Origin of the sequence: Pseudomonas sp. R38(2017) (assembly GCF_002112395.1) — a bacterium.
Taxonomy (GTDB): Bacteria; Pseudomonadota; Gammaproteobacteria; order Pseudomonadales; family Pseudomonadaceae; genus Aquipseudomonas.
On the sequence record NZ_NEHN01000009.1, the window covers coordinates 57,672 to 284,980 of the forward strand.

Here is a 227,309-nt window from a genome sequence, read left to right on the forward strand (position 1 = left end):
GGCAAGGTGTTGATGAACATGCCCAGCGCCTGCTCACCACCGTCGCCCGCCTCCATGCGCCCCAGCAACACGGTGCCGAACACCACCGAGGTGCGCCCGGACAATTGGCCCAACACCCGCGCCAGTGCCAGGTGCATCAGGCTCGCCACGCTCACGCCCAGTTGCCGTGCCTGCGTGCGCAGTCGCAGGTTCAATTCGTCGCTGAGCGTAAGCTGCGCGTCTTCGAAGTCCTGTCCACCGCCCTGAACATCCTGCAATCCCCAAGGCAATGTCGGCTCGTCGATATCGCCGAGCATCTCGCGGAAGAACGTTTCGTGGGCCTGCTCATCGAGCGCCATGCGCGCCCGCGCCAGGTGATTGCGAAACGGCACCGCAGGCGCGACGTGTTCGCTTTGCCCTTGCAGCCAGGCCTGGATTTCCCGGCGCACCACGTCCAGCGCGACGTGGTCGATGATCATGTGATGGAACAGCAGCAACGCAACGATCCGCCCCTGCGCCGGATCCCGTGCATAGACCAGGCGCAGCAGCGGCGCCTGTTGCAGATCGAGGCGCAGGTGGCGGGCGTCATAACGCGCCTGCAACTGACTGAACACGTCCGTGGACGTGTCGGCTTCCACCTCTTCGCAGACCAGCGGCGCCTGGCGCCAGACCACTTGCACCGGTTCGTCCAGGCGCTCCCAGACAAACGAGGTGCGCAGAATGTCGTGACGATCGATCACCCATTGCAAGGCCTGGGCAAACGCGTCGAGGCGCTCGTGACTGTCGAACGTGAACTGCGCCTGTTGCACATACAGATCGCCTTCGCCAGCCGCGAGGTGCAGATACAGCATGCCCTCCTGCAACGGCGCCAGCGGATAGATGTCCTGCACATTCGCCACGCCACCCGGCACGGTGGCGACGATGCGGTCGATGGCCGGTTGATCCAGTTGCACCAGCGGCAGCATGTCCGGGGTGATGCGCAGCGCCGGGCTCGACCAGTCGCCGCCGTGGCTCGCCACCAGTTCCAGCAACTGCGCCTTGTGTTTGGCGAGGCTGTCCCAAAGCGCGTCGTCCAGCGCCTCGTCGTCGCCCAGAATGACCAGGTCTTCATCGTCCTGTTGAAGGCGGATCGCATGGGTGGAAATAACAGCCATCAGCTCGCGAAATTGCATGGGGGTAACCTGCTGTAAATTCGGGAAAAAGGAGCGCGCAGCGGCGAATCCGTGCGGCCACGCGCAGCCCGGAAAAGCTAAAACATCGGAGCTTGGGTGTCTGACATGGGAAGCGGGGACAAGCCCCGTGACCGGCCAGTCATGGCGTCGATCCGCGGGAACCGCGAATCGACGCCGATGTCGGCTCAGAGCCGGCGTTTGCGGTTGAGCGTCGGTATGGTGGTTTGCGGTACTTCAACCTGTCTGGCCTGCGTCGAAGTCTGGGCCGCCAGCGCGGCCAGAGTCGGCTGGCTGAACAGCGTACGGGCATCGACGTGCAGCCCGGCCTGACGCATACGCGCCACCAGACTGACCGCCAGCAGCGAATGCCCGCCCAGTTCGAAGAAGTGATCGTTGCGCCCGACCTGCTCCAGTTGCAGTACCTCGGCCCAGATCTGCGCCAGCCTGATTTCGACTTCGCCCTCGGGCGCCTCGTAGCGGCGACTGAGCACCGCCTCCGCCCCCGGTGCCGGCAAGGCCTTGCGGTCGACCTTGTCGTTGGGGGTCAGGGGCAATGCATCGAGCTTCACATAAGCGCCCGGCGCCATGTACTCCGGCAAGCGCTCCAACACGTGGGCGCGCAAGCTTTCGATACGTGGCGCGTCGAAGCCTTCACGCACGGTGAAATACGCTACCAGGCGTTCGTCACGCACCAGCACCACGGCTTCACGCACGGCCGGATGCTCGATCAGCCGCGCTTCGATTTCCCCCGGCTCCAGACGCAGGCCGCGCAGCTTGACCTGGAAGTCGTTGCGCCCGAGGAATTCGAGGTTGCCGTCCGCCCGGTAGCGCACCAGATCGCCGGTGCGGTACAGGCGATCACCCGCCACGAACGGGCTGTCGATGAAGCGCTCGGCCTGCATCTGCGGCAGTCCCAGATAACCGCGCGCGACTCCGACCCCGCCGATGTGCAGGTGACCGCTGACCCCGAACGGCACCGGTTGGTCGTGGGCGTCCAGCACATAGAGCCGGGTGTTGCTCAACGCCTTGCCGATTGGCACCACGGCTTCCGGCACCGGTTGATCCGGCTCCAGCGTCCAGCCGGTACTGTCGACCGTGGTTTCGGTCGGGCCGTAAACGTTATGCAGACGCACCCATGGCAGGCGCTCGCGAACGCGCCGGGCCAGTGCGGCAGTCAGTTCACCGCCACCGTTGAGCACGTCGGTCAGGCTGGTGCACTGGCTGACATCGTCCTGCTCGATGAACTGTTGCAGCAGCGCCGGCACGAACTTGACCACGGTGATCTGCCGTTCGCGAATCACCTGGGTCACATAGGCCGAATCGCGGTTGCCGTCGGGACGCGCCAGCACCAGCCGCAGGCCGGAACACAGCGGCCAGAAGATCTCCCACACCGAACTGTCGAAGCTGAACGGAGCCTTCTGCAACAGCGCACCGTGCCCGGTCGGCGGGCTGATCTGCGAACCCCAGTGCACCATGTTGCAGGCGCTTCGATGCTCGATCATCACGCCCTTCGGCGTGCCGGTGGAACCGGAGGTGTAGATCATGTAGGCCAGGTTTGCAGCGCTCAAACCCGGAACTTGCAGATTGTCGGCGGAGGCGTGCTGCCAGGTGCAACGGTCGAAATCGATGACCGGCACACCCGGATCAGCCAGCAGATTGCGGGTGGCCTCGTGCACCAGCACCGCCACCGGCGCGCTGTCTTGCAACATGTAATGCAGGCGTTCCAGCGGATAGTCGGGATCCAGCGGCACATACGCGCCGCCCGCCTTGAGAATGCCGAGCAGGCCGATGATCAGATCCAGGCTGCGCTCGACGCAGATCGCCACCCGAGAGTCGGGCCGCACGCCTTGCTCGCTTAGGTGATGCGCCAAGCGGTTGGCCTGCTCATTCAACTGGCGATACGTCAGCTGTTGTTCACCAGCCTGCAAGGCGATGGCGTCGGGTCGGCGTTGCACCTGCTGCTCGAACAAGGTCTGCAGCGGCTGATCGATCGGGCAATCGACTTCGCTGGCGTTGAACTCGACCAGCAGTTGTTCAAGCTCCGCCGCCGGCAGGATCGGCAAGCGATTGAGCGGCTGTTGCGGCGTTTGCTCCAGGGCATCGACCAGTGCCTGCAACGCGGCTTGCACGTAGTCGCCGATGCGCCGGGCGCCGATGCTGATCAGGGTGCGCGTGGTGATCTGCAAGGCGCTGCCCAGGTCATCGACGCTCAAGGTCAGCGGGTAGTTGGTGCGTTCTTCGTTGTCCAGGGTCTGGATGCCTTGCCAGGCCGGATCCGCCGTCGATTCCTGCACCTCAAGGTCGGTGTGCCGATAGTTGAGCAACGCACTGAACAGCGGTGCCGGTGACGCGACGCCGCTGCAACGCTGGGCCAGCGCCAGTGACGCATGTTCGTGCCCGAGCAAGTCGGTCAGTCGGGCGTGGGTAAGCAACACGGCATCACGCGCGCCTCGGTCCATGTCCACCCGCAAAGGCAAGGTGTTGATGAACACCCCGAGCGCCCGGTCCGCGCCCTCCCCACCCTGCATGCGGCCCATGAATACGCTGCCGAACACCACATGTTCCTGCCCCGAGGTCGCTGCCAGCACCTGCGCCCAGGCCAGGTGAATCAGGCTGGCCACGCTGACGCCTGCCTGCCGTGCTTGCAGGCGCAAGCGGCGGTCAAGTTCAGGCGCAAGCGTTCGCACGGCTTCGTCGATGCCGCGACCGTCGCCCTGCACGTCCTGCAATCCGAACGGCAGGGTCGGCTCGTCGATGTCGGCAAGCATTTCGCGGAAAAACGCTTCATGTTCCTGCTCGCTGACACCGAGCCGGGTCTGGGCCACGTAATTGCGATACGACACCGCTGGCGGCAACGGCTCACTCTGCCCCAACAGGTTGGCGCGCATTTCATGGCGCAGGACTTCCAGGGCGATGTGATCCAGCGCCAGGTGATGGAACAACAGAATCGCCACGATCCGCCCATGGGCCGGATCGCGGGCATACATCAGCCGGATCAGCGGCGCCTGACTGACGTCGATGCGATAACGCCGGGCATCGAAGCGCTCGTGCAACTTCGCGAGGACATCGCCCTCGGCCGGATCAAGGATGACTTCCTGCACCGGCAATTCGGCCTTGCGCCAGACCACTTGCACCGGCGTGGTCAAACCTTCCCAGACCACCGCAGTGCGCAGGATGTCGTGCCGCGCCATGACCTGACGCAGCGCCGCCGCATAGGCCTCGATCCGCTCAACGCTGTCGAATGCCAGCTGCGATTGCAGCAGGTACGGGTCGCCCTGCGCGGCGGTGATGTGGTGATAGAGGATGCCTTCCTGCAACGGCGCCAGTGGATAAATGTCCTGCACGTTAGCCGCCCCGCCCGGCACCGTGGCGATGATACGGTCGAGGGTGATCTGATCCAGTTGCACCAACGGCAAAAGGTCCGGGGTGATCTGCGTGCAACCCGGCGGAATGCGATTGGCCGGCACTTCAACTTCGCGACCACTGCCCACCGACGCGGCGAGCGCCGCAAGCGTCGGCTGGCCGAACAGCACGCGCACGTCGCTGCTCATGCCGAGCTGGCGCATGCGCTCGATCAGGTTGACCGCCAGCAACGAGTGCCCGCCCAGTTCGAAGAAATGATCGTGACGCCCAACCTTTTCGACTTGCAGCACCTCAGCCCAGATCTGCGCCAGCAGGATTTCGACGTCACCTTGCGGGGCTTCGTATTCGCGGCGGATCAACGCCTCCGGCCCCGGCGCCGGCAACGCCTGGCGATCCAGTTTGCCGTTGGCGGTCAGGGGCAACGCCGTCAAGCGCACGTAAGCCGACGGCAGCATCGCGCTCGGCAGACGGGTTTGCAGATGGGCATGCAACTGCGTGATGTCCAGCGGTTGTTTTTCGGTGAACCAGGCCAGCAACTGCCCGTCACGCACCAGCACCACCGCGTCGCGCACCGATTCATGGCTGCTCAACGCCGCTTCGATTTCGCCGGGCTCGATGCGCACGCCACGGATTTTCACCTGATCGTCGTTGCGGCCCAGATACTCGATGCTGCCGTCCGGGCGCCAGCGTGCAAGGTCGCCGGTGCGGTACATCCGCGCGTTGGGCTGGCTGCTGAACGGATCGTCGAGAAAGCGCTCGGCGGTCAATTCCGGACGGTTGAAGTAACCCCGCGCCACCCCGGCACCACCGACGTAGAGCTCACCGCTCACGCCAATCGGCACCGGTCGCTGTCGGTCATCCAGCAGATAGGTCGTGGCATTGCTCACGGGTTTGCCGATGTGCAGCGCCCGGCCCGGTTCGATCCGCCCTGAGGTGGCAACCACGGTGGCCTCGGTCGGGCCGTAGTTGTTGATCACCTCGAACGTTTGCTCGCGATTGAACTGACGCAGGCGATCACCGCCAATCAGCAGGGTGCTCAGGGTCGGGTGTTCGAGGTGGCGGCTGAAGGCGTATTCGGCAATCGGGGTCGGCAGGAAACTCACGTCCAGCGGTTGCGCACGCCACCAGTCAAGCAGCGCGTCGATGTCTTCGCCGCCGTCGCGGGACGGCGCCAGGTGCAGGGTCGCGCCGGCACACAATGCCGGCCAGACTTCCCAGGCCATGGCGTCGAAACCGAAGCCGGCCAGGCTCGAGGTGTGGCGACCCGCGCCCAGGTCGAAAGCCGTGCAATGCCAGTCGACAAGATTCGACAGGGTCCGATGTTCGACCATCACGCCTTTGGGCTGGCCAGTGGAACCAGAGGTGTAGATGACGTAGGCCAGATGCGCGGTGGTCAGGCCCGCGACGTCGGGGTTGAGATCGTTGACCGGCCAGGTACGCGGATCGATGTCGATCACCGGCACATTCAGCACCGGCAGACGTTCGCGCAGATTGCTCTGGGTCAGGACCACGACCGGCGCGCTGTCGCTCAATAAATAGCTCAAACGCTCCGCAGGATGCGCCGGATCGACCGGCACGTAACCGGCGCCGGACTTGAGGATTGCCAACAACGCGACCAGCGTGTCCAGCCCTCGACGGGCGACCAGCGCCACGCGGTCGTCGGGTCGCACGCCGAGTCCGGTCAAGTGATGGGCCAGGGCGTTGGCCCTTCGGTTCAGCTCGGCATAGGTCAGCCGTTGTCCCTGGGATTGGGCTGCCACCGCATCCGGCCGCATCGCCGCTTGCGCTTCGATGCGCTGATGAATGGTCAGCCCGTCGGGGTAATCAGCGCGCGTGTCATTCCACTCTTGCAGCAACGTCGACTCGGCTGGCAGGTTCAGACTGAAATCGCCCACCGCCAGCGAGGTGTCTTCAAGCCCCTGCTCCAACACCCACAGCAATCGGCCGCACAGCGCCGCGATTTCATCCGCGTCAAAGTAGGCCTCGTTGTACACCATGTACAAACTGTCCTCTTCGTCGCCTCGGCTGCTCAACAGGTGCACGGACAGCGGCGTGCCCTCTTCGTGGTTGGACACTTTGACCACCCGCCCCCGCGCCTCTCCGTAGCGGTATTCATGGGCGTCCCGCTCATAGGAGACAGTCACTTCGAACAGCTGTGAACGATCCTCGCGCAGCAGACCCAGCGCGCGATTCATCTCACTCAGGGGAAAACGCTGATGGCGGAAATCCTGCTTCAGTTCATCGCGAACGGCCTTGACCAGCGCTCCGAACGCCAGCTCACGCCCGAACCCCATGCGCACGGCGCTGACCTGGGTAAACAGCCCGAGGGTCGACTTGAAACGTGCGCCGGATCGATTGAGCAACGGCAAGCCCACCACCCATTCATCGCGCTGGCCAATGCGGCTGAAATACACATGCATCGCCGCCAGCAGGAAGTGCAGCGCCGAAGCCCCGTACTCTGCGGCCACCTGCTTCATACGGTCGTGAAGGCGCGCCGGAAAGACCTGCGAAAAAATCCGCGTCGGAACCGTCGCACCAGCAAAACGCTCCTGATAGCGCGGCAACAGCAACGGTTCGGGAAGATGCCGGTATTTGTCCAGCCAGTACGCACGGTCACGCGCATAGCGGGCGGACTCGTAATACCGTGCGTCGTCATGAATGAAGTCGACATAGGACGGCGCCGAATCCGGCGGCCGTTGCCCGAGTGCCAGGGCGTTGTAAATTTCGTCGAGGGACTTGAGCATTTCGCCAAAGCCCCAGCCATCGACAATCAAGTGGTGAGCCTGAAGCGAAAACCAATGGCAGCGATCATCAAGACGGATCAGGCAGAAACGAAACAACGGCCCGCCGTCCAGCGTGAACGGCTGTTCGATGCGCTCCTGAGTCAACCGGCGCGCCGCAGCCTCGGGCTTGGGATGGGCACTGAAGTCATGGAACGGCATCGGCACCGGCATCGATGGCGCAAAACGCTGCAACGGCAGACCGTGCTCACCAGCGCCCAGCAGCAGGCTGGTGCGCAGGGCGTCATGCCGGGCCACGAGGCCTTCAAGGGACGCGTGCATCAACGCAGGATCAAGGACACCGGTCATCTCGACATAACCACCGATGTTGTACACCGGCGAATCCCCCTGACGCAGTTGATCGAGCCAGATGTCACGCTGGGCAGCGGTCAGCGGGAAGGCTTCGGAAATCGCGGACAGACCGTCCGCCGCATCGGCAGCAAATTGGTTCATAAGATCCGTCTCATGTGATTTTGGCGCGTATTCAAGCATCAGCCCCAAAACCCGCATGACACGTGAAACCCGGACAACTCCCCCTTCCTGGTGCTGCCCTGCGGGCTGACAGACCCCGACCAGCCGGCCATCCCTCCAAAAGTTCGGAAAGAAATGGCTGAAAATCCTGTAGGACAATCGCCATCCACCTGCGCTGACTACGACTCCGCAATCATCGGACTTGACGCTCTGAACCCCGATTTTCGGGGTTCTCACGAGACCGCACAGTCACGTCCTACATGGCTGTCACCCTAGGACTGACAGAAACGTGGCGCCATTAATCCGGAAATAGTGGCACTTTGTGTCCCCGTTTTCCCCTACAGACGTAGGACAAATGCATAGGCTTAAATCCCGCTCCAGATCGATTTCAAGGAGAAATGACTGGGTGGTGGCTTCACAGGTGCATGCACGGCAGATGATTCGGCAATGGCTTTAAATCAGGGATGACAAGGATATGAATCTGACCGGCAGTCTTCGCAACATGGAAAACCCGCACTTCTACTGGCAACTGGGCGAGTTGATCGCCAGTACGGGGAATGAACGATTCGCCTCCAACATGTTTCAGTTGGTCGACACCCTGGTGCCGGTCAACCGGGTCGATCTCAGCGAATGGACACTCGACGAGCGCGAGGCCAGCGTGGTCGAGATCAAGGCCTTGGGCAGCGCCGGTTTGCCGGATACTTTCCCGCCTCCGGACCCGCTGCAATGCCAGGACGATCATCCGCTGTTGCAGAAGATGATCGAGATGAATGACTCGCTGCTGATTCAACTCAAAGCCTCGCTGCAGCAACGACACCCGCACCAAAGCGTCCACCAGTGCAATCTGGTGTCACGCACCTCCAACCGCCGCTGTGTCATCTCGTTCTGTCGTCCTCACACGCACCGGGTGTTTTCCCTGCCGGAGCTGTCGTTTCTCAAAAGCCTGTCCGACACCCTGCTGCCGTTGATCGAGCGTCACGCGCAGATCCGTCGGCAAATCATCGCCCGGCAACCGCGCCCACTTCAGGCCGATCAGGAGCAGACACCGTTGCAACAGGTGTTCGACGAGCGCCTGGCACTGGGCGACATCACCCTGTCAGTGCGTGAGAAGGAAGTCTGCCTCGGCCTGCTGACCGGCGGCACCGTGCCGCAGATGGCTGAACGGTTGCGGGTCAAGAACAGCTCGATCGAGACCTACCTCAAACGCGCGGCCGCCAAGCTCGGGGTCAGTGGTCGTCATGGTCTGGCGAAATGGATGGCCGGGGCCTGATCCGGCGTTTTCTCATCACGGGCCTTCGCGCCCACTCCTATATGTGAACGAGGCTGTTTGATGTCCAGGTTGCCGATCTCCCTGCTGTCCATGGCGTTGCTGATGGGCGGTTGCTCGTTGATTCCAGATTACCAGCGCCCGGCGTCACCCAGCGCGGCGCAATATCCCAAAGGCCCCGCCTACCCTGCGCCAACCCAGACCACGACCGCTGTCGAGGACTGGCGCGGGCTGTTCAATGATCCGGCGTTGCAGCAGTTGATTGAAAGCGCACTGGTCAATAACCGTGACCTGCGCGTTGCGGCACTGAACGTCGAAGCATTCCAGGCGCAGTACCGCATTCAGCGCGCCGATCTGCTGCCGGCGGTTTCAGCCAATGCCAATGAGCTGCGCCAACGGGTGCCGGCCAGCGTGACCAAAACCAAAGCGGCGATCACCTCGACCTACTCGGCGAACCTCGGCATCAGCGCCTACGAACTGGATTTTTTCGGCAGGGTCCGCAGCCTCAGCGAACAGGCCTTGATGAGCTGGCTGGCCACCGAAGAAGCCCGGCGTAGCGCGCAATTGAGCCTGGTGGCCAACGTCGCCAATGCCTACCTGACCTGGCGCGCCGATCAGGAGTTGCTGGCCCTGGCCCAGGAAACCCTGGCTGCCGACGAGAAAAGCCTGCACCTGACCACCCGCAACCGCGAGGCCGGAAAATCTTCGGCGCTGGATCAGATCCAGGCGCAGACCAGTGTCGACAGCACCCGCGCCAGCCTCGCCCGCTATCAACGCCAGGTCGCTCAGGACCTTAACAGCCTGACCCTGCTGGTCGGGGCACCGGTTCCGGAAACGCTGCCGGCACGTCCACTGGCCAGTGATCTGGTGGCGCAAGTCCCGGCCGGATTGCCGTCGGATCTGCTGCAACGCCGGCCAGACATTCTTCAGGCCGAATACAAGCTTAAAGCGGCCAACGCCAATATCGGCGCAGCCCGGGCGGCGTTTTTCCCCAGTGTCAGCCTGACCGCCAACGCCGGCACTTCCAGTCGCGACCTGTCGGGTCTGTTCAAGGGTGGCTCCGGTGCCTGGACCTTCCAGCCGCAGATCAACCTGCCGATCTTCAACGCCGGCAGCCTGCGCGCCAGCCTCGATTACGCAAAGTTGCAGAAGGACATCACCGTCGCCGAATACGAAAAGACCATTCAGACCGCCTTCCAGGAAGTCTCCGACGGTCTCGCCGCGCGGGAGACCTATCAGCAACAGCTTCAGGCCCAGCGCGATCTGGTGCAGGCGACCCAGGACTATTACGACATGGCGCAGCACCGCTATCGGACCGGGGTCGATAGCAGCCTGACGTTCCTCGATGCACAGCGTTCGCTGTTCAGTTCGCAGCAAGGTCTGATCTCCGACCGGTTGGCGCAACTGGTGGCGCAAGTGAACCTGTACACCGCACTGGGCGGCAGCTGGAGCCCGGTCGAGCCGTCCTCCCAATAACCGCAGGTCATGTTTTCTTACACCTTTTGTCGCCAGATCTGACATCCGTCGGTGATCAAAAACCGACCTGCCGGTTCATTTTGGTATCATGCGCCGCTTTTACGGTTAACCCCCCGCCTGTCTTGCTGACCGGCGGGCTGCAAAGGGCGGTATTAGATGACGGCTTTGTTGACTCGCCGCAAGGTGCTTGCGGGAATGGGCGTGCTTGGTCTGGGCTTGCTCGCCGGCTGCGACACCCGCGGCCAACTGTCGTACAAGTACGGCAAGGATCTGAGTGACAAGATCCTCGGGCGCACCTTCAAGCTCAAGGACACCGAAGGCAACACCGTGACGCTGTCGAGCTTTCGCGGCCTGATGCCGATGATCTTCTTCGGTTTCACCCAGTGCCCGGCCGTCTGCCCGACGACACTGGCCCGCGCGGCAAAGATCAAGAAACTGATGGGCAAGGATGGCGACATCCTGCAAGTGGTGTTCATCACCCTCGACCCGGAACGCGACACGCCACAAATCCTCGACGCCTACGTCAAGACCTTCGACCCGAGCTTCGTCGCCCTGTACGGCACCCTTGAGGAAACCAAGGCGACCGCCAAGGAATTCGACGTCTTCTACGAAAAAGTCCCTGCCGGCGACACCTACACCCTGTCGCACACGTCCACCAGTTATGTCTACGACACCCGCGGCAACCTGCGCGTGGGTCTGTCCCAATCGCTTTCTGCACAAGAGTGTACGGAAGATTTGCAAACCGTCATGGAGGTCTGCTGATGAACCCTTTTCTGAACAACATCAAACGTGCCGCACTGGGCCTGTCCCTGCTGGGCCTGGCCTTCCAGGTTTCCGCGCAGACCAAGGTCGATGACGCCTGGGTCCGTGCAACCGTGCCAAGCCAGTCGGCCAGCGGCGCGTTCATGACCGTCACCGCCGACAGCGACAGCAAGCTGCTCAGCGTTGCATCGCCAGTGGCCAAGGACGTGCAGATCCACGAAATGACCATGAAGAACGACGTGATGAGCATGGGCCCGGTCAACGCGGTCGACCTGCCGGCCGGCAAGGCTGTGAAGCTCGATCCGAACGGCTACCACGTAATGCTGATGGGCCTGAAGGGGCAACTGAAGGAAGGCGACACCGTGCCGCTGACCCTGACCGTGGAAAACGCCAAGGGCGAGAAGCAAGCCATCGAAGTCCAGGCGCCGGTGCGCTCGCTGACCAACATGGAAGGCCACGATCACAGCAAGATGCATTGATCGCCGGCTGACGGCTTTACGGCTTCAAAAAACAAACGGGGCGGTAAGATCGACGATCATGCCGCCCCGTTTGCATCTGGATGTCAGACCAGTTTCAACTCGACTTCGATATTGTTGCGCGTGGCCTTGGAGTACGGGCACACCTGATGCGCCGCATCCACCAGTTGCTGCGCCGCGCCGCGTTCCATGCCCGGCAGGCTCACATTGAGCCGTGCCTGCAACAGATACCCTCCCGAGTTGGTGCCCAGGTCCACTTCGGCATCCACCGCCAGGTCCGCTGGCAGGCTGATTTTCTGCTGCCCCGCCACCGCTTTCATCGCGCCGATGAAGCATGCCGACCAGCCGGCAGCGAACAGTTGTTCCGGATTGGTCCCACCGCCGTTGGTGCCGGGGGACGACAACTTCACATCGAGAATCCCGTCAGAACTGCGCGACGCACCGTCACGTCCGCCGGTGGTGTGGGTCTTTGCGGTGTAGAGGACTTTTTCGATCTGGCTCATGACGATCTCCTGATAGACAACCTGTCTTCTCGGCGCCCCCTCTTTCAAGGTATGGATACGCCACCCGTTTCGCACAGCCTTGTCACTATAGACGGGGGTTTGCGGACTACAGGTGCAACGGATGTATGGCAGATGGCATCAGAATAGGTACCGATGATTCCGGTCGGGCTGTTCTGCTGGACGGTCGTGCGTGACATGCGCCGCCTCGATGAAATGTACCTGCGGATCCAGTTCGAAGCCTTGGGCTTTGCGTTCGCGGCCTCGGCTTTGTTGACGTTCACTTACGGTTTTCTGGAAACTGTCGGCGCCCCGCACATTCGGCCTGCGTATCGCCCGGCGTCGTTACCAATGAAAAACCGCCTGAAGGAACTGCGCGCCGAGCGCAAGTGGTCGCAGGTGGATCTGGCCGAACGCCTCAACGTTTCGCGCCAGACCATCAATGCGATCGAGAACGAACGCTATGACCCAAGCCTGCCCCTGGCCTTTCAGATTGCCCGAGCGTTCGAAATGCCGATTGAAAGCATTTTCGATGATGGACAAAGCGTCATGTGATCGAATTCAACGATGACGCGCCAACGCATCACGCACGTTCTCCCTGGATAGCTTTGAAGTATTGGTTTGAGAGTGATCTTGCGCTTGAGTGGAGGCTGGCGGCAGTGACTGTCCATTCAACAGCAGCTTCTTGCGCTTGACCACCTGCCGCCACTGGTAACCGAAATAACCCGCGGCCATGAAAAATCCCAGCGTTCCTGAAAACAAACCCACAAAAAACCACAGAAAAAAGGTGATCAGCAACGTCTTCCAGTTGAACACCGACAAGGACTTGCCGGCAGGCGTCTGTTTGTCTTCGATCGGTTCAGGTTCAACATTTGGCACTTGCTGAACGCCATCCAGATCAAAACGCAAGGCGACATCCATACCCGGCATTTGCACCTGGATCTGGTTGCCTTCCACAGACTGGACCCGAATCTCGCCATTGATGATCGAAGCCGAGCTGAAGCTGATGTGGGTTTCGCGGCGGATTTCACCGTTCACCAGCGTCACCACTGTGGGATTGTCACCATTGGCACTTTTACGCATGTCGACTCCTTGAGGGTTCACGCCGGACCACGTGAATAAAGCAGATCCCGAAGGCGCGAATGCTACTGAGTGGCCATCACCCTGTCCATAAAGAGTGGCCTTCATCATGGCGTTCGATGACCAGTGCTTAGCCGTTTCCACCAGACTTCATAGCGTCAGGTATCGCGTGTCAAAGGCGCAATAAACAGCCTGAAACAATTAATCCCCTGTTTCGCTGGGGCCGAAAACGGCCTTCCCTTCCGTTGATACGAACGCAGGTCAAGGCTTCAGGCAATTCGACCAGATCGTATACGCGTTCGCCTGCGGATCAGTCTCGTGTTTAAAAGGGCGATCAGACAGCCCACCCTTGGTATCATCGCGCACACTTTTATGACGGTTTGATGGCTGGAAGGTCTTTTTTGTGAGCGCTCTTTTTCAACGGCTTCGGCATCCCGACGCCCGTCTTCTCTCTTTGATTTTTCTGGTAATGATCGTGCCGGTGTGCCTGCGTGCGGCACTCGGCTGGTCGAGCCTGTTCGGTTATCTTTCGGACCTGGCCATCGGCAGCCTGCTGGTGGTCCTGCTACATCGCCGACCGTGGTGGCTAGGGCTACCAGTGCTGGTGTTCTGGGGTTTGCTGGCGGTGGCGACAGCAGAACTGGTCAGCGCGGTCGGGCGCCTGCCCAATCCCCAGGACCTGCATTACCTGATCGACCCGCAATTCGTCGAGAACTCCACCGGCGGCGGCTTCGCCCATCCAGGAGTGGCCGGTGCATTGCTGCTGGGCGTGTTGCTATGGCTGGCGACGCAGTGGGCAAACCGCGGAACACCTGCCCCGGCCCTGCCCCGCGCTGTGTGGTCGGGACCGGTGTTGCTGTTCGCCGCCCATTGGGGCGCACAGAATCTTTCGCCGAGCGACGCCGACCCATGGCGTCTGTACAACCTGCCGCATCAGTTGCTCGCCGCGCAGGTGGCCGACGCGCAGATGCAGGCCGAAGAATGGCTGGAGGGCGGTAGCGAAATACCTCCACCCTCGATGGCCGGGCTCACCGACCTCGACTTGAACGGCCACTCGTTACTGGCGGCAAAAGGTCAGGCGCGCAACGTGCTGATCGTTGCCGTAGAAGGCATTCCCGGCGCCTACATCCGCGCCAATCGCGAGGCCATCGGCAGCCATTATCAAGAAGACCTGATGCCCAAGCTCAGCCGCTGGGCCGAGCGCGGCATGAACACGCCGGACTACGTGCTGCACACGCACCAGACCATTCGCGGCCTGTACGCCATGCTCTGCGGCGATTACGACAAGTTGAACAACGGCACGCCCAAAGGCGTGGAAATGCTGACCCAGAATGAACGCAACCAGGCCTGCCTGCCGGCCCAACTGCGCCAGCACGGTTTCAGCACTCACTACCTGCAAGGCGCCGGTCTGCGCTTCATGGCCAAAGACAAGATCATGCCGCACATCGGCTTCGATGCGACCCATGGCCTCGAGTGGTTCAGCAACGCCAACTACCTGGAATTCCCGTGGGGCAAGGACGACAAGGCGTTCTTCGAAGGCGCATTGGGTTATGTCGGCCAACTGAAGAAACAGAAAAAGCCGTGGATGCTGACCCTGCTGACCGTCGGCACCCATCAGCCCTACTCCGCGCCGGAAGACTACCTGCAACGCTACGACACACCGAAACAGGCGGCCGTCGGCTATCTGGACGATGCTCTGGACGAGTTCCTCAGCGGCCTCGAACGTCAGGGCGTGCTGAAAGACACGCTGGTGGTGATCACCTCGGACGAATCCCATGGCATCGATGGCGTGCGACTGGCATCGTCCTGGGGGTTCAATCTGACCCTCGCACCGGAACAAGCCCAGTTGCCGCACCTGAACGCCGGGGTCTACGGGCATGTCGATCTGAGCGCGTCGATCCTCGATTACTTTGACCTGCCGGTGCCCGCCGCACTCAGCGGCCGCTCGCTGTTTCGCGACTACGACACCGGGCGCGAAATCATGTCCTTCACCAACGGCAAATTGCGCTACCACGACGGCCACGGCATCCTCACCGAATGCGACATGCCGCGACGCTGCCGCGCCTACGCCAGCGAAGGCTTCATCGCCGAAAGCGCGACGTTCAAGGGCAATGCCAGCGGCCAGAATGCGCGGCAGATTGCGGCCCGCGCCGATGCTCTGGACCTGTCGCTGCTGCGCACTCCGCTGAACCAGCGCTATCAGTTCGGCAGCGACAACATCATCCCGCTGCAAGCGCAGATCAAGGATGACTGGGCCGACAACCTGATCGGCGCGCAGTACCTGGAAATGCCCAAGGGCTCGCACACTCGCGTGCGCCTGACCGTGCGCTCGATGGACCCGCAGCAGGTGGCGTACATCCAGCTCAAGGCCAAGGAGTTCGAACAGGACGTGCAACTGGGCCTGCCGTCGGAAATGGTCGCCACGGCAGACCAGCCGCTGGAAATGGATTTCAGTTTCGACAACCCGCAACCGCGCAAGGCCTTCTCGTTCCATTTGCTGGGTTATGGGCTGGGGGCGGTGGAGGTCACGGATTTCAGCGTGATCACCGAGCTGCCAGGGCAACAGGATCTGCGGGAGGAACTCCCGGAAGACGAAACCGCTCAGTCGAGCTGATGTCGACGCCAGCGTCACGCGGTTCGCGGGACGCTGGCGCAGGGCTGATCAGAAGGTGGTGCGCAATCCCACCTGAATGCTTCGCCCTTCTGCCGGCGCAATGTCGCGCAGGATAGAGCTGGCGTAGCGCACGGTCTGGTTGGTCAGGTTCTCGGCATTGACGAAGGCCAGCCATTTGCTCTGGCCGACGTCGAAGTGATAACCCACATTCGCACCCAGCGTGGTGTAGCCATCGGTGCTGCTTTCATTGTCCGGCACCCGATGCTGCGAACTGGCGTGCTCCACATCGATCCGCGCCTGCCAGCGATCCAGCTCCCACAACAAACCGGTATTCAAGCGCAGCGGCGCGATGCGCGGCAGATCCTGGCCGTTGTCGAGGTTCTTGGCACGGGTGTAGTCGCCCGACAGTTCCAGCGCGAACTTGCCGTAGGCGCTCTCGCCGAGCTGCCAGCGATCCTGAGCTTCAATGCCGCTGAAGCGCGCACGAACACCGGAATAGGCGTATTCGGGAATGCCGGCGGCGTCTTCTTCACCTTCATCATTGAGCGTGCGACCAGTGCCGAGCAGGCCGATGTAATTGGAGAAGTGGCTGTAGAACACGCCGACGCTGCCCTTGTGCGTGCCATTGTCGAAACGCAATGCCAGATCGCTGGAGACGGCTTTCTCCTTCGACAGACCCGCATCCCCGACTTCGAAAGTGCCGGTCGCGACGTGCGCGCCGTTGGCGTACAACTCGTAGAACGTCGGCGCCCGCTCGGTGTAGCCCAGCGTGGCAGCAACCGACCATATCGGCGTCAGCGTATACACCGCTCCGGACGACAGACTGCCAGCGGTGAAACTGCTGGAGCGGTCGGCATTGGCGAAGCGCTCGTTGCCTTTGGCGTCCGGGTCGACCGTGGTGTGTTCCAGACGACCGCCGAGGGTGAACAGTAGGCGATCCGTGGCTTGCAGCTCTTCCAGAACGAACAATGCACCGGCGTTGGTATCGGTGTGCGGCACGAAGGCTTCTTCGCCCAGTGCCGAGAATTCATTACGACTGACCTGCGCGCCGATCACCCCGTTGAACGGCCCCAACGGCTGGTGCCGGGCTTCGACCCGCGCTTCGTAACCCTTGTTCTTGAACGTGGTGCCGACCTCGCCACCCTCGATTTCACGGTGCTGGTAATCGGTGTAGCCGGCGTCGAACTTGACCGAGCTGAACGGCCCTTCGAGGTTGCGTATTTCCGAGGCGAACGCGTAGTGCTCCTGCTGCATGCGAATCCGCACGTCGTCTTCGGCCGGTGAGCCGTAATTGGAGTCGTAGTTGCTGTAAGACAGCCCCGCGTAACCGTCATCCCAAGTGTAGGAACCGCCCACCGCGCCGCCGTCCTGACGACCGTCGCTGTTGGCCAGACGATGCTTGCTGGAATCGCCATCGTCCCCCGCCCGTTCGCGGCTGCTTTTGGCATAGCCGGGGATTTTCAGGTCATTGAACTCGCGGGCGCTGGCGTCCAGGTGAAGGGCGAACTGACCGTTGCCGGCCTCGAGTTTGCCCGCGCTGCTGCGGGTGGTGTCGGCGCCGCCATAGCGCAGCTCGCCGGCGCCGTGGATGCCGTCGATGGCTTCGGTCGGGATGCGGTTGTCGAAGGTGTTGACCACCCCGCCGATGGCGCTGCCGCCGTAGAGCAACGCGGCCGGGCCACGGACGATTTCGATGCGGTCAACGTTGATCGGGTCCAGCGGCACCGCGTGGTCGTAGGACAGCGACGAGGCGTCCAGCGCACCGACGCCGTTGCGCAGAATGCGGATGCGATCGCCGTCCTGTCCGCGAATGATCGGACGACTGGCACCCGGCCCGAAGTAGGAGGACGACACACCCGGCTGCTTGTTCAGGGTTTCGCCCAGGCTGCCCTTCTGCTGGAGCGTCAGGTCATCACCGCTCAACACCGTCGAGGGCGAAGCCAGGGTCTGGCTGCCCAGTGGGTTGGCAGTGATGACTTGGGGTTGCATCTCGAGGGGTTCGGCAGCGAACGCGGGGAATGCGATCAGCAGCGCAGAGGCCAGCAGGCTTGGCGGGAAGGAGGGAAAACGGGCAGACATTTCTAGTATTCCGTAAGGCAGAAAGGAAGGGATCGATGCCGCTGCCACACGGACATGTCAGTGACATCGATCAGATGAAATCATTTTTATGTTATACAATAACATTTCCAATGGCCATCACGATTCTTGCCCGATGTTTACAACAACCGCTCAAGGACGGGTCTTTCAGCACGCGGTATCGCCGCTTGCGCAAACACGTCCTGCGTTTCTTCCGAAAAATCCTGAACAGACAGCGGTAAAAGACTTTGCCTATCAGCCACCAATAGTCGGCCTATTAGCTGACCTGCCCAGTCGGGTCTAGCCTTACTAATCCGAAGTCGGCACGAGCCGGCCGCAGAAGACCTGATAAGGACCCGAACATGGCAAATGAATCGAAATGCCCGTTCAATCACGCCGCCGGCGGTGGCACGACGAACCGCGATTGGTGGCCGAATCAACTGAACCTGAAAATCCTGAGTCAGCACTCGCCCGCCTCCGATCCGCTGGGCAAGGACTTCGACTACGCCAAGGCTTTCAAAAGCCTGGACTTCCAGGCCCTGAAACGCGATCTGACGGCGTTGATGACCGACTCCCAGGACTGGTGGCCTGCGGACTTCGGCCACTACGGCCCGCTCTTCATCCGCATGGCCTGGCACAGCGCCGGCACCTATCGCACCGCTGACGGCCGTGGCGGCGCCGGCTCCGGCCAGCAACGCTTTGCCCCGCTCAACAGCTGGCCGGACAACGTCAGCCTCGACAAGGCCCGACGCCTGCTGTGGCCGATCAAACAGAAATATGGCCGCAATATTTCCTGGGCCGACCTGATCGTTCTCACCGGCAACGTCGCGCTGGAATCCATGGGCTTCAAGACCTTCGGTTTCTCCGGCGGACGGCCCGACGTGTGGGAACCGGACGAAGACGTCTACTGGGGCTCGGAAACCAAATGGCTGGGCGGTGACACCCGTTACGGCAAACACCCCGAAGCCATGCAGGAACCGGGCGACGGCACCCTGGTCGCCGAACCCGACGAGCACGGCCATGAACAGAGTCGCACCAACCAGGGCGAACGCAATCTGGAAAACCCGCTCGCCGCCGTGCAGATGGGTCTGATCTATGTGAACCCGGAAGGTCCCGAGGGCAATCCCGATCCGGTGGCCTCGGCCCGGGACATCCGTGAAACCTTCGGCCGCATGGCGATGAACGACGAAGAAACCGTCGCCCTGATCGCCGGCGGACACGCCTTCGGCAAAACCCACGGTGCCGGCCCGGCCGATAACGTCGGCCCGGAACCGGAAGCCGCCGGTCTCGAAGAACAGGGCCTGGGCTGGAAAAACAGCTTCGGCAGCGGCAAAGGTGCGGACACCATCACCAGCGGCCTGGAAGTGACCTGGACCACCACCCCAACCAAGTGGAGCAACAACTACCTGGAAAACCTGTTCGGTTTCGAGTGGGAACTGACCAAGAGCCCGGCCGGTGCCCATCAATGGAAACCGAAAAACGGCGCGGGGGCAGGCACGATTCCCCATGCTCACGACCCGAACAAACGCATTGACCCGACGATGCTCACCTCTGACCTGGCCCTGCGTTTCGACCCGGCCTACGAGAAGATCTCGCGGCGCTTCCTGGCCAATCCCGATCAACTGGCCGACGCCTTCGCCCGGGCCTGGTACAAACTGATCCACCGGGACATGGGCCCGCTGTCGCGCTATCTCGGCCCGGAAATGCCGCAGGAGGAACTGCTGTGGCAAGACCCGATTCCCGAGGCCAGCCATCCGCTGATCGACGAAAGCGATATCAGGGCGCTGAAAGGCAAAGTACTGGCGTCGGGGCTGTCCGTTTCGGAACTGGTCTCCACCGCCTGGGCCGCTGCCTCGACCTTCCGGGGCTCGGACAAACGTGGCGGCGCCAACGGCGGTCGCCTGCGTCTGGCACCACAACGTTTCTGGCAGGCCAACCAGCCGGAGCAACTGGACAAGGTGCTCAAAGCCCTCGAAAGCATTCAGAACGAGTTCAACGCCGGGGCTTCGGGCAAGAAAGTCTCGCTGGCGGATCTGATCGTGCTGGCCGGCAATGCCGGGGTCGAACAGGCGGCGAAAAACGCCGGCCATTCGGTCACCGTGCCCTTCTCGCCCGGCCGTACCGATGCGACTCAGGAGCAGACCGACGTCGAATCGTTCGGCTTTCTTGAACCGCACACCGACGGCTTCCGCAACTACGCCGCCAGCACCTACCGCGTGCCGGCCGAAGCCTTGCTGATCGACAAGGCGCAACTGCTGACGCTCTCGGCGCCGGAGTTGACCGTGCTGATTGGCGGCCTGCGGGTGCTGGACACCAACGTCGGTAAAACCAAACACGGGGTGTTCACCGACAAACCCGGTTCACTGACCAACGATTTCTTCCGCAACCTGCTGGACATGGGCGTGGAATGGAAGCCGACGTCCAAGGCGGCGGACGAGTTCGAAGGTCGCGACCGCAAGACCGGCAATGTGAAATGGACAGGCACGCGCGTCGATCTGGTGTTCGGTTCCAACGCGATACTGCGGGCGCTGGCCGAGGTGTATGCCAGTTCCGATGCGAAGGAGCAGTTCGTCAACGACTTCGTTGCTGCGTGGGCGAAGGTGATGGATCTGGATCGGTTTGATCTGCGCCAATAAGGGCTTTTCATCCATCCATAAAAAACGCCGCTCATTGAGCGGCGTTTTTTATTGCCCTGAAAAGACTTCAGGCAAGGCTTTTGCTGACTACCTCATACACATCGCTGGACAACTGCCCCGACGCCAGAATCCGCTCCAGCTCCGCTTTCATCAACGCCTGACGAGCGCTGTCGTATTTACGCCAGCGAGTCAGCGGCGCCAATTGGCGCGAAGCAATCTGCGGGTTGAAGCCGTTCAACTCGATCACCAGATCCGCAAGGAAGCGATAGCCCGAACCATCCGCCGCGTGGAAGTTGATCAGGTTCTGCCCGGCGAACGCACCGACCAGCGCACGCACCTTGTTCGGGTTCTTGAGGTTGAACGCCGGGTGCTGCATCAGCGCTTTGACCCGTGCCAGACCGCCCGGCAAGGTGCTGCCGGCCTGCACGCTGAACCACTGATCCATGACCAGCGGATTGTCCTTGAAGTGCTCGGCGAAACTGGCAAGCGCCTTGGCCTTTTCGTCTTCGAACGGCGAGTTGACCAGCACCGCCAGCGCGGTGAGGCGCTCGGTCATGTTGTCACAGGCGTCGAACTGTTCCAGCGTTGCCGCCAGCACTTCCGGCTTGCCGCTGAGCATCAGGTACGACAGCGCGATGTTCTGCAGCGCGCGACGGGCGAAATGCTCGGCTTCGGCCACGTACGGGGTCTTTTTAGACAGCTCGCGGTTGGCCTGATAACGCTGCCACAGTGCATCGAACAGGTTGTCCGCCAGTTGCTGGCGGGCAAATTCACGGGCGGTGTGGATTGCATCCACGTCGGCAACTTCGCTGATCTCGGTCAAGTAGGCTTCGCTCGGCAGCGAGAGCATTTCCGCGACCATCGCCTGATCCAGTGTCTGGTCAGCCAGCACGGTGCGCAGGGCCGAAATCAGTCGCGGGTCGAGCACCAGGCTTTCGCCCTTCTGCTGCTGGCCGATCAGTTCCTGCAACACCTGCACCGACAATTGCTGGCCTGCATCCCAGCGGTTGAAACCGTCAGTGTCGTGCTGCATCAGGAACATCAGCTGATCACGGTTGTACGGGAAGCTCAGTTTCACCGGTGCCGAGAAACCACGCAGCAAGGACGGCAGCGGTTGTTCGGCGATATCGACGAAGGTGAAGGTCTGTTTGGCTTCGGTCACCGAGATCACTCGGGTAGTGCCTTGCGCAGCGGCTTCGCCGGCCAGACGCAGGGCGATCTCGTTACCCTGGCTGTCGAGCAGGCCCAGCTCCACCGGGATCACGAACGGCAGTTTTTCAACCTTGTCCGGGGTTTCCGGGCAGCTCTGGCGGAAGGTCAGGCTGTAGGTTTTCGCGGCGGCATCGTAAGACTCGCTCACCGCCAGACGCGGTGTACCGGCCTGGCTGTACCAGCGTTTGAACTGGGTCAGGTCGACGCCGTTAGCATCTTCCATGGCCTTGATGAAGTCGTCGCAGGTCACGGCCTGGCCGTCGTGGCGTTCGAAGTACAGGTCGCTGCCCTTGCGGAAGCCTTCGGCGCCCAGCAGGGTGTGGATCATGCCGACAACTTCCGAACCCTTTTCGTACACGGTCAGGGTGTAGAAGTTGGAAATCTCGATGAAGCTGTCCGGGCGCACGGCATGGGCCATCGGGCCGGCATCTTCGGCGAACTGGTGGGTACGCAGGTACGCCACGTCCTGAATGCGCTTGACCGTGGCCGAGTTCATGTCGGAAGAGAAACCAGCGTCGCGGAACACCGTGAAGCCTTCCTTGAGCGACAACTGGAACCAGTCGCGGCAGGTCACGCGGTTGCCCGACCAGTTGTGGAAGTATTCGTGGGCGACGATCGCTTCAACGCGCTGGTGCGCGGCGTCGGTGGCGGTTTCGGCGCGGGCCAGCACGGCGCTGGAGTTGAAGATGTTTAGGCCCTTGTTCTCCATGGCGCCCATGTTGAAGTCGTTCACCGCGACGATCATGAAGATGTCCAGATCGTACTCGCGACCGTAGACCTCTTCATCCCAGCGCATGGACTTCTTCAGGCTGTTCATGGCGTGCTGGCACTTGTCGATGTTTTCCGGCTCGACGTAAATGCGCAGCGCCACGTTGCGTTCGGTCATGGTGGTGAAAGAGTCTTCAACGCACCACAAGTCACCGGCCACCAGTGCAAACAGGTAGGCCGGCTTCATGAACGGGTCTTCCCAGGTCGCCCAGTGCCGGCCGTCTTCGCCGGGGCCGCTGGCGATCGGGTTGCCGTTGGACAGCAGCACCGGATAGCTGTGCTGCTCGGCGACCACCGTGGTGGTGAACTTGCTCATCACGTCCGGGCGGTCGAGGTAATAGGTGATCTTGCGGAAGCCTTCGGCCTCGCACTGGGTGCAGAACATCGTGCCGGACTTGTACAGGCCCTCCAGCGCAGTGTTGGTTTCCGGGTGAATGCGGACGCTGGTGTCGACCGTGAAGGTTTCGCTCTTCGGCTGCAGGGTCAGGTGATTCTCGGTCAACTGGTAGTCGGCGGCGCTCAGTTCCTGGTCGGCCAGGGTCACCGAGAGCAATTCCAGCTGCTGGCCATCGAGCACCAGCGGCGGCAGGCCCGGGCCACGGGCCGGGTTACGGCGCATCACCAGTTGCGCGTGGACCAGACTGTGGTCCTCGAACAACTCGAAGGTCAGGTGTGTTTCATCGATCAGGTACTCGGGCGCCTGATAGTCCTTCAGGTAAATCATCTTCGGTTGTTCGGTGCGCATGCTGAAGTCCTTATTGATGCACGGCGAGCTGATAGGCCGTGTACTTGCGAATGTTGATCACGCCGGTGTCGAAGATCAGGTACTGGCCCTTGATCCCCAGCAGCGTGCCTTCGGCAATCGGGTTCTTGTCCAGGTTGAAGCTGACGATCTTGGCCGGGTACTGCTCGACCGGGTAACGGATTTCCAGCGGCTCGACGTCGGTGACTGGTTGAATCGCCTGCAGGCCGAAACGTTCCTGCAAGCCCTGCAAACCTTCGGCGCAACTGTCGAACAGCTGATCGCGCACCTGCGCCAGATCCACCGTCGCCGCATCGCCCTTGAGCAGCGCACGCCAGTTGGTCTTGTCCGCCACCTGACTGCGGAACAGGTCTTCGACGAAACCGGACTGCTGGCGAGTGGCAACGCGCATGATCGGCAGCGCCTGACTCGCGCCCTGATCGAGCCAGCGGGTCGGCAGTTGAGTCGCACGGGTAATGCCGACCTTGATCCCCGACGAATTGGCCAGGTAGACGACGTGGTCGGTCATGCAGAACTTCTCGCCCCACTCCGGTTCCCGGCAGGTACCGGCGTCGAAGTGGCAGCGCTCCGGGCTCATGATGCACACGTCGCACTGGGCCAGCCTGGTCATGCACGGGTAGCAGTAACCCTGACTGAAACTGGTCTTGGTCTTGCGCCCGCAATGGGTGCAGTGAATCGCCCCCAGGTATTCCAGACGCACCGTGGTGCCGATCAACGGGTTGACCGGCACCTCGACGTCATCCAGACGAAACGCGTATTGCACGTTCGGCCCGTCCAGGCGCGCCGACATTTTGCTGATTGCTCCGCGGCCAATCTCGATCAATGGATGGCGTCCGACTTGAACAGGATGTTCGGCACTTCGATCGACTTCGACGCACACTCCTGCGGGCCCATGTAACCGGTGCGCTCTTCTTCGGGCAGGTTCTGGATTTCCCAGGCGATCATCGCCTGAAGCGACAGCTCGCGCTGTTCGGCGGTAAGCTTGCCACCGTCGGACCATTTGCCGATCTCTACGGCCAGTTTCAGGCTCTGGTAGATATCCGGGGTGATGTTCTTGATCAGGTCGTTAAAAGAGGACATCAGGGTCTCCGTGCTCTTTATTCAAAAATTCAGGCGGCCAGTTTACGGCGGTTGTACAAACCGCCCAACAAACCGGTGAAGCATCCGATGAGTAACCCGCCGACGTGGGCGGCATTGGCGATCTGGCCGAAGCCGATCATCGAGATCAGCCCGGACATGCACACCAGCAACCACACCAGCATCATCACCAGCACGCCGCGCGGCAGACGATAAGCCGGGTTCGGCGCCAGCAACTGGAAGATCCAGCAGTGACCTAGCAACCCGTAAAGGACGCCGGACAGACCGCCGAACAGGCTCGGACCGCTCCAGGCAAACTGCGCGTAGTTGGACACCAGGCTGAACAGCAACGTCAGGCCGATCAGGTTGATGCTGCCCTGACGCGACTCGATACGCCGCCCCAGTTCCCAGTACCACATGCCGTTCATGGCCAGGTGCAGGATGCCGAAGTGAATCAGCATCGGCGTGAATAGTCGCCACCACTGCCCCGCCGCCAGGCTGTCGGCCAGCGAGGTGAAATGGATGTAGTCGCCGACCACGCGGAAATCGAGGAAAGTCAGCCAGCGCATGGTGTCGAGGTTGTCGCCCAGATACGTCAGGCCGCCCACCAGCAGGCTCAGCAACAGGATGAACCCGGTGGCCTTGGCATGTTTCAACTGCTCGGCGAAGCTCGGCCGCTTGAAGGTCGGCGCCACCGGAATATCCAGTTGCTGATCCGGATCACCCGCCGGGAAGCGCTCGTACAGTGAACGCACGTCTTCGCTGATTTCCGACGGTACCCACAGCACCTGCTCGCCCGATTCTTCGCTGACGCGGTGAGGCACTTGCATGCGTTGCAGCAGTTTGACGAAACCGCTCAGGTCGGCCGCCAATGGCAGACGCAATACTGCTACCGCGCTCATCGCAGCACCTCCGGCCGCTCGACGTCGACCCAGACAAATTTATGCGGATCCAGGCGGGTTTCCTGATCCAGACGATAAGCGACCAGTTTGCCGTAGAGCACGGCGCTGTAATCCAGGCACGCAAGGTTCGGTCGGATCGGCGCCGGTTTGCCGCTGCGCCAGTAGTGGCCGACGAACAGCAACGGCTCATCGACGCCGTAGCGCAGCAGGGAATTCTTTTCGCTGGAGGTCAGCGGCTTCTGCGCCACCGGCTCCGGCAAGGCGTCGGGCTGGAACACAATGTCGCCGTAAGTCTGCGGATCGTCCTCCCAGAACTTGGTGCGGAAGAACGAACGCACCAGACCGTCGCCGCTGGTCATGGTCAGGCCATCGGGCAGACGCATGTCGGTACCGCGCAACAGGCGATCGAATACCGTGCAGGCAAAGCTGCCCGGTACGGCGGAAGCCTGAAGGAAATGCTCATCGATACAGCCATCGGGGAACAACCCGCGTAACGGTTCGATCAGGCCGGCATCCCAGCAGGCATGCACGACCCGGAAGCGTCCGGCATCGACGAACAGCGGTAATTCATAGAACCAGTGCTGGAAGTCGTGCCAGTCGCCGGGATGGTCTTCGAACTGAGTTAGTGTTTCGTGCAGCAGACGGGCATGGCGCGGCGTGTGTTCACGCACGAACTGCTTGCCGCTGCCCGGAGGCGCCGGCGTGCTCCAGCCCAGCGCGTTGAACTCGTGGTTGCCCATGATGCACAGCGCCTGCCCGGCCTCGACCATGTCGTGGACGATGTGCAGCGCCTCGCGAATCCGCGGGCCACGGTCGATGATGTCACCGACGAACACCGCCATACGCGAGGGGTGCCGCCAGACGCCTGCCTGTTTGTGAAAGCCGAGCCGGTCGAGCAGGTGCTCAAGGGTCAGAGCGCAACCGTGCACGTCACCGATCAGGTCGTAACCACGCGCGGGATCGAGCATCACTCGCCTCCACCCCCCAAGCGGCTGCCCCAGCCGAGCTTGGTACGGCACACTTCGTAATAGTTGTGGTCGAGTGGATGGATCAGTCGCAGCTTCTGCGCTTTCTTGCTGACCGTGATGGTGTCGCCCGGCGCGCAGGTGAAGTGGTTCTGCCCGTCACAGGAAACTTGCGGGTAAATCTGCATATCTTTGGACACGACGATTTTCAGCTCACTGTTGCCATCGACCACAATCGGCCTGCTGGACAACATATGGGGATACATCGGCACGATCACAATGGCATCGAGCTTGGGATGCATGATCGGGCCACCGGCCGACAGCGCATACGCCGTGGAACCGGTCGGCGTGGCGACGATCAGGCCGTCGGCTTTCTGGCTGCAGACGAACTGCCCGTCGATGTACAGCTCGAATTCGATCATCCGCGTCGACTTGCCAGGGTGCAGCACCACGTCGTTCAACGCGTCGCCCTGGCCGATGGCTTCGCCGTGGCGGCGGACTTCGGCCTGCAGCAGGAAGCGGTTTTCCACCAGATAATGGCCGTCGAGCACCTTGGCGACTTCGACTTCCAGCTCATCGGGACGTATATCGGTCAGAAAGCCCAGGCTGCCACGGTTGATGCCCAGTACCGGAATATTGTGTTTGGCCAGCGCCCGGGCGGCGCCGAGCAGGCTGCCGTCACCGCCGACGACGATGACCATGTCGCACACTTCGCCGAGCATCTTGCGCGAGGAGGTTTGCAGGCCGTGGCCTGGCAGGACTTCGGCGATCGTGTCTTCGAGGATCACGTGCAGGTGACGATCGAGCAGAAACCGTTTCAGTCGGCGGACGGTATCCAGCACCTGGGAACTGCCCAGGCGACCGATGATGCCGATATTACGAAATTGCTCCATGGGACTCCTGCGAGGGGCTGCAACGGCGAAAACGACGATTATGGGCGAAAGCGCCGGATAGACAAAATCCTTTCAGCACCGAGGGTGCGACCGTGTTTGAGGCTATGCTCGCAAGATGATCCTATTTCCCGACTTGCTCCGATTGCCCCACCAATTACGTCACCCGGAGGTGCGCGATCTGGCGTGGGTGATCCTCGCCCCGCCGATGCTCGCCGCCACGCCGTGGCCGCAACGTCATCCGTTGGCGGGCAGCGACTGGGTGCGCGATCCCGAACGGCTGGTGCATTGGCTGCACGACCTCGACCGTGACAGCTACGGCCTGCTCCACTGGCTGTCCCAGGCCCGCACCCGGCGTCTGGGCCTGTATTACGAACGGCTCTGGCAGTTTGCCGTGGAGCATGCGCCGGGCATCGAACTGATCGCAGCCAACCTGCCGATCCGCCGTGAAGGCCACACCCTCGGCGAGCTCGACATGTTGCTGCGCGACCGCGACGGTGTGCATCACCTGGAGCTGGCAATCAAGCTCTACCTCGGCCCGCAGAACGGCGACGGCCGTGATCCGGCGCAGTGGCTCGGCCCCGGCTGCCATGATCGCCTGGACCGCAAACTGGCCCACCTGAGCGAACACCAGTTGCCGATTTCCGCGCGCCCGGAAAGCCGCGAGGCCCTGGCGGCGCTGGATGTCGGAACGTTCAGTGCGCAGTTGTGGCTGGGCGGTTATCTGCTGTATCCATGGCCCGGGCAATCCGAACCACCGAGCGGCGCCCACCCACAGCATTTGCGCGGTAGTTGGTTGCATCAAAAGGATTGGCCGGCGTTTGTCGCCCAGCGCCCGGCCGGACGCTGGCAACCCCTGCCCCGCCATGCGTGGCTGGCGCCAGCGCATTACCCGGCGGATCAGACCTGGAGTCACGAGCATTTACAGGCCTGGCTCGATGAACTTGAACCCCTGGCCCCGGCACAACTGATGGTGCGCCTGACCGAAAATGCCCGGGGTGACTGGGAAGAGGCCGAGCGGTTGTTTCTGGTTTCGGATCTGTGGCCGAACGTGCCCGGGCAGAGTTAGACGCTCAGTCGCACCGCCAGCGCGGCCAGGGTCACCAGCAACACCGGCACCGTCAGCACAATCCCGACCCTGAAGTAATAGCCCCAGCCGATCCGGATGTCCTTGCGTTCCAGCACATGCAGCCAGAGCAAGGTCGCCAGACTGCCGATCGGGGTGATCTTGGGCCCCAGGTCGCTGCCGATCACGTTGGCGTAGATCATCGCCTCCTTCACGACACCGGTCGCCTGGCTGGCATCGATCGACAGCAGCCCGATCAGCACTGTCGGCAGGTTGTTCATGATCGACGACAACAGCGCCGTCAGCACGCCGGTGCCCATGGCCGCTCCCCACACGCCATACCCGGCAAAAGCATCCAGCCAGCCGGCCAGATGATCCGTCAGCCCGGCATTGCGCAGTCCGTAGACCACCAGATACATGCCCAGAGAGAAAATCACGATCTGCCACGGTGCCTCTTTCATCACTTTGCGCGTAGAGATTTTGTGCCCACGGGCGGCGATGCCCAGCAACAACGCCGCGCAAACGGCCGAGATCGCACTGATCGGAATGCCCAGCGGCTCCAGGGCAAAACAGCCCACCAGCAGAATCAGCAACACTGCCCAACCGGCGTAGAACGTGGCCTTGTCGTGAATCGCCGTCTCCGGATGCTCAAGCTGTTCGGGGTCGTAGTCTTTCGGAATATCGCGCCGGAAGAACCACAGCAACACCGCCAACGTGGCGGCGACGCTGACAAAGTTCACCGGCACCATCACTGCCGCATAGCGGTTGAAACCGATGTGAAAGAAGTCGGCCGAGACGATGTTGACCAGATTCGACACCACCAGCGGCAGGCTCGCGGTGTCGGCGATGAACCCAGCGCCCATGACGAACGCCAGGGTCGCCGCCGGGGAAAAACGCAGCGCCAGCAGCATGGAGATCACGATGGGCGTGAGGATCAGCGCCGCGCCGTCATTGGCAAACAACGCCGACACCAGCGCACCGAGCAGCACCATGAAGGCAAACAGCTTGCGCCCGCTGCCCCGCCCCCACCGCGCCACGTGCAACGCAGCCCAGGCAAAGAAACCCGCCTCGTCGAGCAACAAGCTGATGATGATCAGCGCCACAAAAGTGCCGGTGGCGTTCCAGATGATCTGCCACACCAGCGGAATATCGCTCAGGTGCACCACGCCAAAAAGCAGCGCGACGATGGCGCCGAGCGTTGCACTCCAGCCGACCCCGAGGCCTTTGGGTTGCCAGATCACCAGAGTAATGGTCAGCAGGAAAATCAGTGACGCAGCGAGCATTCGCGACAGCCTTCAATAAAAGGGAAAGAATCAGACCACAAAAAAACCCGTGGGAGCCAGCTCCCACAGGTTCGTTATGTTGTCAGAAAAATCAGTGGATCACTTCTTATGCTGCGCTACCCACTCGCCATAGGCATTGATGAAGCTCTGCAGGAACGGTTTGACCGACTCGTTCAGCTTGCCCGACTCATCGAACGCCGTACCGGCGCCACCGAGGTAGGCTTCCGGCTGTTGCATGCACGGCACGTTGAGGAAAACGAAAGACTGGCGCAAATGCTGGTTGGCGCCAAAGCCACCGATGGCACCCGGCGAAACGCTGATCACTGCGCCCGGCTTGCCGCCCCAGACACTCTTGCCATATGGCCGCGAGCCGACGTCAATCGCGTTCTTCAACGGTGCCGGCACCGAACGGTTGTACTCCGGAGTAACAAACAGCACCGCGTCGGATGAGCCCACTTTTTGCCGAAAAGTGCTGTAGGCTGCCGGCGGTGAATCGCCGTCGATGTCTTCGTTATAGAGTGGCAGATCGCCAATTTCCACAATGTTCAGCTTGAGGTTGGCCGGTGCCAGTTCCGCCAGCGCCAGCGCGACTTTGCGATTGATCGAAGCTTTACGCAGGCTGCCGACCACTACCGCGACGTTATAGACATTGCTCATGGGAAGACTCTCGACTGTCCGTGGGAGGAGCCTGTAGTTATAGATGATCCGACGACGATTCCACCAGACGACGAGGGATATTTCCCGCGTCCGGATTATTTTTTTCCTGTAGGAAAACTTACCAAGCTCGATGACGGTCTACCAAGCCGCAAATCAAGCGTTTTATCTCCAGAGGTTCTAAGCAGATGGCAGCAGTACTCGTCGGTCAGTTCCATGCAAGAGATGCGGAAGGCCGCGTTTATTCCGTGCATGAGTTCCAGGAATCCAACCCGTCGGCAGACGGTTTCACCGGCATGGAGCCCGTTACAACCTACAAACTGGCGATTGGCGATCGCGTCAATAAAGTCGATGACAACGAGTTCCTGCTGGTTCAGTCGGGCATCACGTTGATTCGCGAACCCGAGCCGACTGTCGCTTCATAACCGATTGTTATGAGCAGAAGTCATCCGCGCCGAGTTGGGGTAGGATTCAGCCACTGCCCCCAACGGCCGGACATGGACTTCACGCATGCGTTTACGTCATATAGAGGTGATTCAGGCGCTTTTACAGACGGGTCACGTGGGCACCGCCGCCGAATGGCTGCAACTGCCGGCGGGCGATGTCGAAGAGCGACTGCGCGAAGCCGAGAGTCAGTTGGGGTTCATGCTGTTCGCCAGCGTGCGCGGGCGGCTTCAGGCCACGACTGAAGCCCGTGCGTTGCAAGTTGAAATCGCCCACATCTATGACGCGCTGGAACCGGTGCAACGACTGGCCAGCAGCCTCAAGCAATATCTCGCCCCACCCCTTCGAATCATCGGCACCCCGCCGCTGGCCCAGCAGCTGTTGCCGCAAAGCCTCGCCGCATTGCGCCGACGCTTGCCGGACGTGCCCTGCACGCTGCTCAGTGAACCCACCCGCCACATCGTTCGCAGTCTGTTGCTGCGCGAGAGCGATCTGGGTCTCAGCCTGCACGATCCCGAACATCCGGATATCCATTGCCAGCCGCTGGCCCAAGGCAAGCTGCAATTGCTTGCGCCCCACGGCTGGCTGCAACCGAAGCAAAAGTACATTTCACTGCAGGACCTGGCCGGACAGGCGATGGTCGGCCTCGAAGGCCAGGACCCGTTGAGCCCGGCGCTGGAGCACAAGCTTCAGGCCTTGCGCCCGGCGCCAAGCATCCAGACCCGGGTGCAGACCCACCAGATGATGCGCAGCATGGTCGAGGCCGGTGAAGGCCTGGCCATTGTCGACCCGTTCACCGCGCTGGGTGCCCGGACCAGTGGAATCGACACTTGCCCGCTGTCACCGGCGGTGCCAATCAGCCTCTATGCACTGACTTTCAAGCACACGCCGCCGACATCGGCAGTCCAGACATTGCTGGGTATCGTCACGGAACAAGCCGAGGCGATGCTGGCGAACTGACCAGGTTTTCCAGCGGATTATCGAATATTCGATACCAGAACAACGCCACTTCGGCGGTGTTCGGGTCGATCCCGCGATAACGCAAATGGTCGATACCACCGATCACATAGCCGCAACGCTCATACAGGCGACAGGCACCGAGGTTGTTGTTCTGGGTTTCAAGCATGATCCCTGGCAGTTTTTTCTTGCGGCTCCAGAACTGCGCCACGTCCAGCAATGCCTTGGCGGCACCATGTCGCCGGGCCGGCGCATGCACCGCCAGTTCATCGATATGAGCAAAACTGTTCCAGTTGGTGCTGATCACCAGATGCCCCACCGGCTGATCTTCCAGATACGCCATGAAAATCGCACTGTCGGCGGCATCGCGAAAACTGCTGAATTCCTCGGGATCGATGCCGTAGCACTTGCGGTACGGCACAATCGGCGTCACGCCCCACTGCGCGACGGGTTTGCCAATTTCGGCCGCACCATAGGCGGCGACCTCAAAACTGAAATCGCTGCCCCAGATATAGGCAGCAAAGCCGTCGTCGGCAACGCGCACCGACAGCCCTGGGTATTTTGGATTCATGACCGGTTGCATACTGGGAAACGCCCTCATTCCTTGACGCAATCGACGGTGTAGTACCGTCCATTGCCCTCATCTTCGTGTTGCAGTCCGTGCACATCGACCACGAAACCCGGAAAACTCGCATCGAACGTGCGGGCAAACTTCAGGTAATCGATGATCGACCGGGTGGATTCGGTAAAACGTTCACCGGGCATGATCAACGGAATCCCCGGTGGATACGGCACCAGCATCACCGCCGCGACACGGCCGTCCAGTTCATCGATCGGCACCGCCTCGACTTCGCCGCGCACCAGTTGATCGTAGGCATGGGCGGGTTTCATGGCGATTTCCGGCAGCACGGTGTACATGCGTTTGAGGTGTTTGGCGGTGGCGTTGCTGCGGTAACAGGCGTGAAGCTGATCGCACAGATCGCGCAGGCCCATGCCGCGATAGCGCGCCGGAGCTTCTTGGGCGACACATTTCAGACAGGTGTCGAGGCTGACATTGGCATCGTAGCTGCGCTTGAACTCCAGCAGTTCGGTCAACAGCGTGCTCCACTTGCCCTTGGTGATGCCCATCGAGAACAGCACCAGGAACGAATACAGCCCGGTTTTCTCCACCACCAGCCCGCGCTCCCAGAGAAAACGACTGACCACCGCCGCCGGAATGCCCTTGTCGCTCAGCGCGCCGCCAGCGGTCAGACCCGGCATCACCAGGGTGACCTTGATCGGATCGAGCAGCACGTAGTCGTCGCTGACCTCGCCGAAGCCGTGCCAGTCTGCCTCGGGCTTCAGCAGCCAGTCTTCAGTCTGCACCCGATCGATGCCCTCGACACCCGGCGGCTGCCAGATCGAGAACCACCAGTCATTGGCGTCGATGTGTTGTCGCAGATTGGCCAGCGCCCGACGAAAGCTCAGGGCTTCATCGAAGGTTTCCTGCAACAGCGAACGTCCGGCCGGGCCTTCCATCATGGCCGAGGCCACATCCAGCGAAGCGATGATGCTGTACTGCGGCGACGTCGAGATATGCATCATGAACGCTTCGTTGAACCGGTCGCGGTCCAGTTGCCGCGCGCCGCCGTCCTGCACATGAATCATCGAAGCCTGGCTGAACGCTGCCAGCAATTTGTGCGTGGAATGGGTAGTGAACACCAGCGGGCTGTCGTCACTGCGCGAGGTGGCCATGCCGTAGCGTCCAGCAAAAAATTCGTGGAACGCCGCGTAGGCATACCAGGCCTCGTCGAAATGCAGGACTTCGACGCTATTGCCCAGACTCTGCTTGATCAGTTCGGCGTTGTAACAGAGGCCGTCGTAGGTGGAGTTGGTGACTACGGCCAGTTTGACTTTCGGCTCCCGGCCCTTGGTCAGCGGGCTCGCATCGATCTTGGCCTGGATCGATTCGCGGCTGAATTCGCTCAGCGGAATCGGGCCGATGATTCCCAACTCGTTACGCTCCGGGCACAGGTACAGCGGAATCGCACCGGTCATGATGATCGCGTGCAACACCGACTTGTGGCAGTTGCGATCCACCAGCACCAGATCATCGCGCCCGACCATGGAATGCCAGACGATCTTGTTGGCGGTCGAGGTGCCATTGATCACGAAAAAGGTGTGATCGGCGCCGAAATTGCGCGCAGCCCTTGCTTCTGCCTCGGCCAACGGGCCGGTGTGATCGAGCAGCGAACCCAGCTCCGGCACCGACACCGACAAATCCGAACGCAGCGTGTTTTCCCCAAAGAACTGGTGAAACGCCTGTCCTACCGGGCTCTTGTGATACGCCACGCCACCGCCATGACCGGGGGTGTGCCAGGAATAGTTGGAATCGGCGGTGTGTTGCACCAAAGCCTTGAAGAACGGCGGCAGCAATCCATCCAGATACTTGCGCGCCGCCCGTGCAACCTGCCGGGCCAGAAACGGTACGGTGTCTTCGAACAGGTAAAGGATGCCACGCAACTGATTCAGTTCGGCCATGGCATCGGCCGGGGCGTTTTCCAGAGTGACCTGCTCACCCAGCGCGAAGATCGGCAGATCCGGCGCCCGCACCCGGGCCAGACCGATCAGTTCGGCCATGTTCTGCAACAAATGGGAATTGGTGCTCGCGTCTTCGGCGGCAATCAACATGCACGCCAGACCATGGTGGGTCGACGCCACCAACCGGCCCTCGGTGTAGTCCGTGGCCGAAACGATGCTGAAACCTTCCTGCTCAAGTTCACGGGCAATGCCGCGAATGCGTTCGCCGGCAACCGTGTCGGCCTTGATGTCGCGGTGGACGATCAACACCGGGAACTTCAGATCTTTGTACATGGTGCTCAGTGCCCTGAGGTGGCGGAGAGTGATCTGCCAATGTCCTCAGGGTAGAGGGTCGGAGCGGATGTGGCGAGGGTGGCCAGTTGTCAGTACTGCCAAAAACAAAGGATCGTCCGGACGTGGCCAGCTCCTTCGGACGATCCTTTTATCTTCAAGCCTGGGATTCGGCCTCCAGCAACTGAGTCCATAGCGCCGGAGCGCCAGCGGATTTGGCGATGATCTCCAGTCGTACCTGATGCTCGGCCAGCTCGGCTTCGGTGGCGCGAATGATCCGCCCCGGCTTGCGATCTGCCGGAAGACGACGGATTTCAGTGGCAGAGTTGTCCGCGCCCTCGCCCGTGCCGTTACCGTCGGAGGCATTGCCGGCCAGCGAGAGGCTGGTCTGGCCACCGGTCATGGTCAGGTAGACATCGGCGAGAATCTCCGAGTCGAGCAATGCGCCGTGCAGCTCACGGCCGGAGTTGTCGACGCCGTAGCGCTTGCACAAGGCATCAAGGCTGTTGCGCTGACCCGGGTGGCGTTCCCGGGCCATCATCAAGGTGTCGAGGATCGTGCAGTGCTGCGTGATGTCCGCGCGATCCTGCTGGCCCATCAGGGCGAATTCGTTGTTGATGAAGCCAACGTCGAACGCCGCGTTATGGATGATCAGTTGCGCGCCGTTGATGAACTCGAAGAACTCATCGGCCACTTCGGCGAAGCGCGGTTTGCCGACCAGGAATTCGTTGGTGATGCCGTGGACGCCGATCGCGCCTTCGTCACTTTCACGGTCCGGTTGCAGGTAGACGTGAAAGTGCCGCCCCGTCAGGCGCCGACCGATCAGCTCGACGCAACCGATTTCAATGATCCGGTGACCATCGGTCACCGGCATGCCGGTGGTTTCGGTATCGAGTACAACGGATCTGGTGGCCATCAGTGTTCAGCTCTCAACGGGTCAATCGTGCAAAAGCGGCGATGTTAACACGCTGGTGGCGCACGTCGCGCACCGCCGGGTGATCGGCGCTCATGCAGTTTTTAACAATCATTAGCAATGTTCATAAAGTCTGGGGCAAACCGGCTTGCTAGCGTGCGCGGCCTGTTTCTCACGGACTCGAACACTTCATGAAGATTGCACACATTTTATTGCTCGGCGGCTGCTTGCTGATGACTGAAGCGCACGCCACCAGTTTCGTCATCAGCACTGACATCACCCTGAGCCTGACGCTCAGCTCCAGTAAAGGCACCAGCGGGTCGTTCAAGGACGACAAGATCGTGCAGGCCGCCAAGGACGATGCGGCGGCCTTCGTTGCCAGCGACGGAGACATTCGTGGTGCCCAAATGGAAGCGGCATTCAAACGGATTCGCAGCCTGTTGCCAGAGCTGTCCGTCACCGATCAGCAATTGGCCACGGCCATTCTGATGCTCTGATCAGTCCTGCTTGTAACCGCGCACTTCATCCACACCACGGTTGGCCAACTGGTCGGCGCGTTCGTTGCCGTGATGGCCGATGTGGCCGCGGACCCATTTCCAGGTGACCTTGTGGCGATTGACCTGCTCGTCCAGCTCTTTCCATAGGTCGGCATTTTTTACTGGCTCTTTGGCAGCGGTTTTCCAGCCGCGTTTCTTCCAGTTGGCCATCCACTCGTTGATGCCTTTCATCACGTATTGCGAGTCGGTCACCAGCAGCACTTCGCAAGGACGCTTGAGGGCTTCCAGGCCGCGGATCGCGCCGAGCAGCTCCATACGGTTGTTGGTGGTGTTGGCCTCGCCGCCCCACAGTTCCTTTTCGACGCCCTTGCACACCAGCAAGGCGCCCCAGCCGCCCGGGCCGGGGTTGCCCTTGCAGGCGCCGTCAGTGAACAGTTCTACGCTATCGACGCTTTCGCTCATGCCAATCAATCCAGAAAAATGCGTGGCCTCGCCGATCACGGATCGACAACGGCCCGGGCCGGGACAGACCCGGCCACAATAAAAGAAGGTTTACGGTTCGATACGACGCCGATTGACCTTGGCCATTGGCAGCGGAATCAGCTTGCCCATCGGTTCGCGGCGCTCCTGGCGCACCGGGCGCAGGCCGACCACGATCTTGCGCGCGACCAACAGATAGAAGCCGCCGCCCGCCAGTTGCCAGTCACCGGCCTTGCGTTCCCAGCCGGCCAGACGGGCCTGCCACTTGGGTGACGCGAGCGGTGGACGATAGCACCCGAAGCGGCGTTTCTCCAGCGCGAAGCCCAGCAGGTTGAGCCAGTCGGCGACCCGCGACGGCGAGATGCAGCGCGCCTGATGCAAGGCGTCATGAGCGAACAAATGACGCAGACCCCAGGTGCTCCAGGGGTTGATGCCGACGATCAGCAGATGCCCGCCGGGGCGCACACTGCTGGCCGCTTCACGCAGCAGACCGTGGGGCGACAGGCAGAAATCCAGACCGTGCTGCAGCACCACCACGTCGGCGGCGTGCTCGCTCAACGGCCAGGCCTGCTCTTCGCAGACGATCTCGACGCCGGGCAATGGCGCACCGAGCCGCACGTTGCGCTGCACCTGCGGCGCCGACGGCGGTGTTTCGGCGGACGGCCCGTAATGCACCAGATAGCCGCCGAAGAACCGGCCGAGCTCGTCTTCGAGCATGCGCCGCTCTTCGTCCAGCAAAAATTGCCCGAGGGGACCGGACAGCCATTCACGGGCCGCCCCGATCAGGGCCAGCCAGTCAGGATCGGCCTGAGCGAACGCTTTATCGATCATTGCATTCTCCAACACGCCAGGAACCTCTAAGATGCGCCAATGTTACCCGCTTGGCGAATCCGAAGATGATACAGATCAGTGCCCTGCCCGCCTTCACCGACAACTACATCTGGTTGTTACAGGATCATGCCACCCAGCGTTGCGCCGTGGTCGATCCGGGAGATGCCGCCCCCGTGCAGGCGTGGCTCGCCGCGCATCCGGGCTGGGTGCTGGGCGATATTCTGATCACTCATCATCACCATGATCATGTCGGCGGTGTCGAGACGCTTAAAAAGGCTACGGGCGCGACTGTCTACGGTCCGGCCAGCGAAAGCATTCCGGGGCGGGACGTCGCGCTCAAGGACAACGACAAGGTTCGCGTGCTTGGCTGGGACTTCGATGTCTACGCCGTTCCCGGCCATACCCTGGGGCACATTGCCTATTATCACCACGGCCTGCTGTTCTGCGGCGACACTCTGTTCGCCGCCGGTTGCGGCCGGCTGTTCGAGGGCACACCGGAGCAGATGCACCACTCGCTCGGTCGTCTGGCGTCGCTGCCGGAAGACACGCTGGTCTACTGCACCCACGAATACACCCTGAGCAACCTGAAATTCGCCGCCGCCGTGGAACCGGGCAACCCGAACGTTGCCGCCCGTCTGGAAAAAGTCACCCAGCAACGGCAGAACGGGGTCATGACCCTGCCCTCGACCATCGCCCTGGAAAAGCTCACAAACCCGTTTTTGCGCACCGGTGAAATATTAGTTACACAAAAAGTGGACGAACGGAATGGCGCTCAAAACCGGGCGCCGAGTGAGGTTTTTGCGGCTCTGCGGGCTTGGAAAGATAAGTTCTAAGCCGTTCACCACTTGGTACAGAAACTCTGAATGGTTGACCGCAGGGGGCCCGCTTTCTAGAATCCCCCGACATTTTTGCCCGGAACTTACTTCCAGCCAATGTCGTCATCCATACGTAAGTCCGTCAATTCAGACGCATTGACCCGCCTGGCGCAAGCCATCGCGGTGGCTGTGTCCGCCACACTGGCGGGCTGTTCCAGCCATGCTCCGCAAACTGAAGCGACCCATACGCCGAACATTGCTGCGCGAGCCAAGCAGAAGCCCATCTGGTTGTCCGAGAAGCCCAGCCCGCAGGTGCCCCAGGACATCTGGGAACGCATGCGCGGTGGTTTCCAGCTCCAGGACGGCCTGGGCGTGAACCCGCGCATCGAGCAACAGCGCCTGTGGTTCGCCAGTAACCCTTCGTTTCTCGAGAACGCCGGCGAACGTGGCAGCCTCTACATTCATTACATCGTCGAGCGCCTCGAAGAACGCAACATGCCGCTGGAGCTGGCCCTGCTGCCAGTGATTGAAAGTGCCTACAACCCGATGGCCTATTCCCGGGCCGACGCCGTGGGTCTCTGGCAGTTCATCCCTTCCACCGGGCGTTACTACAACCTGCGTCAGACCCGTTTCTACGACGGCCGTCGCGACATCACCGCCTCGACCACGGCAGCGATGGACTACCTGACCCGTCTGCACGACATGTTCAACGGCGACTGGCTGCTGGCCCTTGCGGCCTACAACGCCGGCGAAGGCACGGTCAGCCGCGCCATCGAACGCAACGAAAAGCTCGGCCTGCCGACCGACTACTGGAACCTGCCGCTGCCAGCAGAAACCCAGGCGTATGTGCCGAAATTGCTGGCACTGTCGCAAGTGGTGCTGTCGCCGGAAGCCTACGGCGTCAACCTCAACCCGATCGCCAACGAACCGTATTTCCAGGTCGTCGAAATCAACCAGCGCATGGACCTGTCCAAAGTCGCAGCGGTAGCCAACATCGACGAAGACGAGCTGTTCCAGCTCAACCCTGCGTTCAAGCAGCGCACCACCATCGACGGCCCGCAGCACCTGCTGGTGCCGACCTCGAAAGCGCAGCTGCTGACCGCCAGCCTGCAGACCATGCGTCCTGAAGAACTGATCAGCCCTCGTTCGCTGAAACCGGTCTTCGAAGGCGCCGACCCGACCGAAGTCGCGAAGCTCAAGCGTGCCTATCGAGTCAAACGCGGTGACAACCTTGGCTCCATCGCCAAGGCCAACAAGGTCGACGTCAAGGACCTGCAACGCTGGAACAAGCTGACCGGCAAGAACCTCAAGGTCGGCCAGACCCTGGTCATGCAGGACACCACCAAGCGCACGCCGGCCCGCAATACCGGCGGCGGGCGCATCAACACGGTGCTGGCGGCCAACAGCAAGACCAGCAGCAAGACCGACAACCAGAAACAGACCCAATACAAGGTCAAGCAAGGCGACACGCTGTACGTAGTGGCCAAGCGTTTCAACGTCGAGATGCAACATCTCAAGCGCTGGAACCCGGGCGCCGGCAAGGCGCTCAAGCCTGGGCAAATGCTCACGGTTTACCAGCCGCACTGACAAAGAGCCCCTGAATTTCAGGGGCTTTTTTTTGCCTGTCATTTTTTGCTGTCGATGCCGGCGACTCCCGCAATTAACCGCGCATTAAGCCCTTGTCTTTTTCCTGTCCATACAAGCTGTTACTGTACGGCCCACAAAGCCCAAGCCGCCTGGATCGGATCTGACTTGAAGCGTCCCCTCCTCCTGCTCCTGATCAGCCTGGCCTTGAGCTCCCCTGCTAGCGCGACGATCACCGAAAGTCACGGTTATGCGCAGTTCGGCACGCTCAAGTACCCGGCCAGATTTACCCACTTCGACTGGGTCAACCCGCAAGCGCCCAAGGGCGGTACGTTGCGGGTGATGGCGTTTGGCACCTTCGATACGCTCAACCCGTACACCTTCAAGGGCACCAGCCCGGTTACCACCCCGAATTTCCTGCAATACGGCATCAATGAGCTGAACGAGCCGTTGATGATCGGCACCGGGCAGTACTCGCCGTCCGGCGATGAACCGGCCTCCAGTTATGGACTGATCGCTCAATCGGTGGAGTACAGCGAAGACCGCAGCTGGGTGGTGTTCAATCTGCGACCGGAAGCGCGTTTTCACGACGGCACACCGATCACCGCGTACGACGTGGCCTTCTCCTATCGCCTGTTGCTCAAGGAAGGTCATCCGCTGTATCGCACCGCCCTGCAGGAAGTGTTGCGGGTCGACATCCTCAACCCGCAACGCATCCGTTTCGTGATGAAACGTTCGGGCAATCCGCTGCTGATCCTGCGTCTGGGCGAATTGCCGGTGCTGCCCCAGCATTACTGGAAGGGTCGCGACTTCAAGGCCACCACGTTCGAACCGCCGCTGGGCAGCGGGCCGTACCGCATCACCTCGGTGACGCCGGGGCGGCAACTGGTGTTCGAGCGGGTCAAGGATTACTGGGGCAAGGACTTGCCGGTCAATCGCGGCAAGTACAACTTCGATCGCATGGAAGTCGAGTTCTACCGCGATAGCGACGTGGCCTTCGAAGCGTTCAAGGCCGGCGAGTTCGATATCTACATCGAGCATCAGGCGAAGAACTGGGCCAACGGCTACAACTTCCCGGCGATCCGTCGCGGCGACGTAATCAAGGCACAAATCCCGCACCAGATCCCGACCCAGAGCCAGGGTCTGTTCATGAACACCCGGCGAGCCACCTTCTCGGACGTCAAGACCCGCGAAGCCTTGGGCCTGATGTTCGACTTCGAGTGGACCAACCGCGCGCTGTTCAGCGACGCCTACAAACGCACCACCAGCTACTACCCCAACAGCGAATTCAGCGCCAGCGGTCTGCCGGTCGGTCATGAATGGCTGATGCTCAAACCGTACAAGGATCAACTGCCCGCCCGACTGTTCACCGAGCCGTTCACGCTGCCACAGACCGACGGGCGCGGCATCCCCCGGGAAACCATGCGCAAGGCCCTGGCGCTGCTGGCCGAGGCTGGCTGGAAGCTCAATGACCAGCGCTTGCAGAACGCTGCCGGCCAACCGCTGAGTTTTGAACTGCTGCTGGTCAATCCGAACCTTGAGCGGATCCTCCAGCCCTACATCGAGAACCTCAACAGCATCGGCATCGACGCGCAGCTGCGCACGGTGGACCGCGCCCAGTACAAACAGCGTCTGGATCAGTTCGATTTCGACATGATCCTCATGACCCTCAACCAGACCCTCAGCCCGGGATTGGAGCAGTGGCAGTACTTCCACTCCAGCCAGGTAGGGGTCAAGGGCAGCAAGAATTACGCGGGCATCGCCAACCCGGTGGTCGATCATCTGCTTGAGCAGTTGCTCGCCGCCCGCACCCGTGACGAGCAGGTTGCCGCCGGCAAGGCGCTGGACCGCGTGCTGCTCTGGCAGCACTACAGCATTCCCAACTGGTACCTCAATTACCACCGTCTGGCGTACCGCAACCGGTTCGCCTTCGTCAGCACGCCGCCCTACACCCTGGGCCTGAGCGCGTGGTGGCTGAAATCTTCGGAGAAAGGTCAATGAACGCCGTTCGCACCCTGCTCGTGCAGGCTTGCGGCCTGTTGTTCGCCGGGCTGGCCTGCGCCGCCCCGCAACACGCCGTGACGCTGTACAACGAGCCGCCGAAATACCCCGCCGACTTCAAGCACTTCGACTACGTGAACGCTGACGCGCCCAAAGGCGGGGTCTTCCGTCAGGCCGGTTTTGGTGGCTTCGACAGCCTCAACCCGTTCATCAGCAAAGGCGTGCCGGCGGACGATGTCGGGCAAATCTACGACACTCTGACCAAGCACAGCCTCGACGAGCCGTTCACCGAATACGGCCTGATCGCCAGCAAGATCGAAAAGGCCCCGGACAACAGCTGGGTGCGCTTCTACCTGCGCCCCGAAGCACGTTTCCATGACGGCCACCCGGTGCGCGCCGAAGACGTGGTGTTCAGCTTCGAGACTCTGACCAAGGAAGGCTCGCCGATGTTTCGCGGCTACTACAGCGACGTCGAAGAAGCCGTCGCCGAAAACCCGCTCACGGTGCTGTTCAAGTTCAAGCACAACAACAATCGCGAGCTGCCGCTGATCCTCGGACAGTTACCGGTACTGCCGAAACACTGGTGGGCCAGTCGCGATTTCAACAAGGGCAATCTGGAAATCCCGCTGGGCAGCGGCCCGTACAAGGTTGCCGAAGTGAAGGCCGGACGCTCGGTACGATACGAGCGGGTCAAGGATTATTGGGGCAAGGACCTGCCGGTCAATCGCGGCTTCTACAATTTCGACGTGATGACCACCGACTACTTCCGCGACAACACCGTCGCCCTGGAAGCGCTGAAGGCCGGGCAGTTCGACTACTGGCTGGAAATGACCGCGAAGAACTGGGCCAACGCCTACAACATTCCGGCCGTCACCGAAGGCCGACTGGTCAAGGAACTGATCCCCAACGGCAACCCGACCGGCATGCAGGGCTTCGTCTTCAACCTGCGCCGCCCGGTGTTTCAGGACGTTCGCGTGCGTCAGGCATTGGGTCTGCTGCTCGACTTCGAATGGACCAACAAGCAACTGTTCAACGGCGCCTACGTGCGCACCCGCAGCTACTTCGAGAACTCGGAAATGGCCGCCACCGGCCTGCCGGACGCCGATCAACTGGCGATCCTCGACCCGTTCCGCCGCCAGCTCCCGGCGCAGGTGTTCAGCGAAGCCTTCGAGAACCCGAAAACCGATGCCAGCGGCATGATTCGCCTGCAGCAACGCGAGGCTTATCAATTGCTGCAGGAGGCCGGCTGGAAGATCGTCGACGACAAAATGGTCGACACCACCGGCAAACCGGTGGTCATCGAGTTCCTGCTGGCCCAGACCGAATTCGAGCGGGTGCTGCTGCCGTTCAAGCGCAACCTCGCCGACCTGGGTATCGATCTGGTGATCCGCCGCGTCGACGTCTCGCAATATGTCAACCGTGTGCGCTCGCGGGACTTCGACATGATCGTCGGCAGCTTTCCGCAGTCCAACTCGCCCGGTAACGAGCAGCGCGAATTCTGGATGAGCGCCGCCGCTGACAAGCCAAGCAGCCGCAACTCGATGGGCCTGAAAGACCCGATCGTCGATCATCTGGTCGAAAGCCTGATCAACGCTGACTCGCGCAAAAGCCTGGTGGCCCACGCCCGGGCGCTGGACCGCGTGCTGCAATGGGGTTACTACGTGATCCCCAACTGGCACATCAAGAGCTGGCGCGTGGCGTACTGGAACCACATCGGCCATCCGAAAGTCTCCCCCAAGTACGACATCGGCATTAATACCTGGTGGGTCAAGCCCGACACGAAACCTGCGGTAGAAGTGCAAACCCAACTGCAAGCCGACCCTGTGGGCACGGAGTAATCAGATGCTGGCGTATATTTTTCGGCGACTGTTGCTGATCATCCCGACCCTGTTCGGCATTCTGCTGATCAATTTCGTGATCATCCAGGCCGCGCCCGGCGGTCCGGTGGAGCAGATGATCGCCAAGCTCGAAGGCTTCGAAGGCGCCACCAGCCGTATCGCTGGCGGCGGTGCCGAAGTGTCGGTGGCCGGTTCCGCCTATCGCGGCGCGCAAGGTCTGGACCCTGCGTTGATCAAGGAAATCGAGCACATGTACGGTTTCGACAAGTCGGCGCCGGAACGGCTGTGGATCATGGTCAAGAACTATGCCCGGCTGGATTTCGGCGACAGCTTCTTCCGCGACGCCAAGGTCATCGACCTGATCAAGGAGAAGATGCCGGTATCGATCTCGCTGGGGCTGTGGAGCACGCTGATCATGTACCTGGTGTCGATCCCGCTGGGGATCGCCAAGGCCACGCGGCACGGCAGCCATTTCGACGTCTGGACCAGTTCGGCGATCATCGTCGGTTATGCGATCCCGGCGTTCCTCTTTGCGATTCTGCTGATCGTGGTGTTTGCCGGCGGCAGTTATCTGGACTGGTTTCCCTTACGCGGCCTGACGTCGAACAACTTCGATGAACTGAGCCTGGGCGGCAAGATTCTCGATTACTTCTGGCACCTGGCGCTGCCGGTGACGGCACTGGTGATCGGCAACTTCGCGACCATGACTCTGCTGACCAAAAACAGCTTCCTCGACGAAATCAACAAACAGTACGTGGTTACCGCCAAGGCCAAAGGCCTGACCCGCAATCGCGTGCTCTACGGCCATGTGTTTCGCAACGCGATGCTGCTGGTGATCGCCGGGTTCCCGTCGGCGTTCATCGGCATCTTCTTCACCGGTTCCCTACTGGTGGAAGTGATCTTCTCCCTCGACGGCCTCGGTCTGATGAGTTTCGAAGCGGCGATCAACCGCGATTACCCGGTGGTGTTCGGCACACTGTTCATCTTCACCCTGCTGGGGCTGGTGGTGAAACTGATCGGCGACCTCACCTACACCTTGGTCGATCCGCGCATCGACTTTGCCAGCCGGGAGCATTGAGATGAACCTGTCCCCTCTCAACCGCCGGCGCTTCGAACTGTTCAAGGCCAACAAGCGTGGCTGGTGGTCGCTGTGGTTGTTTTTGATCCTGTTCGGCCTGAGCCTCGGCGCAGAACTGATCGCCAACGATAAGCCGCTGGTGGTGCACTACGACAACAACTGGTACTTCCCGGCGATCAAGCGTTACCCGGAAACCACCTTCGGCGGCGAATTCCCGCTGGAGGCCAACTACAAGAGCCCGTACATCCGCGAACTGCTCAAGGCCAAGGACGCGTGGGTGCTGTGGGCGCCGATTCCGTTCAGCTACCAGAGCATCAACTACGACCTGAAAGTCCCGGCCCCTGCTCCGCCGTCGGCGGACAACCTGCTGGGCACTGACGATCAGGGCCGCGATGTATTGGCACGGGTGATCTACGGCTTCCGTATCTCCGTGCTGTTCGCCCTGACGCTGACAGTGCTCAGCTCGATCATCGGTGTGATCGCCGGGGCCTTGCAGGGTTTCTACGGCGGCTGGGTCGATCTGGCCGGCCAGCGCTTCCTGGAGATCTGGTCGGGTTTGCCGGTGCTGTACCTGCTGATCATTCTCGCCAGTTTCGTCCAGCCGAATTTCTGGTGGCTGCTGGGAATCATGCTGCTGTTCTCGTGGATGAGCCTGGTGGACGTAGTGCGCGCCGAGTTCCTGCGCGGGCGCAACCTCGAATACGTGCGCGCGGCCCGGGCGCTAGGGATGCAGAACGGCGCGATCATGTTCCGCCACATCCTGCCCAACGCCATGGTCTCGACCATGACCTTCATGCCATTCATCCTGACCGGCGCCATCGGCACCCTCACCGCACTGGATTTCCTCGGCTTCGGTTTGCCGGCCGGCAGCCCGTCGCTGGGTGAGCTGGTGGCCCAGGGCAAATCCAACCTGCAGGCACCGTGGCTGGGCATGAGCGCGTTTGCGGTGCTGGCGCTGATGTTGAGTCTGCTGGTGTTTATCGGCGAGTCCGCTCGCGATGCCTTCGACCCGAGGAAGTGAAATGAATCAGGACAATCTGATCGAAATCCGCGACCTCGCCGTCGAATTCGGCACGGGCGATCGCGCACACCGGGTGGTCGAAGGCATCAGCTTCGACATCAAGCGTGGCGAAACCCTGGCCTTGGTCGGCGAGTCCGGCTCGGGCAAGTCGGTGACGGCGCACTCGATCCTGCGCCTGCTGCCCTACCCGCTGGCGCGGCATCCGGCCGGCAGCATCACCTATTCCGGGCAGAACCTGCTGAAACTGAGCGAAAAGACTATCCGCCACATCCGTGGCAACCGGATCGCGATGATCTTTCAGGAGCCGATGACCTCGCTCAATCCGCTGCACTCCATCGAAAAGCAGATCAACGAAGTGCTGGGCATCCACAAAGGCCTGACCGGCAAGGTTGCGACCAAACGCACCCTGGAACTGCTGGAGATGGTCGGCATCCCCGAGCCGCACAAGCGCCTCAAGGCCCTGCCCCACGAGTTGTCCGGCGGCCAGCGCCAGCGGGTGATGATCGCAATGGCCCTGGCCAACGAGCCGGAACTGCTGATCGCCGACGAACCGACCACTGCACTGGACGTGACCGTTCAGCTGAAAATCCTCGACCTGCTCAAGGAATTGCAGGCTCGATTGGGCATGGCGTTGCTACTGATCAGTCACGATTTGAACCTGGTGCGAAGAATTGCGCATCGTGTATGTGTCATGCAGCGCGGTTGCATCGTCGAACAGGCATCGTGCGCAGAGCTGTTCCGTTCTCCGCAGCATCCGTACACTCGGGAGCTGCTGGCGGCGGAGCCCAGCGGAGGCCCGGCAAGCAACAATATCGGGGCGCCGCTGCTTGAAGTCGAGGACTTGAAAGTCTGGTTTCCGATCAAGAAAGGCCTGCTCAAGCGCACGGTGGATCACGTCAAGGCAGTGGACGGCATCAATTTCAGCCTGCCTCAGGGTCAGACTCTGGGGATCGTGGGAGAAAGCGGTTCCGGCAAATCCACCCTGGGTCTGGCGATTTTGCGGCTCATCGGTAGCAAAGGTGCAATCCGTTTTGAAGGCAAGCAGCTAGACTGCCTGACGCAAAGCGAAGTCCGGCCGCTGCGTCGGGAGATGCAGGTGGTGTTTCAGGACCCGTTTGGCAGCCTGAGCCCGCGGATGTGTGTGAATGACATCGTTGGCGAAGGCTTGCGGATCCACAAGATGGGCACCGCCGCCGAGCAGGAAGCGGCGATTATTGCGGCATTGAAGGAGGTAGGTCTGGATCCGGAATCCCGGCACCGCTACCCCCACGAATTTTCCGGTGGGCAGCGGCAGCGTATCGCCATTGCCCGGGCCCTGGTGCTCAAGCCGGCGCTGATCCTGCTGGACGAGCCGACTTCGGCGCTCGACCGGACGGTGCAGCGGCAAGTGGTGGAGCTGTTGCGTTCACTGCAAGCCAAGTACAACCTGACGTATTTGTTCATCAGCCATGATCTGGCTGTTGTGAAAGCGCTGAGCCACCAGCTGATGGTGGTCAAGCATGGCCAAGTGGTCGAACAGGGAGACGCGCAAAGTATCTTTGCCGCCCCCCAACATCCGTATACACAGCAGTTGCTGGAAGCCGCTTTTCTGGCACCAGCCACTGCGCAATAACCTGAAAGAGGAGCAACACATGGGTTTTCTCGCCGGTAAGCGCGTACTGATCGTCGGTGTCGCCAGCAAGCTGTCCATCGCATCCGGCATCGCTGCCGCCATGCATCGCGAGGGCGCTGAGCTTGCCTTCACTTATCAGAACGACAAACTGAAAGGTCGTGTCGAAGAATTCGCACAAGGCTGGGGCTCGAGCCCTGAGCTGTGCTTCCCGTGCGACGTGGCCAGCGATGAAGAAATCGCCAAGGTCTTCGAAGAACTGAGCAAGAAGTGGGACGGCCTGGACTGCATCGTGCACTCCGTCGGCTTCGCACCGGGCGACCAATTGGACGGCGACTTCACCGAAGTCACCACCCGTGAAGGCTACCGTATCTCCCACGACATCAGTGCCTACAGCTTCGTCGCCCTGGCCAAGGCCGGTCGCGAAATGATGAAGGGCCGCAACGGCAGCCTGCTGACCCTGTCCTACCTGGGTGCCGAGCGCACCATGCCGAACTACAACGTGATGGGCATGGCCAAGGCTTCGCTGGAAGCCGGCGTGCGTTACCTGGCCGGCTCCCTGGGCCCGGAAGGCACTCGCGTCAACTGCGTATCGGCCGGCCCGATCCGCACCCTGGCCGCTTCCGGCATCAAGAGCTTCCGCAAGATGCTGGCCGCCAACGAAGCGCAAACCCCGCTGCGTCGCAACGTCACCATCGAAGAAGTCGGCAACGTCGGCGCGTTCCTGTGCTCGGACCTGGCGTCCGGCATCAGCGGTGAAATCACCTACGTGGACGGCGGCTTCAACACCACCGCCATGGGCAACATCGAAGAGTAATCTTCGCGCTGCCGATAAAAAGCCCGCCTATTGGCGGGCTTTTTCATGTCTGCAATTCCAGGCAACGGGCGAACAACTGCTGAATCGGCTGGCTGCGCTGGCTGTAGCGCTGCAACATTACCATCTCCCGATAAAACGTCAGATCACCCAACTCGATCACCCTCACATTCAACGGCTGCTCCAGCCACAATCCTGCTCTTGGCAGCAACGAAACCCCGAGCCCGCACTCGACCATCTTCACGATCGCTTCCAGCTCATCCAGCTCCAGCGCTACGTGGACGTCTATTCGCTGCTCACGCAGAAACCGCGTCACCAGCCGTCCGCCAAACGAATTGCGGTCATAGCGCACGTGAGGATGCTCGACCAGCAGTTTCAGCGGATCGTCTCCCTCGACGTCAGGCGGGACGATCAGCACAAACGGCTCGCGCCGGATCACCTGCGCCGAAAGCTCCTTGGGCAGTTCGAACGGTGGTTTGATCATGATCGCCAGATCGACCTCCCCGGCATCCACCTGGCTCAACAGGTTCAACGACACACCCGGCACCAGTTTTGGCTCCACGCCCGGAGCCTGCTGGCGCAAACGCAGCAGGGCCTGAGGCAACAGCCCGGTCTGTGCGGTGGCCACGGCGCCGATTCTCAGCTCGCCGCGAAATTCGCTGGCGTCTTCGCTGATTGCCATGCGACTGAAGGTGGCGAGCATTTCCTGCGCCATCGGCACCGCGCGCTGCCCTGCCGGATTGAGAATCGCCTGCCGCCCGGTGCGATCGAACAGTTTTACGCCCAAGGCCTGTTCCAGATTGCGGATCTGCGCGCTGACCGCCGATTGCGTCAGGCCGACATGCAGGCCCGCCGCGGCAAACGTGCCGTGCTGCGCCACCGCCAGAAAAGTTTTCAGTTCACGCAGCATGGATACCTCGATTGATCGAAATAATTTGAGCTCGGCGCAAAAACTATCGTCTTTCAATCGAAATGCACAGCGCTAGACTCAGCTCACCCCTTACCGTTGATTGAGACCGCGCCTATGTCACTCAGCCCTTTCCATCTGGCCATTCCGGTGTACGACCTCGCCGCCGCCCGGCATTTTTACCGTGACGTGTTCGGTCTCGAAGAGGGTCGCTCCAGCGATCACTGGGTCGACTTCAATTTCTTCGGCCATCAACTGGTGATTCACCTGGCGCCGAAAAATGCCTCGCAGGAAGCGGCTCACACCAACGCCGTGGACGGACACGACGTGCCGGTGCCGCACTTTGGCGTGGTGCTTGGGATGGAGGAATGGCACGCACTGGCCGAGCGCCTGAAATCGTTGGGTACGCGGTTTGTGATTGAGCCGGGGATTCGTTTTCAGGGTCAGGTGGGGGAACAGGCGACGATGTTTTTGTTCGACCCGTGCGGGAACGCCCTGGAGTTCAAGGCGTTCAAGGACATCGGGCAGTTGTTCGCCAAATAAGTGTCAGATTCGCTTCAGGGCCTGCTTGTGCGCATACATCGCCCCATCCGCATCCGCCAGCAGTTTATCCACGGTGTCATGCCGCCGTGGGTCGTACTCGATCTGCCCGACACTGAAGCGAATCGCATAACCCCGGTGCAACGTGGCATTGCGCTCCTCAAGGATTTCCGTGAGCCGCGCCATGATCGCCTTGGTTTCGATATGGCTGGAACCGGTCAGCAACGCCACGAACTCATCGCCTCCGAGGCGCCCCACCACGTCGCTCTCGCGAAAGGCAATGCGCAACACATCGGCGAAGGTTTTGAGCGCGCTGTCACCCTCGGCATGCCCATATAGGTCGTTGATCTGCTTGAAGTCGTTGAGGTCGAAAAACAGCAACGTCGCCGGTTTGTCCAATCGCGCGCAAGCGTCCAGAGCATGCTGGGCCAGCATCTTGAAACCCCGGCGATTGGACAGCAGCGTCAACTCGTCCATGCTCGCCATCTGCACAGCCATCAGTTCCTGCTCGGCCATACCGGCGAGATCGCGCAGCAAATCGCGCTCTTCGTCATCGAGTTCGCGGGGTTGGGTGTCGATCAGGCACAAGGTGCCCATCTTGTTGCCGTTGGGCACGGTCAGCGGATAACCGGCGTAGAAGCGGATATTCGGATTACCGGTCACCAACGGGTTGTCGTGAAAACGCTCATCCTCTCGGGCGTCAGGCACCAGCATGAGTTCATCCTTGAGAATCGCGTGGCCGCAGAATGAAACCGAGCGCGGCGTTTCGGTAGTGTCCAGCCCCACGCAGGACTTGAACCATTGCCGCTCCTTGTCTACCAGCGTAACCAACGCGATTGGCACATTGAACAAGCGCCTGGCCAAACGGGTCAGGCGGTCAAAGCGTTCTTCGGGAGCAGAATCGAGGAGGTTCAATCCATACAGCGCCTGAACCCGAGCCGCCTCATTGGCGGGTTTGCCTGGAACCAGCATCAGTACACTCCATAGCCATCAGTGGTCTTTAGCGTAGACCGATTCGGCGATGACTCAAATGCTCATCCGCCCGCCACCGGGCATGGCCCGCCAGCGTCCGCCCAGAGCTTGAACTGACTCACGAAGATGTCGTGGGGCACCGGCACCGGTTCCCGCCCTGCTCCGGGATTCCAGCCCCAGAGCACCAGTTTGTCCTCGCTGACGTGCTTGATCAGCGCGGCGAAGTCCCGGTCGCCGTTGCTGCTCCGGTCCTTGATCATCGCGCACAGGCGATCCGGCGGCAGGCCGATCCAGGCCATCTTGTGCGACGCCGGCGGCAGGCTCCAGTGAGGCGCACCGGGTGGCGCGTGGGGGCCGTAACTGGCCGGCGGATTGCTTTCAGCGTGACAGGTGGCGCAAGGCAAACCGGCGGCGCCCTTGCCATCCATGCCGCGCACCACGTTCATCGCATGGGGCGTGCCGGAGTCGAACTGCAACGGCGAATCGCCGGGGATGTGGCAGTTCTGGCAACGCGGGCTCTGGAACACTTTCTGTACCGTGCCAAAGGCCTTCAGGGCTTCCTGATCGTCAGCGAACAGATCCGATGCGTAACCGCCCAGACCGACCAGAATCACCGTGCCCAACAACAGATGTCGTTTCATCTCACACCCCCGACAGTTGCAGCGGCAGTTCCCGCAGGCGCTGCCCGGTCAGGGCGAACACCGCGTTGGCCACCGCCGGTGCCGTCGGCGGCACACCGGCCTCGCCGATGCCACCGGGCTTGTCCGTGCTCGGCACGATATGCACCTCGACCACCGGCATCTCGTTCAGCCGCAGCACTTGATAGTCGTGATAGTTGGACTGCACGACCTGACCGTCCTTGAGCGTCAGCTTGCTGTGCAGCGCCATGCCCAGGCCGAAAGTGATGCATGACTCCATTTGCGCCGCGATGCTCTGCGGGTTGACCGCAATCCCGCAATCCACCGCGCAGACCACGCGGTGCACGCGAATCTTCAGATTGTCCTGCGACACCTCGGCCACCTGCGCCACATAACTGCCGAATGACTCGTGCACCGCCACGCCCAGCGCATGGCCGTCCGGCAGCGGCGCTTTCCAGTTGGCCTTCTCCACCGCCAGATTCAACACGCCAAGGTGTCGGGCATGCTCCTTGAGCAGCGCTCGCCGGTACTCCACCGGGTCCTTGCCTGCTGCCGTGGCCATTTCATCGATCAGCGATTCCATGACAAACGCCGTGTGGCTGTGGCCCACCGAGCGCAGCCACAGCACGTTGATCCCGGTGGTCGGCGAATGCAGATCGACCTGATGATCTGCCAGGCCCTGAATGTATGGACTGTCCGCCACACCCTCGACCGAGGTCTGATCGACGCCGTTCTTGACCATGGTTTTCTCGAGCATGGTGCCGGCCATGATCGACTGCCCGACCAGCACATGCTGCCACGCCTGCGGCATGCCGTCGGGGCCGAGGCCGATCTTCGCCTGATGCAGGAACATCGAGCGGTAATAACCGCCGCGAATATCGTCCTCACGCGACCACACGGTTTTCACCGGCATCGCGGCAGCCTTGGCCACTTGCACCGCTTCGGCGACAAAGTCCGACGTCGGGTTGGCCCGGCGACCGAAACCGCCACCGAGAAATTCAGTGTGGATCTCGACCTGCTCCGGTTTAAGCCCGGTAATTTTGCCGGCGACCATCTGATCCAGCGTCTGGAACTGGGTGCCGGTCCAGATCTCGCATTTGTCGGCACTGATTTTCACCGTGCAGTTCAGCGGCTCCATCGGCGCATGAGCCAGATAAGGCACGCTGTACTCGACATCGATTTTCTTCGCTGCTTTGCCAAAGCCGCCCTTGGCATCGCCGGCATGACTGGCGGAAATGCCCGGTGTGGCCGCGAGTTTGCGAAAACTCTCCAGCAGTTTTTCGCTGCTGAGATCCGCGTGTGGCCCCAGATCCCAATCAACCTTCAGCGCATCACGTCCCAGTTTCGCCGCCCAGTAATGATCGGCAATCACCGCCACGCCGGTCGGCACCTGCACCACTTTATGCACGCCTGGAACAGCCAGTGCCTGCGCACCTTCGAAAGACTTCACCGTGGCGCCGAACACCGGCGCCCGCGCGACCATCGCCGTCATCAATCCCTCAAACTGCACGTCCATGCCGAACTTCGCGCGGCCAGTGATTTTCTCCGGGGTGTCGAGGCGTTTGGTGGGTTTGCCGATGACTTTCCAGTCCTTGGCTTCCTTGAAGGTGATCGACTTCGGATCCGGCACCGGCAGTTGCCCGGCGGCGTCCGCCAGTTCGCCGTAGGTGGCACGGTTGTCGCCGGCAATCACCACGCCGGATTCGGTGCGGATCGTCGACGGCGCCACGTTGAAACGCTTGGCCGCTGCCTCGATCAACATCTGCCGCGCCGTAGCGCCCGCGAGTCGGTAGCGGTCGAACTCCATCCAGGTCGAGGTCGACCCGCCGGTAATCTGCATCCCGCCAAACGCCGGCATGCCGTAATCGGCAGCCGAGGCCGGCGAGTGCTCGACGCGGATCTTCGACCAGTCGGCGTCCAGTTCTTCGGCGATCAACATGGTCAGGCCGGTCCAGATACCCTGGCCCATTTCCGAATGGCCGAGCAGGACCGTGACGCTGTTGTCCGGCGCAATCCTCAGGAACGCGTTCGGCGCAAAGGCCTTGCCTTCATTTTCCGCCGCCGTGGCAAACCGGTTGCCGCCGGGAACCACGAAAGCCACGACGAGACCACCGCCAAGCACGGCACTGCCCTTGAGAAATCCGCGACGGGATACAGGACTGTTCATCACTCACCTCCCCTCGCTCAGCCGATGTCGGCGGCACGTTTGACCGCAGCGCGGATTCTTGGGTAGGTGCCGCAACGGCAGATGTTGCCGGAGAGCGCCTGATCGATGTCGCTGTCGGTGGGTTTTGGGATTTTCGCCAGCAATGCGGCGGCGGACATGATCTGCCCGGACTGGCAGTAGCCGCACTGCACCACGTCCAGCTCGGCCCAGGCCTGTTGCACCGGGTGCGAACCATCAGTCGAAAGGCCTTCGATGGTGAGGATTTTCTGGCCATGGGCTACAGCGGTGGCCGGCGTGATGCACGAACGCAGCGGTGCGCCATCGACATGCACGGTGCAGGCCCCGCACTGGGCCATGCCACAACCGAACTTGGTACCGGTCAGGTGCGCGACATCGCGCAGAACCCAGAGCAACGGCATGTCCGCGGGGACATCGAGCTCCTGATCCTTGCCATTGATGTTCAAGGTCAGCATCGGGGATTTCCTCAGACTCACGGTGTTCTGAAGGCGCGTTGCGACAGCATTCGATACCGTGCACGCCTCGGCTTATCCCTTTCAGCTAAGCGCATTTTGCCCCGACGACCAGCCGCCGCGACCACCGGTCATGGCCGTGCTGTCAGCGGCACCGGCAGGTTCAGCACGATCTGGGCGTCCTTGATCACGTCCAGACGCAGGATCCGCGAAGCCCCGAGGCCGTCGAGCAACTGGCTCAGCGGGCCGCCATTGCGATCCAACTGCACATCGCGGGGAAACAGGCGCTGGGCAAAGGACAGTGTGTTGCTCTGCACCACGCTCTGGTGCCACAGACCGTCGACCTGATGAATCATGGTGGCGGTGCTCATACGTGATTGCGGTGTGACGTTTTTCAGGGTCGGCAGCGGCGCTTTCAGCACCAGGTCCGGCAAGCCCTTAGGCCCGTCAATGCGGGCGCTCACGCTGGTGCCGATGTTCACGTTGATGTCGGCGCGCCACTTGGGCAATTGATAGCCGTGCACGCCGCGCACCCGGGCGATTTCGGTGTTCACCGGCAGCGCCAGCACATGGGCGGTGAAACTGCGTCGGCGCATGGCGTCCATCAGTTCCCGCGCGTGGGAGCCACGGGCGCCGGGGCGACGCACGACAATCGCCACGGAGACTTCGTCGTACGGATCGTTGTCGCAAACCGAATAGGAGAAAAACGTCAGCGCCACCAGGCCGTAGCCGGGAAACGCCCGCAGCGGTTCAAGCGGCGCAGGCAAGGTGGCGCGCAGACGGTCCAGCGGCGCCAGGAACAGCAACTGCACGCTGCCGGAACGGTAATAGAAGTTCGGCGCCCAGGTCGGCCCGACTCTCGACGCAACTTGCTGCTTGGGAATGCGCCGGAAGAAGTCGATGTTGCCTGCAGCCTTGTCCCGGGCCACTTCGTCGAGGTTGGGGTTCATCCGGAACCGGTCGTAGTAGCCGCCCTCCAGCACTTCGACCTTGTGCGTTCCGAATTCCACCTCTGTAAAGCGCTTGTTCATGTTCGCTGACCTTCTCGCTGATTGACCCGGTGGATGGCCGGTGAGCAAGACTCTAAGGTTCAACCAAACTTTAAGGTCAAGCGCACAATGGCTATGGCCCATCATTCACGCCAGCGATGACCGTTCGGAACTAGCTTGACCTTGAAGTGCACTTCAATCCTAGAGTTGATAACGCTTGTCATCACTCCCTTCGGGGTCACGTTCCGCATTTTCCAGGAGTCACGAACATGGGATATGTCACAACGAAAGACGGCGTCGAAATCTTCTACAAGGACTGGGGCCCGAAAGATGCCCCGGTGATCCATTTCCACCACGGCTGGCCACTCAGCGCGGACGACTGGGATGCGCAGATGCTGTTCTTCCTCGCTCAGGGCTTCCGGGTCGTGGCCCATGATCGACGGGGTCACGGGCGTTCGAGCCAGGTCTGGGACGGCCACGACATGGATCACTACGCCGATGACGTGGCGGCGGTGGTCAATCATCTGGGGACGCAGAAAGCCGTGCATGTCGGCCACTCCACCGGTGGCGGCGAAGTCATTCATTACATCGCCCGGCATGGCGAGGATCGGGTGTCAAAAGCCGCGATCATCAGCGCCGTGCCGCCGCTGATGGTGAAAACCGAAAGCAATCCGGGCGGCTTGCCGAAGTCGGTGTTCGACGATCTTCAGGCACAACTGGCAGCCAATCGCTCGCAGTTCTATCACGACGTGCCGGCCGGCCCGTTCTATGGGTACAACCGGCCCGGGGCCAAGCCTTCGGAACCCGTCGTGCTCAACTGGTGGCGCCAGGGCATGATGGGTGGCGCCAAGGCGCACTATGACGGGATCGTTGCTTTCTCGCAGACGGATTTCACCGAAGACCTGAAAGGTATTTCGATTCCGGTGCTGGTGATGCACGGCGATGACGACCAGATCGTGCCGTACGAAAACGCCGGCGTACTCTCGGCGAAACTGCTGAAGAACAGCACGCTGAAGATCTATCCGGGCTTCCCCCACGGCATGCCGACCACCGAGGCGCCAACGATCAACGCGGATCTGCTGGCCTTCATTCGCGGCTGATTTTATTGGCCGGGGTCAGGTGTCCTGCCTGCCCCCGGCTACTCTTCGGTTCTCCCCGCCTCCTCGCGATTACCCACATAGTGTCTGGCCAATGGAAACGCGGGCAACCACGATTCGCGACGCACCGTCCAGAGTTCGTAAGTCGGCTGCAATTGATCGGGCGCATCCAGCGCACCCAGACTGACCTCGATTTCATCGCCACTGCGACCGAACACCGATGAACCACAGCGCGGACAGAAAAACCGACCGGCGTAGTCTCGGGTTTCGCCAGTAATGGTCACCGCGTCCGCCGGAAAGATCGCCGCCGACGCAAACAGTGCGCCGTGATGTTTGCGGCAATCCAGACAATGGCAAACGCCAACCCGCCAGGGTCGGCCCGTCATTTCGATCCGCACCGCGCCGCACAGACAACCGCCGGTCAGTCGATCCATGGCACACCTCCCGCAAAATGGAATATCCGGTGAGTGAAAATAGCAGCGCAATGGGGGAACGCTTACAATCGTGGCCCATTACCACCATTCAGACAGACCACTCCTTTCATGGCGCTCGACCCCCTTACGATGTTGACCATTTCCACCGCCCTGGCAGCGGCGGCTGCCCTTTACCTGGCGGTCGAATGGCGCAGCATCCGCGAATCCTCATTGCTGTTCTGGAGCGCCGGTTTCGCCACCATCACCGTCGGTTCGAGCCTTGCCCTGCTGCGGGCCAACGGTTATCCGCTGATCGGGATCTGGTTCGCCAACGGCTTGCTGGTCGTTGCGCACTGGCTGTTCCTGCTGGGCGTCGCGCGGTTTACCCAGCGGTCGTTATCGCGAGCCTGGTACTTGATGTTCCTTGTGTGGCTGGCGTTGCTGCTGTTACCGGAAGCCCCCTCGTGGTCGAAAATCATGCTGGTGGCCAACTCGCTGCTGGTTGCCGTGCTGATGCTGCGGGCCAGTCTGCTGCTGCGCCCTCACGGTAAATCATTGAGCATTGGCGCCGTGCAACTGCGTTATGTGCTGTTGATTCACGGGCTGTTTTATTTCACCAAGGCGATTACGGCGGTGCTCCCGGGCACTCTGATCGACCTGGCGGCGTTTCGCGGCACGATCATCCAGATTTCCCTGGTCGAAGGCGCGATGGCAATCATGCTGATCGCGCTGTCGATGACCGGCACCGAGCGCTACCGCCGGGAAAAACAGATCGCCGAACTGGCCGCCCGGGATCCGCTGACCGCGCTGTACAACCGCCGTGCCCTCGAAGTCCGCGCGCCGCGCCTGCTCGGGGAAGTCTCCAGCGCCCGCCCCGGCGCCCTGCTGCTGATCGACATCGACAACTTCAAACTGATCAACGATCTGTATGGCCACACCGCCGGCGACCGCCTGCTGATTTCGCTCAGCGAAATGATCCGCTCGCAGCTGCCCCAGGGCGCGCTGGCAGCAAGGCTGGGCGGTGACGAATTCGTCATGTTGCTGGGCGATGCTTCCCACGAACAGATCATGGTGCTGGGCAGCGAATTGCGTGAGCAGTTTCAGCAGATGACTGCGCAGGCCTACATCACGCCTGAAGCCGTCACCTTGAGCATTGGCGCCAAGGTGTTCGATCAGCCACCGGCCAGCCTCGCGGCGTTGATCGAACAGGGTGACAGCGCTCTCTACGAATCCAAGCGCGGCGGTCGCAACCGGATTCAACTGGCCGACTACACCTGACCTATCCTTGCCTGCATCCCGTAACGTCGGAGTTCGCAATGTCCTCGCCTGAATCCACCCTCCTCCAGAGCTGGCACCATAACGCCCGGGCCTGGACCGAAGCCATCCGCAGCGGCGCCATCGAAAGCCGCCAGCAGGTCACCGATCAAGCCATGCTGTTGGCGCTGATGGGGCGCCAGCCTGAACGCGTGCTCGATCTGGGATGCGGCGAAGGCTGGCTGTTGCGGGCGCTGGCTGAACGCGGGATCGAAGCGGTCGGCGTGGATGGTGACGCCACGCTGGTCGAGGCAGCGCAAGCCGCAGGATCAGCACCGGTGCACGTCGCCAGCTATGAAGATCTGGTGGAAGCGAAAGTCGACATCGGCTGCGATTACGACCTGATCTGCGCCAACTTTTCCCTGCTGCATCAGGACATCATCCCGCTGCTCGCTGCCATGAACGCCCTGCTCGTGCCCGGCGGCGCGCTGGTGATCCAGACGCTGCATCCATGGTCGGTGGCAGCGGGTGATTATCAGGATGGCTGGCGGGAGGAAACCTTCGACGGGTTCAAAGGCCAGTGGCAGCCGATGCCGTGGTATTTCCGCACCTTGTCCAGTTGGCTGAATGCGCTGGACATGGCCGGGTTTCAGTTGACCAGTCTGCGCGAGCCGCAGCATCCGCAAAGCTCCGTGCCGCAGTCGTTGTTGATGATTGCCGAGCGTCGTGGCTAAAGAATCTACAGCCTCGGCTTGAGCAGAATCCCGGTGTAATGCCGTAAAAACAGCGCGAACCCCGCGCACCAGAGCACCACAGACAAGCCGAGGCCAAGGCTGGAAAACGGCACCAGCAACACCCGGCAACCCGCCGCGATCAACACCAAGGCAAACCCCACCACCACGGCTTTCGGCGGTTGCAACAAGCGGCCGGTGTGGCCGAGGCTGACCCGGGCGATCATCGCCATAATCAACCCACCCACTCCGCCGACCGCCAGCGCATGGGTCGCCAGGCTTTGCTGGCCGAGCAGTCCGAGATGCCACGTCGCCATGGCCCAAGTCGCCAACACCATCCAGCCGTAAGCCAGGTACAACGACCAGAGCAGCGGCACCCGCCACATCCCGCGATCGTGCCAGCGGATCAGCCGCCGTACTTGCAAACTGCCGGTGAGCGCAAACAGCGCGGCCAGCCACAGCCGAGGTGAATCGTTGAGACCCGCCGCAAACGTCATCGCCGTCAGCAGACTGCCAATCAACAGTAACCGCGTGGGCAACGGATGGATGGCCGGTGCGGGTGGACGGTTCAAGCCGCGCTGAATGAAAAACGGAATCACCCGCCCGCCGATCACGGTCATCAGTGCCGCAATCAGCCACAACGCACCCAGTACGCCTTGTCTTTGCAAACCGGTGTCGTCGTTAAACAGGCCAATCAAGGTAAGCGCCTGACAACCGGCCATCAGCGCGAGCACCAGCACAATCGGGTAATTGTCGCGTTTGCCCGCAGCAATCAGGTCCCGCGCCAGCATCACCGCCAGCAGCGGCAGAAAAAACCATTGCAGCGCGAGGGTCAATCCAACGGGCAACGGCATCCACCAGGCCACGCGCCCGAGCAGCCAGACCGACACCAACGCAATCAACGCTCCGCCGCGCACACCGGGAATCCCGGTCCAGTTGGGCACCGCAGTCAACAGGAATCCGGCAACGATTGCCGCCGCAAAACCAAACGGCATTTCATGCCGATGCCAGGCGAGCATGCCGCCCGCCGGTTGCAGGTCGAACCAGTGGCCGTAAAGCCACAACCCCCAGATCAGAATCGCCAGAGCAGCGAATCCGGCACCGGCCAGAAAAAGCGGACGAAATCCCAGGCTGAACACAGGTGCTGCGGAGAGTCCGCGCATTTCAGGCCGCCGCCACTGCATGAGAGTTGGCCAACCGATATTGCGACAGCAGACGCATCACATAGCCGATCTTGATCAGCGTCGGGCCGACGATGGTCATCGCGTGCATCGCCACCAGCAACGCAATCGGCATAGGGCTTTGATACAGATAAGCGCCGTAGATTCCGGCCAGCAACATGGCCAGACCGGCGACGAGCACTTTGCTCGACAGGTGCAGAACGTTCAGCGGATTCTCGAAGAAAGTGAACATGTTTCGTACTCCTGAGCGGATCAGTTTGTACTTAAGGCACTTCAATTAGCGTGCCAGATTATTCGCCCAGCAATATCAGCCAGTTGCGAGAATACGAGTCAATTTGACAAAAACGAAAAAGAGTCATTTTGACAAGCCAAAAAGTCAATACGACTACATTCCATCTTCACTGCATCCGACCATCGATCCGCGGCACCGCCAGCTGACCACAGACTGACTACGCTATTAATCCAGCATGTCCAACCTGCCGAGGATGACTGCCATGCAACGCTTTCAAAAACTGACGCCCTGCCTGTGGTTCGACGATCAGGCCGAGGCGGCGGCGAAGTTTTACTGCTCGATCTTCGACCACTCGAAAATTACCGCCCTCACCCACTACGGCAAGGCCGGCCAGGAATTCCACGGCCGCCCCGAAGGCTCGGTGATGACCGTCAGTTTCGAACTCGACGGCCACACTTTCACCGGGCTCAATGGCGGGCCGGTGTTCAAGTTCAATGAGGCGATTTCGTTTCAGGTCAATTGCCAGAACCAGGAAGAGGTCGATCATTTCTGGGGCAACCTTTCTGCTGGCGGCCCAGTGGAAGCGCAGCAATGCGGCTGGCTCAAGGACAAGTTCGGCGTGTCGTGGCAGATCGTGCCGGTGGCGTTCATGCACATGATGACCGATGCCGACCAGACCAAGGCCCAACGGGCGATGCAGGCCATGCTCGGGATGAAAAAACTCGACATCGCCGAACTCGAGCGAGCCTTCGCCGGCCAGAGCTAATACACTCGGGCACTGGCCTGCCGAGAACCCCGACAATGAAAGCCGCCGCCAAGAACCCTGAACAAGCCCCGCGCTTCTGGCGCGATGACGCCCTGCCCTTCATCGAGGCCCGGGCCATCGCCGATGGCCGTGAGGTCTGCTACTCACGGCACTCCCACGCGCATTTTTCCATCGGTGCGATCACCGCCGGGCGCAGCACCTATGTGCATGAGCAATCCTCGTTTGAAGTGGCGGCCGGCACGGTGGTACTGATGAATCCGGGGGATGTACACGCCTGCAACCCGATCGATGACCAGCCGTGGTCGTATCTGATGCTGTATGTGGAAACACCGTGGCTGACGGATCTTCAGCACCAGTTGGGCTTCAGTGCGGAACTTGAGTTTCGGCGGTTTTCCGATACTCATCTGAATGACGCCCGCCTGTTTGACGACTTGAATGCGTTGTACGCGGTATTGGTCGACGATCAGCAAGACGTGCTGCGCAAACAGAGCGCAGCGGTGGAATTCTTCAGCGACCTGCAACTGCGCCTGAATCCCATCGAACAACCGCTGCGCGAACCGAACTTCAAACTCGAACGCGCCGCCGACTTCATCCGCCAGCGCTGCACCGACTTGCTCAGCCTTGACGACATCTGCGCCGCTGCCGAACTGTCACCGTCCTATCTGATTCGCGCCTTCAAACAACATTTCGGCATGACGCCCCATGCGTTTTTGGTTAACCAGCGCATCCAGTTCGCTCGCGAGTGTTTACGTCGCGGGCAGTTGATTGCGGATGTGGCGCTCGAGGCGGGGTTTGCCGATCAGGCGCATTTTCAGCGGGCGTTCAAGCAGCATCTGGCGGCTACGCCGGGGCAGTATCGGGGATAACAACAAAAACGGCCCGCAATGGGCCGTTTCGGTTTCAGCACTCAGACACGGGGCTCAGCCATCACCTCCAGATTATCCAGCACCCGATTCACCGCCAGCTCCGCCAGCATGATCAGTTGCCCGATGCCCAACAGCACATGCCGCTGCGGCGCATCGATCATTCCGGCGAAATCGCTGGCCATGGTTTTGGCCGAGGTCAGGGTTTCGCAGGCGTCGGCGAGCAGCTCTTCATTCGGGATGCCGGGGGCGATGAGGTAGCGGGTGTTGGGTTTGAGCAGCGGCTTTCTGGGGTGGAACGGATTGAGGTAGTGGTCGAGGGCGCGTTCGGCGGCTTCGTGGAATTTCTTGGAGTCGAGGGTTTCGTAGGGCGAGGTCGGGTCGGTTTCGGGTGGGTTTGGCGTTGGTTTGATCATGGTAAAACTCCCTGATTGATGGAGCTGCCACGGTTCGCTGCGAAACGAAAGGAGGTGACAGCTGTACGCGGGTTCGCAGACCGGGAATCAAGGAACCCGGCATACCCGAAGGTATCCCGCGCACAACCGCCATTACGCGATCAGCCAAAAAAGCTGAACGGAAACGACGCTCTGGGCGCCTTGATTGATCCGGGCTGCGAAACCCGATCGCTGATTCGTCAGCGACCGACACACGATAGAACCCGGCCCCAAGGCCCACAAGCCGGCGGATTCTGGCGGATGCGTAGGCAATGGCGCAAGGTGTTGTGGCTTGCCGGAAGCATCCTTAAACACCTTTAAACCGAAGGTCCGCCACGCTCACGGCAGTAACAAATACCCCGCACTAATCGCCAATAACGACGCCATCACTCGGTTGAACAACCGCATCCCTGCCGGATTGCCGATATAGCCGCGCAAAAACGTCCCGGCATACACCCAACACCCCACCGACAGATAACAGATCACCAGATACACCGCCGCAAACTGCCACACCAGCCGTGCCTCGCCATCGGCCACAAACGCCCCCATCCCCGCCACACAGGCCAGCCAAGCCTTGGGATTGAGCCATTGCATCACCGCGCCGTAGAGCATCGACGGTGCCCTGCCCGACTCTCCCGTATTCAATTGACCGTTATCGGTGGCCAGTTTCCAGGCCATGAACAGCAGAAACGCCACCCCGGCCAGTTGCACCACGCGGGTCAGCGCCGGCCACAGTTTCAACACTTCGTGAAGCCCCAGCCCCATCAACACCAGCAACAACACAAACCCCAGCGTCGCCCCGGCCACATGCCGCTGACTGGCGCGAAAGCCGAACTGCGCCCCTGAACTCAACGCCACGATGTTCACCGGCCCCGGGGTAATGGACGCGGCCAGGGCAAACGCCGCCATCGACACAATCAGACTCATCGCACACCTGCTTCAAATCGAGGAACAAGGCGCTCACGGTAACCAGCGCCCAGCCCTGAGTATTGAACGAAATTACCCCCGTGCCTGCAGACCCACTACGCTCTACCTCAGTGACCACTCTCGACCAGGAAGTCGCCCGCGATGATTCTGATTCTGTTGCCAGCCGCCGATTACGACCCCACCGAAAGCAGCGTGCCATGGCAGGCCATGCGCGATGCGGACATCGAGGTGCGCTTTGCCACGCCACAAGGTTTGCCCGCCCACGCCGACTCACGACTGGTGGACATCGGTTTCGGCCTGCTGAGTTCGATGCTGATGACGCGCAAGACCGATCTGGACAGTTACGCAAAAATGATCGAGTCCGAAGCGTTCAGGCAGCCGCTGGCGTATGCCGATGTCGACCCGAGCCAGTTCGATGGTCTGCTGATTCCCGGCGGTCATGCCAAAGGCATGCGCACGTTGCTGGAATCCAAGCAGGCCCAGCAGATCGCCCTGCAATTTTTCAAAGCCGAAAAACCCGTGGCGGCGGTGTGTCATGGCGTGTTGTTGCTGGCCCGCACGCTCGATCCCGATACCGGGCGTTCGGTGTTGTTCGGGCGCAAGGTTACGGCACTGCTGGCGGCAACCATGGAGCTGCCGGCGTGGCTGATGACAGCTGCGTGGCTGGGACGCTACTACCGCACCTACAAACAGACGGTCGAGGCAGAAGTGAAAACCGCACTGGCCAACAAGGCCGACTTCATACGCGGCCCCCTCATTGCCAAACGCGACCAGGCAGAGAACCCGCAAATCGGTTTTGTGGTGCGCGACGGGCAACTGCTGACGGCGCGTTGGCCCGGCGATTGCCATCGATTCGCCGCCGAATGGGTGGCCTTGCTGCAGGCCACCCGTCGCGAGCCACTGCTCAGTCCAGACGTGGCACGGTGAAGCGGAATTCGCTGCCCTGCCCCGGCTCGCTCTCGGCCACGATCCGCCCGCCATGGGCCTCGACGATGCCTTGCGTGATGTAAAGACCAAGCCCCGTGCCGTTCGGATTGCCTTCCTTCACCGTCCAGTAACGGTCGAAGACGTGTGGCAAGTGATCCTTGGGAATGCCTTCGCCGCTGTCGCGCACCGTGAAGACGATGTCGTCACCGACCGATTTGGCAAACACATCAACCGTACCCAGACGCGGCGTGAACTTGATCGCATTGCCGACCAGATTCGACAACACCTGGAACAACCGCTCGGGGTCGGCATGGATGCTCAGATCGGGATCGGCCTCGAACGAGATGCTGATGTCCTTGTCCAGCGCCAATGGTGCGAGCAGTGACTGCGCCTCTTCGAACATCTGTGCGACATCGAGTTTCTGCGGGGCGATGGTGTAACGCCCGGCGTCGATTTTCGAGGTATCGAGCAAGTCTTCCAGTAGCGTGTTCATGCGCCCGGCGGCTTGCTGCATGGTGTCGATGGCCGTCGAGATACGCCGCGAAGTGTGCGGCCCGTCTGAGCTGAAAGCCTTTTGCATCATGCCGCACAGCATCGAAATCACGGTCATCGGGTTGCGCAGATCGTGGGAAACCACCGCCACCAGCTCATCGCGGGCGCGCACCGCTTCCTGCTCGCGGCGCACCTGCCGGGCCAGATCGTTTTCCAGTGCCGAGCGGCGCAGGTCGTTGGCGGCGAACAAATCACCGTGGCTCCACTTGGTAGAAATCCCGGCCATCTCGACTTTCCAGATTTCGAACGAAGTACGCGGCCGCAGACGCAGGCCGGCGTCGGAGTTTTCCAGGTCCAGCGGCTTGCGCGGGTCGCCGCTCCAGTTGATGTTTTCTTTGACCTCCGGGCGGAACCACAGCACGCCGTTGTCCACCGGTTTGGGCAGGCTCATGGCGAGCACGCCGCTGGCGACTTGCTGATAGTGCGCGGCCGGCGGGTAGACGCTGGCCAGGTGATGACTGGCAAACACCGGCTCGCCGCGCTCCTGCAACCATTTGTGCAAGGCACGAATCTCTTCCGGCTCCGGGCAGTTGCCGTAACGGTGCAATTGTTTGTCTTCGATGATCGCGATGCCACCGGCATTGGCCAGCGCCATCAGGACTTGCGGCTGGTTGGCCAGGCCATCGAAAACGTTCTGCGGCGAATCGACCATCGCCTGATTGAGCAACGCCAGCGCCTCGACCTTTTCTTCCCGTTGACGGCTGACTTCCAGCGCTTCCATCGCGCTGATCTGCAACGACAGCACCTGGCCGATGGTCTGGCATGCGGTGCGCAATTCGTGGGGCACGTGCAGCGGCTGGCGGTTGCCGCAACTGATCAGGCCCCAAAGCTTGTCGCCCTTGAGCAGGGAAATGCTCATCGACGACAGCACGCCCATGTTCTTCATGTACTGGCAGTGGATCGGCGACACACTGCGTAGCGTGGCGAAGCTCAGGTCCAGCGGGGTCTGGGTGTCCGGGCGCAACTTGGGCACCAGCGGCACCGGTTGGTAGTCGGCATTGGGGATGATCCGCAGCCAGTTGGTGCGGTACAGCTCGCGGGCCTGCTCGGGGATGTCCGAGGCCGGGAAGAACAAACCGTTGAAGACTTCCATCGACGGATCGGACGCTTCGGCGATGACCTGACCGTGGCCCTCCTCTTCGAAACGATAGATCAGCACCCGGTCGTAACCGGTCATGGCCTGGATTTCCTTGACGCTGATGTCGTACAGCGCTTGCAGGCTCTGGGCCTTTTGCAGGCGCGCGAGCATTCGCCCCAGATGGGTTTCAGTGCCGGCAACGTTGCGCGGCTGGAAGTTTTCGACGTGGATTTCCAGCTCCAGGATCAGCACATCCTGATGGCGGTGCAGCAAGCCTTCGAACGCGGTGCCATTAAGGCGAAAGTGCAACGGCGGCGCATCGGACAAGATCGGCTGTTGCAAGGCCTCGCGAACCTGCGCGGCGTGGGCATCGCCGATCAGGCTTTGCAATGGCTGACCGATCAGTTCCTGTGCCGGGCGCGCGAGCAAGGTCTCGACGTTGGCGCTGATCTGGATGATCGAAAGCTCGGGCTCGCTGAGGGTCAGCAGCAGACCGTGGGGCTGGATGGCGCCGGGAAAACGGATCGGCTCGTCGGCGCAGTTGGCCAGCAACTCTTCAAAGGCTTCTTTGTCTTGCGGGGTCATACCAGAACCTCCTGGCTTTCGAGCCAACGCTCGAAACAGCTGAATGTGGTGTGAGCGGCCGCCACGGCGGCTTCACGCTCGTCGGCGTCCATCGGGCGGCTGCCCAGGTATTCGATGAAGTCGCGCCAGCGCCGGCCGGTGGCGGCGCCGTAGATGTCCAGAAACGCTGCGCCGTTGTCCGCGCCCAGGCTCAGGCGTGTGGCGATTTCCCGGCGCAGGATCTGCCCGCCGAGGGTCGCGCCTTCCAGCACGTACAGCACGCCCAGGCAGGCGGCGGCGGAGTTGATGTCGGGCAACTGACGGCAGAGCGAAAAATCCCCGCCACTTGCGCCCAACGCGTGCAGATCCCGTTTCAGGGTCGGCGCCTTGAGGCGCGAGACCAGATCAAAATCGGCGGGGATCACGCCGCTGTCCTGCAACGCGGCTTCCAGCGGCTGATAGAAACCGTAATAGGCGCGCATCAATCGCTCGAAAGCGCGCAGATCAAGGGTGTCGGAGAAGTAAGGAAGGCGTTTTTCCAGTGCGATGTGCAGTTCGGCGGTGCCGGCGCGCAGATCCTGCAACACCGGTGGCACATGAACCTCGCGGGCCTTTGCTTGCATGTAGTCGCTCGTAGAGTGGGCCGCCTGGGGCCATTGGGGAATGGAAACGCATGGCGCGAAAGCTTACACGGCAATTGTCCTTTCTGACCCGGCAGATAATTTTTTCTGGCGGATTCATCACCCTGTGAGGGATTCAGAGTTGACGGGGCGGCGGAAAGTTCGAACGGATTCACGCCCGACAATCGCTGTACCGCGACTCTGCAGCCTTACTGTACGGTTCCGGCCTGCCGCCAGCGTGATAAAAATAGCCGTCCCGCCACCGGAGCCCGTGCCATGGATCTCGCCACCCTTTCCCTGTTTCTGCCCGCCTGTTTCGCCTTGAACATGGCGCCCGGCCCGAACAACCTGCTGTCGGTCAGCAACGCCACCCGCTACGGCTATCGTCGCGCCTGCGTGGCCGGGGTCGGTCGGCTGCTGGCGTTCGCCGGGATGATCGCCCTCGCGGCGGCGGGGCTGGCGGTGGTGCTGCAAACGTCCGAGCTGTTGTTCTACGGGATCAAGATTGTCGGCGCGGGGTATCTGTTGTACCTGGCATGGCAGCTGTGGCGGGCCAATCCGACTGCCGAAGACGCCGTTACGGCGCCGGCGAACGGGCTGCTGGCCCTGGCGCGTCAGGAGTTTCTGGTGGCCGCAGGTAATCCCAAGGCCATTCTCATCTTCACTGCATTCCTGCCGCAGTTCGTCGACCCGAACCGTGCCATCACCCCGCAGTTCATGTTGCTGGGGGTGCTGTTCCTGTTGCTGGAATGGATCGCCATCAGCGCCTACGCCTATATGGGCCTGCACATGCGCCGCTGGTTCGCCGAGCCGCGCGGCAAGCGGATTTTCAACCGTTGCTGTGCGGGACTGTTGTCGGCGGCGGCTTCGGTGTTGCTGATGGCCAAGCGGGCCTAAGCTTCGGACGGGCCTTTGAGTTCGACCTGATTGCCGTCCGGATCAAAGCAGTACAGCGACAGGCCGTTGCCCTCCGCGCCAAAGCGGGTAGCCGCCTTGTCGACGGTCAGGCCGCAGGATTGCAAATGGCTGATCAGCGCCGCTTCATCGAACGGCTCGATGCGCAGGCAGAAGTGATCGACATTGCGCCGCTCGCTGCCGGCAGCGGCGCCGCCCTTACGACCGATTTCGCCGTCGAGGTCGACCAGATCAATCATCGACGTGCCGGCGCGAAGGTGCACCAGACCGAATTTTTCGTTGCGCTTGACCACTTCGGCACCGAAGACCCGGTCGTAGAAATCAATGCTGCGTTGCAGATCCGCAACGCGCAGCACGATGTGATCGATGTGGTGAATCGTGAACGGTGGCATACCTTCATTTCCCGAGTTGTAGCGACCCGGTCACTGTAGTGCAGCGGCCCGAAAATTCACTGTCGATTTTTCGGTGGAGCCATCGAATAACTGGTTTTATCCTCGGCCCATGAACATACAGACCGCTGTCCTGCCCCCTCACGCCGAAATGGTTCGCGCCATGCTCGCAAGCGACACCGCCTATGAAGGCGTGTTCTTCACGGCTGTGAAAACCACCGGGATCTTTTGCCGCCCGACCTGCACGGCGCGCAAGCCGAAACCGGAAAACGTCGAGTTCTTCGCCCACGCTGACGACTGCCTGTCCGCCGGTTATCGCGCCTGTTTGCGCTGCAAACCGCTGGACGCCGCAGCCATCGCCCCGGACTGGGTGCAACGGCTGTTGAAAGCCGTCGACGCCAATCCGGAGTTGCGTTGGAGCGATGCGCAATTGCTCGCAGAAGGCATCGAACCGCTGAAACTGCGGCGCTGGTTCAAGCAGCATTTCGGCATGACCTTCCACGCCTGGCTGCGCACCCGCCGGCTCGGCGTGGCGCTGGGCGGGATCAAGCAAGGCACGTCCATCGATCATGCGGCGTTCGACTCCGGCTATGAATCCCTCAGTGGTTTTCGCGATGCATTCCAGAAGTCGTTTCACATCACGCCGGGCCGTGCGGCGGCCAGCGAACCGCTGCTGTTCACCCGCCTGACCACGCCGCTGGGGCCGATGATCGCCATGGCCGAGCGACGCGGACTGGTGCTGCTGGAGTTTCTCGACCGCCCGGCGCTGACCCGCGAAGTCGAAGAACTGCAGAACCGCTACGGCTACGTCGTCGCGCCGGGACACAATGCGCATTTGCAGCTGATCGAAAACGAACTGGCGCTGTACTTCGCCGGCAAGCTCAGCGAATTCAGCGTGCCATTGCATCTGCCCGGCAGCGAATTTGCCCGTCAGGTCTGGGCCGAACTGCGGCAAATCCCCTACGGCCACACCAGCACTTACGGCACCATCGCCGCGCGGCTGGGCAAACCTGGCGCCAGTCGCGCCGTGGGCCTGGCCAACGGGCACAATCGGCTGTCGATCGTGGTGCCATGCCACCGAGTGATCGGTGCGGACGGCTCGCTGACCGGCTATGGTGGTGGGCAACCGCGCAAGGCGTTTCTGCTCAGGCTGGAAAACGCTGCCGTGCAGATGACGCAACAACTGGCGTTCTGACAAACCACCCCCCACGCCCTCCCGGCGTTCAAATCAACGGATCATTGAAGTTGCTGATGCCCGATCCCTACCAACCGGCCAGCGAGTTTCTGGCCAGCCTCGACGCCGACTGGCAGCGCCACATTGCTGCCGTCGGCCCTTGCCTGCATCAGCCGCACCCGGCGCGCGATCCATATGAATCGCTGGTGCGGGCGATTGCCTATCAGCAACTGCACGCCAAGGCGGGCGACGCGATTGTCGGTCGGTTGGTGGGGCTGTTTCCCGAGCAGTCGTTTCCGCGTCCCGAGCAGATTCTGGCGACGGATTTCGACCGGTTGCGCAGTTGCGGGTTTTCGGCAGGCAAGATTACGACGATTCAGGGGATTGCCCAGGCGACCCTGGATGGCGTGGTGCCGGATTACTCGACTGCGCTGGCGATGGAGGATGAAGCGCTGATCGAGCGGTTGGTCAGCCTGCGCGGGGTTGGGCGCTGGACTGTAGAGATGTTGCTGATCTACAGCCTGGAGCGGCCGGATATTCTGCCGGCGGATGACTTTGGCGTGCGCGAGGGGTATCGGCGGTTGAAAGGGTTGGAGAGGCAGCCTACGCGCAAGCAGATGATTGAGATCGGGTTGGGGTGGAGTCCGTATCGCACCGTGGCGGCCTGGTATTTGTGGCGGGTACCAAAAGCGCCCTCACCGTAAGTGAGGGCGGCTTTTCAAAGGCCCGATTTCAACCGACTGAACGCCCGAATCAAAGCCCGGTTGAACGCCTTGCCATTGTCATTCTTGCTATACAACGAAGCCCTCACCGCCTCAGGCGGATAAGTCCCCGGATCATTACGAATCGCCGGATCGATCAACCCGTCCGCCGCCGTGATCGCATTGGCGTAGTGAATGGTGTCGGTGATCGGCGCGATTACCTCAGGCGTCATCAGGTAATCCATCAATGCCAGCCCGGCCTCGGGGTGTGGTGCGTCCTTGGGAATGACCATGGCGTCGAACCAGATCAGCGTGCCCTCCTTCGGAATCCGGTAATTCAACTTGAACGGCTTGTGGGCCGCTTCGGCCTGCCCCGCCGCAATGGCAACGTTGCCGTTCCACGACATCGCCACGCAGGTGTTGCCGTTGGCCAGGTCGCTGATGTTCAGGTCGTTGTCGAAGTAGCGGATGTACGGGCGGATCTTCGCCAGTTGCTGCTCGGCGAGTTTCAGGTCATCCAGGCTCTGGCGGTTGATGTCCAGGCCCATGTACTTCATGACCGCCGCGAACACTTCGTTCGGATCGTTGAGCAGGCTCACCCCGCAATCGGCGAATTTCGACACCACGGCCGGATCGAACAGCATCGCCCAACTGTCCCGTGGCGCGTCCGGCAGACGCTGCTTCACGGCCTCCTCCTGATAGCCGACGCCGGTAGTGCCCCAGGCATAGATCCCGGCGTAGCGGTTGCCTGGATCGAAGACTGCCATGTGCTGACGGAACTCGTCGCCGACCCCGGCAAAGTGCGGGAGCTGCTGCTTGTTCAGGGTCTGGATCGCGCCGCTCGCGATCGCCCGCGACAGGTGCTGGCCGGCCGTCAGCACCAGGTCGTAGCCGCTACGGCCAGTCAGTAATTTGGTCTCGACGGTTTCCAGCGAATCGAAGTGATCGGCGACCACCTGAATCCCGGTTTTCGCCTCGAAATTCTTCAGGGTATCCGGGGCCAGGTACTCGCCCCAGATGTACAGATTGACCACCGGTTTCGCCGGCTCGGCGGCCTGCACACACAGGGGTGCAAGCACCAGCAATAACGCTTTACTCAGTTTGTGCAGGCCCATGCTCAGGCTCCTTTTATCTGGCCGGCGTATTGCGGCATGGTGATGCACGCGACGTTGCCGCCGCCGAGCAGGATTTCCCGGGAGTTTTCGATGCCGACGATCTTGTGCTGCGGGAACAGTTCGGCGAGGGTCGCCAGCGCCACCTTATCGTTGCGATCACCGAACAGTGGCACCACGATCGAACTGTTGCCGGCGTAGTAGTTGATGTACGACGCGCAGATTTTGGTGCCGGCCTGACGGGTGTGAGTGCTGTCCTGCTGATCGAGGCCTTCGGCTTCTTCGGCGGTCCATTCCAGCACGTCCGGTTGCGGCAGTTTGTGCACGATCAGCTCGCGGCCACGGCTGTCGCGGGTACTGCGCAAGATGTCGTAGGCCTCCTGATAGATTTCCCACTGCGGGTCGTCGCGGTTGTCGGTCCATTGCAGCACCACTTCGCCCGGGCGCACGAAGCACGCAAGGTCATCGACATGGCCGTCAGTTTCGTCGAACTTGCAACCGCGTGGCAGCCAGATCACTTGCTCGGCGCCGAGGTAATCGGTCAGCCGGCGGGTCACTTCGTCCTTGCCCAGGTGCTGGTTGCGATTGCGGTTGAGCAGGCATTGCTCGGTGGTGAGGATGCTGCCCTGGCCGTCGCTCTGGATGCCGCCGAGCTCGGCAATCAAAGGGGCGCGATAGCGGTCGAAACGTTCGATTTCAAGGATCTTGCTGGCGATCTGGTCGTCCTTGTCCCATGGGTAGTAAAGCCCGCCATCGAGGCCGCCGTAGGCGTTGAATTCAAAGTCGACGCCACGTACTTCACCGCTCTGGTCGTTAACCACGAAGCACGGGCCGCTGTCGCGGAACCAGGTGTCGTTGCAGGTCATCTCCACCACGCGCACTTGCGGCGGCAACTGGCGGCGGGCGGTGGCGAACTGGGCCGCCGAGGCGCAGACCGTCACCGGTTCACTGTGGGAGATTGCGGTGACGATCTGCGCCCAGACTTTCTGCGCTGGCTTGGCGCCGTTGCGCCAGACGTCGGTGCGCTCCGGCCAGCCGAGCCAGCAACCGGACTTGGCTTCGAATTCGCCGGGCAGACGGAAGCCGTCCTGTTTCGGGGTGGTGTCGAGCAAACGTGCCATGGTCAAACCTCGTCATCGGGATGGGAATGACCTCAGGCTACGGTCGCGGGCCGTCGCGCCGCCAACGATGATTATTTCGGAACAGTTGAATTCAACTCATCAATCCGCCAGCTGATCGTTGAACCACTCCAACATCTGTGCCACCGCCGGACGCTCCAGCCGTACCCGCTCGCAGACCAGTGCGTATTGGCCCAACGCGGTCATGCTGGAGGTGAACGGCCGCACCAGACGCCCGTTCTGCAAATCCTCCTGCGCCGTGAGGTTGTCGCCCATCGCCACGCCCTGCCCTTGCGCCGCCGCTTCCAGCGCCAGGCCGGCGTGGGCGAAATACAACTGGCGCTCCGGGCGCAAGTCGCCGGCATGGCTGGTGAGCCACGCGGTCCAGGTCTTGCCGTCCTGATCGTCGTGCAGCAGGCAATGTCGGGCCAGGTCCTTCGGGGTTTTCAGGTTGCCCTGGTTGAACAGACCGGGGCTGCACACCGGGAAGAACTGCAACGCCGGCAACGGTCGGACGAAGTACGCGCTGCTGTCCACCGGGCCGGTGCCGTAGGTGATCGCCAGATCGATGTCTTCGCCGGGTGCGGCGGCGTCGATCGGTTGCTCGTAGAGGTGCAAGGTGATGTGCGGATAACGCGCGTAGAAATCGGTCAGACGGTTCATCAGCCACTTCTGCGCCAGCTCCGCCGTAACCGCCAGTCGCAGCACGGCAAGCGAGGACGGATCGCGCAACTCGTCGCAGGCATCGCCGATCAGTTCGAACGCTTGTTGCAGGCTTTGCATCAGGCGCCCGGCAGCGATGGTTGGGCGAATCTGCCGGCCCTCGCGGATGAACAGCGACACGCCCAGTTGCTCTTCGAGCTGGCGGATCTGATGGCTGACGGCGCTGTCGGTGACGCACAGCTCGGCGGCGGCCCGGCCGAAATGCGCGTGGCGGGCGGCGCATTCGAAGGTTCGCAGGGCGGCCAGGGAAGGTAGTCGGCGCATGGGTTTGGGTCCCTTTTTTTGCGGACATGCTGACCTTCGGATTCGTGGGCGTCCAGTTTTACCGCGTTATCGTTCATCGCGAGCAAGCTCGCGATAGCGGCGGCACAGGCGCAACATCTCTTCTAGGCTGAACCGCATCGACAACGCCAAACCGGAGGCCACTCATGCACCTCGAAGGCTCCTGCCACTGCGGCGCGGTTTCATTCACCCTCGACAGCGCCCACCCCTACCCTTATCAGCGCTGCTACTGCTCGATCTGCCGCAAGACCCAGGGCGGTGGCGGCTATGCGATCAACCTCGGCGGCGACGCGGCCAGCCTCAAGGTACGCGGGCGCAAACACATCACGATCTACCACGCGAAGATGAAAGACGATGGCGACAAACGCGCCCATCGCAGCACCGCCGAACGACACTTCTGTTCGTTGTGCGGCAGCGGCCTGTGGCTGTTCAGCCCGGAATGGCCGGAACTGATCCACCCGTTCGCCTCGGCCATCGACACACCGTTGCCGGTGCCGCCGGAACACACTCACCTGATGCTCGGCTCGAAAGCGCCATGGGTCGAAGTGCAGGCGAGCGCGAAGGACCGGCAATTCGAGGTCTACCCCGAAGAATCCATCGCCCAATGGCACGAACGGCTGGGATTGACCCGATAGCGGCCTTCACAGTCTTTGACAGTTTCCCGACAAAGCTGCCAAAGATTGCCGGCCGCCCCCCGCCTAGCATGGTGCATCCATATTCCTAATCGGGTGCCCCATGCCGGTTTCGCTGCGTACGTTTTCGCTGTCCCTGACCTCCCTTTGCCTGCTGTTGCCCGGCGACTCGCTGCGCGCAGAGGACTGGCACACCACCCTGCGCGCCGGGGCCGCCAGTGCGCCGCGCTACAGCGGCAGTGACGAGCGGGTGGTGGCGCCATTGGTGGGTGTCGAAATCGTCAGCCCCTACGGCGTGTTCCTCGACACTAGCCGAGGCCTGGGCTGGGGTTTCGATGAAGAGGATTTCGGCCTCAGCGTCTACATCGGCGCCAGCGACGTGCGCAAGGATCGCAAGACCGGCTACAAGGGCTCGGACGAACTCAACGGCATGGGTTCGATCAAGTCGCGCCCGGTGATCGGCCTCGACGGGACGTATCACCTCGGCCCGCTCATTCTCGGCGCGAGTTTCGAACATGCGCTGGAAAAGGACGACGATGACCACGACACCGGCTCGTCCTGGAACCGTCTCAAGTTGAGCATCAGTGCGCCGCTCTACGAAGGACGTTTCGGCAAGGTGACCGGCGGCCTCAACAGCCAGTTCGGTGACAGCAACTACATGCGCACCTGGTACGGCGTCAGCGATGCCCAGGCTTCGCGCAGCCAGTTCCGGGCGTACAAGGCCCGGGCCGGGTTGATCAGCCGTGGTGCAGACCTGACGTGGTCATTGCCGCTGGACAAACAATGGAGCGTGTCGACGGTGCTGGCACTGCAGTACCTGAACCACGAAGCCGCCGACAGCCCGATTGTCGAACGTCGGCTGCAGACGTCCCTTGCCGGGCAAGTGGTCTACACCTTTTGATCGCCCTCAGAACAGCTCGCTGAACGGAATGAAGCGCAGCGGATCGCCAAGACGCAACGTGCTGTTCTCCGGAATTTCCACCAGCCCGTCTGCCCAGGTGGCGCCGAGCAATACGCCGGAACTCTGGTTCGGATACAGCGCCGCCTGCCCGCCCTCAAGACGCACCCGCAGGTACTCGCGGCGGCTGCCGGGTTTCGGCCAGTCGAACCCGGCTTTGACGGTAAAGCTCAACGGCATCACCTCTTCCACGCCTTGAATGCGCAGCAGGTACGGGCGCGCCAGCAGGCCGAAGGTCACCAGCGCCGAGGTCGGATTGCCCGGCAGACCGATCACCGGCACCGTGCCGAAATGGCCGACCGTCAGCGGTTTGCCGGGTTTGATTGCGAGCTTCCACAGCAGCGGTTTGCCATTGTCGCGCAGAACCTGGCCGAGGCAGTCGGCATCGCCGGCAGACACGCCGCCCGTGGTCAGAATCAGATCGGCCGCCACCTGCAACTGCTCAAGCTTGAGCCGGGTTTGCGCCGGGCGATCCGGCAGGATACCGGCGTCGATCACCTCGCAACCCAGTTCGCGCAACCAATGGTCGAGCAAGGTGCGGTTGCTGTTGTAGATGCTGCCGGGACGCAGTGGTTGCCCCGGTTCCACCAGCTCATCACCGGTCGACAGCAATGCCACGCGCGGACGACGGACCACCGGCAGATGGGTCATGCCCTGCCCCGCAGCCACCGCCAGTTCGAACGGGCCGAGGCGTTTGCCGGCGCGCAGCAAGGTGTCGCCGACGCGGTTCTCCTGGCCTTGGGCACGGATGTTCTGGCCGACCTTCAACGGTTGCAGGAAACGTATTCGGCCATCTTCCAGCACTTCGACGTTTTCCTGCATCTCCACGCAATTGGCGCCCGGCAGCAACGGTGCGCCGGTAAAAATTCGCGCGCAGGTACCAGGCAGCAAGGCGTCCGGCACTAGTCCGGCGTAGACCCGCTGCGACACGCGCAACGGCTGCCGATGCAAGTCGGAAAGGTTCAAGGCGTAGCCGTCCATGGCACTGTTCGGCCACGGCGGCAGATCGAGGGTGGCGACCAGATCGCTGGCCAATACTCGTCCGCGTGCCTCATTGAGTGGCACCGATTCGCTGTCCGGCAGGCGTCGTTCATTGGCCATAGCCAACAGTTGGTCGAGCGCTTCCTCGACCGGCATCAATGCAGCCTTGCTCATCCCCGTGGCCCGCAGGCTTGCACCGGTTTAAGGTGCGGGACGAAGTTGCACGGGCGGTGACGGTTATCCAGTTGTTCGGCGAGGATGCCTTCCCACGCCGTGCGGCACGCGCCGGTGGAGCCCGGCAGGCAGCACACCAGCGTGCCGTTGGACAGGCCTGCCAACGCACGGCTTTGTACGGTCGAGGTGCCGATGTCGAGAATCGAGATGGCGCGGAACAACTCGCCGAAGCCGTCGATCTGCTTGTCCAGCAGGCAAGCCACCGCTTCCGGGGTACTGTCACGCCCCGTGAAACCGGTGCCGCCGGTAATCAGCACCACTTGAATGCCGTCGTCGGCAATCCACTGCGCGACCTGGGCGCGGATCTTGTACAGGTCGTCCTTGAGCAGGTTGCGTTCACTCAAGGTGTGGCCGGCTTCGAGCAGACGGCTGACCAGCAACTGGCCGGAGGTATCGCTGGCGTAATCGCGGGTATCGCTGACCGTCAGCACGGCAATATTCAAGGGAACAAACAAGGCATCCGCTTTAACACTCATGGCACACTCCGGCCGTCGTCAATTCAATTAACGCCAGAGCCTAAGTGCCACTTATGAAGACTGTCTAATCACTCTAACCAACCGCATTATCGACCCGCTCTATCGGCTCCTTTTTATCAAACTCCGGTCACTGATCGAGCCAATGAAACCGGCCATCATCGAAGCCCTCGATAGCCTCTTAAACGCTTCCGATTGGACGTAAAACGCGATCAGTGGGATCGTCACCGCCTGCGCTTTCCGTGCGCCGTACGCATCTGCGTCAATACTCAATCAAAATTCTCAATCGAGCAGGTGCCATCGTGGACATCAAACAACTCAAGTTCCTGATCGCGCTGGACGAAACCCGTCACTTCGGCCAGGCCGCCGCGCGCTGCCACATCACCCAGCCGACCCTGTCGATGCGCCTGCGCAATCTGGAAGACGAGCTGGATCTGGTGCTGGTCAATCGCGGCCAGCGCTTCGAGGGTTTCACCCAGGCCGGCGAGCGCGTACTGGCCTGGGCCCGCACCCTGCTGGCCGCCCATGACGGCTTGTTCGCTGAAGCCGCTGCCTGCCGCGGGCAACTGGTCGGCAGCCTGCGTCTGGGACTGGTGCCGCTGAGCAACTTCAATCCGGTCAATTACATTCAGGGTTTGTCCGCGATCTATCCGGAGCTGAAATACAGCCTTTCGTCGCTGAGTTCCAACGAAATCATCGAAGGCCTGGGCAACAATCAGCTGGACCTCGGCGTGTGTTATCTGGACCACGTCAACCCGAACTATTTCGATTTCTTCGAGATCGGCGAGACCCGCGTCGGTCTGCTCTACGACACTCGCCACTTCCATTTCGAAGGCCCGGAGATGAGCTGGGAAGACGCCGCCGAACTGCCGCTGGGGATGATCACCACCGGCATGCATTACCGCAAATCCATCGATCTGAGTTTCCGCAGTCGCGGGTTGAATCCGCAGCCGATCATGGAAAGCGATTCGACCTATCAACTGCTGCAGGCGATCCACCAGGGTTTCTGCTGCTCGATCATGCCGCTGGACAGCGGTCTGGAAGAACCGATCGAACACCTGGCCTTCATCAATTTGCCGGACGCCAGCGTACTCGCGCCGTTGGGGCTGGTGATGCGCAAGACCGAACCGCGTTCGGCGATTGCCGAGAAGTGCTTTGCCGAGGCGCGCAAGATGTTTGGTGTCGAAGCACCCGCCGTTTAACCCTCCCCAAGTTGCCTGAAACGTTGCACTCCGGTGCAACGCTTTCAACTTCGCCAGCAGTGATCGACCAATCCAATCACTGCATCGGAACAAGCGATTGGACGCACTTTTCGCTGCCCCGTAGCCTGAACTCACTTCAGCGCTTCGGGGACTTTCAAGATGCTGTGCCAAGTTGAACAACTCATCGAGCCAGGCGACGCCAACGCCCCCGCGCCACAACCGGCGCAAGTGGCCTACCGCGAATACCTCGACGACGCGCCTGTGTCCCACGCGGCGCTGGCCTCGGAAATCGCCCTGGCCATCAGCTACAACGGCTTGAATCAGGCCGTGATGATGGTCTCGCCGGGCAACATCGAGGACTTCATTCGCGGTTTCAGCCTGAGCAACTCCATCGTCGACAGTCTCGACGATATCCATGACATCCGTCTGACTCACTTTGACCAGGCCTGCCAGGCCGACGTGCAGATTTCCAGCCGTGCATTCTGGGCCCTGAAGGATCACCGGCGGCAGATGGCGGGCACCAGTGGTTGCGGCCTCTGCGGTGTGGAAGCCCTTGAACAGGCGCTGCCGCAACTGGAGATCCTGACGCCGACGCCGCTGCCACCGGCCGCGCATTTCGACGGTATCCGCCAGCGCATCGAACAGGCCCAGCAACTGGCCCGCAGCAGTGGTGCCCTGCACGCGGCGCTGTACTTCGACGCCGACGGCGAAGCACTGCTGTGCCGCGAAGACATCGGCCGCCACAACGCCCTCGACAAGCTGATCGGCGCCCTCAAGTTCGAAGGCATCGATGCGCGTCAGGGCTTCGTCGTAGTCACCAGCCGTTGCAGTCTTGAACTGATTCACAAAGCGGTGCGCGCGCGGCTTGGCACCCTCGTCAGCCTGTCTGCGCCCACTGCATTGACCGTGCGTTGGGCGCTCAAGCACCGCCTGAACCTGATCCACGTCCCGCACCGCAACGCCCCCCGAATCTACAGCCAGATCCAGGAGCACACCGCATGAGCAACACCCTCACCCACCTCGACGATCAGGGCCGCGCCAACATGGTCGACGTCAGCGACAAAGCCGCGACCCGCCGCGAAGCCACCGCGCAAGCCTGGGTGCAGATGCGTCCGCAAACCCTGCAAATGATCCAGTCCAACGGCCACCCCAAGGGCGATGTCTTCGCCGTGGCGCGGATCGCCGGGATTCAGGCGGCCAAACGCACCCACGAACTGATTCCGCTGTGTCACGCGCTCCTGCTCAGTTCGATCCACGTCGAACTCAAGGCCTGCGCGCCGGACCGTGTGCAGATCACCAGCACCTGCCGCCTCACCGGTCAGACCGGCGTCGAACTCGAAGCCCTGACCGCCGCCAGTGTCGCCGCGCTGACGATCTACGACATGTGCAAAGCCGTGGACCGGGCGATGGTCATCGGTGACATCCGTCTGCTCAGCAAACAGGGCGGCCGCTCCGGCCACTTTCAATGGGAGAACCCGCAATGATTCTGATCAACTACTTCGCCAGCTACCGTGACCGGCTCAATCTGGGCGGTGAAAAGATTCCGGCCAGCGACACCCTCGCTTGTGTCGAGGACGTGCGGCAGATGCTGATGCAGCGTGGCGATCTGTGGCGTGAAGTCCTCGGCGCCGGCAACCTGATGTGTGCGGTGAATCAGGAGTTGTGCCAGCCGGATCAGGCCATCGAGGATTTCGACGAGATCGCGTTTTTCCCACCGGTTACAGGGGGTTGAGGCATGGGCGTTCGAGTCCAGCGGAAAGGCTTCGATGCCGGTCAGTTGATTGCGGATTTACATGCGCGCAACCCACGGGTGGGCGCGGTGGTGAATTTCGTTGGTTATGTGCGGGATCTGAATGTCGGCCAAACGGTTAACGAACTGTACCTCGAACACTATCCGGGCATGACCGAGAAGGCTTTGGAACAGATAACCGAACAGGCCCGCGAGCGCTGGCCGTTGCTGGCGGTGGAGATCGTGCACCGTGTCGGCGCACTGTCGGTGACCGAACCGATCGTGTTCGTCGGCGTCAGCAGCAAACACCGGCATGCAGCCTTCGAGGCCTGCGCCTTCATCATGGATGTGCTGAAGACGCGTGCACCGTTCTGGAAACGTGAGACCACGCCTGAAGGTTCGCACTGGGTTGAAGCTCGGGAGAGTGATCAGAATGCCGTGTTTCGCTGGAGTCTGGCGCATGCCTGACAGAGCACTGTCGGCTGCCTCGGGCTGTTTGTTTTCTAGCGCGGGGTGATCGAGGTGTTGATCGTTTGCGCCCTCGTCGGGCTGGGGTTTCATCTGTTGCGCTGAGCCGGTGACTTGCCGCGCGCATCGGAATCAGGCGTTTACTTATCCCGGACTTCCCCCTTACTATCCAGCCACACCGGCATGGCGGGACACTCCCGCCGCCGACGTTTTCCGCCAACGGAAACACGCGTCATGAGCACGTCACTACAACAATCAGAATCGTTGAACGTCTCTGCACTGTGCGCCCTCCTTCACAGGGGCCGCGCATGAATCGCATCGTCAATCTCCCCATGGCCCTGAGCCGTTCCAAGCTGCGTCACTCCGCACGCCCGCCGGATATCTGCCTGCCCGTCTGATCGCGCCTCTAAAAATCGCGACAGCTCCCCCTCTTTTTTCGGTATCCCTGCCAGGACGCCCGCGCCTTTTGCCGAGCGGCGTCCGGCCCGTATCTGCGCGCCTGTGCGGCGCCATCGTGAGTGATTGATTATGAAATTCGCAGCCATTGAAGACGCACGCAATTTTCTGGATCAGAACCCCGACATCGACATGATCGAGCTGTTCATCCTCGACGCCAACGGCGTGCCGCGCGGCAAGTTGTTGCACCGCGAAGAACTGCTCGCCGTGTACGAAAGCGGTCGCCCACTGCCAAGTACCATCCTCGGCCTGACCGTGCACGGCGAAGACGTGGAAAACTCCGGGCTGGTGTGGGACGTCGGCGACATCGACTGCCGCGCCTACCCGCTGGAAGGCAGTCTGGTACGCCTGCCATGGCGGCAGATTCCGACTGCGGCGGTGCAGGTCAGCATGCACCCGGAACAAGGGATGCCGGCGAGCATTGCCGATCCGCGCCACCTGCTGATCAGCGTGATAGACCGCTTGAAAGCCGAGGGCTACCACCCGGTGATGGCCTGCGAGCTGGAGTTCTATCTGCTCGACGCCAAACGCGATCACAACGGTCGCCCGCAACCAGCGCTGGATGCCGACGGCGGTCGACCGAGGCACACACAGGTCTACGGTTTGCGTGAGCTGGAGCAGATTGAACCGTTCCTCGCCGACCTCTACAGCGCCTGCAAACTGCACGGTATTCCGGCGCGCACGGCCATCTCGGAATACGCGCCGGGCCAGGTGGAAATCACCCTTGAACACGGCGATGCGCTGGAGGCGATGGACCAGGCCGTGCGCTACAAACGGCTGGTCAAAGCCGTGGCGCACAAGCACGGAATGCAAGCGACCTTCATGGCCAAACCCTTCGATGATCTGGCGGGCACCGGCATGCACATGCATGTCAGTCTCGCCGATGCCGATGGGCGCAATCTGTTTGCCTCCGAGAATCCGGCCGGCACGCCGCTGCTGCGTACCGCGATTGGCGGGATGCTCGCCTCGTTGCTTGATTCGCTGCTGCTGTTCTGCCCCAACGCCAACTCCTACCGCCGTTTCCAGGCCAACAGCTATGCGCCACTGGCGCCGACCTGGGGGGTCGACAACCGCACCGTCAGCCTGCGCGTACCCGGCGGCCCGGCCAACACCCGGCACATCGAACACCGCATCTGCGGCGCCGATGCCAACCCGTATCTGGCAGCGGCGGCAATTCTCGCGGGCATTCATCGCGGCATAAAAGAAGACATCGATCCGGGCGAACCGGTGCAAGGCAACGGCTATGCGCAGGCGAAGGAATTGCTACCGACGGACTGGCTGACTTCGCTTACGGCACTGGAAAAATCGGTGTGGGCGCGGGACGCCTTGGGGCAGGAATTTCTCGGGGTGTATCTGGCGGTGAAGCGTGCGGAATACCGGCAGTTCATGGCCGAAGTGGGTGAGCAGGACTGGCGTTGGTACCTGACCGAAGCCTGATCCTTTTTCCCTTTTTTTGCCTTGGACACTGACATGACTGAACGCAGCAATTCCTACTACACCGCGACCCTCAACCGCGACACCGACTACCCGGCCCTGCAAGGCCGGCACAAGGTCGATGTGGTGATCATCGGCGGCGGTTTCACCGGCGTCGCCACCGCCGTCGAACTGGCCGAAAAAGGCCTGAAAGTTGCCATCGTCGAAAGCCACAAAATCGGCTGGGGCGCCACCGGACGCAATGGCGGTCAGGTCACCGGCAGCCTGTCCGGCGACGGCGCGATGCGTAAGCAGATGCGCAACACATTGGGCGATGAGGTCGACGATTTCATCTGGCATCTGCGCTGGCGCGGCCACGAAATCATCAAACAGCGCGTCGAGAAATACGGGATCGAGTGCGACCTGAAACACGGCCACTTGCACGCGGCCTACAAGCCGAGCCACATGGCCGGTTTGCGCAGTGATTATGACGAAGCCGTGCGTCGCGGCATGGGCGATGAAGTCAGCCTGCTCGACCGCAGCCAGGTGCGCGACCTGCTGCAAAGCGACCTCTATCACGGCGCGATCAAGAACACCCGCAACATGCACCTACACCCGCTCAACCTGTGCATCGGCGAGGCGCGGGCGGCGGAAAACCTCGGAGCGCTGATCTTCGAAAACAGCGAAGTACTGGAGATCATCCACGGCGACAGTCCCGGCGTGCGCACTGCTCACGGCCGGATCGACGCCAATCAGGTGCTGCTGGCAGGCGATGTCTACCACAAGCTCGAACCTGGCCAGCTCAAAGGCAAGATCTTCCCGGCCATGGGCGGCATCGTCACCACCGAGCCGCTGGGCGATCTGGCAAAGCAGATCAACCCCGAAGACCTCGCCGTTTACGACTGCCGCTTTGTCCTCGACTACTACCGCCTCACCGCCGACGGCCGCCTGCTGTTCGGCGGCGGCGCCAACTACAGCGGCAAGGACTCACGGGACATCGCCGGCGAACTGCGCCCGTGCATCGAACAGACCTTCCCGGCGCTCAAAGGGGTGAAGATCGACTACCAGTGGAGCTGCGCGATGGGCATCGTCATCAACCGCATCCCGCAACTGGGCAAGCTCTCGGACAACGTCTGGTATTGCCAGGGCTACTCCGGTCACGGCATCGCCACGACCCACATCATGGGCGAAATCATGAGCCGGGCGATCACCGGGCAGATGCAGCAGTTCGACACGTTTGCCGCGTGCTCACACATTCGCGTGCCAATGGGGGATCTGCTGGGGAATCCGATGCTGGCAGCGGGCATGTGGTACTACCAGATGCTGGAAAAACTGCGCTGATTGAACGGGCCCCATCGCGAGCGGTGGGGCCTTTTGTTTCGCTCCAAAACGTCAGTCCTGCAACTGTTCGACCTCAATCCCCAACCGCCGATAATCCTCGGCATTCCCCGACGCCATATGCCGCTCGGTAATCAACGTATGCACCCGGCTGCACGGCGCCACCACAAACGGCTCCACCGCCCCGAGCTTGTCCGCCGTGGTCACGGCAATCACCTGCGCCGCACTGTCGAACAACGCCTGTTTCACCGGCACTTCATCGAAATACAGCGAACTCAACCCCACTTCCGGATGAATCGCGCAAACCCCGGTGAACAACAGGTCAGCCTTGATACTTTGCAGCAGTCGCACGGTCTCGTGGCCACTGACCGACATCGTCGCCAGATTCAACTGGCCGCCCGCCAGAATCACCTTGATCCCCTTGTATTCAGCCAGGGTGATCGCCGTCATCGGTGACGTGGTCACGGCGGTGATCGAGATATCCGAAGGCAACGAACGGGCGATCTGCAAGGTGGTGGTGCCGGAATCGAACAGCACGATCTGGCCATCCTTCACCCGTCCTGCCGCGAGTTGCGCGAGACTGGTTTTCACCTCGTCGGTTTCACTGATCCGCGTGAAGTAATCCTTGCCGGTGTCCTTCGGTCGCGGTAACGCCCCGCCATGTACCCGCTGCACCAGCCCCGCATTGTCCAGCTCGGCCAGATCGCGGCGGATGGTGTCTTCGGACACCGCAAAATGCTGGCTCAACTCGGAGGCCATGACCTTGCCGTCTCGTTCGAGGATCAGCAGGATTTTCTGCCGACGCAGGGAGGGAAGCTCGGAAGCGGAATGATCGTGCATGGTTTTGCCTGTTTGTGCTTGTAGTTGCAGGTTTGGCGAGCCTAACCAATGCATCTGCCAAACACAAACCGGCTGATATCAATTGTTTCGATCTTTGAAATCATGAAGCCGAATTTTTTCTTTGCTTTCAGCCTGTTCACAATGGCACCACTTCAATAAAGCTCAGGATGAACAACTCATGAATCTCAATTTTGCGTTTGCGTGCATGATCGTGGTGTCGTTTGCGATTGCGTTGGGGCACGCGTGATTCACACCGACGCCGCCAGCACGTAGTGATGAATTTGCGGCGCACCTCTAATTGCGTTATCTCGTGTTTTCCTGTCGGCTGCCAGGCAGCCCAGGCTCACAATCACGTCACAACAGATCAATCTTCTTCGGGCGCGAAGAACTTGACGACAAACTCCCCGCCCCGCTCGTTCAACAAAATGATCCGAGAGCAATTCCAGCATTTGAGAAGCATGTCGGACTCTGCAAACAGCTTGTCGACGAGTTGATGGGCGGACATTGCATTTCCATCCGGCAGATCAAGCGCATCCTCTGAAGCCACCAGAGATACACCTGTCCCGCAAAACCAGTTTTTGTGAACCAGCTCATCACATTTGCACCGAACCCATGACCCCATGACCTACCTCAAGACACAAAAAAGTGAACGACGCACAGATCAAACTTCCTCCCGCGCTCTACGCACCTGCACCAGCAACGCCGGCGCAAAGTGCAGCAGCACCATCCGCACCAGATGGTGAGTCAGGATAAACACCACGTTCAACCCGCCACCAAACGCCACGATGGCAATCGTCTCGATCGCTCCCGGCATGTAGGCCAGCCACAGCGACAACGCATCACTGCCCAGCAACCGCGCCGCTACTTCGGCGAACCCCGCCGCGACCAGAATCATCAAACCCACCGACACCAGTGCCGTGCGGCCATGACGTCCCAGTTCCGCGAGCCCAAGGCCCTGGAAGCGTGAGCCGATCCGCGCCCCGAGAATCAACGCCGCCAGATTCAGGCTCCAGTCCGGCATGTGAAAACCGTGCAGCCATCCCGATTTCAGGAACACAGCGGTGAGGATGATTGCGGTCAACATGAACGGCGCCGGCACACCTATCGCCAGCAGCAATCGCCCGACCACAATGCTCAACATGATCAGCGAGGACACGGTCAACGCCATGCCCGTGGACAGCGGATCAACTTCGGCCACCGCGACCGCAGCCTGACCGGGAATCAGCAGACTCACCAGCACCGTGATCAGCAACAAGCGCATCAGGTGCACGATGATGACTTTGCTCGACGCTTGATGCGACTCCAGCAAATCAAACACAGCCGCCAACGCTCCCGGATACACCGCCAGCAAGGCGTCGGTGCGATTCCAACCGGCTCCGCGCACCAGCCACCACGCGGACAGCGCCACTTGTACTGTCAGGCACAGCAGCAACACGCCGAGGCTTGGCGACATTGTCGAGACGGTCGCACTGTCCCAGGCTTCGAACATCAGCCCGGTGGCAATGCCCAGCGTGACCTGAATGTAACCCAGGCCGTAGGGAGTTTTAGGTGCGAAGCCGAATTTGGTAACGACAAGTGCAGTGACAAGAATCGAGCCCAACAGCAAACCGTGGGGCACGCCTTCGAACTGCAACAGCGCGCCGAAGCCGGCAGCAATCAACAAACACAGAATGGATTTCATGGTCGCCTTCCTGGCTATTCAATTTGAGTCAGGCGCGCAACCGTCCAATCGCCCGCCGATATTTTTCGATCCGCTCCAGATCCTCCCAACTTGGCGAGGCAATCCGCGACAGGTCGCTGTTCTCTTCCAGATCCGCCAGCTTCACCACCCGCCCGATGGGGTTCTGCGCCGCACGCTCGACGAAGTCCTCGTAGGATTCGCCGGGCACTTTGGTCACCGATTCGATGGCGGACAAAACGGCTTCGCTGAAACCTTCCTTGCGCAAATCCTTCAGGCTGATGCCGCAATCCTCGACCACATCGTGCAACACCGCGACGATGCGTTCTTCCAGGCTGCTCATGCGCAACATGACTTTCAGCGGATGCAAAATGTACGGAGCACCACCCTTGTCCACCTGCCCCGCGTGGGCTGTGGCAGCAATGGCGATGGCGCGTTCCAGAGTCTGGGTCATGGAGGTTTCCTCAGTTCAGACGCCGTACCGGCCGCCAATATGGAAATGACGCTTGAACCAGCGCCCAATCGCCTGCAAGCGCCCGATTGGCTGCGCCGGCTCGGCGTAGCGCTGGAGGATCAGCGAGACCACAGACGCCTGATCCTCCCCGGCATGCGCGTCCACCAGTTCGGCCACCCAGGCGCAATTGGCCTTCTTCAAATGCTCGCGCCATTCACCGGGCCAGCCATCCAGCTCATCCAGCGCCAACCACCGCGCACCGCCCTGCTCGACATGCCCGCCACCGATCGATTGCTCGAAGCAGAACGGCGTCGCCGGGCGCGACAGGTCGATGCTGAAGATGTAGATATCTTGGGTTTTGTGCTGCGGCGTGGGGGCGTTGTTGCGGCTGCCGATGTGAATCATGCGCGGTTCCGTCCGTGGGAGAGGCGTTACAACTTGTTTCGCAGTCTACGACGTGGTGCGGATGGGGGGAACCTTTGGTGATGAGCCGGGTTGTGGCAAGTGAAAAGTTTGACTGGGTAGTCCGGGGATTTCGTTTCAGTCGCCCACAAAAAGGGACACCGCTGGGTGTCCCTTTCTGTTCTAAATTGCGGGTGGATTCAGCGTTTCATGGCTTCACACTGACTGCGCAGATCATGATCGCCGATTGACGAACAACTACTGCCCTTCTTCGCTTCACAAAAGGCACGTTGGTCATGATCACCGATGCTTGAGCACGAACTGCCTTTCTCCGCTTCGCAGGCTGAACGCATGTCGTGATCGCCGATGGAGGAGCAACTGCTGCCTTTTTTGGCTTCGCAATAGGCGCGCTGATCATGATCGCCAATGCTTGAGCACGAACTGCCTTTCTCCGCCTCGCAGGCCGAACGCATGTCGTGGTCGCCGATGGAGGAACAGCTGCTGCCTTCCTGCTGAGCCTGGCAATAACTGCGTTTGTCGTGATCACTGATGCTGGAACAACTGGCGGAAACGTAGCCGCTGAACAGCAACAACATCGCAAGAATCAGTTTCATCTCACACATCCTTGAGCTTGCCGGGAAACAGCCTGGCACTGGGTGATTCGTTCGAAATCAGCGTCGCGACACGCCATCACATTGACATCGGTTTTGAGGAAAGTTCCGAGACGAATGCCGTGCCGAATTTCGCGATCTGAAAACCTTGTAGGAAATCACTACCCGTGGCGAGGGAGCTTGCTGTCGCAGGGCTGCGAAGCTGCACCAAACTCGGCAGGTCATTTTTCCCAGACACATCGCAGGCCTTGATTTACGTCGGTACCGCCGCCGAACTGAAACCAACTCACTGGCCGAACGTTGTGATTTCAGGTCCTACAGGCTGATTGCGGCAGTGGGTATCGGTGCCTAGAGTGGGTCAATCGCTGAACGAATTTGGCGATAGGGTTTCGCAGCCCTAGCGAGCTAAGTCCACACCCGGCACAATGCGGCCCGGCAACTTGCCTGTGCTTCATTTTCATGGCGGTTGTGCGTGGGAGACCTTCGGGTCTGCCGGGTCTTAGCTCCTCGGTCTGCGAACCCACGCATAACTGCCACCCAACTCGTTTCGCAGCGAACGGCGGTAATCAATTTTCTGAGCTAAGGATTTTTCCCCATGACAAGTAAGTCACAGCTGTGCAACTACGCCCCAATGTCCCACCCCGCCACTGACCATCCCGTCCTGTTCATCGATGCCAATGCACCACTGCGCGATCTCCACGCCTGCGCCAGTGAGCGCCTGAACGCCATCCTCAAATACCTCGACCTGATGGCTTGCATCCGCCTCCCCGACCATGCCGAACACGACATCCATACTGTCACGACCATCGCAAGGATCATGGTACAAGACGTGAGTAATGTGTTAAGGGTGATTGAGCAGCAGCGGAGTTGATACAACGAACAACCATTAATTGGCTTGAAGAGCTAAACCACAGCGTTCGATTTCGCTCTTCAGGTCGCAACGACTAATACGCCACTAAAAACTTGAAAAGCCCTTATCATTATTGCGACTCATAAACTAGACGCATAAGCTCCGGACTTTCGTTAATCAGGGTATCGAGCCCCTCACCAACTTCATCTGTCAGAATCGAAAACTGAGGAAATTTTCCGCAGAGAACAGCAATTAGGTATTCGGACAAGAGTGCGCGCTGATTGCCCTGACCCAAAGCAGGAAACAAAACTCCTATAGTTTTCTCTTTCTCCAAAACACCAAACTCAATCGCAGAAGAATTTCTAACTAACGCCGCCCTAATTATGCTTTCAGAATAGTTTGTAAAGTTTTTTGCCGCGAGAACCTGAGTATAAGGAAACCCCGGCGCTAAGCGCTTCTTTTCATCCTCATTGCTTCTCATCCGTTGAAGTCCAGAGGCTACAGCTAGTACCACACCTGAGATACACGTCTTCTCTGGCGCTAAGTATGAGCCAGCGCCTAAAACGACGTGCCGACTACTTGAGTCAACATGAAAAAACGCGTCCGCCCCGCGAATTCCATCCGTCACATTGGACAATTTCGTTAGACGTTCAAAGAACCTTCCTTTATTCCTAAGCCCTTTTTTTATGAAACGACCAATCACGCCAACCTCTATACACCACGGGCAGTCCTGAACTCCAAAATCAGGTAAAATTACAGTCTCGACAAAAGAGAACTCCCGAGCGACTTCCGCATCAGGATAGGCAATAGTATTTCTTAGCATGGTTTCGGAGGAAACCAGGGGCGGCCTGTAAATACCAGCAAAAAAAACGATATTTTTGACAATTGAACTAAGTGAATAATTTTCCCTTATCAAATTATTTAAACGCTCAAATCGCTGCCCGTGCATTACAACCGAATCATACACCATTACTTTATCTGAAACTAAAACACTCTGAAGCACATCATCAGCAAGTGCATCCTCAACACCATCTAGTCGAAAATACGAAGCCCCCAAATCACTTACAATACCCTTAAAAACCTCATCCTTCGAAAATGAAAGAACAACTGATTTACTCGTCAGAAGCTTAGACAACTCCCCCCTTAGCCGCTCACCAAACACACCTAACGACGACATTTTATTGTAATCGATATAATAAGCATAGTGCTTATTATCCCGTAATTCGTCACCCTTGTGAAAAGCAACGATCTCATCCAGATACGCAGCGTATCGATCAAAAAAAGCGCGACTGCCATCGGCAATTTTCTTGGTAAATACTACACCAGCGTCCTTCAGGTCCTTTACATAGTAGGCACTAGGATGTATTTCAACAGCCTTACTCCCCTCTTTACAAAAAGCACAATCATCAAACTTATAATTTAATACGCCGCACTCTACGCTACAAAGACTATAAAGCTGCTTACCAAATGAATAGACCGACACAACTGTCAAAGCCTTATCAATATAAGCCTGAGAAAAAATCTCCTGAAATTTCTGAACCAAAGTACCACTACTTACAACACTAACCAGCAACAAGGGCCTAGATGAATTTTTTAATTCGTAATTCACATCACATACAACAGATGTACAGTCAACAATCTTCTTTGCTGGATGCGCGGGAAGAGCATCAAACCTAGTACTCTTCGAGAGTATTTGCAGCGCCCTTAGCGGAAGAGCAGCGATAGACCAACTATCAATAAAAATGTAATCTGAATAATCAACACTTTTCAACAACCAAAATGCAATTCTATCTAGGTCATCTCTATTTTTTATTGAGTCTCCTAATCGAAAGAAAGCGTTCGTATGATTATGCGACGGAGTAGCGAAATGATACTGCGCACCACCTCTCACAAAACTTTCGCTTGAGTACCGATTCAACAACCTATCTAAATCTATCGACGAAATTTTCTTAACATCAAAATCATCTTGCTCAAGACTTACGCCACTCATAGAAATAACATAAATTTTATAGCAACTACTAACTCGACAATAAAAAATAATTCTTACAAAGGGCAAGTTCAAACGATCTATTATGCGCTCTCTAATCGGCAGATTATCATCACTCCCCATACGCTCCAGAAATTCTCTGCAAGTTGCAAGAATATAGCAACCATCGTACAGCTCATCAGAAATGCCCCCCGCAATAGACAACAAGGGATCAACATCAGCCGGAACAACCACACCAACACAGTTAACAATTATTGGATTCATAAGTTAAACCGGGATTATTAATGACAGCGAGGTTGAAAGATCATTAACGGTCGACTTAACATCAAAAACTTGAACCTGATCTAAAAGCATATCGTTTTTATAATCATAGTTAACACAAAGCACTCCAGAAGTCGTCATTACGACCAGACCTCCAAGACTTTCTGCGCACTTCATTGCTGCACGCAAACCCAATCCTCTATTAACAGGACTTCTTCGAACTTTAGACGTGCTACTCTGACGAAATGCCTCCCTTACAACCTCAACTTTCGGAACGCCTGGCAGGCTACTTTTTAATGTTTTATAAATACCCTCACCAGAGTCAACAATATCAATAATCAAGTATTTTTTAGAACCCTTCTCCTCTGCTCTACCTTTCAAATATGAAGCTAAAGCGATAGGGAGATCTGCTTTGTCAATTTCAGTCAAGCTATTATAAATAACCCTAGACACCTTTATATATCTTAAGGATATATCCGTTCTTCTAGCATGATGAACAGTATTCTCCCAAATCTCTTTCAAAAAAACATACAAATTCATCGAGCTAACAATATTACTCAGCGCCCCCCTAGACTCAGAGCCACCACCGACTATACAATTTTCTATTTCCGGGCTCAAAACTCTCCTAAAATCCTCCTCTGAAGGTTCAAAGTCCCCAGAGCCAAATGCCGGCGGATGAGCATAGTATGGATCGAGTGCATATAACGAATACGACTGAGCTGCTTCATACACACCATAGTCCATATTTACTGACCGCCCGACATCATCAACTACAAGGTTTGTCACCTCAACACCATGGCGATCATAAATTGGCACATTTTGAACACATACATTCACGAAGCACGCAGAACGAAGATAACTATCAGCCTTAATCCCAAACTTCTCCAACTCAGTTTTTGATAAATGTATGCTAACCGACTCTAAATAGCGACGCCTACCCAACTCATTTACAAGAGATATTAGAAAACCTTCCGCCCCCAAGGTAAAGCTAGTATCCTTTGAAAACTCCAAATTCACCAAACCATCAAAATTAATATTTTTTGATAAAAACTTAATGGAGCAACCTGATGAAATTTCAACCAAACTCATAAGCAGTCCTCCCTAGAAATCGAACATTAGAAAAATAGCATAAACAACGAAATACACAAAAACAGCGCATACTGCAATACCCAGCAGAAAGATAGCCTTGCAACTCTTCACCACAACAAGGCATTTACCGGTAAAACACGAGCACAAAAAAGCCGCGGCAAAGCGGCTTTTTTGTGCTCGTGTTTTTTTCAACCCATATTTAAATCAAAAATTCGCCGGTGTATTCGCACTAATAATCTCCGCCTCATCCGCCCCGATATTCCGGAATTTGTGCGGCAACGTCGTCGGAAAGTAATACCCATCCCCCGCACTCAACACGCTCACCTGCCCATCCACCGTCAACTCCACGGTGCCGCGCGTCACCAACCCACACTCTTCGCCTTCTGCGTGAACAATCGGCTCTTCCCCGGAACTCGCGCCCGGTGCGTATTGCTCGCGCAGCAAGCGCATCTGGCGGCTTGGGACCGAGGCGCCGATCAAGAGCAGGCGCAGGCCGTGGCGGCCGAGGTCGGGTTGTTCGTTGGCGCGGAAGACGTATTGATGTTCGCGTGGGGGCTGGTCGAAGGTGAAGAAGTCGGCCAGGGACATCGGGATGCCTTCGAGCAGCTTTTTCAGTGAGCTGACGGAAGGACTGACACGATTCTGTTCGATCAGGGAGATGGTGGCATTGGTCACGCCGCTACGCCGGGCCAGCTCGCGCTGGGAGAGTTTGTAGCTTTCGCGTACTAGTTTGAGTCGAGAACCCGTATCCATGACAGCCTTATGTGAGAACGACTTAAGGGTAATGGGGGTGGGTGGCGGGTGCCGCGCAAGGCGCGCGGATCACGTTGCTCCCGTGTCCCGGAACCGTGAAAGGCGGCTATTAAATCACGTTTGTCGGTGTTGCTCAGCAGGTTCGATGGACGGCACATGAAAAAGCCGGCAGCGCCCTTTTTGAGGGCGCCGCCGGGGAGGTAAATCAGATGCCGAAACGGTCGCGCAGCGAGTAATACACCGCGCCGAGGGCGGTCAGCGGGGCCGAGAAGGTGCGGCCGCCGATCATCGGCATGTGTGGCAGCGAGGCGAAGGCGTCGAAACGTTCGGCGTCGCCACGGATCATTTCCGAGATCAGTTTGCCGGCCAGGTGCGAGCAGGTGACGCCGTGGCCGCTGTAGCCCTGCATGTAGTAGGCGTTTTTCTCGATGCGGCCGAATTGCGGCATGCGCGACATGGTCAGCAGGAAGTTGCCGGTCCAGCGGTAGTCGATTTTAACGTCCTTGAGCTGTGGGAAGGTCTTGAGCATTTTCGGCCGGATCAGGGTTTCGATGTCGTCCGGTTCACGGGCGCCGTAGACCACGCCGCCGCCGTAGAGCAGACGGTTGTCGGCGGTGAGGCGGTAGTAGTCGAGCAGGTAGTTGCAGTCCTCGACGCAGTAGTTGTTGGTGATCAGGCTGCGGGCCTGCTTCTCGGTCAACGGTTCGGTGACGCAGATCTGCGAGCCGCACGGCATGCTCTTGGCCGTCACGCGGTTGTCGAGGCCTTGCGGCAGGTAGGCGTTGCCGGCGATCAACAGGTACTTGGCGCGGACTTGGCCTTTGGCGGTGCGCACGACGTTGGGCTCGCCGTACTTGATCTCCACCGCAGCGGATTGCTCATAGATCTTGCCGCCCAGACGCACGATGGCCGCGGCTTCACCGAGAGCCAGGTTCAGCGGGTGAATGTGGCCGCCCTGCATGTCCAGCAGGCCGCCGACGTAGGCGTCGGAACCGACTTCGCGGCGGATGTCCGCGGCGTCGAGCATCTTCAGGTTTTTATTGCCGTAACGTTCCCAGCTACGCTTTTGCTCTGCGAGCCCCTTGAGCTGCTTGTTGTTCATCGCCGCGAAAATGCCGCCCGGGCGATAGTCGCACTTGATGTCGTATTCCTTGATCCGCGAACGGATGATGTCGGCGCCTTCGAAGATCATGCTGCCGAGGATTTCCGCGGTCTTGTCGCCGTAGCGCTCTTCAATCACGTCGACGTCGCGGCTGTAGGAGTTGACCAATTGGCCGCCGTTGCGACCGCTGGCGCCGTAGCCGACTTTCGCCGCTTCCAGCACCGTCACCTTGTAGCCGGCTTCGGTCAGGAACAGCGCCGAAGACAGACCGGTGTAGCCGGCGCCGATAATGCACACATCGCAGTCCACCGACTCTTCAAGCGTCGGGAAGTCGATGACTTCGTTGCGGGTGGCGGCGTAGTAGCTGTTCACGTGTTGTTGTTTCATTTTTTTATTCTCCGAGGGTCGCCGGTTGCAGGCGACCACCGCTGTAAAAGAGTCAGAGCTTGATCCAGGTCGCTTTCAGCTCGGTGTACTTGTCGAATGCGTGCAGCGATTTGTCGCGACCGTTGCCCGACTGTTTGAAGCCACCGAACGGCGCGGTCATGTCGCCGCCGTCGTACTGGTTGACCCACACACTGCCGGCGCGCAGGCCACGGGCGAAGGTGTGGGCCTTGCTCAGGTTGCTGGTCCAGACCCCGGCGGCGAGGCCGAAGATGCTGTCGTTGGCAATCTGCAGCGCTTCTTCAACGGTGTCGAAGGTGATCAGCGACAGCACCGGGCCGAAGATTTCTTCCTTGGCGATGGTCATGGCGTTGGTCACACCGTCGAAAATCGTCGGCTCGACGTAGGTGCCGCCGGTCTCTTCGAGGGTGCGATGGCCACCGGCGATCAGCTCGGCGCCCTGCTCCCGGCCGATGCTGATATAGCGCAGCACGTTGTCCAGTTGACGCTGATCGACGACGGCGCCGACGTTGGTCGACGGATCGAGGGCGTGGCCCGGTTTCCACGCTTGCAGCGCTTCCACCAGCAGCGGAATGAATTGCTCGCGGATCGAGCTCTCCACCAGCAGGCGCGAGCCGGCGGTGCAGACCTCGCCCTGGTTGAACGCAATGGCGCCGGCCGCCGCTTGTGCTGCCGCACGCAAGTCCGGTGCGTCGGCAAACACCACGTTCGGGCTCTTGCCCCCTGCTTCGAGCCAGACGCGTTTCATGTTGCTTTGGCCGGCATAAATCATCAGTTGCTTGGCAATCGCCGTGGAGCCGGTGAAGGCCAGCACGTCGACGTCCATGTGCAGCGCCAGCGCCTTGCCGGCAGTGTGGCCGAAGCCTGGCAGGACGTTGAACACGCCTTTCGGAATACCCGCATCCAGCGCCAGTTGGGCAATGCGGATCGCAGTCAGCGGGGATTTTTCCGAAGGCTTGAGGATGAACGAGTTACCTGCCGCCAGCGCCGGGGCGAATTTCCAGCTGGCCATGATCAGCGGGAAGTTCCACGGCACGATGGCCGCGACCACGCCCGCTGGTTCACGAGTCACCAGGCCGAGTTGATCGTGCGGAGTGGCGGCGACTTCGTCGTAGATCTTGTCAATGGCCTCGGCGCTCCAGCGGATCGCGTTGGCGGTCGCCGGGATGTCGATGCTCATCGAGTCGCTGATCGGTTTGCCCATGTCGAGGGTTTCGAGCAGCGCCAGTTCTTCCTGGTGTTGCAGGATCAGGTCGGCGAAGCGGATCAGGATGCGCTTGCGCTCGGCCGGGGGCTTGTTGGCCCACACGCCGGAGTTGAAGGATTGGCGTGCGACCTCGACGGCGAGGTTGGCGTCGGCTTCATCGGTGCTGGCGACGGAGGCCAGGAAACGGCCGTCGACGGGGCTCAGGCATTCGAAGGTTTCGCCGCTGATGGCCGGGCGGTATTCGCCGTTGATGAAGGCGCGGGATTCGAGGGTCAGGGACTGGAAGCGTTGTTCCCAGTCGTTGCGGGTCATGGTCATGGGGGTGACTCACACAGAGAAAGAGGTGACCGCCGCTCACATGGGAGCGGCGGTGCTTGCGAGGTAAACGCTTGAGCGTCAGACGGTATGCAGATACCAGTTGTACTCAAGGTCAGAGATCGAGTTTTCGAACTCGGCCAGCTCGCTTTCCTTGCACGCGACGAACACGTCGATGTACATCGGGTCGATGTATTTCGCCATGACTTCACTGTCGTCCAGCACGCGCAAGGCGTCGCGCAGGTTGTTCGGCAGGCTCTGTTCATTCTGCTCGTAGCTGTTGCCTTCAACCGGGGCGCCCGGCTCGATTTCGTTGGTCAGGCCGTGGTGGATACCCGCCAGCACGGAAGCCATCAGCAGGTACGGGTTGGCGTCGGCGCCAGCGACACGGTGCTCGATGCGCACGGCATCCGGCGAACCGGTCGGTACGCGGACGGCCACGGTGCGGTTGTCGATACCCCAACTCGGCGAGTTCGGCACGTAGAACTGCGCGCCGAAGCGACGGTACGAGTTGACGTTCGGGCACAGGAAGGCCATTTGCGCAGGCAGGGTCTCCAGCACACCGCCGATCGCGTGGCGTAGCGCGGCGTTCTGCTCGGGATCCTCGCTGGCGAAGATGTTGTTGCCTTCTTTATCCAGGATCGAAATGTGTACGTGCAAACCATTGCCCGCCTGGCCCGGATACGGCTTGGCCATGAAGGTGGTGTCCATCTCGTGGTCGTAGGCGATGTTCTTCACCAGACGCTTGAGCAGGATCGCGTATTCGCAAGCCTTGATCGGGTCGGACACGTGATGCAGGTTGACTTCGAACTGCGCCGGGGCACTTTCCTTGACGATCGCATCTGCAGGAATGCCCTGCTCTTTCGCACCTTCGAGGATGTCTTGCAGGCAGTCGACGTACTCGTCGAGATCGTCGATCAGGTAAACCTGAGTCGATACCGGACGCTTGCCCGAAACCGGCGAACGTGGCGATTGCGGACGGCCGTTCACGTTGTCCTGGTCGATCAGATAAAACTCGAGTTCGAACGCGGCGCAGATGGTCAGGCCCAGCGCGTCGAACTTGCGCACCACGTTGGCCAGCACTTCACGCGGGTCGGCGAAGAACGGCTCGCCTTCCAGTTCGTGCATGGTCATCAGCAGTTGAGCGGTCGGACGCTTCTGCCAGGGCTCGATGCTCAGGGTGCCGGGGATCGGGTAGCAGATACGGTCGGCGTCGCCGATGTCCAGGCCCAGGCCGGTGCTTTCCACCGTGGAACCATTGATGTCGAGGGCGAAAAGCGAGGCCGGCAAGTTGATGCCTTTCTCGTAAACCTTATGAAGACTGGTGCGCTCGATGCGCTTGCCGCGCACCACACCGTTCATGTCTGCAATCAGAAGGTCGACGTACAAAACCTCAGGATGTTTCTTAAGGAATGCGTTTGCTTCGTTGAGTTGAACGGCACGCAGAGGGACCGACATGATGCACCTATTTAGCTGTTAATTATTATGTTCACTGCTGTTTCGCGGAGCCAGTCAACCCGAACGGCAAAGTGAAGTCAATAGCGAACACATGGCCGTTCAGCGTTTATTTTTCGGGCTTTTTTTAACACTCTCGTGCCAACACAGACGCCAGAGCCCCGGTCTTGGTGACGATTTGATGAACGGCGTTTAGAATTTTTTACATGGGAGTTGTTAATTAAAATCAACGAGGCTAAGCTCCGGAAAAGCTCGTTCAAGTGTCAAACTTCGAGGTGAATAAAAATGGCATTCAAGCCATTGATCGGCGTTACTGCGTGCGTCAAACAGATTGGCCTGCACCCCTACCACATCAGCGGCGACAAATACGTTCGTGCTGTCAGCGTTGCGGCGCTGGGGTTGCCTGTCGTCATTCCTTCCCTTGGCAAACTGACTGAAATCGAAGACCTGCTGGGTCAGCTCGACGGTCTGTTGCTGACCGGCTCGCCGTCCAACGTGGAACCCTTCCACTATCAGGGCCCGGACAGCGCTCCCGGCACGGATCACGATCCGGCCCGGGATGCCACTACCCTTCCTCTATTGCGCGCAGCCATCGCGGCGGGCGTTCCGGTACTTGGCATCTGCCGGGGTTTCCAGGAAATGAACGTGGCGTTCGGCGGCAGCCTGCACCAGAAGGTGCATGAGTTGCCGGGCATGCTCGATCACCGCGAAGCCGACAGCCCGGATGTCGCCGTGCAATACGCCCCGGCTCATGCCGTGTCGGTGCTGCCCGGCGGCGTGTTCGAAGCGCTGGAGCTGCCGGGTGAATTCCAGGTCAACTCGATTCACAGTCAGGGCATCGACCGCCTCGCTCCCGGCCTGCGCGCCGAAGCCGTGGCGCCGGATGGCCTGATCGAGGCGGTCTCGGTGGAGCACAGCCCGACCTTCGCCCTCGGCGTGCAATGGCACCCGGAATGGCAGGTACTGGACAACCCGAATTACCTGCGGATCTTCCAGGCGTTCGGTGAGGCTTGCCGCCAGCGTGCGGCGCGACGCAACCAGCGCTGACGCCACCCAACGATTGCAAAACCATTTACTGCCCCCGCGGGGTCGGCGGCTGCGCGTTTGCGCATCCGTCATCCGCGATCAGCAACACACCGCGAAAACAAAAAGCACCACCCGGCAGCCAGGACGGCGGCGCCGAACAACCCGCACGGTGCGGGTCTGCAATCCACTCTTAAGCCAGGCCGCGTTGGCCCGGCGACTGAAACCTGTTGGGAGTTTCACATGGCAAACGCCTCCAGCACTTACAGGAAGGCTCTTGAAGGTCATCAGCAACCGAAAAAGGTTCTGGTGAAAGTCGATCGAGTCACCAAGAAGTTCGACGAAACCACTGCGGTGGACGATGTGTCCCTGGAGATCCACCAGGGCGAAATCTTCGCCCTGCTCGGCGGCTCCGGCTCGGGCAAATCGACCCTGCTGCGCATGCTCGCCGGTTTCGAACGGCCGACTGAAGGACGCATTCTGCTCGACGGTGTCGACATCACCGACATGCCGCCGTACGAGCGGCCGATCAACATGATGTTCCAGTCCTACGCCCTGTTCCCGCACATGACGGTTGCGCAGAACATCGCCTTCGGCCTCAAGCAGGACCGTTTGCCGGCCAGCGAAATCGACGCTCGCGTCGAAGAGATGCTGCGCCTCGTCCACATGACCCAATACGCCAAACGCCGCCCGCATCAACTGTCCGGCGGTCAGCGTCAGCGCGTGGCCCTCGCCCGCTCCCTGGCCAAGCGTCCGAAGCTGTTGCTGCTCGACGAACCGATGGGCGCGCTGGATAAAAAGCTGCGTTCGCAGATGCAGCTTGAGCTGGTTGAGATCATCGAGCGCGTCGGCGTGACTTGCGTGATGGTGACCCACGACCAGGAAGAGGCCATGACCATGGCCGAGCGCATCGCGATCATGCACCTGGGCTGGATCGCCCAGATCGGCAGCCCGGTCGACATCTATGAAGCACCGGTCAGCCGCATGGTCTGCGAATTCATCGGCAACGTGAACGCCTTCGACGGCACCGTGGTCGAGGACCTTGAAGGTCACGCGATCATTCACAGCCCGGACTTGCAGCAAAAGATCTACGTCGGTCATGGCGTCAGCACTTCGGTGCAGGACAAGTCGATCACCTACGCGATCCGCCCGGAAAAAATGCTGGTCAGCACGATCAAGCCGGAGACCCGCTACAACTGGTCCGAAGGCAAGGTGCATGACATCGCCTACCTCGGCGGCCACTCGGTGTTCTACGTCGAGTTGCCGAGCGGCAAGATCGTCCAGTCGTTCATGGCCAACGCCGAACGCCGTGGCGCGCGTCCGACCTGGGACGACAAGGTCTACGTCTGGTGGGAAGACGACAGCGGCGTGGTACTGCGCTCATGAGAACCTTCAATCAGCAATTCCTGCGCCTGGTGCCCAGCGGGCGAAAGTTCGTCATCGGCATCCCGTTCATCTGGCTGTTCCTGTTCTTCATGCTGCCGTTCTTCCTGGTGATGAAGATCAGCTTCTCGGAAGCCGCGCTGTCGATCCCGCCGTACTCGGAGATCTACACTTACGCCGAACAGAAATTCCAGCTGTTCCTGAACATCGGCAACTACACCATGCTCGGCGAAGACGAGCTGTACCTTTCGGCCTACCTCGGTTCGCTGAAGGTCGCGGCGCTGAGCACGATGATGTGCCTGGTGATCGGTTTCCCGATGGCTTACGCAATCACCAAAGCCAGCAAGGAAGCGCAAAATGTCCTGCTGCTGTTGATCATGATGCCGACCTGGACCGCGATCCTGATCCGCGTGTATGCGTGGATGGGCATCCTCAGCAACAACGGTCTGCTCAATGCGTTCCTGATGTGGACCGGGCTCACCGATCACCCGATCGAGATCCTCAACACCAACACCGCCGTCTACATTGGGGTCGTGTATGCCTATCTGCCATTCATGGTACTGCCGCTCTACGCCAACCTGGTGAAGCACGACGGCAGCCTGCTGGAAGCCGCGCAGGATCTGGGTTCGAGCAACTTCAACAACTTCTGGAAAATCACCGTGCCGCTGGCCAAGAACGGCATCATCGCCGGCTGCATGCTGGTGTTCATTCCGGTGGTGGGCGAGTTCGTGATTCCGGAACTGCTGGGTGGCCCGGAGACCCTGATGATCGGTCGCGTGCTGTGGCAAGAGTTCTTCAATAACCGCGACTGGCCGGTGGCGTCTGCTCTGGCGGTGGTGATGCTGTTGATCCTGATTGTGCCGATTCTGCTGTTCAACCGCAGCCAGGCCAAAGAGATGGAGGGACGGGGATGAAACGCTTCGGATTTTCAAAGTTCATGCTGATCTTCGGCCTGCTGTTCATTTATCTGCCGATGCTGATTCTGGTGATCTACTCGTTCAACGCCTCGAAACTGGTGACGGTCTGGGGCGGCTGGTCGGTGAAGTGGTACGTCGGTCTGCTCGACAACACTCAGTTGATGGGCTCGGTGGTGCGCTCGCTGGAAATCGCCTGCTACACCGCAATTGCTGCGGTAGCGCTGGGCACCCTCGCCGCGTTCGTGCTGACCCGCGTGACACGCTTCAAGGGTCGTACGCTGTTCGGTGGTCTGGTGACCGCGCCGCTCGTTATGCCTGAGGTAATTACCGGTCTGTCGCTGTTGCTGCTGTTCGTGGCGATGGCGCAGTTGATCGGCTGGCCGCAGGAGCGTGGCATCGTCACGATCTGGATCGCCCACACCACGTTTTGTGCCGCTTATGTGGCGGTGGTAGTCTCCGCCCGCTTGCGCGAGCTGGACCTGTCGATCGAAGAAGCGGCGATGGATCTGGGCGCGAAACCGTTCAAGGTGTTTTTCCTGATCACCATCCCGATGATCGCGCCGTCGCTGGCGGCGGGCGGCATGATGTCGTTCGCCCTGTCGCTGGATGACCTGGTGCTGGCGAGCTTCGTGTCCGGTCCGGGTTCCACCACCCTGCCGATGGAAGTGTTCTCGGCCGTGCGTCTGGGCGTGAAGCCCGAGATCAACGCCGTGGCCAGCCTGATTCTGCTGGCGGTGTCGCTGGTGACCTTCCTGGTCTGGTACTTCGGCCGCAAGGCAGAAGCCAACCGCAAGCGTGCGATTCAGGAAGCGATGGATCAGACCGCCAACGAATCGTGGCAGCAACCGCAACCTCAACGAGTGGCAGCGACAGCCTGAGTACCGGGTGGCGAGGGAGGCTCTCCCTCGCCACCGATTCACTGAAATTCCGCTTTGTGTTTTTGAATAAAGCTTTTGAATAAAAAGAATGGAGTTGTACCGATGAAAATGTTTGGCAGGACTCTGCTGACACTGTCCTTAGTGGGCGCAATCGCCACGGGCGTCCAGGCCAACGACAAGGTGCTGCGCGTTTACAACTGGTCGGACTACATCGCCCCGGACACCGTCAAGAAGTTCGAGGACGAGACCGGCATCCGCGTGACCTACGATGTGTTCGACAGCAATGAAACCCTCGAAGCGCGTCTGCTCGCGGGCAAATCCGGCTACGACATCGTGGTGCCGTCCAACAGTTTCCTGGCCAAGCAGATCAAGGCCGGGGTCTATCAGACCCTGGACAAATCGAAGCTGCCGAACTGGAAGAATCTCAACCCGGTGCTGCTGAAAAACGCCTCCGCCAGTGATCCGGGCAACGCCCATGCGTTCCCGTACATGTGGGGTTCGATCGGCATCGGCTTCAACCCGGCAAAGGTCAAGGAAGTGCTCGGCAAGAACGCGCCGACCAACTCCTGGGACCTGCTGTTCAAACCGGAAAACGCCGAGAAGCTGAAGGCTTGTGGCATCAGTTTCCTCGACTCGCCGACCGAAATGCTCCCGGCCGCCCTGCACTACCTGGGTTATCCGGTGAACGACAAGGACGTGAAACACATCGCCGAAGCCGAAGCGTTGTTCATGAAGATCCGGCCGTCGGTGGCCTATTTCCATTCATCCAAGTACATCTCGGACCTGGCCAACGGCAACATCTGCGTGGCCGTCGGCTATTCGGGTGACGTGTTGCAAGCCAAGGCCCGCGCGGTGGAATCGGGCAACAAGGTCGAGATCGACTACAGCATTCCCAAGGAAGGCGCCGGCAGTTTCTATGACATGGTCGCCATTCCTCGCGATGCCGCCAACGTCGAGAACGCCTACCTGTTCATGAACTTCCTGATGCGCCCGGACATCATCGCCGAAGTCACCAACAGCATCGGCTACAGCAATGCCAACGAAGCCGCGACGCCGCTGGTGGACGAAGCGATTCGCAACGACCCGGGCTCGTACCCGCCACAAGCGGTGATGGCCACGCTGTATGCGGTGCCGGATCAACCGATTGCCACGCAACGGATCATGACCCGGGGCTGGACTCGCGTGAAACTCGGCAAGTAATAGCACCACCGATAATCCTTCCCACGCGGAGCGTGGGAAGGATCAGAGTTATAAGTTTCCGTTCACGCAGCGCCTTACCACCGCTGCACCCTCGCTCTGAACGGCCTCACCTGGCTTTCCTCGGTTCAGGTGAATTCAGGCGCCCTTGGGCGCCTTTTTTTGTGGGCTCAGGTTAGCGGCCAGTCCTGAACCATTCGATAACGCCCCTTGTGGGATTCGAACAGCGCAAAGCGCTCGGCCCGCAGGAAGAACTCCGGCGGCGTGGCAGATTCCGGCTCCGGCGCCCGATAGTCCCGAGCCAGTGTCAGGTGTGGACGATACTCACGCGTCGATTCTTCAAAACCGAACGGCAACATCGCCTGCTCCAGCGCATAGACCAGTCGCAGCAATCCCTGCGGTGCCTGTTCAGGCGCCAGCGACAACACCCCGGCGCGGCGCCAGACCTGCAAGCGATCCAGCGAAATTCTCAGCGCCTCGCCCGGCGTACTTACTTTGGATGCCGCCTCGCAGACTTCACCGATCTGCGCCAACGGCACCGCGCCGAGAAACAGCAGCGTCAGATGAAAATTGTCCGCCGGCACCGGTTTGCCGGTACGCAAACCCAGTTCACTACGCCACTGAGCAATCGCCTTGCGCTGTGCAGGCGGGCAGTCCAGGGCGAAGAACAGCCGCTTGAACGGTTGTTCGCCGTGCTTGTCATCCGTCATGGCCCCGCTCCCTTGTCGATGTCGATCCGTCGATTCTACACGGCCATTCCTGGCGACTCTCGGCATGGGGTTTATAGTTCAACGATTGCCATCAACCGGAAGACGTCATGCGCGAGATCCTCAGCAAAGAACCCTGGTGGGCCCGTCCGCCGAATCCCGGACAGGATGAGAGCGAACTGGAATGGGGCTGGCTGGTGCATTACAGCGAGGGCGAGCCGCGTTTCGAATTCGTGCGCGAGCGGCCGACGGACGAGCAGATTCGCAACCGCAAAGGCTGCCGGATCACCCCGTCGGCGGAGTGATCCGGCAGTTCGGCCTCAAGACTCGAGAATGTTCTTGAAGCCACCGAAAATCATCCGCATCCCATCGAACGGCATCGGATTGATGTCCGGCTGCATGCGCGGATCTTCCATCATTTTGCCCATGCCGGCGTCGCGGGTGGCCTTGTCCGGCCAGACCAGCCAACCTGCCGACACGGTTTCGCCCTCCTTGAGTTTCACCGCCATCGGGAATGAGGTGACCTTGCCGTCCGGCACGTCATCGCCCCAGCCTTGAACCACCTCCAGGGCGCCGTATTCCTTGAACAGCTTCTCGGCGATTTCGCAGTGTTTTTTGTACTGTTCGCGATTGGCGCTCGGCACGGGTGCGACAAAAACATCGATGTAAGCCATGGTCGTTCTCCTGCGGGTTTAGGGGTCGATCTGCTGAGTAGTCGACTCAGGCGGCCGCCATTCGACAGGAGTGGCGCCCTGGCCGACCGACGGTTCATCACCCCCGCCCAGATTGCCTTCGACCTGCGCCGCCATGTGCAGCGTGCCCGCCATCACGCCGGTCGTCGGGTTCTGCACCAGTTTCAGCCACGCCTTGTCGAAGGTGTTGCCCAGACTGCTTCGGATCAGTGCCTCGCTGTCGGGGCGGTCGCTGGCCTGGATGATGGCGCGGATGCCCGCCACGCCCACCGAAATCAGTCCGCCGACGAGTTTGCCGGCGGCAGCAGCCACCGCACTGGCGGCACCGCGTGGGGCCATCTCCGCTTCCATGCGCTGGCTGGCACGCTTGGCCACCGGAGCCATGCCCGCGTCGGTCGAGGCAATGCCCTTGGCGCCGCCGTCGGTGTGGATTTTATCGATCAACGCCGCGTAGGCCGGCAAGGTGTTCAACGGTTCCGTGCTGACGATCTGGTACAGCGAGGCATCACGGGCCGGCGGCGGGCCGAGGGCAATGGCGGGGATTTTCTGCAAGTGCCCGTTGAGCTGGGCGACGGGCACGCCGTAGCGCTGGGCGATGACCGGCATCTGCTGCGCCATCAGTTGCGCGTAGAACGCGGTGGACTGGGCGAGAATCGCGTCAGGATCGATCTCCCGAGCCACCGGCGCCAGCACCCGCTCCTGATATTGCTCCAGCAAATAGGCGGCCAGGCGCTTGGACGAAGCATCCTGCTCCCCCCCGGCGCTGAGGGTGTACCAACTGACCTTCATCGACAGCCATTCCTGAGTCCAGTAGCTGCTGAACCACGGGATGAATTTTTCTTCAGTTTGCTCGTAGACCCGAATGCGCCAATGTTCCATCGAACCGCGCGCAAAAGCCTTGACCTGTTCGGTGGACTGTCGGGAAGCGAACACGATATCCCGGTCGATCTGCTGCCAGGTGGCCGGTGAAACCACCACCGGCGGCGCGCTCGCCGGGCCTCGCGCCGTCGTCACGCAACCGGCCAGCAACATCAGTGCGGCGACGATCAGCGCACGCAGGTTCACGGTGGCGGTGTCCTTTGGTGGGTCAGATCTGGAGGTAACGATTTGAGTATAGGTGCGGGTTTCAGCCGTTTGTCCGGTTGTATCGATCCTCGATCCGGGCGAGGGATTTCAGCTTTTGTTCCAACCATCACTGACGTCGATGATCACCATTACGACGATTGCCTTCCGCATCAAACGCGTCCGGCGCAGGATTCACCCATCCGAGACACACATCACGAGGAGTTCACATCATGAGTCATACCGTTACCCTCGCCGTGAGCTTCCCGGTCTTCGGCAACAACTATTACGACCAGCACATGGTGTCGCTAAAGACACAGGCGCTGGTGTTCAACGAAGATTTCGAAGATCTGCTGATGCCCGCCGCGAGCAATCATTTCAGCAATGAAGTGGTGGGCCTCAACGATCAGTTCCGCTTTCTGAGCGACATACTCGCCACCCATTTGCTGGACATCGAGGCCTCCGTGCCTGCGCGATCCAGCGTCCGGGCGAACGCTCATTTTTAATCGCTGCAACTTGCCGTTCCCTTGAGCAACGGCCATGAAAAAGCCCACTGACCCATTCGGCTCAGTGGGCTTTTTTTGTCAGCGCCGACGGACTACAAACGTTTCCAGCAATCGGCGTAGCGCGAGCAGACGTCGTACTGCTGCTCCATTTTCGCCATGCGGTCGAGGTGGCGATTGATGGTTTCGACCGTCACCTCTCTGTCCGTCTGGAAATAGAACATGATCATGGTTTTTTCCAGCTCCGCCGGCGCCGCATTCTTGGGTTTGGCGGCTTCGCCGGTTCCTGCCCACTCCTTCAATTGCTTGTCATCCGCGCTACTCAGGCGTTTGCGGTATTCGTCGGTCGAGCGTTGCATGACCAGCGTCTTCTTGGCGGCGAAATCCTGATCGAACGCCTCAAGATTCTGACGATACAGCGTCCAGTATTCGTCCGGCAGATTGAAGCCCAGCTTGGCCTTGCGCTCGCTGATCAGTGAGTCGATTTTTTCCGGTGAGTTGCCCACGACCTTGTCCTTGGTCGTGTCGGAGGTCATCCGGACAAACGTACTGCCGGCAATGATGCGATCCATCATCGCCGTGCGCTCCGGCGTATCGGGCAGCAGCGCAGGTGGTTTCGGAAAGATCGGGCTGCGGCCCTCACAAGCGGCAAATCCATCGCGCCTGATGGTGACGGGTGTACGCACGTCCTTGCCATCAACCCGTTGCAGGCGCTGCATCAAGGTCAAGCATTGGTTGCCCTTGAGTTCGAAGGTGAGTTCATACTCCGTTGCGCGCTCGGGTCTGAAACCGAACACCGCGGCACACACGCCATAGCCCACCTGGGTATTGACCTGCAGGAACACTTCCTTTTCGGGTGGCAACTTCACTTCAAGATAACCACGGGCCTTTTCCGGAGGCGCCACAATCATGCCCACCCGCCGCGGACTGTCTCTGACAAATAAATTGTTCAGGATGCCAGTGGTCAGGCCATCACAATGCTCGGCGTCGAAGTAATTGACGGTGGCATTGTCAGTGTTGGCCACGAAACGCATCTTGGCAGCGTCCGGCCCGGTGGCGTCCTGATAGGTCCCCGTCAGTGCGCAACCACCAAGCCCCGAGAGGGACACCATCAAGCCGAAAAGCGCCGAAGAACGGCGAAGGAGCGAAGTGACTGGCATGTTCATCCTTGAGGGAAAAGCCGCGATGCTACTGAATCGCCACTACTACGTCCATCCCGTCATGCCTGCTCACACACGGTCAATCATCATCCCGGTCACGGTAGTAGCGACGCCCATCGCGGCGATCGTAATCGCGGTCGTCCCAACGCCGATCATGCTCGTAGTAACGGCCATGGTCGCGGTCGTAATGCCGGCCATGGCGGTAGTCATCATCAAAGTCCGCCACACAACCGCCCAGCAATACGGCGGCAGAAACAGTCAGCAACAAGCTTGTTGCACGCATCATTCAGAATTTCCCTAAAACCAAGGTCTTGACGACGGAAGTGGTCAGCGCGGTGCGCGCAACCGCAGTTTCGACCGGGGAAAACACCGATGATTCACTGACGGTCCATGACCGTTGATCGCCTTGTCTGCCTCTGTTCGGGACGCGGGGTGCGAGGGCAAAAATCCGACAAAACCTTTTCCTCTCCCCCGCGGTCACTCCTAGAACAGACCAAGACTGGCAACCACGCCGGCGTGCACGTGCGGGTCATTTGCAACCCGCCGACCTGATCAGAGGAAGCCCAGCCATGAACGATCATCCGCCATCGGGGATGTCCCGACGCCGGTTCCTGATTCTCGGCGCCGTGACAGCGACAGCGTTTGCGCTGCCGCCCTTCATCAGCCTCAAGGCCTACGCGGCCAATCTGGAGCGACCGGCCATGACCAAAGTAACGCTTGAGATCAACGGCAAGCCGCAGGCCCTTGATATCGATACCCGCACTACGCTGCTCGACGCCTTGCGCGAACACCTGCACCTGACCGGCAGCAAAAAAGGCTGCGACCACGGCCAGTGCGGCGCCTGCACGGTGATCGTCGATGGCCGGCGGATCAATTCGTGCCTGACCCTGGCCGTGATGCAGGACGGCGCCAAAGTCACCACCATCGAAGGCCTGGGCATGCCGGACCGATTGCATCCGATGCAAGCGGCGTTCATCAAGCATGACGGTTATCAGTGCGGCTATTGCACACCTGGGCAGATCTGCTCGGCGGTGGCCGTGCTCAAGGAAATCCGCGACGGCATTCCCAGCCACGCCAGTCCGAGCCTGACCGAGCCGCCGCAACTGATCGCCAGCGAGTTGCAGGAACGCATGAGCGGCAACATCTGCCGTTGTGGCGCCTACTCCAACATCATCGAAGCCATCAGCGAAGTTGCGGAGGAATCGGCATGAGAGCCTTCAATTACAGTCGCGCCGATTCCCCCGCCGCAGCCGCTGCACAAGCGGCGCAAACGCAAGGCGCGCGGTTCATCGCCGGCGGCACCAACCTGCTGGACTTGATGAAGCTCGACATCGAAACGCCGCCGCAGTTGATCGACGTCAATCACTTGGGGCTCGACCAGATCGAAGCCATTCCCGAGGGCGGCTTGCGCATCGGTGCGCTGGTGCGCAACACCGATCTAGCCGCCGATCCGCGCGTGCGCAAAGACTACGGCCTGCTCTCCCGTGCCTTGCTGGCCGGAGCCTCGGGGCAGTTGCGTAACATGGCAACCACCGCCGGCAACCTGTTGCAACGCACCCGTTGCCCGTACTTCTACGACACCAATCAGGCCTGCAACAAACGCAATCCCGGCAGTGGTTGCGCGGCGATTGGCGGGGTCACCCGGCAACTCGGCATCATTGGGGTCAGCGACGCGTGCATCGCCACGCATCCGAGCGACATGGCGATTGCCCTGCGTGCGCTGGATGCGCAGATCGAAACCCTCAAGCCCGATGGCAGCACCCGGCGCATCGCCATGGCTGATTTCCACGCCTTGCCCGGCAGTACACCGCATATCGAAACCGCACTCACACCCGGCGAATTGATTACCGGCGTAACCCTGCCCGCCCCGGTTGGTGGCACCCACGTCTATCACAAGGTGCGGGATCGCTCGTCCTATGCCTTCGCGCTGGTGTCTGTCGGGTTGATTCTGCAAAAGGACGGCAGCGGCCGCATCGCCGTTGGTGGCATTGCGCCGAAACCCTGGCGTGTCGAGGCCGCAGAAGCGCTACTGCCTCAAGGCGCCAAAGCCGTCAGTGCGCGTCTGCTTGACGGCGCCACGCCAACCCATGACAACCAGTTCAAAGTAACGCTGGTGGAGCGCACGCTCGCCTCGGTGCTGGCCCAAGCGAGGGACGAAGCATGAAATTCGACACACCCGCCGCGACCAATCCGATTGACCAGTTGAAGGTCATCGGCAAACCCGCCGACCGCATCGAAGGCCCGCTGAAGACCAGCGGTCAGGCGCCTTACGCTTACGAACAACATGAAGCGGCAAAAAATCAGGCTTACGGCGTCATGGTCGGTGCGGCCATTGCCAAGGGTCGCATCACGCGCATGGATCTGGACGAGGCCCACGCCGCCGCTGGCGTGCTGGCCATTGTCACCGCCGCCAATGCCGGCAAACTCGGCAAGGGCAAATACAATGCCACACACCTGCTGGCCGGCCCCGAGGTGCAACACTATCACCAGGCAGTGGCGCTGGTGGTCGCTGAAACCTTCGAACAGGCGCGGGCCGCCGCGCAGCTTGTGCACGTCGAGTACGCGGCAGACAAAGGCCAGTTCGATCTCGCCGCGGTACGCGATCAGGGCAAAGAACCGAAGGAGGAATTGCCGGACGTCAAACACGGCGATTTCGCCACGGCCTTCGCTGCCGCCCCGGTGCAGTTCGACCAGACATACAGCACCCCGGACCAGTCCCACGCGATGATGGAACCCCACGCGACACTCGCCGCGTGGCAAGGCGATCAACTGACCCTGTGGACCTCGAACCAGATGATTGCCTGGAGCGTCGGCGACGTCGCCACCACCCTCGGCCTGCCCAAAGACAAGGTACGGCTGATATCGCCCTACATCGGCGGCGGTTTCGGCGGCAAGCTGTTCATCCGCGCCGACTCGATCCTCGCCGCACTCGGCGCGCGCCTGGCCAACCGCCCGGTGAAGGTCGCCCTCGCCCGCCCGCAAATCGCCAACAACACCACCCACCGCCCGGCCACCCTCCAGCGCATCCGCATGGGCGCCACGGCGGACGGCAAACTCACCGCAATCGCCCACGAAGGCTGGTCGGGCAACTTGGCCGAGGGCAAGGTCGAAGTCGCTGCACAGCCGAGTCAGTTGCTCTATGCCGGGGAAAACCGCCTGGTGAGCATGCGCCTCGCACCGCTGGATCTGCCCGAAGGCAACGCCATGCGCGCCCCCGGCGAAACCCCGGGCTTGATGGTGCTGGAAATCGCCATGGACGAGATGGCGGAAAAGCTCAAGCTCGACCCGATCCAGTTCCGCATCCTCAACGACACCCAGGTCGATCCGGTGAAAACCGAACGGCCCTTCTCGCAACGACGCCTGATCGAATGCCTGCAAACCGGCGCCGAACACTTCGGCTGGGACAAGCGCAATGCAACGCCCGGCACCCGTCGCGAAGGTCGCTGGCTGATCGGCATGGGCGTGGCGGCGGCGATTCGCAACAACCTGCTGGTGAAATCCGGCGCCCGGGTGCGACTGGAGCGTGACGGCAAGATCACCGTGGAAACCGACATGACCGATATCGGCACCGGCAGCTACACGATCATCGCGCAGACCGCCGCAGAAATGATGGGCGTGGGCCTGGAGGATGTGGTGGTGCATCTGGGGGATTCGAGTTTTCCGGTGTCGTCCGGCTCCGGCGGCCAGTTCGGCGCCAATTGCTCGACCGCCGGGGTCTACGCCGCGTGCATGAAACTGCGCGAAGCGGTGACGACGAAACTGGGCATGACCGAGGGTGACGCGGTGTTCGCCGATGGCCAGGTGCAGCTCGGCAACAAACACGTCCCGTTGCGCAACGCCGCACAAAACGGGGCGATTGAAGCCGAGGACAGCATCGAATTCGCCGATCTCGCCAAGCAGTATCAGCAGTCGACGTTCGGTGCGCATTTCGTTGAAGTGGCGGTCGATTCCGCGACCGGTGAAGTGCGCGTGCGACGCATGCTCGCGGTCTGCGCTGCGGGGCGGATTCTCAACCCGAAATCCGCCCGCAGCCAGGTTATCGGCGCGATGACCATGGGCGTCGGCGCGGCGTTGATGGAAGAACTCGCGGTGGACAAGCGCCTTGGTTTTTTCGTCAATCACGACCTGGCCGGCTACGAGGTGCCGGTACACGCCGACATCCCGCATCAGGAGGTGATCTTCCTCGATGAAACCGACCCGATTTCTTCGCCGATGAAGGCCAAAGGCGTAGGCGAACTGGGGATCTGCGGGGTCAGCGCGGCGGTGGCGAATGCAATCTACAACGCCACTGGTGCGCGGGTGCGGGAGTATCCGATTACCCTGGACAAGATTCTCGATTCGCTGCCGCCTATGACCTGAATCCGCTGGCGCACTAGCATGGGGTGCCAGTGCGCTACTCACTCCTCCGATAGAAATTACCCAACCAGCGCAATCAACTGCTGCCGCTGCGCATCCGTCAGCATCGGCCCGAACCCGGCGCCGGCATTGTCGGCCATGTAACGCGGATTGCCGGTGCCCGGGATCACGCAGGTCACCGCCATGTTCGAGAGCAAAAACTTCAGCGCCAGTTGCGGCCAGCTGTTGACCTGCACGTCCGATACCCAACCCGGCAGGGGTTTGCCTTTGAGTCGGGCCAACAGCCCGCCACCGCCAAACGGCCGATTGCAGATCACCGCCACACCCCGTTCGCGGCACAACGGCAGGATGCGTTTTTCCACGCCACGGTCATCGAGGGCGTAATTTATTTGCAGGAAGTCGAGCGGTTCGGCCTTCAACACCGCTTCCACTTCGTCATAGGCCGAGGGCGTGTAATGGGTGATGCCGATGTAACGGATGCGCCCCTGCTCTTTCCAGTCACGCAGGGTCGGCAGATGAGTTTGCCAGTCCAGCAAGTTGTGGATCTGCATCAGGTCGATGCGATCGGTGCGCAGCAGACGGAAGGAGTTTTCCATCTGCGCGATGCCCTCCTCGCGCCCGCGGGTCCACACCTTGGTCGCCAGAAACGCCGGTGAACGGGGTTCGTGAATCGACAACAGCTCGCCGGTGGTTTCTTCGGCGCGGCCATACATGGGTGAACTGTCGATCAGCGTGCCGCCCTTTCTGAACAGTTCATAAAGCACCGCCGGCAATTGTTTATAGGCCGGTTCGCCGGGCGCGACGTCGAAGCCGCGGTAGGTGCCCAGCCCTACCAGAGGCAACAGTTCAGAGCTGGAAGGAATGGCGCGGGTCTGCATGGTCTGGCCTCCGGGGGCACTCGACGACGTGGCGGCAGCCAACGCCCGGTCAAACGTGAAAACGATAGTGACTCCCGCCGCCAACTCGAGCAGACGGCGGCGGGAATAGCCCTCAGTGTGGCTCATGCTGGCTTCTCTGTCGGGTGGATCTGTTGCACCTTGTGTGCGGCGGCAGTCACCGGGGAAGGCTCAACTACACTGCATTGGCGAACCCTCACGCCCCGTTAAAGTTAGTCGAATGTCCAGAATCCTGATGTCACTCGTCGCTTTGCTGCTGGCCCTGTACCTGATCCTGTGTGCAGCGCTGTTCGTGTTCCAGCGCTCGCTGATCTATTTTCCGCAGGCTGGCTCAATGGATTCGGCGGAATCGCGGATGACTCTGACAATGCCCGATGCGGACATTCGCGTCAGTGTCCGCGAGCATTCCGGGGCGCGGGCGTTGATCTATTTCGGTGGCAATGCCGAGGACGTTTCACGCAATCTGCCGGCCTTTGCCGAGACCTTCCCCGACTACGCGATCTACCTGCTGCACTATCGCGGTTTTGGCGGCAGCGGTGGCTCCCCGTCCGAAGAGGCGAATGCCCGGGACGCTCTGGGGTTGTTCGATCAGGTGTTTTCCAGGCATCCGCAGATCGCTCTGATCGGGCGCAGCCTCGGTTCCGGTGTCGCGGTGCGGCTGGCCAGTCAGCGGCCGGTGACACGGCTGATTCTGGTCACACCCTTCAACAGTCTCCAGGAACTCGCCGTCCGGCTTTACCCATGGGTGCCGGTGAAATGGCTACTCAAGGAGCGTTACGAATCCGGCAAATACGCCGAGCATATCCGTGCGCCGACCCTGCTGCTGGCGGCGAGCGATGACGAGGTGGTGCCACGGGGCAGCAGCGAACGCCTGCTGCGCAGTTTCCCCGATGGCGTGGCGACCCTGAAAGTGGTGGCGGAGGCAACGCACAATACGATTTCCGAACGCCCGCAATACCTGCAATGGATGAAGGAAGTGTTGAACCGGTGAGCGGCCACTGCGCAGTTCGTCGGCGTCCGGAGAAAGCCATGGGCGCCCCGTGAACCAAGTGCAGAAAGGTCAGTCCTACTCGCGCCGCATTCGCGGTTAACTCCCTGTCAGCGCTGTCTTTTTCAGAGTCTTGCGTCCCATGCGCCACGCCGTTCGTTCGTCTCGCTTCGTATCGCTGTGCCTGTTGCTCCTTTCTCCTTTGCTCGCCCCCTCCGCCCATGCTGGCGCGGAGCGACAACTGGCGGCCGCCATCAATGACCTGCGCGCCCATCCGCAACGCTGTGACCGGCGTGCGGGACAACGCCTGGCGCCGCTGGCGCTCAAGCAGAACATTGCGTTGCCCATTGGTTATGGCTACGGCGGCGGTGGGTTGCGCGAGCAGTTGAAGTCTTCCGGTTATGCGGCGGTGGCCGTGCGCAGCATCCGCATTGTCGGGGCCGAAGATGCCGAAGAGGCGTTCGATCAGTTGCAGGACGAACATTGCAGCGCATTGATCGACGCGCAGTACGCTGACATCGGCATCAGCCGCGCCCGCAGTGAATGGCAAGTGGTGCTGGCCCGGCCGGTGATCGACAGTCGCATGGGCGACAACCGCAGCGTCGGCAAGGCCCTGCTGGCGCAAGTCAACGCTGCCCGCGCCCGGCCCCGGATGTGCGGACGCCAGCGTTTCGCCGCCGCCCGCCCCTTGAGCTGGAATCCGTCCCTCGGCGCCGCTGCCCAGGGTCACAGCAAGGCCATGGCCTACGGCAACTACTTCGCTCACCAGGACCCGGACGGCGACATGCCGGCCGACCGTGCCCACGCCGCCGGTTACCGCGGGCGGCAGATCGGCGAGAACATCGCTGCCGGGCAAAGCTCACCGGGCAGCGCGATGGCCGGCTGGCTCGCCAGCCCCGGGCACTGCGCCAACCTGATGAACCCGATGTTCACCCAGGTCGGCGCCGGTTTTGCCAGTGATGCCCGCAGTGACAACGGTGTGTACTGGACGATGCTGTTCGGCGCGCCCTGACTCACTTCGGCCGGCGCACCGCCCGTACGCTGCTGGTATCCCCGCCGCCACAGTAGAAACGCTCACCGCCATCGGCTTCCAGTCCCGAGACGCCGATGCCGTTGGGCAACGCGAGGCTTTCGAGAACTTCGCCGTTGCCCGGATCGACACGCCGGATCTCGCTTTCATCGCCCTCCCACGTCCCATGCCACAGCGCACCGTCAACCCAGGTCACGCCGGTGACAAAGCGGTTTGACTCCAGCGTGCGGAGGATCTTGCCGGTCTGCGGGTCGATCTGATGGATCTTGCGCTCGCGATACTGCCCGACCCACAACGTGCCCTCGGCCCAGGCCATGCCCGAGTCGCCACCACCGCCGGGGGCTGCGATGGTATGGAGCACCTTGCCGGTGGCCGGATCGATCTTGTGGATACGCCGGTCGGCAATCTGATACAGATGCTTGCCGTCGAATGCGGTGCCACCATCGGCCCCGACCTTGATGGTGCGCACGGTCTGGCCGCTGGCCGGGTCCAGCGCATTGAGCTGGCCGTCGCTGGCGAACCAGACCTGCTGGCCGTCGAAGGTCACACCATGGACGCCGTGGATGCCTTCGAACGGGCCGTATTCACGAAGGATTTCTGCGTTTGCCTGTTTCATGCCGGTTGCCTCGTTGAGTGGTGAGTCCAGCCTAGCCATTACCCAACGACACCGGGAGTAACAAGATCGTCGCGAAACCCGGCACCGGCGGAGTCAGCCAGCGACGTGCACGGCCGACACCGAATGCCTGAACCTTGCCTTGCGCGGCCAGCGATTCCAGGGCCCGTTGTATCTGGCGCTGGCTGCTGCCCAGCGCAAGCGCCAGTGCCGAACTCGACCATGCCTCGCCGTCCGCAAGCAGGGCCAGCAGTGCCGCGTGCTTGTCTTCGAGGGGTAACGTCAGCAGCGCGACGTCTTGCGCGACCAGCGCATAGCCACGGGAAGTCGCAGTGATTCCGGCCAACGGCTTCAGTGCGGCGCGCAGCCGGCCGATCTCGACCCGCAATCGGACGCGGTGGGATTCATCATCAAGTTTCAAACGAAAGGCCCTGGCGATCAGCGTCTCTCGCGGAACATCCCCGGGCCAGGCGTCAGCGAGCAGTTGAAGCAGATTGAACAATACCGGTCGGGTTGCCAGCGCCACCGTCATGCCGGCCCCGCGCACGCTGTAGCGACAGGCATCCACCACCAGCGTCGCGGACGCAAACAAGGCTTCGACCTGTGCGAGCGTCACCGTTTTCACGTCACCGGCAATGCGCAAACGGGCGGCGGGAGCGTCGAGGGTTTGCCGGGTGTGTTCGATCTCCGTCAGCAGCGCCGGAATGTCGGCCATCTGCGCCGCCCGCTGCGCACGCTCCAGCGCCGATTGCGCCTTGTGCGCCTGTACTCGCCGCAGCGCGATCCCGGCTGACATCAGTTCATGGGCGGCACGCAAGGCCGGGGGTAATGGTGCAGGGTCCTGTTCATCGAGCAGCGCGTCAGCTTCATTCAACTGCCCGATCAACAACAACCGACGAATCTGCAGGTAGCGTGCGTGCGCCGCATTGAGCCGGTCACCGTGATCCTGCAAGACCTGCCGCGCCACCTCCAGCGCCTCCAGCGGCCAGCCCAGATCCCGCGCCGCCAGCGCCACTTCGGCCTCGGCCACCACGCAGCGCGCCCGGGACAACGGCTCGTTGGCGCCGAACGCTTTCACTGCCCGTTGCAGCAATGCCTTGGCCCGCGCCATGTCGCCGAGCTGGGCCATGGCGATTCCGCGCAAGGCCAGGGCGGGAGGATCTTCACGCAGAGCCACGAAATTCAGCGCCGCCAACGGGTCACCCGCCGCCAGGGCGCGGCCGGCGGCGTTGATCAGCGAGTCCATGGTGAGTCCGACATGGCAAGGCGTTCCGGTATCCGATCCTGGGTGGAGTCTAATACCGAATGCGGATTTGTCTGGAGGATGGCGCTTGCGCACCCACCTCAGCCGAGGATGCCGGCGTCCTTGAGCAACGCCTGCAAACCGACGGGCACCAGCAGTGACTGATCGTTGAAGCTTGAGGCGTCCTGCCAGCTCGCGGTAAACGGCGAACCGTCACTTTCGTGACCGACGATCTGCGATTGCTCGTACACCTGCGCGTCCTCGAAACGGGCGTTGTACACCTGAACAATTTCATGCCCCGGTTTGCCGTTGTAGACGAAGAGGCTTTCAAGTGTCCCGAGCAAGCGCAGATCTTTCATGGAAAGACCCAGTTCCTCCTGCACCTCGCGCACGATCGCCTCGCGACTGGTTTCGCCAAACTCGATGCCACCGCCGATGGGTCGGTAGAAGGTTTGGTCTGCCACGGGATCATGAAACCGGTTAACCAGAATCTTGCCGTTATGCTGAAAGACACACAATGCAATTGCGCGGATACGCTGTTCGGCCATGGGAGTGAAATCCGTTTGCTGAATGAAAAGCCCGGCATTAGATCACACGCCCCATGGAGAGTGAGTCAGGTACGCGTCAGACCGGTGAAATCGTGGCCAGAACGCCAATCATGATGGTCAACACGAGAAAGCCGCCGAGGAAAAACGCCATCTTAGCCATGAAGGCCTCCTGAATACTGAATGTCCGGCGCACCGGGCGCTTCGGAATGAAACGCGTCGCGTGTGGCCGAACCGCAGGGCTATTTTGGGCGCTTGACTGAGACGGTTACAGATGCAGATCCAACAGGAAAAAGCGGATCAGATGGATTCGGCCCGCGCATGTATCGATATTCAGACCGGTACAGAGGGTTTCCATTGCGCCGCTTTGATCTAGAGTCATGGGCGCCGCGCAAAGAACAACAAAAAATACAGGAGTGAAACCATGTCCGAGCTGAACCTGCATCCGAACGCCGCCGAATCTCTGAACCGCTGGCACGACATGATCCGTACCGGCAACCTGAAGGCCCTGCCCGACCTGCTCGATCCCAAAGCCGTTTTCCGCTCGCCGATGGCCCACACGCCTTACCCTGGCGCGCCGGTGGTTGCGATGATCCTGAACACCGTGTTCGAGGTGTTTGAAGATTTCAAATACCACCGTGAACTGGCGACAGCTGACGGTTTGAATGTAGTGCTGGAGTTCAGTGCCAAGGTCGGGTCGAAGGAGCTCAAGGGCATCGACATGATCCGCTTTGATGAACAGGGGAAGATTGTCGAGTTCGAGGTGATGGTGCGGCCGTTGAGCGGGTTGCAGGCGTTGGGAGAAGAAATGGGCCGGCGGCTTGGCGCTTATCTGGCAGCCGCCAAGGCCTGAAACCCGGACACAAAAAAGCCCACTGACCATCGCCGGTTCAGTGGGCTTTGTGTGTCAGGCGTCTGAATTACAGAGCCATGTCACGTGCAGCGTTTTCTTTTGGAGCTTTAGCCTTGTCAGCCGCTTCTGCCGCCGGAGCTGCAGCCTGGCCAATCACAGGAGGGGTTGGCAGTTGCAGGATCTTGGCAGTGTAAGCCCACTCTTCAGCCACTTTGGCTGGATCGTTGTTCAGCTGGGTGCCGTAGCTTGGAACGATCTGGTGCAGCTTGGCTTGCCACTCAGGGGTAGCGACTTTGTCTTTGAAGACTTTCTGCAGCACGCTCAGCATGATCGGTGCAGCGGTCGATGCGCCTGGCGATGCCCCCAGCAGACCGGCGATGGAGCCGTCTTTCGATGCAACGATTTCGGTGCCCAGTTTCAGCACGCCGCCGGCGGCTTCATCACGCTTGATGATTTGCACGCGCTGGCCGGCTTGCCACAGGCGCCAGTCTTCGGCTTTGGCGTTCGGGAAGTATTCCTTCAGCGCGTTCAGACGGTCTTCATCCGACAGCATCAGTTGACCGGCCAGGTACTCGACCAGCGGGTATTCCTTGATGCCGACCTTGGTCATGGGCCAGATGTTGTGGGTGGTGGTGCTGGTCAGCAGGTCCAGGTACGAACCTTCCTTCAGGAACTTGGTGCTGAAGGTTGCGAAAGGGCCAAACAGGATGACGCGCTTGCCGTCCAGGACACGGGTGTCCAGGTGCGGAACGGACATCGGAGGCGCGCCAACCGAAGCCTTACCGTAGGCTTTGGCCAGGTGCTGCTCGGCGATGGCCGGGTTATCGGTCACCAGGAACGAGCCGCCTACCGGGAAGCCAGCGTATTCCTTGGCTTCTTCGATACCGGACTTCTGCAGCAGATGCAGAGCACCGCCGCCGGCGCCAATGAACACGAACTTGGCGTCGGTTTCAGTCTTGGTGCCGTCTTTCAGGTTCTTGTAGCTGACGCGCCAGGTGCCATCGGCGTTCTTGGTGATGTCCTGTACTTCGCTCGACAGCTTCATGCTGAAGTTAGGCTTGGTCTGCAGGTAACCGGCGAACTGGCGGGTGATTTCGCCGAAGTTCATGTCGGTACCCAGCGGGCTCCAGGTGGCCGCGATTTTCTGGTTCGGGTCACGCCCTTCCATCATCAGCGGAACCCACTTCTTGATCACAGCCGGGTCTTCGGAGTACTGCATGCCGGCGAACAACGGGCTCGCTTGCAGGGCTTCGTAGCGCTTTTTCAGGAACTTGATGTTGTCATCGCCCCACACGAAGCTCATGTGCGGAGTGGTGTTGATGAACGAGCGAGGGTCCTTCAGGACGCCCTGCTGAACCTGCCAGGCCCAGAACTGACGCGAAATCTGGAACGCTTCGTTGATCTCGACGGCTTTCGGGATCGACACTTTGCCGTTCTCGTCTTCCGGGGTGTAGTTCAGCTCGGCCAGTGCGGAGTGACCAGTACCGGCGTTGTTCCAGCCGTTGGAGCTCTCCAGAGCGACGCCGTCAAGGCGCTCGACCATTTCCATCGACCAGGTCGGTTCCAGCTCATTGATCCACACACCCAGAGTGGTGCTCATGATGCCGCCGCCGATCAGCAGAACGTCGACTTTCTTTGCTTCTTCGGCATTGGCGGACGACATCCCCATCGCCAAAGCCAGCCCCAGCAAGGCTGTGTTCACTTTTTTAAACATCTGTTGCACCTATGATAAAACGTCTTCCGCCCGCCGCTGTTGTACGTATGAGTTCCCCTTGTTCGCGACACTCAGGCCAGCGTCGCGGGTTCCGGCACACTTCAATTTTGACGGGTGGGCACACAAGGCCGACAGGCTGCGTCGACCTCAGTTATATGTCCCTTCTGAACTGACTTCTTATCATTATTGGCTTCAGCTACTTGAGCGACAGGGGTTCGGTCGGCCCGCCGAAAAGCGCGCCAGACTGAATTAGGTCAAACCAAGTGGCGCGAAGAATATCACGTCAGGGCAAACCCGCGCGTCTGTTCCCGACTTGATGGTCTTTATCCGCCCAGAGACTTATCGGCGGCCAATCGCCGAACATGACCCCGGCAGTGCCTCTGGCTGAAGCCTTTCAGCGATTTGGCCGTGCTTTCCCCCCCGCCTGCGACCTTGCAGTTGTTACAAATGAGGTGGACGGCGCCCGCGCCTCACAACCGGAATCGATCAACCGACTGCGCCAGCCGCCCAGCCAGATTCGACAACTCGTCCGTCGTATTCGCCGTCTCGCCGATCACCTTGCTGTTGCCTTCCGACATGCCGGCGATCATCTCCACCTGATGGGCGATTTCGTTGCTGGCCTGGCTCTGTTCGCCGATGGTGCGGGTGATGTCGTTGACCAGTTGCGTAGTATTCAGGGTGGCATCGAGGATTTCGCGGATGGCGCGTTCGACATCGGCGGTGACGGCCATGCCCTTGTCGACCTGGGCCACGCCCGCCTCCATGCTGCTGACCGCTTCGCGGGTGCTGTTCTGGATGCGCGCGACCATTGCGGCGATTTCCTGGGTTGAAGCGCTGGTGCGGGCAGCCAGGCTGCGCACTTCATCGGCGACCACGGCAAACCCTCTGCCCTGTTCACCGGCCCGGGCTGCCTCGATGGCCGCATTGAGCGCCAGCAGGTTGGTCTGGTCGGCGATGCTCTTGATCACCTGGATGATGTTGAAGATGCCTTCGGACTCATGATCCAGAGTACGGATCACCTGCGCCGACTGCTGGGCAGACCGGGCGATGTCGTCCATGTCGCTGACCACTTGATGAATCACCTGTCCGCCGTTCTTGGCCAGTGACTCGGCCTGATTCGCCATGCTCAGGGCCCGCTCGGCATGCCGGGTGATTTCCTCGATGCTGGCGGTCATCTGGCTCGCGGCAGCGGCCATGGTTCCGGCAGCGGTGCTTTGTTGCTGGCTGCTGTCGGCCACCCGATGGCAGCCGTGACTCAGTTGTTCGCTTATGCCGCTGACACCATGGGCATTGCGCCGCACCACGTCGATCATGTCGCGCAGATCCCGCTGCATGGTGGCCAGCGTGCGGATCAGCGCGCTGGCCTCATCCTTGCCGGAAGGCTCGGCGATCGGTTCGCCGAGGTTGCCATGGGCGATGCTTTCAGCGATACGGCTGGCCGTTTTCAGCGGGCCGGTGATGCTCCGAATCACCCAGCGGCCCTGCACCAACAGCAATAACAGACTGGCGATCAGTACAATGCCGAGGGCGATGTTGGCATTGCGGATCGCCGCTTCGGTGCCTTGGCTGGTCTGCCGGGTGTTGGTTTCAATCAGCTCGCTCAGAGACGCCATCTGCTCTTCGAGCTGGCTGAACGCAGCGCTGAAGGTGCCGAGTTCCTGTTGCGCCGTGTCGGGATTGTCCAGCGCCAGCCCGACAATCCGCTCGCCCGCGTTGATGTAAGTGTCGAGGCTTGGCTTGATCTGCTCCAGCGCGGCCCGGATCGTTGCGTCGAGCGGCAGTTTCAGGTTTTCGCCCAACACCTCGCGAAAATGCCCGGCGTGCTCCTCGACCGAACTGCGCACTTCGTCCGCCGTACCGGTGCTTTTGCCCAGCCCCACCAGCATCGCCGAGTAGACATCGGCGCGCAGGGCGTCGTGCATCATGTCGGCTTCCATGTGGTTGCGCAGCGCGCTCATGCTGACCGCGTTGTCACTGACCGCCGACGCCATCCGCTGGTTGCCGACGTAACTGACCAGGCTCACGATCAACGCTGTCAGCAGGCTGGTCGCGATCAGCAACACCAAACGCAGTTTGATCGACACGGTGATTTCCTCCCTGGTCGCGCCGCACAGCGCTTTCAAAGCTTCAGTTAAGCCTATTTCCGCGAACCCGCCGGGTTAGAGCGTCTCAACGTGTGTCGTCACATCCAGTAAAAAAGAATACTGTGCGGCAGTTCTCGGTTTCAGCCCCGACAACTTGTTCCGGCGCATGGAACTCCCGAGCCACGCGGCACCTCTCACATTATGTGGTACTTCCTTTTCGCTTTACGCTGCTGGAGGAACACCGTCATGCGTCGTTTATTACTCGTTTCGTCTCTTGTGCTGTGCCTGCCCTTTGGTTCGGCCTTCGCCCGCGTGGATGCGGGGGATGTCGCCACATCGGCCGGTGTTTCAGCATCGCTGTACTCCACCTTCAAGGATCACAAAATGGTGATTCCGGCCCGTGACGACCTGTCCGCATTCGTCGCCAGCGGCGGTGCCATTCGTGGCGTGTATCTGGAGTCGGTGCTGCAGCAGGTTCGCCAGGACAACCCCGGCCTGAATGCCAATGATGAAGAGTTGGCCAACGCCATCCTGGTTCATTACGAAGGCTTGTCGCAGTAAGCCTCACGCTCGACGTCGCCGATTTGCACTCTGCCGATGGACGGCAGCCGGGCGACCATGGGCAAAACCGTCGAACGGCCTCTATGATGGAGGCCATGACGATTTCCGCTCCGATCCGCTCCCCTTGCCCTCCCGGTGTCTGCGACTGCGGGCGCGATCCGTTGCTGGAAAATCCTGGTGCAGATATACGCATCCTGTTGCTGACCCGGCAGGAGGAAAAACGCCTGCTGGATCGCCTGGAAAACCTGCAAAGCCTGGCCGATCTCGAACGCCTGCAAGGCCGGATGTTCGAGCAGCTAGGTATTCGCGTGGAAATCGCCCCCGGTGACAACGTGGTCAAAACCATGCTCGGGATCGATATCAGGATCGACGAACTGCCGGGCCTCTGCCGCAAGACAAAACAATCGATTCCGGCTGCCATCCGCCGTGGTCTGAAAAAACATCCGGAAGTCGCCTATCAATTGCTCAACGCCCACGACTTGCTGCGTGACACCTGATCATTTTTTCATGCCGACCCGTTTGCGCATCTCGGCCGTGATGCTCTGCCGGGTTTTCTTCATGTCCGCCCAAGGCTCGTCGCCGACCTCCGCCAGCCGTTCGTGGACGTTATGAATACTCCACTGATTGGCGCCTTTGATCGTCTTCACTTCATCGATAAACAGCGGCACCGACACCGGCAACCCTTCGCGAGTGCGCGCCGCGTAGGCGCAAATGGTGGTGGCACCGAGGCCGTTGCGCAGGTAATCGATAAAGATCCTCCCCACCCGGTTCTTCGGCCCGGACACCGCTGAAAAACGTTCCGGCAACAACTTGGCCATGTGGCTGACGATGGCATGGCTGAAATCCTTGACCTCATCCCAGCCGTGCTTGCGGATCAGCGGCACCACCAGATGAATGCCCTTGCCTCCGCTGGTCTTGATGAACGCCCGCAAACCCAACTCGTCCAGAACAGTGAGCGTCAGTTCGGTGGCCTCGACCATGCTTTTCCAGGGCAGCGCGGGGTCCGGATCAAGGTCGAGGACAAAGCGGTCGGGCTTCTCCAGATCCACCGTAGTGGCATTCCAGGTGTGCAGCTCGACGGTGCTCATCTGCACCGCACCGATCAGCGCTTCAGCGTTGTTGATCAGCATCACCGGTTGCCCGGTAACGTCCTTGTCCAGCGTGCGGATGCCGGGGATCGCCAGGTGTTCGGCGTTTTTCTGGAAGAACAGCTCGCCGGCAATGCCGTCCGGCGCCCGCACCAGCGCCACCGGGCGATCCTTGAGTTGCGGCAGGATCCACTCGGTGACACTGGCGTAATACTCGGCCAATTGCATCTTGGTGGTACCGCTGCTGGCGTCGATCACACGGTCGGGATGAGTGATGCGCACCTTGCCGTCGGCCAGGCCGGATTGGGACGGCGCGGTAGCTTGAGTCTTTGACGTCTTCATGGGTTTGGCGCGCTCCTCGGTGATGTCCTTGGCCGGTTTGTCGTCGCGCAGGCCATGGAAAACGGCGTGGCGCACCGAGCCATCCTGAGTCATCTCGGCAAACGCGACCTCCGCCAACAGGCTCGGTTTCAGCCAGTGCACGCCTTTGACCTCGAAACCACTCGGCGGGTTGGCCACAACCGGCTTCTTCGCCCGCAAGGGTTTCAACTGCGCGAGCAGGCTTTTCAACGTGGCCTCATTGAAGCCGGTGCCCACCTTGCCGGCATAACGCAATTCACCGCTGTCGCGATCGTGCAAACCCAGTAGCAACGCGCCGAACGCGCTGCGCGAACCCTTCGGATCGGTGTAGCCGACGATCACGAACTCCTGGCGATGCTTGCACTTGAGCTTGATCCAGTCGCTGCTGCGCCTCGACACGTAGGGCGAGCCGAGACGCTTGCCGATCAGGCCTTCCATCTGCATCTGGCAGGCGCTGTTGAGCAATGCCTCCGGGGTTTCGTCGAACGCTTCGGAGAAGCGCAACAGCGGATGCTTGTGTGCCTTCAACACCGTGGCCAGTGCCGCTCGCCGCTCCTCGACCGGCACCTCGCGAAGATCGACGCCGTTGAGGTAAGGCAGGTCGAACAAGTAATAAATGATATTGGCGCTGCGGCCGGATTCGAAGGCGTTCTGCAGCGCCTGAAAATCTGGCACGCCGGCTTCGTTGGCAACGACCACTTCACCGTCAAGCCATGCAGACTCCAACCCCAAGGCTGCAAGTGCCCGGGCCTGCTCCGGCAGTTTGTGTGTCCAGTCATGACCGTTACGGGTGAACAACTGCACGTCGTCATGATCGATGCGCGCCATGATCCGGTAACCGTCGAACTTGATCTCGTAGCTCCAGTCTCCCTCTGGCGCACTGTCCACCAGGGTGGCCAGTTGCGGTTTCAACTGCGCGGGAATCCGGGCCTTGTGTGCGCCAACAAGCTTTCCTGAGGCCGGCTTGCGCGTTGCCTTTTTGAGCGGTTTGACTTGTCTGGCATCAAGTTTGGGTTTGTCGACCAAGGTACGCTCGCTGAGCACGCTGTCCGGCTCGGCGACCAGCACGTCGTAATCGCTTTGCGGCCGGGCGGCGTTGTCCTGATGCTTGATCAGGAACCATTGCTCCTGCTTGCCCGGCATGTGGGTGCGCACCAGATTCCATATCCCCCCGAGCTTCTCGCCTTGCAGCTCGAACTTGAGCTTGCCCTTGGCGTAGGCCTTCTGCGGGTCTTCCAGCGGAATCCACACACCGCGATCCCAAACGATCACATCTCCCGCACCGTAATGCCCCTCCGGAATATTGCCCTCGAAGGTCGCGTAATCCAGCGGGTGGTCTTCGACATGCACCGCCAGGCGCTTGACCTTCGGATCCAGTGACGGGCCCTTGGGCACCGCCCAGCTTTTGAGCGCTCCGTCGAGTTCCAGGCGAAAGTCGTAGTGCAGGTGCGACGCGTCGTGCTTCTGGATGCAGAACTGTAACGCGTGATCGGCGTCAGCCTTCTTGCCTCGCCGCTTGACCGCCGCCGGTTCCGAGGTCGCCGAGAAATCGCGCTTGCGGTTGTAGTCGTCGAGGTTCCTGCTCATGGCGGCTCCGGCTGCAGTCTGGTGCTGTTATGCAGAAGAGCGACGCCTGCGCAGAAAAATTCAATCGACGTAAAAAAGCCCCTGACGGATGGAACGTCCGGGGCCCGGGTGTTGAGGTATTTCAGGCGGTGCCTTTGGCCTGTTGCTCCAGATGCACCTGCAATTCGGGATCGATCTGCAGTGCCGCCGCCAGTTCATCCAGGTAATTGCGCTCGGCGTCCTGCTGGTCGTCCACCAGCATCACACTGGCGATATACATTTCGGCGGCCACCGCCGGATCGTTGTTGGCGGCTTGCGCGACTTCGCTGGCATCGAGGGGTTTGGCGACTTCGGCGTCGAGCCATTGCTGCAGGTTCGGGTCGTCGGTGTGGCGGCCGATTTCGCTGCTGATCAGGTGTTTCTCCGAATCGTCGATTCGCCCGTCAGCCTTGGCCGCGGCGATCAGCGCGCGCAGCACCGCGTGACTGTGTTCTTCAACTTGCGGGCCGGCCAGCAGGTCTGCGGTCTGCGGCGTTTGTTGCGGCGCCGCCGACGCCTGACTACGCTGCCAGGCCTGATACGCCTGGAACGCCATCATGCCCAGCGAGGCCAGTGCCGCGTAGTTGGTGCCGCCGGAGCGACTCTGCGTACCGCCGCCCAATGCCCCGCCACCCAGTCCTCCACCACCCAGCAACCCACCAAGCAGTCCTCCAAGGCCTCCCAGTCCTCCGGCAGGCGAACTGCCACCGCTGGTACCGCCGCCACCCAGCAGGCCACCCAGCAAACCGCCGAGCCCACCCAGGCCATCGCCAGCCGAAGCGCCACGTTGTTGTCCCGCCGAGGCCTGGCCCCGCAGCAGTTGTTCAAGCAGATCACTGGTGTTCATGACGTCGTCCTCAGGCAAAGGCGTAACAGCGTCAGGCAACGATAGACCTCCGCACGCGTTGCGCCAGCACCGTTTGGCCGACGCTGCTGCAGGGAAGCGACTTCGGCGTCGAAAAATTTTCCGGGCCAGCTAAGATCATCAAGGGTGAACCTTATCCCGGCCCGACCGGTCGATAGCTGCAAACCCGAACCGGTTGGCTGCCACCCTTGTCAATCAAGCGTGATACCCGGCTTGCTTCACTTTCTGGAGAACGCCCCTGTGATATCGACCGTCCACATTGCCAGGCTCAAGGCCTGGGGCGCCCATGGTTTCACCGCGACTGGCGTGGTCACTGCGTTTCTGGCCACCCTCGCCCTTTTGGAAAACCAGCCGACCCACTGCCTGATGTGGCTGGGCGTGGCGCTGATCGTCGACGGCCTCGATGGCGCGCTGGCGCGCAAGGTCAACGTGCAGTCGGTACTGCCGAGTTTCGACGGATCGATCCTCGATCTGGTGATCGATTACCTGACCTATGTGTTCATTCCGGCACTGTTTATCTATCGCTACATTCCCCTGCCCGACTACACGCTGTTGCTGACAGTGTCGCTGATTCTGGTGTCATCGCTGTTCTGCTTCTGCAACGTCAACATGAAGAGCAAGGACAACTACTTCGTCGGTTTCCCCGCCGCGTGGAACGTGGTCGCGCTGTGCCTTTACATCATCGCCCCGGGGCCGTGGATCACTTTCCTGACCGTGATCGGCCTGGCGTTGCTGACCATCACCCGAATGAAATTCCTGCACCCCTTCCGCGTGCGCCGGTTCATGCCGATCAACATCGCGGTGACGGCGATCTGGCTGTTGTGCAGCCTGTCGCTGGTGCTCAACCACCCGGTCATCAACCCGCTGGTGATGGGTTTGTGGTTGTTGGCGTCGGCGTATTTCCTCGGCATCTGCATCTGGCGCACGGCGCTGGAGTGGTTTGATGCGTCACACTTGAAATAGAAATCCCGTGGGAGCGAGCAGGTTCGCTCCCACATGGGTTTGCGCTCAGCGTTTAGTAATCACCACCTCCAGATACTCGCTCGGCACCACCATCGATTCCGGTCCTGCCCGGTTCAGCCCGTCGATCAATTGCGTCAGATCCTCTGCCAGCGCCTGCCCGCTCTCTGGCGGCAGCGCCGCGAACGCCTTGTGCACCGGCCCGTACCAGTGGCGGAAGATGTCGATGAAGTGTGCCGCCGAGCGATAACGGAAATTGAAGTGGCGGCGAGTCACTTGCATCAGGAACTGACGCTCATCGAAGTGCGAATGCAGCCAGGCTTCCGCGCCCCAGTTCGACGGTGGTTGCGCACCGGCCGGCGGTGGCAGATGGCGACCGAGGGTCTTGAACATCTGGCCGACGAAGCCTTCCGGGGTCCAGTTGGCCAGACCGATCCGCCCGCCACGGCGACAGACCCGGGCCAGTTCCTGCGCAGCCTTGGTCTGATCCGGGGCGAACATCACCCCGAAGGTCGACAGCACGGCATCAAAACTGGCGTCGGCAAACGGCAGCGCTTCGGCATCGGCCACCTGAAAGGTCACGTCCAGATGTTCGGCCCGCGCCCGATCCTGGCCACGCTCCAGCAACGCCGCGACATAATCGGTGGACAACACCCGACAACCCCGACGCGCCGCCGCCAGCGTGGCATTGCCATTGCCGGCGGCGACGTCCAGCACTTCTTCATCGCAGCGTAAATCGCAGGCTTCGGCGAGGTTCTCACCGACGATCTGCAAGGTGGTACCGATCACGGCATAGTCGCCGCTGGCCCACGCGACTTTCTGGCGTTCCTTGAGGGCATTGAGATCGATGGGAGTGCTCATCAACAGGTGCTCCAAGACAGGCTGGACCGGGCGTCACTCGGCGGTGGTCGGGTCGATGACACTCATCACCCGGGACACGCTGTTGGCCGGGAATCCACCCAGCCGCGCATGCTCGCGCACCAGCTCTTCATCAGGGGCGATGTACACGCAGTAGATCTTGTCGGCGGTGACGTAACTCTGCAGCCACTGCACCTGCGGCCCGAGTTCACGCAACACCTGACAGGACGTTTGCGATACCGCCTTGAGTTCTTGCTCCGACAGGTTTCCGGCCCCTGGAATCTCGCGTTCGATCACGAATTTCGGCATGGCAACCTCGCTTTCTTTTTATCAGTGACAGGGCGGATACAGCCCTGCTCTTTCACTATCGTCCCGAGACTGTGCGGCGTCCTTGCCAATCGTCTGGAGAGCCCCGTAAACCATGACTTCGCCGATGAGTGGCGGGATTTTGTAAAGTGCTCGAAACACTGTCCGGGGTTGCCAATGCGCGGGGGGATCGGCTTTCATGCAGACCCGCCTCGTGAACGGAATCCGAACATGTCATTGCGCCTCGTATGGCTCGCCGAACACATGCAGCACAGCAACACCTATGCCGAGTGGATCCATCGCCAGTTTCATTACGAATACGCTGATCAGCCGCTGACCGATTGGCAACGGGAGTTTGCCGAAGGGCAAACCAATGGTGACTGGCGCTGCCTGATTGCACTGGACGGCGAGCAGTTGCTCGGTGGCGCGGCACTGGCGCGTGCAGATCTTGCGCAACGTCCCGATCTGGGACCCTGGCTGGCGTGTGTACTGGTCAGTCCGGAATCTCGCGGGCAGGGTCTGGCAGAAAAACTGATCGAAGGCATTGCCGGGGAAGCCAGGAAACAAGGCCTGCCGCGCTTCTACCTGCATACGCAGAACAAGCAGGATTACTACGCCAAGCGCGGCTGGACAGTAATGGAACGTTTTCAAGCCTGGGACAACGAACAATGGCTCATGGTGCGCGACCTGTGAGCCATTGATGTTCACGGTTCAGGCTGCAGGTGCCTTGGCCTCTTTCAGCAACTGCTGAATCATCTGTTCCTGCGCCTCATAACGACCCTCGCCAAAGTGGGTGTAACGCACCTGCCCCTTGGCATCGATCAGGTAGTGCGCCGGCCAGTACTGGTTGTCGAAGTTGCGCCAGATCGCGTAGTTGTTGTCGATGGCCACCGGGTAGGTGATGCCGAGTTTCTTCACCTGATCCTTGACGTTGTCGATGATCCGCTCGTAACCGTATTCCGGGGTGTGGACGCCAATCACCACGAGGCCGTCCTTGCCGTACTTCTTCTCCCACGCTTTCACGTAAGGCAGCGTGTGCTGGCAGTTGATGCAGTCGTAGGTCCAGAAGTCCACCAGCACCACTTTGCCGCGCAGGGATTCGGCCTTCAGCTCCGGTGAATTCAGCCATTGCACCGCGCCCGCCAGCGACGGCATCGCGCCTTTACTCTGCTCGTCCGAAGTCGAATCCGCCCGCACTTTGCTGATGAAGTAATCGATCACTTTCGGCGCGTTTTCCAACACGTTTTTCTCGACACTGGCGACGCCCTCGGACGATGTGCCGGCCAGCAGGGTGCGATCGGCACCGGTGGAAATCACGACCGCCGCCGCCAGCACGGCGACACCTGCGCCACGACGGAACCAGCCCGTGAACGGGATCGACGGTTTCAGCCGGTTGACCAGGCCGCGACCGGCGAAAATCAGCGTCCCCAGCGACAGCGCACTGCCCGCGCCGTAGGCCAGCAGCAACAGGCTGGTCTGAGCGCTGGCGCCTTGCAGCATGGCGCCGGTGAGGATCACGCCGAGAATCGGCCCGGCGCACGGTGCCCATAGCAGACCGGTGGCCACGCCGATCATCACCGACCCCATGGGGCCAGCCTTCTTGCGAGTGTCCGGATCCAGGCGATTGCCGAGCAACACGAACGGCCGCGCCAGCCAGTCACCGATGCGTGCGGAAATCAGCGACAGCGCAAACAGCACCATCACGATCAGCGCGATGTGTCGGCCGGTGTTGTTGGCCTGGATCACCCACTCGCTGCTGACCACCGCGAGGCTGGAGATCAGGGCGAAGGTCAGGGCCATACCGCCGAGGGTCAACAGGATCGAAGAGCGGGTGCGGTCGGCGCCGGCAAACAGAAACGGCACCACGGGCAAGATGCAGGGGCTGAGGACAGTCAACAGACCGCCCAGGAACGCGATAAGGAACATGAGGTTCACCTCTTGAAGGATGGGCGGTCTGCCGATAAAAGAGGTGCCTGCCGTTCACCGGCAGACACGCACGGGATTCAGGCGTTCTGGTTGTCCAGCCATTGACTTTGCGGGGTCCGGCTGGCGCCGTTTTCGGCGACCATCTGGCCTTGCGGCGTATGGCTGGAGCCGTCCGCTGCGACCATCTGCCCTTGCGGCGTGTGGCTGGCGCCGTCGGCGGCGATCAAGGCATCGCTGCCCTGTTTGGCTAGCGGGCTCAGTTGAAAGCAGGTGCTGCCGGCGCAGCTGCTCTGCTCGACGGCGCTGTTGGCGTGAGCCGCGACACCGGCAAAAGAGAAGGCAATGGCGGTCAAGAAACGCGATACGTTGTTCATGGCAATCTTCCTTTAAATCAGTGGGTGGCGGATCAGTTCTGGTTGTCGCAGCCGTCGGCGAATTTGCTGTAGTCGAGCACGCGGGTCTGACCGGCCGAATCGAGGTAGGTCATGCGGGCGTCGACGATGCCGCAGGTCATCGATTTGTCTTCTTTCATCGAGATCACTTTCTGGATATCCAGATGTGTGCCATAGGTGTAGGTTTGCGGGGCAACGGCTTCGGCACGGGCCGACAGGGTGCAGATGTTCAGGGCGGCAAACAGGCAAGCGGCGATTACGGATTTGTTGGTCATGGCGTTTTCCTCAGGGCTTCAATGGGTAGATCGGTTGATTGGGCCGAGGCGCTGTGGTGTGCCTCGATGGAGCTCATTTAAAGCTCGCGAGGTATCCCGTCTGTGTCGGAAAACGGCCGGTATAAATCGCTGCGTATCTCGCCCGCCGGGGGATACACAGCGATACAAAACCCTAAAAAAATCGTGATTTTGCGTCCACATGTATCCGTCGTTGCGGCAGATACACTGCAATACAAAGGCAGGCAGGCGAGCCCGCGCGGGCTCTATAGACTGCGAGACATTCCCCACTTGATAGAGGTTTGGCTCCATGGATCATGTCGATCACATTCTCATCGTCGATGACGACCGCGAGATTCGCGAACTGGTTGGCAATTACCTGAAAAAGAACGGCCTGCGCACCACCGTGGTCGCCGATGGCCGACAAATGCGCAGTTTTCTGGAAGCCAACACCGTCGACCTGATCGTGCTCGACATCATGATGCCCGGCGATGACGGCCTGCTGCTGTGCCGCGAACTGCGCGCCGGCAAACACAAGGCCACGCCGGTCCTGATGCTCACCGCCCGCAACGACGAAACCGACCGCATCATCGGCCTGGAAATGGGCGCCGACGATTACCTGACCAAGCCCTTTGCCGCCCGTGAACTGCTGGCGCGGATCAACGCCGTGCTGCGCCGCACGCGGATGCTGCCGCCCAATCTGGTGGTGACTGAAAGCGGTCGCTTGCTGGCCTTCGGTCGCTGGCAGCTCGATACCTCGGCCCGGCATCTGCTGGACACCGACGGAACCATGGTTGCCTTGAGCGGCGCGGAGTACCGCTTGCTGCGAGTGTTTCTCGATCATCCGCAGCGGGTGTTGAGCCGCGATCAGTTGCTCAACCTGACCCAGGGTCGCGACGCCGATCTGTTCGACCGCTCCATCGACCTGCTGGTCAGTCGTCTGCGCCAGCGCCTGCTCGACGACGCCCGCGAACCGGCCTACATCAAGACCGTGCGCAGCGAGGGTTACGTGTTCTCGCTGCCGGTGGAAATCCTCGGAGCTCCGGCATGAAGGTTGCGTTGCACTGGCCGCGCACCCTTGCCTCGCGGTTGTCGCTGATTTTTCTGATCGGCCTGATCCTGGCTCAAGCCCTGTCGTTCGGCGCGCAGTATTACGAGCGCTACGAAAGCGCGAAAAACACCATGCTCGGCAACCTGGAAACCGACGTCTCGACCTCGATTGCGATTCTCGACCGCTTGCCGGCCGAAGAGCGCCCGATGTGGCTTGATCGCCTGGCCCGCAAAAACTACGGCTACCTGCTCAGCGAAGGCGAACCGGGCACGCCGATCGGTCCGGGCGAGGTGCCGATTGCTGTGACCTCGATCACCGACGCCATCGGCGAAGCCTACCCGCTGACCTTCACCGACATTCCTGGGCCGAAAAAGCACTTTCAGGGCCATTTGCGCCTGAGCGATGGCAGCCCGGTGACCATCGACGTTCGACCTTCGATGGTGCCGCTGTCGCCGTGGCTGCCGGTGGTGCTGCTCGGGCAACTGGCGCTGATGATTGCCTGCACCTGGCTGGCGGTACGCATCGCCATCCGTCCCCTTACCCGATTGGCCAACGCGGTGGAAACCCTTGATCCCAACGCCCATCCGATCAATCTGGACGAACAAGGTCCGAACGAAGTGGCGTACGCCGCCCGTGCGTTCAACACCATGCAGGCGCGGATCGCCGCGTACCTGAAGGAACGCATGCAGTTGCTGGCAGCGATTTCCCACGACCTGCAAACCCCGATCACCCGAATGAAACTGCGCGCGGAGTTCATGGACGACTCGGCGGAGAAGGACAAACTGTGGAACGACCTCGGTGAGATGGAGCATCTGGTGCGTGAAGGCGTGGCCTATGCGCGCAGCATTCACGGTTCGACCGAAGAAAGCCGACGCACCAACCTCGACTCGTTTCTCGACAGCCTGGTGTTCGACTATCAGGACATGGGCAAAGAGGTGCAATTGAGCGGCAAGAGTGAGGCTGTGATCGACACCCGCCCCCACGCCCTGCGCCGGGTGCTGGTCAACCTGACCGACAACGCGTTGAAATTCGCCGGTGCTGCCGAACTGTACGTCGAGCGCAAACACACAGAACTGTCGATCAAAGTCATGGATCGAGGCCCTGGCATTGCCGAAGAAGAGCTGGCGCAGGTGATGGAGCCGTTCTACCGCGTGGAGAACTCGCGCAACCGCAGCACGGGAGGCACCGGGCTGGGGCTGGCGATTGCGCAGCAACTGGCGATGGCGCTGGGTGGCTCGCTGAACCTGAGCAACCGTGACGGTGGCGGGTTGTGTGCGGAGCTGAAGTTGCCGCTACAGGCCTGAAACAAACAAAAAGACCCGGGGAGCTATATTGCCCCCCGGGTCTTTTTTTGTGCGATCAGTTAAGTCCGATCACACCGTCTTCATGCATCTGCCGCAACAACGCCAAACCACTGTCCATGAACGATGCTGTTCCTGGTAAACCCGCCTCCATCGCCAGCCCTTCCAGTTGCGCCCGACCGTTCAGCGCAGGAAATTCGCCAATCCTCTGCAACAACCGCCACGCCAACGGACTCAGCTCGGAGAATTTCACACTGAAATCCACCGCGCGCCGCACCAGCAACAACGTTGGCTGGGCCGGTGGCGCAGACGGCTGATATTCAGGACTGAGCATTTGTACCGGCCACGCATACGCCAGCGGCCAGGCCAGCGCCGAAACCTGCAATGGCTGCTCCAGCAAAAGCGCGGGATCACTTGCCGGTAGCGGCTGGATGTCGGACTGCTGCAACACCATCTCCACCCACTCGTAATGCGCCAGCTCCACCAGAAACGCCGGCCACTCGCCCGAGCTCAACACTACAGGTTCCGAAGCGAGGTAACCGACGAACTCCTCCGCGATTTCACCGAATTTGGGCGTTTGCGCCCGGTAGTCCCGCAGGAAGCCGCGAATCAGCAGGCGCCAACGCTCCTGGCCGATGATCCGGATCAGCACCGGAAAGGTCCCGCCCAGCAGTTGCGAGACATTGTTGAACACCAGATCGCGATAGACATTGACCCGCGCCGCGTTCATGTCGGCCGGTGGCGTCTGGTTCTCGGGATCGCGCAGGTAGCGCGTCAGGGCCCGTTGTTGCTGCTCAAGGTTATCCACGCTGGCCTCCCTGATGCTGCAAGCGGCGAATGGTCTGCAATTCCGCCACCAACTCGGAGAACGCCGGGAAGTTGAAGTCGCGTTCGAGCAAGGTCGGCTGGGCGCCAAAGCGTGCATAGGCGTCCGCCAGCAGCGACCAGACCACAGGTTTCACCGACGCGCCGTGGGTGTCGATTTTCAGCGTGTCGGACTCGTCGAAATGCCCCGCCACGTGCATCCCGACCACCCGACCCGGCTCGATACCGGCCAGAAATGTCTGCGGGTCGAAACTATGGTTGATCGAATTGACGTAGACGTTATTCACGTCCAGCAGCAGGTCGCAATCGGCCTCGCGCAGTACGGCGTTGGTGAAGGCTACCTCGTCCATGTCCTGCCGGGGAGCGGCGTAATAGGAAACGTTTTCCACTGCCAGGCGCCGGCCGAGGATGTCCTGGGCCTGACGGATCCGCGCGGCAACGTGGTGCACGGCCTCTTCGGTGAACGGTAACGGTAGCAGATCATAGAGATGACCGTCGTCGCTGCAATAGCTCAAGTGCTCGCTGTACAGCGGCACGTTGTAATGATCGAGAAACACCCGGACTTCCCGAAGGAAGTCGACGTCCAGCGGTGCCGACCCGCCGAGCGACAACGACAAGCCATGGCAAGACAACGGATAACGCTCGGCCAGTTCGCGCAGCGCGGCACCGTGGGCACCGCCGACGCCGATCCAGTTTTCCGGGGCGACTTCAAGAAAGTCGAAATCGCCGGTGCAGGCGGCTTGAAGATCCTTCATCAAGCCGCGACGCAGGCCGAGCCCGACGCTGGCCTGCAAGGTGGGGTGGGGAATATGCATGGGCAAGACCTCTGCAAAAGAGCCGCCGACAGTGGCGGCCGAGAGGTCCAGTGAATGCGCACGCTGTATCACGGCTGTGTTCATCCGCCCCGGCATTTGCGGTGCTGTGTATCCCCAAGCCCTCCTGATACACGCAAATACATAGAGTCGCCCAACACCGACTAGACTCAATCAGTACCCAGTCGAGGGGGACGCAGGACAGCAGTGTCGCCCTGCCCGTTTCCACGACCACCGCCCGGTGGCGAATGCCTCGACCCCCATCACCACCGGACTGTGATCCTTGACAGGAGCACATGACATGGACGAGGCCAGACTCAACGAATTCATGGGCAAACTGGTCAACGACATGGGCGGCGCGGCGATGCTGGCCAATGTCATCGTCGGCGAAGAACTTGGCTTGTATAAGGCCATGGCCGACAGCCAGCCGATCTCCCCGGAAACCCTCGCCGAAAAAACCGCCTGCAACTCCCGGCTGGTCCGCGAATGGCTCAGCGCCCACGCGGCCTCCGGCTACATGGAACACCTGGACGGCAAATTCCGCCTGCCGGAAGAACAGGCCATGGCCCTGGCCAAGGAAGATTCGCCGGTCTACGTCGCTGGCGGGCTCGGCGTAGTGGCGTCGTTTTTCCACGACAAGGACAAACTGGTCAAAGCCATGCGCGGCAATGGCGCCTTGCCCTGGGGCGATCACCATCCGTGCATGTTCACCGGCACTGAACGGTTCTTCCGCCCCGGCTACAAAGGGCATCTGATCGCCGAATGGCTGCCGGCGCTGGAGGGCGTTGTGGCTAAACTGGAAGACGGCGCCAAGGTCGCCGATGTCGGCTGCGGTCATGGCGCCTCCACGGTGATCATGGCCCAGGCCTATCCCAACTCGCGTTTCGTCGGTTTCGACTATCACGCGCCATCGGTGAGTGTCGCCACCCAGCGAGCCGAAGAAGGCGGCGTCAGCAGCCGGGCGCGTTTTTTCCAGGGCACAGCAAAAAGCTTTCCCGGCGACGACTACGACCTGATCTGCTACTTCGATTGCCTGCACGACATGGGCGACCCGGTCGGCGCGGCGCGGCATGCCTACGATTGCCTGAAGGACGACGGCACCGTGCTGTTGGTCGAACCCTTTGCCAACGACACGCTGGACGACAACATCAACCCGGTCGGGCGACTTTTCTATGCAGCATCGACGTTCATCTGCACGCCGAACTCACTGTCCCAGGAAGTGGGCCTGGGGCTCGGTGCGCAGGCCGGCGAGATGCGTTTGCGCAAAGTGTTCAGCGAAGCCGGATTCAAGCAGTTCCGGCGGGCGACGCAGACGCCGTTCAACCTGATTCTGGAAGCACGCAAGTAAACGTCTGTACCGGGCGCCTCCATAAGAGGCGCCCGGCAGTGCTAACCTGCAAGGCACTTACAGCCTGCGGAGCGCTGACCATGCTTGACCGCCCCCTCCACGAACATCTCGACTACCTGCAACAGGCCATGGCCGACGGCGATTTCGTGGTACTGACCGGGGCCGGTATCAGCACGCCGTCGGGCATCCCGGACTACCGCGACACCAACGGCGTGCGCCGGGGCCGGCAGCCGATGATGTATCAGGAGTTTCTGTCGGCACCCGAATCACGCCGCCGATACTGGGCCCGGGCGATGCTCGGCTGGCCCCGTGTGCGTCAGGCGCAACCGAACGCGGCTCATGAAGCGCTGGCCAGCCTGCAAAGCCATGGCCGGATCAGCGGATTGATCACCCAGAATGTCGATACCCTGCACGATCAGGCCGGCAGTCACGATGTCATCGAACTACACGGCAGCCTGCATCGAGTGTTGTGCCTGGATTGTGGCCAGCGCAGCGAGCGGGATTCGATTCAGCAATTGATGGAAATGCAGAATCCGTATCTGGCGGGTGTCGATGCCATGCAGGCGCCGGACGGCGACACCCTGCTCGACCCGGCCTTCGAGGCACGCTTCCAGGTGCCGCACTGTCCACATTGCGAAGGCGAGCGGATGAAACCGGACGTGGTGTTTTTTGGTGAGAACGTGGCGCAGCCGACAGCGGCACGGGCCATGGCGGCAGCGGAGAATGCTGCCGGGATGCTGGTGGTCGGGTCGTCGTTGATGGCGTATTCGGCGTTTCGCCTGTGCCGGGTGATTGCGGATCGAGGCAAGCCGCTGATTGCGATCAATCTGGGGAAGACCCGGGCGGATGAGTTGCTGGATTTGAAGATCGAGGCGTCTTGCGAACAGCTATTGCCGCTACTGACACAACGCCTCAATGCTCAGCCTTAAGGATGTCGAACAACGCCTGCGCCGCCGCCGACAGTTCATTCCCGGAATCAGTCAATACGCCAATCGCCCGCTCCACCACTGGCTCATGCAACGTCAGACACCGTGCCCCCAACTCGCGCATCTGCTCGGCACACAACGCCGGCACCGCACTGACGCCCAGGCCACTGGCAACCATCCGCCCGACGGTCGCCAGTTGATGGCTTTCAAATTCCACCGGCAGTTTCATGCCCCGGGCCTGCAAGTGTTCCTCAAGCATCACCCGCACCGTGGACGGGCGTTGCAGGGTGATGAACGGCTCCCGCAACAAGGTCTGCCAGTCGATGTCCGTACGCTGGGCCAGCGGTGAATCCTGTGGCACCACTGCGACGAAGCGATCCCTATATAGCGGTGTGAAGGTCAGCGACGTGTTCTGCATCGGCTCGAACGCCACGCCAAGTTCGACCTGACGATCGCGGACCATTTCCAGCACTTGCTCGTTGATCACGTCGTTGACCGTCACGTTTACGTTCGGATAGCGCGCGCGGAAGGTCTTGAGGATCGGTGGTAGCAGGTTGCCGGCAAACGATGGCATCGCCGCCAGTGTCACTCGCCCCCGTTGCAGGCTGAAGCGCTGGCGCATTTCGTCTTCGGCGTTGTCCCAATCAGCGATCAGGCGCCGGGCCAGCGGCAGCAGCGATTCGCCTTCCGGGGTCAGCGCCACGTTGCGCGTATTGCGACTGAACAGGCGCCCCCCCAAGCCCTCCTCCAGCGCCTTGATGGTCAGGCTCAGCGCCGATTGCGACAGGTGCAGGCGTTCGCAAGCCACGGCGAAACTCAGGCTTTGGGCCACAGCAAGAAAGGCGCGGATCTGCTTGATGGTCATGGTCGTGTCGCTCCAACGGCTAAGCTGTACATCCACCCGCCGACGATGGCGAGCATTTCTTGATCGCTCCCACGCTCCTGCGTGGGAACAGAGAACCAAGTCCATTGTTGAGCTTTATCAATCAATCAACCTTAAAAATCAACTTAACAAATATATTCACCAGCGCGACACTCCAGTCATTCGGCTAGCCAGCCGCCCGACAAACAATAAAAGAGGTGCATATGGCAGGTTTCGACAAGCGCGTGTATTCCTACGAGGAAGCCATGGCAGGTCTTGAAGACGGCATGACCGTGATCGCCGGCGGCTTCGGCCTGTGCGGCATCCCGGAAAACCTGATCGCCGAGATCAAGCGCAAAGGCACCCGCGACCTCACCGTCGTTTCCAACAACTGCGGCGTTGATGGATTCGGCCTCGGCGTACTGCTGACCGATCGCCAGATCCGCAAGGTGGTCGCCTCCTACGTCGGCGAAAACAAACTGTTCGAAGAGCAACTGCTCAAAGGCGACATCGAAGTCGTCCTGACCCCGCAAGGCACTCTCGCCGAAAAAATGCGCGCAGGCGGCGCCGGCATCCCGGCGTTCTTCACCGCTACTGGCGTCGGCACTCCGGTTGCCGAAGGCAAGGAAGTGCGTGAATTCCACGGTCGCAAATACCTGATGGAAGAGTCCATCACCGGCGACTTCGCCATCGTCAAAGGCTGGAAGGCCGACCACTTCGGCAACGTCATCTACCGCCACACCGCCCAGAACTTCAACCCGCTGGCCGCCACCGCCGGCAAGATCACCGTGGTCGAAGTCGAAGAAATCGTCGAACCCGGCGAGCTGGATCCGGCACACATCCACACGCCCGGCATCTACGTCGACCGGGTCATTTGCGGCACGTTCGAAAAACGCATCGAACAACGCACCATCCGCAAATAATCCAGGCTGACGGAGAACAAGAACATGGCACTTACCCGCGAACAAATGGCTCAACGCGTCGCCCGCGAAATGCAGGACGGCTACTACGTGAACCTCGGCATCGGCATTCCGACCCTGGTCGCCAACTACATCCCCGAAGGCATGGAAGTCATGCTGCAATCGGAAAACGGCCTGCTCGGCATGGGCCCTTTCCCGACTGAAGACACCATCGACGCCGACATGATCAACGCCGGCAAACAGACCGTGACCGCCCGTATCGGCGCTTCGATCTTCAACTCTGCCGAGTCCTTCGCGATGATCCGTGGCGGTCACGTCGACCTGACCGTGCTGGGCGCCTTCGAAGTCGACGTACAGGGCAACATCGCCTCGTGGATGATCCCCGGCAAACTGGTCAAGGGCATGGGCGGTGCGATGGACCTGGTGGCCGGCGCCGACAACATCATCGTGATCATGACCCACGCGTCCAAGGACGGTGAGTCCAAGTTGCTGAGCCAGTGCAGCCTGCCGCTGACCGGCGCCGGTTGCATCAAGCGTGTGCTGACTGACCTGGCGTACCTGGAAATCGAAAATGGCGCTTTTGTCCTCAAGGAACGCGCACCTGGCGTCAGCGTCGAGGAAATCGTCGCCAAAACCGCTGGTAAACTGATCGTCCCGGATCACGTACCGGAAATGCAGTTCGCTGCCGAGTGAGGAATTCGAAAATGCAAGACGTCGTCATTGTTGCCGCCACGCGTACCGCGATCGGCAGTTTCCAGGGATCCCTGGCCACCGTCTCCGCCGTGGATCTGGGCGCAGCGGTCATCCGCCAGTTGCTTGAGCAGACTGGACTGGACGGTGCTCAGGTCGATGAAGTGATCATGGGCCAGGTGCTGACCGCCGGCGCCGGCCAGAACCCGGCACGCCAGTCGGCGATCAAGGCCGGCCTGCCCCACGCCGTTCCCGCCATGACCTTGAACAAGGTCTGTGGCTCGGGCCTCAAGGCCTTGCATCTTGGTGCCCAGGCGATCCGTTGCGGCGATGCTGACGTGATCATCGCCGGCGGTCAGGAAAACATGAGCCTGGCCAACTACGTCATGCCCGGCGCGCGCACCGGCCTGCGCATGGGTCACGCGCAAATCGTCGACACCATGATCAGCGATGGCCTGTGGGATGCGTTCAATGATTACCACATGGGCATCACTGCCGAGAACCTGGTCGAGAAATACGAGATCAGCCGCGAGCAGCAGGACGCCTTCGCTGCCGCATCGCAACAGAAAGCCGCCGCGGCCATCGAGGCCGGTCGTTTTGTCGATGAAATCACCCCAATCCTGATCCCGCAGCGCAAAGGCGATCCGGTGGCGTTCAAGGTTGACGAACAGCCACGCGGCGACACTACCGCTGAATCCCTGGCCAAACTGCGTCCAGCGTTCAAGAAGGACGGCAGCGTCACCGCCGGCAACGCTTCGTCGCTGAACGACGGCGCCGCCGCGGTCATTCTGATGAGCGCCGAAAAAGCCAAGGCCCTGGGCCTGCCGGTGCTGGCGAAAATCGCCGCCTACGCCAACGCGGGCGTCGACCCGGCCATCATGGGCATCGGCCCTGTGTCCGCCACTCGCCGCTGCCTGGACAAGGCCGGCTGGAACATCGGCCAACTGGATCTGATCGAAGCCAACGAAGCCTTCGCCGCGCAATCCCTGGCGGTGGCAAAGGATCTGCAATGGGATCTGGACAAGGTCAACGTCAACGGCGGCGCCATCGCCCTCGGCCATCCGATCGGTGCATCAGGCTGCCGTGTGCTGGTAACCCTGCTGCACGAAATGATCAAACGTGATGCGAAAAAGGGTCTCGCGACCCTGTGCATCGGCGGCGGTCAAGGCGTGGCGCTGGCACTGGAACGCGCTTAAGCGCAAAAGAGGTTCAACAGCGGGTGGCGGATCCACGACATCCACTGCCCGTTGGCAACAAACCCGGTACGGCTCACGTCGCACCGGGTATTTTTTGCCTGCGCCGAAAGGTCACTCGACCAGTTGCAGAATCAGCCAGGCATTGGCGCCGCTGATCACCACAAACAATCCCCACGCGAGAGCCTTGGTCGGCAACCGGTTCACAAACGGCCCCATCAGTTGTTTGTCGTTGGTCATGCGAATCAGCGGGTACAGCGCAAACGGCAACTGCAGGCTCAACACCACCTGACTCAACACCAGCAACTTGCCCACCGCGCCGTCGCCCATCAGCCACACGCCGATGAATGCCGGAATCAGCGCCAGCCCACGGGTGATCAGGCGCCGTTGCCAGCAGGGAATCCGCAGGTTCAGATAACCTTCCATGATCACCTGCCCGGCGATGGTGCCGGTGAAGGTCGAACTCTGCCCCGACGCCAGCAGCGCCACGCCGAACAGCACACTGGCCAGCGCGCCGCCCACCAGCGGATCGAGCAAGTGATAGGCGTCCTGGATGTCCACCACGTCGGAATGCCCGGTTTGATGGAAGGCTGCCGCTGCGAGAATCAGGATCGCCGCGTTGACCAGCAACGCCAGCGCCAATGAGCCGATGGTATCGATGCGCGCCAGGTTCACCGCGTCCTGCTTACTCGCCAAATCCTGGCCGATCAGCCGCGTTTGTACGATCGAAGTGTGCAAGTACAAGTTGTGCGGCATCACCGTGGCGCCGAGGATGCCGATGGCCAGGTACAACGGTGCTGCATCACTGATCGCCGACAGCGAAGGTTTGAAACCTTGAGCGACGTCCGGCCAGTACGGTTTGATCAGAAGCAGTTCGACGAAGAAGCACACGCCGATGGTGCCCACCAGTACCAGCATGATCGCTTCCAGCCTGCGGAAACCGCGGTTTTGCAGGGCCAGCACCAGCAATGTATCGAATGCGGTCAGGGCGATGCCGAATGTCAGCGAACAACCCAGCAACAGGTGAAACGCCAGTGCGCAGCCGAGCACTTCCGCAAGGTCGGTGGCAATGATCGAGATTTCCGCCAATACCCATTGCAGCCGCGCCGTCGGGGTGCTGTAGCGTTCGCGGGACAACTGCGCCAGGTCGCGCCCGGTGGCGATGCCCAGCCGCGAACACAGGCATTGCACGACCATGCCCGCCAGACTCGCCAGCAACACCATGAACAGCAGGCTGTAACCGAAGCGTGAACCGGCCTCGATGGCGGTGGCCCAGTTGCCCGGGTCCATGTAGCCGATCGACACCAGCAAACCGGGGCCGGCAAAACGCAGCACGCGTTTGAAGAACGAGGCATTCGGGTCCACCAGGACACTGCCGGCCACTTCCGGCGGGCAGAACGGCGCAGTGGCGATTTTGGGTAAGCTGAATTTCACGCACACATCCAGAAACAAGTCGAAAGGCGCAGCTTAGACGTTTCAGTCGGCGTGCCCAAGAGCAGACGTGCTGCGTTCAGGGATTGGCAGTACCCAGCAATTGCTGGCGCAATTCGGGGCTGCGCGTGCGCGGGTCGAGCCAGATGTCGAAAAACGCCCGGGCGAACAGCGGATCGTCGATCTCGTGCTGCAACTGCTGACCGACGAAGAACCGCGCCCCCTGACCCGGCAGATACACCCCGGTGATCCGCGTGCCGGCCTGAACATCGACGAACGATTGCTGCATCTGCGCTTGCCACACGGCCAGTTGTGCCGGGCTGATGGAGGATCCGGCCAGGCGTTTGATCTCATCGACGCTGGCCTGCACCAGATCTTCACGGGACACGTTGCGCCGGTAGATCAATTCCAGGGCGAAGGGCTGACCATCGGCCAGCGGACGCGCGGCACTCCACAGCCGAGCGTTATAAATGTCGAAACCGAACACGCTGAAATCCCCGGTACCGATGATCTGCGCGCCGGGCACTGCGTCCTGCCAACTGGCCCAGGTCGGCGTCAGCAGTAGCGCCCACAAGCCGATTCCGCAGCATCCACGTAACACCTTCGGTGTTCTGCTCATCGCGGCATCGACTCCGGTAAACCCTGATAGTCAGAGCATAGTCGGCGATCACGCCCGGCACTTTGTATACATTTATTGCATGCATTTGCAGCAATCCATTAACGACAGTGCTAACGTGGCCCTCATTGATCCGATGGAGAGACCTGCGTGCTGATCCTCAAACTGCTGCTGATTCCCGGTTTCCTGCTGTTGATTTCCCTGGCCGGCAAGCGTTGGGGCCCCAGCGTCGCCGGGTGGCTGTCGGGGTTGCCAGTGGTGGTCGGGCCGATTCTGTTTTTCCTCGCCATCGAGCAAGGGCCCGCGTTTGCCGCGCAATCGGCGGTCGCGGCGCTATCGGCCATGTTTGCGATGATCGCGTTTTGCGTCACCTATGCGCAGGTGGCGCAGCGGGCGAACTGGCCGCTGGCATTGGTAGTTTCTTTATCGGTCTGGGCCGTGCTGGCGCTGATTCTGTCGCTGATTCCGGCGTCTTTACTCTTCTCGGTCGCCGCCGCTGCGACTGCCCTTCTCGCCGCGCCTTACCTGTTTCCCAAGGTTCAACCGGTGGTGAGTGGCCCGGCGCCGAAGTCGGACAAACTGGTGTGGCGGATGATCGCCGGGGCCGCATTGACGCTGGTGGTGACCATGCTGGCCAGCACCGTCGGCGAGCGCTGGAGCGGTCTGCTCGCGGTGTTCCCGGTGCTCGGCAGCGTGATGGCGGTGTTTTCCCAGCAGACCCGTGGCCCGGCGTTTACCGCTGCGTTGTTGCGGGCGACGGCGACGGGGATGTATTCGTTTTCGGCGTTTTGTCTGGTGCTGGCGCTGACCGTTCCAGGTCTGGGTTTCGGCGGTTTCGTGGTGGCGGTGGCCGTTTCGGTGGCGATGCTGGGCGTCACCCGGCAGTTGCTGGCCAAACCGGCGCCTGCGCCATCAGCAAACTGACCCCGCCCGGACAAACCGCTCTGGAGTGCCAGGTGTGCTCCGTGGGATGATCGCCGCCCAAGCGCGACCATCCCTCGGAGATTCGAATGTCATTGCTTAGCAAGAAAGCCGTCGTCCTGTTGCTGGCGGCGGTGGCCGGTTTCGGCGCCATCAATGCTCAGGCAGCCAAAGCCAAAGAAAAGGCTGTCACCGAGAAAGTCTCGATGCTCGACGGCAAGTTCAGTTTTGCCCTGCCCAAGGGCTTTGTCGGCGATCCGTTGCCAGCCGGGCCGACCGGTGCCAAGGGCACCATGTACAGCAACGACGCCACCAAGACTGTGGTCATCGTCGCCGAAAACCAGATTCCCGAAGGCAAAAACGTCAAGGACAACGACAGTGCGTTCCTCGACGGCACCGTCTCAGATTTCATCGACGCTCAGCGCAAGGCGCTGCCTGACTTCAACAAGCTGAGCGAAAAGAGCCTGACCCAGAAAGGTAATGGCCTGGGCCTGCGTCAGGTCGACAGCACCGCCACCCAGGGCGGCGGCCAGACTCTCAACACCACGCTGCTGGCCGGTTCCGGCACGCGCATGGCACTGGTCCAGGTGATTTCCCGGGCCAGCGACAAGAGCGGTCACGAGGCGCTGGTGAAAACCATCCTCAAGGAAAAGTGATTTTCAGGGATTGAGTTGCTGCAACCAGTCGTTCAAATCCCGAAGTTCGGCCGCGCTGATGCTGTGGCCGACGCCGGGATAGGCATGAAATTGCGGTTTGTACGACAGCTTCTGCAACAACGTATCGGCCTCGGTGCCACCGCTGTAAGGCACACGATCATCCGCCGTGCCGTGGCCGATGAAGATCTCCAGCGGCGGATGCTGTTGCTCTGACTTCAGCTCGCCCTTAAGCACCGGCAACACCCGCCCGCTCAACGCGGCAATGCCACCCACTGCCGCCGGCTGCCGCAGTCCAACCTCGTAAGTCATCATCGCGCCCTGGCTGAAACCGATCAGGTACACCTTCTCCGGTTGCGCGTGATATTTCTGCGCCGCTGCGGCGATAAAAGCCCGCAGTTTCTGGCTGCTGGCCTTCAGATCATCGGTCTCGCCGTTGTAGGCCCCTTCGCCTTTCTTGCGAAACCATTGGAAACGCCCTTCTCCCAACGCCATCGGTGCCTGCACAGACAGGTAGTTGTACTGCTTGGGCAGCTGAAATTTCATACCGATCAGATCGGCCTCGTTACTGCCATAGCCATGCAGGAACACCACTAGCGGACGCTGTTCGGCATCCGGATGAACCTGGGCCAGGTAGTTGAGCGGCAGATCGGTTTGCAGCGAGGTTTGAGCATGGACAGCGCTGGACGCCAGCAGGGTCAACAGAGCAAACACCTTCAACATAAGCCTTCCTTCACACAGTGCAGGGTTCGGGGCAGAGCCTAACACTGTGATCCAGAAGATGGGGGCGTCAGTCGTTGATCAACTTGCCCGCCCGAATCGGCTCGCGCCCCGCCACTTTCGCCTGCCAGGTGCCCGGCTGGGTGTAGCGTCCACGATCGATGGCAAACAACACGCCGCTGGTGCCGGCGCGCACGGTGGTCACGCGGTCCTGCAACGGATCGACCACTTCGAACAACGCATCACCGCGCTCCACCCATTCACCGGCATTGCGCAGGAAACTCACCACGCCATGGTGCGGGGCGAACAGGTATTCGGTGCCTTCGAACGGCATACCTTCGCAGCATTCGTCCGGCGCCTTCGGCCATTCGCCGCTGATGAAGCCTTGCTCGGCCAAAAAGCCCAGGATCGCCTCGCAATTGGCCTGAGCCTGATCGACGCGGGTGTCGCCCATGCTGCCCAGTTCCAGGGTGGTGGCGAGGTTGGCCGGCGGGATAGCCGCCTCCGGGAACATCCGCGCCAGACGCAACCATGGAGTGGAGCACGATTCATCGAACGAACTGCCGCCGGAGTCTTCACACAACAGCGCCACTCCAGCCTTCAAGCGCGCGGCCAGGGATTGCCACTGCGGCCAGTGTTGCGGCAGCGCATAAATGTGAATCGCGGCATCGAAATCGCAATGCAGATCGAGGGTGATATCGGCCTCACAGGCGTGGCGCAGCAACAGACGGTGCAGCGCTTCCAGTTGCGAGGCAGGGGCTGGCAGCTCGTCGAGGATTTGGCCCATGGTCTGGCGGATCAACGCAATGTTGGCCTGGGCATCACCGCCCAACTGCTCGCCGATACGCTCGGCCACCGGCGCGCTGAGTTCGACGAAGGAGCGGTTGAAGTTCTTGCCGCTGCCCAGCTCGAAGCGCCCCATGTGGCTGCCTTGCAGATGCTGATCGAGGCCGATCGGGTTGGCCACCGGCACCAGTTCGATCACACCTTGCAACTGGCCGTTGGATTCCAGCTCGGCAAGGCGTTTCTTCAGTTCCCACGCAGTGCGCATGCCCGGCAGTTCATCGGCGTGCAGGCTGGCCTGGATGTAGACCTTGCGCGGGCCGGCGCCGTAACGGAAGACGCTGAGGGAACGTTCGCTGCCCAGGTGGCTCCAGGGCAGAACATGATCGATGCGTTGCATGGGAACTCCGGAAATTTTGTAGTCGCTGCTGCACAGTGACTGCATTGAAAATGTGCTGACAGGATAAATCACGGGCGAAAAAAAAGTGGCCACCGCGTCAACGGGGCCACTTTTTTCTACGGCGTATTAATGGCCGTACACGTCAAAGTCGAAGTACTTGTCCTGCACTTGCTTGTACTTGCCGTTGGCGCGGATTTCATTGATGGCGGTATTGAATTTCTCCGCCAGCTCGGTATCGCCTTTACGCACGGCAATACCGGCGCCACCGCCGAAGTACTTGGCGTCTTCGTAGGTCGGACCGACGAACTCAAAGCCTTTGCCGGCGTCGGTTTTCAGGAAGCCGTCGCTCAGGTTGACCGAGTCGGCCAGCATCGCGTCGATACGACCGGACACCATGTCCAGGTTGGCTTCCTGCTGCGAGCCGTAACGCACCAGTTCGATCCCGGCCGGCACCAGCACTTCGGTGGCGTAGCGGTCGTGGGTACTGGCACGCAGCACGCCGACTTTCTTGCCTTTGAGCTCTGTCAGCGGGTCTTTCACGCCGGAGCCTGCCTTCATCACGAAGCGCGCCGGGGTGTGGTAGTACTTGATGGTGAAATCGACGTTTTTCTTGCGGTCGTCAGTGATGGTCATCGAGGACAGGATCGCGTCGATCTTCTTCACTTTCAGCGCCGGGATCAGGCCGTCGAACTCTTGCTCGACCCAGGTGCATTTGACTTTCATCTGCTCACACAGCGCATCGCCGATGTCCACGTCGAAACCAGCCAGTTTGCCATCAGGGGTTTTCATCGAGAATGGCGGGTAACCGGCTTCGATACCGATACGGATCGGTTTGGCGTCTTCGGCCACGGCGGTCAGGGACAACATCGACAGTGCCAGGGCACCGAACATAACCAGCTTTTTCATTTATTACTCCCGTGTGCGGAGGCTTTTATTGGCAGCTTTCGATTGTCAGGTTCGGCCTTGGGCTATGTAGCGCAAAGAAACCGAAGTGGCCGGCAGTCTATGGCGGCGCGCCCGGGGCAAATTGTTTTTAAGCGACAAATACTTACAGAAAATCGGCGAGTACCATCACGCGGGAAAAGTCTGCGCCAGAGCGGTGCAAGGGTTGTAGGACAAAGCCGACAAAAGCTGCCGCCGAAGCGGCAACCCTCTGGCTATCAGCAATCGCAAGCGATCGGCGCGGTGGCGACGCGCGGTGTGGCAACACTCAACTGGAAGCCTTCATCCAGCCACCCGGTCACCCCGCCGATCATCTCCTTGACCGGGTAACCCAGCGCCGCCAGTTTCACCGCCGCCTTGTTGGCGCCATTGCAGTGGGGACCAGCGCAATAAACCACGAAAAGCGTGTTTTTCGAGTAATCCACCAGCCCTTCCGCCGTCAGCAAACGCCCCGGAATATTGATCGCCCCCGGCACATGACCACGTTCGAAGGCCAGCGGCCCGCGCACATCGACCAGCACAAAATCGATCTCGCCAGCCTGTTGGCTACTGAAGACGTCGGAACAATCGGTTTCGAAGGTCAGACGGTTGCTGAAGTGCATCAGGGCAATCGCCGAAGGGGCGGCAGGAATTTCGCGAACCAGGCTGGGCATGTTGTGTTGCTCCTACGTCTGTGAAGGGATGAACAGACTTTATCGAGCCGCCGCTTGCCGCTACAGTGGCGCACAAGACACTCACCGGGGATTTTCCGCCAAATGCCTGATTCACCTGGATTGGTCGCGATTCTGGCCTACGACGGCCTCTGTACGTTCGAGTTCGGCATCGCCGTGGAGATCTTCGGCCTGGCCCGGCCGGAGTTCGATTTTCCGTGGTACCAGCACTGCATCGCCGCCGTCGATCAAGGCCCGATGCGCGCCATGGGCGGAATTCAGGTGCTGGCCGATGGCGGTCTGGAGCTGTTGGCGGAGGCGCGCACCATCATCATTCCCGGCTGGCGCGACCGCAGCGCGCCGGTGCCGGAGGCATTGCTCGAAGCCTTGCGTGATGCGCATTCACGCGGCGCCCGGTTGCTGTCGATCTGCTCGGGCGTCTTTGTGCTGGCAGCCAGCGGATTGCTCGACGGGCATGGCGCCACCACCCACTGGCGCTACGCCTCGGAGCTGGCCGAGCGCTTCCCGGCCATCGATGTCGATCCGGATGTGCTTTACGTCGATTCCGGCCAGTTGATCACCTCGGCTGGCAGTGCGGCCGGGATCGACGCCTGCCTGCATCTGGTGGCGCGGGACTTCGGCACTCAGGTGGCCAATTCGGTGGCGCGACGATTGGTAATGTCGCCGCAGCGCACCGGCGGTCAAGCGCAATTCATTCCCACACCGGTCAGCCCGACGCCGCGCAGCGACTTGTCGCGCGTGATGCAGTGGGCCCGCGAGCGCCTGCATGAGCCACTTGAAGTGCGCAATCTGGCCAGCGAAGCGGCGATGAGCGAACGCACCTTCCTGCGCAAATTTACCGAAGCCAGCGGCCAGTCACCCAAGGCCTGGCTGCAACACGAGCGTCTGGCCCGGGCCCGGGAATTGCTGGAAAGCACGCCACAGAACACCGAGCAGATCGCCCAGCGCTGCGGTTATCGTTCGGTGGAAAGCTTTCGCGTAGCGTTTCGCAGCGTGGTCGGCGTGCCGCCATCGGTGTATCGCGAGCGCTTTGGTCGTGAGATCAAGGCTTGCGCAACAGATAAGTGTCCATGATCCAGCCATGCTCGGCCCGCGCCGCCTTGCGCACCCGTTCGATCTCATCGGCAACATCACTGAGCTTGCCGCTGATGAGGATTTCATCCGGCGTGCCGAGGTAGGCACCCCAGTAAATCTCTGTCTCCTGATCCGCCACCTGATGGTAGGAATCTTCCGCGTCGAGCATCACCACCAGGCTGTCGGTATCACTCACCTGCCCCGCCGCCAGGCGTCGGCCGGTGGTGATTTCAATCGAGTGGCCGATGGTGTTCAACGGCACCTTGTGCTGCGCCGCCAGGGCCTGAACGCTGGTGATGCCGGGAATCACGTCGAATTCGAACGCGCATCGTCCTGAGGCCAGGATTGCCTGAAGGATGCGAATCGTACTGTCGTACAACGCCGGATCGCCCCACACCAGAAAACCGCCGCACTGTCCGTCAGCCAATTCGTCATTGATCAGGCGTTCGAAGGTTTGCTGCTTGGCGCGGTTCAGATCATCGACGCTGGCGTTGTAGTCCACATCGCCGCGTTCGCGCTCCGGGCTGTGGGCTTCGGCGAAACGGTAGGTACGATCGGTGATGTAGCGTTCGCAGATTTCGCGACGCAGGTCGATCAACTTGTCCTTGCTCTGGCCCTTGTCCATCAGGAAGAACACATCCACCTGATTCAGCGCCTTCACCGCCTGCATCGTGATGTAGTCGGGGTTGCCGGCGCCAATGCCGATGACCAGCAAGCGTTTCATGAACGGTCTCCTCCAGTATCGATGCCGGACACGCGTAGCCGCCAGCGTCCGAAGAAACTCAACTCGACCACCGCCAACGGCTCGATATCGATGCTGTGGAAGGCCTGGCCCTGCATGACCTGCATCAGCGCCGCACGAATGATGAACGGATGCGTGACGGCCACGACATGACCCGGCGTGGTTTGCAGGTTCGCCAGCCAAGCTGCCACTCGCTCGCCGAGTTGCACCACCGATTCCCCGCCGTGCGGCGCGGCGCCGGGATCTTCGAGCCAGGCTTGCAGGGCTTCCGGTTCATCTCGCTGCAGGTCTTTGATCGACTGCCCCTGCCAACGGCCCCAGTCGCAATCGCGCAGTGCTTCATCCACCTGGGCATCGTGACCGAACCATTCGGCGGTCTGGCGCGTGCGCAATTCCGGGCCGCAGATCAAATGCCGTGGGAACCCGAACCGAGCGGCCAGCGAGTCAGACGCTACAGCGCTTTCTTCAACAGCTTCGTTCGTAGGAAAACGCGCCAATTTTTGTGCGACGGTTCTGGCGTGACACATCAAGGTCAAACGGGTGGCTTGCACAATGAGTCACTCAGTCAGAAGGTAAAAAACACTCGGCAACATGCCGACAGGACGGCAATTGTGCCGTAAACCGGGCGGTTCCGGGGAAGCCCTTCAATCGCCCTGTCAAAACAAAGCGGCAATATCTGACGCAACAATGGGCAATGGACTACAAGATCAATCGATAGACGTGTAGCCCTTGTTACACGGGCATCTCGCCCCATTTTGGGGCTGAAATAATTGCCAGGAAAATTCACTAGACATGTAACGCCAGTTACATAAATACTGTTTTAAAGGATTGTGAAGCGAATTCAACACACCCATCCAGCAGGAGCCCGGATGCCCCCTCTCAGAGACCTGATTACTGATCCCGGCCTGGACCTTACGCCATCAGAGCGCAAAGTCGTCCGGGCCTTGCTCGATCAGTACCCGCGCAACGGGCTCGGCCCGATGGCGCGCCTGGCCGAGCACGCCGGCGTCAGCGATCCGACCATCGTGCGTCTGGTAAAAAAACTCGGTTTTGGCGGTTACGCCGAATTCCAGGACGCCCTCCTCAGCGACATGGATCATCGCCTGCGCTCGCCGCGCACGCTGTTGCAACCGCGTTCGAACCTGAATCAGGACGATGCCTGGAGCCACTATCTGGCCCACAGCCACAATTTGCTGGCGGAAACCCAGGCCCTGACCCAACCCGAAGACGTGCGGATACTGGCGCAGTGGCTGCTCGACACTCGCCATCAGGTTTACTGCTTCGGCGGGCGGTTCAGCAGCCTGATGGCCACTTACTTGCTCAATCATTTGCGTTTGCTGCGCCCCGGTTGCTTTGCGCTGGAGGACAACGCGCAATTGCCGGATCGTCTGTTCGACCTGCAACGCCAGGACGTGGTGCTGGTGTTCGACTATCGCCGCTACCAGACCCAGGCCCTGCGCGTGGCCACTGCGGCCAAGAACAACAACGCTCGCGTCGTACTGTTCACCGACATCTATGCCTCGCCACTGCGCGAGCTGGCCGACATGATCATCAGCGCTCCAGTGGAGTCGGCCTCGCCGTTCGACACCATGGTCCCGGCGCTGGCTCAGGTTGAAGCGCTGATCGCTTGCCTGACCCTGCGCAGCACGGACCTGGCCGATCGCCTGGAAGGCATCGATGCCCTGCGCAACGACTTCGACACCCATTTGCTGGAGGATAAATAAGGATGTTCAGCCTTCCCCACCGCTCGCCGCGGGACCTGCCGTTTGTCACCGACCACACCGCGCTGTTGCTGGTGGACATGCAGCGTGCCTGGCTCGAACCGCAGTTCGACCCGCACCTCGAAGGCCCGGACGCCGCCTACTTCCTCAATCGCACACGCTCGCAAGTGGTGCCCAATCAGGTACGCCTGCTCAACGCCTTCCGCGACGCACGGCAAAACGTGCTGCACACCCTGATCGAAAGCCTGACCGCCGACGGCCGCGACCGCTCGCTGGATCACAAACTGTCGGACATGCACCTGCCCAAGGGCAGCCCGCAGGCACAGGTCATCGCCGATCTGACCCCGGCGGAAAACGAAATCGTGCTGCCGAAGACGTCTTCCGGAGTCTTCAACTCGACCAACATCGACTACGTGCTGCGCAACCTCGAAACCCGACACCTGATCATCGCCGGCATCGTCACCGACCAATGCGTGGACATGGCCGTGCGCGACGCCGCCGACCGTGGCTATCTGGTCACTCTGGTGGCAGACGCCTGCGCGACCTACACCGAAGCACGTCACGACGCCTGCCTGAACGCAATCAAGGGCTACTGCTGGATCACCGACACCGACACCGTGCTCGATCGTCTGCGGGAGATGCAGCCATGAGCGAACGACTGTCGCCGTTGCCGATGACCACCATCGTCACCACCGACCTGATCGGCATCACACGTGGCCGCTCGTTTCCCAGCGATGAGCTGGAACACTATCAGGCCGGCGGTTGCGGCTGGGTGCCGGCCAACAGCGCTTTGACGCCACAGGACATCATCGCCTCGACCAACCCGTGGGGCGCCTATGGCGATCTGCGGCTGATTCCCGACCTCGCCAGCCGCGTCACGGTAGGCAACGGGCCGGACGCCGCTGCCCCGGCGCTGGACTTCATCCACGGCGACATCCGCGAAACCGACGGCCGCCCGTGGGGCGCCTGTCCGCGCACATTGCTGAGCGATGAAATCGAGCGGTATCGCGACCAGCTCGGCTTGCAGGTCAACGCCGCGTTCGAACACGAATTCAACTTGCACGCAGGGTTTGCCGAACATCTGGCCTTCTCCCTTGAGGCCCAGCGCCAGGGCGCGGAGTTCGGTGGCTGGCTGCTCAGCGCATTGCGCGCCGGTGGCGTCGAGCCGGAAATGTTCCTGCCCGAATACGGCAAGCATCAATACGAAATCACCTGCCGCCCGACCCTCGGCGTGGCGGCGGCGGATCGCGCGGTGAACGTGCGCGAGATCACCCGCGAAATCGCCCGGCAGATGGGCCTGGATTTGAGCTTTGCGCCGAAGACCGCCGCCGACGCGGTATGCAACGGCGTTCACCTGCATGTCAGCCTGCTGGATCTGGCCGGCCAGCCGATGCTGTACGACGCCGGCACCAGCAATGGTTTGTCGACTCTCGGCCAGCACTGGGCGGCGGGTGTCCTGCATTACTTGCCGGCGCTGTGTGCGTTCACTGCGCCGACCCCGGTGTCGTACGAGCGTTTGCAGCCGCATCACTGGAGCGCGTCTTACGCGTGCCTCGGGCAACAGAACCGCGAAGCGGCGCTGCGCATCTGCCCGACCGTGAGCCTGGGCAGCAAATCCGTGGCGAAGCAGTACAACCTGGAGTTCCGCGCCATGGATGCCACCGCCTCGCCGCATCTGGCGATGGCCGCGCTGCTGATCGCCGGACGCCTGGGCATCGAACAGCGTCTGGCGCTGAACGCGATCACCGATGAAATCCCGGATTCACTCAACGACGAACAACGCAAGGCGCGGGGCATCGTTGCCCTGCCCGCCTCTTTGGCTCAGGCACTGGAATGCCTGTGTCGCAGCGAAGCGCTGATGGCAGCGCTGCCGGCACCGTTGCTCGACACGTATTTCGCCCTTAAAACCGAGGAACTGGCGCTGACGGAACAGCTCTCGCCCGCTGACCTGTGTGAGCACTATGCACGCCTGTACTGAATCCGCCGAGCTTGGGTTGTACACCCGACCGGTCTACAAACTGACCCGCGAAGATTCGACGCACCCGCTGATTCTGGTGTGCGAGCACGCCAGCCGCTACATCCCCGACGCCCTCAACAATCTGGGCCTGGATGACACGGCTGCGTGTGAACACATTGCCTGGGACATCGGTGCGCTGGAATTGGCCGAACAACTGTCGGAGAAGATCGGCGCCACGCTGCTGAGCGCCAATTATTCGCGACTGTTGATCGACCTCAACCGGCCACGCCACGCTCCGGACAGCATTCCGGCGCAGAGCGAGATCTATCAGGTGCCTGGCAATCGCAAGCTCGACGAAGCCACCCGCGAGTACCGTCGCCAGTGCCTGTTCAAGCCGTTTCACACACGGCTGCAACAACTGATCGACGAGCGTCTGGCCGAAGGCCGGCTGGTGCGGGTGGTGGGGATTCACAGTTTTACCCCGGTGTACTACGGCCAGCCACGTGAGCTGGAAGTCGGCGTGCTGTTCGGTCAGGCCAAGGTATACGCCCAACGCCTGCTCGACGGTCTCGGCGAGCATCCGCTGAAAGTCGCCGGCAACCAGCCGTACAAGATCGACCCGCTGGGGGACATGACCGTGCCAGTGCACGGCGATGCCCGTGGTCTTGAGTCGGTATTGATTGAGGTGCGTAACGACCTGCTGCGCAGCCCGGAAGCGGTGACCCGTTGGGCGAATTATCTGGCCCCCCTGTTGTAAAGATTGTTGTAACCACTGCTGACGCTGGAAACGACGGACCGACATAACAACTAAAACGAACGATTGGCTGACAAGGAGTTGCGCTTCATGGAAATAGAAGAGTTCGGCTACAAACAGGAGTTGAAACGTAGCCTGACACTGACCGATCTGGTGGTGTACGGGATGATCTTCATGATCCCCATCGCCCCGTTCGGCGTGTATGGCTACGTCAACGCCGAGGCACCGGGGATGGTGCCTCTGGCGTACATCATCGGCATGGTGGCAATGGTTTTCACCGCGCTGAGCTACGGCAGCATGGCCCGGGCCTTTCCGATTGCCGGTTCGGTTTATTCCTACGCGCAACGGGGCCTGAATCAACACGTCGGCTTCATCGCCGGCTGGCTGATGCTGCTCGATTACTTGCTGATTCCGCCTCTGCTTTACGTCTACGCGGCGATGGCGCTCAACCATTTGTACCCGGACATCCCAAAGGTTGGATTCATCCTGGCGTTCCTGGTCAGCGCGACGTTCGTCAACCTGCGCGGCATCACCTTCACCGCCCGCATGAACATCGTGTTCCTGCTGGCGCAGCTTGTGGTGCTGGGGATTTTCCTGTTCTACGCCTGGAATGCCCTGCATAACGGCGGCGGCAATGGCCAGTTGACCCTGGCGCCGCTGTATCACCCGGAAACCTTCAACTTCGCCCTGCTGATGCAGGCGGTGTCGATTGCGGTGCTGTCATTCCTCGGTTTCGATGCGATCTCCACGCTCGCCGAAGAGATCAAGGGCGATCCGGGCCGCAGCGTCGGCAAAGCGGCGTTGATCACTCTGGTGGTGATGGGCGCGATTTTCGTCGTCCAGACCTGGATCGCCACCGATCTGGCCGCTGGCATGGGCTTCAAGTCCGCCGACACCGCGTTCTATGAAATCGCCGAAATTGCCGCCGGCAGCTGGCTGGCGACTCTGACCGGCGTGGCCACGGCTTTGGCCTGGGGCGTGGCGGTGGCGATCACTTCACAAGCGGCGGTCTCGCGTCTGCTGTTCGGCATGGCCCGCGACGGCAAGCTACCGAAAGTGCTGGCCAAAGTTCACCCGAAACACAACACGCCGTACCTGAGCATCTATCTGGTGGCCGTGTTGTCGCTGGTGATCTGCTACCTGTTCATCAACTCGGTGGACACCCTGACCTCACTGGTCAACTTCGGCGCCCTGAGCGGCTTCATGTTGCTGCACCTGACCGTGATCAATTACTACTGGCGTCGGCAGAAGTCCGGCCAGGTGATCCGTCACCTGATCTGCCCAGTCATCGGCTTCATTATCGTCGCGGCCATCATGTACAACATGGGCGTCGATGCACAAAAACTCGGTTTGATCTGGATCGCCTTGGGTCTGGTGTACCTGTTCTTCCTGAACAAGCTCGGCGCCAGTACCGCGCTGCCTGACCCGAGCAATGGCTGACAAGAAAAAGAGCGGCGTCTGACAACAAATCAGGCGACCGCCGCTTTAACGCGTGGAAACCGACAGTGATAGTCAGGTTCGGCGAATGTGCCGAACCGTTTGATACAGGAGTGCATCCATGCTGGTCTTACGCCCAGTCGAGCCAAACGACCTGCCTCAATTGCAACAACTGGCTCGCGACAGCCTGGTGGGCGTCACGTCCCTGCCGGACGACAGCGAGCGCCTGAACGAAAAAATCGCCACGTCCTGCGCTTCGTTCGACAGCGACGCCGCGGCTCAGGGCCCGGAGAATTACTTTTTCGTGCTGGAAGAGCTGGCCAGCCGTCGTCTGGTTGGTTGCTCGGAGATTCTCGCGACGGCCGGCCACGACGAACCGTTCTACAGCCTGCGCAACCGCCACTTCACCAGCGCATCGCGGGAACTGAACATCGAACACGGCGTTCCGGCGCTGTCGCTGTGCCACGACCTCAGCGGCCACACGCTGCTGCGCGGTTTTCACATCGACGCGGCGCTGGTACGCACACCGTTTTCCGAATTGCTGTCGCGGGCACGGTTATTGTTCATCGCCGCCCACGGGACGCGTTTTGCCGAAGCGGTGATCACCGAAATCGTCGGCTACAGCGACGAGCAAGGCAACTCGCCGTTCTGGGACGCGCTGGGCAAACATTTCTTCGACCTGCCCTACGTCGAGGCCGAACGCCTGTGCGGCTTGCAGAGCCGTACGTTTCTCGCCGAACTGATGCCGCAATACCCGATCTACGTGCCGATGCTGCCACTGGCGGCGCAGGAGTGCATCGGTCGCATCCATCCGGACGGCCAGGAAGCCTTCGACATCCTTGAGCGCGAGGGTTTTGAAACCAACAGCTACATCGACCTGTTCGATGCCGGCCCCACGTTGTACGCGCGCACTGCCAACATCCGTTCGATCGCCCAGAGCCAGACCGCCAAGGTTCAAACGGAACCACTGATCGATGCCCGCGGTCGCTATCTGGTGAGTAACGATGCACTGCATGGCTTTCGGGCGGTGGTCGCCGAGCTGGATTTCCAGCCCGGTCAGCCCCTGGCGCTTACGCCGGCGATTTGTTCAGCACTGAATGTCAGCGCTGGCAGCACGATCCGGGTGATTGCCCTGTGAACCGCGCCCTCACCCAACGACAGTGCCCGAGCAGGCGCGCAAAAGGAGTTGCAGCATGATTGTCCGTCCGGTCCAAGTCAGCGACCTGCCAGCGTTGATGACGCTGGTGCAACAGGCCGGGCCGGGGTTCACCACCCTGCCCGCCAACGAAGATCGCCTGGCCCACCGGGTACGCTGGGCGCAGCGCGCCTTCGCCGAACAGGTCGAGCGGGCCGATGCCGATTATCTGTTCGTGCTCGAGGACGACGAGCAGCGGGTGGTCGGGGTCAGCGCCATGGCCGGGGCCGTCGGCCTGCGCGAGCCCTGGTACAACTATCGGGTCGGGCTGACTGTCAGCTCGGCGCCGGACCTGGGTATCCAGCGACAGATCCCGACACTGTTTCTCAACAATGAACTGACCGGCCAATCGGAACTGTGCTCGCTGTTCCTGCGCCACGACCAGCGCCACGGCAGCAATGGACGTCTGCTGTCATTGGGTCGTTTGTTGTTTGTCGCCGAATTCCCGCACCTGTTCGGCGAGAAGATGATCGCCGAACTGCGCGGCAGTGCCGACGAGCAAGGCTGTTCGCCATTCTGGGACAGTCTGGGCCGGCACTTCTTCCAGATGGACTTCAGCCACGCCGACCACTTGTCCGGGCTGGGCAACAAATCGTTCATCGCCGAACTGATGCCGCGCCAGCCGCTGTACACCTGCATGCTCACCGAACAGGCCCAGGCCGTGATCGGCCAAGCCCATCCGAACACTGAACCGGCACTGAAAATCCTCCAGTCCGAGGGTTTCGCCCATAAAGGCTATATCGACATCTTCGACGGTGGCCCGGTCATCGAAGCGCCGATCCGCGGCATCCGCACCGTACGCGACAGCCTGGAACTGACCTTGAGTATTGGCGCGCCGGACGATCAGGCGCCGCTATGGCTGATCCACAACCGCCGACTGGAAAACTGCCGCATCACCGTCGCTCCGGGCCGCCGGGTCGGCAGCAGTCTGGTGATCGACCGCCTCACCGCCAAACGCCTGCAATTGCAGCCGGGCAACTCAGTGCGGGCGGTGCCGCTGCTCAATCAACAGCAGCAGGCAGCGGCGGCCTGAGCGCCTCTGCCTGCAGCAAGAAAGCCTGAACAGGTTTTTCCTGGTTAACTTCCTCGTTAATTCGTCATGATCCTTGACCCATTGGCGTGATAGCCTTTTCACCTTCGGCGTTGACACCTTTGCTCAAGCCTTTCCATTCCTTTGTATTGGTGGAACTCGTATGACCAGGCTTTCTCATCAAGATTTGCGCCGTAACTTCCGTCAGCTGCTGGCTTCCGACACCTGCTATCACACCGCCTCGGTGTTCGATCCGATGTCCGCCCGCATTGCCGCTGACCTGGGTTTTGAAGTAGGGATTCTCGGCGGCTCGGTCGCCTCGTTGCAGGTCCTGGGCGCCCCGGACTTTGCCTTGATCACCCTCAGCGAATTCGCTGAACAAGCCACTCGCATCGGCCGCGTCGCCCAATTGCCGGTGATCGCCGACGCCGACCACGGCTACGGCAACGCGCTCAACGTGATGCGCACCATCGTCGAACTGGAACGCGCCGGCGTTGCCGCCCTGACCATCGAGGACACCCTGCTTCCAGCACAATTTGGCCGTAAATCCACCGACCTGATCACCGTCGCCGAAGGCGTCGGCAAGATCCGCGCGGCACTGGAAGCCCGGGTCGACTCGGAAATGGCGATCATCGCCCGGACCAACGCCGGCATCCTGCCGAACCAGGAAATCATCAGCCGCACCCGCCAATACCAGGCCGCTGGCGCTGACGGTATCTGCATGGTCGGTATCCAGGACTTCGATCAGCTCGAGCAAATCGCCGAACACCTGACCGTCCCGCTGATGCTGGTGACATACGGCAACCCGGCGCTGCGCGACGACAAACGCCTGGCCGAACTGGGTGTGCGCGTGACCATCGATGGCCACGGTGCTTACTTCGCGGCGATCAAGGCGACTTACGACAGCCTGCGCGAACAGCGCCAGATCTTCACCCAGGCTTCGGACCTGAGCGCCACCGAACTGACCCACACCTACACCCAGCCTGAGGAATACATCCTCTGGGCCAAGGAATACATGAGCGTCAAAGAGTAACTTCGCACCTCGCTACAAAGAGGCAGAGCGGCCCGACGCCATTACGAGTCCCACTCGCATGGCGCCCGCCGCGAAACCGCTAGCTGCCGTTACTGCTTCGCCAACTCCATAATCATCCGCGACAACAGATAAATCCGCGGTGCCACGCTCTCCACCTCGGCGTATTCCTCCGGCGTATGAATATTGCCGCCAACTATCCCGAACCCGTCCAGCGTTGGTGTCCCAACCCCGGCCGACAAACTGGCATCCGCCGCCCCGCCACTGCCTTCTTCGGTCAACTTGCGGCCGATCTCGCCGTAGATCCCTTGAGCCATCGCCATCAAACGATCCGACTCCGCCGTCTGCGGCATCGGTGGCAGGCCGCGTTGCAATGAAGTCTTCACTTCGATGTCAGGAATCAGCTTGTCCTGCGACACCCGCGCCAGATCCTTCTCGATCCGGTCAAACTCTTCCGGCACTGCCGCCCGCACGTCAGCCTTGGCCGTGGCCTGATCCGGGATCACGTTAGTGCGGTCGCCCGCCTTGAGCACGGTGAAGTTGATGGTGGTTTTCCTGGCTTCGTCGCCGAGCTTGCCCAGTTGCAGGATCTGATGCGCCGCTTCCATCGCCGCGTTGCGCCCCAGTTCCGGCGCGACGCCGGCGTGAGCAGCCTTGCCCTTGACCTCGACCAACGCGGTGGCGCTGCCCTTGCGCCACACCACCAGCCCATCAGCCGGACGACCCGGTTCGAGGTTGAGGGTCACGTCGTGAAGTTTGGCGGTTTTCTTGATCAGGTCAGTGGCGACGTCCGAACCGGTTTCTTCGCTGGCGTCGAGCAGGAAGGTGATTTGCGCGTAGTCCTTGAAGTCGAGGTTCTTCAGAATTTTCAACGCATAAATGCCGGCGACGATCCCGCCCTTGTCGTCCATCACCCCCGGCCCGTAGGCGCGGCCGTCCTTGATGTGGAACGGGCGCTCGGCGGCAGAACCTTCCTTGAACACCGTGTCCATGTGCGCCATCAGCAGGATTTTCGCCTTGCCGGTGCCTTTGAGCGTTGCGAGAACGTGGTTGGTTTTTTCGGGAGTGTTCGGCACCAACGCAATAGTTGCGCCAAGCTTTTTCAGCTCATCGATGGCGATGTCGCTGACTTGCTTGAGCCCCGGCTCATAGCCGGAACCGGAGTCGATATTGACCAGGCGTTCCAATAATTTCAGGGCTTCGGGTTTGTATTGCTCGGCGTCGGCCAGCACCTGTTTGTGCGATTCGGCGAACGCGCCAGCGGCTGCGAAAGAGAGGGTCAGGCCGAGACCGGCGGCCAGCAGGGAGCGAGGGAAATGGAACGTCATGAATCAATCCTTGTTTCGTGTCGGGTACTCAACCGTACCTGACATCGCTCCAAGGCTCTATCCCGGATGCGACACCCCATCCGTTCAAACCGAATCGAAAACCCCGCGCCGAGGCTTGTCATCGTTGCAGCAGATCACCCGGTTGCGCCCGCTGGCCTTGGCTTCGTAGAGCGCTTCATCGGCATCATTCAGCCAGCGCGTTGCATCGCCGTGAGCCGGATCGAGTGCCGCCAGGCCAATGCTCAGGCTGACTTTCAGCGCCGGGCTCTGTTCGTAGACCAGAAAGGAAAAACGCTCACGCAAGGCTTCCATGGCCTGCGCCGCGTTGAACAGCGGCAAGTCCGGCAGGATCACGCAAAACTCGTCACCGCCGTAGCGCCCCGCCACATCGACCATGCGCAGGTTCTGCTTGAGCATCCTGCTCAACTGACGCAGGACGATATCGCCGGCCACATGGCCATGGGTGTCGTTGATCGCCTTGAAGTGGTCGATGTCGATCAGCGCAATCGCTGCGCCTGTCTGCTGGCGTTTGCAGCGCTGGAATTCGACTTCCAGTTGATCCTTCCAGGCGCCGTGATTGAGCAGACCGGTCAGACTGTCGGTGCGGCTCAACGCCAGCAATTCACGCTTGTGCAGGCCGAGAGTGTAAGCCTGGCGGAAGCAGATCCAGCCCAGCGCCAGCGGATACAGCATCAACAACGGCAGGCAGGCATAGAGCTGCGCCGGCGAGGTCGCGGGGATGAATGCCGGGGCAAACACCACCAGCCCGACGCCGACGCCAAGCAACTGCGCCGCCGCACCGGCCAGCAGAAAACGCAGGCCGCCGATGGCGACGTTGTTCATCGCCATCATTGAAATGGTCGTGGCACTGGGCAAGGGATTGAAATGCATGGCAGCGACCCAGAAGCCACCGAGAAAGGCGTCGATCAACAGATTGCGGTGTTCGGCATGGTACGGAACCTTCGCCCGTCGGGCCCATTGATAAGCGAGGTGCGACCAGACCAGGCCGTTGAACAGCATCAGCGCCCAGACCCACGCCGGCGGATCGAGCGGGTACATCGCCACGCTCACGCACAAAAGCCCCAGGACCAACCCGAGGGTTCGCGATGTGTAAAGCCTCCTGGCCAGTGAAAGTCCCTTTCCTCCCGTTCTTCCCATAAGGGCCTCGAGTACACCGCAAAAGGATGTGCTCGGAGTCTAACAGGGAGACGTTAAATAGCCATCACCGGTCAGCGGCCGAATACCCCGTCATTTCCAGCACACGGCAGGCAAATGATTGGCTATACATGAAAGGAAGAAAATGGAAAAAAGACTCTAAGAAGGAGGCCCATGCAGACCTATCAAGTGTTGATCATCGGCAGCGGATTTGGCGGCCAGTGCGCGGCGATCAACTTGCTCAAGGCCGGCATCGACGATTTTCGCTTGCTGGAGCGGCGGGACTTTTTCGGCGGCACCTGGTGCCAGAACACCTACCCCGGCGCGGCGGTCGATGTGCCGTCGCCCCTGTATTCACTGTCGTTTGCGCCCTACCCGTGGACACAGATGTTCGCCGGACAGGCCGAACTGCATCGCTACACCGAACACGTCATCGAGCGTTTCGGCCTGCGCGAGCGGGTGGAGCTGCAAGCCAATGTCGAGCGCATCGAATGGGATGAAAACGAAAAACGCTGGGCCGTACACACCGGCGCCAAGGGCACCTATTACGCGCAGTTCGTGATCAATGCCACCGGGCCGCTGAGTCAACCGGTCGTGCCGCCCTTCCCCGGTCGGGATCGCTTTCAAGGCAAGACCTTTCATACAAACAATTGGGATCACAGCTACGACTATCACGGTAAACGCGTAGCGATTGTCGGTAGCGGCGCCAGTGCCGTGCAGGTGATCCCGACTATTGCACCGGCTGTCGCGCGCTTGCACGTCTTTCAGCGCACACCCCATTGGGTATTGCCGCGCCCCGACCGCCAGTTCGGACGATTCCAGCGCTGGCTGCTCGGGCTGAAACCGGCCTGGAAGTTGCTGCGCTGGCTTATCTACTGGCAGTTCGAAACCCGGATCATCGCCTTCAAATATTCGAAACCGGCGATTCACATGGTGCAGAACCAGGCGCTGAAATTTCTCAAACGCCAGGTGACCGATCCTGAACTGCAGCGAAAACTGACACCGGACTTCACCATCGGCTGCAAAAGGGTATTGCTTTCCAACACCTATTACCCGGCTCTGACCAGGCCCAACGTCACGCTGCACAGCCGCGAACAAGGTATCGCCGCGCTCGATGAAACCGGCATCGTCACCACGGATGGCCAGCACATCGATGTCGACCTGATCGTCTGGTCGACCGGTTACGACGCCACCGATGGCGTGATTTCCTATCCGGTCAGCGGAAAAAACGGCGTAAAACTGCGCGATGTCTGGGCGCAGTACCCACGCGCCTACCTCGGCACCAGCCTGCCGGACTTTCCCAACCTGTTTATCGTCACCGGGCCGAACACCGGCATCGGTCACACCTCGGCGCTGTTCATCATCGAATCGCAGATGAACTACATCCTCGACTGCATCCGTACCGTGCAGGCCAAAGGTCTGCGCAGCATCGAAGTTCGCCCCGAAGCAGAACGTACCTACACTCAGATGATTCATCGGGAAATGGAGCGCACGGTCTGGAAAACCGGTGGCTGCCACAGTTGGTATCAAAGCAGGAGCGGTCATGTGATCGCGATGTTTCCCGGCTTCAGTTTCAGCTACCACCGCTTGACCCGGGCGCTGAAACCGGCCGACCACATTCTGTCTTGAACAAGGAAGACCCACGATGCTTTTGCTGTTTGTCGCCCTCGCAGTTTTCGTGGCCTGGAGCTGGTTGAGCTACCCGGCGGTCGGTCACTGGCTCTACGACCTGAGCGCAGCTTTGGAGGCGAAACTGTACCGATTGCACAAGATTGAAGTACCGATCGCCGAAATGACGGTTTCGACCTGGCAAGGCGGGCCTTATGAAGCGTCGAGCAGCATTCTGATGCTGCACGGCTACAGCGCGGAAAAGAACCTGTGGCTGCGCTTCGCCCGGCACTTTGTCGGGCAGTACCGGGTGATCATCCCGGACCTGGCCGGTCACGGCGAAACCGGCTTCAAGGCCGGTGGCGGCTACGACATTCCGGTTCAGGCCAAACGCATGATCCAGCTGCTCGACGTCTGCGGCGTCGAGAAGGTCCACGTGATCGGCAACTCCATGGGCGGTTACATCGCCGCGTGGCTGGCGGCGACTTACCCCGATCGCATTGCTTCGGTGGCGCTGATCGACCCGGCCGGCGTCACCGCGCCCGAGGCCAGCGACATGGAGCGTCACCTGGCTCGTGGGCACAATCCGTTTCTGATCAATTCCCGGGAAGAATTCCGACACTTCTATGCGATGACCATGGCCTCGCCGCCGTGGGTGCCCGGCCTGGTGCTCGACGCCATTGCCCAGCGCTACGAGCAACAACGTGACGAACTGGAAGAGATCTTCCGGGACTTTCGCGCAAGTCCGCCGATGGAACCGAAGTTGCCGGACATCAAATGCCCGGCGCTGTTGCTCTGGGGCCGCAAGGACCGGTTGATCGATGTCAGCAGCGTGCCGGTGTGGAGCAAGGGCATCTCCAATCTGCGGGTCGATGTGTGGGACGGCGTCGGTCACATGCCGATGGTCGAGCAGCCGTCGAACACGGCACGTTTGTATCGGGAGTTCCTGGGGGAGAATTCGCGTCAGGACAGGTAAACGGTCAGTCGTTGGCAGAATGAAGTTCGTAGGATTCTTCGTTTGCCCGCATCAGCGAAGGCTGCGATCTTTTCCTCCATCCTTTACGTGACCGTGCCAGGAATTTTTTTCATGACCGTGCAGCCTTTCGTCAGCCCCGACCTGATCCGCCAACGCTTCTCCAAAGCGATGTCCGACATGTACCGCGAAGAAGTGCCGCTGTACGGCGCCCTGATGGAACTGGTGGAACAGACCAACCGCGAAGTGCTGGCACGCGAGCCGCAGATCGCCAGTCAACTGCACAGCACCGGCGAAATCGAACGGCTGGACATGGAGCGCCACGGTGCAATCCGTGTCGGCACCGCCGCCGAACTGGCCACCCTCGCCCGCCTGTTTGCGGTGATGGGCATGCAACCGGTGGGTTATTACGACCTGACGCCCGCCGGGGTGCCGGTGCATTCCACGGCGTTTCGCGCGGTGCATGAAGATGCGCTGCAAGTCAGCCCGTTCCGGGTGTTCACTTCGTTGCTTCGACTGGAGTTGATTGAAGATCCCGAGCTGCGAACCTTCGCGCAATCAGTGCTGGATCAGCGCTCGATCTTCACCCCAACCGCGCTGCGTCTGATCGAGCAGGCCGAATCTGCTGGCGGATTGAACGAATCCGAAGCCGGGGAATTTGTCCTGCAAGCATTGGAGACTTTTCGCTGGCACCACAGCGCTACCGTCACAGCCGCGCAGTACCAGACCCTCAGCGCCCAGCATCGCCTGATCGCCGATGTCGTCGCGTTCAAAGGCCCACACATCAACCACCTGACACCGCGTACCCTGGACATCGACATCGTTCAGGCGCAGATGCCGCTGCATGGCATCACGCCCAAAGCGGTGATTGAAGGGCCGCCACGCCGGCAGCATCCGATCCTCCTGCGCCAGACCAGTTTCAAGGCGCTGGACGAGCCGATCGCCTTCACTGACCAGACAGAAACCCGCGGCAGCCACAGTGCTCGCTTCGGCGAGATCGAACAACGAGGTGCGGCGCTGACACCCAAGGGCCGGGCGTTGTACGACCGCCTGTTGAATGCCGCCCGAGATGAATTGGGCGATTTCCCCAACGAGGCCAACGCCTCACGCTACAACACGCTGATGACCCGGCATTTCAGCGAATTCCCTGACAGCCTCGAGGGCATGCGCGAGCAGGAATTGGCGTACTTCCGTTATTTCCTGACAGACAAAGCGCTTGCGGCGGGTCGTCCGGCTGATGTTTCGCTGCAAGCGCTGTTACGCGATGGGTACGTGAAAGCCGAGCCGCTGGTGTACGAAGATTTCCTGCCGGTCAGTGCGGCGGGGATTTTTCAGTCGAACCTGGGGGATGCGGCGCAGACGCACTATGGCGAGCACTCCAATCGTCAGGCGTTCGAACAAGCTTTGGGGCGTTCGACCATCGATGAATTGAGGTTGTATGCCGAAACGCAGCAGCGTTCGATAGAAGAATGCCTCACCGTGCTGACTCGGTAAGGCGACGAAGCGGCGTTTGGCCATACTGCGCAAGAAGTTGCGCAGTTGTACGTAATAAAACACCCCTTAAAACCGCTGCAAGCCACGCCGCTCATGGCCTCCAGCCAAGTGCGCAAGAAGTTGCGCAGTACTGCGCAACTTCTTGCGCACTTTTCGCCTGAAACGCTGCCCTTTTTCGCGAAATCCGATGACTGCCAGCGCCATCCCCCCGGTTTTACGAGGCTTCGAAAATGTTGGCACGCTCCTTGATAACAGTCAGGCACCCACCGGGCGATTTCGCCTCCCGGGCACCCTAACTTTATCCGCAAGGAGAGCATCCCATGGCAACACCAGCGTACATGTCGGTTACCGGCGAAAAACAAGGCCTGATCACTGCCGGCGCCTTCACTGCCGACTCCGTTGGCAACACCTACCAGGAAGGTCACGAAGACCAGGTCATGGTTCAGGCGTTCAGCCACGACGTGATCATCCCGCGTGACCCGCAATCCGGTCAGCCAACCGGTCAGCGCGTTCACAAGCCAGTGATCATCACCAAGGTCTACGACAAGGCTTCGCCTCTGCTGCAAGCCGCTCTGACCTCCGGCGAGCGTATGAGCGAAATCGTTATCCAGTGGTACCGCACTTCGGCTCAAGGTACTCAAGAGCACTACTACACCACCAAACTGGAAGACGCGATCATCGTCGCCATCAACAACAAAATGCACAACTGCCAGGATCCAGGCAACTCGCACTTCACCCACCTGGAAGAAGTGCAGTTCACCTACCGCAAAATCACCTGGACCCACGAAGTATCCGGTACTTCGGGTTCCGATGACTGGCGTGCTCCAGTCGTTTAATTACGGCTGATCGTTTCAAGCATCGGCCAGCTCTGCTGGTCGATGTTGTTTACGCCCTCCAGAATTTCGCGTGCGTTGATCCGCCTGGCGGTCATCGACGAACGCCGCTGTACAGCACGAGGAACAAGGGATGTTCGCGCCGGCCAATGAAACTCACTTTGCCCTGACCATCGAAGGGCTTTCCAACGACGTTCAGGTGTTTACCCTCACCGGTCGGGAAGCCATCAGCCAGCCTTTTGTGTTCGAGGTGGAGCTGGTCAGTGAGCAGCCGTCGCTGGACCTCGAAACCCTGCTGCACAAACCGGCCTTTTTGCAGCTATCGCCCGACGGCAGCGGCATCCACGGCCTGATTTACCGCGCCGCGCAAGGCGATTCCGGCAAGCGCCTGACGCGCTATTCCGTGACCCTGCGCCCGCAACTGGCGTACCTCGCGCACCGGATCAACCAGCGGATCTTCCAGAACCTCAGCGTGCCGAAAATCATCGGCAAGGTCCTCGAAGAACATGGCATCCAGGGCAACGCCTATGAGTTCCAGACCGGGTCGATCTACCCCGATCGTATCTACTGCGTGCAGTACGACGAATCGGACCTGCATTTCATCCAGCGCCTGTGCGAAGAAGAAGGCATTCACTACCACTTCCAGCACAGCGCCACGGCCCACAAACTGGTGTTCGGCGATGACCAGACGGTGTTCCACAAACTGGCGCCGGTAGCCTATCAGCAGGACTCCGGGATGGTCGCCAGCGACCCGGTGATCAAGCGCTTCGATCTGCGCCTGGAAACCCGCACCAGCCGCACCACCCGCCGCGATTACGACTTCGAAAAACCGCGCATCACCCTCGAAAGCGAAAACCGTGGCGACGCCCTGCCCGACCTCGAGGATTACGATTACCCCGGCCGTTTCGTCGACCGCGAGCGCGGCAAACACCTGGCCAAACGTGCCCTCGAGCGCCATCGCAGCGACTTCCAGCTTGCCGAAGGCAAGAGCGACCAGCCGCTGCTGGTCAGCGGCCATTTCCTCGCGCTGAAAGAACACCCGAAAGCGAAGTGGAACGACCTGTGGCTGCTCACCGAAGTCCACCACGAAGGCAAGCAGCCGCAAGTGCTGGAAGAGTCGGTGACCAGCGACACCACCGCGCTCAAAGACGACTTCCATCAGGGCTACCGCAACCGTTTCCAGGCCACCCCATGGGACGTGCCGAACCGCCCGCCCCTGCACCACCCAAAACCGCGCATCCTCGGCAGCCAGAGCGCCGTGGTCACCGGGCCGAAAGGCCAGGAAATCCACTGCGACGAATACGGACGCGTCAAAGTGCAGTTCCACTGGGATCGTGAAGGCCAGGCCGACGACAAGACCAGCTGCTGGTTGCGCGTCTCCAGCGCCTGGGCCGGCGCCCAGTACGGCGGCATCGCCATCCCGCGCATCGGCATGGAAGTGCTGGTCACCTTCCTCGAAGGTGATCCCGACCAGCCGCTGATCAGCGGCTGCCTGTACCACAAGGAAAACACCGTCCCCTACGCGCTGCCGGCGAACAAGACGCGCACCACCTTCAAGACCCTGAGTTCCATGGGTGGCGGTGGCTTCAACGAACTGCGCATCGAAGACAAGAAAGGCCAGGAACAGATCTTCCTCCACGCCCAGCGCGACTGGGACGAGAACATCGAACACGACCAGAAAATCCGCGTCGGCAACGAACGCCACGACGTCGTGGAAAAGAACAGCTACACGGAATTCAAGGCCGAAGAACACCACACCGTCTACGCAGACCGCAAAGTCGAAGCCCGCGCCAACGACCACCTGACCGTGGGCGTGAACCAGCACATCAAGATCGGCACCGGGCAATTCATCGACGCCGGGCAGGAAATTCACCTGAGCAGCGGGATGAAAGTCGTGCTGGAGGCCGGGGCTGAGCTGACGTTGGTCGGCGGTGGCAGCTTCATCAAGATCGATGGCGGCGGCGTGACCATGAGCGGGCCGGCGATCAACATCAACTCCGGCGGTGGGCCGGGGAGCGGCTCCGGCGCAGCCCCGCTGCTGCCCGGCGTGCTGAAAAAGGCCGACGCTGACAAGGCAGGTGCCGTACTGACCCCGGCGCAAATCAATACGCTCAAACGCAACGCGCCGTTCTGTGAAGAATGCGAAAAATGCAAGGTAGGTGCCTGTGCCATCTAATCGACTGACACCCAAGGATTGGCTGGCACAACAGCCGTTGCAAAAAGACGAGCGCTTGTACTTGATCGTCAGTGCCGCCAGCGATGCCGACGCACTCAAGACCCTCTACCAAAGCGAACCCACCGTCCAGGCCATCCCCGTCTGGGGCGGAACACCCTACGCCACCTGGCAACCGGTGATGCCTTACGTCGCCGAACTCAAGGCCAACTCGGCCTTCCTGCCTTGGATCACCGAAACCGACGCCCTCGACTGGGGCTGGCTGGCCGTCTCCCGCTCCGAACCCAACGAAGTCTTCGAACACCTGCGCAGCCTGACCCAAGTGAAGATGCCGGACGGGACCGAGGTGTTTTTCCGGTTCTGGGATGGGCGGCATATCTATCCGATTCTGGAAGGGTTGGGTGAGAGCGCCGGGGAGGTTCTGCCGGTGTTTGAGCGGTATCTGATCAATGGCCGCAGCCTGGAAGTCGGCCCGAGGGTGGTGCCGAAGGTGAAGGAGTGGCCGTGGTGGGAAGTGCCGAAAGACCTGCTGGACAGCTTGATGGCCGAAAATCCGTCGACCGTGATCGGCAACATGATGCAGTGGCTGCTGGACGAACATGCCGACCTGTACTTTTCGTTCCCGGAATCGAACCTGCAAAAGAAAGTGGCGCGCTTCGTAAAACGCACGCCACTCACGGAAGAAAATTTTACTGGCCTGCTGAAGGCCCATCTGGAAAGTGAGGTGGCTGTATGAGCATTTTGATGGGTGAGATTGTTGCCAATCTCAATGCAAAACAGCCTGATGCTCAGGCCATCATCAGCGACTTCAAAAAGTGTCTGAATGACTACCGCGAACATGCCGAAGCCTGGTACGGCGGCATTCTGGATGCAGAGCAGCAGTTCAAGGTCGGCGACGAAGTCGGCACCGCAGACAAGGACAGCAAAAAGGCCAATACCCTTTATGCCAACTGCCCTGCCAACGGCAAACTGAAGCTGGTTCACAGTTTCGAATCTGCGCGTTTCGTTCCTATCGGCAATACGCCGGTGCGACTGGTGCCGGTGGAGGATGGAAAGCTCTACGGCAAAAACGAAGTCGGTCAAGCGATCAACGTCAAAATCGGACCCAGCGGGATTCTGGAGGTCACAGGCCTCAAACCGCACCAACAATACGAAATCACTTTCTTCCCCAACCCCACCAAAGCTCAGATCGACAGCCTGTTCAATTCCTATCAAGGCGTGATCGGGGATTTGAGCGGCTGGCTGCAAACCGAGTGGACCACCGATTTTCTGCCGCTCTGGCAAGCGCACACCAATGCATCCATGGGTGGACGGGCATTGCAACAGCTGGAGTCGGCCTGGAAGGGATTCCTCAAGGCAATCATGGGGCTGTGGGGGGACATCAAGAGCCTCTACGACCTGGTTGCGCATCCTCGGGAAAACTACGAGAAGCTCAAAAAATTCTTCACCGAAGAACAGATAAAGAAGATCTATAACGCTTCGAAAGAAGCCATCCAAACAGCACTGCTGATCGCCAGTGACGAACCACTCATGTGGATCTACGTCGCGGCGATCGTCGCGTGGGTCAAGATGCTGCCTCCGCAGACCTGCACTGAGGTCTTGACGGAACTGACCACGGAAGTGCTGCTGAACATCCTGATCGGTATCGTCTTGACGGGCGGGATCGGTCTGGCCGTCCGTATCGGCACCAAAGGCCTGAACGCCGCAAGAAACAGCGGCAAGGTCATGAAGCTGATCGAGGACTTCACCTCGATGCTGATGAAAATCAGCAAAAAGAATGCGACAGGCCACGCCGATAGCGCAAAGCCCTTGATGCTCAACGGCAACTCGCCACTCAATCAGGCGCGGAAGGCAAGTATCGAAATCGCGCCTCCAAAACCCGCAGAAACCGCCACACCACCGAAGAAAAAGCCGCCCGTCTCGGGTGGGGCCGTGGAGACAGATGCTCAGGTTCATGCACGCGGCAAGAAAGAGAACAGCACCCGTGCCCAACAACAGGAGAAGGTAGACAACGCACCCGATCAATCGAAGAACCCGGCCGATAAACCCGCTCAGTGCGCCGATAAAACCTGCACCAACGGTGAACCGGTATCGATGGTTACCGGCGAGGAATTGCTGACGCTCACTGACGGTGTGTTGGGTGGTCTGCTGCCGATTGAATGGACGCGCCTCTACCGCAGCAGCGCGGTTGAAATCGACGGGCGTCTCGGCCATGGCTGGAGCCATTCCCTGTCCCATCGCCTGCAAATCAACAATGAGGGCGTGCTGTGGACTGACAACGAAAACCGTCAGACCCGCTTCCCGATGCCGACCGAACAACGGCCGGCCATCACCAACAGTCTGGCTCAAGCAGCCATTTTTCTGGGCGAGGCACCGGGTGAACTGATCCTCACCCAAGCGGGGGCAAAACCGCGCTTTTATCATTTCCGCGCAGACCGCCTTACAACGATCAGTGACTCGTACGGAAACCAGGTGCACGTCAGTTATGACCTGGTCGGTCGAATCCAGCGCATCGATAACGGTGCGGGGCGTTCCTTTCTGTTGCGCTACGACGACCGCCATATCGTTGCCGTGGACCAGCAACAACAGCGTTCCGAGTATGACGAGCGCGGTGAGCGCCAGGACCCGTGGCTGACCATTCAGACCCTCGTCACCTATCGCTACAACGCTCGCAATCAATTGATCTCAGCATCCAACGCTGCAGGCGAAACCGAGCATTACCGCTATAACGATCAGCACGTCATTCTTGAGCGGCAACTGGCAGGTGGCGCCAGTTTCTTCTGGGAATGGGAACGTGAAGGCAAGCTCTCCCGCTGCGTACGTCATTGGGCCAACTATTCCCAACTGGAAGCTCGCTACGAGTGGGATGACAAAGGCACGGTGACGGTCCACAACGCCGATGGCAGTGAACAGGTTTATGTGCACGACGAAAATGCCCGCCTGATCAGCGAAACCGCTGCCGATGGTGCAGAAACGCAAAATGCCTATGACGATGACGGACGTCTGGTTGCTGTAAAAGATCCAATGGGGGCCATCACCGAGTATCAATACAGCGATGCCGGACGTTTGATGGCTGTCATCCCGCCGGAAGAAGAACCGACCCACTACAACTATTTCGACGGCCAACTGATTGAAGTCAAACGTGGCAAGGCCCGTTGGCAATACGACCGTAATCAACAAGGCGACATCACCCAGCAAATAGACCCGCAGGGCAACGAAACCCACTACAGCTACGACCGCCAGGGCCGCTTGCTGGAGATTCATCACCCTGATGGCAGCCGTCATCAACTGGGCTGGAACAATCTCGGTCAATTGCTGGAGGAGCGCCTTCCGGACGGTGGTCAGCGCAAGTATCGCTACGACGCACTCGGACGCCAGATCACCCGGCAGGACGAATTCGGCGCCATTACCCATTATCAATGGGATGCCGTCGACCGCCTGACCCAGGTCACCCTCCCCGGCGGTGCCACCCGGGCCTTCACCTACAACCCGTACGGCCGCGTCACCGCCGAACGCGACGAGCTCGGCCGCATTACCCATTACGAATACGCCGACAACCTGCATCTGGTCAGCCGCCGCATCAACCCGGATGGCAGCCAGTTACGCTATCGCTACGACAACGCGGGCCTGCTGCTCACTGAAATCGAAAACGAACGCGGCGAGCATTACAAACTCGACTACTACTCGAACGGCCTGATCCAGCAGGAAACCGGTTTCGACGGCCGCCGCACCTCGTACGAATATGACCTCAACGGCCAGTTGCTGAAGAAAACCGAATTCGGCGATGACGGCAGTGAACTGGTTACCGAGTATCAGCGTGACGCTGCCGGACGACTGCTGGTGAAAACCCTCGCCGATGGCGAAGAGATTCACTACAGCTACGACGCTCTGGGCCGTCTGGTGAATGTCGACGACGGCCACTGGCCGCTTGCCTACGAATATGACGTGCAGGATCGCCTTATCACCGAGCATCAGGGCTGGGGTACCACACGTTACGAATACAACAGCGTCGGACAACTGAGTCACTGCCGCCTCCCCGACGGCAGCACACTCGACTACCGCCATTTGTCCGGCGGACGTCTGAGCAGCATCGACCTCAACGGCTCACGCCTGACCAGCCACCAGTTCAGCGCCGGTCGCGAACAACAGCGCCAGCAGGGACTGCTGCTCAGCCAATACCAGTACGACGAACAAGGTCGCCTGCAAGCGCACAGCGTCAGCCAACGCGAGAAAAACCTGTTCCAGCGTCGCTATAACTACGACGCCAACGGCAACCTCGCCGGCATCGACGACAGCCGAAAAGGCAATCGCAGCTTCCACTACGACCCGCTGGACCGCTTGACCAGCGTACGTGGCGCGACACCGGAAAGCTTCGCCCACGACCCGGCCGGTAACTTGCTCGGCCAGAACAACGAAGGCACAGCCAACCTCGCCAACGTCAAAGGCAACCGCCTGCTGATGCAGGGTGATCGCCATTACGACTACGACGCCTTTGGCAACCTGATTCGCGAACGCCGTGGCACCGGGCAGAAGCTCGTCACCGAATACCGCTATGACTGCCAGCATCGACTGATCGGCGCGAGCCTACCGGGTGGCAGCACCGCGTCCTATAAGTACGACGCTTTCGGTCGCCGCATCGAGAAAACCGTCGATGGCCAAACCACCGAGTTTCTGTGGCAAGGCGAACGCATGATCGCCGAAAGCGGCGACAACCGTTATCGCACCTACATTTACGAACCCGGCAGCTTCCGCCCGTTGGCCATGCTCGACGGCGAAGGCCCGCGCAAGGCAACGCCGTTCTACTACCAGCTCGACCATCTGGGCACACCGCAGGAACTCACTGACTACGGTGGCGAAATCATGTGGTCCGCGAAGTACCGCGCCTACGGCAACCTTGCCGCGCTGGACGTCAGCGAAATCGACAATCCGTTGCGATTCCAAGGTCAGTACTTCGACGCTGAGACGGGGTTACATTACAACCGATACCGCTACTACAATCCGGGTACTGGGCGGTTTTTGACACCGGATCCAATCAAGCTTGCGGGCGGGTTGAATAACTACCAGTACGTGCCTAACCCAACGGGGTGGGTGGATCCGCTGGGGTTGAACAGCAACGTCTGCCCAAAAAAAGTTGACACCACCGACTATCAGACTCGAAAAGAGTTAAGGTCTGACATATATGACGCTAAACGCCCTGACGGCCGGCATGCAACAAAACATACAAATGCTCAATCCGCAGAGCAAGCTCGATCAATGAGTCTTGGCAAAGGAACCAGAGACGGAAAGCCCGAAGCATCTTACTTACCAGATATTGCAAACAATGTTAGTGGATTTGAAAAACAAGCTGCGTATGCTGCAGTACGCGATGGAAACGTATTCGATCACGGAGGATCAAGATATATGTTCTATCGATCGGAAACCCCAGTGGGCTACAACAACGGAGAGCTCACCAACTGGGTAAGAATCGAACTAACAAAAGCAGGAGAGCCTGTAATACACAGTTTCCCAGCCTCTCCAGAGCAAGTTCAAAAATATATGGGGAAAACCAAATAATATGAAAACCAAGCTTGAATACGAACTCCAACCCCTACGAGTACCTAGTGGATGGACAATCACAATCAACAACCTTTTCGAGGTTGACCTCACACCTGAAACTGCAGAGTGGTTTAGCAGTTCAGTATTACTAGGTGGAGTTCGACGAGCTACGGGACACTGCTTTGACTCCAGAGTTGAACCGGAAGGAGATCCATCAGGGGAGTTTGTAGTTGATTTCTTAACAATCAAGTATGACAACAAAGGAAAACCTCTAAAAAACTCTGAAATATTCCTAGGGGAATTCAGAACAAAAAATAAGACGGAATACATTAAGAAAATCGAAGACTTTATGCTTGAAGCATAAATTAAAAGATACAAAGTCAAAGGGGACAGATTTATTTATCGATGAAGAAAATAAATCTGTCCCTTTTCACTCTTTTCACTATCCCGAACTTGAAAACCTTCTAAAAAAACCCAGTAGTGCGCAATTCTAAAATAGAACTCAAATTAAAAACCAACCAAAAGGTAGAGATTTATTTTTCGTTAAAAGCAATAAGAAAATAAATCCGCCCCCTTTTCTGTTGGCGGAAGTAGGGTACGAGGTGACAACTTGCCAGGTAGCGATTTAGATGTTGGTTTCGGCCACCTCAATGCCAACCAAGCTGGCAAGCATGTGAAAGCACTAGAAGGAAAATTTGAGGGCCAAGAGGCTTTCCTTTCTCTTGAGAAAACTCGAATCGTGCCAGGAAACAAAACCGCTAATATTGAAGAAATAAAATCACCAGAAGAATTTTTCCAACGTTCAGGAACTCGATCAGGTCTTGATCCGAAAGCTGGACAAGAGTACAAGCCATCTGGGTCTATTACATTGGAAAAAGATGGAACAATCACTTTACTTCCACCAGGGACAACCCCATGAAATTCACATCAGAAGGTGAGGTAATCAATCCATGTTCTGTCGGATATCGAAGTCTAGGATTTGGCGAATCGACAAACTTACAAACAAAAAATTACGAGTTAACAGCTGAGTTCAACGAATTACCTGTCAGCTTTATAAAATGCGCCAACTCATTTATTGAACAGTGTAAAATTGACGACGCAGAACAAGGCTTCCCAGAAATACCTGAACTTGAAGAGCTGCAATACCCAGACTTTTTAGAACTAGTCAAAAAAAGTCCAAAACAAGCCACTGAGCTAATCAAAAATTACCTATACTTCGATCTATTATTTTCACTATTCCCAAACACCAACAATCTAAAGCTAGTAATAAATAATATAACCAGCATCAGCACAACCACAGCGGGAATAGCAATAACCGGAGAAACCTTCCCTTTCAAGTCATAAACCAAACAAAGGGATAAAATTGAAAGTAAAAAGGGGACAGTAAAAAGGGGACAGATTTATTTTCCGCTAAAGACAATAAAAAAATAAATCTGTCCCCTTTCATTCGGAGGAATAATGCAAAATTTTTACGTGATTGGCAAAAAGGATTTCGAACCTGAGATACCAAACAGCCCTGAGTGGCCCAAAATTATTGGATATTGTTACGAGACCAATTCATTCCTTTTCATTGAAGGCAACGGCTATGGATTCAATGGAATTGTCTTACCCGAAGCAATTGCTAGAGAACCACGCTGGGATAGAATATTTGAAATACTCGACGCAAACTGGTTTCTACAACTAATAGACAACAAACCAAGACCAGACAAAGCGCTAATGGAAACCAATATAAAATCAAAAACCGGCATCATTGAAATAATACAGTCATAGAAATCCAAAAGACAGCCAACAATGGGGAGATTTTTTTGAAATCAAAGGGGACAGATTTATCATTCGCGAAAAAAAATAAATCCCCCCTTCTCACGTTCGAGGGAAAAAAATGAAAGCGCAAAAACATATCCCACGAAGTGTATGGCATGGGCTTAACGGGACAAGCTACGACAACATTGCGCAAGAGCTAGAATCCGAAGAATCATCAATAAGAAAATGGATTTCAGTGTATGCCATTTACAAATACTCCTTCACCAACGACCCAAACCAATACTACGATTTCATCCAACAATCAAAAAACTCCCGGTACACTGCTGTAATTTTTACAATCCCGACCGAAACACTTGAAACAAGCGACGGTATAGATGATCGCGATATTACTATCGAAAAAATAGAAGCCATGAACTCCGAGGATGAGATCAACACTCTACTTGAAAAACTCGATATCAACCCAGAGCTTTTCACTACACCATGGCACTGTGAATATCCGCTATAATCATCAAACGGCAACTAAAGGGGACGGATTTATTTTTTCGTTAAAGAAAATAAATCCGTCCCCTTTTCACACTAGCGAGCACAATGATTTTTTCAATTGACATCACAGAAGCCTTTGGCGCAGTCGACTTTGACAATGCAGGAGGGATCAAATCCTATATCAGGATCCTTCCAACCGAAAATTTTCTTGATAGTTTTCGCCTCAATCTATCAAATTTTGTACTTAACTTGATAGACGAGCCGATAACCTCCTCGCTTAACAGGCAAGACCCTGCCTTTTTGAAAAACATGACAGAAGATGGCTTTCTTATAATAAGAAACGCCACCATTAACTTCGAGTCAATTAAGGGATACGAAAAACTACTACGACTACCAAACCAAGAACAGGGATATCTTATTCATGAGCGCCTCGGGCACGAATTAAATATCGGAGATAAAGTTTACGACATCGGAGGCAGATCCTGCTCAACTCCCGAGATACTGATAAATCTCTCAATCATCTCGCCAAAAAAAATAAAACTTGAATTTAACCCCTCAGACCACAAATACATAGAGAACTATTCCAAACTACAAGATTCACTAGAAAAATTAAACTCACAGGAAAAACCTATTCAACCGCCGCTCTCAGGCTTGTTCGATGCCACATTTAGCAACATTCACACCACCAGTAATTTCGAAGCGGGTTATCGAACTTACAACAAGTAGATTCGCCACCAAAGCAAAAATAATCACACCCCAAAACAACCAAGTCGACCAAAAGGGGACAGATTTATTTTTAGGACCAAAAGGGGACTAAAGAAAATAAATCTGTCCCCTTTTTACTCTTTAAAGATCGGCTGAGATACCCGGGAGGAATGCATGAGTGGCACATGGTTTCGAGAGCTGACACATTCAAGCGCTGGGGCGTGAGTGCTGAACAGATATATGAGCTACGGACCGCAATTAGTGACGTGAAATTTGTAAACCCTACTGGTCATCATGGAGGCAAAGGGTCTACAAAAGCACATAATGAAATACTTAAAGTAATTGACAATTCGAAAGATTATGGCGAGTTCCGCCAAGGACTCAATGAATGGGCTGGCAGAAGACTAGACGGTGGCGTTGACTCCCTTCCTTCAGGTCTCAAAAATTAAGGCACAAAAAATGGTAGAAACAAAAACAGTCTCAATCTGGACTGCAAAAACTGGTTGGGAGCCGTCAACACTCCAGGAAATAATGTTGCCGGCATATTCAGAAGATGGAGACTCGCTTGGATGCGAGTTCACAAATGCGTTTTCACTTGGCTTTATAGATAATGATTTTATCGAAGCCGACAAAGTCGAAAACACCAACTCTCTCGAGAGCGCAATTAAAGGCTTTTCTTACGACTCCGATATATCCTCAGACATAAAATCAAATAATATTCAGCCTACCAATCAAACGATAGACACTCTTCTTGCAATATACGACTTCACTTTTCAAGGCAATCCACCAGCCCGCGTAATCCGAGGCAAAGAAATCACTTTCAGAGGCACATTCACATACAAAGAGTAGCGACAAACCTAATCCAAAGGGAATAGATTTATTTTCTTTAGCAAAAATAAATCTTCCCCCTTTTCATATGAAAAACTAAGTACGCACAATGACGAGCAACTTTGAAATTGCACTAAGCAAACACGAGTTCCCAGATTATTTTAGGGGCAAAGGAGAGTATTTCACGAGAGACCCCGACTGGGGAACTCAGCTACATATCAGAAACTGGCAGGATTCGAGCGTATTTTTAAAATCACTGAATAACTCCACAAATGTACTGAAAAACGCATTTAGCTCGTATCTAAGCACTGTAGAACTTACGATAGCCGATGCACACGACCTTCTTGAGAACATCGGCTGCTATTACTACTTAAGAACCAAGCACCCCCATCTTTCGAAGGATGGATTCGATCTGATCCGAGACGCTGACAATAATGAAAAACAAATAGTCTCGGCAACAATGTCCTTTCTCAAAAAATCAGTTGAGACCCACAACATTCCTGAAGAGCTTGAACTCTTCAATCGTCGGATCAAAATACTTATCAACAGTGGAGGCCCAGACAACATCACCAACCTCTAACACAACCAAAGTTAACAAATCTACCTTTCACAGAACTAAATAACTAAAAAGACAGATTCATTTTCCTTTGAAGAAATAAATCGCCTTTTTTTGAACCAACTAAAGCAACTAAAGCACTCAACATGAGCAGACACAAAATCATCCTATCGAATGACTGGATTGCAGAATTTAACAATACAGGCGAGTTCCATATGGGAGCAGAGGGTTGGGGTCTTCTGCTAACAGGTCCCAATCAAAGCCGCATCAATTATTTCAACGACCAAATCGTACTGGTAAACGATGATGAGGGCGTACACGCTAGATCGTGTATTCGCTTATCCGACAATGGCGTGTACGGTTACCTCACCACTGCCGTGGACAGCAGTTGGGTCATCGACTTTTCACGAGGAATGATTGCTCCGCACCGGATCAGCATCCAGCAGCGCCACGATGGTTATGATGAGAGTGTATCAGTTCACGAGCAACCCGCATTCAAACGGACGAGGCAGTATATTAGCGTTAGTGGTAAACACATTTACCTGACCTTCCCCCTTACCCGCGACGAAGACTTTCCGAAAATCTGGGAAGAGTATTTATCGATTCGACGACGGCAGATCGACGAGCTCTACTTTCGTAACTGAGTTCACCAACGAGGCCTATAACCAGAGGAAACTTATTTATTTTTCTAATCCAAAGGGGACAGATCTATTTTTTTCTTATTTTTTGCTGATTAAAATTGAAAATACATCTTTCCCCTTTTGTCCAATCGATCTTCCCATGCGGCCAAATACTCGATATCGGATGGTATCCAGAATTCAGCACACGCGGTTACTTTGTAATACCTCTAATCCGCAATCAAGACTGGCAAAATCCTACTCATTGTGAAAAATCCAAAAACTGGGCAGAGCTGAAAATCGCGCTAGAGAACATATTAAAAAACCTGGAAAGCTAGAATCGACAAACGCTTCCGACACATGAAGCAAACCAAATGACTAAAGCGACATCACCACTATCCCCCCTCAATCACCCCCTCCAAAACCTCATACTTAACCACCACCCGATTCCCATACAACTTATCCCTCTCCACCAACGCCCCCACCTGCCCCTTCTCCCGCACCTCCCGCCAAATCTCATTCTCCCGAAACACCCTTCCCCCCTCCCGCACAAACCGATGCCCCAACTCAAACACGTGATACCGAAACTCCCGCTCCCGATCACAAAGCAACTCCCCCTCCAGTTGCGTCTCCCCCACCTTCAACTTCAACTGAAAGCTGCGATCCGTCGGGTTGTGCAGTACCAGGTCGATGTAGTTGTAGAAGATCGCCGCGCCGGAGCCGAATGGCAGGACGCGGCCGTCGTCCGGGAAGGGGTCGAAGCTGTGGTTGGCGCGTTCGATGACGACCAGGGGTGAGTGAAGGGTCATCCAGTGGATGAGGTTGCTGAGTTGGCAGATTCCCCCGCCGATGCCGGTGCGGGCCTGGCCGAATGACAGTTCCATGCCTTCGACGTAGCCGCGTTTGCGGGTCGGGCGGCCGACGAGGCGGCAGAAGGAAAAATACTCGCCGGGAACGATGGTGACGCCATCAATGGCGGCGACGGCGAGTTTGAGGTTGATGACTTTGTTGTGTTGCAGCGCCAGGTCGGAGTCGCCGAGTTTGCGGATCAGTTTGGAGGTGTGTTTGAGGTAGCGATACGGCAAGCGCTCAGGCGTCGCGGCAGGCCGTGCGTAGCGTTTGCTCGAGCAGTGCCAGGCGATGTGGCGGAACAGTCTTTTTTGCCACACGCGCAGCCAGTAGAGGGCCGGGTGGTAGAGGGAAAGTGGTTTCATCCGTGGCAAACGGCGCGGGCCGTTGTCTTCCTTGATCTGAAAAGGGCGGCGCATCTTACCGTGGAATATCGCCGTGTGCGCTGCTCGCGCAGGCGTCGCAAGCCGTTACAAGTCGGCCGACGCCGAGCGTTTCGAAATTAAGTTTGAACTAAGGTTGCGTCCCTACCATCCGGGCCACGAAGCAGCGGGTGCGAGCGTTGATTGCCGCACACAAAGCCATTCCATTCAATGTGAGCCTGGATCATGAGAGAGTTTGATTTCCCCTCGGCACAACAGCCCGCGTTCAGTCTTGTATTGGTCAATTACAAAACCCCGGAAATAACCCGGATGTGCCTGGAGTTTCTCCAGGAATACGTCAAGGAACAGCAGATTCCGGTGTGGGTGGTGGACAACGATTCTGCCGACGAAAGCCTGGCTTACTTGCGCTCTCTGGACTGGATCAACTTGATCGAGCGCCCTTCCCCTTGCAAAGAAGCCGGGCATATCGCTCACGGCAAGGCACTCGATCTGGCACTTGAAAAGGTTGAAACCGATTACCTGTTTTTACTGCACACCGATACTTTCGTTTTCGACAGCACTGTCTTTTCAATGATGATGAAAGAGTGCATGCAATCTTTGGATACAGCAGCAGTCGGTTGTGTCGAACAGCTTGACCGGGGTGTTTTAAGAGACACCTGGCGCTTGTCTTCACGTTATTTCAAACACTATTTCCGGCGGGCGAAACTGCAGTTGGGCCTGCGCTCCCGGGAACCCAAACCCTACCGGGAAACCCACCTGAAAAGCTTCTGCACCTTGTGGAATGCACGGTTGATCAAGGCTCATGGTCTGCATTTTTCGATGGACGACCGGGTCCCGGGATACACGCTGCAGGATCGATTAAGCAGCCTTGGCTACGGCATCAGATTCCTTTCGCCGCGGACGATCTTCCGCTACCTGGATCACATCCAGGCCGGCACCGTGGCGGCTGCCGGTGGCTACGCGAAAAACCACCGCCGCACCACCATGTACCAGCAAACACTCAAGCGTATTCAGATGCAGCAAGGCATGCGGCCGGCGAAATCCTGAAGACAATAAAAAGGGCGACTTCACAGTCGCCCTTCTTTTATCCGAATTCTTTAGTCCTCTCTCCGGAGGAGGTGTCCGCCCAGTGTAATGGCCTGGCAATCCATGCACCGGTAAAGAGCCCTGACACTGGGCGAACGGGAAGGATTTTAATGGAAGTTGGCGGATATGTCGTGCTAATTGAAAATGAATTTTATGTACTAAAACGTTAACGAATATTGATCATCGATATTTCCCGACAAACTTTCAGAATTCTCTCACTCAAAAATTTCATATGACTGTTCTCATACAACTATTTGTACAAGAACAGCCAATCTGTAGAGTTAATACTCAGCTTTCATGTTCACTGGTCACTTTTAATACATCGGTGTAAGTGACCACGACACTCTGTCCGACTTTCAGATCTTTCAGCTTGGCTTGGATTTCAGGCTTCTCGACGTTGAGGGTTTTCGATTGGCCCGAAGGGTTTTCCAGTGTGACCTGGTTTTTCTTCAAATCAATTTTGGTGATTTTCAGTTGTACCTGAATCTGGCGGAATGCCTCGCCACCAGGGTTGCTGCTGCCCACGGCGTTGCGCAGTTCACCGGTACGCTCGGTGGAGCCAGGCAGACCTTTATCCACGTCGGTGTCCAGGAAGGCCGCCACGGAACGGGTGACTTGAATGTCGACCTTGTCGCCAACTTTGAGATTGGCGAGGTTTTTCGCCTTGTCGCTGAGCTGAACATGCACCTGGCGACCTTCTTCGCCTTCAAGGACAACCTGATGATTGGCCGGATCAACCGCCAGTACTTTGGTGGTGACCTGATCCTTCTCGACCGTCGCCGACAACGGAATATCGGCAGCGAATGCCGTGGAAGCGGACAGGACAGTGGCAAGTGCGATGGCGTGCGTCAGTGCTTGGAGCTTCATAAGCGGTACTTTCCCTGTGATGAATGGCAGCACACGGCGTATTCAGCGCCGTGCGTGCCAAGGAGCATAGACGCTGATCCACCGTCGCTCCCGCACAGGGGCGAATCAGTACCCGGTCATCTCCAGATAACCGCGCCCGCCCTGACTGCCACTCAACCGCACCGGCCCTTCCCAGTAGGGAATGCGCAGCCCCATCCAGGCGTTGGGGTTGATTGCATCGAGGGTGATGTCGATGTGTTTGTCCGGGATGCCGATTGTCCAGCGCACCGGCATCGAACGACCCGCAACCTTCGCAGTGTCCTGCGGCGTCAGTTTGATCTGCTCGGCATGCAGCGTTTCAGACTGGCCATCGGCGCCAATCCAGGTACCGGTCAAGTACGGCGCCCCTTCCTTCTGGCGCATGCGGTAGAGCATGACGTGTGCGCCGTCATCAAGGTGCAGGGAGAACCAGTCCCAACCGGTCTGATTGGCGGTGAGCGGCTGGCTGCTCCATTCGCGGTCGAGCCAGGCCGGGCCGTTGACGGTGTAGGTCTTGCCGTCGATTTGCAGGGTGCCGCTGGCCTGGAAAAACGGCTGGCTGTAGTAATACGACGCCTGGCCCTGTTCGGATTTCTGACTGAAACCGTGATCACCTTGCAGCACCAGCGGACGGCTGGAAGTCAGGCGTAGTTGGTAGCTGAAGTTTTTGTCCTTTGCGCTGAGCTGCATGTCGCCCAGCGGATCGCTCGCCTGACTGACGAAGCGCCAGTCGTCGATCCACGCCTCGAACGGCACCCCACTCACCCCCGCCTGCCCGACGCCGCCACGGGCATAACGTTCGGCGGCGTGATGGACGCTGGCCGACGTCACCGCCGCATGGCCGAGCCAGATCGTTTGATTGGCCCAGCCCGGTTGCTCCGGCGAGGGGTTCAACGCGCTGCGAAACAGTGTCCATTGCACGCCGAAATCAATGCCTTGGGCATCCTTGAGATTGGCGGTCACGTACCACCACTCGATGCGAAAACCGTCATGGACACCGTGATCCGTCGGAAAGCTGAACACCCGCCCCGGCACCACCGGTGTGAAGGCCTGCGCCTGAGCGCCCATCCCGGCGAAGCCTTTCTGCTCTGGTGCCGGGTTGTCGCAGCCACTGAGCAACAGCGCCAGAAACACCACAACGAACCTAATCCTCATGGGCAAACGTCCTCAGCAGATCCGCCGGTTGCGTGCGGTACAGCGAATACAGCGGCCACGCCGAAGCCAGCAATGTCGCCAGCAGCGCCAGCCCCATTAGTTGCAGCAATTGCCACGGAAATACCCGCAACGGCAGGCGCCAGCCGAAAGCCTGTACGTTGATCACCGCATCCAGGCACCACGCCAGCCCGATGCCCAACGGCAAGGCCAGCAACAGTGTCAGCACCGCCAGCAGCCAGGTCTGACCGAGGTTGAGCAGCATCAACTGCCGGCGCGTAACGCCCAATGCCCACAGCGGCGCCAGTTGGCCGAGACGGCTCTGACTCTGGGTCAGCAGACTGATGAACAACGCCACACCGGCAACCGCCAGAGTCAGACTGTTGAGCGCAGCCGTCGCGGCAAAGGTTCGCTCAAAAACCTGCACCGACCAGCCCTTGAGCCGCGCCTGATCGACGATGCGGCTGTCATCGAGCTGAAAGCGTGCCTGCAAGGCGCTGAGCAATGCCGGAATCTTTGCCGGTTCGATCCGCAGGTTGAAACGGTTTGGCGTCAATTGCGGCCAGCTGCGCAACAGGTGATTGCTGTTGACCAGTACATGGCCCTTGGGATTGCCGTAGTCGGCGTAGATCCCGACGATGCGCGGCGACCACGACAGGCCCGGCGTCGGAATCGTCAGGTGATCCCCCGGCCGCACCTTGAGCCGGCGTGCGAGTTGCTCGCTGAGCATCACCGCGTCATCCGTGGCCAGCAAAGCCCACGGGTCGTTGCCCCGGGCTTCGAGCAGCGGCCAGTGCTGGCGATAGTGCGGATGGTCGATGATGCCGAACACCTCCGTCGGCCAGCCTTGCAGCGTCACCGAGACCTGCCAGTTGGGCAGGATCGCCGTGACACTCGGCTGTTGCTTGAGCCAGCTGTACAGCTCGCGGGCCTGGGCCGGATTACTCGGATTCAGATAGAGCTCGGCGGTGAGCCGTTGTTCGAGCCAGTCGTTGAAGGTCTGGCGAAAACCGGCGGTCATGCTGCCGGCGCCGATGTTGGCCGCCATCGCCAACAGCAGCGCCATCAAGGCCAGACTCAGTGCCGGCAGTTGCTGTCGGCAGTCGGCGAGAAACCACTGCCCGAGCACCGAACGACTGCGCCCGAGCAAACCGTTCAACAACGCGCTGAGTACCACCGGTAGTGCCAGCGCCGCGCCGAGCAACAACCCGGCCATCAACACAAATCCGCTGGCGAGACTGTCGCCCAACACCAGCGCAATCAACGCAATCGCCGCAAACACTCCGGCCATCCAGGCCTGCCGGCGCAACCAGCGCGCATGCTGTTCGTGCCAGGCTTGCGGATTGGCCACCGCCAACAACGGCAGACGCGCCGCCCGCAGCAGACTGTTGGCCCCGGCCAGCAATGCGCCGAGCAGGCTCAAGCCGATACCGCTGAACCACCACCAGGGGCTCAAACGCAACTGCCCCGCCACTTCCGCGCCGTACAACCCGCGCAGGCTGGCGGCGACATCCGGCAGCAGCACACTGGCCAGCCAGTAGCCGCTGACGACACCGAACAGTCCGCCGATCAGCGCCAGCGCTCCGAGTTCGACGATCAGGCAAGTGATCAACATTCGCGCACTGACACCGCAGGCGCGCAACGTGCGCAGCAACCCGCGACGCTGCTCCAGTGCGAGGCCAATGGCGGCATGCACGATGAACAGGCCGACGACAAACGAAAGAAACCCAAGCGCATCGAGGTTGAGGTGAAAGCTTTCGGTCAGCCGCGCCAGATTGTTTTCTTCGCCGCTGCTCTTGAGCTGCAACTGGCCTTTGAGCGCGGCCGGTACGTCGGCGTGAAAATCCTTGGGCAACAGCAGGCGCGACAGTTGATCGGGTTGTTCGAGCAAGCGCTGGGCAACGCCGATATCCACCAGCAGCACGCCGGGCGCCATGTCTTTTTGCGCCCGCAGCGGCGGCAACGTCTGGCCGGTTTCGGTTTGCGGTGTCGCACCCTCGGTCAGATTCAACGCTTGCAAGGTGTCGGGGGAAATCCAGGTGCTGCCCGGCTGGCTGAAGAATTCGACGATGCGCTCGATCGGCATCGCCTGCCCCGCCACCGCGCTGTCGGCCGGCAGCGACACCGGCTCAATGCCCATCAATTGCAGGCGTTGGGACTCATGGCCCTTGAGGATCAAACGCCCTTGCAACACTGGCGAAACCGACCAGCCTTGCCGGCGCAAATCGACAAACCACTGCTGGGAAAACGTCGCGCCATTCGGCGCGCTCAGACTGGCCTGAGGTTCGCCGCCGATCATCTGGCTGGCGCGAGCGTAGCTGTCCCGCGCCTGACTGTTGAGCGCCTCGACACCGGTCAACAGGCTGGTGGCCAGCCACAACCCGGTGAGCACGCTGAAGAACTGCACCGGGTGTCGTCGCCAGTGACTGAGCAAGGCGATCAGTGTTTGCCGGAAAACCCTCACGTCAGTCGACCATTGGACAACACCACCCGCTCCGCCAGTCGCGCGGCCACGCGTTGGCTGTGAGTGACCATCAGCAAGGTGGTCGGCGTGTCGTCGAGCAATTCCAGCAACAGCCGCAGCACCTCGTTGCTGGTCGCTTCGTCGAGGCTGCCGGTGGGTTCGTCGGCCAGCAATAATTTGGGCCGCGACGCCAACGCCCGACCGAGCGCGACTCGTTGTTGCTGGCCACCGGAGAGTTGTTCGGGATAGCGCTTTAGCAGATCGCCCAGCCCCAGACGCTGCACCAGATGGTTCTGCCAACGTGGGTCATGGCGCCCGGCCAATCGCGCCTGAAACGCCAGGTTGTCTTCGATGCGCAGGCTGCCGATCAGGTTGTATTGCTGAAACACCAGACCGATTTCCGTACGCCGCCAGTTGGCCAGTTGCGCTTCGCTCATTTCGTCGAGTCGATATTCGCCGCTGCGGATGCTGCCGCTGTCGACTTTATCCAGGCCGGCGATCAGGTGCAGCAGTGTGCTTTTGCCGCTGCCCGACTCGCCCATCAGCGCCAGGCTGCTGCCGGGGTTGAGCGTCAGGTCGATGCCCTGCAACACGGGCAACGGGCCTTGCGGAGTGAGATAGCTCTTGAAGACGTTTAGAACCTGCAGCATGTCGCCATCCGATCGATCCGTGTGGGCCAAGGATAGCGGATACCGATGGGTTACTGCCCTGCTGCAACACTGGTCGGCGCCTCACCCGGCGTCACGATGCTGTTCAGATCAACGTGTTTCCACTCGGGCTTGGCCCCCAACCGCGCGTTGAAGCGGTAGTTGAAGGTGAAATCATCCGTCGTCGGCACGCTAAGCGGTTTGCCGTAGACCGACTCGATCCCCGCCAGGTCGTAACCCATCAACTGCAGCAGGGTCGGGAAAATGTTGTAGTGACTGGAGCGATCCTTATTGGCCGCCAGTTGTGCCGACCAGTCGAGCGTGTGCAATTGATCGCCCTGAATCACCACCAGCGGCACCAATCCCTCTTCTTCCACCGGGTCGCCGCCGCAATGGGTGTTGAGCCCCGGGTTTCCACGCTCGTGCAGGTCCTGGCCGTGATCTGAGGTGTAGATCAGCAGCGCGTTGTTCAGGTTGGCCTGGGCAAACACTCGCGAGAAAAACTCGCCGACATTCCACAGCACGGTGTTCTTGTAGGCATTGCGGTACAGCACCCAGTCATCCGGCTGGCCGTTGAAGCCGTCGCGCTTGCCGGTGTCGGCGATTTCGGTGAACTGGCCCCGTGGCAAGGTCGGGCGGTAGGCCATGAAGGCGTCCGGGTATTTGTCGTGCACCGGGAAATGCGCGCCGACCTTGTTGATCACCACCAGCTCCGGTTTGTCGTCGTTGAGCAGTTCGATCAGCTTGGCCGCAGCGGCCATGTCGCGGTCGCGGACGCTGGTCTGGTCGAATTGCACGAATTCGTCGATGTCCTTTTTTTCGGTGTCGGTCATCAGGTTCTGCAGGTTGCCGCCGGTACGCTGGGCGTCGATGTAGACGGTGCGCAGGCCGGCCTTTTTCGCGTACTGCCAGATCGACGGCAACGTAGTGTTGATGCGCATGTAATCGGTACGGGTGCCGCCGTAACGCAGGGTGACGTTGGTGTCAGCGCTGCAATTGGCGATGGACACCGCATAGCCGTAGTTGAAGATCTCGACACCCGGATGCGCCTGCTTGAGGTTGCTGTGCACGCCGAACGGCGCGTTGATGTCCAGGTAATTGCCGGAAATGCTTTCGTCGATGATCAGCACGATGTCGTGGCTCACTGCCGGGCCGTTGCGCGCCAGGGTCACCGGCTCACGGGGGCCGACGGTGTTGTGCAGCGCCTCGTAGCCAAACAGGTTGAGGTAGGCCAAAGGCGTGTACATGATCGGCAACCCGCGCGCGCCCTCTCCGGCCCGAACGAACAGCACGGCGCTGAGCAGCAATACACCCGCCACTGGCGCCGCGACTCGCAGCGCATTGGGAACCGGAATCGAATGACGCGGCCGCAGGCCGATGCCGATCAACAGTAAAAGTCCGTTGAGTAGCCCGTGGACGATCGCGTCCCGGTACTGGTACGCCGCTTCCTGAATGAAGCCACCCGAATACACCAGAGAGACAAAACTGCTGTACGTCAGGTAATCGGCGGTGACCCGGGTATAAACATCAAAAAACACCGCCGAAACAAACATCGCCAATGCGAACAAGTGCCGAATGAAAGTCTGCCTTATATAGGCCGTTAGTAATAATGAGAAAGTCAGCGCCAAAAACATCGCGCCAAAAAGAAGTACTGCCGGGCCGATACCCATGGCGTTTAAACGCTCAAGGTAATAATCGGAATAAAGCAGTAGATAAATAACTAAAAGCAGTTCTTTCAAATATCGAAACATGGCGGTTCCGGGGCACTGCCGACGGGGCATGGTCAATGAATTGTCGGTCAATTTCTGACACTAGCACCGCGCTATCAAAGCGCAAGAATTGTCGGACTTTGGACAAAAGCGTCAAAAAAACATTGACTCATTACTGACACACCCAAGTCTCTACAGCCCTTGAATTTTGTGGCCTACGACCGTTTATCGTTTTCTTTGAATTGTGAAAAACATGTCAAGGACGGGACAAATCCAGATACAGCAAGTACTTGATGGCTATTAGCCCCCAAAAACGGGGGTGTTATACACATGCAACATGTCATTTTGCTGACACGCTTTTCCCACCCTGCGCTATACCCCTTTTGACAGTTCCAATTCGATCTTCCTCCACCGTCTTACGAGGCACGCCAATATGGACGTGAGCGTATTTGGTACGGGCTATGTTGGCCTGATACAAGCTGCGGCACTTGCCGATGTCGGACATCGAGTACTGTGTGTCGATATAGACCCGAACAAGATTAAACAACTGCAACAGGCAGTTCCGCCTATCAGTGAACCGGGTCTGTCGGCAACTTTGGAAGACAACATCAAGGCCGGGCGCTTGTTGTTCACCACCCAGGCCAGCGATGCCGTTGAACACGCCGAACTGATCTTCATCGCCGTGGGTACGCCGGCTGACGAGGACGGTTCCGCCGACCTCAGTCATGTGCTCAACGTGGCGCGGCAGATCGCAAGCTTCATGGAGGCCGATCGCACCCTGATCATCAAGTCCACAGTGCCGGTCGGCACGGCGGATCAGGTACTCGACACCGCCAACAACGAATTGCGCCGGCGCGGCAAAAGCGGCCTCAACGTGCGGATCGTCTCCAACCCGGAATTTCTCAAGGAGGGCAGCGCCCTCGCCGACTGTATGCGCCCCGACCGGATCATCGTCGGCACCCTGGACCCTGAAGCCAGGGAACAGTTGAGCGAACTCTACGCGCCGTTCTGCCGCAACCACGAAAAACTGATGTTCATGGACAACCGCAGCGCCGAGCTGACCAAGTACGCGGCCAACGCGATGCTCGCCACTCGCATCAGCTTCATGAACGAACTGGCCAACCTCACCGAGCTGCTGGGCGCTGACATCGAAGCCGTGCGTAAAGGCATCGGCTCGGATCCGCGCATCGGCTATCACTTCATCTACCCCGGCTGCGGCTTCGGTGGCTCGTGCTTTCCCAAGGATCTGCGCGCCCTGCTGCACACTGCCGAACACAACGGCATGCCGCTGAAATTGCTGCGCAGTGTCACCGACGTCAACGATACGCAGCGGCACATCCTGTTCAGCAAACTCAAGGCGCAGTTCCCGCAGGGCCTGGCCGGCAAATCCATCGCCGTCTGGGGCCTGGCGTTCAAGCCGAACACCGATGACATGCGCGAAGCCCCCAGCCGTTATCTGATGGATGCCCTGTGGGCCGAAGGCGCCAGCGTGCAGGCCTACGATCCGGAAGCCATGTCCGAATGCCGGCGCATTTATGGTTACCGTGATGACCTGCACCTGTGCGCCACTCGCGACGACACTCTGGAAGACGCCGACGCACTGGTGATCTGCACGGAGTGGAAGAACTTTCGCGTGGTGGACTTCGAACTGCTGGCCGACAAGCTGCGCTCGAAGGTGATCATCGACGGACGCAATCTCTACAACCCGGAACAAGTGGCTGCCGCCGGCCTGCACTACAGCGGCATCGGTCTGCGGCATATCGCGCCTGACGGGTTGCGGTCATGAAAATCCTCGTCACCGGTGCGGCCGGGTTCATTGGCGCTCATTGCGTGTTGCGGTTGATGCGCGACGGGCATCAGGTCGTCGGCCTGGACAATTTCAACACCTATTACGACCCACAGCTCAAGCATGATCGTGTGCGCTGGGTGCGTGGCCAGGTCGGCGACTTCCAGATTGCCAGAGTCGACCTGGCCGACGCCGCCGCTGTCGATGCGCTGTTTGTCCGCGAGTGCCCGCAAGTGGTGATCCACCTGGCGGCGCAGGCCGGGGTGCGTTATTCGCTGGAAAATCCACAGGCCTATCTGAACAGCAATCTCAGTGGTTTCCTGAACATTCTGGAAAGCTGCCGGCATCATCCGGTCGAGCATTTGATCTATGCCTCGTCGAGTTCAGTGTACGGCGCCAATCAGCACACGCCGTACACGGTGCATGACGACGTCAATCACCCGTTGTCACTGTACGCCGCGACCAAAAAAGCCAATGAGCTGATGGCTCACAGCTACAGCTACCTGTTCGGCATTCCCTGCACCGGGCTGCGCTTTTTCACGGTGTACGGGCCCTGGGGCCGGCCGGACATGTCGCCGATCCAGTTCGCCCGGGCCATCACCGAAGGCCTGCCGTTGAAGCTTTTCAACTATGGCCTGCACCAGCGTGATTTCACCTATATCGACGACATCGTCGAGAGCATTGCTCGCCTCACGGTCCATCCGCCGCATACCCATCCGGAATGGGACCGCGAGCACCCCGACGCGGGCAGCAGCATGGCGCCGTGGTGCCTGTTCAACATCGGCGGCCACCATCCGGTGGAGCTGAAAACCTACCTGGCCCTGATGGAAAAACACCTCGGCCAGAAAGCCATTGTCGAGCTGCTGCCCCTGCAACCGGGCGACGTGCTCAACACCTGTGCCGACACCGACGATCTGGCCCAGGCCACCGGGTTCCAGCCCCGGATAGAGCTGGATGAAGGACTGGGGCGTTTCATCGCCTGGTATCGCGACTACTACCCCACTGCCTATCGCCCACGCGCCGCTCGCGGCTGACCATCAGCGGAGGACTCCATGACTGGACATGAGAAAGGTGTACCGATCCAACATCTGGTTCGTGACAAACGCATGGATCCGGAACATCGAATGCGCCTCGACGCGGCGATTCACCGCCAGGGCCAGGGCTGGGTGACCGGTCGCGAGGGCGGCCGGCCGTGGCAATTGTCCCGCACCAACCGGGTGCTGGCCTGCTTCGGCGCGTTGGTCATCCTGGTGATGATTTCGCCGCTGCTGATCGGTCTGGCGCTCGCCATCAAGTTCACCAGCAAAGGCCCGGTGATGTTCGTGCAGAAACGCACCGGCTACCGCGGCCGCAAGTTCGGCATGTACAAATTTCGCACCATGGTCGCCAACGCCGAAGAACTGAAAGAGTCGCTGCGCCACCTCAACAAACACGGTGCCGACGCGATCGACTTCAAGATCGACCAGGACCCGCGCATCACCCGGATCGGCGGTTTCCTGCGGCGCACCAGCCTCGACGAACTGCCCAACCTGATCAATGTGGTGACCGGCGACATGCGCCTGGTCGGCCCTCGTCCGACCTCGTTCAACGCCTACCGCTACAAGGACAAACACCTCGCCCGTCTGGCGATCTACCCCGGCATGACCGGCCTGTGGCAGATCTCCGGGCGCAGCAATATCGACTTCGACCAGCGCGTTGAGTTGGACCTCAGCTACATCGCCGAGCAGAGCCTGTTGCTTGATTTGAAGATCCTGTTGAAAACCCCTTTCAAAGTATTCAGCGGCCACGGAGCAAGCTAATGGACGGTTCAACCAACAAAAACCTGAGCATTGCCAGCCCCAGCGAGTCGAACCTGACGTCGACCGTGCTGGACCTGGATCTGCGGATCCTGTTCCTGACCGCCGCCAACCCCGGCGCCGGCACCACCACCAGCGCCCTGGCCATGGCCAGCCAACTGGCACAGATGAGCAGCGGACTGGTGCTGTACGTCGATGCCAGTCAGTCGGCGAACAACCTCACCCAGCAACTGAACCTGGGCAAGGAGCGCGGCCTGCGCGACCTGCTGTTCAACCCCGACAACCCGCCGCTGTTGCAGGACTGCGTGGTGCAGGTGTCGAGCCTGCCGTTTCACGTGCTGCCCAACGGCCGGCCGATCCGCACCATGGAGCACCTGACCGCCGAGCGTCTGAGCCCGTTGCTCGATCAGTTGGGCAGCCAGTACCGCTTCGTGGTGATCGATGGCGATGCGGTGTATTCGGCGGCCGACACGCTGGTCATCAGCACTCAGGTCGATGGCGTGGTGTTCGTGGTACGTGCCGAGGACACCCGCTGGGAGGTCGCCCAGGCGGCCGTGCAGCGGCTGACCCAGGCCGGGGCGAAAGTGGTCGGCAGCGTGTTCAACCGGCGCAAGTACTACATGCCCAAATGGCTGTACAAAAACCTGTAAGCAAACGCGAGGGATGACGCCATGAACGCCAAGATACTGGTTCTGCTGATGCTGCCGCTTGCAGGTTGCTCCAGCAACTCCGAAACCCAGACCATGCCGGTGAATATCCTCACCGCCACCCCGGCCAACGCCCAGGCCACCGACATGCCGAAGGTCGAGCAGACCCTGCGCCCGCAGGATGTGCTGGACGTGATCTTCCACATCAGCACCAGCGGCTCGGACGCTTACCGCGTGCAGTCGGGTGACCAGATCGGCCTGAACTTCACCGCTGCCAGCCAGCTCAACGGCAATCAACTGGTGCTGCCGGACGGCACCATCAATCTGCCGGGGGCCAACACTTCGGTGAAAATCGCCGGGCTGACCAGCGATGAGGCCCGGGATGAAATCCAGCGTGCCTATCAGCGCAAACAGTTGTTCCAGCCCAATCGCAACCAGCTGACTGTGCAGATCATCAGTCCGCTGACCAACGAGCAGAACCTGAAAAGCGCCCTCAACCACCCGGCCACCGGCATGAGCCGCGAGATCACCGTGGGCACTGACGGCTACGCGAGCTTCCCGGAAATCGGTGCCGTGCCGCTGCAAGGCATGACCGTCAATCAACTGGAAACCTTCCTCAACAAACGCTATGCGCAACTGCCGGGAAGGATGACCGTGGACGTGTTGCTCAAGTCCACCGCCGGTAACGAGATCTATGTGCTGGGTGAAGTCGGTCAGCCAGGTTCATATCCGATTCGCCGACCGGTTTCTGTGCTCGAAGCACTGACGCTGGCCCGAGGTACCAACGTCAAGGCGCGTCTGGACTCGGTGATGATCATGCGGCGCAACGGCAATCAGGTGCAGGCCGTGCGCTACGACGTCGAGAAAGCGCTGGCCGGCGACGCCTCGCAAATCGCCTACCTGCAACCTGACGACATGCTCTACGTGCCGAAGACCAAACTGGCGAGTGCCGGTGATCTGGCACGGCAGCTGGCCGACGTGGTGCTGTTCCAGGGCGTGGGGTTCAGCTTCGGCTACCGCGTCGACAACAAGGGCAGCAACAACAACTGACTCTCGGGTGACCTGACATGAATCCAAAGGAAAACTACCTGCATGAGTTCTTCAGGATCTTCTTCGCCAACAAACGGCTGGTGAAGCGTGTCTTCCTGATCTTTGCAGTGATCGCGCTGGTGCTGCCGATGGTGCTCAAACAGAGCTTCGATATCACCGCCCAGGTGATCGTGCAGTCGAAAAAACTCTCCCAGGGCGACGCCACCACGTCGCTGACCGTGGACAACGCCACGTTCATCCCGCCGTCACTGGCGGACATGGAAACCGAGAGCAACATCCTGCGTTCGCCGGCGCTGATCCGTCAGACCATCAGCGAACTGCGGGACAAGGGTGAATACACCCCGCCCCCCGGGATGTTTGCCCGGCTGATCGGCGATCCGTTCCGGCGCTACATCACCTCGCCGCTGCGTCAGTACCTGATCAACCCGCTGCGCAACCTGCTGGGGCTGGAGACCGATCCGGTGCGTGACACCGTGCTCGACGGGCTGACGCAACAGGCCATCGACAGCCTGAAGATCGAGACCCTGCCCGGCTCCAACGTGATCTCGATCGTCTACAGCTTCCCGGATCCGCACCAAGGCACGACCTTCGTCGCCGCCCTGCTGCAGAACTATCTGGTCAGCCGTCAGGCGCTGCAATCGATCGACCTGCCGCAGTCCTTCTACGAGACCAAAAAGCATCTGTATCAAGTGCGCCTCGACGGTCTGGAAGCCAATCGCCAGGCCTTGCTGGAACGTGTCGGCGCGGCGGATCCGAAGGAAGAAATCACCTTCCGCCTGAACGCGATCAACACCGAAGAACAGGCGCTGAACCTGTATCAGGATCGCCTGCTGCAAAGCCAGCGCTGGCTGGAATACCTGAAAACCAGCCTGGCCGCCGCCAGCAACAACAAGCTCAATGACTACACCTTCCCCTACACCTTCACCACCACCGTCGACAACGTGGCGTTCGAAGACCGGGAGATCAAACAGCTGGGCGAGCAACTGACCACTCAGGTCAGCCGCTACATGAATGATCTGGCGGTCTTCCAGCCCGGCAGCGAGCCAATGCTGCTGACCCGCGAACAGATCGCCCGCACCCGTCAACAGTTCCTCAAAGTGGTGAGCAACCGCATCCAGGAACGTACCAACGACCTGGCCGTGGTTCAGCAGGTGATCGATCAGAAAACCGCGCGCATCGCCGAATTCAAGGCGCGCATCCATGACCTGCAGCAGACCCAAAGCAAACTGCGGCAGATGGACACCGAAATCGACGCCCTGCACGCCGCGTTCTCAACCTACGCCCAACGCTTCGCCGAAAGCAGCACCACCCGGGCGCTGAACGACGACCTGTCCAACGCCCGCGTCCTGAGCCCGCCGTTCGAGCCGACCGAAGCGGCGTTCCCCAAACCGCTGCTGATCATCCCGTTTGGCCTGTTCACCGGTCTGCTGCTGGCGATTGCCCTGGTCTATGTGCGCGAGTTCTTCGATCACCGCTTCAAACATCCGGCACAAATCAGCCACGAGCTGGGCCTGCCGGTGCTGCTGGTGATCAACGACCAGAGCACTCAACCGGGTAACCCACACAAGAACTGGACCGTGCCAAGCTTCGTGCACTGGGTGCGCAATTGAGCACCCCGTCCTCCCCGAACGCCGCCCTGCCGATCATTCATTTGCTCAGCAGTGGTGGCTTCTATGGGGCCGAGCGGATGTTGCTGGATCATTGTCTGGCGACACCGGGGCAGCATCAGGTGCTGTTTCTCGATGCGCCGCCGGCACTGATCGAGCGCTTTCGCGCGGCGGGTGTCGATGCCCAAGGTTGCGCCGGGCTCGGCGCATTGCTCGGGCATCTGCGTCAGCGCCGGGCGGAACGTCCGTTGATCAACACCCACAATTTCAAAGGCTTGCTGTTCGGCTGGGTCGGCGCCACGTTGTTGCGCCTGCCGCTGGTGATTACCCAGCACGGCTTCACCCCGCGCAGCCGCAAGCAGAAGTTCTACACCTGGCTGAGCCTGCAACTGTGCCGCACCGCGTCGGTGGACCGGGTGGTCTGTGTGGCCGAAAGCATTGCGGTGCTGCACCGCCAGGCCAGCGTCCGTGCGGAAAAGCTGCAGGTGATCCCCAACGGTCTGCCGGCGGCAGTCGCTGAACGGATGCCGGAGGTCGATCATCAGCGCTGGCTCGCCGGGTACGTCGGACGATTGAGCAGCGAAAAAGGTCCGGATCTGTTTCTCGATGCGTTGATCCCGCTGTGTCATCAGCATCCGCAACTCGACGCGGTGATGCTCGGTGACGGCCCGGAGCGCGAGGCACTTGAGGCGCGAATCGACGCCGCCGGGCTGCAAAAGCGCATTCGTCTGCCGGGTTATCAGACCGACATGCGTCACTGGTGGCAGCAACTCGACGCGCTGGTGATCAGCTCGCGCACCGAGGGCACGCCGATGATTCTGCTGGAGGCCATGCAGATCGGGGTGCCAGTGGTGGCGTTCGCGGTCGGCGGGATTCCCGATGTGCTGGAACACCGGCACAACGGCCTGCTCGCCGCGCCGGCCGACAGCAGCGCCCTCGCCCGCCAGCTCGACACGCTGCTGAGCCAACCCGCGCTGGCGCGCAAGCTGCGCGACAACGCAAAACGCACGCAACAGGACCGCTACGACCTCAAGGCCCTGGCCGAACGCTGGTCGCAGCTGTACATCCGCACGGCACGGGAGGCACGCGCATGATTTTCCCGCTCTCGATCGTCAGCTTGCTGGGTCTGGTCTGCATCGCCTTGCTGGCCAGTCCCTGGCCCTATCTTGCGCCGGGAGCGGTGCTTGGTCTGGTGGGGTTCGCCCTGCTCTACCGTAAGCCGACCTGGGGCCTGCTCGGCATCGCCGCGCTAGTGCCGTTCGAGGGTTTCTTCAAGGACAGCTCGCTGTCGGGCAGCAAGCTGATCGGCGCGTCGCTGGCAGTGATCCTGATGCTGCAACTGGCGATGCACCAGATTCCGGCGGAGCGCCTGCGCAGCAACATCTGGCGTTACCTGATCTGGTTCATGGTTCTGTACTTCCTGAGTCTGCTCAACACCGATGACATGGGCATGTCCCTGGGTCATCTGCGTGAACTCAGCGTCGGTCTGATCCTGTTCGTCATCACCTTGCTGATCGGTCGCGAGTTGAACCTCGACCTGTTCGCCCGTCTGGTGACACTGGCCGTCAGCGCCACCTGTGCGATGGCGATGTTTTCGACCAAATTCCAGGATCAGGGCCGCGCCGCCGGTCTGCTCGAAGACCCGAACGCCTTTGCCATGCTGATCGCCTTTGCCGTGCCGCTGGGCCTGCTGCTGATCATTCGCAGCCCGAACCTGTTGCACCGTTGGTTCTGGGGCGGTTGCTGCCTGCTGCTGCTCGGCGGCATGACCAAGACCGAATCGCGCTCCGGGTTGGTGGTGCTGGCGTTGAGTCTGGTGATCGGTTGCTGGCATTACCGCGCGCAACTGACACGCATCCGCCCACGGCATCTGGGCTTCGCCATGCTCGGCGCGGCGATTGTGATTCCACTGGCGATCTATGCGATGCCTGCCGGCTATCTGGCGCGTATCCAGTCGCTGAGCGTGCTCAGCGCCGGCGCCCGGGGCCACGATGACGAATCCCTGGGCCGCCGCGCTTCGTACATCGTGGTCGGCAGCCAGATGATCCGCGAGAACCCGTTGCTCGGCTCCGGCCCCGGCACCTTTCCCCTGCATTACGCCACCACCGGTTACGCCAAGGCGTTTTCCGCCAACCGCAAGATCGGTGACCTGTACCGTCGGGCCCACAACACCTACCTGGAAATCTTCAGCGAACTGGGGATTCCCGCTGGCCTCCTGTTCGTCGGCATGCTCGCGCTGGGTCTGTACAACCTGATCCGCGCACGCCGCGCCTGGATGCAGCGCCGCGACTGGGAGCAGGCCGACATGATGACCCACCTGGGGGTGGGTTTCCTGTCGCTGACCCTGTTCCTGATGTTCCTCAGTGCACCGAACCAGAAGTACGTGTGGATCATGCTCGCGCTCACCAGCGTCCTGCGCCTGAAGGCCGAGCAAGCACCGTTGGTGGAGACCAGGGCATGAGCCGGATCAGTGTCGTCATCCCGATGTACAACGAGGGCCGCCACATCGGCCGCACCCTGCTGGCGGCGCAAAAAGCCGCCCATGCGGCCAATGTCGAGTGCGAACTGATCGTGGTCGATAACGGCTCCAGCGATGACGGCCCGCAGATCGCCCGCCAGTTCGGCGCGCAAGTGCTGGTGGTGCCGGGCGTATTGATCGGCGCCCTGCGCAATCGCGGCACCGCCGTCGCCACCGGTGACTGGCTGGCGTTCATCGATGCCGACATCGAGATGCCCGAAGACTGGCTGACCGGGTTGTTCGCCCTCGAAGCCGAAGGCCACGCCGACGTGTTCGGGCTGGACCTGCACACCCCCGCCTCTGCACCGTGGTACGCCGTGGCCTGGCAACGCCGCACCCTGCGCCCGACCAGCCATACCGCCCATGCCGTGGACTGGTTGCCCAGCTCCAACCTGCTGATGCATCGGCGCTGGTTCGACAAGGTCGGCGGGTTCAACGAATCCCTGCGCACCGGCGAAGACAAGGAGTTCACCCTGCGCCAGAGCAAACAGGGCGCGCGGCTGCTGTCGGTCAACGAGTCCGTGGCCCTGCACTGGGGCTACGAAATGAACTGGCGCGAATGGATGGGCAAGGAAATGTGGCGTCAGGGCAGTCATCTGCAACTGCTGCGCACTCACGGTTTGAGTTTGCGCCTGCTGCGCTTTCCGCTTTTGTCGCTGGCGGCGTGGCTGCTGGACCTGCTGGCGATTTCCGCGCTGCTCAATGGTTTCCCCCATCACGCCGCCGTCATGGTGACCATCACCATGATCCCGGCGCTGGTGCTCAGCATCCGTCAGAGTCACCGCCAGCACGATATCGGCCTGACCCTGCAACTGTGGGGGCTGCATTGGGTACGGCTGCACCTGGCCGGCGCGGCGTTCATTCTCAGTCTGTGTCATTGGAACGCCAGGAGGCCTGCCCGTGGCTGAGTTCATTTTCTGGATGTGCCTGTTGCTGCCGGTGTACGCCTACGTCGGCTACCCCCTGCTACTGACGCTGCTGGCGCCGCTGCTCCCGGCGTGGCGTCACAGCCCGGCGCCGCCGCTGAATATCAGCATCGTGATTGCCGCGCACAACGAGGCGCGGCATATCGAACACAAGCTGCGTTCGCTGCTGTCCCAGGATTATCAGCCGGCCACCCTGCAAATCATTCTGGCCAGCGACGGTTCCAGCGACGACACGGTGGCTTGCGCGCAAAAGGTCGTAGACCCACGGATCACCGTGCTCGACCTGCCGCGTCAGGGCAAGGCCGCGACACTCAATGCCGGTGTGGCCCTGGCCACGGGCGACATTCTGGTGTTCACCGATGCCGACAACCAATGGTCGCGGGAAACCCTCGGCTACCTGCTCGCGCCGCTCAGCGATCCGCAGGTCGGCGCCTGCGCCGGGCACATGGTGATTCCGGTCACCGGTGGTGGTTTGAGTGTCGGCGACAGCCTGTACCGGCATTACGAAGGCTGGCTGCGCCGGGTCGAGAACCGCACCGGTTGCATGGTCTCCGCCGATGGCGCGTTGCTCGCCCTGCGCCGGGAACTGTTCGAGGACGTGCCGGCCGAGGTCAACGATGACTTCTTCATCAGCACCTGCGCGCCGGTGAAATACAAACGCATCGTCTACGTACCCGAAGCACAAGTGATCGACCACGGCGTCGATGAAGCGGACAAACAATTCCGCCGGCGCCAGCGGGTCACCGTTGGCGGCCTGCAAAGCCTGGCCCAGCGCAGCGAACTGCTCAATCCGCTCAAGCACGGGCTGTATTCGATTGCGCTGATCAGCCACAAGCTGATTCGGCGGTTGGCGCCGATTCTTTTGCTGCCTCTGTTGCTGAGCAATTTCTGGCTGTGGGACGACCATGGTTTCTATCGCCTGAGTCTGATCGCGCAACTGATCGGCTACGCCATTGCGATTGCCGGTCTGCTGGATTCGCAACACCGCTTACCCAAACCGTTCCGCCTTGCGGCATTCCTGCTGGTGACGTTGGCGGGCATGAGCATCGGCCTGTGGCAGTTCTTGCGCGGCCAGCGTTACGCCCAGTGGAACCCTGACCAAAACCGTTGAGAGGGCTCAAGCCATGGCGATCAAACAACTGATAAAACGCACCAGTGGCTGGCTCTATCTCAACTCGTCCGTGGGGCGAAACCAATTGCACGGCGCAGGCGTGATCCTGATGTTGCACCGGGTACTGTCCAACGACCGCGCCGCCGACCTGCCGCATCGCAACGAACTGTGCGTCGGCCCGAAAGCCTTCGAGCATCTGCTGGTATGGCTGCGCAGGCATTTCGACTGCGTGCCGCTGATGGAAATCCTCCAGCCCAACGCCCTGCGCCGCGAGCGCCCGCAAGTGGCGCTGACCTTCGATGACGGCTGGCGCGACAACGCGGCCAACGCCTTTCCGCTGCTGCAAAAGCATCAGGTGCCAGCGAGCATTTTCCTCTCCACGGATTTCATCGGCAGCCGCCAGCGCTTCTGGTGGGAAAGCATCGGTGAAACCCTGTGGGGCAGCCACGGCGAAAAACCGCGCATGCACCTGATCGATTGTCTGCAGGCGCTCCACCACCCATTGCCGGTGCTGATGGACGACATCGACGTGGATCGTCGCAGCCTGACGTTGCTGCACTATCTGCAAGGCTTGAAGAGCAGCGACCCTTCGATCCTCGAACGCCTGACCAACGAATGCCCGCCAGAGTCACTGCCCCAGGCGCTGGACTGGCATCAAGTACGGGCGATGGAAGCTTCGGGGCTGGTGCGTTTCGGTCCTCACGGTGCGAGTCACGCGATCCTGACCCAACTCGACGACGTACGCCTGAGCGAAGAAATCAGCCGCAGCCGCGACGCCCTGAACAACGGTTGCAACCGGCCATTGCCGGTGTACTGCTACCCCAACGGCGACAACGACGCACGGGTGCGCGAGCAGATTGCCAGCCACGATTATCCGTTCGCCCTCGGCACCGGCACCGGGATCTATCGCGGCGCGGGGGATCCGCTGAACCTGCCGCGTTTCGGCGTCAGCCAGCGTACCGCGCGTAACCCGGAACTACTGTCGTGGCGGATCTTTCGCGGGGCGCGACCATGAGTCGAAGCAGTTACCTCAAGCACTTGGCGCTGAGCATGGGCACCAAACTGGCGATGATTGCCCTGCGCCTCCTGAGGAACGTATTACTGGCGCGAATCCTCGGCCCCAGTGAACGCGGGCTGTTCGCCCTGCTCAGCACCCTGCCCGACCTGATCAGCGCGGCCACCAGCGGCGGCTTGAATTCCGCTGTCGGTTACCAGGCCGCCAAGCAGCGGCCGATGGGCTTGCTGCTGGCTCAGGTGCTGGTCTTCGGCTGCTTGCTGGCGGGGTTGTTGACGTTGCTGGTGGTGGCGCTGGTGCGTGAGTTCGGCAGTGAACTGGACGTCACCGTACAACTCGGTCTTCTGGCCTGGCTGTTGCTGCTGGCGGTGCCGTTGACTGTGCTTAAGAGCGGCTTGCTGACGTTGCACAATGCGTCCGGCGGCGTGGTCGCGTTCAACGCCTTGCGTCTGGTGGAGTCCCTGGCGCCGCTGTTGTTGTTTCTCGCGCTGTTCTGGATGTGGAAGGAAGCGGCCCTGGAAGCGGCGTTGATCAGCTGGCTGGCGGGAATCAGCCTGGTGGTGCTGGCCGGTTGGGTCTGGCTCAAACGCGCGCAACCGTTGCAGCTGCAATGGGACCGCGCCAGCCAGAACGAACTGCTGCGCTACAGCGCCCGCAGCCATCCGGATCTGCTGTTCCAGCAAGTCATCCTGCGCTCCGATTACCTGTTCATCGGCGCCCTGCTCGGCAGTACCGCGCTCGGTCATTACGCCATGGCCAGCGCCGCCGCCGAACTGCTGTTGATCGTCCCGGAAGCCGTGACCACACCGCTGATGAAACGCCTGCTGCAACAGGACGAAGGCATGGACAAGGTCACTCCGCTGGCCCTGCGCCTGACCGCCACGGTGATGCTCGGCGCCTGCCTGATCATGGCCGTGATCGGCGAATGGCTGATCGTGACCCTGTTCGGCGTCGCCTATCAACCGGCGTATCCGGCGCTGCTGGCGTTGCTGCCGGGTCTGCTGGGCCTGTGCTATGCGAGCATTCTGCGGCTGGACCTGCTGGGCAAGAATCGCCCCGGCACCGTATCGCTGCTGATGGGCCTCGGTGCCTTGCTCAACCTCGCGCTGAACGTGGTGCTGATCCCGGCTTACGGGATTGTCGGTGCAGCGGCGGCGTCGTCGATTGCCTATCTGGCAGTGACCGTAGCAATGCTGGTGTTGTACTGCCGGCTGAGCAGCGTACCGCTCTGGCAAACCCTGATCATCCTGCCCGCCGACATCGCACCGATGTGGCTGATGTTGCAGCGTCGCTTTTTACAACGGAAATCCGCATGAAAAGCCTGGCCCTGCTGCTCGGTCTCGGCCTGTCGCTGGACACCTTCGCGGCGTCGATGCGCTGGGGTGACATTCGCGACGGTAGCCTGTACCTGCAAGCGGATCGCCCCGACACCGTGACCGTGCGCTGGGCGCCGGCGTGGCAGGCGGACGCCAACGAAGAGCACCTGTACCTGCTCGACGGCCAAGGCAAATTGCAGGGTGAGCGCTTCATCAAGGCCAGCGAAACCCGTGGCAGCCAGAGCTGGCCGTTGGCACCGGGCGCGGCGAGTTATCAGCTGGAAATCCCCGGCTACAGCTTTCGTAATTACCGGGTCGAACACGACGAAAACACCGTCGCATTGTTCGCCCCGGCCAAGGTGCATTTCAGCGCGCAAACCCGTGACGGCGATGAGCTGTTTTTCAAGATTGCGCCGGGTGAACACGCGGTGCTCGCGGGCAAATTCCACGGTGGCGTCAACGCCCTGCAAGCGCAGCGGGTCGGAGATAACCAACAGCTGTCGCTGGCGCTGAAACCTTATCGCGCCTATTGGCAATACGATCAGGTCGCATTGCCGGTCAGTGACCGCGAACAAGTCTGGCGCCTGCGTCTGCAAGGCAGCGGCAAAGCGGCGTTCTGGCTCGACGGTACGGCCAATCTGTTCGCGCAGAACCCGCAGCAGCTCAAACCGCTGCGCGAAGACGATGGCCAGACCCGCCTGACCCTGCACGACAAAGTCCTCGGCCGCACGCCCGACCTGGGCATCGCCCTGCCCTACGTGATGCCGCCGCCCGCCAGTCATGCGGCGCTCGATGCATTGAAGCCGACGGCCGCCAGCTACTACAGCTTCGTCGATGTGACGGCAAAAAAACCGCAGTTCGAAGATGCGTTTCGCCAGGTCTATCAGGACCGTTTCGGCATTCGTCAGGACATCACTTTGCTCGCCGGCAGCCAGCGTCAGGCTGATTTACGCGCCGACGTGCAAAGCAACGGCGGCCTCGACGCCTGGCTTGCGAGCACCCGCCTGCTTGGCGGCAAAGGCACGCACTACATCGGCTTTGCCGACGAGCCCAATCTCAACTATTCGAGCTACGAGCAATACCGCTCGATCTTCACCAGCATGGCGCGCCAGGTGCGCAGCGATCCGGCCAACGCCCGGGCCGGTGTGCGCATCGCGATGCCGGCCAGTTCGCGACTGGTCAACGGCCCGTTCGCCGACAACGCGGCGAGCAAACGCGGCATCGACTGGGCCCGGCGCCTGCTGGGTGAATCCGCCGATCAGGTCGATGCACTGGCCTGGCACGAATGGATGATCCGCGACCTGCTCGCCACTCGCGTCTACCGCGACAGCGTGCGCCGCGCTGCCGATCTGGTGGGTCTCGATGCCAAGGGCCTGCCGCGCAAGGCCTTGCTGCTGGATCAGACCAATCTCTCCAGCGGCTCAAGCCTGAGCCCCTACGATCAGGAAACCCACTTCACCTCATTGTGGTGGGCCTCGGTGGTGATCAACGCCTCCCAGGACGGCTTTCTGACCATGCTCAACTGGTTCCAGGCCGCCGATGAACCGGAATACCCCAAAGGCATGTTGCGCGTCTCGGCGGATGAACAACACTTCGAACTGAAACCGGTGGGCCTGGCCCAGCAGTTCATCCAGCAACACTGGCTGCACAAGGTGTTGTGGCTGGAAAACGATGCCTTCGAAGTCGATGTGCTGGCGATGGCCGGCGACGATCAGCGCGGCTTGCTGGGTGTGAACAAGGGCACGCGGTTGCAGCGTGTCGATCTGGCGGGGGCCAAATGCCCGCTGAACAACGGCGCCCTGCGCTACTTCGGCGCCGACAACCGCAGCCGCGACGCGCCGTTCCGTTGCCAGGACGGGCGCGTGCGCTTCGAGTTGCCGGGGCAGACCCTGTTTTCCCTGAGCTGGCGCACTTGATGAACCGCCCGTTGATGTCCTGCCGCGCAGGCCACTTGCCGCGCGATGCCACGTCATCAGGAGTACCGACCATGAACGTTGTGAAAAAAATCAGCGAACACATTAAACAAAAAGGCCTGCGTGCCACGCTGGCCAAGGTGTGGAAGCACTACGTCTTTTCCCATCAGGAACTGCTGTGGATGGAGCGCGACCTCGTCAGCCCGGTGCCGCCCCACAGCCTCAAACCGTATCCGCCGCTGCGCGTGGTGAAGATCACCCCCGACAACGCCAGCGCCTTCGCCCGCTACTTTGGTGACCGCGTCGGCACCATGGCGGAGCTGGCCAACGAAGGTCACACCGGGCACATGCACCTTGACGATCACGGCGATGCGGTGGCCTTCATCTGGGGCAGCGCCCGGGACTATTTCGACCGCCACTATTACGGCTGCATGTTCCCGGTGAAACCCGGCGAGTTCTTCGAATTCGGCGGTGAGCTGACCCGTTCCTATTGGGGCACCGAACTGTCGGTGGACCTGCAACTGGAGCTGTGGAAAGCCATGGCTGCCCAGGGCTGCGACAAGGTCGTGGATGTCTGCGAATTCCACAACATCCCGGCGCTCAAGCTGCACCTGCGCATGGGCTACACCGAACAGGGCCGGATCATGAACGTGTACACCCTGTTCGCTCGCTGGCGCTTCTACCGCGAAACCCGCTACAGCGGCTCGCGGCTGGATGCGTTGCGCAAACCTTCCCGTCCCTCTGTCACAGCAACGGCGACCTGAGCCTATGGCGCGATTCGAATGGCGCACCTCGTTGTGCGCCCCTGACTTCCCGGCAGCGGCTTATGAAGCGCTGCGCCTGCGGGTGACGGATCACACGCCGTTCAACAGCCTCGGCTGGTTGATCGCGGCAGAGCAGACACTCGATGCGAACGAGCATCTGCACATTCTGCTGGGCTGGGAAGCGGACGAATTGCGCCTGTGCCTGCCGCTGGTGGCCGGTCGTGAACGCTTTGGCGGGCTACCGTTTGCCGTGGTGCATCACCTCGGCTATCCGCTGGCAGATCGCCTGGCGCTGCTGTCCGTGCTTGAGGCCGACAGCCTGCGCCAGGCGCTGTTGCTCATCCGCCAGCGCATCCCTCACGCGTTGCTGCAACTCAACGAACTGTCTGAACCGGTGGGCGAAGAAAGCGCCCTCACCGAATGGATGGCGCACAGTTCGACTGGTGAGCGACGCTTGAGCTGTCGGGTTCCGGTGCACCTGATCAGTGACGCCGATCTTCAGGAAGTCTCCGGTGATCCGCGCTACAAACTGCGCCGTGCGCGCAAACGCATTGCTGCGTGCGGCGCTGTCGTGCGTCGGATCATTCCCGATGCCCTGACCATGGGCCCACTGTTGCAGGCCATCAGTGAAGTTGAAGCGGTGAGCTGGAAAGGCGACGAAGGGGTCGGCATCTTCGCCAGCGAACGCAGCCGCCGCTGCATCGAAAGCGCCTTCACCGCCCTCGCCGCCCAAGGTCTGGTGCGCGTGGTCACGCTGGAGCTGGACGGTCGTTGCATCAGCTACCGGCTCGGTTTGCTCGAACAGGGCCGGCTCTACGATTACAACCTCGCCTTTCTGCCGCAATACGCCGATCTGGGCAGCGGTCGGGTGTTGCTGGAGGAATGGATTCGCTGGGGTCTGGACGATCACTGGCGCTGGATAGACGCCTCGCGGGTCAGCCTGGAAAACTCCAGCCATCAATTGCACGAACGCATGACCGGACAACTGGAACACTGGCGCTGGAGTTTCTATTCCTGGCGGCCTAGCGGTGTTTTGCTGGGGCTGGGATTACGCCTCTGGCAGCGGCTAAAACCGAAGCTACAGCAGTGGCGCGCACGGCAGGTAACGACAAAACCGGCGTCCGTCGTAAAACCGGCAACCCACCCCACCACGGAGGGCGAACATGCCTCGCCAAGTCATAGTCAACGCTGACGATTTCGGCCTGAGCCCGAACGAAAACGCAGTGATCTTCAGCGCGTTCCAGGCCGGGGTCATCAGTTCCGCCACGGCCATGGCCAACATGCCAGCCTTCGAAGCGGCCTGCGCGATGGCTCGTCATCACTTACTGGAAGGTCGGGTCGGCCTGCACTTCAACCTGACGTATGGCCGGCCATTGAGTCAGGCGATTCTCGCTTGTCGCACTTTCTGCGACAGCCAAGGCGTATTCGACCTCAGCCTGCCACGGCACAGCCTGTGGCTCGGCCGAACAGATCGCGAGGCGGTGCAGGAGGAATTACAGGCGCAGTGGCAGCGCTGTGTCGATCACGGCGTGCGCCCGAGCCATATCGATTCACATCAGCACGTGCACAACATCTGGCCGATCGGCGAGATCGTCGCGCGCTTCGCCGCTCATCAAGGTGTGCCGGTACGACTGGCACGCAACCTGGGACAGAACCTCAGCCTGCCGAAGCGCCTCTTCAAGGGTTTGCTCAACCGTCGTCTGCAAGGGCTGGCCGGTGTGACAGCGGATTACGTCTGCACCCCGGTGGACCTGCGCAACGAGCCTGCGCCGACCGACGGTGTGCTGGAAATCGTCGCCCACCCGAATCAGCTCGGCGCTGATTTCGGTGACGCCTATCTACAACCCGGAGAGTCCCTGAGTCGCGTGCTAGAGCGCCGGCTGCCGGGGATCCCACGGGTTTCCTACGCCGATTTGAACAAGGATTTTCTACGCGGTGCCGCGGCACTCGATTGAGTTACACAACTGGCAACACTTTCGGAGATGGCACTTTGAAATGTACTTGCCAGCTTGATCTATACCCACAAAAGCCAACTACAAAACACCCGGGCTTCGGCCACGGAGGGCATCATGAGCGTCATCGAAAAGCTGCGTGAACGCATCAAGCAAAAAGGCCTGGCCCGCACGTTTTCCACCTTGTGGAAACGCTACGTGTTCTTCCATTGGGAACTGCTGTGGATGGAGCGCGACCTGATCAGCCCGGTGCCGCCACACAAGCTGCGCCCTTACGAAGGCCTGCGCAAAGTCGACATCACGCCACAGAATGCCAGCGCGTTCGGCAAGCATTTCGGTGACCGTGTGCAGACCATGGCCGAACTCGCCAGCGAAGGCCACACCGGGCACATGTACCTGGACGCCAACGGCCACGCCGTGGCCTTCATCTGGGGCAGCACCCGGGATTATCATGACCGCCACTATTACGGCTGCAACTTCCCGGTCCAGCCCGGCGAGTTCTTCGAATTCGGCGGCGAAATGACCCGCGCCTACTTCGGCAGCAGCCTGTCGGTGGACGTACAAGTCACCCTCTGGCAAGCCATGGCCGCCCAGGGTTGCCACAAGGTGGTGGACGTCTGCGAAACCCACAACATCCCGGCGCTGAAGCTGCACATTCGCATGGGCTATCACGAACAGGGCCGCGTCACCCACGTCTATGGGTTGTTTGGAAAGTGGCGGTTCTTCCGCGAGACGCGATATGAGGGTTCGAGACTGGAACCGCTGCGCAAACCGGGGCGGCCGGTGGTGACCGCGGCTGCGCAGGCCTGAAATGATGAAGGCGGCCATTCGGCCGCCTTCGTGCGCTCAATTCGGACTTCAGTTTTTCACCCCCACCCACGTAAAACACATCGGCATCTGCGCCTCGCGGTTCAGGTACTGGTCATACGCCTCTTCGCGGTTCGAATGCGGGTATTCCTTGAAGTGCGCGATGTTCAGCCCGGCGTCGAGGGCGGCGGTGAAGATGGCGCCGAGGTTGTGCACGAACCAGTACGACGGTGCGACCTGCTGCTCGACCTTGCCGATGTAGACGATCGGTTCCTGCTGCACGAACGGCTCGCGGCGAAAGTACGAGGTCGCGAGGCGAAACGGATCCTCGGCGTCGGGATCGACCATTTCCAGGAACGGGTGGGTTTCGTAGATCACCAATTGCCCGCCCGGCTTGAGGGTCGAGGCGACGTGGCGGAAGAATTCGCCGATGTCGGGCATCCAGTTGAGGACGCCGATGGTGATCAGCGCCACGTCGAAACGACCGCGCAGTGATTCGGGCAAGTGATGAATATCGGCTTCGATGAATTCGGCCTGGTGTGGCGAACGGCCGTTCAGCACACGGGCCTGTTCAAGAAACTCCGCCGATTGATCGACCCCGACGACACTGCGCGCACCCAGCGCGAACAGCGAGAGGCTCTCGCGGCCGTTGTTACAGCACAGTTGCACAACGTCTTTTCCATCGACGCCAACCTGCTCCAGCAACCCGCGCAGGGTTTCGTCGAGGCAGGAAAAACCGGTCTGGGTGACCTCGCTCAGCAAGGCCTTCCACTCGGCCGATTCCTGATGGTGACGGGCCGAATCGTTCCACGCCTGACGATTGCTTTCGATGGCGTCTTTGTTGTTTGGCACTTCCATGGCGCACTCCGGACGATGCTCTTGATTGAGCGGCCCGAGTCTAGTTGAGCCCGATAATCCAGGTTGTTGCGAACTTGTAAGCCAACGGTCGGCTATAGTTAATAGCCTTGGGGAATACCGCCTCCACAGGTGCCGCCATGCAAACGTTCAACCGGCTGCTGTTATCCGCCTGTCTGCTCGCCGCCACACAGGCGCAAGCCCTCGACAGCAACTTCAATTACTACGGGGCGGACCAGCCCTTCGCCCACCCCGCTCCGCCCTCGCTGAATGCACAGCCGCCGCGAGCGTTCGATGACACACCGCCGCGGGATTTCATCGTCATCCCGGATCGCCACGTGTTCCATGACTCACAACTGCCGACCGTGGCCGATGCGACGGTGCGGGTGTTTATCCGCACGTACGACGCCGAACGCGGCATCTACGTCAATGACGAGGTGCTGGACCCGACGTGCCTGCTGGAGTGCCTGAGTCCGCCGAATCCCCGGAGTAATGCGGTCTACCACTGACGCTTGTCCGGTCGCGCCAGGCCAAGCTTCTCGATGCGATAGCGCAGCATGTCGCGGCTCAGGCCCAACAAGCGGGCGGACTTGGTGACGTTCCAGTCGGTCTTGTCGAGCATCTTGCGCACCATGTCGCGCTCGACTTCCGGCAGATTCATCGACTCGGTGTTGCTCGCCGGGCGCGGCTCGAAGTGCGGCACCTCTTGATGCTGATGCAGCGACGGTTCGTCCACCAGGCTCATGCACACGTTCAACTGGTGCGCGGCGATGGTGTCGCTCGGTGCCAGCAGCACGGTCTGTTCGAGCATGTTGCGCAGTTCGCGCACGTTGCCCGGCCAGGTGTAATTGAGCAGCAACTCTTCGGCCTGCTGGCTGAAATGCAGATTCGGCTTGCCGTAGCGCTTGCCGTGGCTGGCGAGAAAATGCCGGGCCAGCAACAACGCGTCATCGCCCCGGGCATACAGGCGCGGCACCTTGATCGAGATGATCCGCAGGCGGAAGAACAGGTCGCGGCGAAACTTGCCCTGCTGCACCATCTGTTCGAGGTTGCAGTTAGTGGCGCTGATCACCCGCAGGTTGACCTTGCGCTCTTTCACCGAGCCGACCCGGCGAATGGTTCGGTCCTCCAGCAGCTTCAGCAATTTGGCCTGCAGCACCAGATCCATTTCGCCGATTTCATCGAGAAACAGCGTACCGCCGTCCGCCGCTTCCACCAGCCCGACGCGGCGATCCTTGGCATCGGTGAACGCACCTTTCTCGTGGCCGAACAGCTCCGATTCCACCAGGTTGGCAGGAATCGACGCGCAGTTGAATTCAATGAACGGGCCTTTGCTGCGCGCACCGTCGAAATGCAGCGCACGCGCCACCAGTTCCTTGCCGGTGCCGGTCTCGCCTTCCACCAGCACCGGCGGCAGATCGCCGTTGGTCATCCGGCGTTCGGCTTCGAGCAACTGGCCGATGGTGTTCTTCAGATGCAACATCGGCTCTGATTCGCCAATCAGCGCCTGCACCCCGGACTTTTGCGCCTCGCGCTCCTGATAAAACGACAGCGTGCGTTCCATCCGTTCGGTGGCCAGGGCCTTGTCCAGCAGCAGCTTGAGTTCCGGCAACGCGACCGGTTTGGTGACGTAATGAAAGGCGCCCTCCTTCATCGCGACCACCGCATCTTCGACGTTGCCGTAACCGGTCATCATGATCACTTTCAGATCCGGCGCGCTGATGCGCAGCTTCTGGATCAGATCGTGACCGCTCATGCCCGGCAGCGAGTTGTCGGTCAGCACGATGTCCGGCATGAAGCTTTCCAGTTGCCCCAGCGCGTCTTCAGCCGAATGGCAAACCGTCACCTCGAAGTCTTTGCGCTCCAGGTAGGTCTGAATATTGTCGGCCAACAGCTCGTCATCCTCGACCAGCAGAATGCTGTGTTCCATATTCCCCTCCCGATGCCACTTTAAAGTTGAGACTGACGCGGGTTCCTTCCTGCTCGCGACTGGTCAGCACGACCGAGCCCTGAAAACGCTCCATGATTCTTTTGACCAGTGCCAGGCCAACCCCGAGGCCGCCCTGCTTGGTGGTGAAAAATGGTTTGAACACCAGTTGTTGCTGCTGCGCGTTCATGCCTTTGCCGGTGTCCCCCACCGTCATGCAGACCTGGCCGGCGTGGGGTACATCAATCTCGACACTCAGCACGCCGCCCTTGGGCATGGCTTCCAGGGCGTTGGCGAACAGGCTATTGAGAATCTGCGTCAGCAGCACCTTGTGGCTGACCACCGGCGGGCAGTCCTGCAGGTTGAATCGCACCTCGACACCGTTGCGCCGGATCAGCGCCTCGAACGCGCCGAGGGAATCTTCCACGGCGGTGCGCAGCTCGAGCGCCTCGCCGTCGTCACTCATCGGCCGCAGCGAAACCAGCAACTCCCGAACCCAGCGCGACATGCGGTCCACCTGACTGATGATGTCGCCGATGTTGCGCTGGGCGCTCTGGCTGGCCACTTCCTGAGCCAGTTCGGCGCTGGAGCGAATGGTTGCCAGCGGATTGCGCAGGCTGTGGGCCACCGCCGAGGACATCTCCCCCAACGCAACGAAGGTTTCGTTGCTGATCAGTTGCTGTTGCTGGCTGTGCAGCAAGGTCGAGGCACGCCGCACGATCCAGAACAGGCCCAGGTAAATCGCCGCCCCGCCGAGAATCGTCGCCGCCCAGATCGAGGCAAACCCGCGGTCGATGCGATCCACCAGATCCGCCGGTTCCTTGTAGATCTCGACCATGGCGATGACTTTGCTTTTGTCGGCATTGAACATCGGGATGTAGTTCTCGATGAACAGATACTTGGGTTCCCGCGACAGTTTCTGCTCGGGTTTCTCGTCGTCGATCTTGTGATAGCTGGAGGACACCGGGACTTTCATTTCGAACGACTCGTCCAGCTCGTCATCGTCCTCGAACTTGACGCCGATGAGTTCCGGGTTGGTCGACCAGATCACCGACCGATCCAGGGCATAGACCGTCGCCAGCAGCACATCCGGCAAGTGTTCGACGTGATCGAGAAACTCGGCCCGGGCCGCGCCATGGGCCAGCGGATCGACGTCGGGAAAGTTTTCGTCCTGACGCGGGTCGAGCATTTCCCCCATGGTGCGCAGCGGCGTGATGCCGGCATGGCGCATTTCCGCATCGCCGATGGCCTGGACGAATTGCGCCGTCAGCAACGCATCGCGTTCGACGCTTTCGGTGACTACGAAGCGCGTGGAGATATAACCCAGCCCCAGCGCCACCGCGGCAATGATGAAAAAACTCGCCAGCGAGAACCAGCGCAGCAGATTGAACTGCGCGCCCCAACCCTTGATGGCGGCCGCCGCGACGTTTGGCGCCGGTGTTTGTTGTTCTTCCAGTCGTTGCATGGGGGTGCCCTGGCGTTTTTTTGTATCGAACCGGTTACAGCCACCTCTCGAATGAGTGTAGGTGGCTATCACCGCAATACAGGACTCAAAGTCACTATTTGGTCGCTAGCGCATACGGCTCACCGTTTCGCTGCTCGCGGCCGCACGGGTTGGCGCCAACGCCCCGTCAGCCAAGGGCTGCGTGGTCGGGTGCTGGCGCTCGGTTTCATCGCGCAGAAAGTCGATGATCGACTGCGCCGACTGTTCGTCGAGGCGCAGGTTGGGCATCGGAATCCGCTCGTATTGTTCGAACAGTTGCAGTGCGATCGGGTCCTTCTCCGCCAGTACCCGATCCGGTTCGCGGATCCAGCGGTTGAGCCAGGCCGGGTCACGCTGACGGGTCACGCCGATCAGGTCCGGGCCGATGTTGCGCATGCCGATGCCTTCACCGTCCTGCGGGCCAAGACTGTGGCAGGAGGCGCAACGGGTGCGGAACAGTTCTTCGCCGTTGCTCGGCGGACGAATCTGCGGCGCATTGGCGTAACTTTGCTCGATGCTCGGCTGCTTCCAGTTCTGCAAGGTGTTGGCCAGTTGATCGGCGAGGATCCACGGATTTTCGAACGGCGAGGCCTTCATCCAGCGCCCGGTGCTCTGATTGCCGACGATCAGGCTCAGGTTGTGATCCTTGGTGCGACCGTTGTCGACGCCCTCAATGAACAGCCCGAGTTTCTTGCGCAAGTCGGTGACGTCTTCGAATTCGCCGGTGAGGAATTTCCAGCCGGGGCCGACCTTGAAGCGTTGTGAATAGGCCTTGAGCACTTCGGGGGTGTCGCTCAAAGGATCAATGCTGATCGAGTAGAAAAAGATGTCCTGGCCGACCCGGTCCCCCAGCAGTTTCTGCACTTGGCGCAGGCGTGCGGTTTCCAGCGGGCAGGAGTCGCTGCAGGAAGTGAAGATGAAGTTGATCACCACCACTTTGTCTTTGATCAGGTCATCGAAAAAACGCACCTGCCGGCCGTCCTGATCGGTCAGCAGGGTGTTGGGGAAATAGTCGCCACCCCACGGGGTGGCGGATTCGCTGGCGCCTTCGGGCAGCGCTTGATGGGCGATGAGCACCTGACTGCCGAGCAGGCAGGTGACCAGCACCAGGATCAAGTGCATGCCCAGGGCGCGGGAGCGCGGCGTTGGCTGTGTCATGTCGGCTCCCTCCCTGCTCATGGCTTCACAGTCACTTGCGGACCGAAACCATCGCCCGTGCGGAAGGTCGGCAGTGCGGCGGAGTTGACGTAGCGCACGCCATCCCAGCTCGGCAGCGGCGTCGGCATCAACTGCAGTTGTCCGGGCTTCTCAAGGTCCCAACGCAGCAGCATCGAGTTGTCCTCATGCTGAGTGTTGTGGCAGTGCTCCATGTACGTCCCGGCGAACTCGCGAAAGTTGATCGCCATTTCCACGCTGTCCAGCCCGTCGGCTTCGGAGCCGATGCGATAGACGTCCTTTCGCGCCCACTTTTCCCACTCAGGCGGGGCCTTGCCGCCACGGCTGAGGATGATCCCTTCCTCGAAGTGCACGTGCACCGGATGGCTCCAGCCCTTGCCGCCAAGCTTGATGTTCCACACTTCCAGAGTGCCGAATCCGGCAGTGCCTGCATCGGTCGGGCCGCTGGCCAGTTTCGTTGACGCGTTCAACCGGCGTGGGTCCATGTGGAAGCCGAAGCCGCCATCGGTCTTGACCGTCCACGGTGCTTCATCGGTGCCGTCGCTGCGGCCGAAGGTGAAGGTGCGGTGACGGGCGTTGGCCAGCAGCGCCTTGTCGGCAGCGTTGTCGCGGTGGATCTTCAGCGGGATCATCACCATGCCTTCAGCCTTGCCCGGTTTGGCCGGTTCGTAGGCTGCCGGATCCATGGCCAGGTCCTGGCCGGTGTAGGCCTTGACGTTGAGCTGCAACACCTTGCCAACCACCGGATCGCCGCGATCCCATTGCGGACCCTTGCTGGTTTGTTTGATGACCGCCAGGTATTTCTCGGACAGCACATCGGCCAACGGAATCACCTCTTTCGGGCCTTTGCCGTCGTCCTGGGCCTGGAGGTTGACGAAGAACAGCTTGTCGCCCGGTTTGATGCCGTTTTTCGAGAAGTTGACGATGATATCGAAGCGCTCGGCGATGCCTTGAGTTGGCAGGATCGCGTTGTGGTTTTGCTTGTCGCCGTCGGCATCCAGGTCCATCGAGCCGTCGAACGGCACGCTGTGTTCCATGATGTTGCCGTCGTTGGCAATCATGTGGAACGGCACGCGGCTGTAGGAAACACCGGAGTTTTTCGGCCCTTGGAATTCACCGCTGGTGCCTTTGATTTCCCGTACCAGCGCGAGCTTGAAGTAGCGCGACACCGAACCGTTGAGGATGCGGAACCGATAGCTGCGTGCACGCACGTCGAGGGTCGGTTTCCACTGCCAGTTGACCAGCACCTGATCGCCGATGAATCCGTCGGTGTTGAACGGGTTGAACCACAACTGGCCTTCCTGATCCCAGGCCTTATCGGCGAACACCAGGTTGACGTCGTAGTCGCGGTTGCCCCACGGCAAGGCGCTGCCGCTGGGGAAACGCAGGTTCACCCCGTCGTTTACCGATTCGTTGCCGCGATCCAGGGCGCTGTAGTAGTTCATCATCGCCGCGTTGCCCTTGTAGACGTTCTGCGCGGTGAAATCGAGCATGTGGTCGTGGAACCAGTGGGTGCTCATGGTTTCGCGCCAGTCGCCACGAATCTTGATGGTGCCGTGGTCACAGGTCTTTTTCGCAGGCTGCAGGTCGTTGACCCACAGGGTTTCCCCCGGCGCGCACGGGAACGCCGCGCGTGGGTCTTCAGCCTTGGTGTTGATGCTGTCGTAACCGGCGAGCTGGATCGGCCAGCGATAGTCGTAATACTGACCGGGGAAGAAAAACGCGTTGGCATAGCCGTCGCTTTCCGCCGGCGCGTGGCCATTGTGCTCGTGGGTAGTGATCGTGTGCAGGCCGAAACCACGGTTGGCCGACGGATCGATCGGCAAGCCGTTGTAGTGACGCATCATCACCGGTTGCCCGTAGCGCACCATCAGCAGTTTTGGCGGCAGCGTGCCGTCGAAGGTCCACACCGAGTTGTGGTTTTGCACCGGCATCGCCGGGTGGAAACGTGCATCGACGCCCTTGGCCGTGCCATCCGTCGCCGGCACGCCGGCGACGTTGTGGTACAGACCGCCAGGGCCGAACTCACCGACGGCATAACCGTGCATCTGCCGGCTGTCACGCAGGCCGCCATTCAGACGCGCGCCGGTCTGCACAGTCTTGTAGGCGACTTGCGGGTAGAACTCGTTCCAGCGCTGATGAGCCCAGCCTTTTCCCGGTGGACGGCCTTCGGCGGAGGAGCCGATGTGACGGTTGAGGAACAATTCGATTTGCGACTGCCACGGGTTGCGGTCGACCACGTTGGAGAACTGGCTCGGGAACGGCGTCAGCCCGGGTTGCCGCAGGAACGCGTCCAGCGCGGCACCAGGGGGGGCGCTGCGGGCAACGCTGTTCGGGTCCTGGGCCGGTGCCGGTCCGATGGCGGCGGGCGGAAAGCCCAGCGGCGCGGCCGGGGTGGTCGGGTCGAGTTTTTCCGGGCCGAACTCTTCGAACAGTACGAGTTGCTGGGTGAACGGCTGCGCGCCAAACAACGGGCTCGGTTTGCCGTTGGTGGGGTAATTGAAACTTGTCTGCACGGTCGGCGGCAGGATGTTTTCCGAACGCGTGGTGTTGCGCGTCCCTTTCACCCCGTCAGGCAGATCGAAAGAATTTTCGTTGGCCTCGGGCATGGTCAGGATGGCGTTGAGGGCCGCCGGTTCATCGGCCGGCTCGTCATAGTATGCCGACGGGTCGGAGGCTTCCGGCTGGTTTTCGTCGTCGATCGGGCTCGCTCGGACCCCGGCCATATTGCCCAGAGCCAACATCAGAAAGACGCTCAAAGGCGTCAGAAGAAACAGCTTTTTGGGGTCACGCGTTGTTCTGTCCATCACCAGCCGCCTCATCTAAGGAAGGGGTGATGGTGTTTTGCAATTAGCTCGCCAAAGTATTAATCCCCGTTGAAACAAGCTGTTACAGACGCTGTTGGATTTCCCACTCCCCAGTGACCGGGGCCTGACACCCGCTACTGGGGGAAAGTTCACCCCAGCTTACTGAATGAGCTGAAACGCCAGACGAACGGTGGTGCCCTCACCTTCGCGGCTGTGCAGGGTCACGCCGCCACCGAAGCGCTCCATGATCCGTTTGACCAGCACCAGCCCTACGCCGAGCCCACCCTGCTTGGTGGTGAAGAACGGCCGGAACGCCATGCTGCGCTGTTCTTCGTTCATGCCTTTGCCGGTGTCACTGAGCATGACGCTGACGCCGCCGTTGTTTGTGGGTTCGAGGGTAATGGTCAACGTGCCGCCCTTGTCCATGGCCTCCAGTGCGTTGGCCAGCAGGCTGTTGAGGATTTGCGTCAGTTGCACCGGTTGGCTCAACACCATCGGCGTTTGTTGCGGATGAAACACCACGTTTACCGCATTTTTGGCGATCTGCTGTTCGAACGCGACCAGACTTTCGTGCAACGCCGCCACCAGGTTTACCGGCTCCGGCTCGTCATTGAGCGGTCGCAGCGACTGCAGCAGTTCGCGCACCCATTTCGACATTCGATCGACCTGACCGATGATGTCCTTGATGTTCTTCTGCGCCGGCCCCGCGTCGAATTCCAGGGCCAGCTCGGCGCTGGAACGGATGGTCGCCAACGGGTTGCGCAGGCTGTGCGCCACCGCCGAGGACATCTCGCCCAGTGCGACAAAGGTTTCATTGGCAATCAGTTGTTTCTGTTGCACCGCCAGCAGGATCGCCGCCCGTCGCACGATCCAGTACAACCCCAGATAAATCAGGCCGCCGCCCAGCGCGGTGGCCAGCCAGATCAGCGCCAGACCGCGACCCATGCGGGCGATCAGGTCTTTGGGTTCCTTGTAGATCTCGACCATCGCCGTGACGTTCTTGCCATCGGCGTCGAACAATGGAATGTAGTTCTCGATGAAGATGTAATCCGGCGGCACCACGAACTTCTGTTCTTCACGGCCCTTGTCGACGTTGTGGTAACTGGCCGACACCGGAATCTTCTCGTTGAACGCACGATCGAGGTCTTCATCGGCATGGATACGGGTGTTGACCAGCGCAGGGTTGGTCGACCAGATCACCAGGCGATCCGGCGCGTAAACGTTGGCGAGGATCACGTCCGGCAGATGCTCGATGTGATCGAGAAACTCGCCCCGGGCGCTGGCTCGGGCCGCCGGGTCGACGTCGGGAAAGTCCCGGTCCTGGCGCGGGTCCAGCAAGTCGCCCATGGTGCGGATATTGGGGATCGAGACGTGACGCACTTCCGCCGAAGCGATGGCCTGAATGAATTGCGCCGTCAGCAACGCATCACGCTGCACGCTTTCTTCGATCACGAAACGCGTGGACACCGTGCCGAGCGCCACGGCCACCGTGCCGATCACCGCCATGCTGATCAACGAAAACCAGCGCAGCAGATTGAATGGCTGCTTGCGCGAGCCCAGCCGCAGACTGCGCTCCTCGACCGGTAGCGATTTTGAATACATGTTCATGGCGGCGACTTCCCGATACGTCCCTATAAGTTTATAGCCCACGGTTGGGTGATTGCCCGGATGCGGGGGTTGAACGGCCCCACGATCACCGATCTGCAAATCCGGGTTGCCGATGGATCCCCACAACCCCCAATCCTGGGGACTGTCGCCCGATGGCCATACTGCAAAAAATCCCCACCCTCACTCACCAACCCTTGCACCACGGGCCTCTCCCGCCCATTGCCCGGCCGTTGGTATGGAAGTTGTAAAGCCCCTCTGCAACTGACCCACCCCCAAGGGGCAGGCACTTCGATAGAGGGATTAACTCATGCACCCTTTACTGTCCAAAACCGCGACCGTCCTGGTCGTGAGCGCCCTGGCCCAGGGCATTGCCCAGGCCGCTCTGTTCGCCGTCGATCCCGGACCCTATGCCCCGGCGACCGGCGGATTTGCCAGTTGGTATCAGGACACCCACGGACGCACCCTGGACCTGTGCCTGTCCAAAGCGCTCAGCTCGCGGGTGCCGAGTACGCCCGGTGCCCCTTCGTACATGTGCTCGCTGATCCCCGCGCCGGGAGTATTCGATGACACCCAGCCGATCGTCTTCCCGGGCAATTTTCCCGACGAAGCGTTCTGGTTCACCGCCGACGGCACCGTGGTCGATGCGGCCCGGGGCATCAACCTGTCCTATGGCTCGGCCGTCGAAGCGGCGTTCAGTGGCGGTGATCCGGTAGAGGGCGACCAGATCAGCTTCGCGCGCATCCGCATCCGGGTCGATGTGCCCACCGCCGGCACCTACGTGATCACTCACCCGTACGGCGTCGAAGTGTTCAACGTGGACACCCCCGGTCGTCGCGCGATCAACATGACCCGCGACATCGGCATCGGCAGCCCGAAAACCTACGACGGCGCGCTCAAGGGTGACGTCGGGCCGTTCCTGCGCAGCGTCAACGGGCCTTACACCGAAACCAACCCATTGACCGGTGCGGCCGAGCAGTTTGTCGGCGACCCGAACCTCAACGAAGCGGTGACCGGCAGCCCGTTCAACACCAACTACGTGCGGATCGAAGGCCCGGGGGGCATTGACCTGCGCACCACGACCTTCGCCGTGTCCGGCAAGTTGTCGACGGTGGTACGGCCAACCCCGCTGATTGCACAGCGCAGCACCTACTCGCGCAAACCCGGCGACAGTGCGCCGGTGGCCCAGCAAGACGTGTTCGTCCAGGCGCCCCCAGCGCCGGGCACCGCTGCCATCACCAGCAGCACACCCGTGGTGAACATGACAGAAGCCGACAGCACCGGCAGCTGGTACGCGCAATCGCAGGTCAACCCGACCTTGCCGACCGTGCTGCAAGTGACCGCCGACAACCACCTGGCGATCGCCACCAGTTCACCGACCACTCTGCCCATGCCCCTGACCGACCTGGTGGTGATCCAGCGCGCCGAGTACAGCCTGAGCTCCGGGCAACTGACCGTGGTGGCCTCGACCAGTGACGAAACCTCGCCACCGGTGCTCACCGCCACCTCCGGCACCGGCGCCGCCATTGGAGCCCTTGGCGGTGACGGCGCAGTGAAAACCCTGTCCACCGGGATCACGCCGATTCCACCGGCCAGGGTCCGGGTGACGTCGTCCAACGGCGGCAGCGATACCGAAGAAGTGGTCATCGTGCAATGAACGCTCACATGCCCAGATCCGCATCAGGAGGCATCATGAACAAGTGGCCACGCTTCGCGCTCAACGCGCTCGGGCTGACAATCTCGCTGACCGGCAGTGCGTTCGCGCAACTGGCCGCCGTCGATCCCGGCCCCTACACCTTCGCCACCGGGAAATTCCCGATGTGGTACCAGGACAACAATCAACTGTCGATGGAGCTCTGCCAGTCCCGCGCCGCCAGTTCGCGGGTGCCGGTCAGTACCCCGCCGGCATACATGTGCACCCTGCTGCCGGAACCGGGCGTGTTCGATGACACTCTGCCGATGGTGTTTCCCGACAACTGGCCACCGGAAGCCTTCTGGTTCCTGGCGGAAACCAACATCCCGAACAACGGCGCCGGTTTTGGTATGGACGCCTATGTCGCCGGGGTAGAAGCCGCATTTGCCTCGGGAAACCCGGTGGACGGTGATCAGCAAAGCTTCGCGCGGATCCGTATCCGGGTGAACGTCCCGGTTGCCGGCACCTACACCATCACCCACCCCTATGGCGTGGAAACGGTGACTGTCACAACGCCAGGCCGACGGGCGATCAACATCACCAAGGACGTCGGCATCGGCGCCCCCGGCAATTTCAGCGGCGCGCTTAACGGCGCCATCGGGCCGTTCCTGCGCAGCATCAACGGCCCGTACACCGAAGTGAACCCGGACACAGGCAACGTCGAAACCTTCGTTGGTGACCCGAATCTCACCGAAGCGGTGACCGGTAGCCCGTTCAATACCAACTTCGTACGGATCGACGGCCCCTCGGGTGCAGGCTCGATTCAGACTGCCCTGTTCACCGTCGCCGGCAAGGTCCTCGACAATCGTCAGCAGACCCATGTCGAACTTGATCGCGCGACCTATCGCCGGACCTCGGCGGGCGTGCGCACCGAAGTATTCGCCAAGGCTGACAGCAGCTCGACCCTGTGCTTCCGCGAAACGTTGGCGTTGCTGCCCGGCCCACCGCCGACGCCATGCCAGACCAGCCTGCTGGGTGACAACAACGGGCTGTTCTTCGGCCAGCGTCTGGGCACCGGTACCCTGCCGTCGGTGGTGGTCGTGACCGCGACCAACCCGGCCGGCACGACCCGTCCGACCGCCGTTTCGGCGAAGCTCACCGACGTGGTGAAAATCCAGACCGCCCGCTACAGCTGGGCCAACCACAGCCTGCTGATCGAGGCCACCTCGACCGATGAAGTCGCGGTGCCGGACATGGTTGCCCAAGGCTACGGACGCCTGTCGAAAACCGGCACCCTGCAAAAAATCACCGTTGCCGACCTGACTCAGCCTCCGGCCACCGTCACGGTCAAGTCCGCCGCCGGCGGCAGCGACACCGAGCCAGTGGTGGTGGTCGGTACCGCACCGGACACCGGCGAGAACCAGGCACCGCTGGCCGTTGCAGACACCGGCAGCACCAGCTTCGGCGTGCCGATCACCCTCAGCCTGCTGACCAACGACAGCGACCCGGACAACAACGTGCCGCTGACCATTACCGCGCTGACGCAACCGGCCGCAGGCCAGGGCTCCGTCGCGCTGAGCGGCACCACCTCGGTGGTCTACACCCCGCCAGCCGTGGTCAACACTCCGCTGACCACCACCTTCACCTACAAGGCCCAGGACAGCAAAGGCCTGGCCTCGGCCAACCCGGCGACCGTGACGATTACCGTTGCGCCCAACCGGCCACCGACCGCCGTCGCCGACAGCGTTGCCACGCTGGGTGTCGCAATCCCGATCAACGTCCTGGCCAACGACACCGATCCGGAAGGCAACACACCGCTGGGCGTCGCCAGCCTGACCCAACCGCCGGCAGGACGCGGCACGGTCAGCACCGACGGTACGGTGATCACCTACACCCCACCGGCCACCGTGACCACGGCCTTCACCACGACCTTCACCTACATCGCCCGGGACAGCTTCGGCGCCCAGTCGACGCCGGCCACGGTCACCGTGCAAGTGTCGCCACGGCCAGCGGCGGAAACCTTCACGATCACTACCTCGACCGTGCAGGCCCGTTCCGGCAACCGCTTCAACTGGGACTTCGCCGGCACTTCGTCGGTGACCACCGGCAATACCATCACCGTGCAGGTCACCACCCCGACCGGGCTGGTCACCCTCGGCACGACGACGGTACCGGTCACCGGACGCTGGCGGCTGACGCTCAACAACACCAACGTGGTGCCTTCGGCTAACCCGACCGCCACCATCCGCTCGTCCCAGGGCACCGTTCGCACCGTATCGGTGACCACGCTCTGAGCCCGTGCCCCACCCACCCCACACCGTTCAATGCGCAGTGGGTGGGGCCCGCTCAGCCCGGATTTCGGATTCAGGAAAACACAGGACAACGCCATGAACACGCCGACCGCCGCCCTGCTTTGCCTGCTCGCCCTGTGCGTCAGTGCGGGCGTGCGCGCCGACGACCTGATGGAAAACGATGACCTGGCGCCCAACAGCGCCGATCTCGGCGAACTGCCGCCCCCCGTGGGCCAGCAAGCCCTGATCGACCAGAACGGCCAGGTCAACCTTGCCCTGCTCTCGCAGAACGGTCAGTCGCTGCTGGGCAGAATCGTGCAGTCGGGCAGCAATCAGGAGGCGTACATCCTGCAACAAGGCAGCGACCTGATGGCCTTGATCACCCAAAACGGCTCCGGCAACGCCGCGTCCATCACGCAAACCGGCAGCCACAACCGTGCGCAGATTTCGCAAAACGGCAACAACAACGACGCCAGCATCGAGCAGGCGGGCACGGGGCTGCAAAGCGCCGTGACCCAGTCGGGCAACGGCATGAGCGTTTCGGTCAAGCAATATCGCTAAGCACTGCAATCATCGGAGAGTTCATCATGTTCAAACTGACGCCCCTCACCGCCGCCATCCTGGTCATGATCAGTGCCCAGGCCATGGCCGACGACAGCATTTCCACTCAGAGCCAGTTCGGCACTGCCAACATCGCTGATGTGAAGCAGACCCAGGCCCCGTTCAGCACCGCGACCCAGACCCAACTGGGCCAGGGCAACAACGCCGCCGCCGTGCAAGACACCGCCAGCAGCGTTATCACCCAGGACGCGGTCGGCGACTACAACGCCGCCTATGCCGAACAACTTTACGAAGACAATGGCACCATCACCCAGCAACAGTCCGGCGCCTTCAACACCATCCACGCCAGCCAGTCGCTGGGCTTCGGCTCACCCAACACCGCTCTGCAACAGCAGCAAGGCACCGGCAACTTCTCGTTCGTCTACCAGGACTCGCAGAACGGCAGCGAAGGCAAGACCTTCCAGTTCGGCGACAGCAACGAAGCCAACATCGAGCAACTGTACGAAGGCAGCGGCAACAGCTCGGTGATCACCCAGTACGGCACCGCCAACTACGGCACTGCCGAACAGGTCACCCACAACGGCGGGCAGATCGGCATCAACCAGGCCGGTGAAAACAACTACGCCTACGGCGACCAGCGCAACGGCACCGGCGGCAACATCACCATCAACCAGTTCGGTAACCTCAACGGCACCGAAATCTGGCAAGACTCGCAACTGGCCAGCCAGGCCACCGTCAACCAGTACGGCGACAGCAACGAAACCGTGGTCGACCAGAGCTATGGCGAAAACAACACCGCCGCCGTCACCCAGGTCGGCAACACCAACGCCATCTATGCCGACCAGTTCGAGTCGGTCAACTCGACGCTGTCGCTCTATCAAGTCGGCAACGGCAACGTGCATTACACCTACCAAAGCGGCGACGGTCACACGCTCAACGCCACGTCCGTGGGCAACGACAACAAGGTCTACGCCAGCAACTGGAAAGGCCCGCAACACGGCGGCCAGTTCGGCAGCAACCAGCGTGCGACCGTCAATCAGGCCGGTAACGGCAACATCGCCAGCTTCACCCAGGACGGCGTGGGCCACATCATGACCACCAACCAGACCGGGACCGGCAACAAAACCACGGTCAGCCAGGCTGATTCCTACAACGAGCTGTACTTCGATCAGAACGGCAGCGACAACATCCTCATCGCCGACCAGCGCGGCACCACCAACCTGGTTCAGGGCTCGTCGAACGGCTCGGGCAACAGCGCCGAATTCGATCAATCCGGCACCGGCAACCAGGCCTACACCGCGCAGCTATACGGCAGCGACAACATGATCACCGTGAAACAGGCTGACACCATGAACGTGGCGTACGTGACCCAGGGCGGGACCGGGAACATTGCCAATGTGGATCAGAGCGGGATGACGCAGACCGCGAATATTCAACAGTTCGGGTCGGCAAACCAGGCGACGGTTTTGCAGCAGTAAGGGTTGGGTGTTGGAAAACCGCGACCTGTTGAGGGTCGCGGTTTTTTTTGCGCTGAGGCTCGAGTGGCGTCCTACGGAAAACATACCGTTTTCAGAAAATCGGGGACTTTTCTGACGAATTCTGGCGGTTGGCCGTCGGAAGTGCAGGCTCTAGGATTTGCCGGGACAACTTGATCCTCATGGAGCTTGGCCAACATGCAATTCATCCAGACAGCGACGACAGCGATACCGTTCGACCCACTGTGCCCGGTGGTTTCGGATCTTGATCCCGAGGAGCAGGCTGCGAGTTATGACCGTTGGTTTCGTGCCGAAGTACAGGCTTCTCTCGATGATCCGCGTCCGAGCATTCCGCATGACCAGGTGATGGCCGAGATACATGCCTTGATGGAATCAATGCGCAAAAGGGCTGATGCTAATTGAGATGAAATATGCGGCTTACAGCGGCTCGAGCCTTCTTGCCGTCTGCCTCGTAAAGCCCCTGCAACAAAGCCTGATCAGCTAACCGATGGAGGCGAAAATGGTTGTAGAAAGCTTGTCCCAATCGCTGGTTATCAAAAAAACCCATTTCCCACAGGCCCAAGAATTCTGCATACGTAGCGCTGTCGATTTCCAGTGGCGGTGAAAGGTCCATGCACTCCTCAAAAATAGTTAGTCGTCAGGAAGCAGTAGAGTAACCAAAACCGGCATTGCGCTTTTCTACTTTTCGCATTGCCACCGGAAAGCACTTACCCCGCCTCATGTTTTCTTCGTTTCTCCTCCATCAGGGCCGACATTTCAGCCATCACCTGCTCATTCGGAATGCTGGGTCGTGGGTCATCGATTGAAGCCTGTACTTTGGCACGCAACCAGCGGTCATAGCTGGCAGCCTGCTCTTCGCTTTCGAAATCTGAAACGATTGTGGAGATCAGGGAATCCATGGTGACTCCAGTTTGAATGTGAAAAACGCGACCCCATTTCCGGGTCGCGTTCTTTATTGGGGATGGTGCTGGATCAACCCTTCAGCTCGACGTGATCCAAGGCCTGATTTACGGCCAGCTCACTCAGCATGAGGATCTGCGCGATCCCCAGCGCGGTCTTGCGGTGGGCGGGGTCGAGGGCGGCGGCGAAGTTGTTGAGCATTTCGCTGGCGGAGCCCAGGGACTCGCAGGCGTTGGCGAGCAGGGATTCGGTGTTGTAAGCCGGGTTGGCGAGGTACATCGGGGCGGGTTCGTTGACGCTGCCCATGATGTGGGCGCCGGGGCAGAGGTAATGATCCAGGGCGCGTTCGGCGGCGTCGTGGAGTTTTTTCGAGTTGATGGAGGTGTATGGGGAGGTTGGGTCGGTTTCGAGGCTGGCCTGGTTTTCGGGTGGGTTGGGTGTTGGTTTCTTCATGATTTTTTACCCTGTATGACGGTTATAGCTGGCCCTATTCGGTTTCCAAGCGAATAGGTGGCAGCTGTACGCAGGCTGGAAACCCGGGACAGAGCAACCCGGCAGACACGAGGTCTCCTACGCACAGCCGCCATAACAAAGTGCACACCATGAAGGTGCGCAGGATACGTTATGAATGGCGCTTGTGCGCTCTGTTGTTACGCGGGTTTCCATGCCCGATCGCTGAATTGGCAGCGACCGAAACAGGCTAGAGCCCGCGCTTCCGACGGACAACCTGAAAACCTTGTGGGAAGGATCGCCGAAACAGACACAACTTTTAAACATTCAAGAATGGAACGCGGAGCGTCCCGGCTGCATTCCCACGCAAAGCGTGGGAACGATCAAAGCAAAAGCAGTCTGCTTTCTGCCTTTCGCCTTTCGCCTCTCACCACTCAACACAATGAGCGTTAGCTCGAGTACCGCTCTTGACGTGCCGGCCCCATCGGAAGGCTGAGTGGAGGGATTTATCCGGGGGGTGGGAGCGCAGCGACCGTTCGACGAAGTCGAACACATCGAGAGGAGGTGCAGCGAAGCAAACCGGAGGCGATGCCCCCGGATGAATCCCGGAGCGAAGGAACCCCGAGCCCCAGCGAGGGGCCGAACGCCGGGGCCCAGCGTTTTGGTTCCTTTTGGGCGTTTGCAAAAGGGACTCGCCGTAAGGGCGAAACCGCCAGCCGCAACCCCCGAAGAAACGGATATTCACCCAAACCACCCAGAGAACCTGGTCGGCCCAAAGGCCGCCAAGTTCACTCAGCCTCAGGATCCACCTTGTTCTGAGTCAAATACCGATTCAAAGTCTCATCCCCCGCAGGCGAAGAATTATCCCCGGCAACCTGCCACAACCGCCGCTCAATCCCCTGCGCCAGCAAATGCCCCACCGCCGCCTCGATCGCCGACAACACACAAAGCTGAGCCGGCTCATTGGTCGTGTACCCCGCCTCAGCCTCGAGCAACTTCTTGAACTCGATAAACTTGAACACCCCGGCGCTGCGTGCCACCGAATAAATCGTCTTGCTGGTCATCACATTCGCCAACACCTGCCCGCTGCGCACATCCACCGCGCGCAAATTCACAGTCACCTGATCCACCCGATACTCCCGGGTCAAATCAATCCCCAGATACCGCGCCCCTTCCCCACCGCTACGCACGTTAGTGTCATAAGCGATGATCCCACCCTCGAGCATCATGTTCGCCGCCTGCAACGGTGGCAGCTCACCCTGAATGTTCACCGGCGTATTCGGCTTCTTCTGCGAAGCCCGAATGATCTTGCGTTCAGTCAGCAGGTTCTGCAGCCCTTCCCGTTCGAGCACCACAAACCAGCCGCTGGCCTGCATCGCGTCCATCAGCATGGACGCCGCGCCCTGGGTCACGCTGGTGGAAAACGAACTCGCCGGCGTCGGTTTGTACTGTCCGGTCTGGTCACGGAAGCCGTACACCACCGCCATCAGCCGGCCCTTGGGTCGCGGCATTTTCAGCAAGTCGTAATAAGTCGAGGCCCTGGGGGTCAGGGTCGGGGTCTCGGTGTCCTGCTCGGCCGGCATCGGCTCGCGCAGACTGCACCCTTGTAATGCTGCCAACATCAGCCCTAGCGCTATTATTTTTTTCATGTCCATCACTCCCCGGAACCGTCATCCCGTCATGGATTGAGGCCGTTCACCTGAATTTCGGAAACTTCGCCACTCGCTCGGTCGGTCACTTCAATCGTGAGTGCCCCCGAGTCATCAACGACGTTGACGATAAAAGCGTCGGTAGACAGGCTCCCCGTGTTGCCGGTGGAGATGTTGTCCAGCAGTTGCCCCAGCAACCGCGACTGCAATTGACTGGTGAAACGTTCGAGTGCCGAGGTGCCGGCCACCGTCGAGCGCTTCTTGAGATCCGGATCGTCGTGGTCGTTTTGCGCCTGGGCGTTGTTGAGCAGCCAGGTGCCGTTGAGCGGGTTACCGCCGAACGACGGGTTGACCGGCGTGTAGACCAGTTCGGTGGCCTGGACAGCAGCGGCGCCGACGAGCCCGATCAATAAACCCGGGATCCACAATCCGTGGCGCCGTGAGAACGTTGTCGTGTTCATAGTTCGTCCTTCTCAAGGTCGGTGGTGTCCTGCAACAGGGCTTCCAGCTTGCGCCGGACGACCTCCAGGCGAACCGAGTCGGCGGCCTCGTAGGCCTCGTCCTTCAGTTCCACGGTGTTCGGCGGCAGGAAGCGCCGATACACCAGGCGTTGCTGATATTCGACGGTCACCAGGCTGCCCCAGCGCGCGTCGGGGCGCTCGCGCACCACCAGGTTGAAATCCATGCGGCTGGTGTCGCGCAGGCGTTCGCTGAACGAGTAGTAAAAGTCGTGGCCGATGTGCGAGATCGTGTCGTCGACGATGAAGCCCATCATTTCGTCTTCCTCGCTGGCACTGATACAGCAGGCCACCACCGACAAGATCAACGCACACCACCACTGGCGGCTCATGGCTGCAACGCCTGCGGCAGGGCCGACTGGCCTTTGACCGGGGTTCCGTTGCCAGGGCCGGTACCATCGAGGAAGGCCTTTTCGGCGACGAACTGCCAATCCGAATAACGCTGCATGCCTTCGAAATCCGACCATTGCGACGGGAAGTCCGCCTGCTTCAACGGCACCTCGGTCGACGGGCTGTTGATCCCGGTGATGCGTCCGTCAAAGCCGCGTTGCAACGCCCATTCGCCGCCGCCAATCGGGTCCGGATAGAGCTGGCGCAGGTGATGCCGGGGCTCCGGAAAACGTTCATCCTGCAGCAGGTCAGCCAGCTCTTTCGGGTACTGCGCCAGCCCCGGCGAACTGCGGTAATAGCTGCGCAGCGCCTGGGCGTATTGAGTGCCGACCCACAGCAGTTGCTTCTCGCGATCGCGGCGCGACACCGTCGACCACAACTCGCCGGCACTGGCCAGACCCATGCCCATGATCACGATCAGGAACAGCACGCCCAGGTAGGTGAACCCGCCCTGCTCCACGCGCTTACCACTCGGAATACTGACTGCCATCGCGCGCCCTCCCGGTAGCACCGCTCTTGATGTCGGCCACGCCGCCCGCCACACCTTCCGGTGGTGCGACCAGCACCCACTGGTCATTGCGTTCGGTGATCGGGTCCAGTGGCGTGTTGCGCAGGTAACGCAGTTCCACCAGTTGTTCGAGAGAATCGGGATAGCGCCCGGTATCGCCGTAGTAGTGATCCAGTGCCTCGCGCATGGCCGACAGACTCTGGTGCAACGTGGTCTCTTTGGAGGCTTCGAGACTGTTGAAATAACGCGGCAAGGCAATGGTCATCAGGGTCGCGATGATCGCCATCACCACCATCAGTTCGAGCAAGGTAAAACCCTTTTCCCGGCGCATGAGAATCACCACTCGCGATAAGCGATGCCGTTGAGGCCACGGCCCTTGGCGTGGGAGTAGACGTCGAACACGTCTTCGCCATCGCGCGGGTTCTGGGCCGAACTATCGTAGGCCCGCAGGCCCCAACCGCCGTTGTCGTCACGCTTGGCCGGCACCAGCGGATCCCGCGGTATCCGGCGCAGAAAATAGAACTTCGCCCCCTTGGCACTGCGCACGTCGCGCACGCCTTCGACCAGCACCTTGAGGTTCGGCGGATAGCCGCTGCTGTTCAGCGACTTCTCGATGTAGCCGGCATCGAAGGCACGCTTGTAGGCGTCGATGCCATCGCGGATCTGATACAGCGCGGTGCGCAGTTCCTGCTCCTTGCCACGCCGCACCAGGGTCTCGGTCAGCGGCGCGGCCATGCCGGCCAGCAGGCCGATCAGGGCCAGCGTCACCACGACTTCAATCAAGGTAAAACCGCGCTGGGAGGCGTTCATGATCAAGGCTTCTCGACGGTGACACGGGTAGTTGCCACGGCGGCATCGCCAATGGCGCGAGGCTGGGCGGCCGGGGTTGGCATCACGTAGTTCTGCGAACGATCCGGCGCCTGAATGTGCATGCTGGTTTCGGTGCCGGTGGGGAACTCCATGTCCGACGGGCTCTGGTACGGCAGGTTGCGCACGATTCGTGGCGTGATCGACAGCACCAGTTCCGACTTGCCGATGGTGTCCTTGTTGCTGCCGAACAACCGGCCCAGACCCGGAATATCGCCGAGACCCGGAATCTTGTTGCCGGTGGCGCCATGGTCGTTGCGCACCAGACCGGCGAGGATCTGGGTTTCACCGTCATGCAGGCGCAGCGCAGTCTGGGCGTTGCGGGTGTCGACCTGGACCGGGATCGTCCCCTGGCGGGTCGGCTCCAGCGGTGTGGCGTTGCTCACTTCCAGCGCAATCTTGATCGCCACTTCGTTGTTCAGGTGCACGGTCGGGGTCACTTCAAGCTTCAGACCGACGTCCAGATACGTGACGCTTTCGGTGATCACCGGCCCCTGAGTGGACGGCACCGACGTGGCACTGATGATCGGCACGCGCTGACCGATATGAATGCGCGCCTGCTCGCGGTTGCTGACGCGGATCACCGGGCTGGCGAGGGTGTTGATGTCGTTGTCCTGTGCGTTGATCTTGGCCTGCGGCGAGGGCGTGATCGAGATCCGGTCGGAATTGATGCCCTTGAGTTGTCCCAGCAAGGTCACTGCCGAACCGTCGCCGTTGACCACGCCG

At 60.4% G+C, this 227,309-nt stretch carries 216 protein-coding genes and 2 pseudogenes (2 of these 218 cut by a window edge); 115 read left to right on the forward strand and 103 right to left on the reverse strand.

The features are described 5' to 3' along the window. Positions 1-1,151, reverse strand: partial view of a non-ribosomal peptide synthetase gene (locus CAF87_RS22090; RefSeq protein ID WP_085733048.1) — the beginning only. It extends 15,118 nt beyond the left edge of the window; 1,151 of the gene's 16,269 nt are visible here — the first part of the coding sequence; it begins with the start codon at positions 1,149-1,151; its stop codon lies beyond the left edge, outside the window. Positions 1,152-1,336: 185 nt separating this feature from the next. Beyond that, positions 1,337-7,747 (reverse strand): non-ribosomal peptide synthetase, encoded by a 6,411-nt coding sequence (locus CAF87_RS22095; RefSeq protein WP_085733049.1) that lies wholly within the window; start codon positions 7,745-7,747, stop codon positions 1,337-1,339. 493 nt (positions 7,748-8,240) lie between these two features. Here CAF87_RS22095 and CAF87_RS22100 point away from each other — a divergent pair, with 493 nt between their 5' ends. From CAF87_RS22100 to CAF87_RS22115, 4 genes are all read left to right on the forward strand, one after another. Further along, entirely contained in the window at positions 8,241-9,035 is a 795-nt protein-coding gene (locus CAF87_RS22100) for a helix-turn-helix transcriptional regulator (RefSeq protein ID WP_085733050.1), read from the forward strand. A 60-nt stretch (positions 9,036-9,095) separates the two neighbouring features. Next, entirely contained in the window at positions 9,096-10,508 is a 1,413-nt protein-coding gene (locus CAF87_RS22105; RefSeq protein WP_085733051.1) for an efflux transporter outer membrane subunit, read from the forward strand. 156 nt (positions 10,509-10,664) lie between these two features. Then, entirely contained in the window at positions 10,665-11,270 is a 606-nt protein-coding gene (locus tag CAF87_RS22110; protein ID WP_085708575.1) for an SCO family protein, read from the forward strand. After that, complete coding sequence (locus CAF87_RS22115) at positions 11,270-11,749, forward strand: copper chaperone PCu(A)C (protein ID WP_085733052.1); 480 nt, start codon at positions 11,270-11,272, stop codon at positions 11,747-11,749. Before CAF87_RS22110 ends, CAF87_RS22115 begins: the two co-directional genes overlap by 1 nt. 83 nt (positions 11,750-11,832) lie before the next feature. On the opposite strand, the gene CAF87_RS22120 is transcribed toward CAF87_RS22115, so the two are convergent. Further along, on the reverse strand, positions 11,833-12,249 hold the full coding sequence (locus CAF87_RS22120; RefSeq protein ID WP_085733053.1) for an organic hydroperoxide resistance protein: 417 nt from the start codon (positions 12,247-12,249) through the stop codon (positions 11,833-11,835). A gap of 150 nt (positions 12,250-12,399) precedes the next feature. Here CAF87_RS22120 and CAF87_RS29560 point away from each other — a divergent pair. Together CAF87_RS29560 and CAF87_RS22130 are read left to right on the forward strand one after the other, a co-directional pair. Further along, positions 12,400-12,601: pseudogene (locus CAF87_RS29560) on the forward strand (hypothetical protein); the annotation flags it as partial. After that, positions 12,598-12,801, forward strand: coding sequence for a helix-turn-helix transcriptional regulator (locus CAF87_RS22130; protein WP_085733054.1), 204 nt, complete (start codon positions 12,598-12,600; stop codon positions 12,799-12,801). The pseudogene CAF87_RS29560 and the gene CAF87_RS22130, both read left to right, overlap by 4 nt. Positions 12,802-12,807: 6 nt before the next feature. Here the strand turns inward: CAF87_RS22130 and CAF87_RS22135 are convergent, their stop codons facing one another. Next, the gene (locus CAF87_RS22135; protein WP_085733055.1) at positions 12,808-13,329 is read right to left on the reverse strand and encodes a hypothetical protein; all 522 of its coding nucleotides are present in this window, start codon (positions 13,327-13,329) and stop codon (positions 12,808-12,810) included. A 400-nt stretch (positions 13,330-13,729) separates the two neighbouring features. Between CAF87_RS22135 and CAF87_RS22140 the strand changes: the two genes are divergently transcribed. Beyond that, positions 13,730-15,940: an LTA synthase family protein gene (locus CAF87_RS22140; protein WP_085733056.1), complete on the forward strand. Its 2,211-nt coding sequence runs from the start codon at positions 13,730-13,732 to the stop codon at positions 15,938-15,940. A gap of 48 nt (positions 15,941-15,988) precedes the next feature. On the opposite strand, the gene CAF87_RS22145 is transcribed toward CAF87_RS22140, so the two are convergent. After that, on the reverse strand, positions 15,989-18,019 hold the full coding sequence (locus CAF87_RS22145; protein WP_085733057.1) for a TonB-dependent receptor: 2,031 nt from the start codon (positions 18,017-18,019) through the stop codon (positions 15,989-15,991). 359 nt (positions 18,020-18,378) lie between these two features. On the opposite strand from CAF87_RS22145, the gene katG reads away from it, so the two are divergent. After that, on the forward strand, positions 18,379-20,652 hold the full coding sequence (gene katG / locus CAF87_RS22150) for a catalase/peroxidase HPI (protein WP_085733058.1): 2,274 nt from the start codon (positions 18,379-18,381) through the stop codon (positions 20,650-20,652). A 67-nt stretch (positions 20,653-20,719) separates the two neighbouring features. Here katG and pepN read toward each other — a convergent pair whose 3' ends face one another. The 6 genes from pepN to CAF87_RS22180 are packed head-to-tail and all read right to left on the reverse strand — an operon-like array spanning position 20,720 to position 27,232. Further along, a complete protein-coding gene (gene pepN / locus CAF87_RS22155) occupies positions 20,720-23,377 on the reverse strand; it encodes an aminopeptidase N (protein WP_085733059.1) in 2,658 nt (885 codons plus the stop codon). 10 nt (positions 23,378-23,387) lie between these two features. Beyond that, entirely contained in the window at positions 23,388-24,218 is an 831-nt protein-coding gene (locus tag CAF87_RS22160; protein ID WP_085733060.1) for a DUF2797 domain-containing protein, read from the reverse strand. Next, entirely contained in the window at positions 24,215-24,475 is a 261-nt protein-coding gene (locus CAF87_RS22165; protein WP_085698878.1) for a YeaC family protein, read from the reverse strand. Before CAF87_RS22165 ends, CAF87_RS22160 begins: the two co-directional genes overlap by 4 nt. A gap of 29 nt (positions 24,476-24,504) precedes the next feature. Next, complete coding sequence (locus CAF87_RS22170; protein WP_085733061.1) at positions 24,505-25,374, reverse strand: rhomboid family intramembrane serine protease; 870 nt, start codon at positions 25,372-25,374, stop codon at positions 24,505-24,507. Next, complete coding sequence (locus CAF87_RS22175; protein ID WP_371850986.1) at positions 25,371-26,345, reverse strand: metallophosphoesterase; 975 nt, start codon at positions 26,343-26,345, stop codon at positions 25,371-25,373. Before CAF87_RS22175 ends, CAF87_RS22170 begins: the two co-directional genes overlap by 4 nt. After that, a complete protein-coding gene (locus CAF87_RS22180) occupies positions 26,342-27,232 on the reverse strand; it encodes an NAD(+) kinase (RefSeq protein ID WP_085733063.1) in 891 nt (296 codons plus the stop codon). Before CAF87_RS22180 ends, CAF87_RS22175 begins: the two co-directional genes overlap by 4 nt. Before the next feature lie 115 nt (positions 27,233-27,347). Between CAF87_RS22180 and CAF87_RS22185 the strand changes: the two genes are divergently transcribed. Beyond that, positions 27,348-28,298 (forward strand): DUF1853 family protein, encoded by a 951-nt coding sequence (locus CAF87_RS22185; RefSeq protein ID WP_085733064.1) that lies wholly within the window; start codon positions 27,348-27,350, stop codon positions 28,296-28,298. On the opposite strand, the gene CAF87_RS22190 is transcribed toward CAF87_RS22185, so the two are convergent. Both CAF87_RS22190 and CAF87_RS22195 read right to left on the reverse strand, forming a co-directional pair. Then, the gene (locus CAF87_RS22190) at positions 28,295-29,578 is read right to left on the reverse strand and encodes an arsenic transporter (RefSeq protein WP_085733065.1); all 1,284 of its coding nucleotides are present in this window, start codon (positions 29,576-29,578) and stop codon (positions 28,295-28,297) included. The genes CAF87_RS22185 and CAF87_RS22190 overlap by 4 nt on opposite strands. A gap of 99 nt (positions 29,579-29,677) precedes the next feature. Then, positions 29,678-30,235 carry an NADPH-dependent FMN reductase gene (locus CAF87_RS22195; protein ID WP_085708589.1) on the reverse strand — a complete coding sequence of 186 codons (558 nt, stop codon included), beginning with the start codon at positions 30,233-30,235 and terminating at the stop codon, positions 29,678-29,680. A 185-nt stretch (positions 30,236-30,420) separates the two neighbouring features. Between CAF87_RS22195 and CAF87_RS22200 the strand changes: the two genes are divergently transcribed. Further along, positions 30,421-30,657: a hypothetical protein gene (locus CAF87_RS22200; protein ID WP_085733066.1), complete on the forward strand. Its 237-nt coding sequence runs from the start codon at positions 30,421-30,423 to the stop codon at positions 30,655-30,657. Positions 30,658-30,742: 85 nt separating this feature from the next. After that, on the forward strand, positions 30,743-31,636 hold the full coding sequence (locus CAF87_RS22205; protein WP_085733067.1) for a LysR family transcriptional regulator: 894 nt from the start codon (positions 30,743-30,745) through the stop codon (positions 31,634-31,636). Here the strand turns inward: CAF87_RS22205 and CAF87_RS22210 are convergent. The 3 genes from CAF87_RS22210 to dnaQ form a co-directional block, all read right to left on the reverse strand. Next, positions 31,602-32,216, reverse strand: coding sequence for a GNAT family N-acetyltransferase (locus CAF87_RS22210; RefSeq protein ID WP_085733068.1), 615 nt, complete (start codon positions 32,214-32,216; stop codon positions 31,602-31,604). The two genes, CAF87_RS22205 and CAF87_RS22210, sit on opposite strands and share 35 nt — an antisense overlap. A 14-nt stretch (positions 32,217-32,230) precedes the next feature. Further along, positions 32,231-34,486 carry an Orn/Lys/Arg decarboxylase N-terminal domain-containing protein gene (locus CAF87_RS22215; protein ID WP_085733069.1) on the reverse strand — a complete coding sequence of 752 codons (2,256 nt, stop codon included), beginning with the start codon at positions 34,484-34,486 and terminating at the stop codon, positions 32,231-32,233. A gap of 154 nt (positions 34,487-34,640) precedes the next feature. After that, positions 34,641-35,399 (reverse strand): DNA polymerase III subunit epsilon, encoded by a 759-nt coding sequence (gene dnaQ, locus CAF87_RS22220; protein WP_085733070.1) that lies wholly within the window; start codon positions 35,397-35,399, stop codon positions 34,641-34,643. A gap of 188 nt (positions 35,400-35,587) precedes the next feature. Here dnaQ and CAF87_RS22225 point away from each other — a divergent pair, with 188 nt between their 5' ends. After that, entirely contained in the window at positions 35,588-35,893 is a 306-nt protein-coding gene (locus CAF87_RS22225; RefSeq protein WP_085733071.1) for a DUF2388 domain-containing protein, read from the forward strand. On the opposite strand, the gene rnhA is transcribed toward CAF87_RS22225, so the two are convergent. Then, positions 35,894-36,355 carry a ribonuclease HI gene (gene rnhA / locus CAF87_RS22230; RefSeq protein WP_039770807.1) on the reverse strand — a complete coding sequence of 154 codons (462 nt, stop codon included), beginning with the start codon at positions 36,353-36,355 and terminating at the stop codon, positions 35,894-35,896. Positions 36,356-36,445: 90 nt separating this feature from the next. After that, a complete protein-coding gene (locus tag CAF87_RS22235; protein WP_085733072.1) occupies positions 36,446-37,204 on the reverse strand; it encodes a class I SAM-dependent methyltransferase in 759 nt (252 codons plus the stop codon). Between the two features lie 65 nt (positions 37,205-37,269). On the opposite strand from CAF87_RS22235, the gene gloB reads away from it, so the two are divergent. The 8 genes from gloB to fabI all read left to right on the forward strand — a co-directional run bounded on the left by gloB (position 37,270) and on the right by fabI (position 47,967). Further along, positions 37,270-38,037 carry a hydroxyacylglutathione hydrolase gene (gene gloB / locus CAF87_RS22240; protein ID WP_085733260.1) on the forward strand — a complete coding sequence of 256 codons (768 nt, stop codon included), beginning with the start codon at positions 37,270-37,272 and terminating at the stop codon, positions 38,035-38,037. Between the two features lie 99 nt (positions 38,038-38,136). After that, a complete protein-coding gene (locus tag CAF87_RS22245; protein ID WP_085733073.1) occupies positions 38,137-39,606 on the forward strand; it encodes a LysM peptidoglycan-binding domain-containing protein in 1,470 nt (489 codons plus the stop codon). A gap of 165 nt (positions 39,607-39,771) precedes the next feature. Next, positions 39,772-41,604: an extracellular solute-binding protein gene (locus CAF87_RS22250; RefSeq protein ID WP_085733074.1), complete on the forward strand. Its 1,833-nt coding sequence runs from the start codon at positions 39,772-39,774 to the stop codon at positions 41,602-41,604. Beyond that, positions 41,601-43,442: an extracellular solute-binding protein gene (locus tag CAF87_RS22255; protein ID WP_085733075.1), complete on the forward strand. Its 1,842-nt coding sequence runs from the start codon at positions 41,601-41,603 to the stop codon at positions 43,440-43,442. Before CAF87_RS22250 ends, CAF87_RS22255 begins: the two co-directional genes overlap by 4 nt. Positions 43,443-43,446: 4 nt before the next feature. Then, complete coding sequence (locus CAF87_RS22260; protein WP_085733076.1) at positions 43,447-44,520, forward strand: microcin C ABC transporter permease YejB; 1,074 nt, start codon at positions 43,447-43,449, stop codon at positions 44,518-44,520. 1 nt (position 44,521) lies between these two features. After that, entirely contained in the window at positions 44,522-45,541 is a 1,020-nt protein-coding gene (locus tag CAF87_RS22265; RefSeq protein WP_085698849.1) for an ABC transporter permease, read from the forward strand. Between the two features lies 1 nt (position 45,542). Further along, on the forward strand, positions 45,543-47,153 hold the full coding sequence (locus CAF87_RS22270) for an ABC transporter ATP-binding protein (protein WP_085733077.1): 1,611 nt from the start codon (positions 45,543-45,545) through the stop codon (positions 47,151-47,153). A 19-nt stretch (positions 47,154-47,172) separates the two neighbouring features. Further along, the gene (gene fabI / locus CAF87_RS22275) at positions 47,173-47,967 is read left to right on the forward strand and encodes an enoyl-ACP reductase FabI (protein ID WP_085733078.1); all 795 of its coding nucleotides are present in this window, start codon (positions 47,173-47,175) and stop codon (positions 47,965-47,967) included. A 43-nt stretch (positions 47,968-48,010) separates the two neighbouring features. Here the strand turns inward: fabI and CAF87_RS22280 are convergent, their stop codons facing one another. Then, a complete protein-coding gene (locus tag CAF87_RS22280) occupies positions 48,011-48,874 on the reverse strand; it encodes a LysR family transcriptional regulator (RefSeq protein WP_085733079.1) in 864 nt (287 codons plus the stop codon). 114 nt (positions 48,875-48,988) lie between these two features. Between CAF87_RS22280 and CAF87_RS22285 the strand changes: the two genes are divergently transcribed. Beyond that, entirely contained in the window at positions 48,989-49,414 is a 426-nt protein-coding gene (locus CAF87_RS22285) for a VOC family protein (protein ID WP_085733080.1), read from the forward strand. 3 nt (positions 49,415-49,417) lie between these two features. Here CAF87_RS22285 and CAF87_RS22290 read toward each other — a convergent pair whose 3' ends face one another. From CAF87_RS22290 to CAF87_RS22310, 5 genes are all read right to left on the reverse strand, one after another. Beyond that, entirely contained in the window at positions 49,418-50,383 is a 966-nt protein-coding gene (locus CAF87_RS22290) for a sensor domain-containing diguanylate cyclase (RefSeq protein ID WP_085733081.1), read from the reverse strand. 62 nt (positions 50,384-50,445) lie between these two features. After that, the gene (locus CAF87_RS22295) at positions 50,446-51,024 is read right to left on the reverse strand and encodes a hypothetical protein (protein ID WP_085733082.1); all 579 of its coding nucleotides are present in this window, start codon (positions 51,022-51,024) and stop codon (positions 50,446-50,448) included. Position 51,025: 1 nt separating this feature from the next. Next, entirely contained in the window at positions 51,026-53,188 is a 2,163-nt protein-coding gene (locus tag CAF87_RS22300) for a xanthine dehydrogenase family protein molybdopterin-binding subunit (protein WP_085733083.1), read from the reverse strand. Positions 53,189-53,205: 17 nt separating this feature from the next. Then, entirely contained in the window at positions 53,206-53,661 is a 456-nt protein-coding gene (locus CAF87_RS22305) for a (2Fe-2S)-binding protein (protein ID WP_085708608.1), read from the reverse strand. A 128-nt stretch (positions 53,662-53,789) separates the two neighbouring features. Further along, positions 53,790-54,689: an acetoacetate decarboxylase gene (locus CAF87_RS22310; protein WP_085733084.1), complete on the reverse strand. Its 900-nt coding sequence runs from the start codon at positions 54,687-54,689 to the stop codon at positions 53,790-53,792. Between the two features lie 227 nt (positions 54,690-54,916). Here CAF87_RS22310 and CAF87_RS22315 point away from each other — a divergent pair, with 227 nt between their 5' ends. After that, the gene (locus CAF87_RS22315; protein ID WP_085733085.1) at positions 54,917-55,747 is read left to right on the forward strand and encodes an alpha/beta fold hydrolase; all 831 of its coding nucleotides are present in this window, start codon (positions 54,917-54,919) and stop codon (positions 55,745-55,747) included. 38 nt (positions 55,748-55,785) lie between these two features. On the opposite strand, the gene CAF87_RS22320 is transcribed toward CAF87_RS22315, so the two are convergent. Then, the gene (locus tag CAF87_RS22320; protein WP_085733086.1) at positions 55,786-56,178 is read right to left on the reverse strand and encodes a GFA family protein; all 393 of its coding nucleotides are present in this window, start codon (positions 56,176-56,178) and stop codon (positions 55,786-55,788) included. Between the two features lie 108 nt (positions 56,179-56,286). Between CAF87_RS22320 and CAF87_RS22325 the strand changes: the two genes are divergently transcribed. Further along, complete coding sequence (locus tag CAF87_RS22325) at positions 56,287-57,435, forward strand: GGDEF domain-containing protein (protein WP_085733087.1); 1,149 nt, start codon at positions 56,287-56,289, stop codon at positions 57,433-57,435. 38 nt (positions 57,436-57,473) lie between these two features. Beyond that, positions 57,474-58,145 carry a bifunctional 2-polyprenyl-6-hydroxyphenol methylase/3-demethylubiquinol 3-O-methyltransferase UbiG gene (locus CAF87_RS22330; protein ID WP_085733088.1) on the forward strand — a complete coding sequence of 224 codons (672 nt, stop codon included), beginning with the start codon at positions 57,474-57,476 and terminating at the stop codon, positions 58,143-58,145. Positions 58,146-58,150: 5 nt separating this feature from the next. Here CAF87_RS22330 and CAF87_RS22335 read toward each other — a convergent pair whose 3' ends face one another. Both CAF87_RS22335 and CAF87_RS22340 read right to left on the reverse strand, forming a co-directional pair. After that, positions 58,151-59,305 carry an NnrS family protein gene (locus tag CAF87_RS22335; protein ID WP_085733089.1) on the reverse strand — a complete coding sequence of 385 codons (1,155 nt, stop codon included), beginning with the start codon at positions 59,303-59,305 and terminating at the stop codon, positions 58,151-58,153. A gap of 1 nt (position 59,306) precedes the next feature. Further along, complete coding sequence (locus CAF87_RS22340; RefSeq protein ID WP_085733090.1) at positions 59,307-59,555, reverse strand: transmembrane sensor/regulator PpyR; 249 nt, start codon at positions 59,553-59,555, stop codon at positions 59,307-59,309. A gap of 262 nt (positions 59,556-59,817) precedes the next feature. On the opposite strand from CAF87_RS22340, the gene CAF87_RS22345 reads away from it, so the two are divergent. Continuing rightward, on the forward strand, positions 59,818-60,321 hold the full coding sequence (locus CAF87_RS22345; RefSeq protein WP_085733091.1) for a VOC family protein: 504 nt from the start codon (positions 59,818-59,820) through the stop codon (positions 60,319-60,321). A 35-nt stretch (positions 60,322-60,356) separates the two neighbouring features. After that, on the forward strand, positions 60,357-61,187 hold the full coding sequence (locus CAF87_RS22350) for an AraC family transcriptional regulator (protein WP_085733092.1): 831 nt from the start codon (positions 60,357-60,359) through the stop codon (positions 61,185-61,187). Positions 61,188-61,228: 41 nt separating this feature from the next. Here CAF87_RS22350 and CAF87_RS22355 read toward each other — a convergent pair whose 3' ends face one another. Together CAF87_RS22355 and CAF87_RS22360 are read right to left on the reverse strand one after the other, a co-directional pair. Then, a complete protein-coding gene (locus CAF87_RS22355; protein ID WP_085733093.1) occupies positions 61,229-61,600 on the reverse strand; it encodes a DUF6124 family protein in 372 nt (123 codons plus the stop codon). A gap of 357 nt (positions 61,601-61,957) precedes the next feature. Next, complete coding sequence (locus tag CAF87_RS22360; protein ID WP_085733094.1) at positions 61,958-62,545, reverse strand: LysE family translocator; 588 nt, start codon at positions 62,543-62,545, stop codon at positions 61,958-61,960. A 141-nt stretch (positions 62,546-62,686) separates the two neighbouring features. Between CAF87_RS22360 and CAF87_RS22365 the strand changes: the two genes are divergently transcribed. After that, entirely contained in the window at positions 62,687-63,472 is a 786-nt protein-coding gene (locus CAF87_RS22365) for a type 1 glutamine amidotransferase domain-containing protein (protein ID WP_085733095.1), read from the forward strand. Here CAF87_RS22365 and CAF87_RS22370 read toward each other — a convergent pair. Continuing rightward, a complete protein-coding gene (locus CAF87_RS22370; protein ID WP_085733096.1) occupies positions 63,450-65,687 on the reverse strand; it encodes an ATP-binding protein in 2,238 nt (745 codons plus the stop codon). The genes CAF87_RS22365 and CAF87_RS22370 overlap by 23 nt on opposite strands. Further along, positions 65,684-66,289 carry a biliverdin-producing heme oxygenase gene (locus tag CAF87_RS22375; RefSeq protein ID WP_085733097.1) on the reverse strand — a complete coding sequence of 202 codons (606 nt, stop codon included), beginning with the start codon at positions 66,287-66,289 and terminating at the stop codon, positions 65,684-65,686. Before CAF87_RS22375 ends, CAF87_RS22370 begins: the two co-directional genes overlap by 4 nt. Positions 66,290-66,562: 273 nt before the next feature. On the opposite strand from CAF87_RS22375, the gene CAF87_RS22380 reads away from it, so the two are divergent. After that, complete coding sequence (locus CAF87_RS22380; protein WP_085733098.1) at positions 66,563-67,183, forward strand: LysE family translocator; 621 nt, start codon at positions 66,563-66,565, stop codon at positions 67,181-67,183. On the opposite strand, the gene CAF87_RS22385 is transcribed toward CAF87_RS22380, so the two are convergent. Continuing rightward, entirely contained in the window at positions 67,180-67,593 is a 414-nt protein-coding gene (locus CAF87_RS22385; RefSeq protein WP_085733099.1) for a VOC family protein, read from the reverse strand. The genes CAF87_RS22380 and CAF87_RS22385 overlap by 4 nt on opposite strands. A 109-nt stretch (positions 67,594-67,702) precedes the next feature. Here CAF87_RS22385 and CAF87_RS22390 point away from each other — a divergent pair, with 109 nt between their 5' ends. Then, the gene (locus CAF87_RS22390; RefSeq protein WP_085733100.1) at positions 67,703-68,785 is read left to right on the forward strand and encodes a bifunctional transcriptional activator/DNA repair enzyme AdaA; all 1,083 of its coding nucleotides are present in this window, start codon (positions 67,703-67,705) and stop codon (positions 68,783-68,785) included. Positions 68,786-68,841: 56 nt separating this feature from the next. After that, the gene (locus tag CAF87_RS22395; protein WP_085733101.1) at positions 68,842-69,468 is read left to right on the forward strand and encodes a DNA-3-methyladenine glycosylase; all 627 of its coding nucleotides are present in this window, start codon (positions 68,842-68,844) and stop codon (positions 69,466-69,468) included. Between the two features lie 14 nt (positions 69,469-69,482). Here CAF87_RS22395 and CAF87_RS22400 read toward each other — a convergent pair whose 3' ends face one another. The 3 genes from CAF87_RS22400 to CAF87_RS22410 form a co-directional block, all read right to left on the reverse strand. Next, entirely contained in the window at positions 69,483-70,580 is a 1,098-nt protein-coding gene (locus CAF87_RS22400; protein WP_085733102.1) for an extracellular solute-binding protein, read from the reverse strand. A gap of 2 nt (positions 70,581-70,582) precedes the next feature. After that, a complete protein-coding gene (gene aguA / locus CAF87_RS22405; RefSeq protein WP_085733103.1) occupies positions 70,583-71,698 on the reverse strand; it encodes an agmatine deiminase in 1,116 nt (371 codons plus the stop codon). 99 nt (positions 71,699-71,797) lie between these two features. Continuing rightward, a complete protein-coding gene (locus CAF87_RS22410; protein ID WP_085733104.1) occupies positions 71,798-72,682 on the reverse strand; it encodes a LysR substrate-binding domain-containing protein in 885 nt (294 codons plus the stop codon). Positions 72,683-72,846: 164 nt separating this feature from the next. Between CAF87_RS22410 and CAF87_RS22415 the strand changes: the two genes are divergently transcribed. Beyond that, the gene (locus CAF87_RS22415; RefSeq protein WP_085733105.1) at positions 72,847-73,335 is read left to right on the forward strand and encodes a GFA family protein; all 489 of its coding nucleotides are present in this window, start codon (positions 72,847-72,849) and stop codon (positions 73,333-73,335) included. Positions 73,336-73,435: 100 nt separating this feature from the next. Further along, on the forward strand, positions 73,436-74,233 hold the full coding sequence (locus tag CAF87_RS22420) for a MipA/OmpV family protein (protein ID WP_085733106.1): 798 nt from the start codon (positions 73,436-73,438) through the stop codon (positions 74,231-74,233). A 6-nt stretch (positions 74,234-74,239) separates the two neighbouring features. Here CAF87_RS22420 and glp read toward each other — a convergent pair whose 3' ends face one another. After that, a complete protein-coding gene (gene glp, locus CAF87_RS22425; protein WP_085733107.1) occupies positions 74,240-75,445 on the reverse strand; it encodes a gephyrin-like molybdotransferase Glp in 1,206 nt (401 codons plus the stop codon). Then, a complete protein-coding gene (gene moaB / locus CAF87_RS22430) occupies positions 75,442-75,981 on the reverse strand; it encodes a molybdenum cofactor biosynthesis protein B (RefSeq protein ID WP_085733108.1) in 540 nt (179 codons plus the stop codon). Before moaB ends, glp begins: the two co-directional genes overlap by 4 nt. A gap of 299 nt (positions 75,982-76,280) precedes the next feature. On the opposite strand from moaB, the gene CAF87_RS22435 reads away from it, so the two are divergent. From CAF87_RS22435 to CAF87_RS22465, 7 genes are all read left to right on the forward strand, one after another. Further along, positions 76,281-77,180, forward strand: coding sequence for a LysR family transcriptional regulator (locus CAF87_RS22435; protein WP_085733109.1), 900 nt, complete (start codon positions 76,281-76,283; stop codon positions 77,178-77,180). 159 nt (positions 77,181-77,339) lie between these two features. Further along, the gene (fdhD, locus tag CAF87_RS22440; protein ID WP_085733110.1) at positions 77,340-78,182 is read left to right on the forward strand and encodes a formate dehydrogenase accessory sulfurtransferase FdhD; all 843 of its coding nucleotides are present in this window, start codon (positions 77,340-77,342) and stop codon (positions 78,180-78,182) included. Further along, on the forward strand, positions 78,179-78,664 hold the full coding sequence (gene moaC / locus CAF87_RS22445) for a cyclic pyranopterin monophosphate synthase MoaC (protein WP_085733111.1): 486 nt from the start codon (positions 78,179-78,181) through the stop codon (positions 78,662-78,664). The genes fdhD and moaC overlap by 4 nt, the downstream gene beginning before the upstream one ends. Beyond that, entirely contained in the window at positions 78,661-78,912 is a 252-nt protein-coding gene (locus CAF87_RS22450; RefSeq protein WP_085733112.1) for a MoaD/ThiS family protein, read from the forward strand. Before moaC ends, CAF87_RS22450 begins: the two co-directional genes overlap by 4 nt. A gap of 3 nt (positions 78,913-78,915) precedes the next feature. Next, a complete protein-coding gene (gene moaE / locus CAF87_RS22455; RefSeq protein ID WP_085733113.1) occupies positions 78,916-79,377 on the forward strand; it encodes a molybdopterin synthase catalytic subunit MoaE in 462 nt (153 codons plus the stop codon). Positions 79,378-79,905: 528 nt separating this feature from the next. Beyond that, positions 79,906-81,270: a glutamine synthetase family protein gene (locus CAF87_RS22460; RefSeq protein ID WP_085733114.1), complete on the forward strand. Its 1,365-nt coding sequence runs from the start codon at positions 79,906-79,908 to the stop codon at positions 81,268-81,270. A 33-nt stretch (positions 81,271-81,303) separates the two neighbouring features. Next, positions 81,304-82,587 (forward strand): FAD-binding oxidoreductase, encoded by a 1,284-nt coding sequence (locus tag CAF87_RS22465; RefSeq protein ID WP_085733115.1) that lies wholly within the window; start codon positions 81,304-81,306, stop codon positions 82,585-82,587. 51 nt (positions 82,588-82,638) lie between these two features. On the opposite strand, the gene CAF87_RS22470 is transcribed toward CAF87_RS22465, so the two are convergent. The 6 genes from CAF87_RS22470 to CAF87_RS22490 form a co-directional block, all read right to left on the reverse strand. Beyond that, complete coding sequence (locus CAF87_RS22470) at positions 82,639-83,424, reverse strand: DeoR/GlpR family DNA-binding transcription regulator (protein WP_085733116.1); 786 nt, start codon at positions 83,422-83,424, stop codon at positions 82,639-82,641. Positions 83,425-83,788: 364 nt separating this feature from the next. After that, the gene (locus tag CAF87_RS29070) at positions 83,789-83,971 is read right to left on the reverse strand and encodes a hypothetical protein (RefSeq protein WP_139831740.1); all 183 of its coding nucleotides are present in this window, start codon (positions 83,969-83,971) and stop codon (positions 83,789-83,791) included. A gap of 114 nt (positions 83,972-84,085) precedes the next feature. Continuing rightward, positions 84,086-85,105, reverse strand: coding sequence for an AbrB family transcriptional regulator (locus tag CAF87_RS22475; RefSeq protein ID WP_085733117.1), 1,020 nt, complete (start codon positions 85,103-85,105; stop codon positions 84,086-84,088). Positions 85,106-85,133: 28 nt separating this feature from the next. Further along, on the reverse strand, positions 85,134-85,556 hold the full coding sequence (locus CAF87_RS22480) for an HD domain-containing protein (protein ID WP_085733118.1): 423 nt from the start codon (positions 85,554-85,556) through the stop codon (positions 85,134-85,136). A gap of 15 nt (positions 85,557-85,571) precedes the next feature. After that, a complete protein-coding gene (locus CAF87_RS22485; protein ID WP_085733119.1) occupies positions 85,572-85,961 on the reverse strand; it encodes a hypothetical protein in 390 nt (129 codons plus the stop codon). 197 nt (positions 85,962-86,158) lie between these two features. Continuing rightward, positions 86,159-86,572 (reverse strand): hypothetical protein, encoded by a 414-nt coding sequence (locus CAF87_RS22490; RefSeq protein ID WP_085733120.1) that lies wholly within the window; start codon positions 86,570-86,572, stop codon positions 86,159-86,161. 592 nt (positions 86,573-87,164) lie between these two features. Here CAF87_RS22490 and CAF87_RS22495 point away from each other — a divergent pair. Continuing rightward, complete coding sequence (locus CAF87_RS22495) at positions 87,165-87,440, forward strand: fructose-bisphosphate aldolase (protein ID WP_085733121.1); 276 nt, start codon at positions 87,165-87,167, stop codon at positions 87,438-87,440. A gap of 109 nt (positions 87,441-87,549) precedes the next feature. Here CAF87_RS22495 and CAF87_RS22500 read toward each other — a convergent pair whose 3' ends face one another. The 6 genes from CAF87_RS22500 to CAF87_RS22520 form a co-directional block, all read right to left on the reverse strand. Further along, positions 87,550-89,670 (reverse strand): hypothetical protein, encoded by a 2,121-nt coding sequence (locus tag CAF87_RS22500; RefSeq protein WP_139831741.1) that lies wholly within the window; start codon positions 89,668-89,670, stop codon positions 87,550-87,552. A 3-nt stretch (positions 89,671-89,673) separates the two neighbouring features. Beyond that, positions 89,674-90,756 (reverse strand): hypothetical protein, encoded by a 1,083-nt coding sequence (locus CAF87_RS29075; RefSeq protein WP_139831742.1) that lies wholly within the window; start codon positions 90,754-90,756, stop codon positions 89,674-89,676. A 204-nt stretch (positions 90,757-90,960) separates the two neighbouring features. Continuing rightward, positions 90,961-91,509, reverse strand: a complete 549-nt coding sequence (locus CAF87_RS22505) for a cupin domain-containing protein (protein ID WP_011333561.1) — start codon at positions 91,507-91,509, stop codon at positions 90,961-90,963. A 205-nt stretch (positions 91,510-91,714) separates the two neighbouring features. Continuing rightward, positions 91,715-92,998, reverse strand: coding sequence for an FAD-binding oxidoreductase (locus tag CAF87_RS22510; protein ID WP_085733123.1), 1,284 nt, complete (start codon positions 92,996-92,998; stop codon positions 91,715-91,717). A gap of 52 nt (positions 92,999-93,050) precedes the next feature. After that, positions 93,051-94,541 carry an aldehyde dehydrogenase gene (locus CAF87_RS22515; protein WP_085733124.1) on the reverse strand — a complete coding sequence of 497 codons (1,491 nt, stop codon included), beginning with the start codon at positions 94,539-94,541 and terminating at the stop codon, positions 93,051-93,053. Between the two features lie 78 nt (positions 94,542-94,619). Further along, positions 94,620-95,996 (reverse strand): glutamine synthetase family protein, encoded by a 1,377-nt coding sequence (locus CAF87_RS22520; protein WP_085698734.1) that lies wholly within the window; start codon positions 95,994-95,996, stop codon positions 94,620-94,622. A gap of 282 nt (positions 95,997-96,278) precedes the next feature. Between CAF87_RS22520 and CAF87_RS22525 the strand changes: the two genes are divergently transcribed. The 5 genes from CAF87_RS22525 (at position 96,279) to CAF87_RS22545 (ending at position 101,394) form a co-directional block, all read left to right on the forward strand. Then, entirely contained in the window at positions 96,279-97,040 is a 762-nt protein-coding gene (locus CAF87_RS22525; RefSeq protein ID WP_085686390.1) for a gamma-glutamyl-gamma-aminobutyrate hydrolase family protein, read from the forward strand. 219 nt (positions 97,041-97,259) lie between these two features. Then, a complete protein-coding gene (gene potA, locus CAF87_RS22530) occupies positions 97,260-98,402 on the forward strand; it encodes a polyamine ABC transporter ATP-binding protein (protein ID WP_007957110.1) in 1,143 nt (380 codons plus the stop codon). Positions 98,403-98,431: 29 nt separating this feature from the next. Further along, complete coding sequence (locus CAF87_RS22535; RefSeq protein WP_371321054.1) at positions 98,432-99,313, forward strand: ABC transporter permease subunit; 882 nt, start codon at positions 98,432-98,434, stop codon at positions 99,311-99,313. After that, the gene (locus tag CAF87_RS22540; RefSeq protein WP_085733125.1) at positions 99,310-100,194 is read left to right on the forward strand and encodes an ABC transporter permease subunit; all 885 of its coding nucleotides are present in this window, start codon (positions 99,310-99,312) and stop codon (positions 100,192-100,194) included. The genes CAF87_RS22535 and CAF87_RS22540 overlap by 4 nt, the downstream gene beginning before the upstream one ends. A gap of 102 nt (positions 100,195-100,296) precedes the next feature. Beyond that, on the forward strand, positions 100,297-101,394 hold the full coding sequence (locus tag CAF87_RS22545) for a polyamine ABC transporter substrate-binding protein (RefSeq protein WP_085733126.1): 1,098 nt from the start codon (positions 100,297-100,299) through the stop codon (positions 101,392-101,394). A 167-nt stretch (positions 101,395-101,561) separates the two neighbouring features. Here CAF87_RS22545 and thpR read toward each other — a convergent pair whose 3' ends face one another. Beyond that, positions 101,562-102,101, reverse strand: a complete 540-nt coding sequence (gene thpR, locus CAF87_RS22550) for an RNA 2',3'-cyclic phosphodiesterase (RefSeq protein ID WP_085733127.1) — start codon at positions 102,099-102,101, stop codon at positions 101,562-101,564. 107 nt (positions 102,102-102,208) lie between these two features. On the opposite strand from thpR, the gene CAF87_RS22555 reads away from it, so the two are divergent. Then, positions 102,209-102,403 (forward strand): hypothetical protein, encoded by a 195-nt coding sequence (locus CAF87_RS22555; protein WP_007957125.1) that lies wholly within the window; start codon positions 102,209-102,211, stop codon positions 102,401-102,403. A gap of 15 nt (positions 102,404-102,418) precedes the next feature. Here the strand turns inward: CAF87_RS22555 and CAF87_RS22560 are convergent, their stop codons facing one another. Both CAF87_RS22560 and CAF87_RS22565 read right to left on the reverse strand, forming a co-directional pair. Next, complete coding sequence (locus tag CAF87_RS22560) at positions 102,419-102,772, reverse strand: DUF1428 domain-containing protein (RefSeq protein WP_085733128.1); 354 nt, start codon at positions 102,770-102,772, stop codon at positions 102,419-102,421. 18 nt (positions 102,773-102,790) lie between these two features. Further along, complete coding sequence (locus CAF87_RS22565) at positions 102,791-103,855, reverse strand: hypothetical protein (RefSeq protein WP_085733129.1); 1,065 nt, start codon at positions 103,853-103,855, stop codon at positions 102,791-102,793. Between the two features lie 230 nt (positions 103,856-104,085). Here CAF87_RS22565 and CAF87_RS22570 point away from each other — a divergent pair, with 230 nt between their 5' ends. Further along, on the forward strand, positions 104,086-104,358 hold the full coding sequence (locus tag CAF87_RS22570) for a hypothetical protein (RefSeq protein WP_085733130.1): 273 nt from the start codon (positions 104,086-104,088) through the stop codon (positions 104,356-104,358). A gap of 92 nt (positions 104,359-104,450) precedes the next feature. On the opposite strand, the gene CAF87_RS22575 is transcribed toward CAF87_RS22570, so the two are convergent. Both CAF87_RS22575 and CAF87_RS22580 read right to left on the reverse strand, forming a co-directional pair. Next, on the reverse strand, positions 104,451-105,515 hold the full coding sequence (locus CAF87_RS22575; RefSeq protein ID WP_256576039.1) for a hypothetical protein: 1,065 nt from the start codon (positions 105,513-105,515) through the stop codon (positions 104,451-104,453). Positions 105,516-105,594: 79 nt separating this feature from the next. After that, positions 105,595-105,801: a hypothetical protein gene (locus CAF87_RS22580; RefSeq protein WP_085733132.1), complete on the reverse strand. Its 207-nt coding sequence runs from the start codon at positions 105,799-105,801 to the stop codon at positions 105,595-105,597. 283 nt (positions 105,802-106,084) lie between these two features. Between CAF87_RS22580 and paoA the strand changes: the two genes are divergently transcribed. Genes paoA through paoC form a run of 3 tightly spaced genes read left to right on the forward strand, consistent with a single transcriptional unit; the run spans position 106,085 to position 109,874 of the window. Further along, positions 106,085-106,726, forward strand: coding sequence for an aldehyde dehydrogenase iron-sulfur subunit PaoA (paoA, locus tag CAF87_RS22585; RefSeq protein ID WP_085733133.1), 642 nt, complete (start codon positions 106,085-106,087; stop codon positions 106,724-106,726). Beyond that, entirely contained in the window at positions 106,723-107,679 is a 957-nt protein-coding gene (locus CAF87_RS22590) for a xanthine dehydrogenase family protein subunit M (protein WP_085733134.1), read from the forward strand. Before paoA ends, CAF87_RS22590 begins: the two co-directional genes overlap by 4 nt. Beyond that, positions 107,676-109,874: an aldehyde oxidoreductase molybdenum-binding subunit PaoC gene (gene paoC / locus CAF87_RS22595; RefSeq protein ID WP_085733135.1), complete on the forward strand. Its 2,199-nt coding sequence runs from the start codon at positions 107,676-107,678 to the stop codon at positions 109,872-109,874. The genes CAF87_RS22590 and paoC overlap by 4 nt, the downstream gene beginning before the upstream one ends. 56 nt (positions 109,875-109,930) lie before the next feature. Here paoC and CAF87_RS22600 read toward each other — a convergent pair whose 3' ends face one another. Next, positions 109,931-110,875, reverse strand: a complete 945-nt coding sequence (locus tag CAF87_RS22600; RefSeq protein ID WP_170929646.1) for an aldo/keto reductase — start codon at positions 110,873-110,875, stop codon at positions 109,931-109,933. A gap of 112 nt (positions 110,876-110,987) precedes the next feature. Here CAF87_RS22600 and CAF87_RS22605 point away from each other — a divergent pair, with 112 nt between their 5' ends. After that, positions 110,988-111,758: an alpha/beta hydrolase gene (locus tag CAF87_RS22605; RefSeq protein ID WP_085733137.1), complete on the forward strand. Its 771-nt coding sequence runs from the start codon at positions 110,988-110,990 to the stop codon at positions 111,756-111,758. A gap of 139 nt (positions 111,759-111,897) precedes the next feature. Next, complete coding sequence (locus CAF87_RS22610; RefSeq protein ID WP_085733138.1) at positions 111,898-112,767, forward strand: CAP domain-containing protein; 870 nt, start codon at positions 111,898-111,900, stop codon at positions 112,765-112,767. Between the two features lies 1 nt (position 112,768). Here CAF87_RS22610 and CAF87_RS22615 read toward each other — a convergent pair whose 3' ends face one another. From CAF87_RS22615 to CAF87_RS22625, 3 genes are all read right to left on the reverse strand, one after another. After that, entirely contained in the window at positions 112,769-113,401 is a 633-nt protein-coding gene (locus CAF87_RS22615) for a PQQ-binding-like beta-propeller repeat protein (protein WP_085733139.1), read from the reverse strand. A 31-nt stretch (positions 113,402-113,432) separates the two neighbouring features. After that, positions 113,433-114,644: a helix-turn-helix domain-containing protein gene (locus tag CAF87_RS22620; protein WP_085733140.1), complete on the reverse strand. Its 1,212-nt coding sequence runs from the start codon at positions 114,642-114,644 to the stop codon at positions 113,433-113,435. Positions 114,645-114,742: 98 nt separating this feature from the next. Then, positions 114,743-115,189 (reverse strand): NUDIX hydrolase, encoded by a 447-nt coding sequence (locus CAF87_RS22625; RefSeq protein ID WP_085733141.1) that lies wholly within the window; start codon positions 115,187-115,189, stop codon positions 114,743-114,745. A gap of 421 nt (positions 115,190-115,610) precedes the next feature. Here CAF87_RS22625 and CAF87_RS22635 point away from each other — a divergent pair, with 421 nt between their 5' ends. Beyond that, positions 115,611-116,039, forward strand: a complete 429-nt coding sequence (locus CAF87_RS22635; protein ID WP_085733142.1) for a nuclear transport factor 2 family protein — start codon at positions 115,611-115,613, stop codon at positions 116,037-116,039. 67 nt (positions 116,040-116,106) lie between these two features. On the opposite strand, the gene mqo is transcribed toward CAF87_RS22635, so the two are convergent. From mqo to CAF87_RS29755, 3 genes and pseudogenes are all read right to left on the reverse strand, one after another. Next, on the reverse strand, positions 116,107-117,753 hold the full coding sequence (gene mqo, locus CAF87_RS22640) for a malate dehydrogenase (quinone) (protein ID WP_085733143.1): 1,647 nt from the start codon (positions 117,751-117,753) through the stop codon (positions 116,107-116,109). Positions 117,754-118,223: 470 nt separating this feature from the next. After that, positions 118,224-119,087 carry a methyl-accepting chemotaxis protein gene (locus CAF87_RS29750; protein ID WP_371850988.1) on the reverse strand — a complete coding sequence of 288 codons (864 nt, stop codon included), beginning with the start codon at positions 119,085-119,087 and terminating at the stop codon, positions 118,224-118,226. Next, positions 119,079-119,837 (reverse strand): annotated as a pseudogene (locus CAF87_RS29755) (MCP four helix bundle domain-containing protein); the annotation flags it as partial. The gene CAF87_RS29750 and the pseudogene CAF87_RS29755, both read right to left, overlap by 9 nt. A gap of 246 nt (positions 119,838-120,083) precedes the next feature. Here CAF87_RS29755 and CAF87_RS22650 point away from each other — a divergent pair. Together CAF87_RS22650 and CAF87_RS22655 are read left to right on the forward strand one after the other, a co-directional pair. Further along, complete coding sequence (locus CAF87_RS22650) at positions 120,084-120,398, forward strand: DUF2388 domain-containing protein (protein WP_085733145.1); 315 nt, start codon at positions 120,084-120,086, stop codon at positions 120,396-120,398. A 95-nt stretch (positions 120,399-120,493) separates the two neighbouring features. Beyond that, entirely contained in the window at positions 120,494-120,895 is a 402-nt protein-coding gene (locus CAF87_RS22655) for a hypothetical protein (protein ID WP_085733146.1), read from the forward strand. On the opposite strand, the gene ligD is transcribed toward CAF87_RS22655, so the two are convergent. Both ligD and CAF87_RS22665 read right to left on the reverse strand, forming a co-directional pair. Further along, a complete protein-coding gene (gene ligD / locus CAF87_RS22660) occupies positions 120,896-123,433 on the reverse strand; it encodes a DNA ligase D (RefSeq protein ID WP_085733147.1) in 2,538 nt (845 codons plus the stop codon). 121 nt (positions 123,434-123,554) lie between these two features. Next, positions 123,555-124,298, reverse strand: a complete 744-nt coding sequence (locus tag CAF87_RS22665) for a tellurite resistance TerB family protein (RefSeq protein WP_085733148.1) — start codon at positions 124,296-124,298, stop codon at positions 123,555-123,557. A 258-nt stretch (positions 124,299-124,556) separates the two neighbouring features. Here CAF87_RS22665 and pcsA point away from each other — a divergent pair, with 258 nt between their 5' ends. After that, entirely contained in the window at positions 124,557-125,279 is a 723-nt protein-coding gene (gene pcsA, locus CAF87_RS22670; protein ID WP_085733149.1) for a phosphatidylcholine synthase, read from the forward strand. Positions 125,280-125,324: 45 nt separating this feature from the next. On the opposite strand, the gene CAF87_RS22675 is transcribed toward pcsA, so the two are convergent. Together CAF87_RS22675 and CAF87_RS22680 are read right to left on the reverse strand one after the other, a co-directional pair. Further along, positions 125,325-126,137, reverse strand: coding sequence for a class I SAM-dependent methyltransferase (locus CAF87_RS22675; RefSeq protein WP_085733150.1), 813 nt, complete (start codon positions 126,135-126,137; stop codon positions 125,325-125,327). A 33-nt stretch (positions 126,138-126,170) separates the two neighbouring features. Beyond that, positions 126,171-126,443: a DUF4242 domain-containing protein gene (locus CAF87_RS22680; RefSeq protein ID WP_085708685.1), complete on the reverse strand. Its 273-nt coding sequence runs from the start codon at positions 126,441-126,443 to the stop codon at positions 126,171-126,173. A gap of 228 nt (positions 126,444-126,671) precedes the next feature. Between CAF87_RS22680 and CAF87_RS22685 the strand changes: the two genes are divergently transcribed. Further along, entirely contained in the window at positions 126,672-127,133 is a 462-nt protein-coding gene (locus CAF87_RS22685; RefSeq protein ID WP_085733151.1) for a GNAT family N-acetyltransferase, read from the forward strand. Between the two features lie 18 nt (positions 127,134-127,151). Here the strand turns inward: CAF87_RS22685 and CAF87_RS22690 are convergent, their stop codons facing one another. From CAF87_RS22690 to CAF87_RS22700, 3 genes are all read right to left on the reverse strand, one after another. Continuing rightward, on the reverse strand, positions 127,152-128,366 hold the full coding sequence (locus CAF87_RS22690; protein WP_085733152.1) for a cytochrome c biogenesis protein DipZ: 1,215 nt from the start codon (positions 128,364-128,366) through the stop codon (positions 127,152-127,154). A 77-nt stretch (positions 128,367-128,443) separates the two neighbouring features. Continuing rightward, a complete protein-coding gene (locus tag CAF87_RS22695; RefSeq protein ID WP_085733153.1) occupies positions 128,444-128,740 on the reverse strand; it encodes a hypothetical protein in 297 nt (98 codons plus the stop codon). Between the two features lie 32 nt (positions 128,741-128,772). Further along, positions 128,773-129,033, reverse strand: a complete 261-nt coding sequence (locus CAF87_RS22700) for a DUF2790 domain-containing protein (RefSeq protein WP_085708689.1) — start codon at positions 129,031-129,033, stop codon at positions 128,773-128,775. A 307-nt stretch (positions 129,034-129,340) separates the two neighbouring features. On the opposite strand from CAF87_RS22700, the gene CAF87_RS22705 reads away from it, so the two are divergent. Beyond that, positions 129,341-130,081 carry a response regulator gene (locus CAF87_RS22705; protein ID WP_085708690.1) on the forward strand — a complete coding sequence of 247 codons (741 nt, stop codon included), beginning with the start codon at positions 129,341-129,343 and terminating at the stop codon, positions 130,079-130,081. Next, positions 130,078-131,385: an ATP-binding protein gene (locus CAF87_RS22710; protein ID WP_085733154.1), complete on the forward strand. Its 1,308-nt coding sequence runs from the start codon at positions 130,078-130,080 to the stop codon at positions 131,383-131,385. The genes CAF87_RS22705 and CAF87_RS22710 overlap by 4 nt, the downstream gene beginning before the upstream one ends. A gap of 55 nt (positions 131,386-131,440) precedes the next feature. Here CAF87_RS22710 and CAF87_RS22715 read toward each other — a convergent pair whose 3' ends face one another. Together CAF87_RS22715 and CAF87_RS22720 are read right to left on the reverse strand one after the other, a co-directional pair. Next, complete coding sequence (locus CAF87_RS22715; protein WP_085733155.1) at positions 131,441-132,190, reverse strand: DUF2063 domain-containing protein; 750 nt, start codon at positions 132,188-132,190, stop codon at positions 131,441-131,443. Then, on the reverse strand, positions 132,183-133,022 hold the full coding sequence (locus CAF87_RS22720; protein WP_085733261.1) for a DUF692 domain-containing protein: 840 nt from the start codon (positions 133,020-133,022) through the stop codon (positions 132,183-132,185). The genes CAF87_RS22715 and CAF87_RS22720 overlap by 8 nt, the downstream gene beginning before the upstream one ends. A gap of 298 nt (positions 133,023-133,320) precedes the next feature. On the opposite strand from CAF87_RS22720, the gene CAF87_RS22725 reads away from it, so the two are divergent. Then, on the forward strand, positions 133,321-134,367 hold the full coding sequence (locus tag CAF87_RS22725) for a class I SAM-dependent methyltransferase (protein ID WP_085733156.1): 1,047 nt from the start codon (positions 133,321-133,323) through the stop codon (positions 134,365-134,367). A gap of 80 nt (positions 134,368-134,447) precedes the next feature. Next, positions 134,448-135,296: an NAD-dependent protein deacetylase gene (locus tag CAF87_RS22730; protein WP_085733157.1), complete on the forward strand. Its 849-nt coding sequence runs from the start codon at positions 134,448-134,450 to the stop codon at positions 135,294-135,296. On the opposite strand, the gene CAF87_RS22735 is transcribed toward CAF87_RS22730, so the two are convergent. After that, positions 135,280-136,158 (reverse strand): LysR family transcriptional regulator, encoded by an 879-nt coding sequence (locus CAF87_RS22735; protein WP_085733158.1) that lies wholly within the window; start codon positions 136,156-136,158, stop codon positions 135,280-135,282. The two genes, CAF87_RS22730 and CAF87_RS22735, sit on opposite strands and share 17 nt — an antisense overlap. A gap of 221 nt (positions 136,159-136,379) precedes the next feature. On the opposite strand from CAF87_RS22735, the gene CAF87_RS22740 reads away from it, so the two are divergent. From CAF87_RS22740 to CAF87_RS22750, 3 genes are read left to right on the forward strand one after another with little or no spacing between them, the layout of a single operon-like run. Beyond that, complete coding sequence (locus tag CAF87_RS22740) at positions 136,380-137,078, forward strand: CoA transferase subunit A (protein ID WP_085698663.1); 699 nt, start codon at positions 136,380-136,382, stop codon at positions 137,076-137,078. A gap of 24 nt (positions 137,079-137,102) precedes the next feature. After that, positions 137,103-137,768, forward strand: a complete 666-nt coding sequence (locus CAF87_RS22745) for a CoA transferase subunit B (protein ID WP_011333516.1) — start codon at positions 137,103-137,105, stop codon at positions 137,766-137,768. Positions 137,769-137,779: 11 nt separating this feature from the next. Then, a complete protein-coding gene (locus CAF87_RS22750) occupies positions 137,780-138,961 on the forward strand; it encodes an acetyl-CoA C-acetyltransferase (protein ID WP_085733159.1) in 1,182 nt (393 codons plus the stop codon). A gap of 111 nt (positions 138,962-139,072) precedes the next feature. Here CAF87_RS22750 and CAF87_RS22755 read toward each other — a convergent pair whose 3' ends face one another. Continuing rightward, positions 139,073-140,326 carry an Nramp family divalent metal transporter gene (locus CAF87_RS22755; RefSeq protein ID WP_371850989.1) on the reverse strand — a complete coding sequence of 418 codons (1,254 nt, stop codon included), beginning with the start codon at positions 140,324-140,326 and terminating at the stop codon, positions 139,073-139,075. A 142-nt stretch (positions 140,327-140,468) separates the two neighbouring features. Further along, positions 140,469-141,008 carry a chalcone isomerase family protein gene (locus CAF87_RS22760; protein ID WP_085733161.1) on the reverse strand — a complete coding sequence of 180 codons (540 nt, stop codon included), beginning with the start codon at positions 141,006-141,008 and terminating at the stop codon, positions 140,469-140,471. 147 nt (positions 141,009-141,155) lie between these two features. Between CAF87_RS22760 and CAF87_RS22765 the strand changes: the two genes are divergently transcribed. Together CAF87_RS22765 and CAF87_RS22770 are read left to right on the forward strand one after the other, a co-directional pair. Beyond that, positions 141,156-141,929: a hypothetical protein gene (locus CAF87_RS22765; protein ID WP_085733162.1), complete on the forward strand. Its 774-nt coding sequence runs from the start codon at positions 141,156-141,158 to the stop codon at positions 141,927-141,929. Between the two features lie 86 nt (positions 141,930-142,015). After that, positions 142,016-142,582, forward strand: coding sequence for a hypothetical protein (locus CAF87_RS22770; RefSeq protein WP_085733163.1), 567 nt, complete (start codon positions 142,016-142,018; stop codon positions 142,580-142,582). 3 nt (positions 142,583-142,585) lie between these two features. Here CAF87_RS22770 and CAF87_RS22775 read toward each other — a convergent pair whose 3' ends face one another. The 4 genes from CAF87_RS22775 to CAF87_RS22790 form a co-directional block, all read right to left on the reverse strand. After that, the gene (locus tag CAF87_RS22775) at positions 142,586-143,302 is read right to left on the reverse strand and encodes an alpha/beta hydrolase (protein ID WP_085733164.1); all 717 of its coding nucleotides are present in this window, start codon (positions 143,300-143,302) and stop codon (positions 142,586-142,588) included. Positions 143,303-143,369: 67 nt separating this feature from the next. After that, complete coding sequence (locus CAF87_RS22780) at positions 143,370-144,482, reverse strand: M14 family metallopeptidase (protein WP_085733165.1); 1,113 nt, start codon at positions 144,480-144,482, stop codon at positions 143,370-143,372. A gap of 126 nt (positions 144,483-144,608) precedes the next feature. Further along, positions 144,609-145,388, reverse strand: coding sequence for an ABC transporter substrate-binding protein (locus CAF87_RS22785; RefSeq protein ID WP_011333505.1), 780 nt, complete (start codon positions 145,386-145,388; stop codon positions 144,609-144,611). A 254-nt stretch (positions 145,389-145,642) separates the two neighbouring features. Continuing rightward, positions 145,643-146,077, reverse strand: a complete 435-nt coding sequence (locus CAF87_RS22790; RefSeq protein WP_085733166.1) for a rhodanese-like domain-containing protein — start codon at positions 146,075-146,077, stop codon at positions 145,643-145,645. A gap of 102 nt (positions 146,078-146,179) precedes the next feature. Between CAF87_RS22790 and ftrA the strand changes: the two genes are divergently transcribed. Further along, positions 146,180-147,169: a transcriptional regulator FtrA gene (gene ftrA / locus CAF87_RS22795; protein WP_085733167.1), complete on the forward strand. Its 990-nt coding sequence runs from the start codon at positions 146,180-146,182 to the stop codon at positions 147,167-147,169. Here ftrA and cobF read toward each other — a convergent pair. After that, entirely contained in the window at positions 147,138-147,893 is a 756-nt protein-coding gene (cobF, locus tag CAF87_RS22800) for a precorrin-6A synthase (deacetylating) (protein WP_085733168.1), read from the reverse strand. The genes ftrA and cobF overlap by 32 nt on opposite strands. Further along, positions 147,890-148,462, reverse strand: coding sequence for a histidine phosphatase family protein (locus CAF87_RS22805; RefSeq protein WP_085733169.1), 573 nt, complete (start codon positions 148,460-148,462; stop codon positions 147,890-147,892). Before CAF87_RS22805 ends, cobF begins: the two co-directional genes overlap by 4 nt. Before the next feature lie 318 nt (positions 148,463-148,780). Between CAF87_RS22805 and CAF87_RS22810 the strand changes: the two genes are divergently transcribed. From CAF87_RS22810 to CAF87_RS22845, 8 genes are all read left to right on the forward strand, one after another. After that, positions 148,781-149,635, forward strand: coding sequence for a MurR/RpiR family transcriptional regulator (locus CAF87_RS22810; protein ID WP_085733170.1), 855 nt, complete (start codon positions 148,781-148,783; stop codon positions 149,633-149,635). Between the two features lie 2 nt (positions 149,636-149,637). Further along, entirely contained in the window at positions 149,638-150,282 is a 645-nt protein-coding gene (locus CAF87_RS22815; protein WP_085733171.1) for an isochorismatase family cysteine hydrolase, read from the forward strand. Then, on the forward strand, positions 150,279-151,610 hold the full coding sequence (locus tag CAF87_RS22820) for a glutamine synthetase (protein ID WP_085733172.1): 1,332 nt from the start codon (positions 150,279-150,281) through the stop codon (positions 151,608-151,610). The genes CAF87_RS22815 and CAF87_RS22820 overlap by 4 nt, the downstream gene beginning before the upstream one ends. After that, positions 151,594-152,346, forward strand: a complete 753-nt coding sequence (locus CAF87_RS22825) for an N-formylglutamate amidohydrolase (protein WP_085733173.1) — start codon at positions 151,594-151,596, stop codon at positions 152,344-152,346. Before CAF87_RS22820 ends, CAF87_RS22825 begins: the two co-directional genes overlap by 17 nt. Positions 152,347-152,433: 87 nt before the next feature. Beyond that, positions 152,434-153,783, forward strand: a complete 1,350-nt coding sequence (locus CAF87_RS22830; protein WP_085733174.1) for an APC family permease — start codon at positions 152,434-152,436, stop codon at positions 153,781-153,783. A gap of 118 nt (positions 153,784-153,901) precedes the next feature. Next, complete coding sequence (locus tag CAF87_RS22835; RefSeq protein ID WP_085733175.1) at positions 153,902-154,918, forward strand: arginine N-succinyltransferase; 1,017 nt, start codon at positions 153,902-153,904, stop codon at positions 154,916-154,918. 55 nt (positions 154,919-154,973) lie between these two features. Beyond that, positions 154,974-156,008 (forward strand): arginine N-succinyltransferase, encoded by a 1,035-nt coding sequence (gene astA, locus CAF87_RS22840; RefSeq protein WP_085733176.1) that lies wholly within the window; start codon positions 154,974-154,976, stop codon positions 156,006-156,008. Positions 156,009-156,168: 160 nt separating this feature from the next. After that, positions 156,169-157,038, forward strand: a complete 870-nt coding sequence (locus CAF87_RS22845) for an oxaloacetate decarboxylase (RefSeq protein ID WP_085733177.1) — start codon at positions 156,169-156,171, stop codon at positions 157,036-157,038. Between the two features lie 89 nt (positions 157,039-157,127). Here the strand turns inward: CAF87_RS22845 and CAF87_RS22850 are convergent, their stop codons facing one another. After that, on the reverse strand, positions 157,128-158,363 hold the full coding sequence (locus CAF87_RS22850) for a M20/M25/M40 family metallo-hydrolase (protein WP_085733178.1): 1,236 nt from the start codon (positions 158,361-158,363) through the stop codon (positions 157,128-157,130). A gap of 84 nt (positions 158,364-158,447) precedes the next feature. Beyond that, positions 158,448-159,521 carry a diguanylate cyclase gene (locus CAF87_RS22855; RefSeq protein ID WP_085733179.1) on the reverse strand — a complete coding sequence of 358 codons (1,074 nt, stop codon included), beginning with the start codon at positions 159,519-159,521 and terminating at the stop codon, positions 158,448-158,450. Between the two features lie 171 nt (positions 159,522-159,692). Here CAF87_RS22855 and CAF87_RS22860 point away from each other — a divergent pair, with 171 nt between their 5' ends. The 16 genes from CAF87_RS22860 (at position 159,693) to CAF87_RS22930 (ending at position 177,111) form a co-directional block, all read left to right on the forward strand. Then, on the forward strand, positions 159,693-161,147 hold the full coding sequence (locus CAF87_RS22860; protein ID WP_085733180.1) for an NAD(P)/FAD-dependent oxidoreductase: 1,455 nt from the start codon (positions 159,693-159,695) through the stop codon (positions 161,145-161,147). Between the two features lie 16 nt (positions 161,148-161,163). After that, positions 161,164-162,102, forward strand: coding sequence for an alpha/beta fold hydrolase (locus CAF87_RS22865; RefSeq protein WP_085733181.1), 939 nt, complete (start codon positions 161,164-161,166; stop codon positions 162,100-162,102). Positions 162,103-162,213: 111 nt separating this feature from the next. Next, complete coding sequence (locus CAF87_RS22870) at positions 162,214-163,593, forward strand: VOC family protein (protein WP_085733182.1); 1,380 nt, start codon at positions 162,214-162,216, stop codon at positions 163,591-163,593. Positions 163,594-163,913: 320 nt separating this feature from the next. Further along, positions 163,914-164,429: an Hcp family type VI secretion system effector gene (locus CAF87_RS22875; protein ID WP_003226246.1), complete on the forward strand. Its 516-nt coding sequence runs from the start codon at positions 163,914-163,916 to the stop codon at positions 164,427-164,429. A gap of 130 nt (positions 164,430-164,559) precedes the next feature. Then, positions 164,560-166,602 carry a type VI secretion system tip protein TssI/VgrG gene (gene tssI, locus CAF87_RS22880; protein ID WP_085733183.1) on the forward strand — a complete coding sequence of 681 codons (2,043 nt, stop codon included), beginning with the start codon at positions 164,560-164,562 and terminating at the stop codon, positions 166,600-166,602. Then, positions 166,592-167,335, forward strand: coding sequence for a DUF4123 domain-containing protein (locus CAF87_RS22885; protein WP_085733184.1), 744 nt, complete (start codon positions 166,592-166,594; stop codon positions 167,333-167,335). Before tssI ends, CAF87_RS22885 begins: the two co-directional genes overlap by 11 nt. Continuing rightward, the gene (locus tag CAF87_RS22890) at positions 167,332-172,152 is read left to right on the forward strand and encodes an RHS repeat-associated core domain-containing protein (RefSeq protein ID WP_256576042.1); all 4,821 of its coding nucleotides are present in this window, start codon (positions 167,332-167,334) and stop codon (positions 172,150-172,152) included. The genes CAF87_RS22885 and CAF87_RS22890 overlap by 4 nt, the downstream gene beginning before the upstream one ends. A gap of 1 nt (position 172,153) precedes the next feature. Beyond that, complete coding sequence (locus tag CAF87_RS29080) at positions 172,154-172,498, forward strand: hypothetical protein (RefSeq protein ID WP_139831743.1); 345 nt, start codon at positions 172,154-172,156, stop codon at positions 172,496-172,498. A gap of 246 nt (positions 172,499-172,744) precedes the next feature. Continuing rightward, on the forward strand, positions 172,745-173,053 hold the full coding sequence (locus tag CAF87_RS29085) for a hypothetical protein (RefSeq protein ID WP_139831744.1): 309 nt from the start codon (positions 172,745-172,747) through the stop codon (positions 173,051-173,053). After that, positions 173,050-173,478 carry a hypothetical protein gene (locus CAF87_RS22895; RefSeq protein ID WP_085733185.1) on the forward strand — a complete coding sequence of 143 codons (429 nt, stop codon included), beginning with the start codon at positions 173,050-173,052 and terminating at the stop codon, positions 173,476-173,478. Before CAF87_RS29085 ends, CAF87_RS22895 begins: the two co-directional genes overlap by 4 nt. Before the next feature lie 114 nt (positions 173,479-173,592). Continuing rightward, a complete protein-coding gene (locus tag CAF87_RS22900) occupies positions 173,593-173,904 on the forward strand; it encodes a hypothetical protein (RefSeq protein ID WP_085733186.1) in 312 nt (103 codons plus the stop codon). Positions 173,905-174,013: 109 nt separating this feature from the next. After that, positions 174,014-174,400 (forward strand): hypothetical protein, encoded by a 387-nt coding sequence (locus CAF87_RS22905; protein ID WP_085733187.1) that lies wholly within the window; start codon positions 174,014-174,016, stop codon positions 174,398-174,400. 83 nt (positions 174,401-174,483) lie between these two features. Further along, positions 174,484-175,104: a hypothetical protein gene (locus CAF87_RS22910; protein WP_085733188.1), complete on the forward strand. Its 621-nt coding sequence runs from the start codon at positions 174,484-174,486 to the stop codon at positions 175,102-175,104. Between the two features lie 390 nt (positions 175,105-175,494). Next, on the forward strand, positions 175,495-175,932 hold the full coding sequence (locus CAF87_RS22920) for an immunity 22 family protein (RefSeq protein ID WP_256576043.1): 438 nt from the start codon (positions 175,495-175,497) through the stop codon (positions 175,930-175,932). 88 nt (positions 175,933-176,020) lie between these two features. Continuing rightward, the gene (locus tag CAF87_RS22925; protein ID WP_085733190.1) at positions 176,021-176,491 is read left to right on the forward strand and encodes a hypothetical protein; all 471 of its coding nucleotides are present in this window, start codon (positions 176,021-176,023) and stop codon (positions 176,489-176,491) included. A 122-nt stretch (positions 176,492-176,613) separates the two neighbouring features. Further along, positions 176,614-177,111 (forward strand): hypothetical protein, encoded by a 498-nt coding sequence (locus tag CAF87_RS22930; protein WP_085733191.1) that lies wholly within the window; start codon positions 176,614-176,616, stop codon positions 177,109-177,111. A 368-nt stretch (positions 177,112-177,479) separates the two neighbouring features. On the opposite strand, the gene CAF87_RS22940 is transcribed toward CAF87_RS22930, so the two are convergent. Then, positions 177,480-178,298: a VanW family protein gene (locus CAF87_RS22940; RefSeq protein ID WP_085733192.1), complete on the reverse strand. Its 819-nt coding sequence runs from the start codon at positions 178,296-178,298 to the stop codon at positions 177,480-177,482. 243 nt (positions 178,299-178,541) lie between these two features. On the opposite strand from CAF87_RS22940, the gene CAF87_RS22945 reads away from it, so the two are divergent. Next, on the forward strand, positions 178,542-179,363 hold the full coding sequence (locus CAF87_RS22945) for a glycosyltransferase family 2 protein (RefSeq protein ID WP_085733193.1): 822 nt from the start codon (positions 178,542-178,544) through the stop codon (positions 179,361-179,363). A gap of 327 nt (positions 179,364-179,690) precedes the next feature. On the opposite strand, the gene CAF87_RS22950 is transcribed toward CAF87_RS22945, so the two are convergent. The 5 genes from CAF87_RS22950 to CAF87_RS22970 all read right to left on the reverse strand — a co-directional run bounded on the left by CAF87_RS22950 (position 179,691) and on the right by CAF87_RS22970 (position 186,301). Beyond that, positions 179,691-180,269: a hypothetical protein gene (locus tag CAF87_RS22950; RefSeq protein WP_085733194.1), complete on the reverse strand. Its 579-nt coding sequence runs from the start codon at positions 180,267-180,269 to the stop codon at positions 179,691-179,693. Between the two features lie 105 nt (positions 180,270-180,374). After that, positions 180,375-181,442, reverse strand: coding sequence for a lipocalin-like domain-containing protein (locus CAF87_RS22955; RefSeq protein WP_085733195.1), 1,068 nt, complete (start codon positions 181,440-181,442; stop codon positions 180,375-180,377). Next, positions 181,432-183,903: an ABC transporter permease gene (locus tag CAF87_RS22960; protein WP_085733196.1), complete on the reverse strand. Its 2,472-nt coding sequence runs from the start codon at positions 183,901-183,903 to the stop codon at positions 181,432-181,434. The genes CAF87_RS22955 and CAF87_RS22960 overlap by 11 nt, the downstream gene beginning before the upstream one ends. Then, positions 183,900-184,553, reverse strand: a complete 654-nt coding sequence (locus tag CAF87_RS22965; protein WP_085733197.1) for an ABC transporter ATP-binding protein — start codon at positions 184,551-184,553, stop codon at positions 183,900-183,902. Before CAF87_RS22965 ends, CAF87_RS22960 begins: the two co-directional genes overlap by 4 nt. Positions 184,554-184,603: 50 nt before the next feature. Continuing rightward, the gene (locus CAF87_RS22970) at positions 184,604-186,301 is read right to left on the reverse strand and encodes a sulfatase-like hydrolase/transferase (protein WP_085733198.1); all 1,698 of its coding nucleotides are present in this window, start codon (positions 186,299-186,301) and stop codon (positions 184,604-184,606) included. Between the two features lie 391 nt (positions 186,302-186,692). On the opposite strand from CAF87_RS22970, the gene CAF87_RS22975 reads away from it, so the two are divergent. The 17 genes from CAF87_RS22975 (at position 186,693) to CAF87_RS23055 (ending at position 205,470) form a co-directional block, all read left to right on the forward strand. Next, on the forward strand, positions 186,693-188,045 hold the full coding sequence (locus CAF87_RS22975) for a UDP-glucose/GDP-mannose dehydrogenase family protein (RefSeq protein WP_085733199.1): 1,353 nt from the start codon (positions 186,693-186,695) through the stop codon (positions 188,043-188,045). Continuing rightward, entirely contained in the window at positions 188,042-189,079 is a 1,038-nt protein-coding gene (locus CAF87_RS22980) for an NAD-dependent epimerase/dehydratase family protein (protein ID WP_085733200.1), read from the forward strand. The genes CAF87_RS22975 and CAF87_RS22980 overlap by 4 nt, the downstream gene beginning before the upstream one ends. An 18-nt stretch (positions 189,080-189,097) precedes the next feature. Further along, entirely contained in the window at positions 189,098-189,844 is a 747-nt protein-coding gene (locus CAF87_RS22985; RefSeq protein WP_085712111.1) for a sugar transferase, read from the forward strand. Beyond that, entirely contained in the window at positions 189,844-190,491 is a 648-nt protein-coding gene (locus CAF87_RS22990; RefSeq protein WP_085733201.1) for a CpsD/CapB family tyrosine-protein kinase, read from the forward strand. The genes CAF87_RS22985 and CAF87_RS22990 overlap by 1 nt, the downstream gene beginning before the upstream one ends. A gap of 21 nt (positions 190,492-190,512) precedes the next feature. Further along, on the forward strand, positions 190,513-191,538 hold the full coding sequence (locus tag CAF87_RS22995; RefSeq protein ID WP_085733202.1) for a polysaccharide biosynthesis/export family protein: 1,026 nt from the start codon (positions 190,513-190,515) through the stop codon (positions 191,536-191,538). 17 nt (positions 191,539-191,555) lie between these two features. After that, positions 191,556-193,148 carry a Wzz/FepE/Etk N-terminal domain-containing protein gene (locus tag CAF87_RS23000; RefSeq protein ID WP_085733203.1) on the forward strand — a complete coding sequence of 531 codons (1,593 nt, stop codon included), beginning with the start codon at positions 191,556-191,558 and terminating at the stop codon, positions 193,146-193,148. Next, positions 193,145-194,239 (forward strand): glycosyltransferase family 4 protein, encoded by a 1,095-nt coding sequence (locus CAF87_RS23005; RefSeq protein WP_085733204.1) that lies wholly within the window; start codon positions 193,145-193,147, stop codon positions 194,237-194,239. Before CAF87_RS23000 ends, CAF87_RS23005 begins: the two co-directional genes overlap by 4 nt. After that, positions 194,236-195,606 (forward strand): O-antigen ligase, encoded by a 1,371-nt coding sequence (locus CAF87_RS23010; protein ID WP_085733205.1) that lies wholly within the window; start codon positions 194,236-194,238, stop codon positions 195,604-195,606. Before CAF87_RS23005 ends, CAF87_RS23010 begins: the two co-directional genes overlap by 4 nt. After that, complete coding sequence (locus CAF87_RS23015; RefSeq protein WP_085733206.1) at positions 195,603-196,571, forward strand: glycosyltransferase; 969 nt, start codon at positions 195,603-195,605, stop codon at positions 196,569-196,571. The genes CAF87_RS23010 and CAF87_RS23015 overlap by 4 nt, the downstream gene beginning before the upstream one ends. Beyond that, a complete protein-coding gene (locus CAF87_RS23020) occupies positions 196,564-197,700 on the forward strand; it encodes a glycosyltransferase (protein WP_085733207.1) in 1,137 nt (378 codons plus the stop codon). Before CAF87_RS23015 ends, CAF87_RS23020 begins: the two co-directional genes overlap by 8 nt. Positions 197,701-197,713: 13 nt before the next feature. Continuing rightward, on the forward strand, positions 197,714-198,715 hold the full coding sequence (locus CAF87_RS23025; protein WP_085733208.1) for a polysaccharide deacetylase family protein: 1,002 nt from the start codon (positions 197,714-197,716) through the stop codon (positions 198,713-198,715). Then, on the forward strand, positions 198,712-200,031 hold the full coding sequence (locus CAF87_RS23030; protein ID WP_085733262.1) for a lipopolysaccharide biosynthesis protein: 1,320 nt from the start codon (positions 198,712-198,714) through the stop codon (positions 200,029-200,031). The genes CAF87_RS23025 and CAF87_RS23030 overlap by 4 nt, the downstream gene beginning before the upstream one ends. Next, complete coding sequence (locus tag CAF87_RS23035; protein WP_085733209.1) at positions 200,028-201,947, forward strand: hypothetical protein; 1,920 nt, start codon at positions 200,028-200,030, stop codon at positions 201,945-201,947. Before CAF87_RS23030 ends, CAF87_RS23035 begins: the two co-directional genes overlap by 4 nt. 71 nt (positions 201,948-202,018) lie before the next feature. Further along, positions 202,019-202,708, forward strand: coding sequence for an N-acetyltransferase (locus CAF87_RS23040; RefSeq protein ID WP_085733210.1), 690 nt, complete (start codon positions 202,019-202,021; stop codon positions 202,706-202,708). Positions 202,709-202,712: 4 nt separating this feature from the next. Next, on the forward strand, positions 202,713-203,900 hold the full coding sequence (locus tag CAF87_RS23045; RefSeq protein WP_085733211.1) for a GNAT family N-acetyltransferase: 1,188 nt from the start codon (positions 202,713-202,715) through the stop codon (positions 203,898-203,900). Then, positions 203,872-204,663 carry a ChbG/HpnK family deacetylase gene (locus CAF87_RS23050; RefSeq protein WP_085733263.1) on the forward strand — a complete coding sequence of 264 codons (792 nt, stop codon included), beginning with the start codon at positions 203,872-203,874 and terminating at the stop codon, positions 204,661-204,663. Before CAF87_RS23045 ends, CAF87_RS23050 begins: the two co-directional genes overlap by 29 nt. A gap of 114 nt (positions 204,664-204,777) precedes the next feature. Beyond that, positions 204,778-205,470 carry a GNAT family N-acetyltransferase gene (locus tag CAF87_RS23055; protein ID WP_085733212.1) on the forward strand — a complete coding sequence of 231 codons (693 nt, stop codon included), beginning with the start codon at positions 204,778-204,780 and terminating at the stop codon, positions 205,468-205,470. A 48-nt stretch (positions 205,471-205,518) separates the two neighbouring features. On the opposite strand, the gene CAF87_RS23060 is transcribed toward CAF87_RS23055, so the two are convergent. Continuing rightward, complete coding sequence (locus tag CAF87_RS23060) at positions 205,519-206,325, reverse strand: class I SAM-dependent methyltransferase (protein WP_085733213.1); 807 nt, start codon at positions 206,323-206,325, stop codon at positions 205,519-205,521. A 137-nt stretch (positions 206,326-206,462) separates the two neighbouring features. Between CAF87_RS23060 and CAF87_RS23065 the strand changes: the two genes are divergently transcribed. Next, positions 206,463-206,831, forward strand: coding sequence for a hypothetical protein (locus tag CAF87_RS23065; RefSeq protein ID WP_085733214.1), 369 nt, complete (start codon positions 206,463-206,465; stop codon positions 206,829-206,831). Here the strand turns inward: CAF87_RS23065 and CAF87_RS23070 are convergent. The 5 genes from CAF87_RS23070 to CAF87_RS23090 all read right to left on the reverse strand — a co-directional run bounded on the left by CAF87_RS23070 (position 206,822) and on the right by CAF87_RS23090 (position 215,323). Continuing rightward, positions 206,822-208,252 carry a sigma-54 dependent transcriptional regulator gene (locus CAF87_RS23070; RefSeq protein ID WP_085733215.1) on the reverse strand — a complete coding sequence of 477 codons (1,431 nt, stop codon included), beginning with the start codon at positions 208,250-208,252 and terminating at the stop codon, positions 206,822-206,824. The genes CAF87_RS23065 and CAF87_RS23070 overlap by 10 nt on opposite strands. Beyond that, positions 208,221-209,714, reverse strand: coding sequence for an ATP-binding protein (locus CAF87_RS23075; protein ID WP_085733216.1), 1,494 nt, complete (start codon positions 209,712-209,714; stop codon positions 208,221-208,223). Before CAF87_RS23075 ends, CAF87_RS23070 begins: the two co-directional genes overlap by 32 nt. 105 nt (positions 209,715-209,819) lie before the next feature. Further along, positions 209,820-210,890 (reverse strand): SCO family protein, encoded by a 1,071-nt coding sequence (locus CAF87_RS23080; RefSeq protein ID WP_371850987.1) that lies wholly within the window; start codon positions 210,888-210,890, stop codon positions 209,820-209,822. 17 nt (positions 210,891-210,907) lie between these two features. Continuing rightward, entirely contained in the window at positions 210,908-213,715 is a 2,808-nt protein-coding gene (locus tag CAF87_RS23085) for a multicopper oxidase domain-containing protein (RefSeq protein ID WP_085733218.1), read from the reverse strand. A gap of 159 nt (positions 213,716-213,874) precedes the next feature. Continuing rightward, positions 213,875-215,323: a sensor histidine kinase gene (locus CAF87_RS23090; protein ID WP_085733219.1), complete on the reverse strand. Its 1,449-nt coding sequence runs from the start codon at positions 215,321-215,323 to the stop codon at positions 213,875-213,877. 307 nt (positions 215,324-215,630) lie between these two features. Between CAF87_RS23090 and CAF87_RS23095 the strand changes: the two genes are divergently transcribed. The 5 genes from CAF87_RS23095 (at position 215,631) to CAF87_RS23115 (ending at position 221,703) form a co-directional block, all read left to right on the forward strand. Next, positions 215,631-216,977, forward strand: a complete 1,347-nt coding sequence (locus tag CAF87_RS23095) for a hypothetical protein (RefSeq protein ID WP_085733220.1) — start codon at positions 215,631-215,633, stop codon at positions 216,975-216,977. A gap of 35 nt (positions 216,978-217,012) precedes the next feature. After that, entirely contained in the window at positions 217,013-219,247 is a 2,235-nt protein-coding gene (locus tag CAF87_RS23100; protein ID WP_085733221.1) for an Ig-like domain-containing protein, read from the forward strand. A 93-nt stretch (positions 219,248-219,340) separates the two neighbouring features. Continuing rightward, positions 219,341-219,805, forward strand: coding sequence for a curlin (locus tag CAF87_RS23105; protein WP_064595177.1), 465 nt, complete (start codon positions 219,341-219,343; stop codon positions 219,803-219,805). Positions 219,806-219,831: 26 nt separating this feature from the next. Beyond that, positions 219,832-221,283 carry a curlin gene (locus tag CAF87_RS23110; RefSeq protein WP_085733222.1) on the forward strand — a complete coding sequence of 484 codons (1,452 nt, stop codon included), beginning with the start codon at positions 219,832-219,834 and terminating at the stop codon, positions 221,281-221,283. Between the two features lie 195 nt (positions 221,284-221,478). Then, entirely contained in the window at positions 221,479-221,703 is a 225-nt protein-coding gene (locus CAF87_RS23115) for an antitoxin (protein WP_085733223.1), read from the forward strand. Here the strand turns inward: CAF87_RS23115 and CAF87_RS23120 are convergent. From CAF87_RS23120 to CAF87_RS23165, 10 genes are all read right to left on the reverse strand, one after another. Then, on the reverse strand, positions 221,696-221,914 hold the full coding sequence (locus tag CAF87_RS23120) for a hypothetical protein (protein WP_085733224.1): 219 nt from the start codon (positions 221,912-221,914) through the stop codon (positions 221,696-221,698). The two genes, CAF87_RS23115 and CAF87_RS23120, sit on opposite strands and share 8 nt — an antisense overlap. A 94-nt stretch (positions 221,915-222,008) precedes the next feature. Continuing rightward, complete coding sequence (locus CAF87_RS23125) at positions 222,009-222,200, reverse strand: antitoxin (protein WP_085733225.1); 192 nt, start codon at positions 222,198-222,200, stop codon at positions 222,009-222,011. A gap of 73 nt (positions 222,201-222,273) precedes the next feature. Next, positions 222,274-222,654: a DUF6124 family protein gene (locus tag CAF87_RS23130; RefSeq protein WP_085733226.1), complete on the reverse strand. Its 381-nt coding sequence runs from the start codon at positions 222,652-222,654 to the stop codon at positions 222,274-222,276. A 785-nt stretch (positions 222,655-223,439) separates the two neighbouring features. Then, complete coding sequence (locus CAF87_RS23135) at positions 223,440-224,300, reverse strand: CsgG/HfaB family protein (RefSeq protein WP_085733227.1); 861 nt, start codon at positions 224,298-224,300, stop codon at positions 223,440-223,442. A 29-nt stretch (positions 224,301-224,329) separates the two neighbouring features. After that, positions 224,330-224,761 carry a curli assembly protein CsgF gene (locus CAF87_RS23140; RefSeq protein WP_085733228.1) on the reverse strand — a complete coding sequence of 144 codons (432 nt, stop codon included), beginning with the start codon at positions 224,759-224,761 and terminating at the stop codon, positions 224,330-224,332. Further along, complete coding sequence (gene csgE / locus CAF87_RS23145; RefSeq protein WP_085733229.1) at positions 224,758-225,150, reverse strand: curli production assembly/transport protein CsgE; 393 nt, start codon at positions 225,148-225,150, stop codon at positions 224,758-224,760. Before csgE ends, CAF87_RS23140 begins: the two co-directional genes overlap by 4 nt. Beyond that, positions 225,147-225,698, reverse strand: a complete 552-nt coding sequence (locus tag CAF87_RS23150) for a type II secretion system protein (RefSeq protein ID WP_085733230.1) — start codon at positions 225,696-225,698, stop codon at positions 225,147-225,149. Before CAF87_RS23150 ends, csgE begins: the two co-directional genes overlap by 4 nt. Then, complete coding sequence (locus tag CAF87_RS23155) at positions 225,673-226,047, reverse strand: type II secretion system protein (protein ID WP_085733231.1); 375 nt, start codon at positions 226,045-226,047, stop codon at positions 225,673-225,675. Before CAF87_RS23155 ends, CAF87_RS23150 begins: the two co-directional genes overlap by 26 nt. 5 nt (positions 226,048-226,052) lie before the next feature. Beyond that, positions 226,053-226,526 (reverse strand): type II secretion system protein, encoded by a 474-nt coding sequence (locus tag CAF87_RS23160; protein WP_085733232.1) that lies wholly within the window; start codon positions 226,524-226,526, stop codon positions 226,053-226,055. A gap of 2 nt (positions 226,527-226,528) precedes the next feature. Then, positions 226,529-227,309: the 3' end of a secretin N-terminal domain-containing protein gene (locus CAF87_RS23165; protein ID WP_085733233.1), read on the reverse strand. Its footprint extends 1,067 nt past the window's final position; 781 of the gene's 1,848 nt are visible here — the last part of the coding sequence; its start codon lies beyond the right edge, outside the window; its stop codon occupies positions 226,529-226,531.

Excerpts from the sequence above, each read along its gene's own strand:
- CAF87_RS22095 (WP_085733049.1), bottom strand. The coding sequence starts at position 7,747 with ATGAACCAATTTGCTGCCGATGCGGCGGACGGTCTGTCCGCGATTTCC.
- CAF87_RS22100 (WP_085733050.1), top strand. The coding sequence starts at position 8,241 with ATGAATCTGACCGGCAGTCTTCGCAACATGGAAAACCCGCACTTCTAC.
- CAF87_RS22105 (WP_085733051.1), top strand. The coding sequence starts at position 9,096 with ATGTCCAGGTTGCCGATCTCCCTGCTGTCCATGGCGTTGCTGATGGGC.
- CAF87_RS22110 (WP_085708575.1), top strand. The coding sequence starts at position 10,665 with ATGACGGCTTTGTTGACTCGCCGCAAGGTGCTTGCGGGAATGGGCGTG.
- CAF87_RS22115 (WP_085733052.1), top strand. The coding sequence starts at position 11,270 with ATGAACCCTTTTCTGAACAACATCAAACGTGCCGCACTGGGCCTGTCC.
- CAF87_RS22120 (WP_085733053.1), bottom strand. The coding sequence starts at position 12,249 with ATGAGCCAGATCGAAAAAGTCCTCTACACCGCAAAGACCCACACCACC.
- CAF87_RS22130 (WP_085733054.1), top strand. The coding sequence starts at position 12,598 with ATGAAAAACCGCCTGAAGGAACTGCGCGCCGAGCGCAAGTGGTCGCAG.
- CAF87_RS22135 (WP_085733055.1), bottom strand. The coding sequence starts at position 13,329 with ATGCGTAAAAGTGCCAATGGTGACAATCCCACAGTGGTGACGCTGGTG.
- CAF87_RS22145 (WP_085733057.1), bottom strand. The coding sequence starts at position 18,019 with ATGTCTGCCCGTTTTCCCTCCTTCCCGCCAAGCCTGCTGGCCTCTGCG.
- katG (WP_085733058.1), top strand. The coding sequence starts at position 18,379 with ATGGCAAATGAATCGAAATGCCCGTTCAATCACGCCGCCGGCGGTGGC.
- pepN (WP_085733059.1), bottom strand. The coding sequence starts at position 23,377 with ATGCGCACCGAACAACCGAAGATGATTTACCTGAAGGACTATCAGGCG.
- CAF87_RS22165 (WP_085698878.1), bottom strand. The coding sequence starts at position 24,475 with ATGTCCTCTTTTAACGACCTGATCAAGAACATCACCCCGGATATCTAC.
- CAF87_RS22170 (WP_085733061.1), bottom strand. The coding sequence starts at position 25,374 with ATGAGCGCGGTAGCAGTATTGCGTCTGCCATTGGCGGCCGACCTGAGC.
- CAF87_RS22180 (WP_085733063.1), bottom strand. The coding sequence starts at position 27,232 with ATGGAGCAATTTCGTAATATCGGCATCATCGGTCGCCTGGGCAGTTCC.
- CAF87_RS22185 (WP_085733064.1), top strand. The coding sequence starts at position 27,348 with ATGATCCTATTTCCCGACTTGCTCCGATTGCCCCACCAATTACGTCAC.
- CAF87_RS22190 (WP_085733065.1), bottom strand. The coding sequence starts at position 29,578 with ATGCTCGCTGCGTCACTGATTTTCCTGCTGACCATTACTCTGGTGATC.
- CAF87_RS22195 (WP_085708589.1), bottom strand. The coding sequence starts at position 30,235 with ATGAGCAATGTCTATAACGTCGCGGTAGTGGTCGGCAGCCTGCGTAAA.
- CAF87_RS22200 (WP_085733066.1), top strand. The coding sequence starts at position 30,421 with ATGGCAGCAGTACTCGTCGGTCAGTTCCATGCAAGAGATGCGGAAGGC.
- CAF87_RS22205 (WP_085733067.1), top strand. The coding sequence starts at position 30,743 with ATGCGTTTACGTCATATAGAGGTGATTCAGGCGCTTTTACAGACGGGT.
- CAF87_RS22210 (WP_085733068.1), bottom strand. The coding sequence starts at position 32,216 with ATGCAACCGGTCATGAATCCAAAATACCCAGGGCTGTCGGTGCGCGTT.
- CAF87_RS22215 (WP_085733069.1), bottom strand. The coding sequence starts at position 34,486 with ATGTACAAAGATCTGAAGTTCCCGGTGTTGATCGTCCACCGCGACATC.
- dnaQ (WP_085733070.1), bottom strand. The coding sequence starts at position 35,399 with ATGGCCACCAGATCCGTTGTACTCGATACCGAAACCACCGGCATGCCG.
- CAF87_RS22225 (WP_085733071.1), top strand. The coding sequence starts at position 35,588 with ATGAAGATTGCACACATTTTATTGCTCGGCGGCTGCTTGCTGATGACT.
- rnhA (WP_039770807.1), bottom strand. The coding sequence starts at position 36,355 with ATGAGCGAAAGCGTCGATAGCGTAGAACTGTTCACTGACGGCGCCTGC.
- CAF87_RS22235 (WP_085733072.1), bottom strand. The coding sequence starts at position 37,204 with ATGATCGATAAAGCGTTCGCTCAGGCCGATCCTGACTGGCTGGCCCTG.
- gloB (WP_085733260.1), top strand. The coding sequence starts at position 37,270 with ATGATACAGATCAGTGCCCTGCCCGCCTTCACCGACAACTACATCTGG.
- CAF87_RS22245 (WP_085733073.1), top strand. The coding sequence starts at position 38,137 with ATGTCGTCATCCATACGTAAGTCCGTCAATTCAGACGCATTGACCCGC.
- CAF87_RS22255 (WP_085733075.1), top strand. The coding sequence starts at position 41,601 with ATGAACGCCGTTCGCACCCTGCTCGTGCAGGCTTGCGGCCTGTTGTTC.
- CAF87_RS22260 (WP_085733076.1), top strand. The coding sequence starts at position 43,447 with ATGCTGGCGTATATTTTTCGGCGACTGTTGCTGATCATCCCGACCCTG.
- CAF87_RS22265 (WP_085698849.1), top strand. The coding sequence starts at position 44,522 with ATGAACCTGTCCCCTCTCAACCGCCGGCGCTTCGAACTGTTCAAGGCC.
- CAF87_RS22270 (WP_085733077.1), top strand. The coding sequence starts at position 45,543 with ATGAATCAGGACAATCTGATCGAAATCCGCGACCTCGCCGTCGAATTC.
- fabI (WP_085733078.1), top strand. The coding sequence starts at position 47,173 with ATGGGTTTTCTCGCCGGTAAGCGCGTACTGATCGTCGGTGTCGCCAGC.
- CAF87_RS22280 (WP_085733079.1), bottom strand. The coding sequence starts at position 48,874 with ATGCTGCGTGAACTGAAAACTTTTCTGGCGGTGGCGCAGCACGGCACG.
- CAF87_RS22285 (WP_085733080.1), top strand. The coding sequence starts at position 48,989 with ATGTCACTCAGCCCTTTCCATCTGGCCATTCCGGTGTACGACCTCGCC.
- CAF87_RS22290 (WP_085733081.1), bottom strand. The coding sequence starts at position 50,383 with ATGCTGGTTCCAGGCAAACCCGCCAATGAGGCGGCTCGGGTTCAGGCG.
- CAF87_RS22295 (WP_085733082.1), bottom strand. The coding sequence starts at position 51,024 with ATGAAACGACATCTGTTGTTGGGCACGGTGATTCTGGTCGGTCTGGGC.
- CAF87_RS22300 (WP_085733083.1), bottom strand. The coding sequence starts at position 53,188 with ATGAACAGTCCTGTATCCCGTCGCGGATTTCTCAAGGGCAGTGCCGTG.
- CAF87_RS22305 (WP_085708608.1), bottom strand. The coding sequence starts at position 53,661 with ATGCTGACCTTGAACATCAATGGCAAGGATCAGGAGCTCGATGTCCCC.
- CAF87_RS22310 (WP_085733084.1), bottom strand. The coding sequence starts at position 54,689 with ATGAACAAGCGCTTTACAGAGGTGGAATTCGGAACGCACAAGGTCGAA.
- CAF87_RS22315 (WP_085733085.1), top strand. The coding sequence starts at position 54,917 with ATGGGATATGTCACAACGAAAGACGGCGTCGAAATCTTCTACAAGGAC.
- CAF87_RS22320 (WP_085733086.1), bottom strand. The coding sequence starts at position 56,178 with ATGGATCGACTGACCGGCGGTTGTCTGTGCGGCGCGGTGCGGATCGAA.
- CAF87_RS22325 (WP_085733087.1), top strand. The coding sequence starts at position 56,287 with ATGGCGCTCGACCCCCTTACGATGTTGACCATTTCCACCGCCCTGGCA.
- CAF87_RS22330 (WP_085733088.1), top strand. The coding sequence starts at position 57,474 with ATGTCCTCGCCTGAATCCACCCTCCTCCAGAGCTGGCACCATAACGCC.
- CAF87_RS22335 (WP_085733089.1), bottom strand. The coding sequence starts at position 59,305 with ATGCGCGGACTCTCCGCAGCACCTGTGTTCAGCCTGGGATTTCGTCCG.
- CAF87_RS22340 (WP_085733090.1), bottom strand. The coding sequence starts at position 59,555 with ATGTTCACTTTCTTCGAGAATCCGCTGAACGTTCTGCACCTGTCGAGC.
- CAF87_RS22345 (WP_085733091.1), top strand. The coding sequence starts at position 59,818 with ATGCAACGCTTTCAAAAACTGACGCCCTGCCTGTGGTTCGACGATCAG.
- CAF87_RS22350 (WP_085733092.1), top strand. The coding sequence starts at position 60,357 with ATGAAAGCCGCCGCCAAGAACCCTGAACAAGCCCCGCGCTTCTGGCGC.
- CAF87_RS22355 (WP_085733093.1), bottom strand. The coding sequence starts at position 61,600 with ATGATCAAACCAACGCCAAACCCACCCGAAACCGACCCGACCTCGCCC.
- CAF87_RS22360 (WP_085733094.1), bottom strand. The coding sequence starts at position 62,545 with ATGAGTCTGATTGTGTCGATGGCGGCGTTTGCCCTGGCCGCGTCCATT.
- CAF87_RS22365 (WP_085733095.1), top strand. The coding sequence starts at position 62,687 with ATGATTCTGATTCTGTTGCCAGCCGCCGATTACGACCCCACCGAAAGC.
- CAF87_RS22370 (WP_085733096.1), bottom strand. The coding sequence starts at position 65,687 with ATGACCCCGCAAGACAAAGAAGCCTTTGAAGAGTTGCTGGCCAACTGC.
- CAF87_RS22375 (WP_085733097.1), bottom strand. The coding sequence starts at position 66,289 with ATGCAAGCAAAGGCCCGCGAGGTTCATGTGCCACCGGTGTTGCAGGAT.
- CAF87_RS22380 (WP_085733098.1), top strand. The coding sequence starts at position 66,563 with ATGGATCTCGCCACCCTTTCCCTGTTTCTGCCCGCCTGTTTCGCCTTG.
- CAF87_RS22385 (WP_085733099.1), bottom strand. The coding sequence starts at position 67,593 with ATGCCACCGTTCACGATTCACCACATCGATCACATCGTGCTGCGCGTT.
- CAF87_RS22390 (WP_085733100.1), top strand. The coding sequence starts at position 67,703 with ATGAACATACAGACCGCTGTCCTGCCCCCTCACGCCGAAATGGTTCGC.
- CAF87_RS22395 (WP_085733101.1), top strand. The coding sequence starts at position 68,842 with ATGCCCGATCCCTACCAACCGGCCAGCGAGTTTCTGGCCAGCCTCGAC.
- CAF87_RS22400 (WP_085733102.1), bottom strand. The coding sequence starts at position 70,580 with ATGGGCCTGCACAAACTGAGTAAAGCGTTATTGCTGGTGCTTGCACCC.
- aguA (WP_085733103.1), bottom strand. The coding sequence starts at position 71,698 with ATGGCACGTTTGCTCGACACCACCCCGAAACAGGACGGCTTCCGTCTG.
- CAF87_RS22410 (WP_085733104.1), bottom strand. The coding sequence starts at position 72,682 with ATGCGCCGACTACCTTCCCTGGCCGCCCTGCGAACCTTCGAATGCGCC.
- CAF87_RS22415 (WP_085733105.1), top strand. The coding sequence starts at position 72,847 with ATGCACCTCGAAGGCTCCTGCCACTGCGGCGCGGTTTCATTCACCCTC.
- CAF87_RS22420 (WP_085733106.1), top strand. The coding sequence starts at position 73,436 with ATGCCGGTTTCGCTGCGTACGTTTTCGCTGTCCCTGACCTCCCTTTGC.
- glp (WP_085733107.1), bottom strand. The coding sequence starts at position 75,445 with ATGAGCAAGGCTGCATTGATGCCGGTCGAGGAAGCGCTCGACCAACTG.
- moaB (WP_085733108.1), bottom strand. The coding sequence starts at position 75,981 with ATGAGTGTTAAAGCGGATGCCTTGTTTGTTCCCTTGAATATTGCCGTG.
- fdhD (WP_085733110.1), top strand. The coding sequence starts at position 77,340 with ATGCTGTGCCAAGTTGAACAACTCATCGAGCCAGGCGACGCCAACGCC.
- moaC (WP_085733111.1), top strand. The coding sequence starts at position 78,179 with ATGAGCAACACCCTCACCCACCTCGACGATCAGGGCCGCGCCAACATG.
- CAF87_RS22450 (WP_085733112.1), top strand. The coding sequence starts at position 78,661 with ATGATTCTGATCAACTACTTCGCCAGCTACCGTGACCGGCTCAATCTG.
- moaE (WP_085733113.1), top strand. The coding sequence starts at position 78,916 with ATGGGCGTTCGAGTCCAGCGGAAAGGCTTCGATGCCGGTCAGTTGATT.
- CAF87_RS22460 (WP_085733114.1), top strand. The coding sequence starts at position 79,906 with ATGAAATTCGCAGCCATTGAAGACGCACGCAATTTTCTGGATCAGAAC.
- CAF87_RS22465 (WP_085733115.1), top strand. The coding sequence starts at position 81,304 with ATGACTGAACGCAGCAATTCCTACTACACCGCGACCCTCAACCGCGAC.
- CAF87_RS22470 (WP_085733116.1), bottom strand. The coding sequence starts at position 83,424 with ATGCACGATCATTCCGCTTCCGAGCTTCCCTCCCTGCGTCGGCAGAAA.
- CAF87_RS22475 (WP_085733117.1), bottom strand. The coding sequence starts at position 85,105 with ATGAAATCCATTCTGTGTTTGTTGATTGCTGCCGGCTTCGGCGCGCTG.
- CAF87_RS22480 (WP_085733118.1), bottom strand. The coding sequence starts at position 85,556 with ATGACCCAGACTCTGGAACGCGCCATCGCCATTGCTGCCACAGCCCAC.
- CAF87_RS22485 (WP_085733119.1), bottom strand. The coding sequence starts at position 85,961 with ATGATTCACATCGGCAGCCGCAACAACGCCCCCACGCCGCAGCACAAA.
- CAF87_RS22490 (WP_085733120.1), bottom strand. The coding sequence starts at position 86,572 with ATGAAACTGATTCTTGCGATGTTGTTGCTGTTCAGCGGCTACGTTTCC.
- CAF87_RS22495 (WP_085733121.1), top strand. The coding sequence starts at position 87,165 with ATGACAAGTAAGTCACAGCTGTGCAACTACGCCCCAATGTCCCACCCC.
- CAF87_RS22500 (WP_139831741.1), bottom strand. The coding sequence starts at position 89,670 with ATGAATCCAATAATTGTTAACTGTGTTGGTGTGGTTGTTCCGGCTGAT.
- CAF87_RS29075 (WP_139831742.1), bottom strand. The coding sequence starts at position 90,756 with ATGAGTTTGGTTGAAATTTCATCAGGTTGCTCCATTAAGTTTTTATCA.
- CAF87_RS22505 (WP_011333561.1), bottom strand. The coding sequence starts at position 91,509 with ATGGATACGGGTTCTCGACTCAAACTAGTACGCGAAAGCTACAAACTC.
- CAF87_RS22510 (WP_085733123.1), bottom strand. The coding sequence starts at position 92,998 with ATGAAACAACAACACGTGAACAGCTACTACGCCGCCACCCGCAACGAA.
- CAF87_RS22515 (WP_085733124.1), bottom strand. The coding sequence starts at position 94,541 with ATGACCATGACCCGCAACGACTGGGAACAACGCTTCCAGTCCCTGACC.
- CAF87_RS22520 (WP_085698734.1), bottom strand. The coding sequence starts at position 95,996 with ATGTCGGTCCCTCTGCGTGCCGTTCAACTCAACGAAGCAAACGCATTC.
- CAF87_RS22525 (WP_085686390.1), top strand. The coding sequence starts at position 96,279 with ATGGCATTCAAGCCATTGATCGGCGTTACTGCGTGCGTCAAACAGATT.
- potA (WP_007957110.1), top strand. The coding sequence starts at position 97,260 with ATGGCAAACGCCTCCAGCACTTACAGGAAGGCTCTTGAAGGTCATCAG.
- CAF87_RS22540 (WP_085733125.1), top strand. The coding sequence starts at position 99,310 with ATGAAACGCTTCGGATTTTCAAAGTTCATGCTGATCTTCGGCCTGCTG.
- CAF87_RS22545 (WP_085733126.1), top strand. The coding sequence starts at position 100,297 with ATGAAAATGTTTGGCAGGACTCTGCTGACACTGTCCTTAGTGGGCGCA.
- thpR (WP_085733127.1), bottom strand. The coding sequence starts at position 102,101 with ATGACGGATGACAAGCACGGCGAACAACCGTTCAAGCGGCTGTTCTTC.
- CAF87_RS22555 (WP_007957125.1), top strand. The coding sequence starts at position 102,209 with ATGCGCGAGATCCTCAGCAAAGAACCCTGGTGGGCCCGTCCGCCGAAT.
- CAF87_RS22560 (WP_085733128.1), bottom strand. The coding sequence starts at position 102,772 with ATGGCTTACATCGATGTTTTTGTCGCACCCGTGCCGAGCGCCAATCGC.
- CAF87_RS22570 (WP_085733130.1), top strand. The coding sequence starts at position 104,086 with ATGAGTCATACCGTTACCCTCGCCGTGAGCTTCCCGGTCTTCGGCAAC.
- CAF87_RS22575 (WP_256576039.1), bottom strand. The coding sequence starts at position 105,515 with ATGCCAGTCACTTCGCTCCTTCGCCGTTCTTCGGCGCTTTTCGGCTTG.
- CAF87_RS22580 (WP_085733132.1), bottom strand. The coding sequence starts at position 105,801 with ATGATGCGTGCAACAAGCTTGTTGCTGACTGTTTCTGCCGCCGTATTG.
- paoA (WP_085733133.1), top strand. The coding sequence starts at position 106,085 with ATGAACGATCATCCGCCATCGGGGATGTCCCGACGCCGGTTCCTGATT.
- CAF87_RS22590 (WP_085733134.1), top strand. The coding sequence starts at position 106,723 with ATGAGAGCCTTCAATTACAGTCGCGCCGATTCCCCCGCCGCAGCCGCT.
- paoC (WP_085733135.1), top strand. The coding sequence starts at position 107,676 with ATGAAATTCGACACACCCGCCGCGACCAATCCGATTGACCAGTTGAAG.
- CAF87_RS22600 (WP_170929646.1), bottom strand. The coding sequence starts at position 110,875 with ATGAGCCACACTGAGGGCTATTCCCGCCGCCGTCTGCTCGAGTTGGCG.
- CAF87_RS22605 (WP_085733137.1), top strand. The coding sequence starts at position 110,988 with ATGTCCAGAATCCTGATGTCACTCGTCGCTTTGCTGCTGGCCCTGTAC.
- CAF87_RS22610 (WP_085733138.1), top strand. The coding sequence starts at position 111,898 with ATGCGCCACGCCGTTCGTTCGTCTCGCTTCGTATCGCTGTGCCTGTTG.
- CAF87_RS22615 (WP_085733139.1), bottom strand. The coding sequence starts at position 113,401 with ATGAAACAGGCAAACGCAGAAATCCTTCGTGAATACGGCCCGTTCGAA.
- CAF87_RS22620 (WP_085733140.1), bottom strand. The coding sequence starts at position 114,644 with ATGGACTCGCTGATCAACGCCGCCGGCCGCGCCCTGGCGGCGGGTGAC.
- CAF87_RS22625 (WP_085733141.1), bottom strand. The coding sequence starts at position 115,189 with ATGGCCGAACAGCGTATCCGCGCAATTGCATTGTGTGTCTTTCAGCAT.
- CAF87_RS22635 (WP_085733142.1), top strand. The coding sequence starts at position 115,611 with ATGTCCGAGCTGAACCTGCATCCGAACGCCGCCGAATCTCTGAACCGC.
- mqo (WP_085733143.1), bottom strand. The coding sequence starts at position 117,753 with ATGTTTAAAAAAGTGAACACAGCCTTGCTGGGGCTGGCTTTGGCGATG.
- CAF87_RS29750 (WP_371850988.1), bottom strand. The coding sequence starts at position 119,087 with ATGCAGCGGGATCTGCGCGACATGATCGACGTGGTGCGGCGCAATGCC.
- CAF87_RS22650 (WP_085733145.1), top strand. The coding sequence starts at position 120,084 with ATGCGTCGTTTATTACTCGTTTCGTCTCTTGTGCTGTGCCTGCCCTTT.
- CAF87_RS22655 (WP_085733146.1), top strand. The coding sequence starts at position 120,494 with ATGACGATTTCCGCTCCGATCCGCTCCCCTTGCCCTCCCGGTGTCTGC.
- ligD (WP_085733147.1), bottom strand. The coding sequence starts at position 123,433 with ATGAGCAGGAACCTCGACGACTACAACCGCAAGCGCGATTTCTCGGCG.
- CAF87_RS22665 (WP_085733148.1), bottom strand. The coding sequence starts at position 124,298 with ATGAACACCAGTGATCTGCTTGAACAACTGCTGCGGGGCCAGGCCTCG.
- CAF87_RS22675 (WP_085733150.1), bottom strand. The coding sequence starts at position 126,137 with ATGAGCACTCCCATCGATCTCAATGCCCTCAAGGAACGCCAGAAAGTC.
- CAF87_RS22680 (WP_085708685.1), bottom strand. The coding sequence starts at position 126,443 with ATGCCGAAATTCGTGATCGAACGCGAGATTCCAGGGGCCGGAAACCTG.
- CAF87_RS22685 (WP_085733151.1), top strand. The coding sequence starts at position 126,672 with ATGTCATTGCGCCTCGTATGGCTCGCCGAACACATGCAGCACAGCAAC.
- CAF87_RS22690 (WP_085733152.1), bottom strand. The coding sequence starts at position 128,366 with ATGTTCCTTATCGCGTTCCTGGGCGGTCTGTTGACTGTCCTCAGCCCC.
- CAF87_RS22695 (WP_085733153.1), bottom strand. The coding sequence starts at position 128,740 with ATGAACAACGTATCGCGTTTCTTGACCGCCATTGCCTTCTCTTTTGCC.
- CAF87_RS22700 (WP_085708689.1), bottom strand. The coding sequence starts at position 129,033 with ATGACCAACAAATCCGTAATCGCCGCTTGCCTGTTTGCCGCCCTGAAC.
- CAF87_RS22705 (WP_085708690.1), top strand. The coding sequence starts at position 129,341 with ATGGATCATGTCGATCACATTCTCATCGTCGATGACGACCGCGAGATT.
- CAF87_RS22710 (WP_085733154.1), top strand. The coding sequence starts at position 130,078 with ATGAAGGTTGCGTTGCACTGGCCGCGCACCCTTGCCTCGCGGTTGTCG.
- CAF87_RS22720 (WP_085733261.1), bottom strand. The coding sequence starts at position 133,022 with ATGCATATTCCCCACCCCACCTTGCAGGCCAGCGTCGGGCTCGGCCTG.
- CAF87_RS22725 (WP_085733156.1), top strand. The coding sequence starts at position 133,321 with ATGGACGAGGCCAGACTCAACGAATTCATGGGCAAACTGGTCAACGAC.
- CAF87_RS22730 (WP_085733157.1), top strand. The coding sequence starts at position 134,448 with ATGCTTGACCGCCCCCTCCACGAACATCTCGACTACCTGCAACAGGCC.
- CAF87_RS22735 (WP_085733158.1), bottom strand. The coding sequence starts at position 136,158 with ATGACCATCAAGCAGATCCGCGCCTTTCTTGCTGTGGCCCAAAGCCTG.
- CAF87_RS22740 (WP_085698663.1), top strand. The coding sequence starts at position 136,380 with ATGGCAGGTTTCGACAAGCGCGTGTATTCCTACGAGGAAGCCATGGCA.
- CAF87_RS22745 (WP_011333516.1), top strand. The coding sequence starts at position 137,103 with ATGGCACTTACCCGCGAACAAATGGCTCAACGCGTCGCCCGCGAAATG.
- CAF87_RS22750 (WP_085733159.1), top strand. The coding sequence starts at position 137,780 with ATGCAAGACGTCGTCATTGTTGCCGCCACGCGTACCGCGATCGGCAGT.
- CAF87_RS22760 (WP_085733161.1), bottom strand. The coding sequence starts at position 141,008 with ATGAGCAGAACACCGAAGGTGTTACGTGGATGCTGCGGAATCGGCTTG.
- CAF87_RS22770 (WP_085733163.1), top strand. The coding sequence starts at position 142,016 with ATGTCATTGCTTAGCAAGAAAGCCGTCGTCCTGTTGCTGGCGGCGGTG.
- CAF87_RS22775 (WP_085733164.1), bottom strand. The coding sequence starts at position 143,302 with ATGTTGAAGGTGTTTGCTCTGTTGACCCTGCTGGCGTCCAGCGCTGTC.
- CAF87_RS22780 (WP_085733165.1), bottom strand. The coding sequence starts at position 144,482 with ATGCAACGCATCGATCATGTTCTGCCCTGGAGCCACCTGGGCAGCGAA.
- CAF87_RS22785 (WP_011333505.1), bottom strand. The coding sequence starts at position 145,388 with ATGAAAAAGCTGGTTATGTTCGGTGCCCTGGCACTGTCGATGTTGTCC.
- CAF87_RS22790 (WP_085733166.1), bottom strand. The coding sequence starts at position 146,077 with ATGCCCAGCCTGGTTCGCGAAATTCCTGCCGCCCCTTCGGCGATTGCC.
- ftrA (WP_085733167.1), top strand. The coding sequence starts at position 146,180 with ATGCCTGATTCACCTGGATTGGTCGCGATTCTGGCCTACGACGGCCTC.
- cobF (WP_085733168.1), bottom strand. The coding sequence starts at position 147,893 with ATGAAACGCTTGCTGGTCATCGGCATTGGCGCCGGCAACCCCGACTAC.
- CAF87_RS22810 (WP_085733170.1), top strand. The coding sequence starts at position 148,781 with ATGCCCCCTCTCAGAGACCTGATTACTGATCCCGGCCTGGACCTTACG.
- CAF87_RS22815 (WP_085733171.1), top strand. The coding sequence starts at position 149,638 with ATGTTCAGCCTTCCCCACCGCTCGCCGCGGGACCTGCCGTTTGTCACC.
- CAF87_RS22820 (WP_085733172.1), top strand. The coding sequence starts at position 150,279 with ATGAGCGAACGACTGTCGCCGTTGCCGATGACCACCATCGTCACCACC.
- CAF87_RS22825 (WP_085733173.1), top strand. The coding sequence starts at position 151,594 with ATGCACGCCTGTACTGAATCCGCCGAGCTTGGGTTGTACACCCGACCG.
- CAF87_RS22830 (WP_085733174.1), top strand. The coding sequence starts at position 152,434 with ATGGAAATAGAAGAGTTCGGCTACAAACAGGAGTTGAAACGTAGCCTG.
- CAF87_RS22835 (WP_085733175.1), top strand. The coding sequence starts at position 153,902 with ATGCTGGTCTTACGCCCAGTCGAGCCAAACGACCTGCCTCAATTGCAA.
- astA (WP_085733176.1), top strand. The coding sequence starts at position 154,974 with ATGATTGTCCGTCCGGTCCAAGTCAGCGACCTGCCAGCGTTGATGACG.
- CAF87_RS22845 (WP_085733177.1), top strand. The coding sequence starts at position 156,169 with ATGACCAGGCTTTCTCATCAAGATTTGCGCCGTAACTTCCGTCAGCTG.
- CAF87_RS22850 (WP_085733178.1), bottom strand. The coding sequence starts at position 158,363 with ATGACGTTCCATTTCCCTCGCTCCCTGCTGGCCGCCGGTCTCGGCCTG.
- CAF87_RS22855 (WP_085733179.1), bottom strand. The coding sequence starts at position 159,521 with ATGGGAAGAACGGGAGGAAAGGGACTTTCACTGGCCAGGAGGCTTTAC.
- CAF87_RS22860 (WP_085733180.1), top strand. The coding sequence starts at position 159,693 with ATGCAGACCTATCAAGTGTTGATCATCGGCAGCGGATTTGGCGGCCAG.
- CAF87_RS22865 (WP_085733181.1), top strand. The coding sequence starts at position 161,164 with ATGCTTTTGCTGTTTGTCGCCCTCGCAGTTTTCGTGGCCTGGAGCTGG.
- CAF87_RS22870 (WP_085733182.1), top strand. The coding sequence starts at position 162,214 with ATGACCGTGCAGCCTTTCGTCAGCCCCGACCTGATCCGCCAACGCTTC.
- CAF87_RS22875 (WP_003226246.1), top strand. The coding sequence starts at position 163,914 with ATGGCAACACCAGCGTACATGTCGGTTACCGGCGAAAAACAAGGCCTG.
- tssI (WP_085733183.1), top strand. The coding sequence starts at position 164,560 with ATGTTCGCGCCGGCCAATGAAACTCACTTTGCCCTGACCATCGAAGGG.
- CAF87_RS22890 (WP_256576042.1), top strand. The coding sequence starts at position 167,332 with ATGAGCATTTTGATGGGTGAGATTGTTGCCAATCTCAATGCAAAACAG.
- CAF87_RS29080 (WP_139831743.1), top strand. The coding sequence starts at position 172,154 with ATGAAAACCAAGCTTGAATACGAACTCCAACCCCTACGAGTACCTAGT.
- CAF87_RS22895 (WP_085733185.1), top strand. The coding sequence starts at position 173,050 with ATGAAATTCACATCAGAAGGTGAGGTAATCAATCCATGTTCTGTCGGA.
- CAF87_RS22900 (WP_085733186.1), top strand. The coding sequence starts at position 173,593 with ATGCAAAATTTTTACGTGATTGGCAAAAAGGATTTCGAACCTGAGATA.
- CAF87_RS22905 (WP_085733187.1), top strand. The coding sequence starts at position 174,014 with ATGAAAGCGCAAAAACATATCCCACGAAGTGTATGGCATGGGCTTAAC.
- CAF87_RS22910 (WP_085733188.1), top strand. The coding sequence starts at position 174,484 with ATGATTTTTTCAATTGACATCACAGAAGCCTTTGGCGCAGTCGACTTT.
- CAF87_RS22925 (WP_085733190.1), top strand. The coding sequence starts at position 176,021 with ATGACGAGCAACTTTGAAATTGCACTAAGCAAACACGAGTTCCCAGAT.
- CAF87_RS22930 (WP_085733191.1), top strand. The coding sequence starts at position 176,614 with ATGAGCAGACACAAAATCATCCTATCGAATGACTGGATTGCAGAATTT.
- CAF87_RS22940 (WP_085733192.1), bottom strand. The coding sequence starts at position 178,298 with ATGAAACCACTTTCCCTCTACCACCCGGCCCTCTACTGGCTGCGCGTG.
- CAF87_RS22945 (WP_085733193.1), top strand. The coding sequence starts at position 178,542 with ATGAGAGAGTTTGATTTCCCCTCGGCACAACAGCCCGCGTTCAGTCTT.
- CAF87_RS22950 (WP_085733194.1), bottom strand. The coding sequence starts at position 180,269 with ATGAAGCTCCAAGCACTGACGCACGCCATCGCACTTGCCACTGTCCTG.
- CAF87_RS22955 (WP_085733195.1), bottom strand. The coding sequence starts at position 181,442 with ATGAGGATTAGGTTCGTTGTGGTGTTTCTGGCGCTGTTGCTCAGTGGC.
- CAF87_RS22965 (WP_085733197.1), bottom strand. The coding sequence starts at position 184,553 with ATGCTGCAGGTTCTAAACGTCTTCAAGAGCTATCTCACTCCGCAAGGC.
- CAF87_RS22970 (WP_085733198.1), bottom strand. The coding sequence starts at position 186,301 with ATGTTTCGATATTTGAAAGAACTGCTTTTAGTTATTTATCTACTGCTT.
- CAF87_RS22975 (WP_085733199.1), top strand. The coding sequence starts at position 186,693 with ATGGACGTGAGCGTATTTGGTACGGGCTATGTTGGCCTGATACAAGCT.
- CAF87_RS22980 (WP_085733200.1), top strand. The coding sequence starts at position 188,042 with ATGAAAATCCTCGTCACCGGTGCGGCCGGGTTCATTGGCGCTCATTGC.
- CAF87_RS22985 (WP_085712111.1), top strand. The coding sequence starts at position 189,098 with ATGACTGGACATGAGAAAGGTGTACCGATCCAACATCTGGTTCGTGAC.
- CAF87_RS22990 (WP_085733201.1), top strand. The coding sequence starts at position 189,844 with ATGGACGGTTCAACCAACAAAAACCTGAGCATTGCCAGCCCCAGCGAG.
- CAF87_RS22995 (WP_085733202.1), top strand. The coding sequence starts at position 190,513 with ATGAACGCCAAGATACTGGTTCTGCTGATGCTGCCGCTTGCAGGTTGC.
- CAF87_RS23000 (WP_085733203.1), top strand. The coding sequence starts at position 191,556 with ATGAATCCAAAGGAAAACTACCTGCATGAGTTCTTCAGGATCTTCTTC.
- CAF87_RS23010 (WP_085733205.1), top strand. The coding sequence starts at position 194,236 with ATGATTTTCCCGCTCTCGATCGTCAGCTTGCTGGGTCTGGTCTGCATC.
- CAF87_RS23015 (WP_085733206.1), top strand. The coding sequence starts at position 195,603 with ATGAGCCGGATCAGTGTCGTCATCCCGATGTACAACGAGGGCCGCCAC.
- CAF87_RS23025 (WP_085733208.1), top strand. The coding sequence starts at position 197,714 with ATGGCGATCAAACAACTGATAAAACGCACCAGTGGCTGGCTCTATCTC.
- CAF87_RS23030 (WP_085733262.1), top strand. The coding sequence starts at position 198,712 with ATGAGTCGAAGCAGTTACCTCAAGCACTTGGCGCTGAGCATGGGCACC.
- CAF87_RS23035 (WP_085733209.1), top strand. The coding sequence starts at position 200,028 with ATGAAAAGCCTGGCCCTGCTGCTCGGTCTCGGCCTGTCGCTGGACACC.
- CAF87_RS23040 (WP_085733210.1), top strand. The coding sequence starts at position 202,019 with ATGAACGTTGTGAAAAAAATCAGCGAACACATTAAACAAAAAGGCCTG.
- CAF87_RS23045 (WP_085733211.1), top strand. The coding sequence starts at position 202,713 with ATGGCGCGATTCGAATGGCGCACCTCGTTGTGCGCCCCTGACTTCCCG.
- CAF87_RS23050 (WP_085733263.1), top strand. The coding sequence starts at position 203,872 with ATGCCTCGCCAAGTCATAGTCAACGCTGACGATTTCGGCCTGAGCCCG.
- CAF87_RS23055 (WP_085733212.1), top strand. The coding sequence starts at position 204,778 with ATGAGCGTCATCGAAAAGCTGCGTGAACGCATCAAGCAAAAAGGCCTG.
- CAF87_RS23060 (WP_085733213.1), bottom strand. The coding sequence starts at position 206,325 with ATGGAAGTGCCAAACAACAAAGACGCCATCGAAAGCAATCGTCAGGCG.
- CAF87_RS23065 (WP_085733214.1), top strand. The coding sequence starts at position 206,463 with ATGCAAACGTTCAACCGGCTGCTGTTATCCGCCTGTCTGCTCGCCGCC.
- CAF87_RS23070 (WP_085733215.1), bottom strand. The coding sequence starts at position 208,252 with ATGGAACACAGCATTCTGCTGGTCGAGGATGACGAGCTGTTGGCCGAC.
- CAF87_RS23075 (WP_085733216.1), bottom strand. The coding sequence starts at position 209,714 with ATGCAACGACTGGAAGAACAACAAACACCGGCGCCAAACGTCGCGGCG.
- CAF87_RS23080 (WP_371850987.1), bottom strand. The coding sequence starts at position 210,890 with ATGACACAGCCAACGCCGCGCTCCCGCGCCCTGGGCATGCACTTGATC.
- CAF87_RS23085 (WP_085733218.1), bottom strand. The coding sequence starts at position 213,715 with ATGGACAGAACAACGCGTGACCCCAAAAAGCTGTTTCTTCTGACGCCT.
- CAF87_RS23090 (WP_085733219.1), bottom strand. The coding sequence starts at position 215,323 with ATGAACATGTATTCAAAATCGCTACCGGTCGAGGAGCGCAGTCTGCGG.
- CAF87_RS23095 (WP_085733220.1), top strand. The coding sequence starts at position 215,631 with ATGCACCCTTTACTGTCCAAAACCGCGACCGTCCTGGTCGTGAGCGCC.
- CAF87_RS23100 (WP_085733221.1), top strand. The coding sequence starts at position 217,013 with ATGAACAAGTGGCCACGCTTCGCGCTCAACGCGCTCGGGCTGACAATC.
- CAF87_RS23105 (WP_064595177.1), top strand. The coding sequence starts at position 219,341 with ATGAACACGCCGACCGCCGCCCTGCTTTGCCTGCTCGCCCTGTGCGTC.
- CAF87_RS23110 (WP_085733222.1), top strand. The coding sequence starts at position 219,832 with ATGTTCAAACTGACGCCCCTCACCGCCGCCATCCTGGTCATGATCAGT.
- CAF87_RS23115 (WP_085733223.1), top strand. The coding sequence starts at position 221,479 with ATGCAATTCATCCAGACAGCGACGACAGCGATACCGTTCGACCCACTG.
- CAF87_RS23120 (WP_085733224.1), bottom strand. The coding sequence starts at position 221,914 with ATGGACCTTTCACCGCCACTGGAAATCGACAGCGCTACGTATGCAGAA.
- CAF87_RS23125 (WP_085733225.1), bottom strand. The coding sequence starts at position 222,200 with ATGGATTCCCTGATCTCCACAATCGTTTCAGATTTCGAAAGCGAAGAG.
- CAF87_RS23130 (WP_085733226.1), bottom strand. The coding sequence starts at position 222,654 with ATGAAGAAACCAACACCCAACCCACCCGAAAACCAGGCCAGCCTCGAA.
- CAF87_RS23135 (WP_085733227.1), bottom strand. The coding sequence starts at position 224,300 with ATGAAAAAAATAATAGCGCTAGGGCTGATGTTGGCAGCATTACAAGGG.
- CAF87_RS23140 (WP_085733228.1), bottom strand. The coding sequence starts at position 224,761 with ATGAACACGACAACGTTCTCACGGCGCCACGGATTGTGGATCCCGGGT.
- csgE (WP_085733229.1), bottom strand. The coding sequence starts at position 225,150 with ATGAGCCGCCAGTGGTGGTGTGCGTTGATCTTGTCGGTGGTGGCCTGC.
- CAF87_RS23150 (WP_085733230.1), bottom strand. The coding sequence starts at position 225,698 with ATGGCAGTCAGTATTCCGAGTGGTAAGCGCGTGGAGCAGGGCGGGTTC.
- CAF87_RS23155 (WP_085733231.1), bottom strand. The coding sequence starts at position 226,047 with ATGCGCCGGGAAAAGGGTTTTACCTTGCTCGAACTGATGGTGGTGATG.
- CAF87_RS23160 (WP_085733232.1), bottom strand. The coding sequence starts at position 226,526 with ATGAACGCCTCCCAGCGCGGTTTTACCTTGATTGAAGTCGTGGTGACG.